The 220,556-nt window shown below is 68.9% G+C and carries 214 protein-coding genes, 4 tRNA genes, 2 pseudogenes and 1 riboswitch; of the genes and pseudogenes, 102 read left to right on the top strand and 118 right to left on the bottom strand.

Going from position 1 to position 220,556, the window contains the following annotated elements:
• Nucleotides 1-427: 427 nt before the first annotated feature.
• Complete coding sequence (locus tag HOV77_RS00005; RefSeq protein WP_290855480.1) at nucleotides 428-1,561, bottom strand: fumarylacetoacetate hydrolase family protein; 1,134 nt, start codon at nucleotides 1,559-1,561, stop codon at nucleotides 428-430.
• A gap of 16 nt (nucleotides 1,562-1,577) precedes the next feature.
• A complete protein-coding gene (locus HOV77_RS00010) occupies nucleotides 1,578-2,429 on the bottom strand; it encodes a hypothetical protein (protein WP_290855483.1) in 852 nt (283 codons plus the stop codon).
• Between the two features lie 95 nt (nucleotides 2,430-2,524).
• Here HOV77_RS00010 and HOV77_RS00015 point away from each other — a divergent pair, with 95 nt between their 5' ends.
• The gene (locus tag HOV77_RS00015) at nucleotides 2,525-3,715 is read left to right on the top strand and encodes a homogentisate 1,2-dioxygenase domain-containing protein (RefSeq protein ID WP_290855484.1); all 1,191 of its coding nucleotides are present in this window, start codon (nucleotides 2,525-2,527) and stop codon (nucleotides 3,713-3,715) included.
• 240 nt (nucleotides 3,716-3,955) lie between these two features.
• On the opposite strand, the gene ispF is transcribed toward HOV77_RS00015, so the two are convergent.
• Genes ispF through HOV77_RS00030 form a run of 3 tightly spaced genes read right to left on the bottom strand, consistent with a single transcriptional unit; the run spans nucleotide 3,956 to nucleotide 5,680 of the window.
• Nucleotides 3,956-4,462, bottom strand: coding sequence for a 2-C-methyl-D-erythritol 2,4-cyclodiphosphate synthase (ispF, locus tag HOV77_RS00020; RefSeq protein WP_290855486.1), 507 nt, complete (start codon nucleotides 4,460-4,462; stop codon nucleotides 3,956-3,958).
• Complete coding sequence (gene ispD, locus HOV77_RS00025) at nucleotides 4,459-5,187, bottom strand: 2-C-methyl-D-erythritol 4-phosphate cytidylyltransferase (protein ID WP_290855489.1); 729 nt, start codon at nucleotides 5,185-5,187, stop codon at nucleotides 4,459-4,461. The genes ispF and ispD overlap by 4 nt, the downstream gene beginning before the upstream one ends.
• A gap of 7 nt (nucleotides 5,188-5,194) precedes the next feature.
• The gene (locus HOV77_RS00030) at nucleotides 5,195-5,680 is read right to left on the bottom strand and encodes a CarD family transcriptional regulator (protein WP_027346704.1); all 486 of its coding nucleotides are present in this window, start codon (nucleotides 5,678-5,680) and stop codon (nucleotides 5,195-5,197) included.
• A gap of 283 nt (nucleotides 5,681-5,963) precedes the next feature.
• On the opposite strand from HOV77_RS00030, the gene HOV77_RS00035 reads away from it, so the two are divergent.
• The 5 genes from HOV77_RS00035 to disA all read left to right on the top strand — a co-directional run bounded on the left by HOV77_RS00035 (nucleotide 5,964) and on the right by disA (nucleotide 10,713).
• Nucleotides 5,964-6,455, top strand: coding sequence for a hypothetical protein (locus HOV77_RS00035; protein WP_290855493.1), 492 nt, complete (start codon nucleotides 5,964-5,966; stop codon nucleotides 6,453-6,455).
• Nucleotides 6,452-7,114, top strand: coding sequence for a UbiA family prenyltransferase (locus HOV77_RS00040; RefSeq protein ID WP_290855495.1), 663 nt, complete (start codon nucleotides 6,452-6,454; stop codon nucleotides 7,112-7,114). Before HOV77_RS00035 ends, HOV77_RS00040 begins: the two co-directional genes overlap by 4 nt.
• Before the next feature lie 137 nt (nucleotides 7,115-7,251).
• Nucleotides 7,252-8,061: a hypothetical protein gene (locus tag HOV77_RS00045; RefSeq protein ID WP_290855497.1), complete on the top strand. Its 810-nt coding sequence runs from the start codon at nucleotides 7,252-7,254 to the stop codon at nucleotides 8,059-8,061.
• 114 nt (nucleotides 8,062-8,175) lie between these two features.
• Entirely contained in the window at nucleotides 8,176-9,603 is a 1,428-nt protein-coding gene (radA, locus tag HOV77_RS00050) for a DNA repair protein RadA (RefSeq protein WP_290855499.1), read from the top strand.
• A 42-nt stretch (nucleotides 9,604-9,645) separates the two neighbouring features.
• Nucleotides 9,646-10,713, top strand: a complete 1,068-nt coding sequence (gene disA / locus HOV77_RS00055) for a DNA integrity scanning diadenylate cyclase DisA (RefSeq protein ID WP_290856125.1) — start codon at nucleotides 9,646-9,648, stop codon at nucleotides 10,711-10,713.
• 4 nt (nucleotides 10,714-10,717) lie between these two features.
• Here disA and HOV77_RS00060 read toward each other — a convergent pair whose 3' ends face one another.
• The 3 genes from HOV77_RS00060 to HOV77_RS00070 form a co-directional block, all read right to left on the bottom strand.
• Nucleotides 10,718-11,395 (bottom strand): hypothetical protein, encoded by a 678-nt coding sequence (locus HOV77_RS00060; protein ID WP_290855501.1) that lies wholly within the window; start codon nucleotides 11,393-11,395, stop codon nucleotides 10,718-10,720.
• A gap of 67 nt (nucleotides 11,396-11,462) precedes the next feature.
• Nucleotides 11,463-12,014, bottom strand: coding sequence for a peptide deformylase (gene def, locus HOV77_RS00065; RefSeq protein WP_290855503.1), 552 nt, complete (start codon nucleotides 12,012-12,014; stop codon nucleotides 11,463-11,465).
• Nucleotides 12,011-12,526 (bottom strand): ACT domain-containing protein, encoded by a 516-nt coding sequence (locus tag HOV77_RS00070; RefSeq protein ID WP_290855505.1) that lies wholly within the window; start codon nucleotides 12,524-12,526, stop codon nucleotides 12,011-12,013. Before HOV77_RS00070 ends, def begins: the two co-directional genes overlap by 4 nt.
• Nucleotides 12,527-12,576: 50 nt before the next feature.
• Between HOV77_RS00070 and HOV77_RS00075 the strand changes: the two genes are divergently transcribed.
• Together HOV77_RS00075 and HOV77_RS00080 are read left to right on the top strand one after the other, a co-directional pair.
• Nucleotides 12,577-13,479, top strand: coding sequence for an A/G-specific adenine glycosylase (locus HOV77_RS00075; RefSeq protein WP_290855507.1), 903 nt, complete (start codon nucleotides 12,577-12,579; stop codon nucleotides 13,477-13,479).
• Between the two features lie 39 nt (nucleotides 13,480-13,518).
• Nucleotides 13,519-14,466, top strand: a complete 948-nt coding sequence (locus tag HOV77_RS00080) for a polysaccharide deacetylase family protein (RefSeq protein ID WP_290855508.1) — start codon at nucleotides 13,519-13,521, stop codon at nucleotides 14,464-14,466.
• Nucleotides 14,467-14,663: 197 nt separating this feature from the next.
• Here the strand turns inward: HOV77_RS00080 and HOV77_RS00085 are convergent, their stop codons facing one another.
• The 6 genes from HOV77_RS00085 to HOV77_RS00110 form a co-directional block, all read right to left on the bottom strand.
• On the bottom strand, nucleotides 14,664-17,198 hold the full coding sequence (locus tag HOV77_RS00085) for an ATP-dependent Clp protease ATP-binding subunit (protein ID WP_290855510.1): 2,535 nt from the start codon (nucleotides 17,196-17,198) through the stop codon (nucleotides 14,664-14,666).
• 294 nt (nucleotides 17,199-17,492) lie between these two features.
• Complete coding sequence (locus HOV77_RS00090) at nucleotides 17,493-17,846, bottom strand: Lsr2 family protein (protein ID WP_290855512.1); 354 nt, start codon at nucleotides 17,844-17,846, stop codon at nucleotides 17,493-17,495.
• A 689-nt stretch (nucleotides 17,847-18,535) separates the two neighbouring features.
• Nucleotides 18,536-19,294 carry a type III pantothenate kinase gene (locus HOV77_RS00095; RefSeq protein WP_290855514.1) on the bottom strand — a complete coding sequence of 253 codons (759 nt, stop codon included), beginning with the start codon at nucleotides 19,292-19,294 and terminating at the stop codon, nucleotides 18,536-18,538.
• A 2-nt stretch (nucleotides 19,295-19,296) separates the two neighbouring features.
• Nucleotides 19,297-20,205, bottom strand: coding sequence for a carboxylating nicotinate-nucleotide diphosphorylase (nadC, locus tag HOV77_RS00100; RefSeq protein ID WP_290855516.1), 909 nt, complete (start codon nucleotides 20,203-20,205; stop codon nucleotides 19,297-19,299).
• Nucleotides 20,202-21,866, bottom strand: a complete 1,665-nt coding sequence (locus HOV77_RS00105; RefSeq protein ID WP_290855518.1) for an L-aspartate oxidase — start codon at nucleotides 21,864-21,866, stop codon at nucleotides 20,202-20,204. The genes nadC and HOV77_RS00105 overlap by 4 nt, the downstream gene beginning before the upstream one ends.
• A gap of 68 nt (nucleotides 21,867-21,934) precedes the next feature.
• A complete protein-coding gene (locus tag HOV77_RS00110) occupies nucleotides 21,935-22,798 on the bottom strand; it encodes a septum formation family protein (RefSeq protein WP_290855522.1) in 864 nt (287 codons plus the stop codon).
• Nucleotides 22,799-22,920: 122 nt separating this feature from the next.
• Here HOV77_RS00110 and HOV77_RS00115 point away from each other — a divergent pair, with 122 nt between their 5' ends.
• Together HOV77_RS00115 and HOV77_RS00120 are read left to right on the top strand one after the other, a co-directional pair.
• Nucleotides 22,921-24,429: an MFS transporter gene (locus HOV77_RS00115; protein WP_290855529.1), complete on the top strand. Its 1,509-nt coding sequence runs from the start codon at nucleotides 22,921-22,923 to the stop codon at nucleotides 24,427-24,429.
• Nucleotides 24,410-25,012: a TetR family transcriptional regulator gene (locus HOV77_RS00120; protein ID WP_290855534.1), complete on the top strand. Its 603-nt coding sequence runs from the start codon at nucleotides 24,410-24,412 to the stop codon at nucleotides 25,010-25,012. The genes HOV77_RS00115 and HOV77_RS00120 overlap by 20 nt, the downstream gene beginning before the upstream one ends.
• 173 nt (nucleotides 25,013-25,185) lie before the next feature.
• Here the strand turns inward: HOV77_RS00120 and panD are convergent, their stop codons facing one another.
• From panD to paaA, 8 genes are all read right to left on the bottom strand, one after another.
• Complete coding sequence (panD, locus tag HOV77_RS00125) at nucleotides 25,186-25,599, bottom strand: aspartate 1-decarboxylase (protein WP_290855536.1); 414 nt, start codon at nucleotides 25,597-25,599, stop codon at nucleotides 25,186-25,188.
• Nucleotides 25,596-26,420: a pantoate--beta-alanine ligase gene (gene panC / locus HOV77_RS00130; RefSeq protein WP_290855538.1), complete on the bottom strand. Its 825-nt coding sequence runs from the start codon at nucleotides 26,418-26,420 to the stop codon at nucleotides 25,596-25,598. The genes panD and panC overlap by 4 nt, the downstream gene beginning before the upstream one ends.
• Nucleotides 26,417-27,319: a Rossmann-like and DUF2520 domain-containing protein gene (locus HOV77_RS00135; protein ID WP_290855540.1), complete on the bottom strand. Its 903-nt coding sequence runs from the start codon at nucleotides 27,317-27,319 to the stop codon at nucleotides 26,417-26,419. The genes panC and HOV77_RS00135 overlap by 4 nt, the downstream gene beginning before the upstream one ends.
• Before the next feature lie 259 nt (nucleotides 27,320-27,578).
• Nucleotides 27,579-28,598 carry a 2Fe-2S iron-sulfur cluster-binding protein gene (locus HOV77_RS00140; RefSeq protein ID WP_290855542.1) on the bottom strand — a complete coding sequence of 340 codons (1,020 nt, stop codon included), beginning with the start codon at nucleotides 28,596-28,598 and terminating at the stop codon, nucleotides 27,579-27,581.
• The gene (gene paaD, locus HOV77_RS00145) at nucleotides 28,599-29,060 is read right to left on the bottom strand and encodes a 1,2-phenylacetyl-CoA epoxidase subunit PaaD (protein ID WP_290855562.1); all 462 of its coding nucleotides are present in this window, start codon (nucleotides 29,058-29,060) and stop codon (nucleotides 28,599-28,601) included.
• Nucleotides 29,054-29,713, bottom strand: a complete 660-nt coding sequence (gene paaC, locus HOV77_RS00150; protein WP_290856127.1) for a 1,2-phenylacetyl-CoA epoxidase subunit PaaC — start codon at nucleotides 29,711-29,713, stop codon at nucleotides 29,054-29,056. The genes paaD and paaC overlap by 7 nt, the downstream gene beginning before the upstream one ends.
• 23 nt (nucleotides 29,714-29,736) lie before the next feature.
• Nucleotides 29,737-30,009, bottom strand: a complete 273-nt coding sequence (gene paaB, locus HOV77_RS00155) for a 1,2-phenylacetyl-CoA epoxidase subunit PaaB (RefSeq protein WP_290855571.1) — start codon at nucleotides 30,007-30,009, stop codon at nucleotides 29,737-29,739.
• Nucleotides 30,006-31,025, bottom strand: a complete 1,020-nt coding sequence (gene paaA, locus HOV77_RS00160; protein WP_290855577.1) for a 1,2-phenylacetyl-CoA epoxidase subunit PaaA — start codon at nucleotides 31,023-31,025, stop codon at nucleotides 30,006-30,008. The genes paaB and paaA overlap by 4 nt, the downstream gene beginning before the upstream one ends.
• A gap of 207 nt (nucleotides 31,026-31,232) precedes the next feature.
• Here paaA and HOV77_RS00165 point away from each other — a divergent pair, with 207 nt between their 5' ends.
• The 3 genes from HOV77_RS00165 (at nucleotide 31,233) to HOV77_RS00175 (ending at nucleotide 34,883) form a co-directional block, all read left to right on the top strand.
• The gene (locus HOV77_RS00165; RefSeq protein ID WP_290855579.1) at nucleotides 31,233-32,126 is read left to right on the top strand and encodes a serine hydrolase; all 894 of its coding nucleotides are present in this window, start codon (nucleotides 31,233-31,235) and stop codon (nucleotides 32,124-32,126) included.
• 41 nt (nucleotides 32,127-32,167) lie between these two features.
• Nucleotides 32,168-33,118 (top strand): hypothetical protein, encoded by a 951-nt coding sequence (locus HOV77_RS00170; protein ID WP_290855581.1) that lies wholly within the window; start codon nucleotides 32,168-32,170, stop codon nucleotides 33,116-33,118.
• Between the two features lie 64 nt (nucleotides 33,119-33,182).
• Complete coding sequence (locus tag HOV77_RS00175) at nucleotides 33,183-34,883, top strand: FG-GAP-like repeat-containing protein (RefSeq protein WP_290855584.1); 1,701 nt, start codon at nucleotides 33,183-33,185, stop codon at nucleotides 34,881-34,883.
• Nucleotides 34,884-34,978: 95 nt separating this feature from the next.
• Here HOV77_RS00175 and HOV77_RS00180 read toward each other — a convergent pair whose 3' ends face one another.
• The 4 genes from HOV77_RS00180 to HOV77_RS00195 all read right to left on the bottom strand — a co-directional run bounded on the left by HOV77_RS00180 (nucleotide 34,979) and on the right by HOV77_RS00195 (nucleotide 39,120).
• A complete protein-coding gene (locus HOV77_RS00180; protein WP_290855586.1) occupies nucleotides 34,979-35,833 on the bottom strand; it encodes a menaquinone biosynthesis protein in 855 nt (284 codons plus the stop codon).
• An 11-nt stretch (nucleotides 35,834-35,844) separates the two neighbouring features.
• Complete coding sequence (locus HOV77_RS00185) at nucleotides 35,845-37,080, bottom strand: MFS transporter (protein WP_290855588.1); 1,236 nt, start codon at nucleotides 37,078-37,080, stop codon at nucleotides 35,845-35,847.
• Nucleotides 37,081-37,120: 40 nt separating this feature from the next.
• Nucleotides 37,121-38,413: an MFS transporter gene (locus tag HOV77_RS00190; protein WP_290855590.1), complete on the bottom strand. Its 1,293-nt coding sequence runs from the start codon at nucleotides 38,411-38,413 to the stop codon at nucleotides 37,121-37,123.
• A gap of 134 nt (nucleotides 38,414-38,547) precedes the next feature.
• On the bottom strand, nucleotides 38,548-39,120 hold the full coding sequence (locus tag HOV77_RS00195) for a helix-turn-helix domain-containing protein (protein WP_290855593.1): 573 nt from the start codon (nucleotides 39,118-39,120) through the stop codon (nucleotides 38,548-38,550).
• A 153-nt stretch (nucleotides 39,121-39,273) separates the two neighbouring features.
• Between HOV77_RS00195 and HOV77_RS00200 the strand changes: the two genes are divergently transcribed.
• A complete protein-coding gene (locus HOV77_RS00200; protein ID WP_290855595.1) occupies nucleotides 39,274-41,274 on the top strand; it encodes an AAA family ATPase in 2,001 nt (666 codons plus the stop codon).
• A gap of 130 nt (nucleotides 41,275-41,404) precedes the next feature.
• Here HOV77_RS00200 and HOV77_RS00205 read toward each other — a convergent pair whose 3' ends face one another.
• From HOV77_RS00205 to mqnE, 5 genes are all read right to left on the bottom strand, one after another.
• Nucleotides 41,405-42,172: an ABC transporter ATP-binding protein gene (locus HOV77_RS00205; RefSeq protein ID WP_290855598.1), complete on the bottom strand. Its 768-nt coding sequence runs from the start codon at nucleotides 42,170-42,172 to the stop codon at nucleotides 41,405-41,407.
• Entirely contained in the window at nucleotides 42,172-43,206 is a 1,035-nt protein-coding gene (locus HOV77_RS00210; protein ID WP_290855601.1) for an iron ABC transporter permease, read from the bottom strand. The genes HOV77_RS00205 and HOV77_RS00210 overlap by 1 nt, the downstream gene beginning before the upstream one ends.
• A 103-nt stretch (nucleotides 43,207-43,309) precedes the next feature.
• The gene (locus HOV77_RS00215; RefSeq protein ID WP_290855604.1) at nucleotides 43,310-44,230 is read right to left on the bottom strand and encodes an ABC transporter substrate-binding protein; all 921 of its coding nucleotides are present in this window, start codon (nucleotides 44,228-44,230) and stop codon (nucleotides 43,310-43,312) included.
• A 108-nt stretch (nucleotides 44,231-44,338) separates the two neighbouring features.
• Nucleotides 44,339-44,416, bottom strand: a riboswitch (cobalamin riboswitch).
• 52 nt (nucleotides 44,417-44,468) lie between these two features.
• The gene (locus tag HOV77_RS00220) at nucleotides 44,469-44,792 is read right to left on the bottom strand and encodes a DUF4229 domain-containing protein (protein ID WP_290855606.1); all 324 of its coding nucleotides are present in this window, start codon (nucleotides 44,790-44,792) and stop codon (nucleotides 44,469-44,471) included.
• A 50-nt stretch (nucleotides 44,793-44,842) separates the two neighbouring features.
• A complete protein-coding gene (gene mqnE / locus HOV77_RS00225; protein ID WP_290855607.1) occupies nucleotides 44,843-46,012 on the bottom strand; it encodes an aminofutalosine synthase MqnE in 1,170 nt (389 codons plus the stop codon).
• 153 nt (nucleotides 46,013-46,165) lie between these two features.
• Here mqnE and HOV77_RS00230 point away from each other — a divergent pair, with 153 nt between their 5' ends.
• Complete coding sequence (locus HOV77_RS00230; RefSeq protein ID WP_290855609.1) at nucleotides 46,166-47,524, top strand: NlpC/P60 family protein; 1,359 nt, start codon at nucleotides 46,166-46,168, stop codon at nucleotides 47,522-47,524.
• Here HOV77_RS00230 and HOV77_RS00235 read toward each other — a convergent pair.
• Entirely contained in the window at nucleotides 47,521-48,663 is a 1,143-nt protein-coding gene (locus HOV77_RS00235) for an aminotransferase class I/II-fold pyridoxal phosphate-dependent enzyme (RefSeq protein ID WP_290855611.1), read from the bottom strand. The genes HOV77_RS00230 and HOV77_RS00235 overlap by 4 nt on opposite strands.
• Before the next feature lie 236 nt (nucleotides 48,664-48,899).
• On the opposite strand from HOV77_RS00235, the gene HOV77_RS00240 reads away from it, so the two are divergent.
• Nucleotides 48,900-50,339, top strand: coding sequence for a DEAD/DEAH box helicase (locus HOV77_RS00240; RefSeq protein ID WP_363259366.1), 1,440 nt, complete (start codon nucleotides 48,900-48,902; stop codon nucleotides 50,337-50,339).
• A 73-nt stretch (nucleotides 50,340-50,412) separates the two neighbouring features.
• On the opposite strand, the gene HOV77_RS00245 is transcribed toward HOV77_RS00240, so the two are convergent.
• The gene (locus tag HOV77_RS00245; protein WP_290855613.1) at nucleotides 50,413-51,315 is read right to left on the bottom strand and encodes a DUF559 domain-containing protein; all 903 of its coding nucleotides are present in this window, start codon (nucleotides 51,313-51,315) and stop codon (nucleotides 50,413-50,415) included.
• An 87-nt stretch (nucleotides 51,316-51,402) separates the two neighbouring features.
• On the bottom strand, nucleotides 51,403-53,424 hold the full coding sequence (locus HOV77_RS00250; RefSeq protein ID WP_290855616.1) for a carboxypeptidase regulatory-like domain-containing protein: 2,022 nt from the start codon (nucleotides 53,422-53,424) through the stop codon (nucleotides 51,403-51,405).
• 189 nt (nucleotides 53,425-53,613) lie between these two features.
• Here HOV77_RS00250 and HOV77_RS00255 point away from each other — a divergent pair, with 189 nt between their 5' ends.
• The 5 genes from HOV77_RS00255 to amcA all read left to right on the top strand — a co-directional run bounded on the left by HOV77_RS00255 (nucleotide 53,614) and on the right by amcA (nucleotide 58,346).
• A complete protein-coding gene (locus tag HOV77_RS00255) occupies nucleotides 53,614-53,970 on the top strand; it encodes a sterol carrier family protein (RefSeq protein WP_290855619.1) in 357 nt (118 codons plus the stop codon).
• Nucleotides 53,971-54,208: 238 nt separating this feature from the next.
• Nucleotides 54,209-55,759 carry an amidophosphoribosyltransferase gene (purF, locus tag HOV77_RS00260; RefSeq protein ID WP_290855621.1) on the top strand — a complete coding sequence of 517 codons (1,551 nt, stop codon included), beginning with the start codon at nucleotides 54,209-54,211 and terminating at the stop codon, nucleotides 55,757-55,759.
• Between the two features lie 47 nt (nucleotides 55,760-55,806).
• The gene (gene purM, locus HOV77_RS00265) at nucleotides 55,807-56,943 is read left to right on the top strand and encodes a phosphoribosylformylglycinamidine cyclo-ligase (RefSeq protein ID WP_290855624.1); all 1,137 of its coding nucleotides are present in this window, start codon (nucleotides 55,807-55,809) and stop codon (nucleotides 56,941-56,943) included.
• A 139-nt stretch (nucleotides 56,944-57,082) separates the two neighbouring features.
• Nucleotides 57,083-58,171 (top strand): cyclophane-forming radical SAM peptide maturase AmcB, encoded by a 1,089-nt coding sequence (gene amcB, locus HOV77_RS00270; protein ID WP_290856130.1) that lies wholly within the window; start codon nucleotides 57,083-57,085, stop codon nucleotides 58,169-58,171.
• Complete coding sequence (gene amcA, locus HOV77_RS00275; protein WP_290855626.1) at nucleotides 58,155-58,346, top strand: multiple cyclophane-containing RiPP AmcA; 192 nt, start codon at nucleotides 58,155-58,157, stop codon at nucleotides 58,344-58,346. The genes amcB and amcA overlap by 17 nt, the downstream gene beginning before the upstream one ends.
• Before the next feature lie 89 nt (nucleotides 58,347-58,435).
• On the opposite strand, the gene HOV77_RS00280 is transcribed toward amcA, so the two are convergent.
• Both HOV77_RS00280 and HOV77_RS00285 read right to left on the bottom strand, forming a co-directional pair.
• On the bottom strand, nucleotides 58,436-58,645 hold the full coding sequence (locus HOV77_RS00280; RefSeq protein ID WP_007073996.1) for a BldC family transcriptional regulator: 210 nt from the start codon (nucleotides 58,643-58,645) through the stop codon (nucleotides 58,436-58,438).
• 306 nt (nucleotides 58,646-58,951) lie between these two features.
• Nucleotides 58,952-59,791: a hypothetical protein gene (locus tag HOV77_RS00285; protein ID WP_290855741.1), complete on the bottom strand. Its 840-nt coding sequence runs from the start codon at nucleotides 59,789-59,791 to the stop codon at nucleotides 58,952-58,954.
• 206 nt (nucleotides 59,792-59,997) lie between these two features.
• Between HOV77_RS00285 and HOV77_RS00290 the strand changes: the two genes are divergently transcribed.
• From HOV77_RS00290 to HOV77_RS00300, 3 genes are all read left to right on the top strand, one after another.
• Complete coding sequence (locus HOV77_RS00290) at nucleotides 59,998-61,068, top strand: Glu/Leu/Phe/Val dehydrogenase (RefSeq protein WP_290855743.1); 1,071 nt, start codon at nucleotides 59,998-60,000, stop codon at nucleotides 61,066-61,068.
• 253 nt (nucleotides 61,069-61,321) lie between these two features.
• Nucleotides 61,322-61,546 carry a DUF3073 domain-containing protein gene (locus HOV77_RS00295; RefSeq protein ID WP_290855746.1) on the top strand — a complete coding sequence of 75 codons (225 nt, stop codon included), beginning with the start codon at nucleotides 61,322-61,324 and terminating at the stop codon, nucleotides 61,544-61,546.
• A 158-nt stretch (nucleotides 61,547-61,704) separates the two neighbouring features.
• Nucleotides 61,705-61,908 carry a hypothetical protein gene (locus HOV77_RS00300; protein WP_290855748.1) on the top strand — a complete coding sequence of 68 codons (204 nt, stop codon included), beginning with the start codon at nucleotides 61,705-61,707 and terminating at the stop codon, nucleotides 61,906-61,908.
• Nucleotides 61,909-61,918: 10 nt separating this feature from the next.
• Here HOV77_RS00300 and HOV77_RS00305 read toward each other — a convergent pair whose 3' ends face one another.
• From HOV77_RS00305 to HOV77_RS00315, 3 genes are all read right to left on the bottom strand, one after another.
• Nucleotides 61,919-63,214, bottom strand: a complete 1,296-nt coding sequence (locus HOV77_RS00305) for a PrsW family intramembrane metalloprotease (protein ID WP_290855751.1) — start codon at nucleotides 63,212-63,214, stop codon at nucleotides 61,919-61,921.
• Nucleotides 63,215-63,221: 7 nt separating this feature from the next.
• Entirely contained in the window at nucleotides 63,222-63,776 is a 555-nt protein-coding gene (locus tag HOV77_RS00310) for a hypothetical protein (protein ID WP_290855753.1), read from the bottom strand.
• Between the two features lie 100 nt (nucleotides 63,777-63,876).
• On the bottom strand, nucleotides 63,877-65,214 hold the full coding sequence (locus tag HOV77_RS00315) for an ABC transporter substrate-binding protein (RefSeq protein ID WP_290855759.1): 1,338 nt from the start codon (nucleotides 65,212-65,214) through the stop codon (nucleotides 63,877-63,879).
• A 140-nt stretch (nucleotides 65,215-65,354) separates the two neighbouring features.
• Here HOV77_RS00315 and HOV77_RS00320 point away from each other — a divergent pair, with 140 nt between their 5' ends.
• The 3 genes from HOV77_RS00320 to HOV77_RS00330 are packed head-to-tail and all read left to right on the top strand — an operon-like array spanning nucleotide 65,355 to nucleotide 66,307.
• Complete coding sequence (locus HOV77_RS00320) at nucleotides 65,355-65,744, top strand: hypothetical protein (RefSeq protein WP_290855761.1); 390 nt, start codon at nucleotides 65,355-65,357, stop codon at nucleotides 65,742-65,744.
• Between the two features lie 27 nt (nucleotides 65,745-65,771).
• On the top strand, nucleotides 65,772-66,008 hold the full coding sequence (locus HOV77_RS00325; RefSeq protein ID WP_290855763.1) for a hypothetical protein: 237 nt from the start codon (nucleotides 65,772-65,774) through the stop codon (nucleotides 66,006-66,008).
• Nucleotides 66,005-66,307: a type II toxin-antitoxin system PemK/MazF family toxin gene (locus tag HOV77_RS00330; protein ID WP_290855765.1), complete on the top strand. Its 303-nt coding sequence runs from the start codon at nucleotides 66,005-66,007 to the stop codon at nucleotides 66,305-66,307. Before HOV77_RS00325 ends, HOV77_RS00330 begins: the two co-directional genes overlap by 4 nt.
• Before the next feature lie 51 nt (nucleotides 66,308-66,358).
• Here the strand turns inward: HOV77_RS00330 and HOV77_RS00335 are convergent.
• The 6 genes from HOV77_RS00335 to crtI all read right to left on the bottom strand — a co-directional run bounded on the left by HOV77_RS00335 (nucleotide 66,359) and on the right by crtI (nucleotide 70,114).
• Nucleotides 66,359-66,432 (bottom strand) — tRNA-Phe (locus HOV77_RS00335).
• A gap of 42 nt (nucleotides 66,433-66,474) precedes the next feature.
• Nucleotides 66,475-66,551: transfer RNA gene (locus HOV77_RS00340), tRNA-Asp, on the bottom strand.
• A 34-nt stretch (nucleotides 66,552-66,585) separates the two neighbouring features.
• Nucleotides 66,586-66,658: transfer RNA gene (locus HOV77_RS00345), tRNA-Glu, on the bottom strand.
• 163 nt (nucleotides 66,659-66,821) lie between these two features.
• The gene (locus HOV77_RS00350; protein ID WP_290855767.1) at nucleotides 66,822-67,799 is read right to left on the bottom strand and encodes a polysaccharide deacetylase family protein; all 978 of its coding nucleotides are present in this window, start codon (nucleotides 67,797-67,799) and stop codon (nucleotides 66,822-66,824) included.
• 294 nt (nucleotides 67,800-68,093) lie between these two features.
• Nucleotides 68,094-68,630, bottom strand: a complete 537-nt coding sequence (idi, locus tag HOV77_RS00355) for an isopentenyl-diphosphate Delta-isomerase (protein ID WP_290855770.1) — start codon at nucleotides 68,628-68,630, stop codon at nucleotides 68,094-68,096.
• Entirely contained in the window at nucleotides 68,627-70,114 is a 1,488-nt protein-coding gene (gene crtI, locus HOV77_RS00360) for a phytoene desaturase family protein (RefSeq protein ID WP_290855772.1), read from the bottom strand. The genes idi and crtI overlap by 4 nt, the downstream gene beginning before the upstream one ends.
• A gap of 94 nt (nucleotides 70,115-70,208) precedes the next feature.
• On the opposite strand from crtI, the gene HOV77_RS00365 reads away from it, so the two are divergent.
• Nucleotides 70,209-71,093: a phytoene/squalene synthase family protein gene (locus HOV77_RS00365; RefSeq protein WP_290855774.1), complete on the top strand. Its 885-nt coding sequence runs from the start codon at nucleotides 70,209-70,211 to the stop codon at nucleotides 71,091-71,093.
• Here the strand turns inward: HOV77_RS00365 and HOV77_RS00370 are convergent.
• Nucleotides 71,074-71,628 (bottom strand): NAD(P)H-dependent oxidoreductase, encoded by a 555-nt coding sequence (locus HOV77_RS00370; RefSeq protein ID WP_290855776.1) that lies wholly within the window; start codon nucleotides 71,626-71,628, stop codon nucleotides 71,074-71,076. The genes HOV77_RS00365 and HOV77_RS00370 overlap by 20 nt on opposite strands.
• An 82-nt stretch (nucleotides 71,629-71,710) precedes the next feature.
• On the opposite strand from HOV77_RS00370, the gene HOV77_RS00375 reads away from it, so the two are divergent.
• Both HOV77_RS00375 and HOV77_RS00380 read left to right on the top strand, forming a co-directional pair.
• Complete coding sequence (locus HOV77_RS00375) at nucleotides 71,711-72,511, top strand: isocitrate lyase/phosphoenolpyruvate mutase family protein (protein ID WP_290855778.1); 801 nt, start codon at nucleotides 71,711-71,713, stop codon at nucleotides 72,509-72,511.
• Nucleotides 72,512-72,630: 119 nt separating this feature from the next.
• Nucleotides 72,631-72,816 (top strand): DUF397 domain-containing protein, encoded by a 186-nt coding sequence (locus HOV77_RS00380; RefSeq protein ID WP_290855781.1) that lies wholly within the window; start codon nucleotides 72,631-72,633, stop codon nucleotides 72,814-72,816.
• Nucleotides 72,817-73,148: 332 nt separating this feature from the next.
• On the opposite strand, the gene HOV77_RS00385 is transcribed toward HOV77_RS00380, so the two are convergent.
• The gene (locus HOV77_RS00385) at nucleotides 73,149-73,784 is read right to left on the bottom strand and encodes an NYN domain-containing protein (RefSeq protein WP_290856133.1); all 636 of its coding nucleotides are present in this window, start codon (nucleotides 73,782-73,784) and stop codon (nucleotides 73,149-73,151) included.
• A 365-nt stretch (nucleotides 73,785-74,149) separates the two neighbouring features.
• On the opposite strand from HOV77_RS00385, the gene HOV77_RS00390 reads away from it, so the two are divergent.
• Both HOV77_RS00390 and HOV77_RS00395 read left to right on the top strand, forming a co-directional pair.
• A complete protein-coding gene (locus HOV77_RS00390; RefSeq protein ID WP_290855783.1) occupies nucleotides 74,150-75,361 on the top strand; it encodes a helix-turn-helix transcriptional regulator in 1,212 nt (403 codons plus the stop codon).
• 122 nt (nucleotides 75,362-75,483) lie between these two features.
• The gene (locus tag HOV77_RS00395) at nucleotides 75,484-75,699 is read left to right on the top strand and encodes a hypothetical protein (RefSeq protein ID WP_290855786.1); all 216 of its coding nucleotides are present in this window, start codon (nucleotides 75,484-75,486) and stop codon (nucleotides 75,697-75,699) included.
• Between the two features lie 92 nt (nucleotides 75,700-75,791).
• Here HOV77_RS00395 and HOV77_RS00400 read toward each other — a convergent pair.
• Together HOV77_RS00400 and HOV77_RS00405 are read right to left on the bottom strand one after the other, a co-directional pair.
• Nucleotides 75,792-75,863, bottom strand: a tRNA-Lys gene (locus HOV77_RS00400).
• Nucleotides 75,864-75,953: 90 nt separating this feature from the next.
• Nucleotides 75,954-76,538 carry a hypothetical protein gene (locus HOV77_RS00405; protein WP_290855788.1) on the bottom strand — a complete coding sequence of 195 codons (585 nt, stop codon included), beginning with the start codon at nucleotides 76,536-76,538 and terminating at the stop codon, nucleotides 75,954-75,956.
• Nucleotides 76,539-76,742: 204 nt separating this feature from the next.
• Between HOV77_RS00405 and HOV77_RS00410 the strand changes: the two genes are divergently transcribed.
• From HOV77_RS00410 to HOV77_RS00425, 4 genes are all read left to right on the top strand, one after another.
• Nucleotides 76,743-77,918, top strand: a complete 1,176-nt coding sequence (locus tag HOV77_RS00410) for a cytochrome P450 (RefSeq protein ID WP_290855791.1) — start codon at nucleotides 76,743-76,745, stop codon at nucleotides 77,916-77,918.
• Between the two features lie 129 nt (nucleotides 77,919-78,047).
• Entirely contained in the window at nucleotides 78,048-78,251 is a 204-nt protein-coding gene (locus tag HOV77_RS00415; protein ID WP_290855794.1) for a hypothetical protein, read from the top strand.
• A 151-nt stretch (nucleotides 78,252-78,402) separates the two neighbouring features.
• Nucleotides 78,403-79,473, top strand: a complete 1,071-nt coding sequence (locus HOV77_RS00420; protein ID WP_290855795.1) for an alpha/beta hydrolase — start codon at nucleotides 78,403-78,405, stop codon at nucleotides 79,471-79,473.
• Between the two features lie 126 nt (nucleotides 79,474-79,599).
• Nucleotides 79,600-80,151, top strand: coding sequence for a hypothetical protein (locus tag HOV77_RS00425; protein WP_290855797.1), 552 nt, complete (start codon nucleotides 79,600-79,602; stop codon nucleotides 80,149-80,151).
• Nucleotides 80,152-80,277: 126 nt separating this feature from the next.
• Here HOV77_RS00425 and HOV77_RS00430 read toward each other — a convergent pair whose 3' ends face one another.
• The gene (locus HOV77_RS00430; RefSeq protein ID WP_290856135.1) at nucleotides 80,278-82,350 is read right to left on the bottom strand and encodes a S9 family peptidase; all 2,073 of its coding nucleotides are present in this window, start codon (nucleotides 82,348-82,350) and stop codon (nucleotides 80,278-80,280) included.
• A 183-nt stretch (nucleotides 82,351-82,533) separates the two neighbouring features.
• Here HOV77_RS00430 and HOV77_RS00435 point away from each other — a divergent pair, with 183 nt between their 5' ends.
• The 10 genes from HOV77_RS00435 to mqnP all read left to right on the top strand — a co-directional run bounded on the left by HOV77_RS00435 (nucleotide 82,534) and on the right by mqnP (nucleotide 93,106).
• Entirely contained in the window at nucleotides 82,534-83,709 is a 1,176-nt protein-coding gene (locus HOV77_RS00435; protein ID WP_290855799.1) for an FAD-binding oxidoreductase, read from the top strand.
• Nucleotides 83,710-83,947: 238 nt separating this feature from the next.
• On the top strand, nucleotides 83,948-85,258 hold the full coding sequence (hemL, locus tag HOV77_RS00440) for a glutamate-1-semialdehyde 2,1-aminomutase (RefSeq protein ID WP_290855801.1): 1,311 nt from the start codon (nucleotides 83,948-83,950) through the stop codon (nucleotides 85,256-85,258).
• The gene (locus HOV77_RS00445) at nucleotides 85,255-85,872 is read left to right on the top strand and encodes a histidine phosphatase family protein (RefSeq protein WP_290855803.1); all 618 of its coding nucleotides are present in this window, start codon (nucleotides 85,255-85,257) and stop codon (nucleotides 85,870-85,872) included. Before hemL ends, HOV77_RS00445 begins: the two co-directional genes overlap by 4 nt.
• A gap of 2 nt (nucleotides 85,873-85,874) precedes the next feature.
• Nucleotides 85,875-86,426: a TlpA disulfide reductase family protein gene (locus HOV77_RS00450; protein ID WP_290855806.1), complete on the top strand. Its 552-nt coding sequence runs from the start codon at nucleotides 85,875-85,877 to the stop codon at nucleotides 86,424-86,426.
• Nucleotides 86,419-87,189: a cytochrome c biogenesis protein CcdA gene (locus HOV77_RS00455; RefSeq protein WP_290855809.1), complete on the top strand. Its 771-nt coding sequence runs from the start codon at nucleotides 86,419-86,421 to the stop codon at nucleotides 87,187-87,189. The genes HOV77_RS00450 and HOV77_RS00455 overlap by 8 nt, the downstream gene beginning before the upstream one ends.
• A complete protein-coding gene (locus HOV77_RS00460) occupies nucleotides 87,186-88,751 on the top strand; it encodes a cytochrome c biogenesis protein ResB (RefSeq protein ID WP_290855812.1) in 1,566 nt (521 codons plus the stop codon). Before HOV77_RS00455 ends, HOV77_RS00460 begins: the two co-directional genes overlap by 4 nt.
• Nucleotides 88,732-89,688 (top strand): c-type cytochrome biogenesis protein CcsB, encoded by a 957-nt coding sequence (gene ccsB, locus HOV77_RS00465; RefSeq protein ID WP_290856138.1) that lies wholly within the window; start codon nucleotides 88,732-88,734, stop codon nucleotides 89,686-89,688. Before HOV77_RS00460 ends, ccsB begins: the two co-directional genes overlap by 20 nt.
• Nucleotides 89,689-89,864: 176 nt before the next feature.
• Nucleotides 89,865-90,773, top strand: a complete 909-nt coding sequence (locus tag HOV77_RS00470; RefSeq protein ID WP_290855815.1) for a hypothetical protein — start codon at nucleotides 89,865-89,867, stop codon at nucleotides 90,771-90,773.
• Between the two features lie 27 nt (nucleotides 90,774-90,800).
• On the top strand, nucleotides 90,801-92,261 hold the full coding sequence (locus HOV77_RS00475) for a menaquinone biosynthesis decarboxylase (RefSeq protein ID WP_290855817.1): 1,461 nt from the start codon (nucleotides 90,801-90,803) through the stop codon (nucleotides 92,259-92,261).
• 20 nt (nucleotides 92,262-92,281) lie between these two features.
• Nucleotides 92,282-93,106, top strand: coding sequence for a menaquinone biosynthesis prenyltransferase MqnP (gene mqnP, locus HOV77_RS00480; RefSeq protein WP_290856141.1), 825 nt, complete (start codon nucleotides 92,282-92,284; stop codon nucleotides 93,104-93,106).
• A gap of 23 nt (nucleotides 93,107-93,129) precedes the next feature.
• Here mqnP and HOV77_RS00485 read toward each other — a convergent pair whose 3' ends face one another.
• A complete protein-coding gene (locus tag HOV77_RS00485; protein WP_290855820.1) occupies nucleotides 93,130-93,756 on the bottom strand; it encodes a UbiX family flavin prenyltransferase in 627 nt (208 codons plus the stop codon).
• A 55-nt stretch (nucleotides 93,757-93,811) separates the two neighbouring features.
• On the opposite strand from HOV77_RS00485, the gene HOV77_RS00490 reads away from it, so the two are divergent.
• The gene (locus HOV77_RS00490; protein ID WP_290855822.1) at nucleotides 93,812-94,237 is read left to right on the top strand and encodes an SRPBCC family protein; all 426 of its coding nucleotides are present in this window, start codon (nucleotides 93,812-93,814) and stop codon (nucleotides 94,235-94,237) included.
• On the opposite strand, the gene HOV77_RS00495 is transcribed toward HOV77_RS00490, so the two are convergent.
• Nucleotides 94,234-95,559: a hypothetical protein gene (locus tag HOV77_RS00495; protein WP_290855825.1), complete on the bottom strand. Its 1,326-nt coding sequence runs from the start codon at nucleotides 95,557-95,559 to the stop codon at nucleotides 94,234-94,236. The genes HOV77_RS00490 and HOV77_RS00495 overlap by 4 nt on opposite strands.
• A 152-nt stretch (nucleotides 95,560-95,711) precedes the next feature.
• On the bottom strand, nucleotides 95,712-95,963 hold the full coding sequence (locus HOV77_RS00500; protein WP_290855827.1) for a BldC family transcriptional regulator: 252 nt from the start codon (nucleotides 95,961-95,963) through the stop codon (nucleotides 95,712-95,714).
• Between the two features lie 244 nt (nucleotides 95,964-96,207).
• On the opposite strand from HOV77_RS00500, the gene HOV77_RS00505 reads away from it, so the two are divergent.
• Nucleotides 96,208-97,329, top strand: coding sequence for a PLP-dependent cysteine synthase family protein (locus HOV77_RS00505; protein ID WP_290855829.1), 1,122 nt, complete (start codon nucleotides 96,208-96,210; stop codon nucleotides 97,327-97,329).
• On the opposite strand, the gene HOV77_RS00510 is transcribed toward HOV77_RS00505, so the two are convergent.
• From HOV77_RS00510 to purB, 7 genes are all read right to left on the bottom strand, one after another.
• Complete coding sequence (locus HOV77_RS00510) at nucleotides 97,292-98,587, bottom strand: hypothetical protein (protein ID WP_290855832.1); 1,296 nt, start codon at nucleotides 98,585-98,587, stop codon at nucleotides 97,292-97,294. The two genes, HOV77_RS00505 and HOV77_RS00510, sit on opposite strands and share 38 nt — an antisense overlap.
• A 64-nt stretch (nucleotides 98,588-98,651) precedes the next feature.
• Entirely contained in the window at nucleotides 98,652-99,617 is a 966-nt protein-coding gene (locus tag HOV77_RS00515; protein ID WP_290855834.1) for a hypothetical protein, read from the bottom strand.
• Between the two features lie 115 nt (nucleotides 99,618-99,732).
• Nucleotides 99,733-102,051 (bottom strand): phosphoribosylformylglycinamidine synthase subunit PurL, encoded by a 2,319-nt coding sequence (gene purL, locus HOV77_RS00520; RefSeq protein WP_290856149.1) that lies wholly within the window; start codon nucleotides 102,049-102,051, stop codon nucleotides 99,733-99,735.
• An 11-nt stretch (nucleotides 102,052-102,062) separates the two neighbouring features.
• Nucleotides 102,063-102,803 carry a phosphoribosylformylglycinamidine synthase subunit PurQ gene (gene purQ, locus HOV77_RS00525; protein ID WP_290855836.1) on the bottom strand — a complete coding sequence of 247 codons (741 nt, stop codon included), beginning with the start codon at nucleotides 102,801-102,803 and terminating at the stop codon, nucleotides 102,063-102,065.
• On the bottom strand, nucleotides 102,800-103,036 hold the full coding sequence (gene purS / locus HOV77_RS00530) for a phosphoribosylformylglycinamidine synthase subunit PurS (protein ID WP_253758909.1): 237 nt from the start codon (nucleotides 103,034-103,036) through the stop codon (nucleotides 102,800-102,802). The genes purQ and purS overlap by 4 nt, the downstream gene beginning before the upstream one ends.
• A 139-nt stretch (nucleotides 103,037-103,175) precedes the next feature.
• Complete coding sequence (locus HOV77_RS00535; protein ID WP_290855840.1) at nucleotides 103,176-103,778, bottom strand: TMEM165/GDT1 family protein; 603 nt, start codon at nucleotides 103,776-103,778, stop codon at nucleotides 103,176-103,178.
• A gap of 12 nt (nucleotides 103,779-103,790) precedes the next feature.
• Nucleotides 103,791-105,221 (bottom strand): adenylosuccinate lyase, encoded by a 1,431-nt coding sequence (gene purB / locus HOV77_RS00540; RefSeq protein ID WP_290855843.1) that lies wholly within the window; start codon nucleotides 105,219-105,221, stop codon nucleotides 103,791-103,793.
• Nucleotides 105,222-105,320: 99 nt separating this feature from the next.
• On the opposite strand from purB, the gene HOV77_RS00545 reads away from it, so the two are divergent.
• A complete protein-coding gene (locus HOV77_RS00545; protein ID WP_290855845.1) occupies nucleotides 105,321-105,554 on the top strand; it encodes a type II toxin-antitoxin system VapB family antitoxin in 234 nt (77 codons plus the stop codon).
• Nucleotides 105,551-105,973, top strand: coding sequence for a PIN domain nuclease (locus HOV77_RS00550; protein ID WP_290855847.1), 423 nt, complete (start codon nucleotides 105,551-105,553; stop codon nucleotides 105,971-105,973). The genes HOV77_RS00545 and HOV77_RS00550 overlap by 4 nt, the downstream gene beginning before the upstream one ends.
• Before the next feature lie 3 nt (nucleotides 105,974-105,976).
• Here HOV77_RS00550 and HOV77_RS00555 read toward each other — a convergent pair whose 3' ends face one another.
• The 16 genes and pseudogenes from HOV77_RS00555 to HOV77_RS00630 all read right to left on the bottom strand — a co-directional run bounded on the left by HOV77_RS00555 (nucleotide 105,977) and on the right by HOV77_RS00630 (nucleotide 121,679).
• Nucleotides 105,977-106,396 carry an ATP-binding protein gene (locus HOV77_RS00555; protein WP_290855849.1) on the bottom strand — a complete coding sequence of 140 codons (420 nt, stop codon included), beginning with the start codon at nucleotides 106,394-106,396 and terminating at the stop codon, nucleotides 105,977-105,979.
• A 14-nt stretch (nucleotides 106,397-106,410) separates the two neighbouring features.
• The gene (locus HOV77_RS00560; RefSeq protein WP_290856152.1) at nucleotides 106,411-107,586 is read right to left on the bottom strand and encodes a HAMP domain-containing sensor histidine kinase; all 1,176 of its coding nucleotides are present in this window, start codon (nucleotides 107,584-107,586) and stop codon (nucleotides 106,411-106,413) included.
• Nucleotides 107,587-107,661: 75 nt separating this feature from the next.
• Nucleotides 107,662-108,414 (bottom strand): glycerophosphodiester phosphodiesterase family protein, encoded by a 753-nt coding sequence (locus HOV77_RS00565; RefSeq protein ID WP_290855852.1) that lies wholly within the window; start codon nucleotides 108,412-108,414, stop codon nucleotides 107,662-107,664.
• Nucleotides 108,414-108,740 carry a rhodanese-like domain-containing protein gene (locus HOV77_RS00570; RefSeq protein ID WP_290855854.1) on the bottom strand — a complete coding sequence of 109 codons (327 nt, stop codon included), beginning with the start codon at nucleotides 108,738-108,740 and terminating at the stop codon, nucleotides 108,414-108,416. The genes HOV77_RS00565 and HOV77_RS00570 overlap by 1 nt, the downstream gene beginning before the upstream one ends.
• 18 nt (nucleotides 108,741-108,758) lie before the next feature.
• A complete protein-coding gene (locus HOV77_RS00575) occupies nucleotides 108,759-109,694 on the bottom strand; it encodes an LCP family protein (protein ID WP_290856154.1) in 936 nt (311 codons plus the stop codon).
• A 225-nt stretch (nucleotides 109,695-109,919) separates the two neighbouring features.
• Nucleotides 109,920-111,182 carry an LCP family protein gene (locus HOV77_RS00580; protein WP_290855858.1) on the bottom strand — a complete coding sequence of 421 codons (1,263 nt, stop codon included), beginning with the start codon at nucleotides 111,180-111,182 and terminating at the stop codon, nucleotides 109,920-109,922.
• 175 nt (nucleotides 111,183-111,357) lie between these two features.
• A complete protein-coding gene (locus HOV77_RS00585; RefSeq protein ID WP_290855866.1) occupies nucleotides 111,358-112,623 on the bottom strand; it encodes an LCP family protein in 1,266 nt (421 codons plus the stop codon).
• A 178-nt stretch (nucleotides 112,624-112,801) separates the two neighbouring features.
• Nucleotides 112,802-114,448 carry a cation acetate symporter gene (locus HOV77_RS00590; protein ID WP_290855869.1) on the bottom strand — a complete coding sequence of 549 codons (1,647 nt, stop codon included), beginning with the start codon at nucleotides 114,446-114,448 and terminating at the stop codon, nucleotides 112,802-112,804.
• Nucleotides 114,445-114,792, bottom strand: a complete 348-nt coding sequence (locus HOV77_RS00595; RefSeq protein ID WP_290855871.1) for a DUF485 domain-containing protein — start codon at nucleotides 114,790-114,792, stop codon at nucleotides 114,445-114,447. The genes HOV77_RS00590 and HOV77_RS00595 overlap by 4 nt, the downstream gene beginning before the upstream one ends.
• Nucleotides 114,793-114,929: 137 nt before the next feature.
• Nucleotides 114,930-115,436, bottom strand: a pseudogene (locus HOV77_RS00600) (flavin reductase family protein); the annotation flags it as partial.
• Nucleotides 115,437-115,539: 103 nt separating this feature from the next.
• Complete coding sequence (locus HOV77_RS00605; protein ID WP_290855876.1) at nucleotides 115,540-116,076, bottom strand: DUF5666 domain-containing protein; 537 nt, start codon at nucleotides 116,074-116,076, stop codon at nucleotides 115,540-115,542.
• A gap of 12 nt (nucleotides 116,077-116,088) precedes the next feature.
• Complete coding sequence (locus tag HOV77_RS00610) at nucleotides 116,089-117,288, bottom strand: ABC transporter permease (RefSeq protein ID WP_290855878.1); 1,200 nt, start codon at nucleotides 117,286-117,288, stop codon at nucleotides 116,089-116,091.
• On the bottom strand, nucleotides 117,279-118,100 hold the full coding sequence (locus HOV77_RS00615; RefSeq protein WP_290855881.1) for an ABC transporter ATP-binding protein: 822 nt from the start codon (nucleotides 118,098-118,100) through the stop codon (nucleotides 117,279-117,281). Before HOV77_RS00615 ends, HOV77_RS00610 begins: the two co-directional genes overlap by 10 nt.
• Complete coding sequence (locus HOV77_RS00620; RefSeq protein WP_290855887.1) at nucleotides 118,097-119,254, bottom strand: efflux RND transporter periplasmic adaptor subunit; 1,158 nt, start codon at nucleotides 119,252-119,254, stop codon at nucleotides 118,097-118,099. Before HOV77_RS00620 ends, HOV77_RS00615 begins: the two co-directional genes overlap by 4 nt.
• 108 nt (nucleotides 119,255-119,362) lie before the next feature.
• On the bottom strand, nucleotides 119,363-120,931 hold the full coding sequence (locus HOV77_RS00625; RefSeq protein WP_290855894.1) for a HAMP domain-containing sensor histidine kinase: 1,569 nt from the start codon (nucleotides 120,929-120,931) through the stop codon (nucleotides 119,363-119,365).
• Between the two features lie 16 nt (nucleotides 120,932-120,947).
• Nucleotides 120,948-121,679 carry a response regulator transcription factor gene (locus HOV77_RS00630; RefSeq protein WP_290855897.1) on the bottom strand — a complete coding sequence of 244 codons (732 nt, stop codon included), beginning with the start codon at nucleotides 121,677-121,679 and terminating at the stop codon, nucleotides 120,948-120,950.
• A 124-nt stretch (nucleotides 121,680-121,803) separates the two neighbouring features.
• On the opposite strand from HOV77_RS00630, the gene HOV77_RS00635 reads away from it, so the two are divergent.
• Nucleotides 121,804-122,760: a serine hydrolase gene (locus HOV77_RS00635; protein WP_290855899.1), complete on the top strand. Its 957-nt coding sequence runs from the start codon at nucleotides 121,804-121,806 to the stop codon at nucleotides 122,758-122,760.
• Nucleotides 122,761-122,888: 128 nt separating this feature from the next.
• On the opposite strand, the gene HOV77_RS00640 is transcribed toward HOV77_RS00635, so the two are convergent.
• Nucleotides 122,889-123,449, bottom strand: coding sequence for a hypothetical protein (locus HOV77_RS00640; protein WP_290855901.1), 561 nt, complete (start codon nucleotides 123,447-123,449; stop codon nucleotides 122,889-122,891).
• A 176-nt stretch (nucleotides 123,450-123,625) separates the two neighbouring features.
• Between HOV77_RS00640 and HOV77_RS00645 the strand changes: the two genes are divergently transcribed.
• The gene (locus HOV77_RS00645; protein WP_290855903.1) at nucleotides 123,626-124,552 is read left to right on the top strand and encodes an HlyD family efflux transporter periplasmic adaptor subunit; all 927 of its coding nucleotides are present in this window, start codon (nucleotides 123,626-123,628) and stop codon (nucleotides 124,550-124,552) included.
• Nucleotides 124,553-124,555: 3 nt separating this feature from the next.
• Here the strand turns inward: HOV77_RS00645 and HOV77_RS00650 are convergent, their stop codons facing one another.
• Complete coding sequence (locus HOV77_RS00650; RefSeq protein WP_290856157.1) at nucleotides 124,556-125,140, bottom strand: TetR/AcrR family transcriptional regulator; 585 nt, start codon at nucleotides 125,138-125,140, stop codon at nucleotides 124,556-124,558.
• A 113-nt stretch (nucleotides 125,141-125,253) separates the two neighbouring features.
• On the opposite strand from HOV77_RS00650, the gene HOV77_RS00655 reads away from it, so the two are divergent.
• The 4 genes from HOV77_RS00655 (at nucleotide 125,254) to HOV77_RS00670 (ending at nucleotide 129,688) form a co-directional block, all read left to right on the top strand.
• Complete coding sequence (locus tag HOV77_RS00655) at nucleotides 125,254-125,706, top strand: SCP2 sterol-binding domain-containing protein (RefSeq protein ID WP_290856159.1); 453 nt, start codon at nucleotides 125,254-125,256, stop codon at nucleotides 125,704-125,706.
• A gap of 2 nt (nucleotides 125,707-125,708) precedes the next feature.
• Nucleotides 125,709-126,920 carry an acyl-CoA dehydrogenase family protein gene (locus HOV77_RS00660; protein ID WP_290855905.1) on the top strand — a complete coding sequence of 404 codons (1,212 nt, stop codon included), beginning with the start codon at nucleotides 125,709-125,711 and terminating at the stop codon, nucleotides 126,918-126,920.
• A gap of 183 nt (nucleotides 126,921-127,103) precedes the next feature.
• Nucleotides 127,104-128,027, top strand: coding sequence for a type IV toxin-antitoxin system AbiEi family antitoxin domain-containing protein (locus tag HOV77_RS00665; protein ID WP_290855907.1), 924 nt, complete (start codon nucleotides 127,104-127,106; stop codon nucleotides 128,025-128,027).
• A 116-nt stretch (nucleotides 128,028-128,143) separates the two neighbouring features.
• A complete protein-coding gene (locus HOV77_RS00670) occupies nucleotides 128,144-129,688 on the top strand; it encodes an AMP-binding protein (RefSeq protein ID WP_290855913.1) in 1,545 nt (514 codons plus the stop codon).
• A gap of 11 nt (nucleotides 129,689-129,699) precedes the next feature.
• Here HOV77_RS00670 and HOV77_RS00675 read toward each other — a convergent pair whose 3' ends face one another.
• Complete coding sequence (locus HOV77_RS00675) at nucleotides 129,700-131,592, bottom strand: chromosome partitioning protein (protein WP_290855919.1); 1,893 nt, start codon at nucleotides 131,590-131,592, stop codon at nucleotides 129,700-129,702.
• Between the two features lie 56 nt (nucleotides 131,593-131,648).
• Complete coding sequence (locus tag HOV77_RS00680; RefSeq protein ID WP_290855921.1) at nucleotides 131,649-132,605, bottom strand: hypothetical protein; 957 nt, start codon at nucleotides 132,603-132,605, stop codon at nucleotides 131,649-131,651.
• A 169-nt stretch (nucleotides 132,606-132,774) separates the two neighbouring features.
• Between HOV77_RS00680 and HOV77_RS00685 the strand changes: the two genes are divergently transcribed.
• The 3 genes from HOV77_RS00685 (at nucleotide 132,775) to purD (ending at nucleotide 136,731) form a co-directional block, all read left to right on the top strand.
• Complete coding sequence (locus tag HOV77_RS00685) at nucleotides 132,775-134,064, top strand: adenylosuccinate synthase (RefSeq protein WP_290855923.1); 1,290 nt, start codon at nucleotides 132,775-132,777, stop codon at nucleotides 134,062-134,064.
• A 280-nt stretch (nucleotides 134,065-134,344) separates the two neighbouring features.
• Nucleotides 134,345-135,259 carry a type IV toxin-antitoxin system AbiEi family antitoxin domain-containing protein gene (locus HOV77_RS00690; RefSeq protein WP_290855926.1) on the top strand — a complete coding sequence of 305 codons (915 nt, stop codon included), beginning with the start codon at nucleotides 134,345-134,347 and terminating at the stop codon, nucleotides 135,257-135,259.
• A gap of 245 nt (nucleotides 135,260-135,504) precedes the next feature.
• Nucleotides 135,505-136,731, top strand: coding sequence for a phosphoribosylamine--glycine ligase (gene purD, locus HOV77_RS00695; protein WP_290855928.1), 1,227 nt, complete (start codon nucleotides 135,505-135,507; stop codon nucleotides 136,729-136,731).
• Here the strand turns inward: purD and HOV77_RS00700 are convergent.
• Nucleotides 136,728-137,132: a DUF3151 domain-containing protein gene (locus HOV77_RS00700; protein ID WP_290855931.1), complete on the bottom strand. Its 405-nt coding sequence runs from the start codon at nucleotides 137,130-137,132 to the stop codon at nucleotides 136,728-136,730. The genes purD and HOV77_RS00700 overlap by 4 nt on opposite strands.
• Before the next feature lie 286 nt (nucleotides 137,133-137,418).
• Here HOV77_RS00700 and HOV77_RS00705 point away from each other — a divergent pair, with 286 nt between their 5' ends.
• A complete protein-coding gene (locus tag HOV77_RS00705) occupies nucleotides 137,419-138,588 on the top strand; it encodes a hypothetical protein (protein ID WP_290855933.1) in 1,170 nt (389 codons plus the stop codon).
• A 134-nt stretch (nucleotides 138,589-138,722) separates the two neighbouring features.
• On the top strand, nucleotides 138,723-139,379 hold the full coding sequence (locus HOV77_RS00710) for a hypothetical protein (RefSeq protein WP_290855938.1): 657 nt from the start codon (nucleotides 138,723-138,725) through the stop codon (nucleotides 139,377-139,379).
• Here the strand turns inward: HOV77_RS00710 and HOV77_RS00715 are convergent.
• From HOV77_RS00715 to HOV77_RS00725, 3 genes are all read right to left on the bottom strand, one after another.
• On the bottom strand, nucleotides 139,376-139,894 hold the full coding sequence (locus tag HOV77_RS00715; RefSeq protein WP_290855943.1) for a hypothetical protein: 519 nt from the start codon (nucleotides 139,892-139,894) through the stop codon (nucleotides 139,376-139,378). The two genes, HOV77_RS00710 and HOV77_RS00715, sit on opposite strands and share 4 nt — an antisense overlap.
• Before the next feature lie 122 nt (nucleotides 139,895-140,016).
• Complete coding sequence (fbaA, locus tag HOV77_RS00720) at nucleotides 140,017-141,042, bottom strand: class II fructose-bisphosphate aldolase (protein ID WP_290855946.1); 1,026 nt, start codon at nucleotides 141,040-141,042, stop codon at nucleotides 140,017-140,019.
• A 148-nt stretch (nucleotides 141,043-141,190) separates the two neighbouring features.
• Nucleotides 141,191-141,892, bottom strand: a complete 702-nt coding sequence (locus tag HOV77_RS00725; RefSeq protein WP_290856162.1) for a VTT domain-containing protein — start codon at nucleotides 141,890-141,892, stop codon at nucleotides 141,191-141,193.
• Nucleotides 141,893-141,992: 100 nt separating this feature from the next.
• On the opposite strand from HOV77_RS00725, the gene HOV77_RS00730 reads away from it, so the two are divergent.
• Nucleotides 141,993-142,499 carry a SigE family RNA polymerase sigma factor gene (locus HOV77_RS00730; RefSeq protein WP_290855949.1) on the top strand — a complete coding sequence of 169 codons (507 nt, stop codon included), beginning with the start codon at nucleotides 141,993-141,995 and terminating at the stop codon, nucleotides 142,497-142,499.
• Nucleotides 142,496-143,593, top strand: coding sequence for an LCP family protein (locus tag HOV77_RS00735; RefSeq protein WP_290855951.1), 1,098 nt, complete (start codon nucleotides 142,496-142,498; stop codon nucleotides 143,591-143,593). The genes HOV77_RS00730 and HOV77_RS00735 overlap by 4 nt, the downstream gene beginning before the upstream one ends.
• 36 nt (nucleotides 143,594-143,629) lie before the next feature.
• Here the strand turns inward: HOV77_RS00735 and HOV77_RS00740 are convergent, their stop codons facing one another.
• From HOV77_RS00740 to HOV77_RS00775, 8 genes are all read right to left on the bottom strand, one after another.
• Nucleotides 143,630-145,300: a substrate-binding and VWA domain-containing protein gene (locus HOV77_RS00740; protein WP_290855953.1), complete on the bottom strand. Its 1,671-nt coding sequence runs from the start codon at nucleotides 145,298-145,300 to the stop codon at nucleotides 143,630-143,632.
• Between the two features lie 232 nt (nucleotides 145,301-145,532).
• Complete coding sequence (locus tag HOV77_RS00745; RefSeq protein WP_253758988.1) at nucleotides 145,533-145,901, bottom strand: metalloregulator ArsR/SmtB family transcription factor; 369 nt, start codon at nucleotides 145,899-145,901, stop codon at nucleotides 145,533-145,535.
• A 67-nt stretch (nucleotides 145,902-145,968) separates the two neighbouring features.
• Nucleotides 145,969-146,508 (bottom strand): orotate phosphoribosyltransferase, encoded by a 540-nt coding sequence (gene pyrE, locus HOV77_RS00750; protein ID WP_290855957.1) that lies wholly within the window; start codon nucleotides 146,506-146,508, stop codon nucleotides 145,969-145,971.
• A 33-nt stretch (nucleotides 146,509-146,541) separates the two neighbouring features.
• Nucleotides 146,542-147,336, bottom strand: a complete 795-nt coding sequence (locus HOV77_RS00755; protein WP_290855963.1) for an SDR family oxidoreductase — start codon at nucleotides 147,334-147,336, stop codon at nucleotides 146,542-146,544.
• An 11-nt stretch (nucleotides 147,337-147,347) separates the two neighbouring features.
• Nucleotides 147,348-147,962 (bottom strand): hypothetical protein, encoded by a 615-nt coding sequence (locus tag HOV77_RS00760; RefSeq protein ID WP_290855968.1) that lies wholly within the window; start codon nucleotides 147,960-147,962, stop codon nucleotides 147,348-147,350.
• Between the two features lie 72 nt (nucleotides 147,963-148,034).
• Nucleotides 148,035-148,673 (bottom strand): hypothetical protein, encoded by a 639-nt coding sequence (locus HOV77_RS00765; RefSeq protein ID WP_290855971.1) that lies wholly within the window; start codon nucleotides 148,671-148,673, stop codon nucleotides 148,035-148,037.
• Nucleotides 148,674-148,779: 106 nt separating this feature from the next.
• On the bottom strand, nucleotides 148,780-150,162 hold the full coding sequence (locus tag HOV77_RS00770) for an ABC transporter (protein ID WP_290855973.1): 1,383 nt from the start codon (nucleotides 150,160-150,162) through the stop codon (nucleotides 148,780-148,782).
• Nucleotides 150,159-151,040 (bottom strand): GTPase, encoded by an 882-nt coding sequence (locus HOV77_RS00775; protein ID WP_290855975.1) that lies wholly within the window; start codon nucleotides 151,038-151,040, stop codon nucleotides 150,159-150,161. The genes HOV77_RS00770 and HOV77_RS00775 overlap by 4 nt, the downstream gene beginning before the upstream one ends.
• A gap of 149 nt (nucleotides 151,041-151,189) precedes the next feature.
• On the opposite strand from HOV77_RS00775, the gene dnaK reads away from it, so the two are divergent.
• The 4 genes from dnaK to HOV77_RS00795 all read left to right on the top strand — a co-directional run bounded on the left by dnaK (nucleotide 151,190) and on the right by HOV77_RS00795 (nucleotide 155,633).
• A complete protein-coding gene (gene dnaK, locus HOV77_RS00780; protein WP_290855978.1) occupies nucleotides 151,190-153,037 on the top strand; it encodes a molecular chaperone DnaK in 1,848 nt (615 codons plus the stop codon).
• Nucleotides 153,034-153,942 carry a nucleotide exchange factor GrpE gene (grpE, locus tag HOV77_RS00785; RefSeq protein WP_290855982.1) on the top strand — a complete coding sequence of 303 codons (909 nt, stop codon included), beginning with the start codon at nucleotides 153,034-153,036 and terminating at the stop codon, nucleotides 153,940-153,942. Before dnaK ends, grpE begins: the two co-directional genes overlap by 4 nt.
• Before the next feature lie 88 nt (nucleotides 153,943-154,030).
• Nucleotides 154,031-155,212 (top strand): molecular chaperone DnaJ, encoded by a 1,182-nt coding sequence (dnaJ, locus tag HOV77_RS00790; RefSeq protein WP_290855989.1) that lies wholly within the window; start codon nucleotides 154,031-154,033, stop codon nucleotides 155,210-155,212.
• Nucleotides 155,205-155,633, top strand: coding sequence for a helix-turn-helix transcriptional regulator (locus HOV77_RS00795; protein ID WP_290855991.1), 429 nt, complete (start codon nucleotides 155,205-155,207; stop codon nucleotides 155,631-155,633). Before dnaJ ends, HOV77_RS00795 begins: the two co-directional genes overlap by 8 nt.
• A gap of 135 nt (nucleotides 155,634-155,768) precedes the next feature.
• Here HOV77_RS00795 and HOV77_RS00800 read toward each other — a convergent pair whose 3' ends face one another.
• The gene (locus HOV77_RS00800; protein WP_290855993.1) at nucleotides 155,769-156,197 is read right to left on the bottom strand and encodes a hypothetical protein; all 429 of its coding nucleotides are present in this window, start codon (nucleotides 156,195-156,197) and stop codon (nucleotides 155,769-155,771) included.
• A 186-nt stretch (nucleotides 156,198-156,383) separates the two neighbouring features.
• Here HOV77_RS00800 and clpB point away from each other — a divergent pair, with 186 nt between their 5' ends.
• Nucleotides 156,384-158,966 (top strand): ATP-dependent chaperone ClpB, encoded by a 2,583-nt coding sequence (gene clpB, locus HOV77_RS00805; protein WP_290855996.1) that lies wholly within the window; start codon nucleotides 156,384-156,386, stop codon nucleotides 158,964-158,966.
• 79 nt (nucleotides 158,967-159,045) lie between these two features.
• Nucleotides 159,046-159,858: a hypothetical protein gene (locus HOV77_RS00810; RefSeq protein ID WP_290855998.1), complete on the top strand. Its 813-nt coding sequence runs from the start codon at nucleotides 159,046-159,048 to the stop codon at nucleotides 159,856-159,858.
• Nucleotides 159,859-159,930: 72 nt separating this feature from the next.
• On the opposite strand, the gene HOV77_RS00815 is transcribed toward HOV77_RS00810, so the two are convergent.
• Nucleotides 159,931-160,851 (bottom strand): hypothetical protein, encoded by a 921-nt coding sequence (locus tag HOV77_RS00815; protein WP_290856000.1) that lies wholly within the window; start codon nucleotides 160,849-160,851, stop codon nucleotides 159,931-159,933.
• A 335-nt stretch (nucleotides 160,852-161,186) separates the two neighbouring features.
• Here HOV77_RS00815 and pdhA point away from each other — a divergent pair, with 335 nt between their 5' ends.
• From pdhA to HOV77_RS00830, 3 genes are read left to right on the top strand one after another with little or no spacing between them, the layout of a single operon-like run.
• A complete protein-coding gene (gene pdhA, locus HOV77_RS00820) occupies nucleotides 161,187-162,335 on the top strand; it encodes a pyruvate dehydrogenase (acetyl-transferring) E1 component subunit alpha (protein WP_290856002.1) in 1,149 nt (382 codons plus the stop codon).
• Nucleotides 162,335-163,324 (top strand): alpha-ketoacid dehydrogenase subunit beta, encoded by a 990-nt coding sequence (locus tag HOV77_RS00825; RefSeq protein WP_290856004.1) that lies wholly within the window; start codon nucleotides 162,335-162,337, stop codon nucleotides 163,322-163,324. The genes pdhA and HOV77_RS00825 overlap by 1 nt, the downstream gene beginning before the upstream one ends.
• 4 nt (nucleotides 163,325-163,328) lie before the next feature.
• On the top strand, nucleotides 163,329-164,687 hold the full coding sequence (locus HOV77_RS00830; protein ID WP_290856005.1) for a dihydrolipoamide acetyltransferase family protein: 1,359 nt from the start codon (nucleotides 163,329-163,331) through the stop codon (nucleotides 164,685-164,687).
• A 78-nt stretch (nucleotides 164,688-164,765) separates the two neighbouring features.
• On the opposite strand, the gene HOV77_RS00835 is transcribed toward HOV77_RS00830, so the two are convergent.
• The 3 genes from HOV77_RS00835 to HOV77_RS00845 all read right to left on the bottom strand — a co-directional run bounded on the left by HOV77_RS00835 (nucleotide 164,766) and on the right by HOV77_RS00845 (nucleotide 167,879).
• Entirely contained in the window at nucleotides 164,766-165,707 is a 942-nt protein-coding gene (locus HOV77_RS00835) for a hypothetical protein (protein WP_290856008.1), read from the bottom strand.
• A 105-nt stretch (nucleotides 165,708-165,812) separates the two neighbouring features.
• The gene (locus HOV77_RS00840; RefSeq protein WP_290856010.1) at nucleotides 165,813-166,580 is read right to left on the bottom strand and encodes a MaoC/PaaZ C-terminal domain-containing protein; all 768 of its coding nucleotides are present in this window, start codon (nucleotides 166,578-166,580) and stop codon (nucleotides 165,813-165,815) included.
• The gene (locus HOV77_RS00845) at nucleotides 166,581-167,879 is read right to left on the bottom strand and encodes a 3-oxoacyl-ACP reductase (RefSeq protein ID WP_290856012.1); all 1,299 of its coding nucleotides are present in this window, start codon (nucleotides 167,877-167,879) and stop codon (nucleotides 166,581-166,583) included.
• Between the two features lie 47 nt (nucleotides 167,880-167,926).
• On the opposite strand from HOV77_RS00845, the gene HOV77_RS00850 reads away from it, so the two are divergent.
• Both HOV77_RS00850 and HOV77_RS00855 read left to right on the top strand, forming a co-directional pair.
• Nucleotides 167,927-169,219, top strand: a complete 1,293-nt coding sequence (locus tag HOV77_RS00850; protein ID WP_290856014.1) for an acetyl-CoA C-acetyltransferase — start codon at nucleotides 167,927-167,929, stop codon at nucleotides 169,217-169,219.
• Nucleotides 169,220-169,277: 58 nt separating this feature from the next.
• On the top strand, nucleotides 169,278-170,153 hold the full coding sequence (locus HOV77_RS00855; protein WP_290856016.1) for a DUF5926 family protein: 876 nt from the start codon (nucleotides 169,278-169,280) through the stop codon (nucleotides 170,151-170,153).
• Nucleotides 170,154-170,245: 92 nt separating this feature from the next.
• On the opposite strand, the gene HOV77_RS00860 is transcribed toward HOV77_RS00855, so the two are convergent.
• Nucleotides 170,246-171,448, bottom strand: a complete 1,203-nt coding sequence (locus tag HOV77_RS00860) for an arginine deiminase (RefSeq protein WP_290856019.1) — start codon at nucleotides 171,446-171,448, stop codon at nucleotides 170,246-170,248.
• A 183-nt stretch (nucleotides 171,449-171,631) separates the two neighbouring features.
• On the opposite strand from HOV77_RS00860, the gene HOV77_RS00865 reads away from it, so the two are divergent.
• From HOV77_RS00865 to HOV77_RS00910, 10 genes are all read left to right on the top strand, one after another.
• The gene (locus HOV77_RS00865) at nucleotides 171,632-172,318 is read left to right on the top strand and encodes a hypothetical protein (protein ID WP_290856021.1); all 687 of its coding nucleotides are present in this window, start codon (nucleotides 171,632-171,634) and stop codon (nucleotides 172,316-172,318) included.
• A 58-nt stretch (nucleotides 172,319-172,376) separates the two neighbouring features.
• Nucleotides 172,377-172,844, top strand: a complete 468-nt coding sequence (locus tag HOV77_RS00870; RefSeq protein WP_290856022.1) for a hypothetical protein — start codon at nucleotides 172,377-172,379, stop codon at nucleotides 172,842-172,844.
• 89 nt (nucleotides 172,845-172,933) lie between these two features.
• Nucleotides 172,934-173,428, top strand: coding sequence for an ACT domain-containing protein (locus tag HOV77_RS00875; RefSeq protein WP_290856025.1), 495 nt, complete (start codon nucleotides 172,934-172,936; stop codon nucleotides 173,426-173,428).
• An 80-nt stretch (nucleotides 173,429-173,508) separates the two neighbouring features.
• Nucleotides 173,509-173,997, top strand: a complete 489-nt coding sequence (locus HOV77_RS00880) for a hypothetical protein (protein WP_290856027.1) — start codon at nucleotides 173,509-173,511, stop codon at nucleotides 173,995-173,997.
• A gap of 9 nt (nucleotides 173,998-174,006) precedes the next feature.
• A complete protein-coding gene (gene pheA, locus HOV77_RS00885; RefSeq protein WP_290856029.1) occupies nucleotides 174,007-174,957 on the top strand; it encodes a prephenate dehydratase in 951 nt (316 codons plus the stop codon).
• A gap of 3 nt (nucleotides 174,958-174,960) precedes the next feature.
• Nucleotides 174,961-175,314: a metallopeptidase family protein gene (locus HOV77_RS00890; protein ID WP_290856031.1), complete on the top strand. Its 354-nt coding sequence runs from the start codon at nucleotides 174,961-174,963 to the stop codon at nucleotides 175,312-175,314.
• A gap of 81 nt (nucleotides 175,315-175,395) precedes the next feature.
• Nucleotides 175,396-176,136, top strand: coding sequence for an AIM24 family protein (locus HOV77_RS00895; protein ID WP_290856033.1), 741 nt, complete (start codon nucleotides 175,396-175,398; stop codon nucleotides 176,134-176,136).
• Between the two features lie 77 nt (nucleotides 176,137-176,213).
• Complete coding sequence (locus HOV77_RS00900) at nucleotides 176,214-176,798, top strand: hypothetical protein (protein WP_290856036.1); 585 nt, start codon at nucleotides 176,214-176,216, stop codon at nucleotides 176,796-176,798.
• Between the two features lie 74 nt (nucleotides 176,799-176,872).
• A complete protein-coding gene (serS, locus tag HOV77_RS00905; protein ID WP_290856038.1) occupies nucleotides 176,873-178,132 on the top strand; it encodes a serine--tRNA ligase in 1,260 nt (419 codons plus the stop codon).
• Between the two features lie 68 nt (nucleotides 178,133-178,200).
• Nucleotides 178,201-178,971 carry an HAD hydrolase family protein gene (locus HOV77_RS00910; protein ID WP_290856165.1) on the top strand — a complete coding sequence of 257 codons (771 nt, stop codon included), beginning with the start codon at nucleotides 178,201-178,203 and terminating at the stop codon, nucleotides 178,969-178,971.
• Nucleotides 178,972-179,116: 145 nt separating this feature from the next.
• Here the strand turns inward: HOV77_RS00910 and HOV77_RS00915 are convergent, their stop codons facing one another.
• The 5 genes from HOV77_RS00915 to HOV77_RS00935 all read right to left on the bottom strand — a co-directional run bounded on the left by HOV77_RS00915 (nucleotide 179,117) and on the right by HOV77_RS00935 (nucleotide 183,305).
• Nucleotides 179,117-179,722 carry a response regulator transcription factor gene (locus HOV77_RS00915; protein ID WP_290856040.1) on the bottom strand — a complete coding sequence of 202 codons (606 nt, stop codon included), beginning with the start codon at nucleotides 179,720-179,722 and terminating at the stop codon, nucleotides 179,117-179,119.
• Entirely contained in the window at nucleotides 179,719-180,900 is a 1,182-nt protein-coding gene (locus HOV77_RS00920) for a histidine kinase (RefSeq protein ID WP_290856042.1), read from the bottom strand. The genes HOV77_RS00915 and HOV77_RS00920 overlap by 4 nt, the downstream gene beginning before the upstream one ends.
• Nucleotides 180,901-180,906: 6 nt before the next feature.
• Nucleotides 180,907-181,635, bottom strand: coding sequence for an ABC transporter permease (locus HOV77_RS00925; RefSeq protein ID WP_290856044.1), 729 nt, complete (start codon nucleotides 181,633-181,635; stop codon nucleotides 180,907-180,909).
• Nucleotide 181,636: 1 nt separating this feature from the next.
• Nucleotides 181,637-182,530: an ABC transporter ATP-binding protein gene (locus HOV77_RS00930; RefSeq protein WP_290856046.1), complete on the bottom strand. Its 894-nt coding sequence runs from the start codon at nucleotides 182,528-182,530 to the stop codon at nucleotides 181,637-181,639.
• 199 nt (nucleotides 182,531-182,729) lie between these two features.
• Nucleotides 182,730-183,305: a bacterial proteasome activator family protein gene (locus HOV77_RS00935; protein WP_290856048.1), complete on the bottom strand. Its 576-nt coding sequence runs from the start codon at nucleotides 183,303-183,305 to the stop codon at nucleotides 182,730-182,732.
• A 193-nt stretch (nucleotides 183,306-183,498) separates the two neighbouring features.
• On the opposite strand from HOV77_RS00935, the gene HOV77_RS00940 reads away from it, so the two are divergent.
• The gene (locus tag HOV77_RS00940) at nucleotides 183,499-184,692 is read left to right on the top strand and encodes an ABC transporter substrate-binding protein (RefSeq protein WP_290856050.1); all 1,194 of its coding nucleotides are present in this window, start codon (nucleotides 183,499-183,501) and stop codon (nucleotides 184,690-184,692) included.
• A 22-nt stretch (nucleotides 184,693-184,714) separates the two neighbouring features.
• Here the strand turns inward: HOV77_RS00940 and ddaH are convergent, their stop codons facing one another.
• Entirely contained in the window at nucleotides 184,715-185,497 is a 783-nt protein-coding gene (gene ddaH, locus HOV77_RS00945; RefSeq protein WP_290856169.1) for a dimethylargininase, read from the bottom strand.
• Nucleotides 185,498-185,577: 80 nt separating this feature from the next.
• Between ddaH and HOV77_RS00950 the strand changes: the two genes are divergently transcribed.
• Nucleotides 185,578-186,021 (top strand): Lrp/AsnC family transcriptional regulator, encoded by a 444-nt coding sequence (locus tag HOV77_RS00950; RefSeq protein WP_290856052.1) that lies wholly within the window; start codon nucleotides 185,578-185,580, stop codon nucleotides 186,019-186,021.
• 1 nt (nucleotide 186,022) lies between these two features.
• Here the strand turns inward: HOV77_RS00950 and HOV77_RS00955 are convergent, their stop codons facing one another.
• Complete coding sequence (locus tag HOV77_RS00955) at nucleotides 186,023-187,042, bottom strand: hypothetical protein (protein ID WP_290856055.1); 1,020 nt, start codon at nucleotides 187,040-187,042, stop codon at nucleotides 186,023-186,025.
• 95 nt (nucleotides 187,043-187,137) lie between these two features.
• On the opposite strand from HOV77_RS00955, the gene HOV77_RS00960 reads away from it, so the two are divergent.
• Nucleotides 187,138-187,740, top strand: a complete 603-nt coding sequence (locus HOV77_RS00960) for a molybdenum cofactor guanylyltransferase (protein WP_290856057.1) — start codon at nucleotides 187,138-187,140, stop codon at nucleotides 187,738-187,740.
• Here HOV77_RS00960 and HOV77_RS00965 read toward each other — a convergent pair.
• Together HOV77_RS00965 and HOV77_RS00970 are read right to left on the bottom strand one after the other, a co-directional pair.
• The gene (locus HOV77_RS00965) at nucleotides 187,695-188,576 is read right to left on the bottom strand and encodes a fructosamine kinase family protein (protein WP_290856059.1); all 882 of its coding nucleotides are present in this window, start codon (nucleotides 188,574-188,576) and stop codon (nucleotides 187,695-187,697) included. The genes HOV77_RS00960 and HOV77_RS00965 overlap by 46 nt on opposite strands.
• 10 nt (nucleotides 188,577-188,586) lie before the next feature.
• Nucleotides 188,587-189,609 carry a DUF4192 domain-containing protein gene (locus HOV77_RS00970; RefSeq protein ID WP_290856061.1) on the bottom strand — a complete coding sequence of 341 codons (1,023 nt, stop codon included), beginning with the start codon at nucleotides 189,607-189,609 and terminating at the stop codon, nucleotides 188,587-188,589.
• 180 nt (nucleotides 189,610-189,789) lie between these two features.
• On the opposite strand from HOV77_RS00970, the gene moaA reads away from it, so the two are divergent.
• From moaA to HOV77_RS00995, 5 genes are all read left to right on the top strand, one after another.
• A complete protein-coding gene (gene moaA, locus HOV77_RS00975) occupies nucleotides 189,790-190,785 on the top strand; it encodes a GTP 3',8-cyclase MoaA (RefSeq protein WP_290856063.1) in 996 nt (331 codons plus the stop codon).
• Nucleotides 190,786-191,016, top strand: a complete 231-nt coding sequence (locus HOV77_RS00980; protein ID WP_290856065.1) for a MoaD/ThiS family protein — start codon at nucleotides 190,786-190,788, stop codon at nucleotides 191,014-191,016. It abuts the gene before it with no gap.
• 6 nt (nucleotides 191,017-191,022) lie between these two features.
• Nucleotides 191,023-192,240: a metallophosphoesterase gene (locus tag HOV77_RS00985; protein ID WP_290856068.1), complete on the top strand. Its 1,218-nt coding sequence runs from the start codon at nucleotides 191,023-191,025 to the stop codon at nucleotides 192,238-192,240.
• A 198-nt stretch (nucleotides 192,241-192,438) separates the two neighbouring features.
• Entirely contained in the window at nucleotides 192,439-195,522 is a 3,084-nt protein-coding gene (locus HOV77_RS00990; protein WP_290856071.1) for a UvrD-helicase domain-containing protein, read from the top strand.
• A 106-nt stretch (nucleotides 195,523-195,628) separates the two neighbouring features.
• Complete coding sequence (locus HOV77_RS00995; RefSeq protein ID WP_290856073.1) at nucleotides 195,629-196,243, top strand: response regulator transcription factor; 615 nt, start codon at nucleotides 195,629-195,631, stop codon at nucleotides 196,241-196,243.
• Between the two features lie 27 nt (nucleotides 196,244-196,270).
• On the opposite strand, the gene HOV77_RS01000 is transcribed toward HOV77_RS00995, so the two are convergent.
• From HOV77_RS01000 to HOV77_RS01045, 10 genes are all read right to left on the bottom strand, one after another.
• Nucleotides 196,271-197,197: a type II secretion system F family protein gene (locus HOV77_RS01000; protein ID WP_290856075.1), complete on the bottom strand. Its 927-nt coding sequence runs from the start codon at nucleotides 197,195-197,197 to the stop codon at nucleotides 196,271-196,273.
• A 1-nt stretch (nucleotide 197,198) separates the two neighbouring features.
• Complete coding sequence (locus tag HOV77_RS01005; protein WP_290856078.1) at nucleotides 197,199-199,115, bottom strand: VWA domain-containing protein; 1,917 nt, start codon at nucleotides 199,113-199,115, stop codon at nucleotides 197,199-197,201.
• A gap of 1 nt (nucleotide 199,116) precedes the next feature.
• Nucleotides 199,117-200,559, bottom strand: coding sequence for a CpaF family protein (locus HOV77_RS01010; RefSeq protein ID WP_290856080.1), 1,443 nt, complete (start codon nucleotides 200,557-200,559; stop codon nucleotides 199,117-199,119).
• A 5-nt stretch (nucleotides 200,560-200,564) separates the two neighbouring features.
• Complete coding sequence (locus HOV77_RS01015; RefSeq protein WP_290856082.1) at nucleotides 200,565-201,767, bottom strand: P-loop NTPase; 1,203 nt, start codon at nucleotides 201,765-201,767, stop codon at nucleotides 200,565-200,567.
• Between the two features lie 42 nt (nucleotides 201,768-201,809).
• Nucleotides 201,810-202,583: an RcpC/CpaB family pilus assembly protein gene (locus HOV77_RS01020; protein ID WP_290856084.1), complete on the bottom strand. Its 774-nt coding sequence runs from the start codon at nucleotides 202,581-202,583 to the stop codon at nucleotides 201,810-201,812.
• A 65-nt stretch (nucleotides 202,584-202,648) separates the two neighbouring features.
• Nucleotides 202,649-203,806: a TadE/TadG family type IV pilus assembly protein gene (locus tag HOV77_RS01025; protein ID WP_290856086.1), complete on the bottom strand. Its 1,158-nt coding sequence runs from the start codon at nucleotides 203,804-203,806 to the stop codon at nucleotides 202,649-202,651.
• Complete coding sequence (locus tag HOV77_RS01030) at nucleotides 203,803-204,240, bottom strand: TadE family protein (RefSeq protein ID WP_290856092.1); 438 nt, start codon at nucleotides 204,238-204,240, stop codon at nucleotides 203,803-203,805. Before HOV77_RS01030 ends, HOV77_RS01025 begins: the two co-directional genes overlap by 4 nt.
• Nucleotides 204,237-204,431 (bottom strand): Flp family type IVb pilin, encoded by a 195-nt coding sequence (locus HOV77_RS01035; protein WP_290856095.1) that lies wholly within the window; start codon nucleotides 204,429-204,431, stop codon nucleotides 204,237-204,239. Before HOV77_RS01035 ends, HOV77_RS01030 begins: the two co-directional genes overlap by 4 nt.
• A 111-nt stretch (nucleotides 204,432-204,542) precedes the next feature.
• A complete protein-coding gene (locus HOV77_RS01040) occupies nucleotides 204,543-204,722 on the bottom strand; it encodes a Flp family type IVb pilin (protein ID WP_290856097.1) in 180 nt (59 codons plus the stop codon).
• Between the two features lie 343 nt (nucleotides 204,723-205,065).
• On the bottom strand, nucleotides 205,066-205,785 hold the full coding sequence (locus tag HOV77_RS01045) for an A24 family peptidase (protein WP_290856099.1): 720 nt from the start codon (nucleotides 205,783-205,785) through the stop codon (nucleotides 205,066-205,068).
• A 51-nt stretch (nucleotides 205,786-205,836) separates the two neighbouring features.
• Between HOV77_RS01045 and HOV77_RS01050 the strand changes: the two genes are divergently transcribed.
• The 9 genes and pseudogenes from HOV77_RS01050 to HOV77_RS01090 all read left to right on the top strand — a co-directional run bounded on the left by HOV77_RS01050 (nucleotide 205,837) and on the right by HOV77_RS01090 (nucleotide 216,208).
• Nucleotides 205,837-206,223, top strand: coding sequence for a hypothetical protein (locus tag HOV77_RS01050; RefSeq protein ID WP_290856102.1), 387 nt, complete (start codon nucleotides 205,837-205,839; stop codon nucleotides 206,221-206,223).
• Between the two features lie 213 nt (nucleotides 206,224-206,436).
• Nucleotides 206,437-206,904 (top strand): DoxX family protein, encoded by a 468-nt coding sequence (locus HOV77_RS01055; protein WP_290856105.1) that lies wholly within the window; start codon nucleotides 206,437-206,439, stop codon nucleotides 206,902-206,904.
• Nucleotides 206,905-207,256: 352 nt separating this feature from the next.
• Nucleotides 207,257-208,567 (top strand): annotated as a pseudogene (locus tag HOV77_RS01060) (glycosyltransferase 87 family protein); the annotation flags it as partial.
• 99 nt (nucleotides 208,568-208,666) lie between these two features.
• Entirely contained in the window at nucleotides 208,667-209,623 is a 957-nt protein-coding gene (gene moaCB / locus HOV77_RS01065; protein WP_290856107.1) for a bifunctional molybdenum cofactor biosynthesis protein MoaC/MoaB, read from the top strand.
• Entirely contained in the window at nucleotides 209,620-210,798 is a 1,179-nt protein-coding gene (locus HOV77_RS01070; RefSeq protein ID WP_290856110.1) for a molybdopterin molybdotransferase MoeA, read from the top strand. Before moaCB ends, HOV77_RS01070 begins: the two co-directional genes overlap by 4 nt.
• 8 nt (nucleotides 210,799-210,806) lie before the next feature.
• A complete protein-coding gene (locus HOV77_RS01075; RefSeq protein ID WP_290856186.1) occupies nucleotides 210,807-211,211 on the top strand; it encodes a molybdenum cofactor biosynthesis protein MoaE in 405 nt (134 codons plus the stop codon).
• A gap of 334 nt (nucleotides 211,212-211,545) precedes the next feature.
• Complete coding sequence (locus HOV77_RS01080; protein ID WP_290856112.1) at nucleotides 211,546-214,059, top strand: bifunctional diguanylate cyclase/phosphodiesterase; 2,514 nt, start codon at nucleotides 211,546-211,548, stop codon at nucleotides 214,057-214,059.
• Nucleotides 214,060-214,142: 83 nt separating this feature from the next.
• Nucleotides 214,143-215,387: a glycosyltransferase family 87 protein gene (locus HOV77_RS01085; RefSeq protein WP_290856115.1), complete on the top strand. Its 1,245-nt coding sequence runs from the start codon at nucleotides 214,143-214,145 to the stop codon at nucleotides 215,385-215,387.
• Between the two features lie 11 nt (nucleotides 215,388-215,398).
• Entirely contained in the window at nucleotides 215,399-216,208 is an 810-nt protein-coding gene (locus HOV77_RS01090; protein WP_290856120.1) for a tetratricopeptide repeat protein, read from the top strand.
• Nucleotides 216,209-216,232: 24 nt separating this feature from the next.
• On the opposite strand, the gene dnaB is transcribed toward HOV77_RS01090, so the two are convergent.
• On the bottom strand, nucleotides 216,233-219,052 hold the full coding sequence (gene dnaB / locus HOV77_RS01095) for a replicative DNA helicase (RefSeq protein WP_363259413.1): 2,820 nt from the start codon (nucleotides 219,050-219,052) through the stop codon (nucleotides 216,233-216,235).
• Nucleotides 219,053-219,550: 498 nt separating this feature from the next.
• On the opposite strand from dnaB, the gene HOV77_RS01100 reads away from it, so the two are divergent.
• On the top strand, nucleotides 219,551-220,556 hold a 1,006-nt coding region (locus HOV77_RS01100), incomplete at its 3' end, for a von Willebrand factor type A domain-containing protein (protein ID WP_290856123.1).

Raw genomic sequence — 220,556 nt, forward strand, 5'->3', positions numbered from 1 at the left:
TGCTGACCTCACTCGAAAGCGAGATCCGCTACTTTGGCACTGGCTTTACAAGCACCCTGTTGAGTTCTCAAAGAACAAGCACACACCGAACCTTAGTCCCACATTGTGGGACCCGGTTTGGGGCAACTCGTCTAACTTACGCGGTCGAGTTCGCGGTGTCAACCCGCCTCGCCCGATTCCCATAGAGACGCACACCACGAATCGTGATGCTTTGTTTCCAGGGGGATCCAGCAAACTTGGCTCGGAGGCAAGCTCCGCCGCTCCTTGCTGGCTTGACTACTTTAGCCGGTCAGATTCGCGAAGTCAACCCCGCACCGCCCGGTTGTAGCCTGCCTCGCTCCGGCCTTCCGATCCGAGTGTTTCCGCATCGTTTGTCCGTTCCGCGCTGGCAGAGAGAACATTACGCAGACCCCGCAGGGACCGCAAATCAATTATCGCGAATCTTTCCCGCTACCGATCCGAGATCTACCCGCGAGCCGTTCGGGCCGGGGGCGTACGCGCTGATCAGGACCTCATCGCCGTCCTCCAGGAAGGTCCGCTTCTCCCCCCGAATCTCTACGGGTTCGGCCCCGCCCCAGGTGAGTTCGAGGAACGAGCCGACCTGATCGCGCTCCGGACCCGACACCGTTCCCGAGGCGAACAAGTCCCCCGTACGCAGACTGGCGCCGTTGCTCGTGAGATGGGCCAACTGCTGGGCCGGAGTCCAGTACATCGAGGCGAACGGCGGCCGGCTGACCTCCACCCCGTTCCAGGTGACCGTCATCCGGAGGTCGAGCCCGAGGTGCGGGGAGTCCGCGAGATGCTCCACCACCGCGGGATCCTGTGTCGGTGCGGCGACCCAGGCGTCGTCCAAGGCGGCGAGCGGCGTGATCCAGGCCGACACAGACGTCGCAAAGGATTTGCCCAGGAACGGTCCCAAGGGTTGGTACTCGAACGCCTGGATGTCCCGGGCCGACCAGTCGTTGACCAGCACCACTCCGAAGACATGCTGCGCGAAGTCACCGGGCGGCACCGGTCGGCCGAGCGCGGAGGGCGTACCCACGACGAAGCCGACTTCGGCCTCGATGTCCAGGCGGCGACAGGGCCCGGCGACACCGGGGGAGAGCAGACCCGACGGCCGCGTTATCTCCGTCCCCGACACCACCACGGTGCCGGCCCGACCGTGATAGCCGATCGGCAGGTGCCGCCAGTTCGGCAGGACCGGCGGCTGGCCCGGGCGGAAGATCTGCCCGACGTTCGAGGCGTGATGTTCGGAGGAGTAGAAGTCGACGTAGTCGGCGACCTCGAACGGCAGCACCAGTTCTACTTCGCTCAACGGGACCAGGAGTTCTGCGAGCGCAGGACTGCTCACCAAGTCCAGCAGCTCTCGGCGTACCCGTTGCCAGACATCTGGACCCGCGGCCAGGAAGTTCTGGAGGTTGGGCGCGAGCAGCGCGGCGCCGGCGGAGATCGACCCGCGCGTCTCCGCGGCGTGGAGATCGATCAGGTGGTCGCCCCAGCGAGCCGCGCACCGGGTCTCGCCGGCCCGCAGGAAGACGCCGTAAGGCAGATGGTCGAGCACTGACCCTCCCGGGTGACTAACCGAACAAACCGAGCTGGACCAGGTCTTCCAGCGGCTCGGCGATCGAACAGGTGCCGTAGCCGACCCACAGCGGGCGCTCGGTCTGACGGCGGGTACGCGCCGCCTCCATCAAGGTCAACGGCTGAGTTGTGCCGATCACTGCCGCGACATCCGCGACCTCGGCGCCTTCGGCGGCCGCACAGGCCCCGGCCAGCACGTTGAGGAAGCCGTGATGCACGAAGCCGGTCTCCGGATCGGTATGCCGCACGGCGTGATGGAGCCCGGCGGTGAGCTTGAACGGCAGCGCGCGGTCCCGGCAGGCGCAGATGACCGCGGCGAGTTCCATGGGAGTGGGGAACAGTTCGGCGGCCAGGCCTCCCGTGCGGAACTTGGCCGCGATCGATTGACCGGCGGCGCGAGCCTCGGCCACGACGTCGAGCGCGCCAAGCAGTCCCCAAGTCAGGGGGATCTCGGCGTAGCCGGGCAGGGCATGGTCGGCGAGCAGGGTGAGCAGCGCTCTCAGCCCCGGCAGCGGGTCCTCACCACGCTTGCCGACGGCCGCCTCGACCTGCTGGACCGGCATCCTGGGATCGATCCCCGTCAGGGTCGCCGACAGCTGGGGGAGCGGCTGGTCACCGATGACGCCGATCGCGATCTGCTCGTCCGGTCGCAGTTGCGCGGCGGCTTCCTTCACCCCGGAGGCCGGCAGGAGGAGGACGCCGACGAGCTCGGCGTACCAGGCGGAGCGGTGCTCTCGATGCCCGGCGAACGCCTGCGGCAAGGTCGCGTTGCCCGGCGGGAACACGGCGGCATCATCCAGCAGCCGCTTCAGGAGCGGTGGGACCGGTGCGCTCGCCGCCGTTGACATGATCAGGCAATCTAGCGGATGCTTTGCGGAGCGGACAAGTCTGTCCGATAATCGGACGATCGAGTATGCACAGCGGGCAATCTTGGGAGGTCACGATGCCGTACTACCGGAGCGTCGGGGAGATCCCGCGTAAGCGGCACACCCAGTTCCGCCAACCGGACGGCAGCCTCTACGCCGAGGAGCTCATGGGTCAGGAGGGCTTCTCCTCCGACTCGTCGCTCCTCTACCACCAGTACCTTCCGACGGCCATCGTCGCGGCGGAGGCGTACGACCCGCCCGGGTGGAGCCGCGTGCCGAATCGGCCGCTCAAGCCTCGCCACCTGCAGACGCACAAACTGGAGGTCGGCGGCGCGGACGCGGTCACCGGCCGGCAGCACCTGCTCGCCAACGACGACGTACGCATTTCCTACGTGGTCGCCGACACCCCGTCCCCGCTGTACCGCAACGCGGTCGGCGACGAGTGCCTCTACATCGAAGCCGGGCGGGCCGTCTTCGAGACCTCGTTCGGGCTGCTCGAAGCGGGCGAGGGTGACTACGTCATCATCCCCACCTCGGTGATCTACCGGGTGGTCCCGATCGGCACGCCGGTACGCATCCTCGCCATCGAGGCGACCGGCCACATCGGCCCCCCGAAGCGGTACCTCTCCGTCCGCGGTCAGTTCCTCGAGCACTCGCCGTACTGCGAACGTGACGTCCGAGGGCCGTCTTCGCCGCTGTTCGTCGAGGGCACCGACGTCGAAGTGCTGGTCCAGCATCGGCGCGGTTGGACGAAGTTCACGTACGCCAATCACCCGTTCGACGTCGTCGGATGGGACGGCCACCTCTACCCGTGGGCCTTCTCCATCCACGACTTCGAACCGATCACCGGCCGCATCCACCAGCCGCCGCCCGTCCACCAGACGTTCCAAGGACCGAACTTCGTGATCTGCTCGTTCGTCCCGCGCAAAGTCGACTACCACCCGCTGGCCATCCCGGTGCCGTACAACCACCACAACGTGGACTCCGACGAGATGCTCTTCTACACCGGCGGGAACTACGAGGCTCGGCGCGGCTCCGGCATCGAGCAGGGCTCCATCTCGTTGCACCCGTCCGGGTTCACTCACGGGCCCCAGCCCGGCGCGCCCGAACGTGCGATCGGCGCGGACTACTTCGACGAGTTGGCCGTCATGGTGGACACCTTCCGGCCGCTCGACCTCTGCGATGCCGGGCTCTCCTGTGAGGACAGCGCGTACGCGTGGACCTGGGCTCGGCGTACCGGTCCGGCTCGGCCGGACGGCGCGGGGTAGCTCCGCGCGGGGGGCGCACGCACGCGTTTTCCGGGGACGCGCACGCGTTATCGGGCAAGGCGCGGAGGGAGCGCTGGGACGGCGCACGCGTTTTCCGGGGATAACGCGCTATACGGCGCGGCGGAAGGGACTTTATCCCGGATAACGCGCCCGGACCGGGTGCCAGACCCCCGCGCCAGATCCGGGTACCAGACCCGAGTGCCGGACCCGAGCGCCCGACCGCGCGCAAGAGCGGGCGCGCTAGCGCGGCCAGCCGAGCCCGGTGCCGACGGAAGGCGTAAGGGGCGCAGAAGTCAGGAGCGCAACCGCGACGGCGGCCAACCCCTCGCCACGTCCGGTGAAGCCGAGTCCGTCAGTGGTGGCGCCGGAGAGCGTAATCGGCGCACCGGCCGCTTCGGACAGCACCTTCTCCGCCTCCGCTCGGCGCTTGCCGATCCGCGGCGCGACCCCTACGACCTGGACGGATACGTTGCCGATCTCGAAACCGGCCGCCCGCACCAGCCGCGCGGCTTCGGCGAGCAAGGTGACGCCGGAGGCGCCCCGGAACTCAGGCCGGTCGACGCCGAAGTTCGCGCCGAGATCGCCGAGCCCGGCTGCGGTGAACAGCGCGTTGCAGGCCGCATGGGCGGCGACGTCGCCGTCGGAGTGACCGTCAAGTCCGCGCTCGCCCGGCCAGAGCAGCCCGGCGACCCAGCACTCGCGGTCTTCGCCGAAGGCGTGGATGTCGGTGCCGATGCCGACTCTCACCGGATCTCCTCCCCGGCGGCCGCCAACAGGGCTTCGGCGATGATCAGGTCGACCGGGCGAGTGATCTTGAGGGCCGACTCCGACCCCGGTACGCAGTGCACCGGCAGGCCGAGTCGCTCCACCATCCCGGCATCGTCGGTATGCTCACCGCCCGCCTCGGCGTGGGCCTTGACCAGCACCTCACGGCGGAAACCCTGCGGAGTCTGGACGGCTCGCAGCTCACTGCGGTCGACGGTGGCGACGACGTCGTCGGACGGGCCGACACGCTTGATCGTGTCGACGACCGGCAGTACCGGGATGACCGCTCCGTGGCCGGCGCGTACGGCCGTGATGACCGACTCGACCAGCTCCGGTGGAGTGAGCGACCGGGCGGCGTCGTGCACGAGCACGATCTCGATCCCGTCGGGGACCACTGCCAGCGCTTGCGCGACCGATTCCTGTCGGCTGGCCCCGCCGGCCACCACGAGGACCTCGGCGTCGACCCCGGCCAGCAGCTCCCGGACTTCGCGGAGAAGCTGTGGGGGAGCGGCGACGACGATCAGCCCGACCGACGGCGCGGCCGCGGCGCGCTTGACCGCGTGGGCGAGCAGCGACTCCCCGCGTAGCTCACGGAGAGCCTTGGGGACCTCGCCGCCGAGCCGGACCCCGGCGCCCGCGGCGGGCACAAGAACCGCGGCATCACCACGAGGTGTGGCGATGCCGCGGTCAACGAGATTCTCGATCACGGGGGTGTTATGCCTCGTGCAGCACCTTGTCGAGCAGAACCTCGGCCTCGTCCTTGGTGCTCCGCTCGGCGAGGGCCACCTCGCCGACGAGGATGTCGCGAGCCTTCGCAAGCATGCGCTTCTCTCCAGCCGAGAGACCACGCTCGCGCTCGCGCCGCCAGAGGTCTCGCACGACCTCGGCGACCTTGAGGGGATTGCCGGAGGCCAGCTTCTCCAGGTTCGCCTTGTAACGCCGCGACCAGTTGGTCGGCTCCTCGGTGTGCGGAGCTCGCAGGACATCGAAGACCTTGGTAAGGCCCTCTTCTCCGACGACTTCGCGCACGCCGACGATCTCGGCGTTCTCAGCGGGGACACGCACCGTCAGATCGCCTTGAGCGACACGAAGGACGAGGTACTGCTTTTCCTCACCCTTGATGATGCGAGTCTCGATAGCCTCGATGAGTGCGGCCCCGTGGTGGGGGTAGACAACGGTCTCGCCGACACTGAAAACCATAGGTACGAAACCCCTTTCGCTGTGTCTAGGGTAACACGGCTCCGCACCGATGTCCCACCCTGCGTCTCACCGTTAGCGCAGCTCACAGCGCCTGTAATAGTGAGCACTCCGGCTTGCGGGATCAGCGGAGAAGGGGCATGACGACCGGTTTAGGTGGGTATCCCAAGGATGCCAGAGGAGCCGTTGGTGACGGAGAGTGCCGGGTAGTTGACCGAAAGTCCCAAACGTCGACGCAAAGAACGTCTGGCGCTCCGCGTCCCGCAGCGGCACACTGAAAGCCACCATGCAGGAGGAGTCCGGGGCGATGGGCACGCTGGGGAACGGGCTTCCCGACCTTCCGCCCGAATGGGGCGAGGTCGTGATCCCGGACGATCCGGCAGAACTCGATGAAGAGGCCGAGATCGTCCGCCGCGAGCTGCGCCGTGCCGCTCGCCGGGCCCGCCGGGCCGAGCGGATGCGAGTCTGGCGTCGCCGCCTGCGCCTGCCGGAGCAGATCGACGACCCCGACGAGCCGTCCGCGCTGCTCCCCCTGCTGATCCTGGCCATCGCCGTGCTGATCACCCTGGTCGGTCTCATCGCGGTCACCTGGAGCGGAGTGATGTCGCCCCGGGACAACCCCACGCCGATGCCGTCCACCAGCATCCCGCCGACCGAGCGCACGATCGTGACGGCGACCGCCACGGTCGTCTCCACCGGCTCGGGCGCGCCCAGCTTCTCGACCGTCCCGACCAGTTCTACCGGTACGCCGGTCAGCCCCCGCCCGAGCGCCTCGTGAGCCGGGGGAGTGCCGTCCGGCGCGCGTCGGCGCTGCTGCGGTGCTGCCATCCCGCTCCGGTCGCGGCGGTCACCATCCTGAGTGGTCTCATCGCGTACGCCGTCGGCCACCACACCTCCGGAGTGTTCCTCGTCGCCGGAGTGATCGGGACGAGTCAGCTGGCCGTGGGCTGGGCGAACGACGCGATCGACGCCGACCGGGACCGGGCGGTACGCCGAGCCGACAAGCCCCTGGCCCTCGAATGGCCCCAGGGCCGGCCCTGGGTGGCGACCGCAGCTTTGCTGGCTTCGCTCGCCATGATCACGCTCGCCGTCGTCGCGACTCGGCCGCTGGCCGCCGGCGCGGCCGTCGCCGGGCTGGTCAGCGCCCAGCTCTACAACTGGCCACTCAAGGGCACCGTGTTCTCGATCGTGCCCTACCTGGTCTCGTTCGCGGCGATACCGACGTTCATCATCGCGGCCGTCCCGGCTTCCCCGCCGGGGCACTTGGTGGTCGCCGCGGCCTGCTTCGGCGGGGCGGCGCATCTGCTCAACGCAGTCCCGGATCTGGCCATGGACGACGCGACCGGCGTACGCGGTCTGCCGCAGCGGCTCGGCGCGTCCCGCGCCCGCGCCGGCGGTGCCATCCTCACTGGCCTCGCCGTATTCGCACTCCTCTAAGCCAGCGCCGCCGGATGGGCGGGTCGGCGAAGGGAGCCGATCTCCGCCAACTAGTCTGTCGAAGGAATGCGCCCGCCAGCCGGCCCACGCCGGTGCCGCCGGAGCGCACAGACTTCCTGGGTCTGAGGAGGACCGACGTGACGCGCGTGAAGAGCACGGGCCGGGTCATCGCGCTCGCCGCCCTGGCCGCGGCGACCACCGCCCTGGGCGCGTGCAGCGCCGGACAGATCACGCAGACGGCGTACATGGCGCCCGCGGTGCCTGGCGTGAACCAGTCGTTCACCGTGACCAGCACCGACCCGACGCAGCAGGGTGGCAGCATCTCGCTCCGCGACCTCGCCGTCGTCTACGACACCAACAAGGGGTACGCCAAGGGCGGCTCGGCCCAGCTCCAGGTGGGCATCTTCAACGACACGCCCCAGCCGCTGAAGGTCGCCGTGACCGCGCCGGGTGCGGCGTCGTCGGTGACCGTCGGCAGCGCGGGCGCGTCCGCCCAGCCGAGCAAGTCCCCGTCGGCCTCGCCCTCGGCCACCGGCTCGGCCAGCCCCAGCGCGAAGGTCTCCGGCTCGGCGAGCCCCAGCGCCACGGCGACACCGAGTCCCTCGGAGAGCAGCGCCGCGGCGAGCGGACCGGCCACCTTCACCATCCCGTCCGGCAGCTACCTCTCCTTCGGCCAGGGCGAAGGCCAGGCGCTCACGCTTCAGGGCCTGACCGAGGCGCTCAAACCGGGCGACCTGGTACGCAGCGTCAACTTCCAGTTCACGGTCGGCTCGAACCTCCAGCTCACCCAGGCTCCGGCGTCTCCGGCACCGGAGACCAACCCGGAGCTTCGCCCGCGCGAGTCCTGCGTCTTCGCCGACAACCAGGCGATCTGCCGGGTTCCACTGTCGAACCCGCTCTCGCCGCAGCCCCGGACGTCTCCCGAGGTCAAGCAGGAGCACGAGTAACAGACAGTCGCGAAACGCGGGCAGGCCAATTCGCCGGGGAAGCTCTCGGCTGAGCCGCCAGGAGTGCGGTCAGCCTGCCCGCGTTTGTCGTAAGGGGACGCTACGGTTCTCGACGTGACCCGACCGACCAAGGCCCCGGCGAAGGCGGCCCGGCCCGCGTTCCTCTGTGACGCCTGCGGCTACCAGCCCCCGAAGTGGGTGGGCCGTTGCCCGGAGTGCGGCGAATGGGGCTCGGTAGTCGAGTCCGCTCCTGCCGCGGCGGCTCCGATGGCGCTGCGGCAGATCGCGCCCCGCATGCCCGGCGAGCCGGCCCGCCCGATCGCCGAGATCAGCCCGGTTCCGGCCCGAGCCGTTCGCACCCGCGTCAGCGAGCTCGATCGCGTACTGGGCGGCGGGTTGGTGCCGGGCGGCGTCGTGCTGCTCGCCGGGGAACCGGGCGTCGGCAAGTCCACCCTGCTCCTCGACGTCGCTCAGCAGTGGGCCGTGCACTCGGGCAGCAACTCCCTCGTGGTCAGCGGCGAGGAATCGGTCAGCCAAGTCCGGCTGCGCGCCGAGCGGATGCAGACCCTGCACGAGCGGCTCTATCTGGCGGCGGAGACCGATCTCGCGGCGCTCCTCGGGCACGTCGACGCGGTCCGGCCCGGCCTGCTCATCGTCGACAGTGTCCAGACCTTCTCCTCGCCCAGCTCCGAAGGCGTACCGGGTGGGGTCACCCAGGTGCGAGCGGTGACCGCGGCGCTGATCGCGACCGCGAAGGAGCGGGGCATCGCCACGATCCTGGTGGGCCACGTCACCAAGGACGGCAACGTCGCCGGGCCGCGCGTACTGGAGCATCTGGTCGACGTGGTGTTGCAGTTCGAGGGGGACAAGCACTCCTCGCTCCGGCTCATCCGCGGGCTCAAGAACCGCTTCGGCAGCGTCGACGAGGTCGGCTGCTTCGAGATGCACGAGACGGGCATCGCCTCGCTGCCCGATCCGTCCGGGCTGTTCATGACCCGGCACGCCGAGCCGGTTCCCGGCACCTGCTGCACCGTCGTCATGGAGGGCCGGCGCGCCCTGGTCACCGAGGTCCAGGCGCTCATCGGCGCGACTCCGGCCAACGGCTCGCCCCGGCGGACCGTCTCCGGACTGGACTCGGCCCGGCTCGCCATGCTGCTCGCCGTGCTGGAGCGCCGCGGCCCCGGCAAGGGCCTGCACGAGCGCGAAGTGTTCGCCTCCACGGTCGGCGGCATCAAGGTCACCGAGCCGTCGGTCGACCTCGCCATGGCGCTCGCCATAGCTTCAGCGAAGGTGAACCTCGCCACTGTCCCGAACCTCGTGGCGGTCGGCGAGGTGGGCCTGACCGGGGAGATCCGCCGGATCGGCAACGTCTCGCAACGGCTCGCCGAGGCCGCCCGCCTGGGCTTCACCGTGGCCCTCGTGCCCGTGGGCTGCGCACCCGCCAAGGGCAGCGCCCCGGCCGGGCTGAAGGTCCACGAGGTCGGCGATCTGCCGGAAGCCCTCAAGATGTCGGCCCTGCTGGCCGCCGAGCGAACGCCGTAGACTGTGGCCGTGCCGAGCGAACGCGAACCGAGCTGGAACGCCATGGGTGGCGACCCGCTGCGGGCCACTCTCGCCCGGATGGCTCCGGGCACTCCGCTGCGCGACAGCCTCGAACGCATCCTGCGGGGGCGGACGGGTGCGCTGATCGTGCTCGGCCACGACAAGACGGTCGAATCGATCTGCACCGGTGGCTTCCCCCTCGACGTGGAGTTCTCCGCGACGCGGCTCCGCGAGCTGTGCAAGATGGACGGTGCCGTCGTACTGTCCACCGACGGCACCCGCATCCTCCGGGCCGCGGTTCACCTGATGCCCGATCCCTCGATCCCCTCGGAGGAGTCCGGCACCCGGCACCGCACGGCCGAGCGGGTGGCCAAGCAGACCGGCTTCCCGGTCATCTCGGTCAGCCAGTCCATGCGCATCATCGGCCTCTACATCAACAGCACTCGCCATGTCCTCGACGACTCGGCCGCGATCCTCTCCCGGGCCAACCAGGCCCTGGCCACGCTCGAGCGCTACAAGCTGCGGCTCGACGAGGTCAGCGGCACGCTGTCCGCGCTGGAGATCGAAGATCTGGTGACGGTACGCGACGCGTTGGCGGTCGTGCAGCGCCTCGAGATGGTGCGCCGGATCTCCGACGAGATCGCGGGTTACGTGGTGGAACTGGGCACCGACGGCCGGCTGCTGTCGCTGCAGCTCGACGAGCTGATGGCGGGTGTCGACGCCGACCGCACCCTGGTGATCCGCGACTACCTGCCGACCGGCCGCAAGGCACGTACGGCCGATGAGGCGCTGGTCGAGCTGGACATGCTCACCGCCACCGAACTGATCGATCTCGTCGCCGTCGCCCGGGCGATGGGTTACCCGGCCTCCACCGAGGCGCTCGACGCGGCGGTGAGCCCGCGTGGCTTCCGGCTGCTCGCCAAGGTCCCCCGGCTGCCGGGTGCGGTCGTCGACCGCCTCGTGGACCATTTCGGCAGCCTGCAACGGCTCCTGGGGGCGACGGTCGAGGATCTGCAGGCGGTCGACGGCGTGGGCGACGCGCGGGCCCGGGGCGTACGCGAAGGGCTGTCCCGCCTCGCGGAGGCGTCCATCCTGGAGCGCTACGTCTGACGCCTCACTTGATGGTGAGGGTGACCCCGTCGCTCAGCTTCGTGCCGACCCGGCCGACGACCTGATACTTGCCCGGATCAGGGGCGGGGCCGGTGGGCGTACGCTTCACCGTCGTGCTGCACGAGGTGCTGAGTTTGCCGTTCCACTCGATGTTGAACGAGACCTCGAGCCCCTGCTGGAAGGTATGCACGTTGTTGCCCCGCGGCGGATCGCAGTCGTCGGAGGACCAGACCTTCTCCGCGCCCTGAACCACGCGGAGTTCCTGCAGGTCCGGGCCGATGTTGCGGGTGCAGGTCCGATTGGACACGTTCTTGATCAGCAGGTAGATCAGCAGGCTGGCGCCTCGGTTGACGGTCGTCTGCACCGGCTTGGCGGTGACCTTGAGCTCGGCGTCCGTACATTCGCGCGGATCGGTCGCCTCGTCCGTGGCAGCCGTCGACGCGCTCGGCTGGCTCGACGGGGACGGGCTCGTCGTCGGCGAGACCACGTTGGCGGGGACGTTGTTCCCGGTCGCGGTGACGCTCGCGCTCTTCGTCGGGTTCGGATTGCCCGACGCCGAGGTCTTCGGCCCCGACGTGCATGCGTATGAGACGAGGAGTGCCATGACCAGCACGCCCCCGAGCACTACCGCGCGCCGACGCCAATAGACAGCGGCCGGCAGCGGACCCACCGTGAGTCTCATAATGCCCACACGCTAGTGCCAGGGCGCTCCTCCGCAAAGCGCCGACACACCACCGGACGTCCCTCAGTCATAAGTAGACCTTGCGCTGATAGAGGGCGTGCGCCCCGCTGACCCGGTCGAGGAACAGCCGACCGGCACAGTGGTCGATCTCGTGCTGGAGTGCGCGAGCCTCGAACGCGTCGGTCGTGAGCGTGATCTTCGCACCGGTTCCCGGCGACTCCCCCACGACGACGATCCGGCCGGCCCGTTTGACGTCGCCGGTCAGGTCGGGAACCGACATGCAGCCCTCCCGGCCCGGCCGCCACCGGCTGGCCTCTACGATCTCGGCGTTGGCCAGGGCGTACGCACCGTGCACGGTGTTGCTCTTCGGATGCCCGGTGACGTCCACGACGAACAGCCGGACGCCGACGCCCACCTGAGCGGCGGCCAGCCCGACGCAACCAGGGGAGACCCGCATGGTGGCGAACAGGTCGGCGGCCAGCCGCACGATCTCAGGATCGGTCGGGTCGACGAGCTCACCCGGCTCCGCCAGCACCGGATGGGGTGCGGTCAGCACCGGGCGGACTACGCCCTCGATCCCGAGCGACTCGGCTCGGGCCAGCTCGTTGGCGGAGCTCACAGCAGATCCGCCTCGGCCCGGCGCAGGGTCACCTCGACGCCGAGACTCTCGCTGACCTCGGCCAGCCGGGCCGCCACCTCCTCGGTGCTGTCCTTGGCGAGCTCGACCTCGGCGACCAGGACGTACAGCGGCCCGACCAGGCGGGTCGAGAGGTCGGTGACGTTGCCCCCGGCCTCGGCCAGCACCCGCGTCACGGCCGCCACGATGCCCAGCCGGTCCGCTCCGTGCACGTGGACGAGGTGGGGAACACCGGCCGCCGGGCTCTCCTCGTCCGCCCCGACATCGCGTACGCCGACCGTCAACCGGCCGTCGGCGGTCAAGGGGCGCAGCGCGTCTTCCACCTCTGCGGCGGACAACTCTCCGGCGCAGATCAGGGTCATCGCGAAATGGCCGCGCAGCCGCGTCATCGTGGAGTCGGTGAGGTTCGCCCCGAGCGTTGCGAGGACCCCGGTGACGTCGGCGACGATGCCCGGACGGTCGTGCCCGAGCACGGTGACGGCGAGTTCGCTCATCGGTGCATTGTGCTCCGTCCAGTCTCCGAGACGGCACGTAGGGTGGTGACATGCCGATCGCTGACGTCGCTCTGGACTGGTTCGAGCGCAACGCGCGCGACCTGCCGTGGCGCGTACCCGGCGTCGGTGGCTGGCCCATCCTCGTCAGCGAGGTCATGCTCCAGCAGACGCCGGTCAGCCGAGTGCTGCCCGTCTGGACCGAGTGGGTACGCCGCTGGCCCACCCCGGCGCATCTCGCGGCGGACACAGCCGCCGACGCGATCCGCGCCTGGGGCCGGCTCGGCTACCCTCGCCGCGCGATGCGGCTGCACGCGTGTGCCCAGGCCATCGTCGAGCGCCACGACGGCGAAGTACCGTCCCGCCTGGATCAGCTGCTGGCGCTGCCCGGCATCGGGGACTACACGGCCCGGGCGGTCGCCGCCTTCGCGTACGAGCAGCGGCATCCGGTCGTCGACGTGAACGTCCGGCGGCTGGTCGCCCGCGCGGTCAGCGGTGCGGCCGAGCCCGGGCCCGCGACCACCCCCGCCGATCTCGCGCTGGTCGAGGGGTTGCTGCCGGCTGAACCCACGGTCGCCGCCCGCGTCAGTGCGGCGTACATGGAGCTGGGCGCAGTGATCTGCACGGCCCGTAACCAGAACTGCCCGGACTGCCCACTGACCAGCTCGTGTGCCTGGCTGGCCGCGGGCCGGCCGGCGAGCAGCGGACCCACCCGCAAACCGCAGGGGTACGCGGGCACCGACCGCCAGGTGCGTGGGTTGATCATGGCTGAGCTGCGGGCGAGCAGTAGCCCGGTGACGGCCGACCGGATCGAGACCCTCTGGCATCTGCCGGAACAGCGTGATCGGGCGTTGGCCAGCCTGCTCGCCGACGGTCTGGTGACCCGGACGGGACCCGGCCGATTCGCGCTCGCGGGCGAGACGTCGCACCGATCGGCGGTGAATGTCGGCGAGTGATTGGTGGCGCTCAGCTCGCTTCGAGCTTACGCTTCGCCCGTGACCCCCGGCATCAACCGTCCTTTGTCGCACGTCAGCCTCCGGCTGGGCCTCGCCGCGTCGCTGGCGGTGCTGACCGCCGTGGTGGCGGCCTGCGGCAGCGGCCCGTCGAAGCAGCCCACCTTCGCGCCGCCCGCGACGTCGGCCCCGGCCGGCGACGAGCCGACGCTGGAGCCGAGTGACGAGGCCTCGCCGTCGGACAGCCCGACGGGGAAGCCGTCGTCCTCGCCGACCAAGGCGCCGAGTCCCTCGCCGACCCTCGTGAAGGATCTGGCCTGGTACAAGAGTCAGCTGCCGAAGTTCGGCCCGCTGCCGCCGCCGAACGCGATCAACGTCGACGCGGGCACGAGTTCGCCGTTGTGGTTCAAGGTGCCGACGACGCAGAAGGTGGCCTTCCTGACCATCGATGACGGCGCGACCCGGCATCCGATGGCGTTGTCGCTGCTCAAGGCGTCCGGCGTACGCATCACGCTGTTCCTGACCCTCCAGTACGTCGAGGGCCACACGGACTACTTCAAGGCGCTCCAGGCCGCCGGTGCGGTCATCGAGAACCACACGATCACGCACACGTCGCTGAGGGGGAAGTCGTACGACTTCCAGCATCACGAGATCTGCGACGCCGCCGACCGGCTCGGGCAGCTCTTCGGCCGCCGACCGACGCTGTTCCGCCCGCCGTACGGCAACTACGACGACACGACGTTGCGGATCGCCCGCGAATGCGGGCAGAAAGTGGTCTTCTACTGGACCGAGACGGTCGACAAGGGCAAGGTGCGGTACCAGACCAGCAACCACACCATCCAACCCGGACACATCGTGCTGATGCACTTCCGGCCGGCGTACCCGGACGACTTCCTGGCCGTGCTCACCCGGATGAAGCAGTCCGGGGTGCAGCCGGCCCTGCTCGAGCAGTACGTCGACGGTTCCTGCGCCGGAGCCTGCTCCGGCTGACCGCCCGTGGTTGATCTTGGCGAGTTAAGGTCGCTCTGGCAACCGTTTCTCGCCAAGATCAACCACGCTGGACGCCGGCAACGCCACTGGACGCCGGCAACGCCGCTGGGGCGGACCGCTGGGGCGGACCGCTGGGGCGGACCCCCGAGGCATGCGAAAAGGGCGGACCCGAAGGTCCGCCCTTTTCGTGCGATCTGTCAGGCCGCCGACTCGGTCGGAGCCGCCGCGACCGGAGTCGCCTCGACCTCCGCGTCCGCCGGGGTCTCCCGGACCGAGCCACGGAACACCAGCTTGGAGTTCTCGATGTCGGTCGGGTCGCCTTCGCAGTCGACGACGACCTTCTGCCCGGACTTCAGCTCGTTGAACAAGATCCGCTCCGACAGCGAGTCCTCGATCTCACGCTGAATGGTCCGCCGCAACGGACGGGCACCCATCACCGGGTCCCAGCCCTTCTTGGCCAGCCACCGCTTCGCGTTCGCCGTCAACTCCAGGCTCATGTCCTTGTTACGCAGCTGAGCCTCGATCCGCGTGATCATGATGTCCACGATCTCGAGGATGTTGTCCTCACTGAGCTGGTGGAACACGATCGTGTCATCGATCCGGTTCAAGAACTCCGGCCGGAAGTGGTTCTTCAGCTCGTCGTTGACCTTCTGCTTCATCCGCTCGTAGTTCGAGTCCAGATCATTGCTGGCCGCGAACCCCAGCGACACCGCCTTGGCCACATCCCGCGTGCCCAAGTTGGTGGTCAAGATGATCACCGTGTTCTTGAAGTCCACGATCCGGCCCTGACCATCGGTCAACCGGCCGTCTTCCAGGATCTGCAACAGGGTGTTGAACACATCCGGGTGCGCCTTCTCGATCTCGTCGAACAGCACCACCGAGAACGGCCGCCGCCGCACCTTCTCCGTCAGCTGACCACCCTCGTCATAACCGACATACCCGGGCGGGGCACCGACCAGCCGCGACACCGTGTACCGATCGTGGAACTCCGACATGTCCAGCTGGATCAACGCGTCCTCGGACCCGAACAGGAACTCAGCGAGGGCCTTGGAAAGCTCGGTCTTACCGATACCCGACGGACCGGCGAAGATGAACGAACCAGACGGACGCTTCGGGTCCTTCAGCCCCGCCCGCGTACGCCGGATCGCCTTGGACACCGCCTTGACCGCGTCGATCTGGCCGACGACCCGCTTGTGCAGCTCGTCTTCCATCCGCAGCAGCCGGGAGGTCTCCTCCTCGGTCAGCTTGTACACCGGGATACCGGTCCAGTTCGCCAGCACCTCGGCGATCTGCTCGTCGTCGACCTCGCTGACGACGTCGAGGTCACCGGCCTTCCACTCCTTCTCCCGCTGCGCCTTCTGCTGCAGCAGCTGCTTCTCGGAGTCCCGCAGCTGCGCGGCCCGCTCGAAGTCCTGCGCGTCGATCGCGGACTCCTTGTCCCGGCGTACCTGGGCGATCTTCTCGTCGAAGTCGCGCAGGTCCGGCGGAGCGGTCATCCGGCGGATCCGCATCCGCGCCCCGGCCTCGTCGATCAGGTCGATCGCCTTGTCCGGCAGATACCGGTCGGAGATGTACCGATCGGCCAGGTTCGCCGCCGCCACCAACGCCGCATCGGTGATCGTCACCCGGTGATGCGCCTCATAGCGGTCCCGCAGACCCTTCAGCATCTCGATGGTGTGGGCCACCGACGGCTCGCCGACCTGGATCGGCTGGAAGCGCCGCTCGAGCGCCGCATCCTTCTCCAGGTGCTTGCGGTACTCGTCCAGCGTGGTCGCACCGATGGTCTGCAGCTCACCTCGGGCCAGCATCGGCTTGAGAATGCTCGCCGCGTCGATCGCGCCTTCGGCCGCACCCGCGCCGACCAGCGTGTGGATCTCGTCGATGAACAAGATGATGTCGCCGCGCGTACGGATCTCCTTGAGGACCTTCTTCAGGCGCTCTTCGAAGTCACCGCGGTAGCGGGAGCCGGCCACCAGGGCGCCCAGGTCCAGCGTGTAGAGCTGCTTGTCCTTGAGCGTCTCCGGAACCTCGCCCTTGACGATCTTCTGCGCCAGACCCTCGACCACGGTCGTCTTGCCGACGCCGGGCTCGCCGATGAGCACGGGGTTGTTCTTCGTCCGGCGGGACAGCACCTGCATGACCCGCTCGATCTCCTTCTCCCGGCCGATCACGGGGTCGAGCTTGCCCTCCCGTGCCGACTGGGTCAGGTTGCGACCGAACTGGTCGAGCACCAAGCTCGTCGACGGCGCGGTCTCGCCGGTCGCGCTGGTTCCGGCCGCGGCCGGCTCCTTGCCCTGGTAGCCCGAGAGCAGCTGGATGACCTGCTGGCGGACCCGATTGAGGTCGGCGCCGAGCTTCACGAGGACCTGGGCGGCGACGCCCTCGCCCTCGCGGATCAGCCCGAGCAGGATGTGCTCCGTGCCGATGTAGTTGTGGCCGAGCTGCAACGCCTCCCGCAGGCTCAGCTCGAGCACCTTCTTGGCGCGGGGGGTGAAGGGGATGTGGCCGCTCGGGGCCTGCTGGCCCTGGCCGATGATCTCCTCCACCTGCTGGCGGACACCCTCCAGCGAGATGCCGAGACTCTCCAGCGCCTTGGCCGCGACGCCCTCGCCCTCGTGGATCAGGCCGAGCAGGATGTGCTCGGTTCCGATGTAGTTGTGGTTGAGCATCCTGGCCTCTTCCTGGGCCAGAACCACCACCCGACGCGCTCGGTCGGTGAACCGCTCAAACATCTCCGAGCTCCTCACGTTTACCGCGCTCCGCGGCTTTCTCATCACTCTATCGCTGACCGCCGACACCGCTGGGGTGCGCGTGCCGTCGGTCCGGTCACCGTTGTGTATCCGGTTGGTCACTTTGCGTCTATGACAAAGCGGCCTGGACAGGGGTATTACCCCCGCCGGCCGCCGTTGCCACCGACGTATGAGCCAACCTCACTCAACACTGCGGTGTTCCGCGCCCGCACCCTTCTACGCGGACAGCGAAATTCGCAGCTACTTCGCGCGCGTCGCCCGCACCGAGAGCTCGGTCTACTTGCCGCCCGCCTTGTGGTACGCGTCGATGATCTTCTCCGGAACCCGCCCGCGCGGCTTGACCTTCTGACCGTTCTTCGCCGCCCACTCCCGTACGCGCGCGTTGAACTCCTTCTGCTCGGCAGCCGCCGCCGCCCGGCGCGCCGGAGCCACCCGCCCGGCCGGGGCGCGCCCGCTGACCTTGGTCCCCGCCTCGATGTACGGCGAGAGGATCTCCTTCAGCTTCGCGTAGTTGGAGGGTCCGAGGTCGATCTCATAGCTGGAGCCGTCCAGGCCGAACTTCACCGGCCGCACGCCCTCTTCGGTCCCGTCCAGATCATCCTTGTAGACGACGATCTGCTGCCTCGCCATTGCTTTGCCTCCATCACAGGGAATCCCGTGTCCAATGTACGTTGGGAGCAGCATAGCGATATTGCGTCGGAAATGGCCAAGGCCTGCTGTCGTTTCGTGATTTTCACGAGCCTTGGAAGTCGACCGGCGAATGCGATCCGGATCGAACGATTCGACAGCGCCTCGTCGCCCTTGGTATTCGTCCGCTCGCTCGTAGTTCGCTGACCTGGTCAACACGGATCTGGCAGCCGATCCAGCGTTGAGAGGCGTACGCGGACCGCCCATTCGAGCGGTGGAAAGCCGTGCGGCGACGGTTGGACACTCGCCATTCACCGATCGCAGCGGGGCGGGCGCGCATTCGAATCGGACGACCGCGTACGCCGACCGCCGCGCCGGGTGCCGCTTCGGCCGGGCGGATTTCACTGGGCGGGAATCGCCGAGGCCGCTCGGGAAAAGGAACCAATAAGGCAGTGCACTCGACGGCGAATGCCCTGGCCAAGCAATTGACCTGACTTTGGGAGGGCGTACGCCCCGGTCCCGTCGATCACCTGCGCAGGGGAACGATCATGGCGATCGGGACACGACACGCCGGTCGAGCACGACCATAAGTTCATGATCGCGCCAACAAAGCCGGGGGAAAGCCGCGGGCGAAAAAAGCCGGGGGCGGAAAGCCATGGGTGGGAAAGCGGCGGGCGGAAAGTGCGGAAGCGCTAAAGGTTGCGGTCGAAGATCATCCGGAGGCCGATCAGGGTGATCATGGGTTCGTGATGCGTGATCGTCCGGCATTCGCCCACGACCACCGGGGCCAGGCCGCCGGTCGCGATGACCGCCGTCACCGGCCCGAGCTCTTCGATCATGCGCTCGACGATTCCGTCGACCTGCCCGGCGAAGCCGTAGACCACCCCCGACTGGAGGCATTCCACGGTGTTCTTGCCGATGACCTTGGGCGGCTTGATCAGCTCGACCTTGCGCAGCTGGGCGGCCCGGGCGGCGAGCGCCTCGACCGAGATCTCGATCCCGGGCGCGAGTACGCCGCCCAGGAACTCCCCGCGGGCGCTCACCGCGTCGAAGTTCGTCGAGGTGCCGAAGTCGACGACGATGGCCGGCCCGCCGTACAGCGTGTGGGCGGCCAGCGTGTTGACCACCCGGTCGCTGCCGACCTCTTTGGGGTTGTCGATGGCCAGCTGGACGCCGGTCTTCACGCCGGGCTCGACGATGACCGTCGGGAGGCCGCCGTAGTAGCGGGTCAGCATCGTCCGCAGCGAGCGCAGCGCGGCCGGGACGGTCGAGCAGGCGGCCACCCCGGTGATCTCGACGTTGTCCCCGGCCAGCAGTCCGCGGAACATCAGGCCGAGCTCGTCGGCGGTGTTGCGGGCGTCGGTCTTCACCCGCCAGGAGTGGACGATCTTGTCGCCCTCGAAGGTGGCGAGCACCGTATTCGTGTTACCGATGTCGATACACAGCAGCAAGGTCAGCCCCGAGGTCGCAGATCCAACGCGATGTCCACGATAGGGGACGAGTGGGTCAGTCCCCCCACGCTGAGGTAGTCGACGCCGGTCTCGGCGTACTTGCGGGCGACCTCCAGGGTCAGGCCGCCGGTCGCCTCCAGCTCCACCCGGTCGCCCACCGCCGCCACGACCTGCCGCAGCAGGTCCGGCGCCATGTTGTCCAGCAGCAGGAAGCCGGCTCCGGCTTCGGTCGCCTCGACCGCCTCGGCCAGCGTCGTGACCTCCACCTGCACGAGCACGTCCGGGAACGTCTCGCGTACCCGCTGATAGGCCGCGGTGACCGAGCCCGCCGCGAGCTTGTGGTTGTCCTTGATCATCGCGACGTCGTAGAGGCCCATGCGCTTGTTCGTGCCGCCGCCCGCGCGGACCGCGTATTTCTCGAGGACCCGCAGGCCAGGTGTGGTCTTGCGGGTGTCGAGCACGGTCGCGGTGGTCCCGGCCAGCTCGTCGGCCCAGGCCCGCGTGTGGGTCGCGATTCCGGACATCCGGCACAACAGGTTCAGCGCGGTCCGCTCGGCCATCAACAGCACCCGGGTGGGACCACTCACAGTGATCAGCACGTCGTCCCGGGTCACTCGCGCGCCGTCTCGCGCGATCAATTCCACGCTTGTACGCACACCGCCCGAGTCTTCGACTACAAGTGATTCCACCTCCTCGAAGACCGCAGTCGCGACGTGGAGACCGGCGATGACGCCGGAGGCGCGGGCGACGATGTCGCCGACGTCGGTCTGGTCGGCGGGGATGGTGGCGAAGCTGGTGACGTCCGTCCAGGCCGGACCGAGATCCTCCAGCAGCGCTGTCTGGACGATCCGCTGGACCTCACCGGGGTCCATGCCCTCGGCGCGCAGGGCGCGGGCGGTCTGTTCCCTCATGGCATGAGCTCCCAATCGTCGGTGACGCCGCCGTCGGCCAGCCGGGCCAGCAGGTGACCCCGCCAGCTCTCCTCGGCCTGGGGATGATCTTCTCGCCAGTGGCAGCCACGCGTCTCTTCGCGCAGCGACGCCGCCCGGACCAGGGCGGATGCCACCGTCAGCAGGTTCGTCAGCTCCCAGCCCTCGGTGCCGCGCCGGGGCGTACGCGCGGCGAGTTCGGCCAGCATCGCCTGGGCCTCGGCCAACCCCGCCGCGGTACGCAGGACGCCCGCTCCCCGGCTCATGGTGGTCTGGAGGTTGGCCCGCCAAGTCGCCTCACCCTCCGGCGACGGCGGCTCTCCCCCGGGGACTTCGACCGCGTCGACCGGCTCGGCGAAGTCCGGCTTGTCGGCCGCGATGTGGGCGGCGATTCGGCGGCTGAAGACCAGCCCCTCCAGCAGGGAGTTCGAGGCGAGCCGGTTCGCGCCGTGCACGCCGGTGCAGGCGACCTCGCCACAGGCGTACAGGCCCGGGATGGAGGTGCGCCCGTGCAGGTCGGTCCGCACACCGCCGCTGGCGTAGTGGGCGGCCGGCGCGACCGGGATCAGGTCCTGCGCCGGGTCGAGGCCGGCGGCCCGGCAGTACGCCGTGATCGTCGGAAAGCGTTCGGTCACCCGCTCGACGTGCCGGGCGTCGAGGTAGACGTGCTCGGCCCCGTTCGCCAGCAGCTGCCGGTGAATCCCCTTGGCGACGACGTCACGCGGAGCGAGTTCGGCCAGTTCGTGCTGGCCGACCATGAACCGCTTGCCGTCCCCGTCGACCAGGTACGCCCCCTCGCCCCGCAGCGCCTCGGAGACCAGCGGCTGCTGGGCTGAGCCGCTGCTGCGCAGGTAGAGCGCGGTCGGGTGGAACTGGACGAACTCGAGATCGGTCACCACCGCCCCGGCCCGCAGCGCGAGCGCGACACCGTCCCCGGTGGACACGGTCGGGTTGGTGGTAGCCGCGAAGATCTGACCCATGCCGCCGGTCGCGAGCACGACCGCGCGGGCGTGGATGGCGCCGACGCCGTCGGGGCGGCCCTCGCCGAGCACGTGCAGGGTGATGCCGCAGGCCCGGCCGTCGGCGTCGCGGAGGAGGTCCAGCACCAGGGCGTGCTCGACGAGGCGGATCCAGGGATCGCGGTGCACCGCCGTGTGCAGCGCTCGCTGGACCTCCGCCCCGGTCGCATCCCCGCCGGCGTGGACGATCCGGTTCGCGTGGTGGCCGCCCTCGCGGGTCAGCATCAGCGAACCGTCGGGATTCCGGTCGAACTGCGTACCCCAGCGGATCAGTTCGCGTACGCGGTCGGGTCCCTCGGTGACCAGGACGTCCACTGCGGCGGGGTCGCACAGGCCGACCCCGGCGACGAGGGTGTCCTCGGCATGGGCGGCCGGCGTGTCGAACGGGTCGAGGACCGCGGCGATCCCGCCCTGAGCCCAGCGCGTCGACCCGTCGTCAATGTTGACCTTGGTCACGACGGTGACGTGCAGGCCGGCCTCGCGCAGATGCAGGGCGGTGGTCAGCCCGGCGACGCCCGACCCGATCACGACGACGTCGGTCGACTCGGACCAGCCGGGCGCGGGAGCGGGCAACCTCGTGGGAAGCCCCCCACCCACCCACCCACGCGCATTCTCATCGGACATAAGGACAGTCAACCGTTCCCCGGGCGTTTCCACTACGGAAACGTAAGCGCGGTCACTGACTGCCCGTTCTACGCGTAGTGGATGGGGAGTGCCTTCGCGCCGGCACCCTTGATCGACTTGGTCTTGGTGTCCGGCGAGAACCAGGCGAAACAGCGGATCTTGTGGTCGCCGGCGGCGTACTCGGACTCCGTCATGGGGTCCCAGAAGAGGCCGGTGCGGTACTTCAGGTCGCTGCTGTACTTCATCCCCACGTATGCCGCGATCCGCTGCTGGCAGACCTTGATCACCTTGGCGCGATCCTTCACGGCGGCGAAGCTCGGCATCGCGACCGAGCCCACGTACTCCGCGTTGTGCTTCTTCGTGCAGGCCACCGGGGTGACCGCCTTGCCGCTGGTGTAGCTGAAGCAGCCGAGGCGGACTGTCGAACCCGGCTTGGCCAGCTCACCCTTCAGCGATCCGGTGTGCTGGGTCTCCTCGCCGAGGACCTGGTCCAGGGTGAGCAGCTCGCACCGATACCAGTGCGCACCGCCCTGCCAGGTCTGCAGGCCTGGGAAGGTGAGCCCGAACCAGAGCCGCCCGTCGTGCCAGTCGCCGCCCACGAACTCGTTGACCTTGGCCTCGCAACTCTGGATCAGCTTGCCGTAGTCGGCCGTGCCGGACTTCGGCGGCTCGGCGAGGCCGTCGGCGGTGCCGACGTAGACGGTCTCGGTCATGTGCGCGTCGTCGCAGGACTGTGGTTGGTAGCTCTGCCGGTACGCCGTCGTCGCGTACGACAGATGGCAGGTTCCGGCGCTCGGCGTGAAGCCCTCGGCCGCCGGCATCGCCGCCCACTGATTCGTCAGGTTTCCGTCCACTCCGGCCGGCAGCCCGCAGCCGGCCAGGCCCAGGACGGTCGCACCCGCCAGCACCACGGCCGTGATCCAACGCCGCATCTCGTCACTCCCCAAGGTCCCCGTGCGTCCGGCCGCACCTGCCGGAGTGCGGGGAGCTTACGACATGACTCGGGTTCGTGTTGCCTTGACAGACACTCACTTTTGAGAGTTACTCTCAAAACATGGTTACTCTCACTTCCGTACGCCGGTCGCGTTGGTGGATTCTGGCGGTTCTGGCGCTGTCTGTGCTGGTCATCGGCCTCGACGGCACCGTGCTCAACGTGGCGCTGCCCACCCTCGCCGGCGATCTCGGTGCCGGAACCGATGATCTTCAGTGGATCCTCGATTCCTACATCGTGGTCTTCGCAGTGGCTCTGCTCCCGGCCGGGCTGCTCGGCGACCGGCACGGCCGCAAGCGCTGGCTCATCTCCGGCCTGCTGCTGTTCGGGGCGGCCTCCGCCGTCGCCGCGTACGCCGACTCCGTGCCGCAGCTGGTGGCCGCCCGGGCGGTGATGGGCCTCGGTGCAGCGTTGATCATGCCGCTGACCATGTCGGTCCTGCCGGTCGTCTTCGATCGCGCGGAGCAGCCCAAAGCGATCGCCACCTGGTCGATCGCCGTCGCTCTCGGCGTACCGATCGGGCCGGTGCTCGGCGGTTATCTGCTCGACCACTTCCAGTGGGGCTCGATTTTCCTGATCAACATCCCGATCGTGGTCGTCGCCGTGCTCGCAGCCGTTGTTCTCCTGCCGGAATCCCGCGATCCTCAGGCCCGAAGAGTGGACCTGCTCGGAGCAGTGCTCTCCGTGGCCGGCCTCGGCTCCTTCGTCTACGGCGTCATCCTCGCGCCCGTCGACGGCTGGGCCTCGGCGTTGCCGTGGATCGCCGTCGGCCTGGTGGTCCTCGGGGGCTTCTGGATTCGGCTCGGGCGGACGGCGTACCCCTTGATCGACCGCAAGCTGTTCGCGGACCGGAACTTCCTGTGGGGCTCACTGGCCGCGACGGCCGCGAGTTTCGCGATGATGGGCGTGCTGTTCGTGCTGCCGCAGTATCTCGCGGCGGCCCTGCGACAGGACGCGCTCGGCGTGGGTGTGCGGTTGTTGCCGATGATCGCGGGCCTGATCGTGGCCGCGCGGCTCGGGACGCGCTTGGCGGCGAGGCTCGGCGCGCGAGTGATCGTCGCGGCGGGCCTGGCGGTGTCGGCGGTGGCGCTCGGTCTCGGCGCGCTGACCAGGGCGGACGACGGGTACGCCTGGACGGCGGGGTGGCTGACGGTGCTCGGCTTCGGGCTCGGCCTGTGCATGCCGTCGGCGATGGACGCGGTGCTGGCCAGCCTGCCGGAGGGCAAGAGCGGGGTGGGGTCGGGCGCGGTGCAGGCGATGCGGCAGGTCGGCGGTGCGCTGGGAGTAGCCGCTCTGGGCAGCCTGCTCTCGGCGGTGTACACGGCCCGGCTGGACACCTCGGGGCTGCCCCCGGCGGTCGCCTCGGCCGCTTCGGAGTCCGTCCTCGCGGCCGTACGCGTGCCGAACCTCGACCCCGTCCCCGCCTTCCTCGACGGCATGGCGGCGGTCCTGGCTGCGAGCGGCGCAGTCGTGCTGCTCGGAGCAGTGCTCTCGGCAGTGTTCCTGCCCGGCCGATCCACGGCGGCGCCAGTATCTGTCGCAGAATCGACCCATGCCCGACTCGAGGTCTGACCCGTACGCGTCCCTGGGTCTGCGCGAACGAAAGAAGGCGCGGACCCGCAAGGCGCTCCAGGAGGCGGCCATGCGGCTGATCCGGGAGCAGGGCTACGACGCCACGACGGTGGATCAGATCGCGGCGGCGGCCGAAGTCTCGCCCGCGACCTTCTTCCGGTACTTCCCGACCAAGGAAGACGTGATCATCCAGGACGAGTACGACCCGATGTTCGTCGAACGATGGCACGAACTGCCCGCCACCGGTACGCCGATCCGCCGCATCCGGGAGGTCATCCACAGCACCTTCGGCGAGCTGCCGCAACACGAGCTCGACGCCATTCGCGAACGCACCGCCCTGATGTTCACGACGCCCCAGGTGAAGGCCCGAGTCTGGGACAACTGGCTCAACACCCAGCACCTGTTCGACGACCTCATCGGCGAGCACCTGGGACTTCCGGCCGCTCATCCCCGCGTACGCGCGACGACCGGCGCCATGATGGGCGCGATCCTCGCCGTCTTCGAGACATGGATCGCCGATCCGGGGCAGGGCCTCGCCGAGCTGGTCGACGAGGCCCTTTCCTATCTCGAAGCCGGACTGTGATCTTTCGGGGGCTGCGCGCGGCTTGGGGCGTTGTCCCGGGATAACGTGCTTATTTCGCGCGGCGAGGCCGCGTTATCCCGGATAACGCGCGCCGACCGGATGGCGTGCGCGCCGACCGGATGGCGTGCGCGCCGACCGAACGCGCGCGCCGACCGGATGCGCGCCCCTGGGCGTCAGGCCCGACCGCTCACCAGGTCGCCGACCATCCCGGGCACGGCCTCGGCGGGATCCGCTCCAAGCTCGATGATCTTGTTGTCGGCGTCGACATGGACCACCCGCGGCTGATAGGTGCGCGCCTCGGCGTCGTCCATCTGTGCGTACGCGATCATGATGACCAGGTCACCTGGGTGCACCAGATGCGCCGCCGCGCCGTTGATGCCGATCACGCCGGAGCCGGGAGCGCCCTCGATCACGTAGGTCTCGAGGCGAGCGCCGTTGGTGACGTCGACGATCGCGACCTTCTCGCCGGGCAGCAGGTCGGCCGCGGCCATCAGCTCGGAGTCCACCGTGACCGAGCCGACGTAGTGCAGGTCGGCCTGCGTCACCGTGGCCCGGTGGATCTTGGACTTGAGCATCGTGCGGATCATCGGTCACTTCCCAGGTAAACGTGCGTGTTGTCGATCAGGCGAGTGGTCCCGACGCGGGCTGCCACCAGCAGCCGCGCCTCGCCGGATTCCGGAGCCGGGCCGAGATCGGGGGCTCGGAGCTCCAAGTAGTCGGCCTGCACGAGGCCGAGTTCGCGATGGGCGGCGGCGAGCACGTCGGCACCGGAGTGCGCGGCTTGAGCCCCCGCTCGCAGCGCTCGGTTCAGGGCCAGCGCCAGCGTCCGCTCGTCGGCGGAGAGGTATCGGTTGCGGCTGGACATCGCCAGCCCGTCCGGCTCGCGTACGGTCGGCACCCCGACGATCTCGACGTCGAGGTCCAGCGCCTTCACCATCGCCTTGATCAGGGTGAGCTGCTGGTAGTCCTTCTCCCCGAAGAACGCCACCCCGGCCCCGGTGAGGTGCAGGAGCTTGCTGACGACGGTCAGCACGCCGGCGAAGTGGCCGGGGCGTACGGCGCCTTCCAGTTCGGTGCCGAGCGGACCCGGGTCGATCCGGACCGACGGTTCACCCTCGGGGTACATCACCTCGGGCGTCGGGGCGAAGACCAGGTCGACGCCCTCGGCCCGGCAGATCCCCAGATCCGCCTCGAGCGTCCGGGGGTAGCGCTGGAAGTCCTCGTTCGGCCCGAACTGCAGGGGGTTCACGAAGATCGTCGCGACGAGGAAGTCCGCGTTCTTGCGGGCCTCCCGCAGCAGGGTGGCGTGCCCCTCGTGGAGCGCGCCCATGGTCATCACGACGCCGACCCGGCCTTCAGCCTGGTCACGTGCGGCTTTGAGATCCGCGCGGCTCGTCACGATCTTCACGAGTGCACCGTCTCAGGCTTGCCGGCGAGCACGTCGAGCAGCGACTCGGCGTCGGTCGGGCGCAGCCGTCCGACCGCGATCGCCCGGTCCGCCGTACGCCGAGCCAGCGCCAGGTAAGCGGGAACCGAGTCGGGGGCGACCGAACCCATGGCGGCGACGTGCTTGGCGACCGTCCCAGCGTCGCCCCGCGAGACCGGGCCGGTCAACGCGGCATCGCCACCGGCCAGGGCGTTCTCCAGTGCGGCGCGCAGCAGCGGGGCGAGCACCTTCTCGGGGTGTGTCACGCCCGCGTCACGCAACCGGTCAGCCGCTTCGTTGACGAGCGTCACGAGGTGGTTCGCGCCGTGGGCCAGCGCTGCGTGGTACAACGGCCGGTCTTCCTCGTCGATCCATTCGAGCTGCCCCTGCAGGTCGTCGACGAGGTCATGGGCGATGACGGCCAGCTCCGGCGGCGCGGTCACGCCGAACGAGATGCCGTCCTCGAGACGGGCCAGGTCAGCCGGCGTACCGGTGAAGGTCATCGCGGGGTGCAGGGCCAGCGGTCGGGCACCGATGGCTCGCGCCGGCTCCAGTACGCCCAACCCATGCGCACCCGAGGTATGCGCAACGACCTGGCCCGGATGCAGGGAGCCGGTCCCGGCGAGCCCGGCTACCACGGCGGCCAGCGCGTCGTCCGGAACGGCGATGATCAGCAGATCGTGCGCCTCCCGGGCGACCTGATCGGCGGGGAGGTTGCGTGCCTGCGGAAGTAGGGTGGCGATGCGGTGCTTGGCGGCGGCGGATACGCCCGAGGCGGCCACTACGTGGTGGCCGGCAGCGGCCAACGCCGCGCCCAGGATGGCACCGACCCGTCCGGCGCCGATGACGCCGACGGTCAAGCTGCGCGACTGTGCGCTCATAGACGATCCAGTCCTCGAAGGTGGGGTACCGGTCGCCACCAGTATCACCGCTTGTCCCGGATGCTGGACAAGAGCTTGTGAACACTTTCACGGCCGGGTGGTTCACCGAGTAGAACGCCCGAAATGCCGTAGTCGTATCCCCAGTGAGATCGATGCCACCTGACCACCGTTTTCCCTGCGGATCACGGTTATCCGTGCTTCATCGGCACCTGGAAGCATGCATAACCATGATCTGCAGGGAAAGCAGGAAGAAGGAGCGTCAGGCGTCGTAGTCGACGACGAGCCGTGCGGAGGTCGGGTGAGACTGGCAGGTCAGCACGTAGCCGGCCGCAGTCTCGGCGGGGTCGAGCGCCCAGTTCGCCGCCATCTCGACCGTCCCGGAGATCACCCGCGCCCGGCAGGTCGAGCAGACTCCGCCGCGGCAGGCGTACGGGAGTTCGGTCCGATGCCGCAGAGCAGCATCCAGCACCCGTTCGCCGCTGCCCATCGTGAACGAGGTCGCCCGGCCGTCCAGGATGATCTCCACCTCGACGTCGCCCGCAGTCGGCGTCGCCACAAAAGTCGGCACAGGCCCCACATGGAACAACTCGACATGGACCTGCGCCCCAGTGGCGGCGACCACTGATCGGGCGCTCTCGACCAGGCCCAGCGGCCCACAGAGGAACCACTCGTCGACCGGTCCCACCACGGGCAGCAGCGTGGCGAGGCGCTCGGAGTCGAGCCGGCCGTGCAGCGGCGCACCCGGCTCCTGCGACAGCACGTGGAGGATCTGGAGGCGGTCCGGATACCGGTCTTTGAGGTCGGCCAACTCGTCGACGGCGAACGCGCTGTTGGACGTCCGGTTCGCACAGATAACCGCGAACGTGCTGGCCGGCTCGATCGCGAGAGCGGTGCCCACGAGGGAGAGCACGGGGGTGACCCCCGATCCGCCGACGACCGCGGCGTACCGCCGCTGCCGGGCCCGTTCGAACGGGCTGGTGAACCGGCCCAGCGGCGTGGACACCTCGACCGTCGACCCGGGCAGGAGCGCGGACGCGATCGCGGAGAACTCGCCCTCCGGCAACAACCGCACCCCGACGCGCAGCCGGCCCTGCTCGGCCAGTTCGAGCGGTGTCGAGCAGATCGAATACGACCGGCGCAGCTTCTCGTCCAGCGTCACGTGCTGCCCGGCCTGGAAGGCGAAGGCCTCCCGCAGCTCCGGGGGCACCGCGAAGGTGAGGACCAGCCCGTCCGCGCAGGCCGGCTCCACTGCGCCCACGGTCAGCTTCTCGAATCTCACTCAGAACCGCCTTACGTGGTCGAACGGCTCCAGGCAGGAGGTGCACCGCCAGATCGACTGGCAGGCCGTCGGCCCGAATCGGCTGATCTCCTCGGTCCGCCCGGAACCGCAGCGCGGGCACACCGGTGCCAGGGTCAACGTGACCGGGCCCGCGCTCGGCGGCGCGATGCCCGCGCGGGCCAGCGCCGCGCGCCCCGACGAGGTGATCATGTCGGTGCTCCACGGAGGGCTCAGCACCGTCACGACCTCCACCTCCGGGTGGCCGACCCCGGCCAGGGCGCTGCGGATGTCGTCGCGGATGGCGTCCATCGCCGGGCAGCCCGCATATGTCGGGGTGATCTCTACGCGTACCGTCTGATCGGGAAGGACCCGCGCGGACCGCAAGATGCCCAGCTCAGCGATGGTGACCACGCGCAGCTCCGGGTCGAGCACCGCGCCCGCGACGGCCTGGACGTCTACCATGTCGCGCCTGGATGCGCGCGGTGCAGGACCTGCATCTCGGCCAGCAGGTAGCTCAGATGCTCGGTGTGCCGGCCCACGCGGCCGCCTAGCTTCGGGTCGGGGTCCGCGGGCCGCGCCAGCCCGGCCTCGGCGAGCACCGGCTCGATCACGCCCAGCCAGGCCACGCGGTCCACGGTCAGATCGAACGTGTACGCCCAAAGCCGCTGGACGGCTTCGGTCATGCGCCGATGGGATTCCGGGGTTCCGTCACCGAGCCGCCGCGTCCACAGGCTGGCGTGGTCGAGGTGATAGGCGGATTCCTTGACCGTCTTCGCCGCGATCTCCCCCAGCGGGCCGCCGTCCGCCGCGAGCACCTCGTAGGTCTGGCGTTGCGCGGCCGACAGGAAGAGCAGCTTGGCGATCGTCCAGCCGAAGTCGAGGTCGGTCCGGGCGGGCCCGTTCGGCAGCTCGACCAGCTGACAGTTGCGGAACTGGAGATCATCACGCCGGTACGCCAGCTCGTCCTCGTCCCCGGCGAGCGACAGGAACAGCCGGGCCGCGCCGAGTTGGTCGAGGGCGATGTTGGCCAGCGCGACGTCCTCTTCCATGGTCGGCGCGCGCGAAGCCCACTCGGCCAGCCGTTGCGCCGCGAGCAGCGCGTCGTCGCCGAGCATGATCGGATCGAGCACGAGGTCGGTCACAGGTGCGGCGCTCCCTCGGGAACCTCGTAGAACGTGGGATAGCGATAGATCTTGTCGGCAGCCGGTGCGAAGAACGGGTCCTTCTCCTCCGGGCTGCTCGCCGCGATGTCCGAGGCGCGGACGACCCAGATCGACACGCCCTCCTGACGGCGGGTGTAGACGTCCCGGGCGTTCCGCAGCGCCGTCTCGGCGTCGTCGGCGTGCACGCTGCCCGCGTGGGTGTGGGACAACCCCCGCCGGGCGCGAATGAAGACCTCCCAGAGGGTCATCGGTTCTCTTCTCCCTTCCGGGTGGCCGCCTTCTTGGCGAACTCGGCTGCGGCCTCCCGCACCCAAGCCCCTTCGTCGTGGGCCCGGCGACGGTGGGCCATCCGTTCGGCGTTGCACGGGCCGTCCCCGGCGACCACGCGCATGAGCTCGGCATAGTCGGGTTCGGTGAAGTCGTGGTGCCCGCGTTCGTCGTTCCAGCGCAGTTCCGGGTCCGGCAGGGTCAGCCCGAGCACCTCCGCCTGCGGTACGCACATGTCGACGAACCGCTGCCGGAGTTCGTCGTTGGAGTGCCGCTTGATCTTCCAGCCCATCGACTTCGCGCTGTGCGTCGACTGGGTGTCGGGCGGGCCGAACATCGCCAGTGACGGATACCACCAGCGGTCCACCGAGTCCTGGGCCATCGCTTTCTGCTCCGGCGTGCCGTGGCTGAGGGTGTGCAGGATCTCATAGCCCTGTCGCTGGTGAAACGACTCCTCTTTACAGATGCGGATCATCGCGCGGGCGTACGGGCCGTAGGAGCACCGGCACAGCGGCACCTGGTTCACGATCGCCGCGCCGTCCACCAGCCAGCCGATCGCGCCGACGTCCGCCCAGGTCAGCGTGGGATAGTTGAAGATCGAACTGTACTTCTGACGGCCTTCGATGAGAGCGTCGACGAGCTCCGCGCGGGTGATGCCGAGCGTCTCGGCCGCCGCGTAGAGGTAGAGACCGTGCCCGGCCTCGTCCTGCACCTTCGCGAGCAGGATCGCCTTGCGCTTCAACGTCGGCGCGCGGCTGATCCAGTTGCCCTCGGGCTGCATCCCGATGATCTCGGAGTGCGCGTGCTGAGCGATCTGCCGGATCAGTCCCTTCCGGTAGTCGTCGGGCATCCAGTCCCGCGGTTCCACCTTCTGGTCGGCCTCGATCACGGCATCGAACCATGCCTGCACATCATCGCCACGAGAGAGCCGTCGATCGGCCGCCGCCAGCAGCTCCGCCTCGGCCTCCGCGACCTGGTCCAGCAGTCCCTCGCCCATCCGTCCAGTGTTACAGCTGCTGCCGGTTCCGGGCAAGTGCTGTCACACCTTCCCGGGGAGCGCCCAGCACTGACGTAGCCGCTTCCGATGCTGATGGCCTAGGGTGGGGTGCTCCAGCAGACCCCCGACACGCCACCCCCGGAGTAGTCCCCTCATGCTCACCCGCCGAGCTCTGCTCGCCCACCCACCGGCCCCCGCGGAGGGTTGATGTCCAAGGCATCTGGCTGGCTGCTGGCCTTCGCGGTGGCGGCCATTCTGGTCGGCGGCGCCGCCGTGTACGCCGCCTTCCCCCATTCGACGCCGAACCCCGCGTCGGCTCAGTCGACGGAGAGCCCCTCGCCGGAAGTCACCGGGGAACCGACGGCCGACCCCTCGCCGACCGCCCAGACGGTCCCGGCGAACATGTCGGATCTCCTGCTCGGTCCGCACCCCGTGAACGTCAAGATGACCGGGAAGTACTCCTGGGCGCTGATGGATCTGCGTACCGGCAAGATCTACGGGTCCGCGAACATGCACGACACGCAGAAGACGGCGTCGATGATCAAGGCGTGGATCGTCGCGGACTACCTCCGTCGCCAGGCCGAGGCCGGTAAGACGCCGAGCGGCACCTACCTGGATCTCGCGGCGAAAGCCGTTCAGCGCAGCGACAACAATGCCGCGAGCACCCTGTTCAGCGCGGTCGGGAACTCGGCCTCGACCAAGCGCATGATCTCGATGTGCAAGCTCGAGGATTCGAAGGCTGACGACAACTGGAGCAACACCCTGCTCTCGGCTTACGACACGGCGAAGCTCGGCGCCTGCATCTCGGCGGGCACGGCGGCCGGTGAGAAGTGGACGCCCTGGCTGCTGACGAAGATGCGGACCACCATCCTCGGCAACTGGGGCATCAAGAAGGCCTTCACCGACAGCGTCGCGAAGACGATCGCGATCAAGAACGGCTGGGTCGACCGCAAGGCCACCCAGACCTACACCGTCAATTGTCTGGCCATCGGCGACAAATGGTCGATGGGAGTCATGACCTCCTATCCGTTGAGCTTCTCCAACGGCGAGGCCTACGGTGCAGGCATCTGCAAACAGGTCGCCGCGGCCCTGAAGAACTGACCCTCGAAACCCCTCACCCCCGTCACCCCCGGAGTCTTCCCTTGGCGCGCAGGAACTTTCCCCTGGTCCTGGCCACTGTCGTGGTGATCGTCGGCGTCGGCCTGGTCGGCACGGCGGTGTACGCCAAACTGTCGCCGACCGCCAAGCACACCGGCGGCTCCGGCGGTGGGGTGACGGCGTCCCCGTCGCCGAGCAAGTCCCCGGAACCGCCGCCCCCGCCGACGCTCAACGGCGATCAGAAGGTGACCGTGGCGACCCCGACCGGCGGCTTCTTCTCATGGGCGTTCTACGACCGGCGTACCGACAAGATGACGGGCTCGGCCAACAGCGCCACGAAGACGAACTCCACCGAGTCGATGATCAAGACCTGGCTGGTCTCGGACTATCTGCGCCGGCTGGGCGACAAGACGCCGACCACGGCCGCGCTGAACTACGTCAAGACCGCGATCATCAACAGCAACGACAACTCCGCCACCTGGCTGTACAAACAGGACGGCGGCTCGGCGACGATCGGCCGGATGGTCAAGACCTGCGGTCTGAAGAACACCAAGGCGCAGCCTCTGGGCTGGGCGTACACGACGATGACGGCGCAGGACGCGGTCCGGCTCGGGTTGTGCGTCGGCAACGGCACTGCGGCAGGTCCGAAGTGGACCGAGCACGTCCTGACCTTGATGAAGCAGGTGCAGGGCACCACCGCGGCCAAGGATCAGCAGAAGACCACCGGCGGCGGCCACTGGGGCATCATCGACGGCCTGCCGAAGAACCTGGTGCCCGAGACGAGCATCAAGAACGGCTGGACGATGCTCTACAAGGACGTGCTGTGGCACGTCAACTGCCTCGCGATCCACGACGACTGGGTGCTCGCCGTCCAGGTACGCATCAAGCCGGTCAAGGCGTCGCTCGGGCAGAAAGACTCGGCCGGATTGGCGGCGGCGGCGAAGATCTGCTCCACCGTCGCTCAGCAGTTGACCTACCAGGCTCCCGCAGCCTGACCGGTCGGCTGTTGCGTACCACCAACGGAATGGTCAGGATCTCCTCGACTAACGGGGAGGTTACATGTGGATGCGTGAGGCGACATCCGCCGTGCTGGCCGTCGCTCTGCTCGTCAGCGGCGCGCCCGGCACGGTGCGTATCGAGGGCACCCAGCCCGCTCTGAGCACGACGCCCACCAAGCCACGACCGGCGCTGGCGACGCGGACCGCCGACCCGCGGCTGGCGTCGGCGACGCCGCTGCCCCGGCGCTATGACGACCACCTCGCCGACATCTATCAGCTCAACGACTACGACCTGACCGCGAGCTGGGCACCGTCGGGCCTGACCCGCCCGGCTCCGGCGGCGACGCCCACCGGGCCGACCAAGGCCGACTTCGACGGCGACGGCCTCGACGACCTCGTGATGACGCTGTCCTACCGGGGGGTGGTCGTCGACCTCTCGAAGTCGCACTCGGCACTGGTGCTGACCGCGCCGACCCCGACCTACTTCAGCCCGAAGGTGGCGGCGGGAGACTTCGACGGCGACGGCTATGACGACCTCGTCGTCGCCAACGACTACGACTACGCCCGAATTCCGAGGATGCCGCGGCGGGGCGCCGACGCCCCAGCTCAGACCAGCGGGCTCATCCCCGGCGACCTGCGGATCTTCCGGGGTGGCCCGGACGGACTGCACACCGATGCCGTCCGCATCCGCGAAACCGACCTCGGCCTCGGCCTGCTGGACGTGGGTTCCTGGTTCGGCTTCGCGATGGCGACCGGCGACCTCAACGGCGACGGCCGCGACGACCTGGCCGTGGGCGTACCCCTCAAGAAGGTGGGGTCGGCCGACTCGGCCGGCGAGGTGATCGTTCTATTCGGTGGAGCCAACGGCCTGACCAGCGCCGGAGCGCAGGTCTTGCGTCGAGGCCTGCCTGGCGTTCCCGAAGCCGTCGACGAGGGCGACATGTTCGGCTACTCGCTGGCGATCGGCAAGGTCACCGGCGACACGTACGCCGATCTCGTGGTCGGCGCCCCCGATGACTGGTGGCCCGGCGGCTATTCGCCCGGTTGGCCCGCCGCCAATGGAAGCGTGACACTCTTCCGGGGTTCGGCGGGCGGCGTCTCATTGAGCGGGGTGACCACGGCCCTGGGCTGGGACACCCGATACGTCGACTGGACGCAGGTCGGCGGGGTCAACGTCTTCGGCTATGACGTCAAGGTGGCCGACCTCAACGGCGACGGCCGCGCCGAGGTCTTCATCCTGTGGCAAGGCGGCATCGTGGTCGTCGCCGGCTCGTCCGCGGGCCTTTCGCCGACCGGCCGCAAGAACCTGCTCCAGCACACCACCGGCATGCCGGCATACGCCCAGAAGGTCGACTGCCTACACCTGTCGGTCGGCGACATGAGTGGCGACGGCCATCCGGACCTGCTCTGGACCTGCCCATGGGGCTATGAGTGGAACGGCACCGACTGGGTGCAGATCGCCGGGGCGGCGGTCTACCTGCCCGGGACGACGAGCGGCTTCTTCACCCTGACCGGCGTGAAGCAGTTCACCCGGCAGACGCTCAACGTGAACGGCAACGTCGGCGACGAACCGGCGATGCTCAACCTCGACGGCACCGGGCCGCTGGAGGCGATCATGGTGTGCTCCGACTTCGGGTTCGACACGCACGGCTCGATCGCCGTCCTCAAGGGCGGATCGTCACCGAGCCTATTCAGCAACGTGACCGGCGAGACGTACGGGCTCGGCCCGTACTACGACTTCGACTGGTACACGATCGACTGACCTCGCTCCGTTCTTGCGGATCAGGGTTATGCAACCTTCCCGAACCCGGGAAGGTTGCATAACCCTGATCCGCAGGGAAAAGCGGAAGGAGAAGCTCAGGCGGCGAAGAAGGCCGGCCCGTCAGCGCCCAGCGCGGGAGCCGCCCCGACCTCGGCAGCGCGCCGGGCGAACTCCCGAGCCCCGGCCACCTGCCGCTCACCGAGCGAGAAGTCGAGCGTACGGAAGTAGCCGGCGAGCGTAGCGGCGTCGAACGGCTCCCAGCGCGCTGCTGCCTCGGCGACCTCGTCGATCTCGGCGAGGGAGAGGTCACGCGATCGCAGGAACGCCTCGTGCACCTCTTTGACCAGGCCAGGATGGGCGTTGGCGAACTCCCGGCGTACGGCCCAGACGGCGAAGACCATCGGCAGCCCCGTCCACTCCCGCCAGGCCGCACCGAGGTCGGTGACCGTGAGCCCGCGCTGCGGAGCCTCGTAGAGCGCCCGGAGTGCCACGTCTCCGATGAGGACCCCGGCCGGGGCTTCCAGCATCATCTGACCGAGGTCCGGCGGGCACCGGAAGTACGTCGGCTTGACCCCGTGCCGTTGCTCCAGCAGCAGCTGGGCCAGCAGAACCCCGGTACGCGACGTCGAACCGAGCGCCACGCGTACGCCGTCGAGCTGGTCGAGCGGCAGCGTCGAGACGAGGTTGACGCTGAGGACCGGCCCGTCCGAGCCGACCGCGATGTCCGGGAGGATCAGCAGTTCGTCGGCGTGCCGCAGGTACTCAACGAGGGAGATCGGCCCGATGTCCAGGTCACCGGCGACCAGCGCGGAGTTCAGCCGATCGGGGGAGTCCTTGACCAGGTCGACGTCGATCAGCGAGCCGGTACGCATCAGGCCCCAGTAAAGGGGCAGGCAGTTCAGGAACTGGATGTGCCCCACCCGGGGCCGGCGTACGGCTGCTGAGCTCACGTGACCGAAGGCTACTCCTGCGGCTGGGGCACCCGATCGGCGAGGACCGGCGTCGTGATCAGCTCCGACGACCGGGCCGCCGCGCGTACCCAGGGGAAGATGATCGCGACGGTGACCACCGCGATGATCCCGCAGGCCAGAATGATCATGCGCGGGGTGATGTGCCCGGTGAGCGAGAGTCCCGCGGCGACATAGCCCGCGAGCAGCGACGCCTGGATCGCGGCCTGCATGATCGCTGCGACGTGGCCGCGATTGTCCACCGGCGAGCGCCGCGCGACCAGCGTGGTGACCAGCACGTTCGCCGCGCCGTTGAGCAGTCCGCCGGCCAGCCAGATCGGCACCATCCAGGGCGCGGAGCCGACCGCCGCCAGCAGCACCACGCCGCCCGCGGTGATCGCGAGCGAGCCGAACAACCAGCTGCTCAGCCGCGCGTCCGGCGCCTTCTCCGCGAGTTTCGCCTGGCTCCACGCCCCGGCGACCATGCCGATCGGCCAGGTCGCCATGATCAGGCCGTAGGTCTGCGCCGACGCCTCCAGCGTGCCGCGCACGAAGAACACCGCCACCACGTCGACCGCGCTGATCGCGCCGACGACCGCGGCGAGTCCGATGAAGACCACCTTCAGCAGCCGGTCCATGGGCGGTCGAGGCGCGCGGGCGGCTACCGGGTGGTCGTCGCCCATTCTCTTTCCCCGACGAGTACGCACAAGGAGCCCCCCGACGACGGTCGCGAGGAATCCCACCGCCGCCCAGCGCAGTGTGCCCGGGGCCGACCCGACCGCGTGGTACGCGAAACCGGCGATGGGCGGGCCGAACATCGAGCCGATGACCGTGGCGGACTGGTTGATCGCGCCCGCCCGGGGCAGGTCCTCCTCCGTCACCATCACGGGCAGGAGCGCGGCGCGTACGGGCATCCCGAGCGCGGTCCCCGCATAGATCAGCAGTACGCACGAGATCCGCGTGACGCTGTTCCCGGCGAACGACAGCAACAGACAGCCGGCGATCTGGATGAAGCCCGCGACGACCATCAACATCCGCGAGTCGAAGCGGTCGGCGAGCCGCCCGGTGATCGGAGCGAGCGCGACGACCGGCAGCGACGCCGCCACCGTCACCCCCGCGACGGCGAGCCCGGTCGCGCCGGTGTCCTGCAACGTCAAGATGAGCGTGGTGAGCGCGAGGTACGCCCCCGACCCCGAGATGATCTGGGATGCGGCGATGATCCAGACGTCGAGCCAGGCGGACTTTCGCATCCGGTGACCCTAACTTTCGCGGCCGCGCGCCCGCTGTCCGCTATTTGGCTGACCCCTCCTTTTGCAGCTCCTTTCCCTGCAGATCACGGTTGTGCAGGCTTCCCACCGCCCCGGAAGGCTGCGTATCCGTGATCCGGTTCGGCTCCCGGCCACGCTCGCGCCGGACGGCGGCCCGGATCCACGGCGCGAGCACGATGACGGCGACGACGCCGAGAAGGCCCCCGACGAGTAGCACCGTCCGCGGTTGCCACCATTCGAGGACCAGCCCGCCCATCGCGTACCCGAGGAGGGCGGCACCTTGGACGGAAGCGTTGAGCCGGGCGGACAAGCGGCCGCGGGCGTGCTCCGGAGCGCGCCGTCCGAAGACGGTGAAGACCTGCACGTTCTCCGCCCCGTTGAGTCCGCCGCCGAGCAGCCACAGGGGCACGATCCAGGCGACCGCCGGGGCCTGCGACGACACGGCGAGAATCGAGCAGGTCAACGCGAGGGCACTGAATGCGCCCACCACGATCGCGGTGTCGCCGGCCTGCTTGACGAGCCGGGCGACGAGCCAGGTGCCACCGATCATACCGACTGTCCACATGCTATTGATCAGCCCGTACGCGCTGCTCGAAGCGCCGAGCGTCTCCTTGACGTAGAAGACCTCGACGACGTTGGCGGCGGCGATGCAGCCGACCACGACGGCGAACCCGATGGTGACCACCCGCAGCAGGCTGTCCATCCGCACTGGACCGTTGTCCGTACGCGCGTCGGCGGGCAGTCGATCGCCACCCCGGCGGGTCTGGAACAGCAACCCGGCGATGATCGTCGCCGAGAAGGCGACCGCCGCCACTCGGAGGGTGGCCTGCGTACCGAGCCCGTCCTGGGCGAACCCGGCGGCGGCGGGACCGGCGATCGCGCCGATCGACGCCGCGGTCTGCGAGATGCCGCTCACCTTCGGCAGATCCTCCCGGGCGGCCATGGTCATCATGAGCGCCTGCCGCACCGGTTGGGCGATCGCCGTACCGACGAAGACGAGGGTGAGCAGCATGACCCGGGGAGCCATGTCGTCCACCATGGACAGCGCGAGACACGCCCCGACCTGTACGCCTCCCGCCACCACCAGCAGCAGCCGGGAGTCCAGGCGGTCGGCCAGCCGTCCCGTGATCGCCGCGAGCAGCACGATAGGCAGCGACTCGGCGATGATCACCGCCGCGACGGCGGGACCGCCCCGGCCTTCCTCTTGCAGAGCCAGCATCAGGGTGGTCAAGACGAGGAACGAGGCCATGTTCGTCACGGCGTTCGACCCGGCCGCGATCCACACGTCACGCCATCGCGTAGATGTGAAAGACATATTGCGAAAATATCCTTTCACATCTGAAGACACAAGTCCCCTGCACGGACGGCGCTGGATCACGGATTTGGGTCCTTAACGCGCCAAGATTCGACCCGGAACCCTGATCCAGCGCCAAGCCGGGTGAGGCCGGGTTACTGAGGGAGGGCTCGGACGAGCATCGAGACGAGCCGGGCACCCTCGGGCGGGTCGTCCTGCCGGTGACTACGCCGATATCGCCCGACCAGCTCGGCGATCTGCTCGGTCAGCTCGGTCAGCTCGGCCGCCGTGATCATGAGCATGGTCTCGTTGATCACGGTCGCCTCCCGCCAGTTCTCGGGCTCGGCGGCGTAGTGGTGCCGCCATTGAGTCAGCCGTTCCTGACTGCGCGCCAGGAAGAGATCCAGCAGCTGTTCCTTCAGCGCCTTCGTCTCCGGGTCGTCGCCCGACTCCGTGTCGACCTCGATGTGGGTCTCGCCGGGGCCGCGGTAGACGCGTTCGCGGCCGTCGCCCCGGCTCGGGGCGTCGTGGATGATGCCCGCCTTGGCCAGCGCCCGGAGGTGGTAACTCGTCGCGCTCGGGCTCAACCCGACGACCTCGGCCGCCTCGGTGGCGGTGATCTCGCGGGCGGTCGAGCCGAGGAACTCCAGGATCGCCAGCCGGGCCGGATGCGCCAGCGCCCGGATCACCGAGGGATCGGTGATCTTGTGCGAGGTGTCGGCGGCCACGCTCGAATAATAGGTTGCCGAGGGACGAATCCGCGCGAGTAGGATGGTCCGCTCATCCCGATGAATGGCACAGCCGACACCGCCCCGGCCGGTCCCTCGCGGCCCGGTCAGGCGGAGCGCCGGGCGGCCCGACCTGCCTTTCAGGGAGCAGTTGTGACGCAGCTCGACCACGAACTGGCCGCCGAGCGTACCCATCTGATCGTCAGCCGAGCAGCCTTGACCGCGATGCGCGAGCACGTCGAGGGCTTGTTCGCCACCGGAGACAAGGTCGCCGGCGATCCCTATTCCGCCGAGACCCTCGGCCGGGCCCTGGCCAAGCGGATCAAGGAGCTGGCCGACGACCCGAACACCCCGTTGTTCTTCGGCAAGCTCACCTTCGGGGCGGACGCCGCCGACGCCGAAAGCGCCGGTCACGCCTTCCACATCGGCCGGCGGCACGTCACCGACGCCGCCGGCGAACCGCTGGTCCTGGACTGGCGGGCGCCCGTCTCGCGCTCGTTCTATCGGGCGAGCGCCTCGGATCCGCAGGACATCGCGGTCCGCCGTCGCTTCGGCTTCAACGTGGGCGAGCTGACCAGCTTCGAAGACGAGCACCTCACGCTGGGCGAGGAACTCGGCACCAAGAGCGCCATCCTGACCGCCGAAATCGAGCGCCCGCGCGTCGGCCCGATGCGCGACATCGTCGCCACGATCCAGCCGGAGCAGGACGAACTCGTCCGGGCCGCGCTGGAGGAGTCGATCTGCGTACAGGGCGCGCCGGGCACCGGGAAGACCGCCGTCGGCCTACACCGGGCGGCGTACCTGCTCTATCTGCACCGCGAACGGCTCCGGCGCGCGGGGGTGCTCATCCTCGGGCCCAACCGCGCCTTCCTGCGCTACATCGCCGCCGTCCTCCCGGCCCTCGGCGAGATCGAGGTCAGCCAGTCCACGGTCGACGATCTGATCGCGACGGTCCCGGTCCGCGGCACGGACCCGCCCGAGGCCGAGGCGCTCAAGCATGATCCGCGTCTCGCCCAGGCGCTCCACGATCTTCTTTGGCGACGCGTACGCAAGCCGCAGGAGTCGTTGACGGTGCCGGACGAGTCCTATCGCTGGCGGATCGACGCCGGAGTGCTGGCCCGAATCGTCGACGACGTGCGCCGCGACGAACCCCCGTACGCCCTCGGCCGCGAACACGTCCGCGCACGGATCGTCGATCTGCTGCTGCGGCAGTCGGAGGCTCGCCGCGGCGACTCCCCCGGCGAAGCCTGGCGTCGCAAGATGGCCAAGGTGAAGCCGGTCGTGGCGGTCCTCGACGAGGTGTGGCCGGCGGTCAGCCCGGCCGAACTGGTCTTCGAGTTCCTCACCGACCCCACGCACGAGCTGCTCACGGAGTCCGAGGTGGACGCCCTGCGCTGGGCCAAGCCCCCGAAGACCGCGAAGTCCGCGAAGTGGAGCGCGGCCGACCTGGTTCTGCTCGACGAGGCGGCCGGGCTGATCGAACGACCGAGCGGCTTCGGTCACATCATCGTGGACGAGGCGCAGGATCTGTCCCCGATGCAGGCCCGCGCGATCGCCCGGCGCAGTACGCACGGCTCGATCACGCTGCTCGGCGACCTCGCTCAGGGCACCGCTCCCTGGGCCGCCCGGCAATGGCAGGACACCCTCGACCACCTCGGTAAGCCGGAGGCCCGGATCACTCCGCTGACCACTGGTTTCCGCGTACCGGAGCAGGTCGTCGAGCTGGCGAACCGGCTGCTCCCGGCGCTGGACGTGGACGTCCCGCCGGCCCAGTCGCTGCGGCCGGACGGGTGGCTCGCCATCCAGCCGTCAGCCGCGCCCGAGGACTTGACGGCGGCGGTCGAAGCCGCGCTCGCCCAGCCCGGATCGGTCGGCGTGATCAGTGCACTGGACGCGGTCGACTCGGTCACTCGCGCTCTTGCCGCGTACGCCCCGACCTCGTTGGACGACGACGATCCCGATTCCCGGCTGACCGTGGTGCCCGCGACGCTGGCCAAGGGTCTGGAGTACGACCACGTCATCGTGGTGGAACCGGCGGCGATCGTCGAGGCCGAACCTCGGGGCCTGCACCGGCTCTACGTCGTCCTGACGCGAGCCGTCACGACCCTGACCGTCCTGCACGACCGCCCCCTCCCGACCCCCCTCCTGAGTTGATCATGAACCTAGGGTCCCCCTGGACGGCGTGTCGCCGCCCCGGCGGTCGTGATCGACTACGCGGCGATGCCGCGTTGATCACGACGCTAAGGGGTGCGACACGCCGTCGGGTGGGACCCTAGGTTCATGATCAACGCGAGCGGACGGGGACGACCAGGGGGCCGTGCTCACCCGGGATGATGCGTACCCGGGCGCGGTAGTGCTTGGCGAGCAGCGCCTCGGTCAGCACCGCCTCGGGCGGCCCGTCGGCGACGACCCGCCCGCCGTCCATGAGGACCAGGCGATCGGCGTACTCGCCCGCGACGGACAGGTCGTGCATCGTCGCCAGCACCGTCAGGCCCGCCTCCCGCCGAAGCTCGTCGATCAACTCGAGGACTTCCTGCTGGTGGCCGATGTCCAGGGCACTGGTCGGCTCGTCGAGCAGCAGCAGCGGCGCCTGCTGCGCCAGCGCCCGGGCGAGGAACACGCGCTGCCGCTCGCCGCCGGACAGCGTCTGCAGCTCCCGGCCCGCGAATCGGTCCAGGTCCAGGCGGGTCAGCACGTCACGCACCACGGCCAGGTCCGCGGCGGACTCCCGGCCCAGCGTCGGGATATGAGGGGTACGCCCAAGGAGCACGTAGTCGAGGACGGCCATCCCGGCGGGGACGACGGGGTACTGTGCGACGGCCGCCATCCGCCGTGCCCGTTCGCGGCGGTTGAGCTGGTCCAGCGACGTCTCACCCAGGTACGCCGAACCGCTGTGGGCGTACTCCCCGAGCAGCGCCCGGAGCAGGGTGGACTTGCCGGCGCCGTTCGGGCCGATGACGGTGACCCATTCGCCGCCCGTCATCGCGAGATCTACGCCGTCCACGATGGACGTCTTGTCGATCGTTACACCGAATCCCCGCAGCTGGAGCATCACAACCTCGCTGACCGGGTGGTCCGGAGCACGAGGATGAAGAAGGGCGCGCCGATGAAGGCGGTGACTACGCCGATCGGCAGCTCGGTCGGAGCGGCCACGGTTCGGGCGATCAGGTCGGCTCCGACCATGAACGCCCCGCCGTAGATCATCGACAGCGGCAGGATCGCCCGGTACGACGAGCCGGTGAGCAGGCGCACGATGTGCGGAACGACGATGCCGACGAAGCCGATGAGCCCCGAGACGGCCACCGCGGCGGCGGTCGCCAGGCTGGCCGCCGCCACCAGGATCAGCCGTGACCGGCCCGGGTGCAGCCCGAGTCCGGCCGCTTCCGCGTCGCCGACGCTCAAGACGTCCAGCTCCCGGCGCAGGGTCAACACAACCAGTGCACTGATCACGGCGTACGGGATGATGACCAGGACGTCGTGCCAGCCGCCGGTCGCGAGCCGGCCGAGCAACCACGAGTAGACCTCGCGGATGCTGTCGGCATAGCGCTGGAGCACGAAGGTCTGGATGGCGGCGAGAAAGGCCGAGATCGCGACGCCGGCGAGGATGAGCGTGCTGCCGGAGCGGTCGCGGCCGCCCACGATCCCGAGCAAGTAGGTCAGGCTCACCGCGAGCAGCGCACCTACGAACGCGAAGATCGGGACGCTGGTCCACATGCTGCCGCGCAGCGCGATCGCGAGCGTGGCGCCGAGACCCGCGCCCGCCGCGACCCCGAGCAGATAGGGATCGGCGAGCGGATTGCGGAAGACGCCCTGGTAGCTCGCGCCGGCGAGGGCGAGCATCGAGCCGACCAGCATCCCGAGCACGACGCGGGGCAGGCGCAGATCCGTGACGATGGCGATCTCGCGCTCGTTCAGCCCCGAATCGAGGTGTACGCCGGGAATCAAGTTCAGCAGCTCGATCGCGACCGAACCGGGCGGCAGGCCGACCGCGCCGAGGGTGATCCCCGCGAGGACCGCGACGACGAGGATCGCGACCGCGGCGAGCAGCCACGACAGCCGCAGCCCCGCCGGCCTCACCTCGTTCATCACACCCTCTTGCCTGTTGATCAGCGCTGGATCAGGGTTCCGTGTCGAATCTTGCTTCATGATTCGACCGAGATCCCTGATCCAGCGGAAAAGGCGCCCCGCGTCAGGGGATCTGGTTCACCGCAGTGGCGACGGTCTGGGCGAGGTCGACGATCCGGGGGCCCCAGCGGGAGGCGATGTCGTCGTCCAGCGCGACGATCTGGCCCTTGCTGACGGCGGTGATACCGGCCCAGCCGGCCCGGGCCTTGACCGTGTCGGCGGTCTGCTGGCAGCACTTCGCGTCGGCCAGGAAGATCATGTCCGGGTTGGCCTTGACCAGTGCCTCCGCCGACAGCTGCGGATACCCGAACGCCTTGCCGTCGGCGTCGGCGGCGTCGGCGACGTTCTGTAGGCCGAGCAGCGTGAAGATCGACCCGATGAAGGTCTTCGACGTGGCGGAGTAGAGGTCCGGCGAGACCTCGTAGAAGTAGGTCAGCGGCTTGGCGCGCTGCTTGATCGACTTGACGATCGTGTCGAGCTTCGACTTCATGTCGGTCACGACCTTGGCCGCGTCGTCCGCGTGCCCGGTCAGCTTGCCAAGGTCGGTGATCTCGGCGTACGCCTCGTCGAGGGTGGTCGCCGCCGGAACCAGGAAGGTCGGGATCTTCAGTGCCTTGAGCTGGTCCACGATCTTGTCGCTGTCGTTGGTGAGCACCACCAGGTCGGGGTTCTTCGCCGCGATCGCCTCGGCGCTCGGCTTGAACGCGGAGAGGTCGGTCTTCGGTACGCCGGCCGGGTAGTTGGACTGGTCGTCTACTGCGACGACCTGCGTACCGGCGTTGACGGCGAACAGCATCTCGGTCGCGGTCGGCCCGAGGGAGACGATCTTGGTCGGCTGCTTGTCGAGCGTCACACTGCCGACGGTGACCGGGTACGCCGCACTAGTAGGCGTAGGAGTGGTGGCCGTTCCGCCGTTGCCGGTGGAGCAGGCGGCCAGACCGAAGGCGAGACCGGCGAGCAGTCCGAGCGCACGTCTTCTCAACATAGAAATCCTCCTATCGGTCGAGGGGTGAGTCCGCCGACAGGAGTGAAGGGCGCCTGCCTGCGAGACGCCCTTCCTCGAGAGCGTTACTTCGCGACCGCGGCGAGGCGACCTGGCTCGACCAAACCCGGATGGCGAGCACCCGGGGGAGGGATCACAGTTGCGGGACAGCGCCGGATTCGCACCGGCTTCGCTGACCGCGGTCAGCCAGAGGCTAACGCACGGCCGATGCTCGGCGAAATCAGCGCTGCTCGCTGTTGGTGGACGACTGCTGGGAATCGGTCGGGTGATCCGGCTCGTCCGCGGCCGGTCGCTCCGGTGAGTCGTCCCCGGCGAGCGCGGAGCGGAGCTTCGTCTTCTCCGTCTTGCGGCGCTCGACGGCGTTCTGGAGCTGGAGGGAGTACTGCTCACGCCAGCCGCGCAGGACGAACCAGCTCAGCGCCGCCGAGACCAGCACGGCGAGGACAAGCTTCAGGAAGATGCTCAGCGGGAACGGCAGCAGCACCAGGAACGCCGCGACGAACAGGCCGATGCGCCCGAGCGTGTACTTGACAGCAGGACTCACGCCCAGCAGCCTACGCGCTGCTGGGCGGGCTCCTTCGCAGGCCCCGGGCCCTAGGCCCAGACCTGCTGCGGTTCGCGCCGCCGGTCGGCGAGCGACATCGGCGCGTCGAACTCGCGTACCACCTCGTAGCGGGTATTGCGCTCGACGGGCTGGAACCCGGCGTCCTGGATCAAGGTGAGCAGGTCTTCCCGGTGCATGGTGTCCGGCGTGCCGTAGGAGTCGGCGTCGTGGGTGATCTTGTACTCGACCACCGAGCCGTCGAGGTCGTCGACGCCGAAGTTCAGCGAGAGCTGGGCGACCGACAGGCCGTGCATGACCCAGAAGCACTTGACGTGGTCGAAGTTGTCCAGCATGAGCCGCGAGACGGCGAAGGTCTTCAGCGACTCGGCCGGCGAGGCCATCGTGGTCTTGGCCTGGATGCGGTTGCGGACGATGCCGTCGGCGCTGTCGTGGAAGTCGTGCTGGTAGCGCAGCGGGATGAAGACGACGAAGCCGCCGGTCTCGTCCTGCAGCTCGCGCAGCCGCATCACGTGGTCGACGCGGTGCCGCGGCTCCTCGATGTGCCCGTAGAGCATGGTCGCCGGCGTACGCAGACCCTTCTGGTGCGCCAGCCGGTGGATCCGCGACCAGTCCTCCCAGTGGCACGCGTGATCGACGATCTGCTGCCGGATCTCCCAGTCGAAGATCTCGGCGCCGCCGCCGGTCAGCGAGGCGAGCCCGGCGTCGATGAGCTCGTCGAGGATCTCGTCGGCGGGCAGGCCGGAGATCTTCTCGAACCACTGGACCTCGGTCGCGGTGAAGCACTTCAGCGAGACGTCGGGCAGCGCCTCCTTCAACGCGCGCAGGACCCGGGGGTAGTACTTCCACGGCAGCGTCGGGTGCAGGCCGTTGACGATGTGCAGCTCGGTGAGCTGCTCGTCCTTCATCTCCAACGCCTTCTCCACGGCCTGCTCCACCCGCATGGTGTACGCGGCCTTCTCCCCCGGCTTGCGCTGGAACGAGCAGTACGCACAACTGGCGGTGCAGACGTTGGTGAGATTGAGGTGCCGGTTGACGTTGAACATCACCCGGTCGCCGTTCTTCTCGGTGCGCCGGTGGTGGGCGAGCCGGCCCAGCCAGGCGAGATCGTCGCTGGCGTACAGCGCCTCGCCGTCGGCTCGGGTGAGCCGCTCGCCGGCGTAGACCTTCTCTTCCAGCTCTCGCTTCAGCCCCGCGTCCATCCGCTGCGCCTCCCAAACCTCGTCTCCGTCCTGCACATTACCCGGGGGTTCACCGCTCCTTACTCCGGCGGGTGTCGACTTTCCCCGCTCAGTGCGCTATGAACGAAGGCGGCACACCGGACGCATCCGGCGGGGACCTCGGGGAGAAGACACATGACGCGACGGCGCGTTGGCGCGGCCCGTTTGTCCGCGCTGCTCACAGCAGCGATCGTGACCAGTGCCGCCACTCCGGCGGTAGCTGATCCGGTGACGACGACAGCTGCCGCGCAGAAAGTCCCCGACGGCGGGTTGCAACCCGTTCCCAACGGCCCGCTGCAGTTGCCGTTCGGGGTGCCCGCGACCGGTTCCGGCGTCAGTAGCGATCTCGCTGCTCTCGCCGCACAGCTCGACGCGATCAGGACCGAGGTCTCGATCCTCGCGGAGCGACGGCATGAACTGCTGCAGGCAGTCACCTCCACCGCGACCGAGACGGTCTACGCGCAGTACGAGTTCGCCGAGGCCGAGAATCGGCTGGCGAAGGCGAAGAAGGCGCTCGCCGACGCCGCTTCCGACGCGTACGTCGAATCCGGTGGCCTGCCGGACTTCGGGCTGGGCGGGCTCGCTCCGCGCGCCGACGACCCGGTGCACGGCAGTTCCGGTGCGGCTCACGAGCTGGCCCTGGCCAAGGCGGAGTACGAGCGCACGAAGACGGCGTACGAGACGGCTCAGAAGAACGAGGCGGACACCAAGCAGCGCTATGCCTCGGTGGAAACCACGTTCAACCAGCGCGTGACGGCGAAGGCGGAGCTGGAGACCCGCAACGCCAGCAAGGTCGCGGAGATCCTGCGCCAGGAGGAGGCGGCCGAGCAGGCTCGCGGCCGGCAGTACCTCAACAACGACGCCCTGGCCGGATACAAGGCGAACCCCAAGGCGCTCGCCGCCGTCAACTTCGCGCTGAAGCAGCTCGGCAAGTCCTATGTCTGGGGTGCCGAGGGTCCCGACCACTACGACTGCTCCGGTCTCATGTGGGCGGCGTACCGGACGACCGGCTACTCGCTGCCGCGCGTCTCGCGCGACCAGTATCAGGGCACGAAGGACACCTCGGTGTCCCGGTACGCCCTGCTCCCCGGTGACCTGCTGTTCTTCGGCGAGGACCCGGCCAATCCGGCCTCGATCCACCACGTCGGCATGTACCTCGGCAACGGCAAGATGATCCACTCGCCGACCACCGGCGACGTCGTGAAGATCTCCAACGTCTGGTGGTCGCACTTCTTCGGCGCGACCCGGGTGTACCAGGCGATCAAGGTGCCGACGGCGAGTCCGACGCCGACCCGGTCGAGCACGTCGCCGTCGCCCACCCGGTCGAGCACCTCGCCGTCACCGACCCAGACGACCAGCTCGCCGAGCCCCTCGCCCACGACGAACTCGCCCACGCCGGCCGCGACCACCGACTCGCCGGCCCCGGCGGACACCGACACCCCGTCGACCAACTCACCCGCCGCCGTCGAACCGACGCCGACGCCGACGCCTTAGTCGTTCAGCGCGGCGACCATCCTCGCGACACCGTCCGCAATGGACTCTTGGGACGCGGCGATGGTCCCGCGCACATGGCCCGCGCCGCCGGTTCCGAACTTGCGCCCGGGTGCGAAGGCGATCCGCCCACGCTCGAGGAAGAAGTCGGCCGGCTCGCCTTCGACCGCGAGGGCCCGGCAGTCCAACCAGGTCAGATAGGTGCCTTCGGGCGCACGGTAGCCGACCTCCGGAAGCTGCTCGGAGAGCAGTTCGCCGAGCAACCGGCGGTTCGTGTCGAGCGCGGCCAGCAGGTCGTCGAGCCACTCCTCGCCGTACCGCAACGCCGCGGTGTGCGCGATCGTGCCGAAATGGCTCGTTCCGTGCGCGATGTGCTCGGGCAGCCGCCGCACGTCGTCCACCGCCTGCACGCCGCCGATCATCAGCGCCGCCTTGAGCCCGGCGAGGTTCCACGCCTTCGACGCCGACATCAGCGAGATGCCGCGATCGTCCACACTCAAGTACGGCACGAAGTTCGCGCCCGCGGGCACCAGCGGCGCGTGGATCTCATCGGCCACGACTCGCACGCCATAACCGTGCGCGAGCTGCGCGATCCGTTCCAGCTCCGCGCGAGTGTGCACGGCGCCCGTGGGATTGTGCGGATTACACAACAGGTACGCCGCCCGACCACCCGCCGATGCCGCGTGACGGAACGCCGCTTCCAGGACGGCGAAGTCCACCCGGCCGTCCGCTCCCAGTGGGGCCTCCACGATCCGGCGGCCCGCGTGTTCGACGAAGCCGAAGAACGGGAAGTACACGGGCGGGTTGACCACAACTGCGTCGCCGCGGCCGGTCACCAGCCGCACCGCCTCCACCACCCCCGTCATGACGTCGGCGACGGGCGAGGTCTGCGCCGTCTCGAAGCCCCAGCCCCAGCGGCGTCCGGCGAAAGCGCTCAGCGCCTCGGCGTACGCGTCGCCGTGGGGGTAGCCGGTGTCGCTGAGCCGCAGTGCTTCTTCGAGCGCCTCGCGTACGGGGTCGGCGAGGTCGACGTCCATCTCGGCTACGAACGCGGGTAACACGTCTTCGGGATATGTGCGCCACTTCACACTGGTACGCCGCCGCAACGCCGCCGGCGTGACCGTGCTGAACGGGTCGGCCATGCTTTCGATCTTCCCACGTTTGTCCGCCCGTTCGGCGGGCCGATTCTGTTCGCCCGTTCGTGGCCCGATTCGTGAGCCGAGCCACTTCGGGCGCTTATTCGGACAAGCGGGGCAGCAGAACCCGTACACTTGACGATGTTGCGTGCCCATCGGCACGCGTTTTCTATGCGTGTTCCTGCGAGAAGAATGCTGGCGGCGAGCCCCACAGGCGGCCGCGCGGACGCGGGGATACCTCCATGGAATGCCCCAATGTTCGAGCACCGAGGAGCACCTTGAGTTTCGCCGATCCCTCCACCTTCCCGTCCGTCTTCGACCTCGAGTCCGACACCGCCGGCTCCGAGTCGGCCGGGAAGGCCTCCTTCGCTGAGCTGGGCCTGCCGCGCAAGCTGGTCCGGGCGCTGGCTCGCGAAGGCATCACCCATCCCTTCGAGATCCAGGCCGCGACCGTGCCGGACGCCCTCGCCGGGCGTGACGTGCTGGGCCGGGGCCAGACCGGGTCGGGCAAGACGCTCGCCTTCGGCCTGCCGGCGCTCGCCCGCATCGCCGAGAGCGGCCGTGCCCGCCCGCGTCACCCCAAGGGCCTGATCCTGGTCCCCACCCGCGAACTGGCGATGCAGGTCGCCGACGCGCTCCGGCCGCTGGGCCGCGAGGTCGGCCTGTTCCTGGCGACGGCCGTCGGCGGCGTGCCGTACGACCGGCAGATCTCGGGTCTCGAGCGCGGTCTCGACATCCTGATCGCGACGCCGGGCCGACTGGGCGACCTGATCAACCGGGGCGCCTGCTCGCTCGACGACGTCGAGATCTCGATCCTCGACGAGGCCGACCAGATGGCCGACATGGGCTTCCTGCCCGAGGTCACGGAGCTGCTCGACAAGACCCCGGCCGGCGCGCAGCGACTGCTGTTCTCGGCCACCCTCGACGGTGACGTCGACACACTCGTCCAGCGGTTCATGACCGACCCGGTGACGCACTCGACCGCGCCGCCGGCCGCCTCGGTCACCACCATGGATCACCTCATGCTGATGATCCCGCCGACCGACAAGTTCCGCGTACTCGCCTCGATCGCCGCCCGCCAGGGTCGCACGATGCTCTTCGCGCGTACGCAGGCGGCGGTGGACCGGCTCGTCGACCAGCTCCGGGAGGTCGGCGTACGCGCCGGCGGCCTGCACGGCGGCAAGAGCCAGGCGGTCCGGACGCGTACCCTCGCCGAGTTCAAGGAGGGTCGCACCAGCGTCCTCGTCGCGACCGACGTCGCCGCCCGCGGCATCCACGTCGACGGCGTCTCCCTCGTGGTGCACGTCGACCCGCCGCGGGACCCCAAGGACTACCTGCACCGGGCGGGCCGCACCGCCCGAGCCGGCGAGTCCGGCGCGGTCGCCACGCTCGTCCTGCCCAAGCAGCGACGCAGCACGCAGGTCATGCTGCAGAAGGCCGGCGTCCCCGACGCCGCCGAGCACCGCGTACGCGCCGGTGACGCCCGCCTGACCGAGCTGACCGGCGCGCAGGAGCCGAGCGGCGTACCGGTGAAGGACGAGCCGCGCCCGGCTCCGTCCGGTGATCGGCGTCCCCGTCGTCACTTCTCCGACCGGCCTCGCCGGTTCCCCGACGGCGGCAGCCGTGAGGGTGGCCGTCCTCGCTTCCGTGAGGACCGCCCCAAGCGGTACGCCGACCGCTGACCTTGTCACCGGCATGATCGTGTGAGCCGGAAACGTCGCTGGAGCCTCCTGCCGACGTTTCCGGCTCACACGATCATGGGGATCGCCGCGATTCCAGGATCATCAACACCTCGCGACGTACGCGTTCCGGCTCGGTCGTCAGCCGCCGATAGGTGAACCGAACGACCATGATGCCCTGCGTGGCGAGCGCAGCGTCCCGGCGTAGATCGGCTTCCCGCTGCTGTCTGGATCCGTGCCAAGCCGCACCGTCCAACTCGAACGCGACTCTTTCCGGCTCGGCGAATACGTCCAGGTAGTACCGGCCGCCGTCGACCGTCACCGGAAACTGGCGAATGAACACCGGCATTCCAGGGCCGACGAATACGTGGTCCAGGCCGAGGATCTCCAGATAGCTTCGGCATCCACGGGTGAGCCGGTCCAGGACGGCGGCAAGCCTTGCCCGGCCCTCGACGTGAGGTAGGCGCGCAAGCTCGGCGGTCAGGCGCTCGGTTGTGGTTCTTCGTTCGGTGAGGGAGCGGAGGAGGAGACCGATCCCCTCGGCATCGGCCACGAACGGCCAACTTTCGATCAGCGCCGACTCGATGGTCGTCACCCAACGCCCATCACGGACGACGGCGGTGGGCGGGCCCAGCTCGAAGTCGGTCCGCGTGTGGATCACGAACCATTGGCACGAGCTCAGTCGGTGACGCCTCGACGTGGTGAGATGTGCGACCTCGTCGGCATCGGCGATCCGTAGACCCCAGATCATTAGGGCCGACGTGTGGCTGAGCGCACCGCGGCCGTCCGCGTAGCAGGTGGCGACTCGGAGCGGGTTGATCAGCTGGGCCGCGTCGGCGTAAACCCCCGGAGCCACGCGCTTTAGCGTCCCGGCTCGGACGGCGTTGTGCACAGCCCAGCGGGGGATGTCGTCGCTCAGCCGGGACAACGCGATCAAGCCGTCGGCTTGCGCGAGCGCGGCGCGAAGTCGTCGATCCACCTGGGAATGCTCGAACGAATGCGGCTGCACCGCCTAAGCGATGCAGCCGCATTCTGTGGATTACCGGGCGATGTGGATAAGTGCCCGTCAGTCGTCGAGCCAGTCGAGGCGACGGTCGGCGCGCCGAGACGGGTCGTCGTAGCCGTTGGCCTGCTGACCGTAGGGGTCCTGGCCACCGTAGCGCTGGGTCGCCTCGCCGTACGCACCCTGGTCGTAGCCGGCACCGCGCTGTTCGGGGACGTAGCCACCGGCACCCGCGCCGGCACCGTAGTTGCCGCCCTGCGCGCCCGCGCCGTAGCTGGACTGCGATCCGTAGCCACCGGCCGCGTCGCCATAACCGCCGGACTGCTGCTGCGGCTGCTGACCGTAGCCACCCTGCGATCCGTAGCCCTGGTCGTAGCTCCCACCGGCGGCTTGGCCACCGGAGCCGTAGCCACCGGCCGCGTCGCCATAACCGCCGGACTGCTGCTGCGGCTGCTGACCGTAGCCGCCCTGCGATCCGTAGCCCTGGTCGTAGCTGCCGCCGCCCTGGCTGTAGCCGCCGCTCGCCGAGCCGTAGGTGCCCGCACCCTGGTCGTAGCCGCCCGCCTGGTTGCCGCCGTACGCCGAACCGTTCGCGCCGTAGGTGCCGCCCTGGGCACCAGCGCCGTATTCAGCACCGGCGGCCGGCGAACCGTAGGCGCCACCCGCCTGCGGACCGGCTCCATAGCCGCCCTGAGCGCCGGAGCCGTAGCCCGACGTCGGCGCGGCCGGCGAACCGTACGCCCCGGCGACGGGCGAGCCATAGGCACCGCCACCCGCCGGAGAACCGTATGCACCACCGGCCGGAGGCCCGGCGGGAGAGCCGTACGCACCACCGGCCGGGGAACCATAAGTTCCGGCACCAGCCGAAGGACTCCCGTACGCCCCACCACCGGCCGGAGCACCATAGGTGCCACCACCAGCGGGAGCACCGCCGCCGTACATCTGGGTCGGCTGGGCGTCCTGTCCGTAGCCGGTCCACCCACCCTGCTGCGGACGAGCGCCGTATTCGCCACCGGGACGCTGAACCGTCGTCGGGGAATCGGCCATCGGCGAGCGGGCCACCATCGTCGGGTCGGCCGCCGCGGGCCGGGCGCCGTAGTAGCCGCCGCTGCTTCGAGGCGGGGTCGGACGGCGTACGGGAGCGTCGTCCTCGTCGTCTTCTTCGTCCTCGTCGTCGCCCTTGTTGCGGCGCATCAGGATCAGCGCGATCGCGCCGATGCCGAGCAGCACGAGCAGGCCACCGACGATGATCATCATCCAGGAGAGGCCGGAGCCGGAGTCGTCACCAGTCGCTGTCGTGTTGGTTCCGCCGCCGGTGCCGTCGGTCGCGCCGCTCGCCTCGCCCGAACCAACTGCGTTCGGGTCGACCGTCGGCTCGTCGCTGACCTCTTCACTTGGCGTCGGCGACGCGGTAGCGCCCTTCGGCGTCATCGCCAGGCTGATGCCGGTCTTCGACGTCCCAGCGGCGACCGTGTACGACTTCGTCACCGTGTTGTAGCCGTCAAGGCTCACGCCGACGTAGATGGTGCCCGCCTGAATGGGGTCGCTCGGGGAGCTGGTGAACGACCAGGCGCCGCCGCTGTCGGTCGAGTCGTTGTGCGTCTTGCCCGACGGGTCCTTGATGATGACCAGTACGCCGTCGAGTTTGGAGCCGGTGGTCGAGTCCTTGACCGTGCCCGAGATCGTCTGAATCGTCGTGGCCGCCGCTTCAGTCACTGTGACGCGCAACGTGCCGGTGCCGTCAACGGACGAATTCGACGCGGTGATCGTCGCACCAGAGTTGGTGACGATGGATGCCCCTGAGGATGCCTTCAGCGTGACGCTCTTCGTCACGGAGTCGCTGGCTGCGATGGAGAACTTCTCTCCGCAGCCGCCGGTGCAACTGACGCCCGACGGCAGGTTCGACAGCGAGATCGAAACGTCGGCAACCGGAAGAATGGTGTTGTTGGAAACCTTGATCGACACGGATTTCGTGCCGTTCTGGGCGACTGAAACGCTGGCGTCATCGACCTTGAGGTCGTTGGGCGCCGCCGAGGCGGGAGCGCCGACGGCCAGGATCGAACCCAGCGCCAAGCTTGCGACCACACCCGCTCGCAGCAAGAAGGCCCGACGTCGGAGTGTTGCCACGGTCACCCGCCCTTTCCTTTCACTCCCCCCGTGGACGCGCAACGGTCCGTTAGATGCGCACCGCTCGCCACTATGCCTTGTCCGAGCACGGTTCCGCGACCCAGGGGAGGGGCCAATCATGGTTGACGCGAGCCGTATCGTCCACTCATGTCCGTACAGCCTGATAAATCCCAGGCGCTGGTCAGCGCCCTGCAAACGATCGACGCTGATCAGGAGCCGGAGCGGACGACCCTGCGCGACGCCGTTCGGTTTGTCCTGAACGTACTTTCGGTTCGAGAACCGGGACGTTCGGTGGAGGTACGGGTTCCGCCCTTCGGCGCTGTGCAGTGCATTGCAGGACCTCGGCATACCCGGGGCACGCCGCCGAACGTAGTGGAGATGGACGCAGTCACCTTCCTCAAAGTGACCTCCGGTCGGCTCGCCTGGGCCGACGGCGTCGCGGACGGACGCATCACAGCCAGTGGCAATCGCGCCGATTTATCGCCTTTCTTGCCAGTTGTGTGACTCATTGCCTCTTTTCCTGATCTGTGATCTCTGCCAGAATCAGCGGAGGCGCGGTTAACGTCGGAGTATCACGGAAAGCACCCGTAAGGTGGCTATCCGTGAAGGCCGCCGAGTCGCGTACACTGTCTCGCGACGGCAGACTGAGCTCCACCAGAGCTTCAGGCGACTTCAGACCGCTGACGAACCACCACGAAGACCACCCATCAGCGACATCGAGCACGAGGTTGGGAGCAGCAGGGTGCCCCGAGGCGACGGCCGGTTGAGCCACGAACTCGACCCCTACCGGCCAGGCCCGCAGGACGCGTGTGGCGTCTTCGGAGTCTGGGCGCCGGGCGAGGAAGTGGCCAAGCTCACCTACTTCGGGCTCTACGCCCTTCAGCACCGTGGCCAGGAGGCCGCCGGCATCGCGGTCAGCGACGGCACCGGAGTGGTGGTCTACAAGGATCTCGGCCTGGTGGCCCAGGTCTTCGACGAGCCGACCCTCGCCAGCCTGCGCGGGCATCTGGCCATCGGACACGCGCGCTACTCGACGACCGGCGGTTCGACCTGGGAGAACGCCCAGCCGACGATCAAGGCCACCAAGCTCGGCACGACGCTCGCCTTGGCGCACAACGGCAATCTGGTCAACTCGGCCGATCTCGCCGCGCGCATCCGGGCGCTGGGTCTCGACGTCGACGGTTCCACCAGCGACACCGCGCTGGTGACCACGCTGCTCGCGGCCACGCCCGACCTCAGCGTCGAGGCCGCCGCGATGCAGGTGCTGCCCGGCGTCAAGGGCGCCTTCAGCTTCGTCTTCATGGACGAGAACACGTTGTACGCCGCTCGCGACCGCAATGGCGTACGCCCCTTGGTGCTCGGCCGCCTGGAGCGGGGCTGGGTGGTCGCAAGCGAGGCCGCCGCGCTGGACATCGTCGGCGCCAGCGTCGTGCGCGAAGTCGAGCCGGGCGAGCTGATCGCGATCGACGAGAACGGTCTGCGGTCGTCGCGCTTCGCCAACCCTGATCCCAAGGGCTGCCTGTTCGAATACGTCTACCTGGCCCGCCCCGACGCCACGATCTCCGGCCGCAACGTGTACGCCGCGCGTACCGAGGTCGGCCGTCAGCTGGCCCGGGAGCACCCGGTCGAGGCAGACTTGGTCATCCCCAGCCCGGAGTCGGGCACGCCCGCCGCCATCGGGTTCGCCGAGGAGTCCGGCATCCCCTACGGCATGGGCCTCGTGAAGAACGCCTACGTCGGCCGGACCTTCATCCAGCCGTCGCAGACCATTCGTCAGCTGGGCATCCGGCTGAAGCTCAACCCGTTGCGCGACGTCATCCGCGGTAAGCGGATCATCGTCGTCGACGACTCGATCGTGCGGGGCAACACTCAGCGCGCCACCGTGCGGATGCTGCGCGAGGCCGGCGCGATCGAGGTTCACGTGCGCATCTCCTCCCCGCCGGTGAAGTGGCCTTGCTTCTACGGCATCGATTTCGCCGACCGTGCCGAGCTCATCGCCAACGGTCTGGACAACGAGGGCATCCGCCGGGCCATCGGCGCCGACTCCCTCGGCTATGTATCGCTGAACGGTCTCATCGCCGCCACCGAGCAGCCGGCCAACCGCTTGTGCCGGGCCTGCTTCGACGGCCAGTACCCGATTGATCTGCCCGCCGGCGATCTGATCGGAAAACACGTGCTCGAATCGGTCGGCCGCCGTGTGGACGAAGCCGAGCGGGGCGAGCAGCGGGACAGGTCCGTTGACGGCCCGGCCCGCGCCGAGGACCCGGCGACCCTGGAACGCGCCGGAGCCTGAGCACGCGGCCGTCGCCGAGCCGCGCGAGAACAAAGGGGAGTACCACCGTGACGCACGTAGCCGAGCGCCCAGCCACTGACGGCGCGGGCGGCCGTCAACTCTGGAATGCCGAGAACGGCACCGCTCGTAAGCGCCAGGCCACCTATGCCGACGCCGGTGTCTCGATCCACGCCGGTGACCAGGCCGTGGAGCTGCTCAAGGCCAAGGTTCAACGGACCCACCGGCCTGAGGTGCTCGGCGGGCTGGGCGGTTTCTCCGGCCTGTTCAAGCTCGACGTCACGAAGTACAAGAAGCCGGTGCTCGCGTCCTCGACGGACGGCGTCGGCACCAAGCTCGTGATCGCGCAGCAGATGGACATCCACGACACGGTCGGCATCGACCTCGTGGCCATGGTCGTCGACGACCTCGTCGCCTGCGGCGCGGAACCGCTCTTCCTGCTCGACTACATCGCCTGTGGCGAGGTCGTTCCCGACCGCGTCGCCGAGATCGGCGCGGGCATCGCCGACGGCTGCCGCACCGCGGGCTGCGCGCTGCTGGGCGGCGAGACGGCCGAGCATCCGGGCGTGATGAAGCCGCACGAGTACGACCTTTCCGCCAACGGCGTGGGCGTCGTGGAAGAGGACGACATCCTCAGCCGCGAACGCGTGCAGCTGGGCGACGTGGTCATCGCGATGCGGTCGTCGGGCCTGCACTCCAACGGCTACTCGCTCGTCCGCCACGTCCTGATGGGACAGGGCCGGCTCCGGCTGAGCAGCGTCATCGAGGACCTCGGCGTGAACCACACGCTCGGCGAGGAGCTCCTCACCCCGACCAAGATCTACGCGCAGGACTGCTTGACGCTGATCGCCGAGTGCGAGGTGCACGCGCTGGCGCACGTCACCGGGGGCGGCATCCCCGGCAACCTCAATCGGGTGCTGCCGGACACGATGGACGCCGTGGTGGACCGCTCGACGTGGCGTCCGCAGCCCATCTTCGACCTCGTGCAGAGCCGGGGCCGGATCGACCTGCCCGAGATGGAGTCGACCTTCAATATGGGCGTCGGCATGTTCGCCGTGGTCGCGGCGAACGACGCAGATCGGGCGATGGCGCTGCTCACGGCGCGGGGCGTGGAGTCCTGGTCGGTCGGCGAGGTCGTCGAGGGCGAGGGCAACGTACGCATGATGGGCTCGCACACGCGCGGCTGACGTTTCATGCGGGCTGTCCGTGGTGGCGTGCGTACGCCAGACTAGGCCGGGGAGCCGCTTGGGCGAGCCGCCAGAAGTGCAGTCGGCAGCGGCGACCGCGGGGAGGTGGGCGATGGCCTCCGTACACCGGTTCACCGGCATGCGGGGTATCGCCCCGGTGCCCTCGTACGTGATCCTCCAGCCGACGACGCTGTGCAACTTGGACTGCGCGTACTGCTATCTGCCGTGGCGCAAGGACGATCGGCGCATGGCTCCGGCCGTTGCCGAGGCGGTCGCGCAGACCGTCAACCGGTGGGCCGCCGAGGCCGGCCGCTTCTCGGTGGTCTGGCACGGCGGCGAACCCACTGCGACCGGCCGCGAACGCCTGGTCCAGCTCATGGCGCCGTTCCAGGGTGTCGAACATCATCTGCAGACCAACGCCACCCTGGTGGACGACGCCTGGTGCGACTTCTTCCAGGCGTACGACATCCACATCGGACTGAGTGTGGACGGCCCGCGGCACCTCACCGCACAGCGCGTCGACCGGGCCGGGCGAGAGGCGTACCAGCAGATCATGCGCGGAACAGACGCCTTGCGACGGCATGGCGTGCCGTTCGCGGCCCTGTGCGTGGTCTCGGACCCCAGCCCGGCGCTGGCCCGCGAGCTGTACCCGTTCTTCCGTGAGCTGGGCTGTTACGCCCTGGGCATCAACATCGAGGAGCGCGAGGGGGTCAATACCCGCAGCAACGCGCATGCGGAGGACGACGTCCGCGGTTTCTGGGCGGAGCTGACCGCGGCCTGGCTCGCCGATCCCGCCATCGAGCTGCGGGACGTCGAATTCGCCATCCGGTACGCCGGAGCGCTGCGCCGGGACGAGGCGGACACGGTCCTCCCGCGCCAAGTGGATCCGATCCCGACGATCGCCTACGACGGCGCGGTCGTGCTGGTCTCGCCGGAGCTGGCCGGCTTCAGCAGTCCGCAGTACGGCGATTTCAGCAGCGGCAACGTGACGAGTACGCCGCTGTCGCAGATCGTCGCGCAGGCGACCGAGTCCCGCTGGGTCAGCGAGTACCTTCGGGGCGTCGAGGCGTGCCGCGACAGTTGCGGCTACTTCGGCTTCTGTGGCGGCGGCCATGCCGCCAACCGATACTTCGAGCACGGCCGGTTCGACACGACCGTCACGGAGCACTGCCGCAACAGCAAGATCCGCCTGATGGAGGGAGTCCTGGACCATGCCGCACCCCACTGAGGCGCCCGACCTGGCCGACCGAGTACGCGCCGACGGCGTCTCCGCGCTGGTCGAGGCGGCCGAGGAGATCTGGACCGGACGCCGGAACAACCCGGACGCGCCAGTCGCCGGACCGCGCCCGTTCGAGGACGCGTTCCCGACGTTCTACCAGTTCTCCAACAGTCCGCAGAGATAGCCGGGGCATAGTTGAAGGGAGCCCACACCGTCTATTGAGGACGGCCAGGCTCCCTTCAGCAGGGGTGCTCGCCGGGGGACGGGCGGGTATCAGTCGCCCTGGCGCTGCTGCGGGATCTGGCCCTGCAGAAGCGCGCGCACCTCCGACTCACGGTAACGGCGGTGTCCACCCAGAGTGCGGATGGCGCTGAGCTTGCCCGCCTTCGCCCACCGGGTCACCGTCTTGGGGTCGACACGGAACATCGACGCCACCTCGGCGGGGGTCAGCAGCGGCTCGGGTTCGTGCGTACGCGACGCCATGGGTCACTCCTCCACAAGTACCTGTAAACGAGGGCCGGGGTCCCGCCGGCCGACGCGCCTCCCATAGTCCGGCTCGTCCACGATGTCCGACATGGGCCGAACGGGTGAAGGTCCGTAGATGGACGGATGATGAATCAATGATATTTCCGCAAAAAGCGGTACAAAATGCCCTCATGGGATGACGGCATAGGCCGGAATTGTGCTTACTTCGAGGCGTTTTTCAATCGGCACAGAGGCCTTCATTATCGGACAAATTCGCCCGGTCGAGTACCGCCTAGCGTACTGACGAGTAATGCAAACGGATGATCAGTTGTAGCGCTCCATGAGCTGAATCTCGCGCCACCGGTCAACCAGACGTTCATAGTGATCCGTCGCGGCCTCACCGTCGCCGGTGTTCAACGCGGCGAGCCCGGCGGCGACCAGCCCCGGCGAATCGTCATCGGCCAGCGCCTGATCGTTGAACAGGTGCACGAGACCGCCGTAGTCGAGTTCGACCATCGAGCCGGGGTGGAACTCCTCCAGCCAGCGGGTTCCCTCCGCCACCGACTCGGTGATCGGGGCGTCTCCCATGGTCCGGCGCAGGATGGCCAGCCCCTGGTGGGCCCGGCGGCGCGCCTTGCCGATCTCGGTCCGGTAGCGCAGCATGCGGCGGCCCGGGTCGACGCTGATCTCCCGCTCGGCGAAGTCCACGAAGAGGAACCAGCGCAGCGGCACCCCCCACGTCGCGACGTGTTCGTGGACGCGGGGCAGCCCGTGGTCGAGCACCCGGGCGCCGCCCCGGAAATCGCTCACGACCGTCTGAGCGAGCCCGGCCAGGGCGGGCGGGACGAAGGCGTCGGCGAGCACGGCGGGTACGCCGGCCCGAGCGGTGAGCGCGGCCTCCGCAACGCGTACGCGCAGATTCCAGGGGCAGATGAGGCTGCCCGCCTCGGTCGTCAGGACGTACGCCTCGTCCGGCAGGTCCGGCAGCCGCGACCAGCTCGCACCGAGCGCCTCGAGAACGGTGACACGCTGGCGACCAGGCCCCTCGGCCGGCCCGATGGCCCGCCCCTCGTCGAGGTAGCGACGCCAGAAGCGCTGACGATCCCGGTCGAACGCGGCCAACGGCTCATAGACGCGTAGGTACGCGGCGAACTGTGACGGCACGTGGCGATCCTCCCACGCTCCAGGGCCTTCCCGCACGCACACGAGGCGCTCGCCGCCCCGAGCAGGCCGCTGTCTCGCCGTGTGGTCGCGGCCACCGCCGCCACCTGGGACTCCAGTAGGCTCCGAAGGGAGACCTCGCGCCACCCCATGCGGGGTCCCGCGGCCCGCGCCCCACAACGGCGCGACAGACTCAACGAGGAGTTCTCATGGGCGTCTTCAGCGCCGACACCGGTCACGAACAGGTCGTCTTCTGCCAAGATCGGGCCAGTGGCCTCAAAGCGATCATCGGCGTCTATTCCACCGCGCTCGGCCCCGCCCTCGGTGGCACGCGCTTCTACCCGTACGCCTCCGAGGAGGAGGCTCTGCACGACGTGCTGGAGTTGTCGCGCGGGATGGCGTACAAGAACGCCCTCGCGGGGCTGGACCTCGGCGGCGGCAAGGCCGTCATCTGGGGTGACCCGGTGCGGGACAAGACCGAGGCGCTGCTTCGGGCGTACGGCCGGTTCGTCCAGTCGCTCAACGGCCGCTACTGGACCGCTTGCGACGTCGGCACCTACGTCCAGGACATGGACGTGGTGTCCCGGGAGACCCGGTTCGTGACCGGCCGTAGCGTGGAACACGGCGGCGCGGGCGACTCTTCCATCCTCACCGCCTGGGGCGTCTTCCAGGGCATGCGCGCCGCGGCCGAGCACCGCTGGGGCTCGCCGTCGCTGCGCGGCCGCCGGGTCGGCATCGCCGGCCTGGGCAAGGTCGGCAAGTACCTCGCCGGCCATCTGCTCGAGGACGGCGCGGAGGTCGTCGCGACCGACCCGAGCGAGGCCGCCATCGCGTGGGCCCGCCAGACCCACCCGCAGATCACTCTCGTGGGCGACGTCCAGGAGCTCATCACCAGCGACATCGAGGTGTACGCACCCTGCGCCCTCGGCGGGGCGCTCAACGACGACAGCGTTCCCGTGCTGCGGGCGCAGATCGTCGCCGGGGCGGCCAACAACCAACTGGCCCACCCGGGGGTGGAGAAGCTGCTGGCCGAGCGCGGCATCCTCTACGCGCCGGACTACGTCGTCAACGCCGGCGGCGTGATCCAGGTGGCCGACGAGATCGAGGGCTTCAACTTCGACCGCGCCAAGCTGCGGGCGACCAAGATCTACACGACCACGAAGCAGATCCTCGAACTCGCCGACGCCGAAGGTGTGTCTCCCGCCACCGCGGCCGACCGCCTCGCGGAGCGGCGGATGGCCGAAGTCGGCCGGCTGCAGACGATCCGCCTGCCGCGCTGAAATGCTCTGAAAGGGCCGGTCGCGACCCGCGTGAGCGCTCCGGGTGGCGCGTTCCGCGGGTCACGACCGAATCCGCAACGAACCCCTTACCGTCGCAAATCAGACAGTTTGCGCGCGGCACGGCAACATGGAGTGGAGCCCGAGGTGCCGAAGTCGGCGACGACTGTGTACCGTATGAGCCACGAGAGATGCCTGACGTCATCGGGGCCCGCCTTCGGGCTGCCCCGACATTCATGTGCGAGGGGGTCGGTCCATGGGACGCGGCCGAGCTAAGGCCAAGCAGACTAAGGTGGCCAGGGAGTTGAAGTACCACTCCCCGAACACCGACCTCGCGGCGTTGCAGCGAGAACTCGGTGGAGCCGCCGCCGCGAAGTCTGATGAGCAGCTCGACGACGAGTACGACGAGTACGACGCCGACGATGATGACTCTGAAGACGCGGACGACGACCCCAACTGGGCGATACGGCGTTCCCGGTAACGCCGTCGAAGATCGCTATCCAGCAGGCCCGCGCGACTTGAGCGCGCCTCCTGTGGGGTAGCGATCTTCACGTGCCACCACAACGGTGTGGGGCCGCCTGGACGCCGATCTGTCGTGGGTGTGGTGCGTTTTGCGCCCAGCGCCTAGCCTGATGCCTCATGAGTGACATTGAGACTCGCGGCGACGAGGAAAACACGCTGGTCACCTTTGACACCGACGGCGACGGCAAGACCGACGTGTGGGTCAAGGACACCGACGGCGACGGCGTTTCCGACCTGGTGGAACTCGATCACAACCATGACGGTGTGGTCGACGTGACGCTGGTCGACCTCGATCAGGACGGCAAGCCCGACAACGTCTGAACGTCGCCGGTCAGCCGCCGCCCAGCGCGCGGAACGCCGACATCAGCAACAGCACCACCAGCACCGCCGCGAGCATCCACCAGAGCCAGCGGCGGTGTTTGTGCGTACCCGGCAGGGCCTCGTCGATGCCGAGCTGAGCCAGCTTGTGCCGGGCTTCCAGCACGCTCTCCCGCGCCTTGGCCACGACTGGATCGGCGTGCGGTGCGCCATGGGCCGTCCGAGCCCGGGCCAGTTCGACGGCGTACCGGCATTGCGCACGCTGCAACGTGCGGACCGCGCGTTCCCCCTTGCCCCCCGCCACCTTCTTGGCCTGGTGCCGGGCCCGAGCCCGTAGGTGAGCCTCGGCCAGCGTGCCCACCTCGCCCTCGGTCGCGATGTGTGGATCGCCGACCGCGCCGAGTTCGGCCAGGTAGAACCGCGCCTCCCGGGATCGCGCGAGCCACGCCAGGCTGAGCACCAGGACCAGCGCGGGAATGCCCTTGATCAGCAACCCGAGCAGGATGCCGCCGGCCCCGCCGCCCACACCGTCCGCGAGCAGCGGCGAGTTCCAGAGGAAATGCAGAAGCCAGGCCCCGCCGAAGCCCACCAAGGCGCCCGCGAGCCGGTTCAGCAGCGAGCGCTCCGGATGGACCAGGAAGTACGCGATACCGCCGCCGACCAGTGCGGAGAAGATCGTGTGACTCCACAGCCCGGCCAGGAACCCGCGAAGGAAGACGGTGGAGATGACCGGGCCGATCTCGTCACCCTGACCGGCCACGGCGACCGCGTTGACCGCGTAGATGATGTCCTCGACTATCTGGAAGCCCAGTCCGACGAGCGCGCCGTAGACCATGCCGTCCAGGACGCTGTTGATCTGCGCCCGCGCGATCAACACCAGGACGATGACGCCGAGGCCCTTGAGCAGCTCCTCGACGGTCGGCCCGGCGATGGCCGAACCCCAGGCGGCGGCGAACTCGGGGGAGATGAGCTTGGCCAGGAGGTCGTGCACCGCCCGGTTGCCCGGGATGGCGACGATCGGCGCGACCGCCGCACCCCAGGCGAACGCGGTCGCGAGCAGCAGCCAGGGCTCCCGTTCGAGGAAGTCCAGGGACGCGATGAACAGCCAGAACGGCACGGCGTACAGGCCGAACAGGACGATCGCCGTCAGGGTGGCCGTCGGCCATTTCCCGTACGCCGTCTCGAAGATCCCGAGCAGTCGGAGACCACAGACCAACAGGAGGCCGGCGAGCAGCCAGAACGCCGGCATCTGCAGCGAGCGTACGGCGCGGGCGGTCCGTGGCGTGGGACGGACGGAGGCGGTGGACATCGGCGGCCTACCTCTGCTCGATCGACGCGATGCTCGCCTCGATGCCCGTCATGAGAGTGGCCAGCTCCGGTTCGGCTCCGCTGACCGTCACCTCGATCGACCGCCCGCCACTCAGGAAGACGGCGTACCGGCCGAGGCGTCCGGGTGCGCTGTAGGACCCCTGTACGCCGGTCAGCCCGCCCTCGGTGGTCATCGGGTCCTCGGCTCCGGTCACTTGGTAGCCGCGCGTACCGGTGATCTTGGCGCGCAGTTTCGCCGCCGCCGCGCTCAGGTCACCTGTGAACGGCGCAACCACGATGACGTAGCGAACCGGGCCGATCAGGAACAGCGCCGTGCCCCGGTCAGCGCCGGGCCGGGTGTTCGTGAGGTCGAGTTCGGCCTGCTCAGGCGGGATGACCACGACGCCCCCGCCGACGGCGTACGCGCGCCCGCCGACCGTCGAAGCACCCGCCGGGACTCGGCGGTTGATCGCGGGCAGACCCCAGGCCACGAAGAGGATCACGACCAGCACGGCCACGCTGCTGGCGAGATTGCGCAGCAGGCGGGTCCCCGCGGTCGACATGATCCGAAAGTAACGTGAGGGACCCCAGCGTGTCCGACTTATGCGTTCTTTCGGGCGACGCCCCTCATCAGCCGGCGGCGCGCTTCATCCGGCCGTGCGCTCAGCCGGCGGTACGCGGGTCCACACCGGCCGCGGCGAGCTCGAGCAACGCGTAGGTCGACTCGGTCAGCCCGATGATGAGCACGCCTTCCGGGCCGAACTCCTTCACCTGGGCCGCCTGGTCCGGGATCTTCAGATCTTCGGCCTTGCCGCTGGCCGGCACGTCGTACCCGACGACCTGGATGTCGATCTCCTCGACGCCCGCCTTGACGAGCTCCGCCTTCACGCCCTGCTGGAGACCCTCGCCGTAGGCGTCCTTGCGATACAAAATGCTGATCTTGCGTACGCCGTCCCGCATGATCACGTCGGCCAGCGCGCGCGATTGCAGCTCGTCCGAGGGAGCGGCCCGGAAGAAGTAACCCTGGTCGTCGATCGAGCTGAGCGCGGCCGAGGTCGCCGACGGGGCGAACAGGATCACCTTCCGCGCCGCCGCCTCGGGGATGAGCTTCGTCGCAACACCGGAACTGCTCGGCCCGAAGAACATCTGCGCGCCCTGGGCGATCTGCGCGTCCATGGCGGCCTTGCCCTTGTCGGCGTTGGTGCCGTCGTCGCCGTCGAGGAACTGGATCGGCTTGCCCAGTACGCCGCCCGCCGCGTTGAGCTCCTCGATCGCCAGGCGCGCGCCGGCCCGCTTGGGCGGGTTGCTCCCGGAGTTGGTGCCGGTGATGGCGGTGAGCCCGCCGATGATCAGCGGTGCGCCGATCTCCTTGACCGAAGTCTTGACCGGGGCCGGACCCGGATCGGTGGAGGCCGCCGCTTCCGAGCCCGCCCCGACATACTCGGTGAGCTGCTTGTTGATCTGGCTGTCGGCGCTGAAATGCAGCGTCCCGTAGGACGTCGTCGACGGCTCGCCCTTGTCCTTGAACCCGGTCTTCACCGTGACGCCGACGTATCGGAGATCAGTGCCCTTGCGGGCCAGCGACAGGCAATCCTCCGGAGTGGAGCAGTCCTTGCCGCCGATCGTCACGCCGTTGATGTAGTTCTTGACCACGGTGGCGTCAGTCGTCCGGGCCAGCTGCGTCGCCAGCGCCATGATGATGATCGCGTCGTACGACTCACCGGCGTACGAGTAGTCCTTGAGATTGGGGTCGATCGCCCGCAGTCGCGCCTTGAACTCCTCGGTGATCGGCGTCAGCGGGGTCGTGCCCTTCATGCCGTCGATGAGGCCGGGCTGGGCCTTGCCGACCGGCTCGCCGATGGTGTTCTTCATGTTGCCGTCGGCACCGTAGAACCGGATCGACTGGTGACTGCTGGTCGGATCGCTCTTCTCGCTGCAGGCGGCGACGCTCAGCGCCAACGCGGCGCACAGAAACAGTCGGATCCCGGGCGTTGGGCGCATGAGGGGGTCGCCTTCCTGAACGATCAACTCGCCCCGGAGACTAGCGCGCCACGGGTTCTGTCGGGAAGTGGTCAGCAAAGTTGTCCTTGCCCGTCTTGTGCCACCGTCCCGCGTTGACATGGCGTCGTACGCTCCCACTCGTGACCGCCGATCCACACCGCGTCTTCGAGGACGCGGCATTGCTGCTCGACCAGGCCCTGGCGGGCGACCGGGCGGCGGCGGTCGAAACCGTCGGCACCGTCGTAGGTGGTCAGGGCGCGTCCGGCGCGCTCGGCGTCGCGTGGTGCCTCGCCGGGACGATCACCGGCGACGGGAACCCGTCCGGACTGTGGTCGCTCGAATTCCCGGAGATCGACGAGGCCCAGTACGACGCGCGCTGGGTGGCCCGGTTCATCAGCGCGTACCTGAACGAGGACGAACCGACGGCGCAGGCGCTCGTGGGAGCAGCGCTCTCCGACGGACGCCTGGAGGACTGCCTGCTCACCCTGGCCGGATCGACGGTGGCCACGCTGCACCATCGTGAGCGCTGACCGGCCCGGCGTGTCATCATTTCGGGCATGGCGCAGGTGAACCTGATGACCTCACTGCCCGAGCACGCGCTGGAGGTACTGCGCGACCGGGCCCGCCACGACGGCGTACCGCTCGGTGAGTGGCTCGCCCGGGCGATCTACGACAAGGCGACCCGCGACAGCACGGCCGACCCGGCCCGCAAGGACGCCGCCCGTCGCCGCCGCTTCATCGTCGACACCGAAGCCGAGCGCCACCGCCACTTCCACCAGGCTGAACCCGCGTGAACCGGGGCGTGGTGTGGAATTACTCGCCCGCCTCCGGTCCAGCCGTACGCGTCGTCGTCCTCTCGAACGAGGCGCACAACTCGGTCTCCTGGCCGGTGTGTGCGTACCTGACGAGGCGGGCGACGCCACTGGTGCCGACCATGGTCCCGCTCGCCGACCCCGACCCGGTGGGCGGCGCGGTAGACCTCGCCACCCTCGGCACGATCAATCCGGACCGGCTCTCCGGGCCAGTGGGCATGCTCACGGGGGCCAGCCTGGCTCGCATCGGGGAAGCGGTCCGCGCCCTCTTCGGTCTCTAATCGCCCTGGTACGCAAAATGACCAGGCCGAAAGCCTGGTCATCGGTGGAGGTGGCCAGGGGCGGGGTCGAACCGCCGACCTTCCGATTTTCAGTCGGACGCTCGTACCAACTGAGCTACCTGGCCGTTCAACACGAACGCCGCGCACACAACGCGCGGCGTCTGCGCTGGCGGTCCTGACGGGACTTGAACCCGCGACCTCCGCCTTGACAGGGCGGCGAGCACTCCAACTGCTCCACAGGACCTTGCTTCGCAGAGACTGTACCAGTCTCCGTTCCGTGCCCCCAACGGGATTCGAACCCGTGCTACCGCCTTGAAAGGGCGGCGTCCTAGGCCGCTAGACGATGAGGGCGGCCGAACCATCATCGCACATTGCGACTCAGGTTGGTTTTGCTCCCATCCGGCCCCGCCGGAGGCCTGCAAAGCATATGCGATGCCCTCCCGGCCCGCCAAATCGACCTCCCCCTCCGCGCCCGCGGCCTTCTCGCTGAGCGCGGATGCTGGGTCGTGGCTGGTCAGACGGTTCCCGGTGGGAGCGGGCGGAGTGCGTACTTGGCTTTCAGCGCGGGCAGAATCTGCCGGAGCGCCGCGTTGGTCTGGCTGCGGTCGCCGCCGCCGTCGTGCATCAGCACGATCGAACCGTGCCCGGTGTGGCCGAGAACACGGCTGACGATCTGCGCGACGCCCGGATTCTTCCAGTCCCAGGGGTCGACCGCCCAGCCCAGCGGGACCTTGCCCAGCTCCTTGACCAGTTTCACCTCGCCGGCCGTCCACTCGCCACCGGGCTGGCGGAAGTAGTGGATCGGCACGCCGGGCACGACCGCGTGGATCGCCGCGTCCGTACGCTCGATGTCGGCCTTGATCTGGACATCCGTGCGGTGGCCCAGCCGCAGGTCATGCGACCAGCTGTGGTTGCACAGCGTGTGACCCTCCGCCACCATCCGGCGTACGAGGGCCGCGTTCGCCTTCACCTGGCGGCCGATCAGGCAGAACGTCGCCTTGATCCCGGCCGCCTTGAGCTGGTCGAGCACCCTTGGCGTCCAGGTGGGCTGAGGGCCGTCGTCGAAGGTCAACGCGACCGACCCATCCGTCGTACGCGTGATGACCGAGCCCTTGGGCGGCTTCGACTCGTCGACCTTCTTCGGGACGACAGCCGGCGAGGGCGACGGCTTCGCCGACACGGAGGGGCTCGGCGACGCGGAGGGCGATCCGGACGCACTCGGCGTCGTGTCCGAGTTGTTGCCCGAGAGGCAGCTGCCGAGAGCGGCGACCCCGAGGATGGCCACGAACCCGGCGCTGGCCACCGATCGGCGGGCTCGCGACGACAGCACGCTCTGGCCGCGGGACCAGGCGTGCAGTCGACGCAGCCGGTCGAGCGACCACGGTACGAACGCCGCCCCCGCCCGCATCAGCAGGCGGCCGACGGCCTTGAACAGGCGCAGCAGGCCCGTGGCGGACCGAACGGCCAGCTCCCGGGCACGGGGCACCGGCATGCATTCCTCCCCAGGACCGCTGCCGGCAGGTCGGGGGTGGTGCCCTCACATGGTTCCCCGTAGACCACCGTGAGGGTCGCCGGCAGTCACAAGCGCCCAGCCTTCCACGAGCGAGGCGATCACGCGAGTCCGACTCGCCAGGTCGATCAGGGAGTCGAGGGATCGATCACCCGGAACCCTGGAACCCGACCTGGGAAAACGTCGTTGATCACCCCGATAGGTTCATGATCGCGCGGAAAGGGGCGGGCCGCGGGAAAGGGGCGGGCCGCGCGGAAAGGCCAGGGGTGGAAAGCGTCAGGGCAAGGCGAGCGCCGTCACACCGGGAAGCCAGGGGGCGTACTGAGTCGGCGAGGCAGCCATGGCGGTACGCAGGTCGCCGGGGTCGACCCACCGGACGGCGTGCACCTCGGCCGGGTCCGGCCGCAGCGGAAGGTCGTCGACGATGCCGAGCAGCACATGGTCGTATTCGTGTTCGACCAGCCCGGTGTCGGGGTCGTCTGCGCGGTAGAGGTGCACCCCGACCTCGGTCAGGCTCACGTCGGCCGTAACGCCGAGCTCTTCGGCGAGCCGGGCGAGTGCGGCGTCCACCACTGTCATCCCGGGCGACGGGTGTCCACAGCAGGCGTTGGCCCAGCGCAGCGGGAACCGCGTCTTCACGGCCGCGCGCTGCTGCAACAGAAGTCGGCCGGACGTATCGAGGAGGTGTACCGAGAACGCGCGGTGCAGCCGGCCGGGGGCGGTGTGGGCGTCGGCGACGGTCGCCTCGCCGATCGGCGTACCGGTCTCCGAGACCAGCTCGACCAGCAGCGATTCGCGTACGAAGGAAGTCATGCGAGGTCTCCTGTGATCCGGCGGGCGGCGAGCTTGCCCGAGATGAGCACCATCGGCACACCCACACCCGGCTGCGTTCCGCTGCCCGTGAAGACCACGTTGGACAGACTCGGATGCAGGTTGCCCGGCCGGAACGGGCCGGTCTGGGCGAACGTGTGGGCGTACGAGAACGGACTGCCGGCGACGTGTCCGTCGCGCGCCCAGTCGGCCGGGGTGACCACGTGCGAGATCTCCAACTGCAGGCCGAGGTCGTAGTAGCCGCGTTGTTCCAGCGTCGCCATCAGTTCGCCGGCGTACCGGCGGCTCATGGCGGTCGTCCAGGTCACGGGGGCCACCGAGAGGTTCGGCACCGGCGCCAGTACGTAGTAGCTCTGCCGGCCTGGTGGCGCGGCGCTGTCGTCAGTCTTCGTCGGGTTCGTGACCAGCAACGACGGGTCGGTCATCAGTTCACCGCGGTCGATGACTTCTTCGAACGTACGCTCCCAGGCCCGCCCGAAATGCAGGTTGTGGTGGGCGATCCCGGGGTAGTGGGCGCGCGCGCCGAGGTGCAGGACGACGCAGCTCGGGCTCGGCCGCAGGCGCTCCAGCCGGGCCGGGGCCGGCGTCGGGAGCAGCGAGAACGCGGCGGCCAGGTCGGGGTTCAGCACGATGACGTCGGCCGCGATGCGCTCCCCGTCCGCGGTATGCACAGCGACCGCCCGGTCGCCGCGCGTCTCGACGCCGGTCACGGTGGTGTCGTACCGGAAGGTCACGCCGTGCTTCACGGCGATGTCGGCCAGCGCCTGCGGTACGGCGTGCATACCACCGCGCGGGTGATAGACCCCGGCGACGGTGTCCAGATAGGAGATCACCGCGTACAGGGCGAGCGCGTGGTCCGGGGCCAGCCCGGCGTACAGCGCCTGGAAGGAGAAGATCCGCCGAGTCCGGGAATCGGCGAAGAACTGCGAGATCTTGGGGCCTAGGCGGCGGAAGCCACCCGTCAGCGCCAGCTTGATCAGGTTGGCCGTGAGCAGGTCCCGCGGGCTGTCCAGGTTCCGGTCGATGAAGTCACGCCGTTCCAGCCGCCACAGCCGCTCGGCCCAGCTGACGAACCGGCGATAGCCGGCGGCTTCGCGGGCGCCGCACAGCTCGGCGACGGCCTGTTCCATTCGGTCCTGATCGGCGGTGACGTCCAGCGTGCTGCCGTCGGGATAGTGCGCCCGGTACGCCGGATCGAGCGGGATCAGGTCGAGCCAGTCGTCCAGGTTCTCGCCGACCGCCGCCATCGGCTCGGCGAGCAGGTCGGGTGCGGTCAGCACGGTCGGGCCGAGGTCGAAGCGGTAGCCGTCCAGCTCCAGCCGACCGGCGCGGCCACCGGGCTGGCCCGCCCGCTCGATCACGGTGACATCGCGGCCCGCACCGGCGAGATGCAGGGCACACGCCAGCCCGCCGAGGCCCGCCCCGACAATTATGACCCGATTTGTCTGACCGGAGATGGTTCGCACGTTTCGAATCGTCGCACGCGGCTCCCGGCGAACCCGCACCGGCAGGCCCCGTACCCTAGCGTTCTGGTGATTATCCGACAGAGCTGGGAGACGGGTGAACGAGCAGGTCGCGGCGGCGTACCAGCGATGCCGGGAACTGCATCGCCGCCACGGTCGCAGCTATTACCTGGCGACTCGGCTCCTGCCCGCCGCGTCCAGGCGTCATGTGCACGCGCTCTACGGCTTTACGCGTACCGCTGACGACATGGTCGACACACCAGGCCGGAACGAACCCGCGCAGGCCCTGACCCACCTGGCCGATCGCCTGCACGCGGGACTCGCGGACCCGGCGGCGGTGGCCGGCGACCCGATCTTGCCCGCGGTCGTGCGGACCGTGCGTGAGCTGGACCTCGACGTCGCCGACCTGGACCGGTTTCTCGCGAGCATGGCGATGGATCTCACAGTTGCGCGCTACGAAACCTACGACGACCTGCTTGTCTACATGGATGGATCGGCCGCCGTGATCGGCACCATGCTGCTGCCGATCCTCGCCCCAGCCGATCGCGACGCCGCCCGCGAGCCCGCCCGCCAGCTCGGCCTCGCCTTCCAGCTCACCAACTTCATCCGGGACATCGCCGAGGACCTGGGTCGCGGCCGCGTTTATCTCCCGCAGGCGGACCTGCGCGAATGCGGCGTCCGCGTCGAAGATCTTCAGGCGGCCACGGTGGGACGCGGGCTGCGCGCGGCCGGTCCGGCCATCGGGCCCATCCGCTCTCTCATCGGGTACGCCATGAGCCGAGCCCGGATTCACTATGCGGCAGCGCAGCCAGGCATCGACCTGCTGCCCCCGGCGTCGGCCCGATGCGTGCGGGTGGCCCACCGGGTCTACGGCGCGATCCTCGACGAGATCGAGGCGCGGGGCCGGGACGTCTTCGCCGAGCGCGTCGTCGTCTCGCCGGTACGCCGCATCCGGCTGGCGCTCACCGCCGCACTGCGCTGACCAGCTCCAAGAACCCGTCGATTGTGCGTACCAACCGCTTGGCCTGATTCTCGTCGGCCAGCCGGCCGTCCACCGTGAACGCCTCGTCGGCCTGAGCGACCGAGACCATCTCGGGGAACATCCGCGCGCCGAGGTGCTCCAGCGGCACGCGTAGCGCCCACAGTCCGCGGTTACCGCCGGTGAGCCGCGGCGAGGCGCTCAGCAGCAGCCCGTGATGGCCCCAGAACGGCTGCGGTTTGAGCCGCGAAACCCAGTCGACGAGGTTCTTCAACGTGCCCGGGACGCTGGCGTTGTATTCCGGGCTCACCAGGACGAACGCGTCCACCGCCTGCAATCTCTCGGCGAACCGCCGGGCACCCTCCGGTACGCCGTCCGCAACTTCGACTCCGGCGTCGTACCCGGGCACGAGGAATTCGGCGTACCGGGCGAGATCGACTTCGACCGCGCGGTCCCGGAGCATCGCCGCAGCCAACTCGGCCAGCGTGACGTTGAACGAGCCGGGACGCAGCGAAGCACCCATCACCAGTACGCGCACGACTTGATCCTGTCATCCCGGCTTTGATTCAGGTACGACCGAATCAATACCGGCGTCGACGACCCACTGCCACGCTGAATGCATGAATCACGCCGAGCTGTTCCGCTCCCTGCACGTCCCTGGCCGTCCCCTCGTCCTGGCCAACGCCTGGGACGCGGCGAGCGCCGCCGTCGTCGCCGCGGCCGGTGCGCCCGCCGTCGCCACCACCAGCGCCGGGGTCGCCTGGAGCCTCGGTACGCCCGACGGCGACAAGCTCGGGCGTACGCAGGCCGTCGAGCTGATCGCCCGGGTCGTCCGGGCGGTCGGCGTACCGGTGAGCGCCGACATCGAGGCCGGCTTCGGGGCCACCCCGGACGAGGTCGCCGAGACGGTCCGCGCAGTCATCGCGGCCGGTGCCGTCGGCGTCAATATCGAGGACAACTCCCATGGCGGGCCCGAAGTTCTCCGTCCCATCGCCGAGCAGGCCGACCGTCTCACGGCAGTACGCACCGCCGCCGCCGACTCGGGCCTGTTCGTCAACGCCCGGATCGACACCTACTTGGCCGGAGTGGGCGGACTGGCCGAGACGGTCGAGCGGGCCAATGCGTACGTGGCGGCCGGGGCGGACGGCGTCTTCGTACCGGGCGTCACCGACCCGGCGACGATCAAGGAGCTGGTGGCGGCCATCCCGGCTCCGGTGAACGTCCTCGTCGGACCGGGTTCCCCGACCGTTGCCGAGTTGGCCGAGCTCGGCGTCGCCCGGGCAAGCCTCGGCTCCGCCATCGCACAAGCGGCGTACGCCGTCGCCCGCCGGGCGGCGGAAGAGGCGTACATCCATGGCACGTATGCCTCCCTCGCTGACGCTGTCGACTATGGAACCCTGAACGACCTGCTACGCCGTTGACCGCGGCACCGGGTGCGCGGAGGATCGGCTCGGCCCTGTCGCACCACAGTGGAGCCTCCGCTGTGATATGACAAACCGGACATCCGCACCGGATCTCCATCTCACCCAGGGAGCCCTAATTGCTCACCGAGCAGTGGCACACCAGCACGCGTAGCAACGACACCAACTGCGTCGAAGTCCGCGCCCGGCGCGGCCAGGTAGAAGTCCGCGACTCGAAGGACCGCGAAGGCGAATCGCTGGTGTTCACGTCGACCGCGTGGGACTCGTTCGTCGACGGCGTGAAGGCCGGCGAGTTCGACTCCTGAGTACGCCGACGGCCCCCATCCTCGCCGGGATGGGGGCCGTTCCATGCCGCTAGGGCTTCGTCGCCTCAGCGATCACCGCAGATTCGACCCTGTTGACCTCATCCGGTTTGCAAACTGCTGGAGCACATCGGCGGATGCGAACGCCGTGACGGACTGGGTCAACTCCTGCGTCCTGATCCCGGCGTTACCGTTCAGTCGGAGTACGTCAAGAGGCATACGCCGGCTTCGCAGCAGACCGCCCGCAAGCCTGCCGCCCTGGGAAATGACCTGCCGCACGTGAGTGCCTTGCACGACAACCGCGCCCCGGCCATCCACCAGACAGAGGTACCGCGTCAGCTCCATTTCGCGGGGCGGCTGTACTTGCGGCCAGTGGAGCCGTTGACCGCGGGTGGCAGCTGAGCGCCGCTCAGTGCCGATTCGCGGATGTAGAACACGCCAGCACCCCGGATGGCTCGGGCTCGGGGCTGGTTCGACGGCGGCAGGGCGACGTACACCGGGCGGCTTGGCGCAATGCGCTGAAGGGATCGGACGGCCGGCAGCATGTCGGAGTCGGCACTGATCAGCAGTGAGATGTCGCCGATGCCGAGAGCAGCGTCCTCGACCATGGCCACGCCGAGGGCAACGTCGGTCTCCTTTTCCTCATACGTCTGGTACGTCGTGGGGCAGGCGCAAAGGAATTCCTTGCGGCAGACCTTGCACCGGCCGATAGTCTTGATCTTGAAGCGGCCCACGCGCACATCCACCAGCGCGCCGTTGTGAGTGCTGAGAGCGTCGAGATAGGTCGTCTGGTTCGCGGCTGCGGCTGGCTCGCCTTTGACGATGGCCGTGAAGTAGCGCACGACCTGTACTTGATCGTTGGGCCGCAATTGACGCACCAATTCAACGACGTCGAGCCACATATACTTGCGCCGGTACGCCGACTTCATGCCGTAGTACAGATTGAAACCATCGATGTACGCCGTCACCATGGCCAACTCGAACTCACCCCTTCGGTCCGTGCGCCGAGTCGCGCATGGGCGGTTGGCTCGGGTCGTGTATGCCGTGCTTTCACTGGTGCCTGCGGCCGGGAGCGTGTATCGTGTCCCGTAGACAACGGCGAGAGATACGCCGAGGACGGCCCCGCAAGGGGCCGTTTTTTTGTGCTGGCCCGTCCGTGCCGCCTCGGGACCGGCTACCCGAGTTACCGCTCCACTGACCGCTTGACGGGATCTTCCTCAAGGCGTGACGAGCTGTTTCCGAAACCCACCCACCCTGTTCGGTTTCGGGGTCCTGCTTGCCGTCTATCATGAGTGAGGGTTGTTGTGTTCGTCAAGCGGATGCTAGCGTTTCCGATATGGAAACGCCTCGGAGTCTCGTAGCCGCGAACATTGCCGCGCTGCGCCGCCAGCAGGGACTCGGGGTTCGTGGCTTGTCTGAGCGGCTGAAACAGCTCGGACATCGCATCCTGCCCAGCGGTATCACCAAGATTGAAAAGGACGGCCGGGCGGTGTCGGCGGATGACCTCGTCGCCCTCGCGCTCGCTCTCCAGGTAACCCCTAACCGCCTCCTTCTGCCCGTGAAGCAACTCGAGGACCAGATCGCCCTGACGCCCGAGGTTCATACCACCGCCGCGCAAGCCTGGGAATGGGTCCTGGCTCGGAAGAGCCTCGAGGTCGTCCTTCCTCGCTTCGCCGGTGAAACACACGCCGCCGAGCATGACTTCTTCCAGGCGTCCCTCCCGGCCGCAGAGGCGTGGCGGCGGCGGCAGTCCGCCGTCCAGGTCGCCGATGCGGTTGGCAAGTACATCGGCCGACTCGTGGAGAATCTCGCCCGCCTGCACGAAGCTCAGCAAGACGACGTCGGGGATGAAGCCGTCCGGACCCGAGACGAGCTCTTGCTCGCCATAAACTTGTTGCCACGACTGTTGGCAGAGCTTCAAGATCAAGTCGAGCAGGCGATCTCCGCATCTGCGCTCTCTGATGAACCCGAGTACGGCAAAGCGGTGTTCGCCTCCCTCGCCGTCCATGAGCAAGCACTCGGACGGCTACTCGCTGCCAGGCAGCACTCTTACCTAGCTCGCGAGTCGGCCGCCACTTACGAACAGTCGCATTACGAAAAACTTTCGCGCAGTGCGCAGCTCCGTACCGAGTACATAAACCTCACGAGGAGCGGTGACGTCGAAGGTGCAGAACAGGTAGCACGGGCGCTCGCCGAAGCCGATCGCGACGTTGAGGCGACCGAGGCGGGCAGGCTGGTCGCTTCCGAGCAGATCGCCCGAGCAGACCAAGCCTTCGAGCGAGCGCAGACGGAGCTATACCAGACCCGTCGCATCATGCTTATCCGCAGCATCCTCCCTCCGCACCTACCCCCAGACCTGCGGTACATCGACGAACTGAACCTCTCCGACGAACGCGACGACCAACCCACCATTCTGACTCGCTTCGCGAAACTGAGTGCGCGCCTGGCCGAGACACAACGCCGCCAAAACATCGTGCCCGGGCTGTCCCCCTTCGCTCGGGTCGCACACCGGCTCGCCGGCCTTGACAAACCGGAACGCATCGACTAGATCTGCCTGCTGGATTGATCGGTTCTGGTCGTGTGTCGAGGTCATTGACGAGGCGACCCACGAGGCGCTCTGCAACCTTGGCGAGAGCCTGGGTCGAGCCTGGCTGCGGCACACTGTTCAGCATGGCGCAGCGCGAGTTTCCGACCGTCAAGCATTTCGGGCAGGCCAACCCTGCTGGCCCTGGACAGGGCGATGTCCCCGCGCTCCTTCGCCGCTTGGCCGACGCGATCGAGGCGCTCGGCCCCGTCGAGATCCAGGACGTCGCCCTCCGGTCCGAGGTCACAACGGAGGGGGATTGGTGGTCGGCGATCGTCTACTTCCACGACGACGCAAGCTGATCGGCCGGACGGGCTGCTGTGCACTTCGCTGCTGTACGAGAGCCCGATCAGCTGGACCAGGCCCCAGAGCACCGGCCACCAGCTGGGAAGAGTGGGGCATGTAGGACTCGAACCTACAACCTACGGATTAAAAGTCCGCAGCTCTGCCATTGAGCTAATGCCCCAATGCACGTGCGCTCACGCACATGCTGTCCCCAGGTTAGCGGATCGTTCAGCGCAGGTCGTCCGGGTATCAGTCCCCGGGCGGCTCCGGGTCAGTAGCTGCAGCTGACCACCACATCGTCGATCTTGGTGGCGACGAGCGTACCGGCGGTGCTGCCGACGGTGAATCGCAGGAACACGTCGGTCTGCGTAGCGCGCCACGGCCCGACGGCAAAGCTCTGCCAGTCTGGCGACTGGCCCGGTCCAGTGACGTGATAGAGAGCGATGTATGTCCAGGTGGCCGGGTCGATGACCTCGATGGCGACGACGGGCGAGGCGGTGACCCGGGCCAGCCAGAATTTCACCGCGCAACTGGGCTGGTGCACCTCGGCCGGCGTGAGGTGGACGCTACGGCCGACCGATGACCAGCCGGTGGAGAACTGATCGATGTAGCCGTACCAGTTGCCCGAGTGCGCCAGCTCGGGGTGGTTGGAGAAAGAGCCATAGTGGTCGCCTTCGCCGTCGAAGCTCCACCGGTACACCGGACTGCCCTCGAAGCCGTCAGACAACTGCCAGATGGAGGCGTGGGCGGGGGAGGCGTTCCCGAGGACCAGGACGGCCGTGAGAGCAGCGGCCAGTAGAGCGAACAACCGCCGCCTGGGTACGCGGACTCCGCGGCCGACGGGGGCAGGTGGCAAGGACGATTCTATGGTGGCCACGGTCGACAGCTCCATTCGTGGACGAGTGTGTTCCCGCAGCGCCGCGACGAACCATGAGGGCAAGACGCCTCAGGGTATCGATGGCGACCGCTGGCTGAAATCGGTCGTTCGTTCGATGTCCATCTCTGTCGCGCTTCCGTCGCTCGACTACCCGCCGAACCGGACAGTGGCTGTAATCAATATATGATCGCAGCTGCTGAAAGCGCGTTCGCGCAGCGTTACTCGTCACCCGTCGGGCTGGGACGCGCCCTCGCGTCGCTCGGGCGAGAACAGCCGGTGGTCTTCGACGAACTCATGAACGCGCCGGTGGTGTTGCGCCACCGGGACGTCGCCGCCGCGCTGCGCGACACCGCCACGTTCAGCACCCAGTTCTACGGCACGGGTCCGATGAACGGGGCGATGATCACGCTCGACGGCGCACCGCACCACCGGCTGCGACGCATCCACAACCGCTTCTTCAGCGCCAGCGCGAGCGCCAAGTACGCCGACGCCGTCGCGCCGATCGCTCAGCGCACTTTCGGGCCGGTCGCGGCGAAGGCCGAGGTCGAACTGATCGGGGAGTGCATCGCTCGCTATCCGATGGAGGTCTTCCTCACCTTGCTGGGCATTCCGGACGAGCTCGGCGATCAGGGTCTGGCGTGGGTGCGCGCCATCGTCACGTGGCTCGGCTCGCCGATGGACCAAGCCGCGGCCGAGCCGGGACTTCAGGCGTACGCGCAGCTGAGCGACTACACGTCCGGGCTGGTGCAACGAGAGCGGCATACGGGCGGCGACAACCTGCTGAGCGAGATCATCAACGGGTTCGAGTCGGAGGACGCTTACACCACGGAAGCCGTCACGGCGTCGGTGGTAAGCCTGCTGCTCGGCGGCTTTGAAACCACGATTCAGATGATGTCGGCGACGCTCTGTTCACTGCTGCTGAACCCGGATGCGCTGGCTCGGGTGCGGGCCGATCACAGCCTGGTCGAGGCCGCGATCGACGAGGCGTTCCGGTGGGCCAATCCCTCGGCGGGTCTCTACCGGCTGGTGACCCGGGACACCGGGATCGCCGGGACCGGCCTGGCCGCCGGGAGCTTGGTGTACCTGGGCATCGCCGGAGCCCACTACGACGAACGGGCCTACCCGGACCCGGAGACGTTCCACTTGGACCGGCGCGGCGGCGCGCACCTGGGTTTCGGGCTGGGCCCGCACTATTGCGTCGGGGCCCCGCTAGCCCGCATCGAAGTCACCGCGGCCCTCACCGCGCTGCTCGACGCCTGCCCCGGCCTGCGACTGGACTCCGATACGCCACTCAGCTTCTATTACGGCGCGAGGGACTTCGTGCAGCACGGCACCGATGCTCTGCCTGTGCTGACGTGACCGCGATGCCGACCGGGCGCTGACCATCGCCAGGTGGGTTATGCAATCGACGCTCGTAGGCAAGATCGCTTTATCCGCTGGAGTCCGGTGACCGCAGCCATCACCGACATGTCCGTTATGCTGACCGGCGTGCATTTGACCTTCATCCGCAAGACCGCACATTCGAACGACAACAACTGTCCTTCCCTGTACAAGACCGACCGCGACACCTACATCGTCCAGGGCTGGCGGGTCACCGACCCGGAAACCCTGCGGCAGTTGGACATCCCGGGCCACGAGACCGTGGTCGAAGTGCCCAGCGACGTCCTCGCCGAGATCGCCCGCTCGATCTGACCGCTGTCGCCGACGCGCCGCCCTCGCCGGGGCGGCGCGTTTTGCGTTTCCAGCCGTCGTCCAAAAAGGTGGAACAGACGTCTTGCACAGCTGTCTAAGACGACTGTACAGTGATCCGCGTACCCCTCAAGGACCTCGGGAAGGAACCGAAATGATCGAGACCGTCGCCGCCACCGCCGCCACCGTCGTCGCGCTGCCCGTCGCGGGCGCGCTGGGTTATCGGGCGGTACGCCGCTCGGCGACCGCGAAGCAGCTGGCCATCACCACTCCGAACGGCATCGCCGAGCAGCACTACGTGAGCGTCGGCGGGGTCGAGCAGTGGGTGCAGATCCGCGGCGAGGACCGGGCTAACCCGGTGCTGTTCGTGCTGCACGGCGGCCCCGGTTCGCCGTACGCGGTCTTCACGCCGCTGATCCGGTCCTGGGAGAAGCACTTCACCGTGGTCCAGTGGGACCGCCGCGGCGTGGGCAAGACCCGCGCCCGCAGCGGTGCCGCCGATCCGGCTGTCAACACGTTCGCCCAGCTGACCGCCGATGCCGTCGAGGTCGTCGAGTTCGTCCGCCGGCACTTGGGGCAGGAGAAAGTCGTCCTGCTCGCCGGATCGATGGGCACCCTGCTCGGCCTGCCGCTGGCCCGGCAGCGGCCCGACCTGTTCTCCGCGTTGGTCTGCACCGACATGTACGCCGACATGTACCGCAACGAGCAGGAGGGTTACCGGCTGGCCCTGCAACGCGTACGCGCGGCGGGGAACACCAAGGCGGTCACCGCGCTGGAGAAGATCGGCGACGACCCGAACCGGTGGGACATGCGCGCCTGGCAGGTGAAGATGGACGTGACCATGAAGTCGGACCCGGTCACCCCGAACGCCGTGGCGAAGCTGCTGTTCCCGCTCGCGATGACCTCGCCGCTGTACTCGCTCACAGACGTGAAGCACTTGCTGGCCGGCTTCATCGACACGCAGAAGCAGATGCACGACGAGGTGATGCGCTACGACGCGTACGCCGGTGGCACTCGCTTCGAGATGCCGTGTTTCCTGCTGCAGGGCGACTCGGACGTGCTGACCCTGACCCGACCGGCCGTCGAGTTCTTCGAGCGGATGGACGCGCCGGTCAAGCAGGTGGCCCTGATCGAGGGCGCCAGCCACTTCGCCGCCTTCACCCAGCCCGAACGGTTCCTGGCGCAGCTGCTCGCCCACGTTCGTCCGATGGTGACGGTCAGCTGATCATCCGATCCTCCGTTCGGCCATCTTGCGCCCGGGTCCCGCGTGTCGCGTACGCGGGAACGGGCGCGAGGCCGTAGGGTGCGCACCGCTCTGCCACACCCCTCTTAGCTGGGAGCGCAAACCGATATGAGTGACGGATACGTCCCTCGCGTCAACGTGATCAGCCGGCTCGGCGCCGGCGTCATCGGGGGCGTGCTCGGCGGCGTGGTGCTCGCCGCCGTCCTTTTCTTCCTCGACGAGTTGCAGGCCTACGGCCGTCTCGTGGGGCAGGAGTCGACTCAGAACGACTTCGTGGTCGCCCTGTTCGTCTGCGGGTTCGCCGGCGCGGTCTTCGGAATCTTCATCGGACGGTTCGTCACGGGTCAGCTGATCCCAGCTGCCGGTGTGGGGCTCGTCTTCGGCACCGTCTGGTACCTCGTCCTGCAGCTCATCGTGCTCCAGATCCGCGGCGGATCGCTGCTGGACATGGGCAAGAACGGGCTGATCGTGCTCGGGGCGTACGTCATCTTCGGTGCGGCGACCGCCATCATGTACTCCGAGTTCGGCCCCCGGCGGCAGTACCGCCGCTACCGTCGGCGGACCGGCGACTACGAGCTGGAGTACGTGCCGCGGTTCCGCCGTAGCGGTTCCCGCAGCAGCTCGCGCCGCCGTCGCCGGCGCCGGGACGACGACGACTGACCCGAGCGCGCCCCAACGAGATCAGGGATGTGGGTGGAATCTTGCCGCAAGATTCGACCCACATCCCTGATCCAGCGCGACAGGCGCATCCCTGATCCAGCGCAACAGGCGGCTGCTGCTGAAGGGCTAACTGGAGCCGACGAGGGTGAGAACCCACGCCACGATGAAGGCCTCTTCCTTCCAGGCGTCATACCGCCCGGACGGGCCGCCGTGCCCCGCCCCCATCTCGGTCTTGAGCAGGTAGTCGCCGTCCGGTGCGGTCACGCGCAGGCGGGCGATCCACTTCGCCGGCTCGTGGTAGAGGACGCGGGTGTCGTTGAGCCCGCCCATCGCGAGGATCGCCGGATAGTGCTGCGCCCGGACGTTCTCGTACGGCGAATAGCTCTTCATGTACGCGTACACCTCGGGGGACTCCAGCGGGTTGCCCCACTCCTCCCACTCGGTGACGGTGAGCGGCAGGTCCGGCCGCAGGATCGTGTTCAGCGCGTCGACGAACGGCACCTGCGCGACGATCCCGGCGAACAGCTCGGGCGCGAGGTTGGCGACCGCCCCGACGAGCAGGCCACCGGCCGATCCACCGCGGGCCACCGTCCGATCCGGACTGGTCCAGCCGCTCTTCTGGAGATGCCGGGCCGCCGCCGCGAAGTCGGTGAAGGTGTTCTTCTTCGCGGTGAGCTTGCCCTCCTCGTACCAACGCCGGCCGAGTTCGCCGCCGCCCCGGATGTGCGCGACCGCGAAGACGACACCGCGGTCCACGAGGGACAGTCGCGGGATCGAGAACCAGGGGTCCATGCTCGTCTCGTACGAGCCGTAGCCGTAGAGCACGCAGGGCGCCGAACCGTCGCGCGGCGTACCGGCGCGGCAGACCAGCGAGATCGGCACCCGGGTGCCGTCGTCGGCCACCGCCCACTCGCGGTGCTGCTCGTAGTCGGCCGGGTCGAATCCGCCGAGCACCGGCTTGCGCTTGCGCAGCACCAACTCGTCACCGGTCGGCGCGTCCAGCAGGTAGTCGTAGACCGAGTTCGGCGTGACCAGGGAGGAATATCCCAGCCGGACGGCCCGGGTCAGGTAGTCGGGGTTGTCGCCCAGTCCGACGGTGTAGAGCGGCTCGGGGAACGCGACGTCGAACGCGGCGCCCTCCTTCGGCAGTACCCGCAGCCCGGTCAAACCGTTGCGGCGCAGGGATACCACGATGTGCGTCGCGAACGCGTCGACCGCCTCCAGGCGTACCCCTCGGTTGTGCACGATGAGCGGGGCCCACTGAGCGGGAGCGTCGATCGGCGCCGTCGCGAGCTCGAAGTCCTCCGCGCCCTCGTTGTGGAGCACGAGCAGCCGGTCGCCGTCGGGCTCCACTGTGTACTCCACGCCCTGGACCCGGGCGCGGACCGAGCGGGGCGCGGCCGTGGGGTCGTGGGCCGGGATGAGCCAGGCCTCGCTCGTGACCTTGCTGTGCGCCTCGATGACCAGGAACTCCTCGGAGCGTGACAGCTCCGCGCCGAGCCAGAACCGCTCGTCGGCCTCCTCCAGGACCAGCGCGTCTTCCGCGCGGTCCGTGCCCAGCCGGTGCCGCCACACGCGATTCGGCCGCCAGGCCTCGTCCACGGTGAGGTAGAGCAGCGTCCCGGCGTCCGCGGACCAGGCCACGCCGTAGAACACGTCCTCGAGAACATCACCCAGGTCTTCGCCGGTCACCAGATCCTTGACGCGCAAGGTGAAGCGCTCGTCACCCGTGAAATCCGTCGAGTACGCGAGCAGCCGCCCGCCGGGGGCGACGTCGAGCGCGCCGAGCTGGAAGAACTCGTGTCCTTCCGCCAGCTGGTTGCCGTCGAGCAGCACCTCCTCGCCCGGCAGTGGCTCGCCGTCGCTCTCCGGCGGCGTCGGATCGTCCGAGGTGGCTGCAACCCGGCAGTGGATGCCGTACTGCTTGCCTTCCTCCTGACGCGTGTAGTACCAGTAGCCGCCCTTGCGGACCGGCACCGAGAGGTCGGTCTCCTGGGTCCGGCGCTTGATCTCGGCGAACACCGTCTCCTGGAGCGCCTTCTGACCGGCGGTGCGCTGCTCGGTGTAGGCGTTCTCCGCCTCGAGGTACGCGATGGTGTCCGGGTCTTCCTTGTCCAGCAGCCAGGCGTACTCGTCGACCACCTCGTCGCCGTGGTGCCGGCGGATGTGCGCGGCTCGCTTCGCCACCGGCGGCTTGATCGAGAGAGTAGAGATCTGAGTAGGAGCGTTGGTCACACGGTGAGGTTACCGACCCACTGGCTGTATTGCGCCCGGTCGAGTGAAGGTCTAAAATATCGAACGGTTGTTCTAATGCGGTACCAAATGCGGTAACGAGGGAAAACTCCCCGTTTCGCAGCCATCAGCTCCCAGTGAGGCGGGCAGATGATACCCATTCCGCGTACGCTCGCGGCAGCTCGCGCTCTGGAGGGCACTGTGCCGATCCGGGCTCCGATCGGCACCGGCCGGTGGACCGCCCGTCCGCAGCGCCTCGACGAGGTCGCGACCGTGCTCAGGTTCGCCGCCGAGAAGGGTCGCGAGGTACGCCCTCGGGGCGCCGCGACCAAATCGGCCTGGTTTACCGAGCCCTCTGATGTAGACATAACACTCAGCACCGGCGACCTGAGCGCCTGGCATTACGAGCCGGGCAGCCCGGTCGTGACGGTCGGCGCCGGGGTGCCGCTGCAAGTGGCGCAGATTCGGCTCGCCGCATACGGATTGCGGTTGGCGCTCGATCCCCGGTCACCCGGAGCGACGGTTGGCGGCATTCTGGCCACCGACGAGCTCGGTCCGCTCGCGATGAAATTCGGCCGTCCGAGTGAACAGCTGCGGGGTGCCTGGGGCGTCCGCGCCGGCGGTTCGCTCATCGCGCTCGGCGACCCCGATCCCACCACCGGCCCGGCGCACCCGGAGTCGGCCGAGCGCCACCCGGACCCGGCCGACCGCCGCTGGCTGACGACCGGCGTACTGGTCAGCGCGACGCTGCCGGTGCAGCCGATGCCTCCGGCCAGCCGCTACGTCTCTCACGACGTGGCGTCTCCACTGGAGATCAGCGAGCTCCTCGCCCGGATGGAGGCGTGCTGCTCGGCTCCCACCGCGATCGAACTCGACCTCCCGGCCCGATCACTGTCCCGGATCAGTCACGTCGGCACGCTGACGGTGCTGGTGGAGGGCTCGGTCGCCAGTGCCACCGATCGCGCCGGGGAACTCGCCGACGCGTTCGGGCCCAAGACCGGTTTCCACGACGTCGCCCCCGAGGGCTGGGCGCGCTACCCCTGGCGGGGTGACGACGTCGCCGTCCGGCTGGACGCGCCGGCCGACGCGCTCGCGTCTGTGGCGTACGCCATGCGCGACGCGGCCAACGCACCCCTCGCGTTCCGGGCGAGCCTCGGCACCGGAGTGGGCTACGCCGCCCTGCCCGCCCACCTTCCCGGCGAGGTGATCCGGGCGGTCCTCGAAACGTGCCGCGACGTGCTCATGGGTCGCGGCGGTGAGGTCACCGTGCTGTCCGCCCCGGCCGAACTCCGCCGAATCATCGGCCTGGAGCGCTTGTACGCCTGACCGAGCCCGCCGCGCCGCCCGCCAACCCCCTCGGCTGGGCGGCGCGGCTGTCTGCGCCTCGGGGACACCTCCCGCGTCCGGGATGCCTGCGGATCACGGTTACGCATGCCATTTCCGCCGCGGGAAGCATGCATAACCGTGATCTGCAGCTAACCGGCCAGCGGCCCGGGAGGGGCGTACGCCACAACGCGGGGCGGATGTGAGGTGCGCGCGGCGGCAGTGCGAGAATAGGCGCGCTGTGATCGACGTACCCGCTTCCCAGGCCCTCTTCGACCGCGCCTCGGCCATCGTGCCCGGCGGGGTCAACTCCCCCGTTCGCGCCTTCCGGGCGGTCGGCGGGACTCCGCGCTTCATGGTCGAGGGCCGGGGGGCTTGGCTCACCGACGCCGACGGCAACCGTTATGTCGACCTCGTCTGCTCGTGGGGTCCGCTGATCCACGGGCACGCCCACCCTGAGGTCATCGCCGCGGTGCAGGCCGCCGCCGCGAAGGGGACGAGCTTCGGCACTCCGACGCCGGGTGAGGTCGAGCTGGCCGAGGAGCTGGTCGGGCGTACGGCGATCGAACAGATTCGGCTGGTCAACTCGGGCACCGAGGCGACCATGTCGGCGATCCGGCTGGCCCGTGGGTTCACCGGGCGTACGAAGATCGTGAAGTTCGCCGGGTGCTATCACGGCCACGTCGACGCGCTGCTGGCCGCGGCCGGCTCCGGCATCGCGACGCTGGCCCATGCGGGTGATTCAGCCGTACCCGACTCGCCCGGAGTGACCGGGGCGTCAGCGGCCGAGACGATCGTGCTGCCCTACAACGACCTGCCCGCCGTCGAGGCTGCCTTCGCCGCGCACGGCGACGAGATCGCCGCGATCATCACCGAGGCGGCCGCCGGGAACATGGGCGTCGTCGCCCCGCTGCCCGGGTTCAACCAGGGCTTGGCCGACATCGCGCACCGCTACGGAGCGCTGCTCATCGTCGACGAGGTGATGACCGGATTCCGGGTCTCCCGCAGTGGCTGGCAGGGACTCGATCCGGCCGACGCCGACCTCTGGACCTTCGGCAAGGTCATGGGCGGCGGGCTGCCGGCGGCGGCGTTCGGCGGGCGTACGGAGATCATGGGGCGGCTGGCCCCGGCCGGTCCGGTGTATCAGGCCGGCACGCTGTCGGGGAACCCGCTGGCCTGCGCGGCCGGGCTGACCAGCCTGCGCCTGGCGACCGACGACGCGTACGCGAAACTCAACGCGACGGCCGAGAAGATCAGCACCCTCGCGACCGAGGCGCTGAGCAAGGCCGGAGTGCCGCATACGCTGGCCACGGCTGGCAGCATGTTCTCAGTCTTCTTCACCGACACTTCAGTCGTGAACTACGACCAGGCGAAGACGCAGGACGTCGCCGCCTTCCGCGCGTTCTTCCACACCATGCTCGACAACGGCGTCTACCTGCCGCCGAGCGCGTTCGAGGCGTGGTTCGTCTCGACGGCGATCGACGACGACGCGTTCGAGGTGATCGACAAGGCGCTGCCGCTGGCGGCGGCGGCAGCCGCGAGCGCGCGATGACCGAGCGAACGACGGTTCACTTCCTGCGTCATGGGGAGGTGCACAACCCGACGGGCGTCCTCTACGGGCGACTGCCGGGCTTCAAGCTCAGCACGCTCGGCGAGCAGATGGCCGAGGCGGTTGCGAAGTCGCTGGTGGGACGGGACATCACGCACGTCGTCAGCAGCCCGCTCGACCGCGCCGTCCAGACCGCGCAGCCCAGCGCCACCGCGCTGGGCCTGCCGATCGAGACCGATCTGCGGCTGATCGAGAGCGAGAACTGGTTCGAAGGCCGGTCGGTCGGCTTCGGCCCGCGTACGTGGCCAAAGCTGATCAACCCGTTCCGGCCCAGCTGGGGCGAACCGTACAAGCACATCGCCCAGCGCATGCGCGACGCGCTGCACGACATCCGCGACGCGGCCCGGGGGCACGAGGCCCTGGCCGTCTCGCATCAACTGCCGATCTGGGAGCTGCGGCTGTTCCTCACCGGCCGGCCACTCTGGCACGATCCGCGCAAGCGTCAATGTGCTCTGGCCAGCCTCACCTCGTTCCGCTACGAGGGCACCAGCCTGGTCGGCATCGACTATTCCGAGCCCGCCGCGCATCTCGGGCCCGGTAAAGGCCTAGGAGCGTAAGCATGGGTCTTACCCGCAGGTCCGCGGTGCTCGGCGTGCTCGCCGCGGTCACCCTGGCCGCTTGTTCCAATCAAGATCAGAGTGGTACGCAGAGCGGCCTGATCGAGGCGGCGAAGCGGAAGACGGCCCCCACCGTCACGGGCGACCTCCTCGGCGGCGGCAGTTTCGACTTGTCGGCGTACAAGGGCAAGGTCGTCGTCGTGAACTTCTGGGCGAGCTGGTGTGCGCCCTGCCGCGCCGAGGCGGCCGACCTCGAAGAGGTCTGGCAGTCGTCCAAGGCGTCCGGCGTGCAGTTCGTCGGGATCAACATCCGTGACGAGAAGGACAAGGCGATCGCGTTCCACTCGGGTCGCGCCACTTATCCGAGCATCTTCGACCCGGCCGGCAAGATCGCGCTGGGCTTCTCCGACGTCCCCCCGTCGGCGATTCCGTCCACCCTGGTCATCGACCAGCAGGGCCGGATCGCTTCGATCACGCGCCGAGACATTCGCGCGGCCGAACTGCGGGAGGTTGTCGAGGCGGTGGTGGCCGAGAAGGCGGGTTCCAGTGGGTGACGCCTTCGAGAACATGGCGACGAGTGGTCCGCTCGTCTTCGCACTACTCTTCGCCGCGGTCGCCGGGCTGGTCAGCTTCCTGTCGCCCTGTGTGCTGCCGCTCGTGCCGGGCTACCTGTCGTACGTGACCGGTCTGGTCGGGGCCGATCTCTCGGCCGCGCTGGGTGAGCAGGAGGGCCCGCGCCGGCGGGGTCGCGTACTGGCGGGGACGGCTCTGTTCACCGCCGGGTTCGGCGTCGTCTTCATCACCACCACCGTGCTCGCGGCGCGGTTCGGCGGGGAGCTGATCAGCAACGCCCGCACCCTGGAGATCGTGGCCGGAGCGCTCATCATCGTCTTCGGCGTCGCGATGCTCGGCTGGGTTCCCGGCCTGCAACGCGAGGTACGCATCCACCGCCTGCCTCAGGCGGGCCTCTGGGGCGCTCCCGTCTTCGGCGCGGTCTTCGCCTTGAGCTGGATCCCCTGCATCGGGCCGACGCTCGGGGCGGTGATGATGCTCGGCACGTCGAGCGGCCAGCCGGTACGCGCGGCGGCCCTGGCGACGGCGTACTGCATCGGGATCGGGGCGCCGTTCCTCGCGCTCGGCCTCGGCATGCGCCGGCTGGCCGGGGTGGTCAAGGCGATCCGGCGCAACTCCCACTGGGTCACCCGGATCGGCGGCATACTGCTGATCATCGTCGGGCTGGCTCTGGTCACCGGGGCCTGGGGCGACTTCATCATCTGGCTGCGCGCCACCGTCGGCGCGGGATCGGTGAGCCTGTGAAAGCGATCCTCGGCTTCGCCGTCGCCAAACTCCGGGTCGCCTGGCGGCAGCTCACCAGCATGCGTACGGCGTTGGTGCTGCTCTTCCTGCTGGCGGTCGCCTCCATCCCCGGCTCGATCCTGCCGCAGCAGGGCGTGAATCCGGAGAAGATCAACCAGTACTTCGTCAAGCATCCGGATCTCGCTCCGGTCATCGACAAGCTCGGCGGCTTCGACGTCTTCCGGTCCCCGTGGTTCGCCGCGATCTACCTGCTGCTGTTCACCTCGCTGATCGGCTGCATCCTGCCGCGTACGCGTGACCATCTGCGCGCGCTGCTTCGTCGCGTACCAGATGCGCCGAAGCGGATGGAGCGCCTGCCCGCGCATCACCAGGGCCGGACTGCCCTCGGAGCTGCTGAAGTGGCCGCGGGCCTGCGCGGCTGGCGGACGGTGACCCGCGAGCAGCCCGACGGCACGGTGACCGTCGCGGCGGAACGCGGTTTCCTGAAGGAGACCGGCAACCTCGTCTTCCACACCGCCCTGATCGGGGTGCTGGTCGGCGTCGCGCTGGGCTCGATGCAGGGCTGGCATGCCAACCGGCTGCTGGTGCAGGGTCCGGAACAGGCCTTCTGCACGACCCCGCAGCAGTTCGACGAGTACAACCCGGGCACCGGCGTGAGCGCCTCGGCCCTGCCGAAATACTGCCTGGAGCTGACCGGCTTCCAGGCGTCCTACCTGGACAACGGCCAGGCGAAGTCCTACGGCGCGACGGTCGAGGTGAGCGGCGAGAAGACCGAGACCAAGGAGTTCTCGGTCAACCACCCGCTGCGCCTCGGCGACGCCAACGTCTACCTCCTCGGTCACGGGTACGCCGCGATCCTGCGCTACACCGACACCAACGGACGCGTGCAGACCGCGGTCGTGCCGTTCCTGCCGATCGATCAGCAGACGCTGACCAGTGAAGGCGTGGCCACCTTCCCGGACGCGAACGCCGACCCGAAGACGGGCAAGCCCGACCGGACCAAGCAGGTCGCCTTCTCCGGGCTCTACGTGCCGACCGCGCCGGAGTCCGGCATGGCCGCGCGCTCGATCTACCCGGAGGAACGCAACCCGCGCCTGGTGCTGACCTTCTACCAGGGCGATCTCGGCCTCGACCAGGGTGTGCCCAGCTCGGTCTACCAGCTCAACCAGAAGCAGGTCGCCGCCGGCAAGCTCAAGCAGATCGGCGAGGGCAAGTCGCTGGAGAAGGGCGGGAGCTGGACCCTGGAGGACGGCTCGAAGCTGGAGTTCCTCGGTACGCGCCCGTTCATCACCGTGTCCCTGCGACACGACCCGGGCGAGCCGGTGGTGCTGGTCAGCATCCTGTTCGTGCTCGGCGGGCTGATGCTCACGCTGAGCGGCAAGCGGCGGCGGGTCTGGGTCCGGCTCACCCCGGCCGGCGACGGGACTAATCTGCTGGAGGTAGGCGGCCTTCCACGCTCCGAATACCCGGGCTTCGCCGCCGAGTTCGCCGGGGTCATCGCCAAACTAGGCATCACCGAGATGGGAGACGACACCCGTGAACCTGTCGACGCTCTCCGATAACCTGCTCGTCTTCGCGATCCTGGGCTACCTGGTCGCGATGATCCTCCACGCCTCGGAGTACTCGCTCGCGGGGAAGCGACGCGCGGCCACCGCCGCCGCTCCGGCGCGCGAGCTGGTCGGAGCCGGCGGCCCGCCGGTCGCCGTTCCCGCCGAGCCGGACATCCCCGCCGGACCTGATCTCGGTACGCGCCTCGGCGGCTGGGCCGTCTACGCGACTGGGCTGGCCGTGCTGCTGCACCTGGGAACGGTCGCTACGCGAGGACTCGCCGCCGGCCGGATGCCATGGGGCAACATGTACGAGTTCGTCCTGGCGGTCACCCTGGTCGGCGGCGTCGCCTGGCTGGGGGTGATGGTGCAGCTGCCGAAGCTGCGCCTGCTGGGGCTGCCGCTGACGGTCGTCCAGATCCTGCTGCTCGGCTTCGCCGGCCTCGTGCTCTACACGCAGATCAGCCCGCTGGTCCCGGCGTTGCAGTCCTACTGGTTCGTCATCCACGTGACCTCGGTAGTCACCGCCTCCGGCCTGCTGCTCGTCGGCTTCGTCCCGGCGGCGATGTTCCTCGTCCGCAACGGCCACGACGACGGCCGCGTCCGGTTCCCCTACACTCTGGGCGCTCGGCTGCCCAACGCCGAGGCGCTGGAACGGCTCACCTTCCGGCTCCACGCGTTCGCGTTCCCGCTGTTCACCTTCGGTGTCGCCGCCGGCGCCGTCTGGGCCGAAGCGGCGTGGGGCCGGTACTGGGGCTGGGACCCCAAGGAGACCTGGGCCTTCATCTCCTGGGTTGTGTACGCCGGTTATCTGCACGCTCGCAGCACGCCCAGCGTCAACCGGCGGGTCGTGATGTGGATCGCCGTTCTCGGCTTCCTCACCATGCTGATGAACCTGTTCGGCGTGAACTTCTTCTTCACTGGGCTGCACAGCTACGCCGGGGTTTCTTAACCTTCGTTGGGCGTTACCGCGAGGCCGCGTTATCCCGGGATAGCGCGGCCTCGCGGCGTTTTGAGGGGACGTTTTCCCGGATAACGCGATGATCATGACGAGATAGATGAGCCGCCCACGGCACCTATCAGGGTGGGTGACCGTCACCGGGTCCGTCGCGGTCGAGTTGCTCGGTTGTGACGTTGCGCTGGCTGCCGAGAATCGCCCTGGTCACTGTCCTGATCGCCAGTTCAGGCTGGGCTGCGTACAACGACGACCCGGCGAGCCGGCTGCCGCTGTGCCGGCCCGGCGCCAAGCCGTCCGACATGCCACCGGCCGAGCCGCCCAGCCTGACGGGAGACGCCTGCCGCGCCCGGGCGACCAGTGTTCAACGCGTACGCGTGGCGCCGTTGCCCAGCGGCCTGCGGAGCGCCGGTTCCTACAGTCATCTGGGGGCGACCAGCACCGGAACGTGGTCCGGCGTACTGGGCCGGATCACCGTCCGGGATCCGGCGGTACGCCCCGACACGCTCGACTTCACCGCCGCCCGGTTCATGGCGCGCCGGGACGCCGGCGACGGCCACACCAGCTGGCTGGAGGCGGGCTGGGCGGAGACCGGGTGGAGCGGCGGTGGCCGGCAGCGGATCTACACCTACGACACGAACCGAAACTCGTGGACCTTCTTCGAGGACTACAAGATCCATAGCGGCGACCAGGTGTGGATCTACCTGGAGTCCGGGCCCGACTCCGGCCAGCTCGCCAACGAATGGCGGGCCTGGTTGTGGTGGGGCGACAAGTGGCACCTGCTCGCCTCGCAACGCCTGCCGTTGACCGACTCGGCACAGGTCGAGCAGTACGTCGAGGTCTATTCGGACGCTCAGCCGGGGAGCCTCTCGGGCGAGCCGCCAGGAGTGCAGTCAGCCCCGGCGAGCTACTCGGTGCCGTCGGTCTCCTTCGACAACGTGCAGGTCAAGGCGGTGCCCGCGGGGCAGGCCCAGTTCTGGCGGGACGACACCGTGCCGTCCACCACCGGCGAAGGCACCGCCGCGTACTGCGTCAATTGGCGTACGCGGTTCGACACCTGGTCGGCGGGCGACTGCGGGTAGCCGGAGCCGTGGTGGCAGGATTGCGCCATGGCCGCACCGCGCTTCCCCTTCACCGACCTGCGCGAGTTCCTCGCCGCTCTGGAGAAGGCCGGTGAGTTGCACCGGGTGACCGTCCCGGTGGATCCCACCCTGGAGATCAGCGAGATCGTCACCCGCACCGTCCGGGCCAAGGGACCCGCGCTGCTCTTCGAGCGCCCGACCCGGGGGGACATGCCGGTCGCGATCAACCTCTTCGGCAGCGACCGCCGGATGGCGATGGCGCTCGGCGTCGAAGACTTCGACGAGATCGGCGCGCGGATCGGCGAGCTGGCCAAGCCCGAGCTGCCCCAGGGCTTCTCCGGGATCATGGACGGCCTCGGCAAGGTGATGCAACTCAAGAGCCTGCCGCCGAAGAAGGTCAAGTCGGCCCCGTGTCAGGAGGTCGTCCTCAAGGGACCGGACGTGGATCTGAACCTGCTCCCGGGCCTGGTCACCTGGCCCGACGACGGCGGGATCTTCCACAACTACGGGCTCACTCACACCAAGCACCCGGAGTCCGGCAAGCGCAACCTCGGCCTCTACCGGCTGCAGCAGCACTCCCGGAACACGCTGGGTATGCATTGGCAGATCCACAAGGACTCGACCGCCCATCACGCCGTCGCCGAGCGACTCGGGCAGCGACTGCCGGTGGCCATCGCGATCGGCTGCGACCCGATCGTCTCGTACGCCGCCACCGCTCCCCTTCCGGGGGACATCGACGAGTACTTGTTCGCGGGGTTCCTTCGCGGCGAGCGGGTCGAGCTGGTCGATGCCCTGACCGTCCCGTTGCAGGTCCCGGCGCAAGCGCAGATCATCCTCGAGGGGTACGTCGAGCCCGGCGAGCGCCACGCGGAGGGTCCGTTCGGCGATCACACCGGCTTCTACACGCCGGTCGAGCAGTTCCCGGTGCTGCACGTCGAGGCCATGACGATGCGGCGCGACCCGGTCTACCACTCGATCATCACGAGCAAGCCGCCGCAGGAAGACGGGCCGATCGGCCGCGCCACCGAGCGCATCTTCCTGCCACTCATCAAGATCCTGGTGCCGGACATCGTGGACTACCACATGCCAGAGCCCGGCGTCTTCCACAACTGCCTCGTGGTCGCCATCAACAAGCGCTATCCCAAGCACGCCCAGAAGGTCATGAACGCGATCTGGGGCGCGCACCTGCTCTCGCTGACGAAGCTCATCGTGGTCGTCGACGACGACTGCGACCCCCGGGACCTGAACGAGGTGGCGTTCCGCGCCTTCGGCAACGTCGACTACGCCCACGACCTGGTGGTCACCCAAGGCCCGGTCGATCACCTCGACCACGCCTCCTACCAGCAGTTCTGGGGTGGCAAGGCGGGCGTCGACGCCACTCGCAAACTCCCGAGCGAGGGCTACCACCGCGGCTGGCCGGCCGAGGCGGTCATGTCGCCCGAGGTGGTCGCCAAGGTCAGCAAGCGCTGGAAGGAGTACGGCCTGTGAAGGCGTTCCTGCGGCTCGTCATGATCGAGCATTCCGTCTTCGCCCTGCCGTTCGCATACCTGTCGGCGCTCACCGCCATGAGTCGCTTCGACCAGTTCAGCTGGCTGACGCTGGTGCTGATCACGATCGCGATGGTCGGCGCGCGTACCTTCGCCATGGCGGCCAACCGGATCATCGACCGGCACATCGACGCGCGCAATCCGCGTACCGCCAAGCGTGAATTGGTCACGGGGGCGGTGAGCGTGCGCACCGCCTGGACCGGCGCGATCGTCGCCCTGCTCGTGTTTCTCGGCGCGGCCGCGGCGCTCAACCCGCTCTGCCTGGTGCTGTCGCCACTCGCGGTGATCCCGCTCGTCGTCTACCCGTACGCCAAGCGCTTCACCGATTGGCCGCACGCGGTGCTGGCGATCGCCCAGGCGGTCGGGCCGGTCGGCGGGTGGCTCGCCGTGACGGGCACGTTCGCCGGCAGCGGTCCGGCGTGGCTGCTCGGCGCGGCAGTCGGCCTGTGGATCGGCGGTTTCGATCTGATCTACGCCTGCCAGGACGCCGAAGTGGACCGCCAGATCGGCGTACGCAGCGTCCCCGCCCGGTATGGGGTGGCGGCCGCGCTGCGGATCTCCACCGTGACGCATCTCGTGACGTTCGCGCTGTTCGTGATCTTCGGCTTCTGGGTCGGCTTCGGCTGGCCCTGGTGGGTCGGGCTGACCCTGACCGCGGTCGCGTTCGCGTACCAGCACGTCATCGTGACTCCGACCGACCTGTCCAAGGTGAACCGGGCGTTCTTCACGTCCAACGGCTTCGTCGGGATCGCGCTGTTCGCCTTCGCCGTCATCGCCCTGCTCTGACCGCAGCAGCCCATGAAAGTGCGTCAGCGGGCGCCGAGTTCGCCGGTCCAGCGGGTCAGCAGCGTGTGCTTGACTCCGACCGCGTCCAGCACCTTGCCCGCGACGAAGTCGACGAGTTGCTGGGCGGTGGCGTCGGCGCCCGAACCGTAGAAGCCGGGGCTCGCGGGTAGCACGACGGCTCCGGCGTCGATCAGTTCGACCAGGTGGAGCAGGTGGGAGCGGGTCACCGGGGTCTCCCGAGGTACGATCACCACCCGGCGGCGTTCCTTGAGGTTCACCTCGGCAGCCCGCTGGAGGAGATCCTTCGACAGCCCCAGCGCGATCCCCGCGCACGCCGCGGTCGAAGCGGGGACGACGATCATTCCCCGGGCCGGATACGAACCGCTGCTCGGCCCGGCCGCGAGGTCACCGGCCGGCCAGAACTTGAGGTCCGCCCCGTCGATCGGCGTACCGAGCCATTCGGCCAGATCGTGCGCCCAATGGGCGTCCCGGAACGACCGGCCCGTCTCGTCCAGCAGGGTCAACCGGGCCGCCCGGGAGACCACGAGGTCGACGGGTTCTCCGGCGTCGAACAGGCCACGCAGGACGGCGGCGGCGTAGGGCGTACCCGACGCGCCTGACACGCCCACGATCCACGGTTCTCGCCGCACGATTCCAGCCTAACGACCGTTGACCTTGATCTGCGCCCGGCCTAGCGTCAAGGTCATGTTCGTGGTGGAGACCAGCGTCGATGTCGCGCGCCCCGTGACAGAGGTGTTCGCGCTCGTCTCCGATCCTCGCAACGACGTTCGCTGGTGGCGGGGCGTACGCGAAGTGAAGCTCCTCGCCGGGGACGGCGGCGTCGGCACGGAATACGAGCAACGCGGTCGCCTGCTCGGCCTGCCGTTCTACAACCACCTCGCCGTCGCCGCGTACCAGCCGCCGACCCGGCTCGAACTGCGTACGGTCACGTCGAACACGCCGTTCGAGGCGGTCTACGAGCTGACCCCGCTGGGCTCTTCGCGTACGCGGTTCGCCATGCGCGCCACGGTCGCCGGGGCCGGCCACTTCCGCCTCTTCGGACCGCTTCTCCAGCCGTTGTTGCGAGCCGTCGCGCGGTACTACTTCAGCCGACTGCCGAAGGCCTTCTAGATCGCGTACTCGCCGTATTTCTCGGTGTAGCGGTGGGCGTACATGCGCTCATGGAACTTCACGAACCGCTCGATCACCGTGCTCACGCGGCGGTCCCCGAGCCGCTCGTCGAGCGCCGACAGCCCGGCGGTCAGCCGCCCGTAGTGCTGCGTGTAGAGGTCGGCCAGATAACCGAGGCTCTCCCCGAACGCCCGCAGGGCACCGTCGGTGTCGGCCGCCCGGCGCGCGTGCCACAGCGCCACATTGACCTCCTCATTGGCGATGTCCTTGTGCAGCCGGGTCAGCGCCGCTTCGGTCTGCGCCTCCTCGACCAGCAGCGCGAGCGCGTCGGCGGCCAGCGTCTTGCGGCGTTCGACCGCGCGCCGGGTCAGCCGGTGCACCAGCGCCGCCTGCTGCACGCCGGCCATCCGGAGCAGACGCGTGCCCACATCGTTCTGCAGGCGTACCAACAAGGCCGCGTCGAACAGGACGTCCGTGAGCAAACCATCCGAGACCACCGCCGGCAACGCCTCGTCCGCGCGCACGGCCTCCGCGAGAACTCCTATGCCGTACGCGAGAGTCGGCGCGACCAGGATCGAATGAGCGCCGAGGGAGGCGAGCTCCATCCGGGCCAGGCTCGGGGCTCGCAGTGTCCGGTCCACCGCCCGATAACGGCTCACCAACCCGTCCCGGATGAGTTCGCCGACCGGACTGCCGTCCATCGCGTCGGCGACGTCACGGCAGGTCTCGATGTCGGCGACGAGCGCGCCCCAGAGCCCGAATTCGACTTCGCCGGGCAGATTCAGCGATTCACCGGCTCGGTGCCGGGCGTACTCTTCGGCGATTCCCGCGTGCTTGACCGCCGACAGGCTGAGGTCGAAGGCGGAGGCCCGCCGGGCGATGCGTTGCGGATGCCCACTGAGCAGCAGTACCGCAGGCGTGCCTCGGCCGGACGACAGCACCTGGATCATGGCGCGATTGAAGGCGGTGACCAGTTCCAGCCGTTCCCGGCCGGCCTCGCTGAGAACGGGCGCTCCCAGCCCCATCGCGACGTTGTCGGCGATCGTCTCGAAATACTGGTACGCGTTCATCAGCGCCAGTTTCCGCTCGACGACCGGCCATCCGGCCGCGTCGACGAGCCCGCCGACCAGCGTCACGTTCATCGTGACGAGTTGGGTCAGACCGGTGACTTGCAGATACTCGTGACGGCGCGGATTGCTCGAGGAAAACGCCCAGAGAGTGAATTCGCGGTACGCGCTCTTCGGCAGATGCCGGCGCACCGCGTTGATGATGGCCTCGCAGGTGGCCTCTTGAAGCTGGGCGGCTCGACGGTTCGCGGGCATGGCGCGACCATCACCACCCGTTCTCGTCTGATGGGGTTTCGTCCGCGACAGCCTACGACTCCGTGGCCGCGCACCGGGACCCGGGCCTCCATAGTGGATCTTCGCACCATGGAGGCCTTGGCCCACAGCCGATCAGCTTGGCCGTAACCCGATCAGTAGGACGGACGTCGTTCGTAGGTGTCCGTCGGGTGGCCGCCGGTTCCGGCTGCCCCGGCCGCCTCGGCGAACTCGCCCTCGCCTTCGAGGAGGGCGCGCACCTCAGACTCCCGGAACCGTCGGTGACCACCCGGAGTCCGGATGCTGCCGATCCGCCCGGCGGCGGCCCAGCGCGTCACCGTCTTCGGGTCCACCCGGAACAACGCCGCCACCTCACCCGGTGTCAGCAGGCGATCTCCCGTGTCCACACCCACCTCCTAGCGTCGACGGAGCCTCCATGGATCCAGCCCGATGGACTCGGCCCCGTGTGGACGTACGTCCATTAGAGCACCGTCAGAGATAGTTATCCCTGAAACTGCGGATTCGTCAGATTCGCCGCAATTGTCTTGTACTATTTGCGAACCTCATTCGTATATTGCCGCATCCAAGGCTAGTTCGGTGGGAGATACCCAGGAATCGTCACCATGGTCACAAGGTGGATAGGGTGGCGAGATGGAGCAGCTAGACCGTTGTTGTGACAGCGACCGCGCGTGGGTGACAGAAGCGATCGGCAAGGTCGCGGCCGATGCGAACAGGTCCGCCGACACACATCTGCTGCCCTTCCCGCTTCCCCTCTCCTGGGGCGTGGACCTCTACTTGAAAGACGAGTCGGTGCATCCGACGGGGTCGCTGAAGCACCGGCTCGCGCGGTCACTGTTCCTTTACGCGCTCTGCAACGGATGGATCCGGCCGGGCACCACCATCGTCGAGGCGTCCTCGGGCTCGACGGCGGTGAGTGAGGCGTACTTCGCGCGCATGCTCGGCCTGCCGTTCGTCGCGGTGATGCCGGCCTCCACCAGCAAGGAGAAGATCTCACTGATCGAGTTCCATGGCGGCCAATGCCACCTGGTGGACGATCCGGCGCAGGTCGTGGCCGAGGCGCACCGGCTGACCGAAGAGCGTGGCGGCCACTTCATGGACCAGTTCACGTACGCCGAACGCGCCACCGACTGGCGAGGCAACAACAACATCGCGGAGTCGATCTTCCAGCAGATGGAGCGGGAGACGCACCCGGTGCCCGCGTGGATAGTCGTCGGAGCCGGCACGGGTGGCACGTCTGCGACGATCGGGCGCTACGTCCGCTATCAGCAGCACTGCACGAAGGTCTGCGTCGTCGACCCCGAGAACTCGGCGTTCTATCCCGCCTGGAAACAGTCCGACTGGACGACCACGACCGGGCGAGGCTCTCGTATCGAGGGCATCGGCCGGCCCCGGGTGGAACTCTCGTTCCAGCCCTCGGTTGTCGACCGGATGATCGCCGTACCGGATGCCGCGTCGCTCGCCGCCATGCGAGTCGGCGCCGATCTGCTCGGGCGCCGGGTCGGCGGCTCCACCGGAACCAACCTGTGGGGCGCGTTCAGCCTGATCGCGGCCATGGTGGCCGCCGGAGAACGCGGTTCGGTCGTCACGCTGCTCTGCGACGGCGGCGAGCGTTACGTCAACACCTACTACTCCGACGCCTGGGTACGCGACGCCGGCCTCGACCTGGCTCCGCACGAAGAGGCGCTGCGCTCCTTCCTGCGTACCGGCCGGTGGGTCAGCGCCGAGGAAGCGGGCCGGTCGCGGTCAGCCTGACCAGGCTGAAGGGGCCTTCGTTCCCGACGGTGCACAGGTAGAAGGGGTCGACGAGGGAGTAGGTCGCCCATACGTGCGCGGCCGATCCGACGACTGGTTTCCCGGTGTAAGACACCGTTGCGGACCACGGAAGTCCTTCCACCGGGCCGCACCCCGCTACCACGACCGTCTTGAACGTGTGGCTCTCCGAGAGCGTACTCGAGACGTCGATCTGGGCCCCGCCGCTGATCCGGATCGTGGTGGGGGCGGTGCAGCTCACGACGCCCTTGAAGTGCACCACCGAACCACCGGACTTCGTCGTGCTGACATATGCGGTCCGGTACATCACCGTCGCGGTCGCCACCGCGGGCAGGTCCGAGAAGCCGATCAGGACGCGACCCTGCACTGACCTGTCCTCGCACGTTGCGGCGTAGGTAGCGTCGAGCTTCGCGACCGAACCGTCGGCCGCGAGCGAAAGCTGGCTGATGGTGAATTCGTGCGACTGCCCGAAGAAGCAGGACGACATCGCAGGTATACCGAGCGCAGATCCGTCACCCAGCTTATAGGTGCCGACCCCCAACGTTTTGCCGGCTCCAGCGCTGAACTTGACGCCATTGCCCCCGGTAGAGGACGCGGACCCCCCTGCGTAGATTCCGTCGACCGAGGCGATCGCGAAGACGGAATTCCCGATGTCAGAACGGTAGAAGCCACTGCCCATGCTGACCGCGCCGACTGCGGCGGGCTGCGCGGCGATCGGGTCATAGTTGATGACCAGGCGACCGAAATCGGCGAGGCCGCTCGCGTAGTAGTTCACGAAGGTGACGTCGATCGCCTGGACGGTGTGGTCGGCGGCGATGTCGATGCGATTGATCGTGAACCAGCTCGGCAGGCGCGCCACGGAAGTCTCGATGCCGAGCCCAGGGTCCACCGGCGAACCCGAAAAGTAGCCGTTGTTCTGGTAATTGCCCACGGCTAGGTCCGCGCCGTTGTTCGGCCCACGCAGGTGAATCTCCTGGAAGCTGTTATCCGGCCGCATTACGCCGATCGTCACGTTGTGGTCGTCGGCGTAGTTCTCGCGGGTCGTCCAGATCGAGAACCGATCGCCCAGCTCGGTGGACCGATACAGACCGGAGCCGGCGACGGTGGTGTTCCCGGTGAGCTGGAAGCTCCCTGTGGTCGCGTACGCCTTCGCCGGCGGCGCGATGACAAGGGCTGAACTCAGGATGATGCCGAGAACGGTGCCGATGAGGGGCACGAGTCGTGGCCGGAGAAGTCGCATGCGGTCCTCGATTGCAGGAGATGATCTCGCAGCATGCTAGAGCAGCCGCCGACCCGGCGGAGTCCTACTTACGGGGCAAAGTGGCGGCGCTGGAGACGGCGACCTTCTTGTCCTTGGTCAGCATGTCGCCGGAGTAGCGGTAGAAGCCGTCGAGAACCGTCCCGGACACCCAGTAGTCCGCCTTGGCAGGTAGCACTCCGACCGTCGCCGTGCTGGTGGCGTACCAGCTGACCGTGGCGCCCGGAGTGCAGTCGACGATTGCGGTGAAGGCAATTGGGCGGCTGCCCGCGAGCACCCGTCCGTCCAGCATGATCCGGGCTGTTCCGGCGCACACCACATTGCCGGTGATGGCTACCTTCGTGCTCTTCTGCGTACGCGCTGTCTTCAGGACCACCATTCGCGTCGCCGTCGCGGTGGCGGTCGCCGGCGTCGGCAGGCTCGTCGCGTTGATCAGGATGCGGCCCTTGACCGAGGTCCCACAGGAACCGGCGAACGTCGCGTCCAGGCCGGTCAGGGTCGTGCCGTCGGCGGCCCAACTCACCTTCGCGATCGTGAAGGTGTGCGTCTCCGAAGCGCAGGTGCCCTCGCCGGACCAGTCCAGCGCCGACCGGTCGCCGGTGGCATAGGTACCCGGTTCCAGCACTCGCCCCGACGGCGGCGTGAACGTCACCTGCGCAGTAGCCGTCGAATCGGCGGCCGACAAGGTCAGGGCATTTGGCGTACCACTGAAGGAAAACGAGGAACCAGCGGCGCTGCGGAACAGGCGCGAGGTCGAGCCCTTGCCGCCCGCGGTCTGCCAGCCGAAAGCGTGCCCCGCGCCCGCCGCCGCCTCGATGACCGTGCCCTCCGGCAGGGCCGCGAGACCTTGCCCAGCACCGGTTTGCGCGGCGCTGGTGTAGCCGGCGGCGGTCTGTGCCCCATTGACCCAGACCGGCTCACCCGAGCGGACGTCGACGCCGGTCGCGACCAGCGTCACCACGAGAGCGCCCGCGAGCGCGGACGTACGCAGGAGCGGAAACGGGAGTCGCACCCGGTCACGGTACGCAAACCCGCGGTCGCCGACGAATCGGCCGAGCAGTCAACGTTCGGGCCAAAAGCCGACAGCAGGACACCCGTGAGTGCCCTGCTGTCGTCGTCGATCCGGGTCAGTCCTCCTGGACCACGTTGCTGGCGATGGTCGAGCCGAACAGCTTCGGCAGCGTCGCCGACCAGGCCTCGCGCAGCTCGTCGAGCGGCAGCGCGAACTGGCCCGACACGGTGAGCTCGGCGCCCTCGTCGGCCACCGTGCCGAGGCGAGTCAGCGGAATCTGCCGCTCCTCGCACAGCGCGGTGAACGCCATCTCGTGGCCCGGCGGCACCGCGACCAGCGCGCGGCCGGTGGACTCCGAGAACAGGAACACGAACGGCTGCGAGCCGGCCGACCACTCCGCGGGCAGCTCGATCGTCGCGCCGAAGCCCTTGCGCAGGCACGACTCCGCGAGCGCCTGAGCCAGACCGCCATCGGACAAGTCGTGCGCGGTGCGGATCAGGCCACGCTCGGCCGCCTGGGCGATCGCGTCACCGAGGCGACGCTCGCCGGCCAGATCCACCTGCGGCGGCGTACCGCCGAGGTGCTCGTGCTCCACCCAGGCCCACTCGGAACCGGACAGCTCGTTGCGCGTCTCACCCAGCACGTACACCAGGTCGCCCGCCTGGCTGAAGCCCATCGGCACGCGCTGCGTCACATCCTGGTGTACGCCGAGCACGCCGACGATCGGCGTCGGGTGGATGGCGGCCGCACCGGTCTGGTTGTAGAAGCTGACGTTGCCGCCGGTGACGGGGATGCCGAGTTCGAGGCAGCCGTCGGCCAGCCCGCGGACCGCCTCGGCGAACTGCCACATGACCGCCGGGTCCTCGGGCGAGCCGAAGTTCAGGCAGTTCGTCACCGCGACCGGGTCGGCACCGGTGACCGCCACGTTCCGGTACGCCTCCGCCAGCGCCAGCTGCGCGCCCGCGTACGGGTCGAGCCGGGCGTAACGGGAGTTGCCGTCGAGCGAGATCGCGATGCCGAGACCGCTGTTCTCGTCGAGCCGGATCAGCCCCGCGTCCTCCGGCTGGGCCAGCACGGTGTTGCCGAGCACGTAGCGGTCGTACTGTTCGGTCACCCAGCTCTTGTCGCAGAGGTTGGGCGAGGCCACCATCCGCAGAACGGTGGCGCGCAGGTCGTCACCCGTCGTCGGCTTCGGCAGCGTCTCGGCCCGGTCGGCCTGCAGCAACGGCAGGTCGTTCGGCTCCTTGAGCGGTCGTGCGTACACCGGGCCGTCGTCCACCAGGCTGCCCGGCGGGACGTCCACGACGGTCTCGCCGTGCCAAGTGATGCGCAGCCGCCCGGCGCTCTCACCAGCGTCCGGCGCGGTGACCACGCCGATCGGAGTGGCCAGTACGCCCCACAGCTGGGCGATGCCGAGCACGGCGTTGAGCTTCGCCGGCTCGACGATCAGCAGCATCCGCTCCTGCGACTCGCTGGCGAGGACCTCGTGCGGGGTCATCGACGGCTCCCGCAACGGCACCTTCTCCAGCTGGATGTCCATGCCGGTGCCGGCGGACGCGCTCGTCTCGGTGAGGGCGCAGGTCAGGCCCGCGCCGCCGAGGTCCTGCACGCCGACGATGAGGTCGGAGTTGTACAGCTCGAGGCAGCTCTCGATGAGCAGCTTCTCGGTGAACGGATCGCCCACCTGGACCGACGGGCGACGCTGCTCGGAGCCTTCGTCGAAGGTCGCGCTCGCGAGGACGGAAACGCCGCCGATGCCGTCGCGGCCCGTCTTCGCGCCCATCAGGACGACGATGTTGCCGGGGCCGTCGGCCTCCTTGCGCTGCAGCCGGTCGGCCGGAAGGACGCCGACGCAGAGCGCGTTGACCAGCGGGTTGCCCTGGTACGACGGGTCGAAGACGACCTCACCGCCGATGTTGGGCAGACCGAGGCAGTTGCCGTAGCCGCCGACGCCCGCGACGACGCCGGGCAGGACCCGGGCGGTGTCGGGGTGGTCAGCGGCACCGAAGCGCAGCGGGTCCATGACCGCCACCGGGCGCGCGCCCATCGCGAGGATGTCCCGGACGATGCCGCCGACGCCCGTGGCCGCGCCCTGATAGGGCTCGACGTAAGACGGGTGGTTGTGCGACTCGACCTTGAAGGTGACGGCGATCTGGTCGGTGATCGCGATGACGCCCGCGTTCTCCCCGATCCCCGCCAGCATCCGGTCGCTGGCCGGCTTCTTCTCGACGAACTGCTTCAGGTGGACCTTGCTCGACTTGTAAGAGCAGTGCTCGCTCCACATGATCGAGTACATCGCCAGCTCGGACTGCGTCGGGCGGCGCCCGAGGATCTGCCGGATGCGCTGGTACTCGTCCGCCTGGAGACCGAGTTCGGCGTACGGCTGCTCCTCGGCCGGCGTCGCGACGGCGTGGCCGACGGTGTCGAAGTCCAACTCGACGGAGGTCACGCCTCCACCTCCTCAGGTGCGTCCTCGGCGGGTGGCACGACGCCGGGCTGATAGGGCGCCGGAACACTGGCCGCCGCGTACGCCTTGAGCACGGAGGTGAAGAAGCCGAGTCCGTCGGTCGACGGGCCGGTCAGCAGGTCGATCGCGTGCTCGGGGTGCGGCATGATGCCGACGACGTTGCCCGCCTCGTTCCGCACGGCGGCAATGTCGCGCATCGACCCGTTCGGGTTCTCGCCGACGTAGCGGGCGACGATCTGGCCGTCGGCCTCGAGCTGGTCGAGCAGCTCGGGCGAACCGACGTAGCAGCCCTCGCCGTTCTTGACCGGGATCACGATCTCCTGACTGCCGGTGAAGTCCCGGGTCCAGGCGGTCTGCGTGTTCTCGATCTGGATCCGCTGGTCGCGATTACGGAAGTGCAGATGCTGGTTGCGGGTCAGCGCACCGGGCAGCAGGTGCGCCTCGCACAGAATCTGGAAGCCGTTGCAGATGCCCAGGACCGGCAGGCCGTCGTTGGCCGCCTTGGTGATGGTCTCCATCACGGGCGCGAACCGGGCGATCGCGCCGCAGCGCAGGTAGTCGCCGTAGGAAAAACCGCCCGGGAGCACCACGGCGTCGACGCCGTGCAGATCCGGGTCGGCATGCCACAGGCGGACCGCCTCGGCTCCGGCGTAACGCGCGGCGCGGGCCGCGTCCCCGTCGTCCAGTGACCCGGGGAAGGTCACGACTCCGATCTTCACTGCTCGACCCGGACCGTGTAGTCCTCGATCACCGGGTTCGCCAGCAGCTTGTCGGCGATCTCCTTGGCCCGGTCCAGGTCGGCCTCACCGGAAAAGTCGATCTCCACGCGCCGGCCGATGCGTACCGAGGCGACGTCGCTGACGCCTAGGCGGGGCAGCGCGTTGGCGACCGCCTGCCCCTGCGGGTCCAGAATTTCGGGCTTGAGCATGACGTCTACCACGACGCGAGCCACGGGGTTCTCCTTGACGTTGCCAGTCTCGTGCGGGCTGCGCCCAGCCTACCTGCCCGGATGCCGCTACTTGACGGCGGCCCGTTCGTTGACGACCGCTCGTGGAGCCGCGTTCACCTCGACAGGCGTGGTTTCGCCGGGGTCACACGAGAGAGACGACCGTGAGTGTGGCCAAGATCGCACAGATGCCCGCGCCGACATACCGGATGACGCTCAGGCGTACGCGCTTGAGCAGCCAGCGACCGAGCAGGACGGCGGCGCCGGCCACCGTGGTCAGGGCGACGAAGGCACCGAGTCCGACGGCGACCGCGTGCCCGCCGCGTGCGACGAGAGCCGCCGTGGCCAGCTGAGACAGGTCACCCCACTCGGCGGCGAACAGCACGGTGAAGCTCGCCAGCGCGGCCCGCCATCCGGTCCGGGGTGCAGTGATCTTCTCGTTGTACTCCGCCTCCGCCTCGGCCTCTTCGGAGTCGGCCTTGCGAGCTCCCCGGAACAAGATCACCGCGCCGATCGCGAACATCAACGCCGCGAACAGCGTCACGGGGGTCTTCGGCAGCCTCGCGAGCAGTGCTCCGGCACCTGCCGCGACAGCACACTGCACCGCGAAGGCGGCGCTCACCCCCAGCCAGACCGGGAGCGGGCGGTAGCGCGTACTCAGGACGAGGGTCGCCACGAACGTCTTGTCCGGCAGCTCGACCGGGACGATGAGGATGAAGGCGGTCAGGAAGGCGGTGATCCACTCCACAGCGGCCCGCCCCTAGAGGATCGCGCCAGGGGCGTACGCCGCCGCCTGCGGATATCGCTGGGCGATCGCGTCGACCTGCCGGGCGATCTCAGCCACCTGGGCGCCCGCCGCGCCGACGAAGGCGGCCCGGTCCTTGACGAGCTCGTCGATCTCGGCGCGGGTCAGGCCGAGCCGCGAATCAGCCGCGAGCCGGTCGAACAGGTCGTTCACCGCCTGGCCCCGCTCGCGCATCGCCAACGCCACCGCGACGGCGTGCTCCTTGATCGCCTCGTGCGCCACCTCGCGGCCGACGCCCTTGCGTACGGCGGCGACGAGGATCTTGGTCGTGGCGAGGAAGGGCAGGAACCGCTCCAGCTCGCGATCGATGACCGCCGGGTACGCCCCGAACTCGTCGAGCACGGTGAGGAAGGTCTCGAACAGCCCGTCCAGGGCGAAGAACGCGTCCGGCAGTGCCACCCGGCGGACGACCGAGCAGGAGACGTCGCCTTCGTTCCACTGGTCCCCGGCCAGCTCGCCGACCATCGAGAGGTAGCCCCGGACGATCACGGCGAGCCCGTTGATCCGCTCGCTCGACCGGGTGTTCATCTTGTGCGGCATCGCCGACGAACCGACCTGGCCCGGCTTGAAGCCCTCGGTCGCCAGCTCCTGGCCGACCATCAGCCGGATCGTGGTGGCCAGGCTCGACGGCCCGGCCGCCGCCTGGGCCAGCGCCGACAGCACGTCGAGGTCCAGCGACCGCGGGTAGACCTGGCCGACGCTGGTGAGCACCCGCTCGAAACCGAGGTGCCGGGCGACCGACTGCTCCAGCTCGGCGAGCTTCGTGGCGTCGCCGTCGAGCAGGTCCAGCTGGTCGGCGGCGGTGCCGACCGGGCCCTTGATCCCGCGGAGAGGGTACCGCCGCAGCAGGTCCTCGAGCCGGTCGAAGGCGATCAGCAGCTCCTCCGCCGCACTCGCGAATCGCTTGCCCAGTGTGGTCGCCTGAGCGGCGACGTTGTGCGAGCGGCCGGTCATGACCAGCTCGTCATAGCGGACCGCGAGCGCGCCGAGCCGGACTAGCGCGGCGGCCATCCGGTCCCGGATGAGCCGCAAGGAGTCCCGGATCTGTAGCTGCTCGACGTTCTCCGTCAGGTCGCGCGAGGTCATCCCCTTGTGGATGTGCTCGTGCCCGGCGAGCGCGCTGAACTCCTCGATCCGGGCCTTCACGTCGTGCCGGGTCACCCGCTCGCGCTCGGCGATCGAGGCCAGGTCCACCCGGTCGACGACGGCCTCGTACGCCTCGACGACGCCGTCCGGGACGGGGACTCCGAGATCCCGTTGAGCTCGCAGGACGGCCAGCCAGAGCCGGCGTTCCGCGCGGATCTTCTCCTCGGCCGCCCAGATCGCCGTCATCTCGGCGGAGGCGTACCGGGAGGCCAGCACGTTCGGAATCTTCGGAGCACTCACGCGACCATCCTACGAACCCCCGAGTTCGTATATACTGGCGATACAGCTCGGATATCGGGGATATCCCCGAGGTCCGCCCGCCCCGGTCGGGAGGCGCCCATGGCCAAGGTTCTCATCGATGTCGACGAGGAAGCGCTTGAACAAGCCGCGAAGATCCTCGGCACAACGAGCAAGAAGGAGACGGTCAACACCGCCCTGCGCGAGGTCTCCGCGCGCGAACGACGATTGAAGGCGTTCCACGAGTTGCGGGAAATGGGTAAGCGTGGCGATTTCGACATGCTCCTCGACAAGGAGAACTACCGGCCACGCCCGAAGCTTCCGCCGCTCGAATGACCACCCACTATCTCGTCGACACCAGCGCGCTGGCCCGCCTGGAGCGCGACGAATCGCTGGATGAAGCGTGGGCTGACCACATCGCCAACGGCCACGTCAACATCTGCTCGGTAACCGAGTTGGAGTTCCTGTACTCGGCTCGATCGATCATCGACCGCCGGCGCAAGCTTTCCCGCATCCGGAACGCGTACCCGAGCGTTCTGATGCCGGACTCGGTCCCCCGGCGGGCCCAGGAGATCCAGGAAGAGCTCACGATGATCGGCCGGCATCGGTCGGCGGGACCGATCGACCTGCTCGTGGCAGCCACTGCAGAGCTCAACGGGCTGACATTGCTGCACTACGACCGGGACTTCGAAACGATCGCCGAGGCAACCGAGCAGCCGACGCAATGGCTGGTTCCGCCCGGGTCGATCGCCTGAGGGTCAGCTGAGCTCGGCCCAGACGCTCTGGCCGAGCCCATCCTTCTCGACGCCCCATCGGTCGGCGAGCGCCTCGACGATGGTGAGCCCCCGGCCGTCGAGTTCTTCCGGGCCGGCGATCCGGGGAGCGGGGAGGGCGACCGTCGAGCCGCCGTCGGTCACCCGGACCTCGACCGCGTTGACCCCGCCGAAGTCGCGTACGCGCCAGGCGACCCGGACGACACCGCCCGGTAGCGGCCCGGCGTGCCGAACGGCATTGCCGACGAGTTCGGCGACGACCGCCACCACGTCGGAGAGAAGTGCCGCGGGAAGTACGCTCGCCAGCTCGGCGGCGAGTCGGTGACGTGCCTGCTGAGCTCCCTGCGCGTGGTGCGGCACCACCACGCACCAAGCCCGTTCAGCGACGGCCATCGTCACGCTCATGCCTCCCTGGACCCTCACCGGTCCCCTCGCGGCAGTCGTACCTCTGCGACCGTACCTCCCCCGTCCCGTGGACGTAAGGACACCCAACCGTTTTGTCGTTCAATAGTCTTTCGGACGAGGTAGAGACCCAACCCGACACCCGGTCGGCGCGCCGAGCCATGATCTCCACCCTGCCAGTAGCGCTCGAACGCCATTTCGACTTCCTCCGGCCGAACGCCGATGCCCCGATCGGAGATCCGGAAGTAGACGGTTCGGCCGTCTTGACCGGCGGTCAGCGTGATCGGCTCGGCCGAACCGGAGTACTTGTCGGCGTTCGTCACCAGTTCGGTCAGCACCGTGACGATGTCCGACCGGTTGCCCAGCGCCGCCGGCAGGCTGCCCGGCAGCGCCACCGAGAGCCGTCGGCGTAGGTGGGCCGGAAGGTCGGCGGCGGCTCCGCGCAGCGCCTCGGTCAGGTCGAAGGCCGCCGGATGCACCTCGCCGACCCCACCTACGCTGCTGGTCAGGAGCCGGTCGACCAGCCGGGCCAGCTCGCCCGAGCGCTGGCCGATGACGCGGATCGCCTCCATCCGCGAGCGGGTGTCGAGGGCGTCCCAGTGATCGGTCAGGGTGTCGGCGTACCCCTTGATGACCGTGACCGGAGTGCGCAGCTCGTGGCTGGCCATCGCGATGAAGAGCCCACGCTCGGAGACCTCGCGCCCGCCCGGGGCCGCGACCATCTCGCCGTCGCCGAGCACCGGCAGGCCGACGCGGTCGGTGTAGAGGTGCGCGGCGACCGACCCGGCCAGCCGCATGATCAGCGTCTCGTCCTCGGGTTCGAGCAGCGGGTGATCCGCGCCGAAGACCGCGACCAGATTGCCGACCACCCGGCCGTCGGCCTCGGCCGAGGCGACGACCAGCCGCCGGATCCCGAACCCGCCCAGGTGCTGCTTGGCCATCGGCTGGATGTCGGCCACGTCGAACTCGTGCACGCCCGGGCCTGAGCGGACCGCCTTGGCGTGGTCGGTCATGCCGTCGAACCGGATGCCCACGAACGGGGCCAGTAGTCCCTGAGCTGCGATGACGCGGCCGTCGTTGATCGTGTACTCCGAGGCGGCCAGGCCCTGCGCGCCCAGCCCTGCCTGCACCGCCCGGATCAGATCCCCGATCGCGGGCAACCCGGCGCCACCCGAGTTGACCTTCTCCAGCATCTCGGTGAGGCCGGCCAGGAGGGTTCGGGAGCGGGGGTCCACTTCGTAGATCCTGCCCCGCGCGGAGTGGGAGCGCTACACCCCAAGATGTGAGCGCACCTCACCCGGCCGGTCGGTGATGATGGCGTCGACGCCGAGACTGCGGACGAGGTCGACGTCCGGCAGCTCGTTCACCGTCCAGACGTAGATGTCGTTGCCCTGCGCTTTGAGGCGGCGTACCAGGTCGGGGCGGCGGCGGACCAACTCCAGCCCCGGACCGGCGATCCGGGCCCCGAACGGGAGGCGGCTCGGCTTCAATCCCGGTGGAATCAGGTCCATCAGCTGCACGCGCGGCAGCGCGGGAGCGAGCGCGCGCACTCGGCGTACCGCCAAGGGAGAGAAGGACATCACGGTGACCTGGACCGGAGCGTCGTCGCGAGGCCGGTCGAGGCCGTGCTTGCGCAACAGCGCCAGCAGGCGGAACTCGACGGCCTTGCCGTAGCGGTTGGGGTGTTTGGTCTCGATCAGCAGGCGGACCGGACGGCCCGCACCCTGGGCGATCTCGATCAGCTCGTCGAGGGTGAGGATCGGCTCCCCGCCGAAGGTGACGCCGCGCAGCTGCGCGAGCGAGCGCTGGGAGACCGGTCCGCGGTGGTCGCTCGTCCGGTCCAGCGTGCGGTCGTGAAGAAGCACGAGATGTCCGTCTCGGCTGAGCCGCACGTCGCACTCCAGGCCGTCCGCGCCGTCTGCCAACGCCTTCTCGTACGCCGACCGAGTGTGCTCCGGGTACGCCGCCGACGCCCCACGATGTGCGATGACCAGGGGAATCTCTGAGGGGTTTGCGCGCACTAGAGCACCCGGGCCGGCTGACCGTCTTCGCTGACCATCGGACGGCCGGCGGCGGCCCAGTCGAGCATCCCGCCGTCGAGGTTCACGACGTTGTCGTAGCCCTGCTGCTGGAGGTACGCCACGACCTGCCCCGATCGGCCGCCGGAGCGGCAGACCACCACGACGTCGCCTTCCTGGGGAATCTCAGCCAGCCGGACGGGGATCTCCATCATGGGCAGGTGGACGGCGCCCGGAGCGTGCCCGGCCGACCACTCGTCGGGCTCTCGGACGTCGAGCAGGTACGCGTCGGCCGGCAGCTGACCGGCGTCGATCACTGGAATACGCACCGCTCCAGGCTAGCCGCCCTAGAGCGGGTTGACCCATTTCGGATGGGCGGTCACCCAGGTCGGCAGGTCGGCCGCCCGGAGGGCGGTGAACAGGCTGGGCGCCTCGCCCGAAAGGAAGACGTAGGAGACGTCGCCGACCATGTCGGGATAGCTCGGCACCTTGATCCCGGTCAGGTCGTCCGGGCCGAGCCGGCGCAGGCCGAACATGAGGTCGGTCAGCGACACACCGCCGGTGTCGACCGTCAGTGTGCTGCCGACCGCCCGGATGAGCTGGTCGAGCTTCAGCGGGTTGTACGCCAGCCCGCTGTCGCCGGCCCGCTGGAAGATCGCCTTGAGCAGTTGCTGTTGGTGCCGCTGACGGTCGTAGTCGCCGTCGGGCAGTCCGTAGCGCTGCCGGGAGTAGTCGAGGGCGTCGGCGCCGTTCATGCGTACGCACCCGACCTTGAAGTGCTTGCCGGTGTGGATCGACTGCACCGCGTGGTCGACGCAGAGGTCGACGCCGCCGAGCAGGTCGATGACCTTCCGGAAGCCGGAGAACTCGATGATCGCGGCCCCGTTGAACTTCACCCCGGTCAGCCGGGTCAATGTGGCGGAGAGCAGCTGGACGCCGGTGTCGCCGCCGTGGCCGTAGGAGAACGCCGCATTGATCTTGTCGCTGCCGCCCTCGAAGCCCAGAGCCCGGTTGGCCGGGATGTCGACGAGCAGGTCCCGTGGGATCGAGATGAGGCTGACCTTGGTCAGATCCTGGTTAACCTGCGCGATGATGATCGTGTCGGAGCGCTCGCCCGCGTCCGGCGACCAGGCGCGCTTGTCCGACCCGATCAGCAGGAAGTTCAGCGGTCCGCGCACCGTCTGCCGGAAGCGTACGCGGGGATCGACTCCGGTCTCGTCCGGCCGGGAGACGGCCGACAGCAGGTCACCCCGGGTGACGCTGGAGTCGTAGCGGTGGATCATCAGCCGGACTGCGGCCGCGCCGCCGACGCCGAGCAGGAAGGTCAGGACCGCGGCAGCGGCGATGACGAGAGGCCATCGACGCAGCAGGAGATCGGAGCGGTGCGATGGCACGGTCGGACGTCCAATCTGGGCTCGGACGAGTGCTCGGGCGAGCTCTCGCGTTCAGGTTAAGACGAGAGCCCGCGCCCAGATGGCGAATTGCGTAACTTTTCCGACGTAGAGCCGTTATTGCCCGCTCTTGTCCGGAATCAGGTATTCCGGGTTATCCGTGATGAAGTCGCCGAGCTGGTCGTCGGCCGCCGCCTTGAACATGTCCTTGGTGCCCTCGGTGATGCCCTCACCGGTGCCGTACTCGGAATGAGCGTACGTGCCGGCGTTGGTCTTCAGCGCGATCAGGTCGGACCCGGCGAGCGCCTTCAGCGTGAAGATGAAGTCGTCCAGCGGTACGCCGTTGGTGTCCATCTTCAGCGAGGAGCCGGCCGCCTTGATCAGCTCACTGAGCTTGACCGGATTGGTGATGATGCCGGCGCTCGTGGCCTTCTTCGCCATCGACTTCAGCAGCTGCTGCTGGTGCTTCTGCCGGTCGTAGTCGCTGTTGTCCAGGCCGTAGCGTTGCCGCGAGTAGTCCAGCGCCTCCCAGGCCGCCATGTTCCGGCAGCCCTTCTTGTGAATCCAGCTGTTGGACAGCTTGTGGTCGCCGCTGTAGCTGTAGTACTCCGGCTCGCCCTTCTTGTTCTTGATGTAGTGGCTGGACCAGGTGTCCCGCTCCACACACATGTAGACGCCGCCCATCGCCTGGATGACGTTCTTGAAGCCGCCGAAGTCGATCACGACGACGCCGTCGAACTTCAGCCCGGTGAGCTGCTCGACGGTCTTCTTCATCAGACCGGCGCCGCCCTGCCAGCCCTGGTTGTGCTGGGAGCCGAAATAGTACGCGGCATTGATCTTGTCGTGTGCCGTGCCGTTGTAGTTGGCCTTCTTCCAGCTGGGAATGGCCACCTCGGCGTCCCGCGGGATCGAGATGAGGTACGCCTGGTCGTGCGTCGCCGGAATGTGCAGGATGATGATCGTGTCGGCTCGGGAGGTGTTGTCCGCCCAGCCCTGCCGGGTGTCTAGACCGAGCATCAGGATGTCGATCGGACCCTTCAGCGCCGTACGCGCGTCCTGAGCCTGGACCTTGGTCCCGTCCTCGGCCACCGATCCGGTCTCGATGGAGCTGGTCAGGTCGCCCATGAGCGACTTCGCGGCGGCGACCCCGCCGAACCCGAGCAGCGTGACCACCACGCCCAGCGCCATGACCAGCTTCGACCAGAGCGGGCTGCGGACCTTTTTCTTCTTCTTGGGCTTCAGGTTGTGCCCACCGGATTTCCCGGCCCGCCCGGACTCGCCGCGCGCGGAGTCCTGGCCGTAGGAGTCGTAACCGTAGGAGTCGTCGCCGGAACGACTACTCCCCGCCGACGCGCGTCGGCTACTGGTCTTCGACGGCATGCGACTCCCCTAGCTCGGTTGTTCCCGCGGCCCGGCCGAGGCCACTGGCCGATCACCATAGACAAGCTGTATTGCGGTTCGCCACCCCATGAAGATCGATATGGGGCGACTTACGGCAGTTGCGCAGAAAGTCGCGCCGTTCGGCCGAGTCCGCCTTGAAGCCCGCTGAACACTTCTAGGAAGCAGATGGGGAACTTGTCGCATTCGCCTTCACGTACGCGTCCATCGTGTCCTTGGACATGGCGTCGTAGAGGGCCAGCGCCTTGGTCTTGTCCGAGAGCACGACAGACTCGCCGTCGCGCATCGCGCTGCCCAGGTTCGGGCTGGTCAAGAAGGTCAACTTGTCGCTGCTCATGCTGCGGAACTGCAGCACCATATCGGTCAACGCGAAGTCCTTGTCGACCGTCACGGCCTTCGTCAGCGTCTGGAGGAAGTCGTTCAGCTTCCCGGGGTTGGCCATCACGCCGGCGCTGGTCGCCTTGTCGAGCATCGCCTTGAGCAACGCCTGCTGATGGCGCATCCGGGCGAAGTCGCCGTCGGGGAACTGCTTGCGCTGCCGGACGTAGTCCAGCGCCTCTGCGCCGTTGAAGTGCCGGTTGCCCTTCTCGAAGGTCCGGAACGGCTTGTGGATGGACTTGATCGTGCGATCGACGTACATGTCGACTCCGCCGAGGGCGTCCACGACCTCCTTCAGCCCGCCGAAGTCGATCGAGACCACATGGTCGATGCGTACGCCGGAGTAGTTCTCCACCGTCTGCACGGCCATCGGCAGGCCACCCCAGGCGAACGCGGCGTTGATCTTGGCGTACGTGTCGCCGTATTGCGCGCCCGGCGTCTTCGGAATGAAGACGTAGAGGTCACGAGGGATGGACACGAGGTACACGTGCTGGTGGTCGGCCGAGACGTGGACGACCACGATCGTGTCCGCCCGCCAGGCGCTGGCCTGCGACATGTCGGTGTCGGGGTCCCGGGAGTCGCTGCCCACCAGCAGGATGTTCATCGCACCGTCGACCGTCTTCAGCGGACGATCGCCGACGATCGCCGAGAACGGGTCGGTCTTGTTCAGCTTGCCGTTGAGGTTGGCCGCGTAGATCCAAAGGCCGACGCCGGTCAGCAGGCCGATGATGACGGCGAGCCCGACCAGCACCAGGGCGATCCGGCCCCAGCGCGGCTTGATCTTCCGCTTCGGCTGGCCGTAGGTCCCCCCGGTGCCACCGGCCGCCGGACGAGCCGAGCCGCCGTTGCCGCCGCGGCCCTCGCCCGGGCGGCTCGACCCCGAACGGGAGGAACCGCGCGCGGAGCCGGGCCGGCTTCCGGACACGCTCGCCCGGCCGCTGGTGCGGCCGCCGTCGCGGGGACGCTCGGGCGGGGTCGAGCCGCCTTCATCATCGCCGTTCGGCTTGCGAGGGCGGCCGTAGACGCCGCCGGAAGAGTTCGCCATGCCATCAGGGTACGTACGCGTGCGACATCAAGACCGGTAGCGACGCGGCTCCGGCGTACCTTCTCGACCGGTTCGACCTGCGAAAAGCCGGGTGGCGAACACTTCGTCCACCACCCGGCTTGACAGCTATCCGACGGTCCCGGCATGCGGCGGTGGGGCACCGTCGAACAGCGAGGGCCTAGTGCGCCCCCGCCCCAGTCAGGGAACGGACTTCGAGTTCGGCGTACCGGCCGTCGTCGGCCTTCTCGCTAGACAACATCGTGCCCAGCCAGCCGAAGAAGAACCCGAGCGGGATGGAGATGATGCCGGGATTCTGCAGCGGGAACCAGGCGAAGTCGGCGTGCGGGAACCACGACGTCGGCAGGCTGGAGACGACCGGGGAGAAGGCGACGAGCAGCACCGCCGAGCCCAGACCGCCGTAGATCGCCGAGGTCGCGCCGACCGTGTTGAACCTCTTCCAGAACAGGCTGAAGAGGATCGCCGGCAGGTTGCCGGAGGCCGCGACCGCGAACGCCAACGCCACGAGGAACGCCACGTTGAGCTTCTGGGCGAAGATCGCCAGCACGATCGAGATCGCCCCGATCACGAAGGCCGAGGCCCGTGCGACGTTGATCTCCTGCCGCTCCGACGCCTGCCCCTTGCGTACCACATTGGCATAGAAATCATGGGCCACCGATGAGGAGGAGGCGAGCGTCAGACCCGCCACCACCGCGAGGATGGTCGCGAAGGCCACGGCCGCGATGACCGCGAGCAGGGCCGCCCCGCCGGTGTCGCCACCCAGGAACCGCTTGCCCAGCGCCTGCGCCAGCTGAGGCGCGGCCGTGTTGCCGCCGGCGTCCTGCGCGACGATGTCCTTGCTGCCCACGAGCGCAGCGGCGCCGAAGCCGAGAGCCAGGGTGAGCAGGTAGAACGAGCCGATGATGCCGATCGCCCAGAGGACGCTGCGGCGCGCGGCCTTGGCGGTGGGCACGGTGTAGAAGCGGATCAAGATGTGCGGCAGGCCCGCGGTGCCGAGGACCAGCGCGAGACCCAGCGACAACAGATCCATCTTGTTGTAGAAGGTCTGGGTCGGATCGCCCGCGACCTCCTTGCCGTACTTCAGGCCCGGCTCCAGGAACGCCGCGCCCTTGCCGGATTTCTCGGCCGCCGCGCCCAGCAGGTCCGAGAGATTGAACTTGTACGCCGCCAGCACGAGGATCGTCATGAGGATCGCACCGCCCATGAGCAGGAACGCCTTGACGATCTGGACGTAGGTCGTGCCCTTCATGCCGCCGACCACCACGTAGACGATCATGAGCGCGCCGACGAGCAGGATGGTGGCGACCTTGGCGGTGTCGGCCGACATGCCGAGGAAGGTCTGCCCCGGCTTGATGCCCAGCAGCAGGGCGACGAGCGAGCCCGCGCCGACCATCTGAGCGATCAGGTAGAAGACCGAGACGGTCACCGTCGAGACGGCGGCCGCCGAGCGTACCGGGCGCTGCCGCATGCGGAAGGCGAGCACGTCGGCCATCGTGTACCGGCCCGCGTTCCGCAAGAACTCCGCGACCAGCAGCAACGCCACCAACCAGGCGACGAGGAAGCCGATGGAATAGAGGAACCCGTCATAGCCGCTGAGCGCGATGATGCCGGCGATGCCGAGGAACGACGCCGCGGACATGTAGTCGCCGCCGATCGCCATGCCGTTCTGGAACGCCGAGAACGAGCGGCCACCGGCGTAGAAGTCGGTGGCGGTCCGGGTCTGCCGGCTCGCCCAGATCGTGATCACGAGAGTCACCGCGACCAGGACCACGAAGAGGACGATCGTGAGCGTACGCGCGTTGGTCACTTGGCCCCTCCTTCGATCTCGGCCTCGACCTGGGTCTTGATGGCCTCGGCGGTGGCGTCCAGCTTCCGGTCGGCGAACCGGGCGTACAGCCAGGCGATCACGAAGGTCGAGAGGAACTGGAGCAGACCGAAGACGAGGGCGACGTTGACGTTGCCGAACAACACCGTGCCCATGAAGTCGCGCGCGTACGCCGAGAGCAGCACGTACAGCGCGTACCAGAGGAAGAAGGCCGCCGTCATCGGGAAGACGAACCGGCGCAGCGTACGCCGCAGCCCGGCGAACTCGGGCGATTGCTGGGCGCGTTCGTAGGGACTTTCATCGAGATGAGGTGGAGCCGTGGTCATTGCGATCACCGCCTGGGGGAGTGTGTTTGGCGGACCTTAGGGCGGCCCTTCCCCTGGACGGAACGACGAATCCGGCAGCGACCGGCGGCTGCGCCGAGCGGTCGCCCGGCTGCGCCGAGTGACCTTGGCCACACCGTTCACCGCAGCTCGCGGTACCGACCCCGGTGGTGGATCAGCGGCTCGGCGGCGGCACCGAGGTGGATCTCCGCGATGGTCGCCTCCACCAGCAGCCCCCAGCCGAACGGCCGCGCCTCGTCGAGCAGGCAGTCCGCGCTGGTCCGCTCGTCGCCGGGCACCGGGCCGTGCTCTCGCTGAACCCACCAGTCGTCCCGGAACAGCCCGCCCGGGGCGGGCATGAGCCCGGCGAACCGGTCGGCGAGCTGCCGATCGCCCGGCCCGAGCAGGGTCACCACGAACCGTCCGGAGCGCTCCGCCGCGGTCCAGAACTCCGACTCGTCGTCGACGATGCCCAGCACCCGGCCCGGATCGCCGTCCGCCACGACCGCCGACGACACAGTCAGCCCACCGCGTACGGGACCCGCCCCGGCGGTCCACAGGGTGACGGTCGACGCCATTCGGCCGCGGAATCGGCGTACCGGGGAGCGCAGCTCGTCGGGGGTGGCGAACGGATCCTCGGAGTGGATGGTCACCCACTCATTGTCGTACCCGTTGGCTGCAGATCACGGAAATGCCTGCCAAAACCGCGTTGGGAAGCATGCATAACCGCGTGATCTGCCAGCAAAAAACCTATTTCGTGGCCGTGATGCTCCCGGCGGTGATCGTGCCGTCCGAGCCGGTCTGGCCCTGGACCGTGACCGAGGCGCCGGTCTTGAGGTCCTTGACCGTGATCGTCGACGACGACTGCACCTTGGTCGTGTCGGTCACCTTGACCGTTACCACGGTCCCATCAGCCAGCTCGACATACACGGTGTTGCCGTCGATCAGCTTGACCTTGCCGGTGGTGGCGTTGCGCGAAGTCGTGCCGCCCTGCTGACCAGTGGCGCCTTGCTGCCCGAAGTTGCCGCCGCCCGGGAAGCCGTAGCCGCCACCCGGGAACCCATAGGACCCGCGGCCGTTGCCTCCGCCCGGAGTGGTCGCGGTGTTGTCACCGCCGGCCTGGAGACCGCCGATGAATCCGCCGACGACCAGCACCGCTCCCCCGAGGATCAGGGTGCTGCGGGTGAGCCACGGCTTACGCTCGGCCTTCGCCAAGCCGACTGCGAGGTCGTCGATCGGTGCGGTGGGGTCGTCCAGTGTGGACACCTGATCGCTGTGCTTGCTCATCTGGAACAACTCCTACTCGTACCGCAGTGCGTCGATGGGTCGCAGGCCGGCCGCGCGGCTGGCGGGATAGCTGCCGAAGAACAGTCCGATCGCGACGGACACGCCCAGGGCCAGTACTACCGAGCTCGGCACGATCACCGGCGTGATGCCGGTGATCTGGAAGTTCGCCCCGATGTACGCGCCCGCCACTCCGAGCAGGCCGCCGACCAGGGAGAGCATGGTCGCCTCCAGCAGGAACTGGGTCAGGATGACCCTGCGGGGCGCGCCGAGTGCCTTGCGGATGCCGATCTCCCGGGTCCGCTCGGTGACCGTCACCATCATGATGTTGGTGATGCCGATGCCGCCGACCAGCAACGAAATCCCGGCGACCGCGCCGAGCAGGGTCGTGAAGGTCTCCGCCGTCGCCGTACGCGTCTCGAGCAGCTGCGAGGCCGACCGGATCTGGTAAGGCGTGTTGGACGTGCTGGTGACGTGCATCTTGGTGTTGAGGATGGCGGTCGCCTCGGCCTGAGCCGCGCTCACCGCGTCGGCGGTCGTCGCCTGGATGAGGATCGAGTTGATCGCGCCGTACCCGGTCAGGGCCTTGCGGACGGAGTTGATCGGGGCGATCGCGGTGTCGTCGGGGTCGTTGAACCCGCTCGACCCCTTCTCCGAAAGCACGCCGATCACGGTGAAGATCTGGCCGCCGACGCTCACCTGTTTGCCGAGCGGGTCTTCGGTGCCGAACAGCTCCTCGGCGGTGGTGGACCCGATGACCAGTACGCGATTGGCATCGGTCAGATCGTCTGCGGTGAACCATTCCCCCTTGGCGATCTTGGAATTGTTCGCGTCGAGATAGTCCCGGCTGGTGCCGATGACGCTGGTGCTGTGGTCGGTGTCGCCGTAGGTCAGCGTCTGCGACGTGCTCACCACCGGCGAGACGCTCTTGATGTCGGGCGCAGCGTTCTTGTCCTGCAACGCTTCCACGATGGACAGCGTCAGATCGGTGCTGTAGGTCGAGCTGCGTACTGCCCGGCCGCTGCTCACCGTCAGCGTGTTGGTGCCGAGGCTCTGCAGGCTCTGTTCGACGGCGACCTTCGAGCCGTTACCCACGGCGACCAGCAGGATCACCGCACCGACGCCGATCAGGATGCCGAGCATCGTCAGCCCGGAGCGCAGCTTGTTCGCCCCGATGCCCCGCAGGGCGAATTTGAAGATCTCCATCAGGCCCATTCGGCACCATCCATCGCAGTCGCCGGCTGACCGAACTCCTGGCGGCTCGCGCGAGCACTCCCCGGCTCCACCGGGCGTTGCCGCTCGTCGCTGACGATCTCGCCGTCCTTCAGCCGGATCACCCGGCGTGCGTGGTGTGCGACCTCGTCCTCGTGCGTGATCAGCACGATCGTGCGCCCCTCCCGGTTGATCTCGTCCAGGACGCCCAGGACGTCCGCCGTCGACTTGCTGTCGAGGTTGCCCGTCGGCTCGTCGGCCAGCAGCAACGCGGGCTGGCTCACCAGCGCGCGGGCCACGGCCACGCGCTGCTGCTGACCGCCGGACAGCTGATTCGGGTCATGGTCCGCGCGGTTGCCCAGGCCGACCATCTCCAACGCCGCCAATGCACGGGTACGCCGTTGGGCCGATTTGACGCCCGCATAGGCGAGCGGCAGTTCCACATTGGCTAAAGCGCTCGTCCTCGGAATGAGGTTGAAGGCCTGGAAGACGAAGCCGATCCGTCGATTGCGGACCAGAGCGAGCTGCTGGTCGTTGAGTCGGCTGACGTCGACGCCGTCGAGGTGGTAGCTGCCCGACGTCGGGATGTCCAGGCAGCCGAGGATGTGCATCAGGGTCGACTTGCCAGAGCCGGACGATCCCATGATCGCCACGTAGTCGCCGCGCTCGATGGTCAGGGAGACCCCGGCCAGCGCGTGGACCGTCGCCTCGCCTTCGCCGTACGTCTTGGTCAGGTTCTTGACCTCGATGACCGGCTTGCCGAGCGGCACTTCCCGGAGGGCGTAGAGCGTTTGAGTCTGGTCGGCGTCGCTCATCGGAAGCCTCCGCCGCCGGCTGCGCCGCCAGGGAGCTGGCCACCGCCCGGGAACTGGCCACCGCCCGGGAACTGGTTCGTGCCGGTGCTGGCGCCCGTCGTGACCGTGGCGATGACAACCTTCTCGCCTGCGGTCAGACCCGACTTGATCTCGGTGTAGGAGTCGCCCTCGACGCCGATCGTGACCGTGCGGGTCTCCTGAGCGCCACTGGCGTTCACGACGGTGACCGTCTTGAGGTTGCCGGCCGACTTGACCGCCGCGGCGGGAACGTAGAGGACGTTCTCCACCCTGCTCACCACGACGCCGATGGAGACCGACTGACCGAGCTTGGCACCGGTCGGCACGGTGTTCAGGCTGATCACGATCGGGTAGGAGGTCACACCACCGCTCGTCGTCGAGGTCGGCGAGATCGTGGTGACCAGGCCCTCAGCCGTCGTGTTGGCCAGCGCGTTCCAGGTGACCTGAGCGGTCTGCTTGAGCTTGAGCCGGGTCGCGTCCGACTCGGGAACGCTGGCCGAGACCTGCAGCTTGTCCATGTCGGACAGCACGATGAAGGCGCTGGAGCCGCTACTCGACGAATTCGAGTTACCCGTGCTGTTCGACGAGCCGGCGGAGGATCCGCCGACCGTTCCGTTCATGCTCGTCACCGTGCCCGCCATCCCGGCCTTCAGGGTGGTGCCGTCCTGAGCCCGCTTCGCGCTGTCGTACGCGTTCTGCGCGCTGGTCACCGATCGCTGCGCCTGCTCGACCTGGTCCGAGTCGTCGTCGTACGCGTCCTTCGCGTCGGCCAGCGCCTCCTTGGCGTCGGCGAGGTTCTCCTTCGCCATCGCGAGGGTGGCGGCCGTCTCGGTGTCGTCGACCGTCGCGAGCACCTGACCCTTGGTCACCTTGTCGCCGACGGCGACCTTAATCGAGGTGACCGTGCCCGAGGTCACGAAGTTGTGGTTCATGGTGGTCGCGCTCGCCACCGTGCCGCTCGCGGTGACCGACGCGGTGACCGTGCCCTGCGCGACGGTGCCGGTACGCGCGGTCGACGTGCCCGTCGATCCCCCACCGTCCCCGTTGAGCAGCGTGTACGCCCACGCGCCACCACCGACCAGCAACGCGCTGAGCACGCTGTTGACCAGGAAAGTACGCCGTCGCCAGAATCGCATGGCGGCATGCTCGCGGGTGGCGCTCGGAGGGGACTAGGCCGAATCTCGGAGCCAGCTCGGAATCCTGGGCTCGTCTTCCGGATCGTTCGCCGGCCGACTGCGGGAATGCTACGCGGGAAGGTCCTTGAGGGGCAGCAGCACCCGGAACATCGCGCCCTTGCCGGGTGCCGTGAACAGCTCCACCCGGCCCCCGTGCGCGGCCACGATGGCGGCCACGATCGACAGCCCCAGTCCCGATCCGCCCTGCGACCGTGCCCGGCCGGTGTCGGCCCGGTAGAGCCGCTCGAAGATGCGCTCGGCATGCTCAGGCGGTACGCCCGGCCCGCTGTCCTGGACTTCGAGGACGGCGACTCGCGTACCGGCCGGCAGGTTCACGCCGACTGTGGCGACCGGCTTGGTCTCGGGCAGGGCGAGGTGTTCCTCGGCCACCCGGACCTCGACCTTCGCATGATCCGGCGTATGCCGGACGGCGTTGCTGATCAAGTTGGTCGCGACCTGCCGCAGCCGGTGGTCGTCGCCGATCACGGTCACGGGGTCGAACGACGTCAGCGCCACGAACCGAGTGGGATTGCGGACGTGGGCGTCGCTGATCGTGTCGGCCGCCACCGCCAGCAGGTCCACCTGCTGCGCCCGCAACGGCCGTTCCTCGTCGAGCGCGGCGAGGAGCAGGAGATCCTCGACGAGCAGACCCATCCGCGCGGCTTCCTGCTCGATGCGCGACATCATCTCGCTCAGCTCCGGACCACCCTGGGACCCCGTGCGCCGATACAACTCGGCGAACCCGCGGATCGAGGTCAACGGCGTACGCAGTTCGTGTGAGGCGTCGGCGAGGAACTGCCGCAGCTTCTGCTCCGACGCCGCGCGGGCGGCCAGCGCCGACTGGATGCGTTCGAGCATCGTGTTCAGCGCCAGCCCCAGCCGACCGGCCTCGGTATGCGGATCGGTGTCCGGTACGCGCCCGGCGACCAGCGAGTCGGCGGCGGTCCCCGACGGCGGATCAGCGCTCGCGATGGAGGTCGCGAGGTTCTCCATGCGCGTCAACGGCCGCAGCCCGATCTTGACCACGTACGCCCCGGCGAGGGCCAGCGCGATCAGGATCAGCGCGCTGACACCGAGGCCGACGCCGAGAAGGTTTGCGGTGGTCTGCTCCACGCGGTCGTACTTCGCCGCCCCGACACCGTAGACGTTCTTGCTCTGGTCGTAGGTGACGACTACGCGATAGGTCCCGGCCGAGGTCTCGACGGTGAACGGCGTGCCGTCGGCGTGACCCTTGACGGTCTGGAACGACACGGCGTCCGTGATCGCACTGATGTCGACGTAGGTGTAGGTCGTCAGCGCGCCGTCGGCGTCGTAGCGGAAACCGGTCTCCCGCGAGCCGTAGAAGTCACCGGGCCGGTTCTCAGGCCGAGGCAACCCACCCGGCGAACCCTGATCGCCCGCACCGGTGGACGAGGAGTTCGGGTCGACCGGCCCGGGATTGCGGGCGAACACGGCGAACGAGCTGCCGCGCCTGGCGTCCTTGTCGATCTGCTCCGACATGTAGCTCTTGAGGGTGGCCACACCGGCGAAATTGACCACGGCGAGGGCGATGCCGGCCAGCAACACGATCGCCACGACCATGCGGGACCGCAGCGTCCATTGACGCCACCGCCGCGGCCTCAGACGCTGCAGTTTCATGCTGAGTCTCCGGAGCTCACGCTGAGGCTGCTTCCGCGCGGGGCAGGCGCAGGGCGTACCCGACGCCACGGACGGTGTGGATCAGCGGCGGATCGATCTTGTCGATCTTCTTCCGCAGGTAGTACACATAGGACTCGACGATTCGGCCGTCGCCGCCGAAGTCGTAGCTCCAGACGCGGTCGAGGATCTGCGCCTTGCTGACCACCCGGCCCGCGTTGACCATCAGGTAACGCAGGAGGTTGAACTCGGTCGGGCTGAGCTCGACGAGCTTGCCGGCGCGGCGTACCTCATGGGCTTCCTCGTCCAGCTCGAGATCGGCGTAGCGCAAGACGCCGTCGTCGTCGGAGGGCGAGTTGACCTGGCTGCGCCGCAGGATGGCGCGGATGCGCAGGACGACCTCTTCGAGACTGAACGGCTTGGTCACGTAGTCGTCCGCGCCGACCGTGAGGCCGGAGATCCGGTCCTCCACCGACTGGCGCGCGGTGAGGAAGAGCACCGGCGTGCCGCGGCCGTCGCTGCGCAGCTTGGACGCGATCTGGAAGCCGTCCATGTCGGGCAGCATGACGTCGAGCACGACGAGTTCCGGCTGGAACTCCTCGGCGATGATCAACGCGTCGCGCCCGTTCTCGGCGACCCGGACATCGAAGCCCGTCAGCCGCAGGGTCGCCTGCAGCAATGCGCAGATGTTCGGCTCGTCATCGACGACGAGAACTCGGGTGGACCGCGCGGCCGCCTCGGTGTGTGTCACGTTCCTTCTCCTCACCAGCACCTCGCCTGGATCTAAAGGTTGTAGCCGCCTGAGCTTGGAGGAACCTCGGAGGGAGCTGCGAGATTCACAGCCTTCGCCAAGCTGGGCAAGGCACCCTTCTCGGGTGCAAAGCCGAAAACCCCTCTTCTTCGCAGTAGGAGCCGCTTCGCTGGCCGCCGTGGCGGCGCTCGGCGTAGGCGTCGCCACTGCCCACAAGCCGTCCTCGAGAGCCGATGTGAGCAGCACCACCCCCAGCTCGACGTCGTCTGCGTCACCCTCTTCGGCGTCGGGGTCCTCCTCCTCGTCACCGTCGAACTCGGCGGACGGGGCGCCCGCCGGCGGAGCAGCGGCGGTCGACACCGCCGCGATCGAGAAGGCGCTGCTGGCGTACATCGACACTCGTGGCGGGGACGCCGCAATCGCCGTCTACGACCGGAAGACCGGTACTTCGGTGAGCGTCAACGGTTCGGACGAGTTCCAGACCGCGAGCATTGTGAAGGTCGACATCATCGCGGCGCTGATGCTGCAGCGGCAGGCCGACGGCGAAAGCCTGAGCAGCCAGGAGAAGGCCTGGGCCAAGGCGGCGATCACGGCCAGCGACAACGACGCGGCGACCTCGCTCTTCCAGGCGATCGGCGGCCGCAGCGGACTCGTGGCGGCGAACAAGACGCTGGGACTGACCGAGACCACCCCGAGTAGCTCGTGGGGGATGACGACCACCACCGTCGACGACCAGGTCCGGCTGATGAGCACCATCAGCGACGCGAACGGGCCGCTCTCGGCCGCCAACCGGGCGTTGCTTCAGGGCTGGATGGCGAACGTCATCGACGAGCAGCGGTTCGGCGTGACCGCGGGCGCGACCTCGGACGCCATCGCCGTCTACGTCAAGGTGGGCTGGGTCGATCTGGACGACGAGGGCGGCCTGTACGCCGCGAACTCCATCGGGCGCATCGTCGAGGACGATCACGATTGGGTGATCGCGGTCCTCAGCGACCACAACCGGAACCTGTCGACCGGCAAGACGCTCGTCGACGGGACGGTCACGAAGGCGATGAGCCTGCTGCGCGCGTCGGACGGATGACGCCGGATCGTCGGCGGTCGCCGAAGCGGTGCCGGAAAATAGCCTGCCCCGGCAGGCGCAGCACGGGGGAACCGGGCCTGTCGGGGCAGGAGCCTAGTGTGTAGCGAAGGACTGCCGTCGCGCAAGTGTCAGTTTGACGGACTCGCGGCCGGCTTGAGAACGGCGCACGCCTTCTCCGCCGCGACGACCTTGGTGTCAGCGGTGTTCAGCGGCTGACCGTCCTGAATGGTCACACCGTGTTCGGACAGGCAGTTGCGGTACGCCGCATCGCGACCCTGGCCACCACCACCGGGATTGCCCTGCCCGTTGCCGAAACCTCCGGTGGGCCGCAGTGACGAGCACTTCTCCTGGGCCTCGGCCCACTTCGTGGCGTCCACGCCTTGCGGCACGAACCCGCCGTTGCCACCGGGGAAGCCGTTGCCACCACCGGGGAACGCCGTTCCCGACGGGCGTACGGTCGGCCGGTTGGAGGGCATGCCAGACGGGCGCGTGCCACCGGACGGGCGCGTACCGTTGCTCGGCAACGTCACTCCGTTGTCCGACAAGCACTTCTGGTACGCCGACATGGCGTCCGTGCCGTTGCCGCCGGAGCCGGCGTCGTCACCTGAGCCGCCGCAGGCCGCCAGGGCGAGTGCCGCGACCACCAGCGCCACGGAACCACCCAGCGTGCGCTTGATCTGTACGTTCATGACCACCTCCGCCCGGCAGCATCGAGAGACGACCTACGGGGAGGCTCGGCGCAGCCTCAAACGCACCTCGGAATGTGTGGATCTGATCGGCGCAGAGCTTTGAGGTTGCTCCGAGGCGTCCCCGAGCACACCCCGAGTACGCCTGGCGAGACTGCGGCACCATGCGAGGACATCGGATGCGTTGGATCGTGGCGGGCGTCGCGGCCGTGGTCGCGATCGGCGTGACGGGGACGATCATGCTCACGAGCGGCAGTACGCCGACGCCGACCGCCGGGGATCAGACGGTCGAACGGGCGAGCAGCGGCGAAGTGACCGCGAAGGGCACCGTCCAGCCGATCACCACGCAGAATCTGAGTTTCTCGGTCAGCGGCACGGTCAGCTCGGTCTCCGTGAAGGCCGGGGACAGCGTCACGAAGGGTCAGGAGCTGGCCCGGATCGACCAGGCCGACGCCAAGGAGGCGGTCGCGACGGCCGAGGACGAGCTGGCCGACGCCAAGGCCGCGCTGTCTGCCGTCCAGGCGTCCGCCAGCGCCAGTCCGTCGGCCTGCGCCACGAGCTCGGCCGCCCGGCCCAGCACCTCCGGCACGAGTGGCTCGGCTAGCTACTCGTCCTCGTCGTCCGGGACTGGCGGCAGCGGCGGTGGGGCGGCTGCGTGCGGCAACACCGGCAAAACGCAGAACTTCATCTCGTCGATCCTGTCCGCGAAGCAGTCGGTGAACACGAAGACCGCGGCGCTGGCGAAAGCCGAGCGGGAGCTGGCCGGCACCGTCATCACCGCCCCGGTCGCCGGAAAGGTGCTCACCGTCTCGATCAAGGTGGGCGACACCGCGAAGAGCAACGTGATCTCGATCGGCGTGGTCTCCACCATGGTCGTCAAGGCGTCGTTCAGCGAGGCCGACGTCGTCGCCCTGACGATGGGCCAGTCGGCCACGGTCGCCCTGCCCGGCCACGACGGCGAGTACACCGCGAAGATCACCGAGATCGCCCAGACCGGCGTGACGTCGAGCAACCTGGTGACCTACAGCGTGGTGCTGACGTTCGACAAGGTGCCGGACGGCATCCTCATCGGACAGAGCGCGAACGTCACCGTCAGCGCCGCCTGAGAACTATCCGGTCTGGGGCTTCCAGACCTCGCCGTCGAGCTGGCGCTCGGCCCCCAGCCAGATCGCGTTCATCAGCCGGGTCGCCGTACGCTCCGGGTCCTCGTCCGGAGTGTCCGCGAGCCGGTCCGCCAGCGCCTCTCCCGCACCCACCAGGGCCAGCGCCATCGTCTGCAGTTCCTCCGCTGGAACGTCTCGGCCGCGGGCACGCAACGCATCGGCCAGCTTCTCCGCGATCACTGCGACCATGCCGCGTCGCATCCGGGCCAGCTCGCCCGCGAACGGCTCCCGCGTACGGGCCTGACGGAAGAGCACCGCCCAGCCGTCGCGGTTCGCTCCGACGTACCGGAAGAATCCGCGCAATCCCCGCCAGAGTTGCTCGTCGGCGGACAGCTGCGGATCGACCACTCCGGCGACCGCCTCGAGCAGCCGGCCGGCTTCCCGGCGCAGGCACGCCACGAACAACTCGTCCTTCGTGCCCAGGTACGCGTACACCATGGGTTTCGACACGCCGGCGCGCTCGGCGACCTCGTCCATAGTCGCGGCGTGGAAGCCGCGCTCGGCGAAGACCCGTACGGCGGCCTCGAGCATCTGTTGTTCCCGCACGCTGCGCGGCAGTCGTTTCCCCACCCTTGCCACCTTACCTACTCGCGCGTAAGGTTACGCGCGAGTAAGTTATCAAGCTCAGCGTGACGGAGGACATGATGCCCGACTTCGACCTCTCCGATTTCTCGTCGCTCGACCCGAGCGCGTTCGCCCAGCTCGTCAAGACCGCGCCGGACGCGCAGATCGCCGAGGTCATGAGCAGCGACCTGCGGCCGAAGGTGCTCGACGAGATCTTCCGCCGCATGCCGGCGCTGTTTCGCCCGGAGCGGGCCGGCAACACCGAGGCCGTGATCCACTGGAGCATCACCGGCGCCCCGGACGGCGGCGCGGACACGTATGAGCTGGTCATCTCGAAGGGCGCGTGCACCCTGTCGGAGACGCCGCAGCACGACCCGAAGCTGGCGCTGACGGTCGGCCCGGTGGACTTCCTCAAGGTCGTCTCCGGCAACGGCAACCCGGTCATGATGTTCATGACGGGCAAGCTCAAGGCCAAGGGCGATCTAGCCCTGGCTTCCAATATCGCCAACCTGTTCAGCATCCCGAAGGCCTGACCGTGGAGTTCTCGCTCGACCTCAATGAGGACCAGCGCGAGCTGCGTGACTGGGTGCACGGCTTCGCCGCCGACGCCGTCCGCCCGGCGGCCGCGGAATGGGACGAACGCGAGGAGACGCCCTGGCCGGTCCTCCAGGAGGCGGCGAAGATCGGGCTTTACGGGTTCGAATTCCTCGCCAACGCCTGGGCGGACCCGAGCGGGCTGTCCATGTGCCTCGCCAACGAGGAGCTGTTCTGGGGCGATGCCGGCATCGCGATGTCCATCATGGGCACGTCGCTGGCGGTCGCGGCGATCTTCGGCAACGGCGATCCCGAACAGCTGGCCGAGTGGGTGCCGCAGTGCTTCGGCACCGAGTCCGACCCGGCGGTCGCGGCGTTCTGCTCGACCGAACCGGAAGCCGGCTCCGACGTCGCCGCCATGCGTACGCGGGCGGTGTATGACGAGGCGACCGGTGAGTGGGTGCTCAACGGCCAGAAGGCGTTCGCCACCAACGGCGGGATCGCCGCGGTGCACGTCGTCACCGCGTCCGTCGACCCCTCGCTCGGCAGCCGGGGCCAGGCCGCCTTCGTGGTCCCGCCCGGCACGCCCGGTCTGCACTCCACCCGGAAGCTGAAGAAGCTGGGACTGCGCGCCTCGCATACGGCCGACGTGTTCCTCGACGACGTCCGGCTCCCCTCGTCCTGCCTGCTCGGCGGGCGCGAGCGGCTGGAGGAGCGGCTGGCGCGGGCGCGATCCGGCGAGCGCACCGGCGGCCAGGCCTCCATGCGTACGTTCGAACTGTCCCGGCCGACCGTCGGAGCGCAGGCCCTCGGCATCGCCCGCGCGGCCTACGAGTACGCCCTGGACTACGCCAAGCAGCGCGTCCAGTTCGGCCGCCCGATCATCGAGAACCAGGGCATCGCCTTCGCGTTGGCCGACATGAAGATGGAGATCGACGCCGCCCGGCTGCTCGTCTGGCGCGCGGCCTGGATGGGCCGCAACAACCGCCCGTTCACCGCGGGCGAGGGTTCGATGTCCAAGCTCAAGGCGGGCGAAGTCGCCGTCGACGTGACCTCCAAGGCGGTGCAGATCCTCGGCGGAGCCGGCTTCACCCGGGAGCACCCGGTCGAGCGCTGGTACCGCGACGCCAAGATCTACACGATCTTCGAGGGCACCAGCGAGATCCAGCGCCTCGTCATCGCCCGCGCCATCTCCGGCCTGCCCCTGCGCTGACGCGTTGATCATGAACCTATGGTCCCCGTCGCCCGGCGTGTCAGACCCCCAACCTCATGATCAACATTAGATGGCGGCGACGGAGCCGGGTTTGTGGCGCACTTGTCCACAAGCCCGGCTCTGTCCACAGCCGGCAAGATCACGCGCTGGCGACCGCCTCGGAGCGGGCGCGAGGCTCGCCCCATGATGTGGGCCGACCTCGTTCAGCCGTTCGCCGAAACCCAGGACGGGCTGATCACAGCCGAACAGTGTCACGCCGCGGGGCTCAGCCGGGATCAGGTAAAGCGCCTGTGCCGCAGCGGCGAGTGGCACCGCATCTTCCGCGGCGTCTATCGAGTCTGGGTCTCTGCGGCGACACGTGACGATGACATCCGGCTACACATCCGCGCGGCACTCCTTGGAACGGGACCGCAGGCGGTCGTCGTCGGATCCAGTGCCGCCCATCTCTTCGGCCTGCCCAGCGGACAGCAGGACCTGGTTCACCTCGCGGTTCCGGGCGGAAACGGAAAACCGCGGCGGATCCAGGACGCGGCGGTGATCGTTCATCAACGCGTACTTGATGATGCTGAAGTGACCACTGTGGACGGCATGCGATGCACGACGCCGGCGCGAACGGTGGCCGGTCTTCTATTGGCCGCGGACCGATTCACCGCGGTGTCGGTCGCGGACGCCGCTCTGTACGCGGGCCTCTTGGCCGAACCGGACCTGACGCTCGTCGAGCGGATGCTCTTTCGCCATCGCGGCGCCGTCGCCGCGCGGGAATGGCTGGAACAGGTCGACGGACGGGCTGAGTCGCCGTTGGAGACGCGCGGCCGGTTGAGATGCGCGGACGCGGGCGTCGGGCCCGACGATCTCCAAGTGTCGCTGACCGACCGCGACGGTGCTTTCCTCGGGCGCGTCGACCTCTATTGGCATCGATATCGGCTGGTGGCTGAGGCCGACGGCGCCGAGTTCCATGACCGGCCGGAAGCCCTGTATCGCGATCGCCAACGACAGAACGGCCTGATGGCGGCCGGTTTCACCGTCGTCCGGTTCACCTGGGAGGACGTGCGGTCGCGCGGCCGCCTCCCGGCAATGGTGCGCGCGGCGATGGGTCGCCCCTTGTGATCTACGCCGCCATGCGTCATGTTGTTACCCATCGGTAATGAAACGTTCGCGCGGTGACACCGATGTGATCAAGGGGTTCGGGGCGGCGACACGCCGGCGAACCGGACCCTGGGTTCATGATCAACACGGCAGGTGGGAGGCGTCGGATGCTCTGGGTGCTGGCGAAGCGGGGACTGCTCAACCCGGGTCCGCCCGGCAAGATCGTCTCGCAGCTCGCGACGCTCAAGCGCTGGGGCTTCTCGGTCGCCGGCGAGCTGCGGGCCGCGGCGGAGCGGTCACCCGATCGGCTCGCGGTCATCGACCCCGAGGGCAGCTACACGTACGCCGAACTGTGGGACCGAGCCGAGAAGCTGGCCCTGGCTCTCCGCGTACGCCACGGGATCGGCGTCGGCGGCCGAGTCGGGGTGCTGGCCCGCAACCACGCCGGGATGATCACCGCCATGGTGGCCGGCTGTGCGCTCGGTGCCGAAGTCGTGCTGCTGAACCCGGCGTTGTCGGCGGCCGCGATCGACGCCGTCGCGCACGACCAGCGCATCGAGCTGGTGATCGCCGACAACGACCTGATGGAGCTGATCCCCGGCGTACCGGCCGTCAACGAGGTCGCGGTGGAGAAGCTCATCGCCGACGCACCGCCCGGCAAGCTGACCCCGCCGGTACGCGCGGGGCGACTGATCGTGCTGACCTCGGGCACCACCGCCGCCCCGAAGGGCGCCCGGCGCAAGACTCCGGGTGGGCTGGGCCCGCTGGCCAGCGTGATCGACCGCATCCCCCTGAAGGTCGGCGACCGGATCTTCGTCGCCGCCCCGCTGTTTCACACCTGGGGCCTGGCCGCCTTGCAGGTCGCCCTCGCCCTGCGCGCGACGGTCGTCCTCCAACGCCGGTTCGAGCCGCTCAGCACCATCGCGGCGATTCGCGACCTCGACTGCCAGGGCCTCATCGCCGTGCCGGTGATGGTGCAGCGTCTCCTGGAAGCGACCACCCAACCCGGCATCACTCCGCGAGTGGTCGCCGTCAGCGGTTCGGCCCTACCCGGTGGACTCGCGACCGCCTTCATGGACGCGTACGGGGACTGCCTGTACAACCTCTACGGGAGCACCGAAGCGTCCTGGGTGTCCATCGCGACCCCCGAAGACCTGCGCCGCGATCCGCGTACGGCCGGACGTCCGCCGCTCGGCACCACTGTGGAGATCAGATCTCGCAGTGGGCATCCACTGCCGACCGGCGAGATCGGCCAGATCCACGTACGCAACGACATGCTCTTCGAGGGCTACACCTCCAGCCGGGAAGGAACCCCGAACGGGTTGCTCGGCACCGGCGACCTCGGCCACTTCGACGACCATGGACTGCTCTATGTGGATGGACGGGCTGACGACATGATCATCTCGGGTGGGGAGAACGTCTTCCCCCGCCCGGTCGAGGAACTGATCGGCCAACTCCCGCAGGTACGCGAAGTCGCCGTCGTCGGCGTACCCGATCCCGAATTCGGCCAGCGTCTCGCCGCCTACGTCGTGCTTCACCCCGGCGAGCGCCTCGACTCCGACTCCGTACGCGAATACGTCCGGCACTACCTCGCCCGGTTCTGCGTACCTCGGGAGGTCGTCTTCCTGCCGGAGTTGCCGCGTACGGCCACCGGCAAAGTCATCCCCCGCCTGCTGCGTTGAGCTGAGCCGAGTCAGAGGCCGGAGGCTACGGCGGCGGCTACCTTCAGCCACGCGTCCGCAGTCGCGGTCGACAGCCGGTTGTACGCGATCGGCTCGCCGGCGTCGATGATCCGCTCGTACGGCACACGCAACACCGCACGCGTACGCGAGGCGAAGTGGCGTTCGATGCCGGGCACGTCGAGTTCGCGGTGGCTCGGTGGCATGGACAGGACCGTCACGGCCTGCCGCACTGTGCGTACGCGGCCGGTCTGTTCCAGGTGGTCGAGCATGCGCGCGGCGGTCTCGGCGGAGTCGTTGCGGGCGGACAGCGTCACCACCAGCTGATCCGTGGCGTCGACGGCAGCCTGCCAGTTCGGCGCGCGTACGTTGTTGCCGGTGTCCACCACGATGATCTTGTAGAACCGGCTGACCACGTCGCGAATGTCGCCGAAGGCGAGCTCGGTCAGCATTTCGCCCGCGGTCGCCGACTCGTCCGAGGCGAGCACCTCGAACATGCCTTCGCCCTGGGCGCGTACGTAGTGCGAGAGGTCGCCGACCCGGCCCTGAGCGCCTTGGAACAGATGCAGGTCCCGCAGCAGGTCCCGCACCGTACGCGAATGGAAGTCCTGCTGGGCCCGCATGCCGAGGGTGCCCTGGGTCTCGTTGTTGTCCCAGGCGAGCACGTAACCGCCGCGGCGCTGGCCGAACGTCATCGCCAGCATCAACACCGCGACCGTCTTGCCCGCGCCGCCCTTCGGGTTGACCACGGTGATCTGCCGGAGCCCGCCGAAGTTGCGCCGGATGAGGTCGATGTCGGCGTGCTGCTCCTGCTCCCGGCGACCGGGAGCCGGGTTGATCAGGCCGAACGTCGACTTTCGCAGCGCGCCCTGGAGACCGCGTTCGGCCTGCGGCTGGGGTCGCCGTTCGGCCCGCCGCCGGGCGAACTCCTCGGCCGTGATCGGGCGTACGGCGGGGCCGGGCAGCTGGTGCGGGCCGAGTTGGTAGGGCTCCTGGGGCGGATGATCGGCAGTCCACCCGGTCGAGGACTCGGACGAGGGCGAGTGAAATGACGGGCCGGGGTCCGGCACCGAGTCCGCTGACCCGTCTAGCACCGGAAGATCGGCGTCGTAGTGATGAACCGGCTCCTCGGCAGGCGGCTGCGGCCAGTAAGCAGGCGGCTCGACCGGCGGTACGGCGGCCCCAGAAGGCGCGTAAACCTCAGGCGGCGCGGACGCCGAAGGTGGCGCGGACGCCGAAGGAGGCGCGGACGCCGAAGGAGGCGCGGACGCCGAAGGAGGCGCGGACGCCGAAGGAGGCGCGGACGCCGAAGGAGGCACAGAAGACGCCGGTGGCTCGAAGGACGAAGGTGGTGCAGCGGTCGGAAGCGGCATCGGCGCCGGCGGAACCTGATGCGGTACGCCGTGCAGCGGCTGGATCTGCGGCCGCGCCGGCGAGTCCGCCTCGGCGACCTCGCCCCGGCCCACCATCGGGTACTGCGACGAGGGCGGCTGGGCCCACGCGGACTCCGGCGCCTGCGGGAGGTCCCCGGGCATCGGCGGCACGTACTGCGTGGGCAGCGTCGGCTTCGTGCGCTGTGGCAAGGCGACCGGCACTCCGGCTCGCGCGACCGTCCCCTCCGCTGATGGCGGGGCGTAGATCGTCGGCTCGTCGAGCTCAGGTTCGGGGTCGACCGGTGCCGGCTGCACAACCGGACTGGGAGAAGGCTGCGAACCTAGGGCCGCCGCCATCGGGCCACTGCCGGCCTCGGCCGCCTGAGCTGGACCGGGCCAGGCCCCATCAGGTCGCGGAGCCCGGTGCGCTGCTTTCGGCGTACCAGTTGATGATGATGAGGAGACGGACCCGACGCCGGGGCGCGGCGCCGCAGCACCGTCGACCTCGTCCTCGGGCCAGAATTCGTCATCCACGCAGGCAAGGGTAGCGATCCTTGCGAGGGTTGCCACCCCTCGTGATCAATTCGCGACTAGCTGTACACGGCCCAGGCCTGGCGCTCGATCCACCACGAGCGCTTGCGGGTGAGCTCGCCGGTCACGCCGTCTTCCACGAACGGCAGCGTCTCCTCGGCGGCCAGCCGCGGTGCGATGGAGACCGCGCGGCCCCGAGCCCGGCGGACCTCGACCCGATGCGTGTCGCGGCCGAACCGGCGCTTGACCAGCGCGGGGACCGCGATGCCGACCTCGACGACGCCGTCCGTCGGATCCGGTGTGGCGACCAGGTCGATGCCGTCGAGCCGCGCGTAACCGTCCGCGACGGTCACCGCGCAGGCCAAGACGTCGTCCGCGCCATCGGTCAGCACCAGGTCGTCGACCTCGATCCGGCCGCGGAACGGCACCGACCGGCCGGTTTGATCGGCCGCGCCCAGCAGCACGCCGTCGATCACCACCGATCCGCCGTCCTGGCGCAGCAGGTCCAGCCGCCGCACCCGGTCCGCGAGCACCGCTCTCGCGACCTCGGCGGGCTGTCGCGCCAGGCCGAGACGCGCGGCAAGGTCTTCACCGGCATCAGCAGCAAGCGGCAGTACGCCGAGAGCAGGTAGATCGGGCACAGTCCGGTCGGCGGGAAGGTTCTCCGGGCGCTTCGACGGCGGCGGGGCGTACCGGCGCACCATCCGCCGGACCACGTGCCGGAGTTGGGAATCCGACGTCACCGCCACGATCAGGCGCACCTTGGTGTCCGGGTCGGGCCGGCGTACGCCGTCGGCCTGCTCAGGCGCGTCGAAGCGGGCGAGCACCTCGTCGATCTGCTCGTCGTGGTACGCCGTGACGGCCTCCACCCGGGCACCGGCCTGCTTCAGCGCGTCGGCGCAGTGCAGCACGGGCGTCCTTTGCCGGGGGGCCTCGGCGTCGTGGCCGCAGGCGCCGCAGTCGCCGCCGCAGCCCGAGGGGGGCTCCTCCAGCGTGAGGATGACCACGTCATACACGACGGCGCTCTCCTTCGTGGGCGATGACGCACCTTCGCGCGCCGATCCTGATCGACTTGTTAGCCTGACACCCCGGGTAGGCGCGATCGCGTCTCACCTGGGTACCGGCCGCACTCCGGCGGCGTCGCCGCCGCACGGGGACGACCATATCGCCGAGGAGGCGACAGCGATGCCAGCGATAGTGCTGATCGGCGCGCAATGGGGCGACGAGGGCAAAGGCAAGGTTACCGACCTGCTCGGCGACCGTGTTCAGTACGTCGTCCGGTACTCCGGCGGCAACAACGCCGGACACACCATCGTCACGCCGGACGGCCAGAAGTACGCCCTCCACCTGATGCCCTCCGGGGTGCTTTCGCCGTCCGCCCAGATCGTCATCGGCAACGGCGTGGTGATCGACCCGAAGGTGCTGCTCGCCGAGGTCGACGGGCTCACCGAACGGGGCATCGACTGCGAGCGCCTGCTCATCTCGGCCGACGCGCACCTGATCATGCCGCATCACCGCGCCCTCGACCGCGTCGTCGAGCGCTACCTCGGCTCCGGCCGGATCGGCACCACCGGACGGGGCATCGGACCGGCGTACGGCGACAAGGTATCCCGCATGGGCATCCGGGCCCAGGACCTCCTCGACCCCGGCATCCTCCGCAAGAAGCTGGAACTGGTCCTGCGTGAGAAGAACCAGGTCCTGGTCAAGGTCTACAACCGCAAGGCGATCGACGTGGACGCCGTCTACGCCGAATACCTCGGGTACGCCGAGCGCATGGGCCCGTGGATCACCGACACCCGGTCGGTCCTCTGGGAGGCGCTCGACCGCGGCGACACGGTCTTCATGGAGGGCGCCCAGGCCACCATGCTCGACCTCGACCACGGGACCTACCCGTTCGTCACGTCGTCCAACCCGATCGCCGCCGGGGCCTGCGTCGGCACCGGCATCCCGCCGACCCGGCTCAACCGGGTCATCGCGGTGGCCAAGGCGTACCTGACCCGGGTGGGCTCCGGCCCGTTCCCGACCGAACTGCACGACGAGGTCGGCGAGCGCATCCGCAAACTCGGCCAGGAGTACGGCACCACCACCGGCCGCCCGCGGCGTACCGGCTGGTTCGACGCCGTCCTCGCCCGGTACGCCGTCCGCCTCAACGGAGTCACCGACCTCGTCGTCACCAAACTCGACATCCTGAGTGGCCTGGACGAGGTGCCCGTCTGCGTCGGCTACGAAATCGACGGCAAGCGCGTCGAGGACATCCCGATGACGCAGACCGACTTCCACCACGCCACTCCGATCTACGAGAACCTGCCCGGGTGGTGGGAGGACATCTCTTCGATGCGTTCGTTCGATGAGCTGCCGGCCAACGCTCAGTCCTACATCCTTCGGCTGGAAGAGCTCTGCGGTACGCGTATCTCGATGATCGGCGTGGGACCCGGTCGCGACGCGAACATCATCCGCCACGACCTCCTGTCCTGATCCCGCCCTGTCCGCGCGGACCCTTTCCCGTCCGCGCGGACCCAGCCCTCTCCGCGCTCTCCGCGCTCTCCGCGCTCTCCGCGCGATCATGAACTATCGGGCGTGATCGATCGGCGTGTCGTGGCCGTTGCACCCTGATCGACTCCCGAAGCAGGTGATCGACAACGCCCGGTTGGCTTCGTTGTCCACAGGCCCGTTGACCTGGCCTTTCAACGGCGGACGACCCGGTTTATCCACAGGGATAGCCGGGCCCGCTCGACGGGGAGAAACATCGCCCGATGTGAGAGATCCCATCGCGCTCCAACAAATCGCAGCGACACAACAGGGCCTAGTGACGATGCGCCAGTGTGCGGCTGCGGGCTATACCCCGGACGACGTGAAGAAGCTCGTACGCAGCAAGTTCTGGGCACGGCTAGCCCGCGGCGTCTATCTACTCGACGCGGATCTACAGCCGGAGCCGTTTCAGAGCCGGGTCCTCGCCCGTGCAGCACAACTCGGCGCCGGCAGTCAGGCTGCCGTCGTGCTGCACGACGCGGCCGAACTGCACGGAATCAAAGGCTTACGAGACACCGATCGAATCCATCTGTCCTTGCCTGGCAACGCTGCGGTGCCCCGCCGGATGTGCCACCGTCAGGTTGTCCCACACCAGTTCGTACTTCGACCGGTCGATCTCACCATGGTCGATGGAATGCTCACTACAACCGTGGTCCGCACTGTCGCCGACCTGCTCCTGTACGTCGATCGAATGAGCGCGGTGTCGGCCCTGGACTCGGCGCTGTTTCAGAGTCTCTTGGCTCCCGACGATCTTCCCCTGGTAGAAGGACTAATACGCGGCCGGCGCAACGCAGCTATATCGCGTACCTGGATCGGTTTGGCCGACTGGCGCTCCGAATCACCATTGGAGACCCGAGGTCGTCTTGTATGCGTAGACGCCGGGCTGCCCCCGGACGAACTGCAGGCCACGATCTGCCGGCCCGACGGCAGCATCGCCGCCCGGGCGGACATGCTGTGGCAGCGTTCGCGACTGATCGCCGAGGCCGATGGTGCCGAATTCCACGACCGTCCGGAGGCGCTCTACCGCGACCGTGAACGACAGAACGAACTGGCTGCTCTCGGTTACACCGTCGTCCGCTTCACCTGGCAGGACACGCTTGACGGCGACCGACTGCCGTCAATGATTCGTCGATTCCTGTGAACGTCAGTCGATCAGGCTCGCCGGGGATTGATCAAGGCGCTCCGGACACGACACGCCGATCGATCACGCCCGATAGTTCATGATCGCGCGGAAAGGGCAGGGCCCGCGGAAAGGGCAGGGCCCGCGGAAAGGGCAGGGCCCGCGGAAAGGGCAGGGCCCGCGGAAAGGGCGGGGCCCGCGGAAAGGGGGTGTGAGGTGGGTGGGTGAACGGAGGGGGTGCGGAGCGCCCCCGGTAGGGTCGGGGAATGCGCGTACTCGTGATCGGGACTGGGGGGCGCGAGCACGCCCTGGCGGCTGCTCTCGCCAAGGATGCCGAGGTCACTGAGGTGGTGGCGGCGCCCGGCAATCCGGGGATCGCCCAGGTGGCCCGGTTGGCCGAGGTGGATCCGCTGGATCCGACGGCGGTCGCCGAGCTGGCCGTACGCGAGCTGGCCGATCTCGTGGTGATCGGCCCGGAAGCGCCGCTCGTCGCCGGGGTGGCGGACGCCGTACGGGAGCGCGGGATCCCGACGTTCGGTCCGTCGAAGCAAGCGGCCCAGTTGGAGGGCTCGAAGACGTTCGCCAAGGAGGTCATGCTCGCGGCGGCCGTACCGACAGCGGGCGCGATCACGGCCGAATCCGAGGAGCAGATCCAAGCGGCGCTCGACCGGTTCGAAGCCCCGTACGTCGTGAAGAATGACGGTCTTGCCGCGGGTAAGGGCGTCGTCGTCACAGACGACCGGGCCGTAGCGGAAGCGCATGCCCGGGAGTGCGGCCGGGTCGTCATCGAGGAGTACCTCGACGGCCCGGAGGTCTCCCTGTTCGTGGTGACCGACGGCGAGGCGGCGATCCCGTTGCTGCCCGCGCAGGATTTCAAGCGCATCGGCGACGGCGACACCGGCCCCAACACCGGCGGCATGGGTGCGTACACACCGTTGCCGTGGGCCGAGGCCGATCTGGTCCCGACCGTCATGCGTACCGTGGTCGAGCCGACGCTCGCCGAGATGCGTCGCCGGGGCACGCCGTTCAGCGGCCTGCTCTACGTCGGCCTGGCGATCACCAAGTCCGGCCCCAAGGTCATCGAATTCAACGCGCGGTTCGGCGACCCGGAGACCCAGGTCGTGCTCAGCCTGCTCGAGACCCCGCTGGCCGGTCTGCTGCTGGCCGCCGCGACCGGCGCACTCGCCGCGCATCCGCCGTTGTCCTGGTCCGCCGACAGCGCCGTCACCGTCGTGGTCGCGGCCGCGGGCTACCCGGCCGCGCCCCGGCTGGGCGACGTGATCACCGGTGCCGAGGCCGCCGGGGTCTTTCATGCAGGCACAGGGGTACGCGACGGAGCACTGACCGCCACGGGTGGCCGAGTGCTGGCGTGCACTGCGACCGGACGTGACCTTGCCGAGGCACGGCTCAACGCGTACCACTTGGTTGATCAGATCAAGCTGGACGGCATGCAGTTCCGCACGGACATCGCGTTGAAGGCAGCTGAACTTTAGCCCGCGAGGGCGTCGGCGGCGGCCGGATCGCAGTCGCGCAGGAATTGGGCGCAGCGGGCGGCCTCGTCGGCCTCGCCGATGGCGTCGGCCGCCACGGCCAGCAGGTGAAGGCAGCGCAGGAAGCCGCGGTTGGGCTCGTGCGACCACGGAACCGGGCCCGAGCCACGCCAGCCGGACTTGCGAAGCTGGTCGAGACCCCGGTGATACCCGGTACGCGCGAAGGCGTAGCCGGTGACCGACTCGCCTTCTGCCAGTGCCCGGGCGGCGAGCGCGGCCCAGGCGGCCGACGAGGCCGGATGCGCGGCGGCGACGGCGGCCGGATCGAGGTCGGCGGCGAGATCGGCGACGGCCGGATCGGCGGGCAGCAACGTGGCCGGCGGCTCGGGCAGGAGGTTTTGCATGATCTCCAACCTACCCCTGTGGCCTGCGGCCGTGGCCGGGACCGTCCCCGTTCGGCGCGACCGGGCCACGCGTTCGGATGAGCGACACGTCCCGCGAGCGGCCGGTACTCCTCATTGCTCAAGTCGCGTATAACTGGAGGTCCGGAGCCTCCCCAGGACCCGGTAAGCGAGGCCCGGCGGTTCACCGCCGGGCCTCGTCCGTGCGTACACGGGGTTCGAGGACGTGTGTACCGGCTGTGCGAGGACGTGCGTACCGCGTGTGCACGGAAAGGCTAGGATTCGGCGCGTGTCACCGACGCCACGATCCGAGGTCATCACCCCGATCGACCACAGCCCGGACGAGATCGAGTCCTACGAGGAGCTTCGGCTTCACCTCGACCGAGGGACGCTGTCCCGGCTGACGGTTCAGGGACTGGACCTCAAAGAAGTAGACCTGACCGAGGTCGACGTCGCGGACGCACTCTTCGTCGGCTGTGCGCTGGCTGATCGCCAAGTTCTGGCGCTGATCCAGCGTGGCGCGCACGTCGTGCCGGTCTTCCCGGATACGCCGTTCCCGACGCAGCCGTCGCAGTTGTACACGCCCGAGGAACTGGCGGCAGGCTTCGCCGCGGGCGGGTTCGACGCGATGTACGACACCGTCGTCTACCGCCACTACCTCGATCGGGGTGGCGCGAACCCGGATCTCCGCGAGGCGCTCGCTCAGCGCATCCACGACCACGGCATCGAGAACGCGCTGGCCGGAGTGTCGGCCGAGTGGATCGACCGGCACGGTGCGGCGAGCGTCGTCGGGATCATGGGCGGTCACGCCGAGCATCGGGGCTCACCGGGATATCGGGACGCCGCGGCGCTGGCGTGGCGGTTGGCCCAGGCCGGCCGTCTGGTACTCACCGGTGGCGGGCCCGGCGTCATGGAAGCGGCCAATCTGGGGGCGTACCTCGCCGGGCGGTCGCCGGAGGAACTGAGCGCGGCGATCGACGACCTCGCAGGTCACCCCGACTTCCATGACACTCAGGACTACACCGCGGCTGCGTTACGCGTACGCGACAAGTACGCCCCACCGCCGTCGGCGAGCTGGGAACGGGCCGGCGGGCTGGCCATCCCGACCTGGTTCTTCGGCCACGAGCCGGCCAATCTGTTCGCCGCGCGGATCGCCAAGCTCTTCAGCAACGCCGCCCGTGAGGAGGTGATCCTCAAGCTGTCGCGCGGCGGGATCGTCTTCGCGCCGGGGCGAGCCGGCACGGTCCAGGAAGTCTTCCAAGCCACGACGATGACGTTCTACGGAACCGTCAGCCCGTCCGGGCCGTATGTGTTCCTCGGCCGCCGATTCTGGACCGAGGAACTGCCGGTGAGATCACTGCTCGCGCCGCTCTTGCGCTCATCGCCGCTCGGCGATCTCAGTGATCTCATCCACATCACCGACGACGTCGACGAGGCCGCCGCCCTCCTGCTCACCTGAGGCACGGCGCCCTTTTCTGCACCAGATCAGGGTTCCGGGTCGAATCTTGGTGCAAGATTCGACCGCGAACCCTGATCTGCCGCCAACGCACAAGGCGCGGCTAGGGGTCGCACGCGATGGGTATGCTCGCCCCCGTGACGACCCCCGAGCCCGCCTCCCGTTCCCGGCTGCTGCTGTGGATCGGGTTGCCGCTCGTCGTCGTACTGCTCAGCTGCCTCGGCGCGGGTGCGGGAGCACTGCTCGCCCGCCGCGATGCCCGGTCGGGTGAGCCGACCGGGCTCGATGTGACGACGACGCCGTCCAGTTCCACTTCGCCGAGCGCTCGGTCCACGCGTTCGGTCGTGATACGCCTGCCGAAGACTCTGCTCGGGCGAGCGAAGACGACCGACAAGACGTTGCTGGACTCGGCCGAGAAGGCCGCCGCGACCCAGCGCGCCGCCGAGGCCACCACCAGCCAGGTCCTCGCCACCTACTACGGGACGTTCGCCAAGAAGAACCTGGTGTTCGTGCTGGCCGTGCAGGGCGACGTCGTCGATCCCGACCACCTGTTCGCCACCGTCACGGCGGCCCTGGAGAGTCAGCGCAAGGGCCTCAAGCTCGTCGAGATCGCCCCGGGACCACTCGGCGGCCGGGCGGCCTGCGGCGACTCGACGGTCTCCGGCGGGACGGTGGCCGAGTGCGTCTGGGTCGACTCCGGGTCCTATGCGTTCGTCGAGTTCTTCGGGGTGAAGGCGACGACGGTGAAGGACCAGTTCGCCCTGGCCCGGGGCCAGTTGGAGACGGCGAACTAGGCGATCGGGATCCGGGTCCAGCGGCCGACCGGGAGGACGACCTCGGGCTCGCCGGAGATTCCGTTCTCGTCCATCGCGTTGAACAGCTCGAGGCGTACGCCGTCGAAGAGCAGTTCCACCGAGTGCAGAGCGGTCGGCCGCCAGTGGGCCGGCATCACCCGTTCGATGAGGTTCACCCCGCGCAGTTCCCGTCCCCGCGCCTCGACGACGGTCGGGTGGGTGTCGCTCCACCAGTCGAGCCGCAGACCCGGCCAGTCGAGCGGAGCCTGCATGTCGATGGTGTCCCAACTGATCGCGCACTCGTCGAACTTGCGATGAGTGATCTCGATGTTCGCGTCGGGGAAGCCGAGAACGACCGGGCCGCTGGTGAACCAGGCGTGCGCGTCGAGATCCCACATCAGCCACGAGCCGACCAGCGGCTGGCCGATGATCTGCTGGAACCGGGCCCGGTGAGCGGCCGCCAGCGCCTGGGCGTCGTGATGCCAGATCGGCTCGTATCCCTCGATACCCAGCACGACCGACCTTCCCCAAACGACAGACCGCAGTGACAATGGACCGGACGATCCTACCCAATCGGGCATAAAAAACGGGGGCGCACGCCTGACGGCGCGGCCCCCGTTATACAACGATCAAGCAATCACTTGCCGAGCGAGGTCCCGACCGAGCGGAGCTGCTGGCAGGCCTCGACGACGCGGGCGGACAGGCCGGCCTCGGCCGACTTGCCCCACGAGCGCGGGTCGTAGAGCTTCTTGTTGCCGACCTCGCCCTCGACCTTCAGGACGCCGTCGTAGTTCTTGAACATGTGGTCCACGACCGGGCGGGTGAAGGCGTACTGCGTGTCGGTGTCGATGTTCATCTTCACCACGCCGTAGTCCACCGCGTCGCTGATCTCCTGCGCAAGGGAACCCGAGCCGCCGTGGAAGACCAGGTCGAACGGCTTCTCCTTGCCGTACTTCGCGCCGACCGCGTCCTGGATCTCCTTGAGAATCTCCGGCCGCAGCTTCACGTTGCCCGGCTTGTAGACGCCGTGCACGTTGCCGAAGGTGAGCGCCGCCATGTAGCGGCCCTTCTCACCGAGGCCGAGCGCGGCGGCGGTGGCCAGACCGTCCTCGATCGTGGTGTACAGCTTCTCGTCGATCGCGCCGACGACGCCGTCCTCCTCGCCGCCGACCACGCCGATCTCGACCTCGAGGACCACCTTCGCGGCGGCCGTCAGGGCGAGCAGCTCCTCGGCGATCTCGAGGTTCTCGGCCAGCGGGACCGCCGAGCCGTCCCACATGTGCGACTGGAACAGCGGGTTCTCGCCCTTCTGGACCCGCTCGGTCGAGATCGCCAGCAGCGGCCGGACGAACTTGTCGAGCTTGTCCTTCGGGCAGTGGTCGGTGTGCAGCGCGATGTTCACGCCGTAGTTCTTGGCGACCTCGTGGGCGAAGGCGGCCAGCGCGACCGAGCCGGTCACCATGTTCTTGACCGTCGGGCCCGACAGGTACTCACCGCCACCGGTGGAGACCTGGATGATGCCGTCGCTCTCCGCCTCGGCGAAGCCCCGGATCGCCGCGTTGAGGGTCTGGGAAGACGTCACGTTGATCGCCGGGTACGCGAAGGCGCCGGCCTTGGCGCGATCGAGCATCTCGGCGTAGATCTCGGGTGAGGCAATAGGCATCTCTGCTGCTCCTTGACTGCACTCCTGGCGGCTCGCGCTAGGGCTCCCCGGCGGGCCTGTGCTGAACTGCGGGGACCGCGCTGTCCTTCGTTATCTGGAGTATCTCGCATGCAGCTCAGCCGCATGCAGCCGGGCCGAAGAACGCTCGTCAGGCGGCGATGCGCTCGTGCTTGCCGCGCTGCCGGTTGCGCTTCTTCTCCTGGCGAGCCCGCCACATCTCGATGAAGACCGGGATGAGGGAGATCAAGATGATGAGGAAGACGAACGGCAGGATGTACTTGTCGATCTTGTCCGGCCCACCGATGGCGTCGATGATCTCCTGAGCGAAGAAGTAGGCGGCCAGCAGGATGCCGTCGGTCCAGAGGATCGCGCCGACGCAGTTCCAGATGAAGAACTGCCGGGCCGGGACCTCCAGGACACCGGCGACCGGGTTCATGAACGTCCGCACGATCGGGATGAAGCGAGCGAGCACGATCGCCTTACGCGGGCCGAACTTCTGGAAGTAGTGCTCGGCCTTCTCGACGTACTCCCGCTTGAAGAGCTTCGAGTCCGGCTTGTCGAACATCTTGCGCCCGTACCGCGCGCCGAGGAAGTGCCCGAACTGCGCGCCCGCGATGGCGCACAGCGGGGCGAAGATCAGCAACGGAACGATCGGGATCTGCCAGCCGATCACCTGGGGCGCAGCGGACGAGGCAGCCACGCCGGTCAGGAACAGCAGCGAGTCGCCGGGGAAGAAGAACCCCACCATCAGGCCGGTCTCGGCGAAGATGATCGCCAGTACGCCGACGAGAGCCCAGCTCGGCCCCATCCACTCCAGGTAGTCCATCGGATTGAGCGGATTGAATCCCATGGACTCTCCGGCCGCCTGCACGCTCTCACTCGTCTTCACGCCGACCAAGGGTACCGGGCAAGCTTTCGCGGTGTGACGCACGTCTAGAGAGGCGGAGGAGGTGGATGTGACCTACGAGGAGTTCGCCGCGACCCGTCTGGCATCACTTGCCCGATATGCCATGGTGCTGACCGGCGACACCCACACCGCTCAGGATCTCGTGCAAGAAACCATGGTGCGAGCCCAACTGCACTGGCGGAAGGTCAGCCGGGCCGATTCGCCGGAGGGCTACGTCAAGCGCATGATGATCAACTTGTATGTCGACTGGCGTCGCGGCTCCTGGTGGCGACGCGTCCTGGTGCGGTCGGACGCCGGCGCCGAGGTACGCGTATCGGCGGATCTCGCCGAAGGCGCGGCGGACCGGGATCTCGTCTGGCAGGCCTTGGCGCGGTTGCCTCGCCAGCAGCGGGCCGCCCTGGTCTTGCGGTTCTACGAGGATCTGCCGGACGCGCAGATCGCCGAGGCGCTCGGCTGCACCGTCGGCACCGCGCGGGGCTACATCTCGAAGGCTCTCGCCACACTCCGCACCCGGATCACCCCGGGTCTCGTCTCAGGAGGATCACGGTGAACGAGGAGGACATCCGGGCCGCGTTCGCCCGCCACGAAGCGGAGGCACCTGACGTGCACGAATTGCAAGAGTCGATCGATCAGGAGGTACGCCGACGTCGGCGCCGCCGGACGCGTACGCTCACCGGCGGCCTCGCCGCCGTGGTGGCGCTGGCGATCGCTGTGCCGATCTGGCTGGCCAATCGGGCCGGCGTCACCCCGTCCGACGTGGCGAACGTCGCCGCCGCCGCGACGAGTTCGGCCCCGAAGAGGGACCTGAACCTTCTCATTCTCGGCTCGGACAAGCGGGCGGCCTGGGAGGCGAACACGTCGCGCAGCGACACCATCCTGATCGTCCACATCCCCGCCGACCGGCGAAAGGCGTACACGATCTCGGTCGAGCGTGATCTCGTCGTGGAGATGCCGGCGTACGCGCCGAGCGGCTTCAAGGGTGGACGCGACAAGATGAATGCCGCGTTCTACTACGGATCGATGAACGGAGCGGGGTGGCGCGGCGGACTCGAGCTTGCGGAGCGGACCCTCCAACGGCTCACCGGCGTGGCCTTCGACGGCGGCGCGGTCCTGGAATACAGCTCGGTCAAGCAGATCGTCGACGCCCTCGGCGGCGTTCAGGTGTGCGTGCCGAAGACCATCAGCTTGCGGTTGACGCAGAAGGCCGAGCCGGGCGACAAGACGCTCACCGCCGGCTGCCACACCCTGAACGGAGCAGATGCGCTGCTTCTGATGCGTACCCGGTACGGGCTGCCGAACGGCGGCTACGACCGCGACCGCAATCAGCAGCGGGTGCTCCTCGGCGTAGCAGAGAAGGTCACGAAACTCAACGTGCTTACCGACGCCGGCCGGCTCGCGAACCTGCTCGAGGTCAAAGGTCTGCAGCTCGACCTGCGCGACGTCACTGCTGTCACGCTCGCGGCTCAATTGAGCGGCCTGACCGCGGCCGATGTCGTGCCGATGTCGCTCGCGAACACTTACGTGGGCGGGGCAAACGGCGGCGAAGGCCTCGCGCCCGACGGCAAGGCGCTACTCGTGGCCCTCGGGGCCGGGACCCTCGCCGAGTTCGCGGCCGCGCATCCCGACCTCGTACTCCAGCGCTGAGGTCACCGGTGGCCGGGGTCTCCCCCGGCCACCGGGTCACGCCAGCAGCGCCTTCAGGAAGATCTGGTCCAGCTGCCCGGCCGCGGTCAACGGGAACGCGCCGCCGCCGGTGATCTCCGCGATCTGCGTCAGTTCGCCCAGGTCCGCGGAGCCGATGCCCAGCAGGATCACGCGGATCGGCCGCGCCACGTCGACCAGCGCCTCAAGCTCCAGCTTCAGCTTCGCCAGCGTCAGGCCACCGGTCAGGTTGCTCTTGCCGTCGGTGAAGACCACGATCGTGTTCGAACGCTCCGGGTCATATGCGGCTTTCAATGACTTGTACGCCGAAAGCAGTGCCTCGAACAGGGGACATTCGTCGGTGGCGGCCAACTGCGCCGCTTGCATGGTCTGGTCCAATTTCTGGCGCTGAGTCTTGTCCAGTGTGCCCATCGGGACGAGGGGCTGCGTACCTCGGCCGGCGAAGCCCCACAGGGCCAGCTGACTGTCCGAGGTGAACAGCGTCAGTCCATGGGTGGCCGACTCCTGCATCAGCTTCAGCCGGGTCTTCCCCGACGCGTTCAACGGCAGGCTCATCGACGACGTCACGTCGGCCAGCGTGATCACCTTCGACGGCGTCTTGGCCGCCACCCAGATGCTGAGCACCGTGCGTACGGAGGTCATGTCGGTCACGGGCTGCACGTGCGCCTGCGACGCAGTGACCCCGTGCCCGACCGTGAACCCCGGACCGGCCGCCCCCGACGGCGTACGCAGGCCGTGCCGGCCCAGCACATCGGCGTACGCCTCGCCGCTGAGCGCCGACCGGAACGCCTCGGCCGCCGCCTTCACCTTCGGCGACTTCTGCGCCAGGATCGCGTACGGGAAGTCCAATGTGGGTTCGACCGCGAGCGGGACCGCGGCTACCTTCACGGCCGGATTGCCCGCGTTGTACTGGATCACCGACTGCTCGCTCACCGGCGCCGCGCCGAGACCGGTCGCGAATCCGGCGAAGACGTCCTTCGTGTCCGCGTACGCCTTGTCGGTGTTGACCCGCAAACGGAAGGCGCCGACGAGTTTGGGCAGATCGGCGTCCTGGGTGACGACGACGTCCTTGAGGAGCATCGCGCCCGCGAGGCTGGCGGTGTCTCGGCGCGGATCGGTCATCCCGAGCTTCACCTTGCCGTCGGCGAGGATCGCGCCCATCGCGCGGGCGTCCAACGCCGTACTGCCGAGCTGCCGGGCGAGCGCCTCGGGCATGCCGACCACGACCGGGCTGATCGCCACCGACGGCGTGTTCAGATCGAAGGCGTCCCGGTCGATCGCGCGTACGCGGCCGAGCCAGGCCGTCGAGTCGGGAATCCACACGGCGGGCAGGTCGGACTCGGTCGGCGTGGGCACCGGACTGGTCCCGATGTCCACCGTGCCACCGGAATACGTACCCAGCCCGTTGGCCATCTCCGCGGAGGACCGAGGCTGCACCTCGACGCTGACACACGAGGAGACTTCCTTGGCCGCCGTCTGCTGCCACGAATTGGCGATCTCGATGAGCGCTGGAGCGATCGCCGGATCAGCCGCGACGACCAGCCGCGTACCGGTGCTGGTCCCGCACCCGTCCGCGTCCGCCGCCACATTTTTCACGAGTATGCCCAGGCCCAGCAGGAGCACGGTGGCTCCGGCTACCGCCAGGGTGAGCTGCCCCGGTCCACGCCGAGGGCGATGCCGCCCTGCCATCTCTCACCTCGTCGCGGACCGGACCGGCTCCATCGGTGCCGGTGGGGAGACCGGTCGCGCTCGAAGTCCACAGCTTAGAGGCGAATGAATTTCGCGCAACACCCGGATATCGGCGCGGTGACCGAGCGGAAGAGGCGAAGAGAATATGACGAAGGGAGCGCCTCGCTCGCAGGCGCTCCCTTCGGTGATGCCGTAGTTCGTCGGAATCGTTTGCGCGATTCACCGACGAAGTTCAGCGGGCCTTCTTCGTGGCACGCTTGCGGGGCGGCGTCAGCAGCTCGGCCACGGTGGCGATCGCCGACGGAACCAGGCTGTAGTAAGCCCAGACACCGCGCTTGTCCCGGTTGAGCAGACCGGCCTCGGTCAGGATCCGCAGGTGGTGGCTCACAGTGGGCTGGGACAGACCGAGCGGAGCGGTCAGGTCGCAGACGCAGGCCTCACCCTCCGGAGCGGACTGGATGAGGCTGAGCAGGCGCAGGCGGGCCGGGTCGGCCAGAGCCTTGAGGACCCCGGCGAGGCGCTCCGCGTCCGCCTTCTCGATGGGCTCACCGGCGAGCGGCGAGACGGGGGGCAATGGGTTATCCACCAGGGCAGTTCCCACTTACTCCATCCTTCCAAGTGAACAATTGACTTGTCTGCATATTAGCAGGTCCAAGTCTAAAGATGTGCTACCGACTCAATCCGAGGTCGGACAGGGTGAAAGCGGCGCGGTACGGCAGACCAGCTGCTCGAACCGCATCGCCGGCGCCTCGATCGACAATAACCGCAACGCCGATCACGTCGGCACCGGCCTCCCGCAAGGCGTCGACAGCGGTGAGAACGCTACTCCCCGTAGTCGAGGTGTCCTCCACAGCGACGACCTTGCGGCCGGCGACGTCTGGTCCCTCGATCCGGCGCTGCAGACCGTGGGCTTTGCCGGCCTTGCGTACGACGAACGCGTCGACCGGCCGATCCGTTGTGGCGCTGGCATGCATCATCGCCGCCGCGACCGGGTCGGCGCCGAGGGTCAGACCCCCGACGGCGTCGTATTCCCAGTCGGCGACGAGGTCGAGCAGAACCCGCCCCACCAGCGGCGCACTCGCGTGGTGCAAAGCGATGCGGCGCAGATCGAGGTAGTAGTCGGCCTCCGCCCCAGACGAGAGGATCACCCGTCCATGCACCACTGCTAGGTCAGTGATGAATTTACGGAGGTCTTCGCGATCCGACATGCTGCCGACTGTACCGCATGCTACCTGGGAGTCTTACTGGGAGTCACCGACAGTCCGGCCCATGCTCTTCGCGCCACGCGGCATGATGCGGTGCAACACGGCCCGTGGCGTGATCTTCAGAGCGCCGACGGCGACCTTGTAGCGCATGCTCGGAACACTGACGAGTTTGCCTTTACGCAGGTCACGCATTCCCTGCCGGACGACGTCGGTGGCGCGCAGCCAGACGAAGCCCGGCATCTGATGCGCCGCGATCCCGGCGCGCTCGTGGAATTCGGTACGCGTGAAGCCCGGGCACAACGCCATCACGCGTACGCCCCGGTGTTTGACGAGCATTCCGACCGCCTCACTGAAGCTCGTCACCCATGCTTTGCTGGCCGGATACGTCGAACCCGGCATTGTCGCGGCGAATCCGGCGACCGAGGAGACGTTGACGATCGCGCCTTTTCCGCGTTCCACCATCTTCGGCAGCACGGAATGAGTGAGACGCATCACTGCGACGATGTTCAGGTTCAGCAGATGGAGTTCATCCTCTACATCGGACTTGAGGAACGACTTGTTGAGTCCGAGTCCGGCATTGTTCACGAGAAGGTCGATCGGCTGCGTCGTGAGCACCTGCTCAACCGCCGCCAGCCCCTCCGGCTTGGTCAGGTCGGCCGGAACCGCCGTTGTGCGTACCCCATGCTCTTGCGAAAGCTCGGCGCAGAAGGCGTCGAGCCGCGCACCGTCCCGCGCGATCAGAATGAGGTCCATGCCCGCGGCCGCGCGGTCCCGCGCGAACGCCGCGCCGATGCCGGCCGTGGCACCAGTGATGAGAGCGGTCGGTGCCATGGCGTCCGTCCTTACGCGGTGGGCGGCTGCCAGCTGGGGGCGACCTTGCGGAAGAAGGCGTTCGCCGCGGGCATCGCGAGAAGTATGGCTACCGCGAGGTAACCGAGCAACTGGAGAACTGCGGCCGTTCCACCGAGGCCGACCTGCCAGCCGGGCACCGCGTCGCCCATCGCGCGAGCCAGATCCAGCTGTTCCTGGTCCTGCTGGTTGCCTTCGGTGGAGAACCGGTCGAGGTTCTTGAGGAAGATGAGCCCGACACCCCCGCAGCACGCGCACAGCGCGCCGATGCCGCACAGCACCCAGGTGGTGATCCGAGCCGCGTTGCTGCCCTTGACGAGAAAGTATGCCAACGCCAGCAACAGGAGTGCGATCAGAAGACCGATCACCGCACCGGCAATCGTCTGGATGCGCAGCTGGGTGACCTGGTCGTCGATCTTCTGCGCCGATACGCCGATCTGCTGGGCCAGAACCCGGAATCGGTCGACGGTGGACCCCAGCGACGCGAAGCTGACGATCGTATTGATCAGTCCGATGACGCCCAGGACGACGAGAATGATCGCGGCGGTGACCACGACCGCGGGCGCTTTGCGGGCCGGCTGCGCCGCCGGCGGGCCGTAACTCGACATGATTCATCCCCCCGGATCGGTTCAGGACGAAACTAACCCGAGGGGATGCGATGGCGCAGACGTTTCGGCAGGTCAGGTAGTGGGATACGTCGGGTAGTTCGGGTACGGCGTAGTCGCACCCGCGGTCGGGTCAAACTTCCGGAAGAACGGGTGAGCCGCCGGCAGCGCCAGCAAGACGATGATCGCGATCGCCGTGAGCAGCTGGATCACCGCCATCGTGATCGACACCGCGTGGGACCAGCTGGGCAGAGCCGCCTCGAGCTTGCGGGTCACTTCGGCCGGGTCGACGCCGTTGGCGTTCTGGCCGCCGCCGAAGTTGTTCATGTTGATGCCGCTGCCCGCGACACCGACGCCGGAGCAGCACAGCTGCAAGCCGACCACGACCCAGGTGACGATGCGAGCCGGCTGCTTGCCCTTGAGGACCAGCGCGCCCAGCGTGAAGTATGCGGCCATCATCAGCACCGCGATACCGATGCCGACGACCATGGTGACCGTCGCGAGCATGTCGCTGGAGTCCTCCAGCGGCGTGCCCTTGTAGACCTCGGGATAGACGTCGCGCATCGCCTGATAGGTCGGGATGCTGACGAGAAGGCTCACCAGTTGCAGCCCGGCGAGCAGGAAGAGCAAGTATCCGGCAGTGGTCACGACGGACGGACGAGAAGGCCGCTCCGGTTCCACCGCGAAGCTCGGGGCGAGGGGTGGCATGGTCATGCGGCACACCGTACCGGTTGACGGCCACCTGCACAGGTCCGCGAAGGTGGCCTACCGGTCCATTTCGCGGGTGCGGCCGCTAGAGGTCCACTTCGCCGGTGCGGCGCTAGAGGTCCATGAGGGCGGCCCGGCCCGCGCTGTACGCCGTCACGACGTCTCGCACCGGAGCCAGCACATAGGACTCCGCGACCCGGGCGTACTCGGCCTTCGTCCGGCGGTCCTTTTCCTCCTGCGCCTTGCGCCCGAGCCCCGGAACCACCGCGCCGACTGCACGCCGCCAGCCGCCGCCCTTGTCGAAGGCGTTGACCCGTTCCGAGGCGCGTTCCAAGGCGGCGGGCAACTCGGCGGCCCGCAGGGTCGCGGCCTCCGTGATCGCCTCGAACCAGACCTTCGGCAACCCGTACGCGGCGTGCTGCGCGTACTGCTCGGCCGCCTCGACGAGCCGATCGCGGGAACCGCCCGCCCGATGGAGGCCGTCGGCCAGCACGGACGGGCTGACGACCGGGGCGGCTCCGGCGAAGAGCTCGCCGAGATCGTCGAGGACGACCGCCAGGTCGACCTCGAGCCGCTCCAGCACCGCCCGCCGACCGGCGACCGCCGGTTCGAGCAGCTCCCGGAGTTGCCGGATGCCCGCGAAACCGGGAATCCCGGCCCCGGTCGCCGCAAGCGGCGTCTTGGCCGGATCGGGCTTGCGGAAGGTGGACCTCGGCCGGGCCGGCGGCCCGGGTACTTCATCGGTCGCGGAGGTGGCGACGAGCGGAACGTCGGTCAGGCCGCCCTCGTCGAGCAGCCGCCGCAGATCCGCCGCGACCTGCGGCAGGTTCGCCGGGAGCAGCCGGTCGGTCTGGTTCAGCGCCACCACGAAGCCGCCCCGGCTGGTGGCGAGCCGGCGCAGGTACCCGTCGTGGACCACGAGATCGGAGTACTTCTGCGGGTCGGTCACCCAGACGACGACGTCGACCAGTTCCAGCAGCCGGTCCACTTCGGCCCGGTGGGCGGGCTGGATGGAGTCGACGTCGGGCAGGTCGAGTAGCACCATCCCACGCAGGCCCACTTCGTCGTCGCCGTCCAGCGCCGACTCCCGCGTGAAACGCCGCCGGGGCTGCACTCCGAGCCAGTCGAGCAGGGCCTCGCCGCCGTCGCGATCGCCCCAGACACAGGCGTACGCCTCCGCAGTGGTCGGCCGCAGCACCCCGACCGGCGACCGGTCCAGGGAGGTGAAGGCGTTGAACATGCTGGACTTGCCGCTGCCCGTCGTGCCGGCCAACGCCACCGTCGTATGCGAGAGAGACAGCTCCAGCCGGGCCGACGCGCGGGCCGCCGCTGCCCGGGCGGCAGCCAGCCGCTCGCCGGGCAGGTAGGGACCGGCCGCGTCGAGGACGGCTCGGAGGGTGTCGACCTTGGCGTGCACCGACGACGGAGTCGGTGCGTCGGCCCGTTGGGCGCCCCCCGCGCGATCCGGCATCAGCCGGGCGGTCTTCCTGCTCATAGTGTGACAGTCTCCCCGACGTCTGAACCCTGCGGAACGTCAGCCGCGGGCCGTTCCGGTCGCCCGTTCGGCTGACCGTTAGACGTCGAGGATTGGACCACACCTTCGGGGCCCGCAACGGCGGGGTCGCCCGCCGGCGAGGTGGGCGCGGCGGTTTCCGCCTCAGGTTCCGCCTGTGCCTGCGCCTCCACCGTCGCGGACTGGCCGCTGGTGTCCGGTTGGCGGCTTGTTTCGGGCGCGGATTGCCCGGCGGTTTGCGGGCCGGATTGCCCGGCGGTTTGCGGGCCGGGTTGCCCGGCCACGACCGCGGCCAGCCAGCCGCGCAGCGGCGCGACCAAGTCGTCGGGCAGCATCCCCTGCCGGTCGAGCCGGGTCTCCGGGATCAGGAACAGCGGCGGCTCGGGCGGCCCGAGCAGCTCCCGCATATGGTCGACGATGTCGTACGCGAAACCGGCGGGCACCCGGTCGAGGATGATCCCGAGCGCGATCTGCCGCTCCCGGGCGGCTCGCAGCCGAGCCCAGGCGGCGGCGTCGGCATACCGGGACGCGGTGGTGACGAAGAGCCAGAGGTCGGCCGCGGCGAGCACGCGATCCGCGGCGGCCCGGTCGACCTCGCCGACCGAGTCGGTGTCCGGCGCGTCGACGAGGGCGATCCCTTCGGGCATCACCGGAGCGCAGATGGGACGCAGGCCGTGGCGGCCGACCGTCGCCCAGTCGCGGGGATTGCAGACCAGCACCGGCTGGCGGGTGGTCGGGCGAAGCACCCCGGCTGCGCTGACGGGCGCCCTGACCAGGCTGTTGAGCAGCGTCGACTTCCCCGCGCCGGTGGGTCCGCCGACCACCGCGAGCAGGGGAGCCTGGGCCGCGCCATAAGTCACGCAGACCAGACTAGACTGCCGTACGCCGATGTGACTTGACTGTGAAAGACTCAACCCTCGGCTTGACGATGAGCGCACGTGTGTCAGTATTGAGTCCGGTTCACTCAACTTAGGCTCAAGTACCTGCTCGATACTTGGAGGATTACGACATGGCACGTGCGGTCGGCATCGACCTGGGGACGACCAACTCGGTGGTCAGCGTCCTGGAGGGTGGCGAGCCCACCGTCATCGCGAACGCCGAGGGCTCCCGCACGACCCCCTCGATCGTGGCGTTCGCCAAGAACGGCGAAGTGCTCGTCGGCGAGGTCGCCAAGCGTCAGGCCGTCACGAACCCCGATCGGACGATCCGGTCGGTCAAGCGTGAGATGGGCACCAACTGGACCATCGACATCGACGGCAAGAAGTACACCCCGCAGGAGATCTCCGCCCGGGTGCTCATGAAGCTCAAGCGCGACGCCGAGGCGTACCTCGGTGAGAACATCACCGACGCGGTCATCACGGTCCCGGCGTACTTCAACGACGCCCAGCGGACCGCCACCAAGGAGGCCGGCGAGATCGCGGGCTTCAACGTCCTGCGGATCGTCAACGAGCCCACCGCGGCCGCTCTGGCGTACGGGTTGGACAAGGGCACCAAGGAGCAGACCGTCCTGGTCTTCGACCTGGGCGGCGGCACCTTCGACGTCTCGCTGCTGGAGCTGGGCGAGGGCGTCATCGAGGTCAAGTCGACCGCCGGTGACAACCACCTCGGCGGCGACGACTGGGACGACCGGGTCATCGACCACCTGATCAAGACCTTCCGCGGGCAGTACGGCATCGACCTGAGCGCCGACAAGATGGCCATGCAGCGTCTCAAGGAAGCCGCGGAGAAGGCCAAGATCGAGCTCTCGGCCGCCCAGACCACCAGCATCAACCTGCCCTACATCACGGCCGGCCCGGACGGCCCGCTGCACCTGGACACCTCGCTCACCCGGGCCGAGTTCCAGCGGATCACCCAGGACCTCCTGGACCGCTGCAAGACCCCGTTCGAGCAGGCGATCCGGGACGGTGGCGTCAAGGTCGCCGACATCGACCACGTGATCCTGGTCGGCGGCTCGACCCGGATGCCCGCCGTCTCCGAGCTGGTCAAGCAGCTCACCGGCGGCCGCGAGGCGAACAAGGGCGTGAACCCGGACGAGGTCGTCGCGGTCGGCGCGGCCCTGCAGGCCGGTGTGCTCAAGGGCGAGGTCAAGGACGTCCTGCTCCTCGACGTCACCCCGCTGAGCCTGGGCATCGAGACCAAGGGCGGCATCTTCACCAAGCTCATCGAGCGGAACACGACGATCCCGACCAAGCGCTCGGAGATCTTCACGACCGCCGACGACAACCAGCCCTCGGTGCTCATCCAGGTCTTCCAGGGCGAGCGCGAGATCGCGGCGTACAACAAGAAGCTGGGCACCTTCGAGCTGACCGGTCTTCCGCCCGCGCCGCGTGGCGTACCGCAGATCGAGGTCACCTTCGACATCGACGCCAACGGCATCGTCCACGTCAACGCCAAGGACCTGGGCACGGGCAAGGAGCAGTCGATGACGATCACCGGCGGCTCGGCGCTGCCGAAGGACGACATCGACCGCATGATGCGCGACGCGCAGGAGCACGCCGACGAGGACAAGCGCCGGCGTGACGAGGCCGAGACCCGCAACGTCGCCGAGCAGCTCCAGTGGCAGACCGAGAAGTTCCTCGCCGAGAGCGGTGACAAGCTCCCCGCCGACGCGAAGGACAAGCTCAACGACGCGCTCGGTGAGGTGCGGTCGGCGCTGGGCGGCACCGACATCGAGAAGATCAAGACGGCGCACGAGAACCTCGCGCGCGTCTCCTCCGAAGCCGGTTCGCTGCTCTACGGCCAGAACGCCCAGGGCGCACCGGCCGACGGCGAGTCCGCCGGAGGCCCGGGTGCGGCCAAGGGCGGTCCGGAGGACGTCGTCGACGCCGAGATCATCGACGAAGACGGGAAGAAGTGACCGAGCGCAACGGCGGCACCCCGGCGGAGCAGTCCGCCGGGACCGCCGAACGCATCGTGATCCGGGACAAGCGGAAGATCACTCCGATGGGAGACGCGGCCGGGAAGGGCAAGCCCGCGTCGCAGAAGGACGGAGCGACCATGCCTACGCCTGAAGACTCGGTGGTCGAGGCCACCGAGCCGACGGAGACCCCGGCCGAGTCCGCCGACGTCGCCGCCACGGCGGAGTCCGACGCCTCGGCGACTTCGGAAGCCGCCGCCACGGACGGCGCGCCCGATGCTTCCTCGGAAGCGTCGGACGCGCCTGACGCCGGCGAGTCTTCTGAGGAGGCCGACGAACCCTCGGCCGAGTCCGCGGAAGCTGGGGAGAACTCCCCGGAGGCCGTGACGGAGCCGGCCCCCGAGGCTGCTCCGGAGACTTCGGCGGCCGGGAAGACGGCGACCGAGGATGAGGACGGTTCGGGAGCGCTCGGCGCGGAACTCGAGATGCTGCGCAAGCAGCTCGACGAGGCCCAGGTCGACATCAAGCGGGTGGCCGCGGAGTACAAGAACTACCGCGACCGGGTGAAGCGGGACCAGGCCGCCGCGGCGGAGATGGCCGTGGCCGGGGTGCTCGCGGCCCTGCTCCCCGTGCTCGACGACCTCGACCGCGCGCGTGACCACGGCGACCTCACCGGGCCGTTCGGCTCGGTCGCCGAGCAGCTGCTCACGGTCGTCGGCAAGTTCGGCCTGACCGCGTTCGGGGCCAAGGGCGACGCGTTCGACCCGAAGCTGCACGAAGCGGTCGCGCACCTGCCGTCGCCGGACGTGACCGAGGAGACCTGCATCGACGTCATGCGCCGCGGCTATCTGCTGGGCGACCGGCTGCTGCGACCGGCGATGGTCGCGGTCGCCGCACCGGAGTAAGAACCGAACACGGGGATCACGCGGGTCCCGTCCGGCGACGGCGGGACCCGCGCACATCAGTCGGGGTGAGAAGGGAGGACGGGCACCGGTGACCTCGAAGGACTGGCTGGAGAAGGACTTCTACGCCGTGCTCGGAGTGGCGAAGAACGCCACCGCCGACGAGATCAAGCGCGCGTACCGAAGGCTGGCCCGCGAGCTCCACCCGGACCACAACCCCGGCAACCCGGAGGCCGAGGAGCGCTTCAAGAGCGTTTCCGAGGCGTACGCCGTGCTGTCCGACGACAAGCAGCGCCGTGAGTACGACGAGATGCGGTCGCTCTTCGAGGCGGGCGCGTTCCGCCGGGGTGCCCGGACGGGCGGCTACACCGCTCCCGGCGGCTTCGAAGACATGTTCGGCGGAGACAACCGCTTCGGCGGCGCGGGCTTCTCCGACCTGTTCAGCACGATCTTCTCCGGCGGCAACGCGCCCGGCGCGACCCGCCGAGGGCCCGCCCGCGGACGGGACGTCGAGACCGACGTGATCCTGGAGTTCCGTGAGGCGGTCAAGGGCACGACCAAGCCCGTCACCGTACGCTCGCCGGGCGTCTGCGACGTGTGCCACGGCAACGGTGCCCGGCCGGGCACCCTGCCCCGGACCTGCCCGATCTGCCAGGGCAGCGGTTTCGTGCCCCGAGCACAGGGCGCGTTCAGCTTCTCCGAGCCCTGCCGGGAATGCCAGGGCGTCGGCACGGTCGTCGACGAGAAGTGCGCCGAGTGCCACGGCACCGGCGGCGTCACCAAGACGCGTACGCTCAACGTCCGCATCCCGGCCGGGGTGGCCGACGGCCAGCGCATCCGGTTGGCCGGACGCGGAGAACCCGGCGAACGCGGCGGCTCGGCCGGCGACCTGTACGTGCTGGCGCGCGTACGCCCGGATGCGATCTTCGGCCGGTCCGGTGACGACCTGACCCTGACGGTGCCGATCGGTTACTGGGAGGCGGCGTTCGGCGTCGACCTCCGGGTGCCCACCCTCGACGGTCCGGTGACCCTCCGGGTTCCGGCCGGTACGCCCAGCGGTCGCACGCTGCGCGTACGGGGCAAGGGGGTGGCCCGCAAGGACGGCCGGACCGGTGACCTGCTGGTGACGGTCGAGATCGAGGTCCCGAAGGACCTCACCGCCGACGCCCGGGCGGCGTTGGAGAACTACGCGCATTTCGCGCCGCGTCCGTCCCGCCAGCACCTGGACGTGCACCTGCGGGAGCCGAGCGAGGGAGAGGTCCACTATGGATAACAGTGGCTGGCGGGAGACCGAGATCCACCTCGACGCCAAGGTCCTCATCATCTCCGTGGCCGCGCAGATGGCCGGGATGCATCCGCAGACGCTGCGGCAGTACGACCGCCTCGGTCTCGTGCAGCCGGGCCGGGCCACCGGCGGCGGCCGTCGTTACAGCCTCCGCGACGTGCAGCTGCTCCGCGAGGTGCAGCGGCTCAGCCAGGACCAGGGCGTCAACCTGGCCGGCATCAAGCGGATCATCGACCTCGAGAACCTGGTGACGCAGCTCCAGGAGCAGGTCGCCGAGCTGCAGGAAGTCGCACAGGCGGCGATGCAGCGAGTGGCCGAGCTAGAGGCGATGGCACCCTTCCCCCGCCGCGACCTGCTGCCTTCTCCCCGCCAGACAACAGCTCTCGTCGTATGGAAGCCCCGCTCTTGAGCCCTGTGGGCTTTTATTCTTGATCTAACGCTGGTGGCACCCGTCATTTGGCTCCTGGCAAGGCGCACGACACCGCCGTTGGCCGGGGCCAACAAGGTGGCGAGCAACGCCGCCAGGGGGCAAATGACGGGTGTCTCACAACCTCCGGCCGGAGCGGACTAGACCGCCCTCGCACCAGTCGTGGTACTCGAACAGCTCCTGGCGGGCCATGAGCATCCGCGTGTTGTGGGCCCAGGTCACCATCAGCTCGTCGCCTTCTTCCTCGGCGACTTCGACGAGCTTGCGCAGCTTCTTGCGCGGGTGCGCCCGGAAGCTCGTGCGGATGCCGTCGGCGGCGTAGATGTAGACGCAGTGCAGGGCGAATCGGCGGGCTGGGCAGCTCGGGTCCATCGCGAGGTCGAACAGCGGGTCGATGAGCCGGTCGTTGGAGACCAGCAGGTCCCAGTCGGGCGGCAGCGTCTGGAGCGGGACCGAGTCGGGCGAGTACGCCCACGCGCGCAACTCCGCCGGACGTGGATCGACCGGATTCACGAAACCGCGGAACACCGCCTGTTGGACGCTCACCTTGTGCTCCCGAGGAAGGGCTTCCTGGCTCAGCCGCGATGCTGCGGCGACACCGTAGCGTGTTCGCTCGATGACTCGGCATTTCCGATGCCAAGCCGTTATATGTCAATCCCGCGACGGATCCGTGACGTGGCCGCGACGGGCCGGCTGGCGTCCGGAAGTTGAGTCGACTAGACTCAACCCACGATGGACACTCAACGCCTCACCACCAAATCCCGGGAGGTCATCGCTGGTGCGGTGGCCATCGCCGGACAGCGCGGCCACGCCGTCGTCGAAGCGTGGCACCTGCTGCTCGCTCTGCTCGACACGGGCGGTTCGACCGCCGCGGGGCTCCTGCGCGCGGTGGGCGCGAACCCCGCCGACGTACGCCGAGCAGCCGCCCGCGCGGTCGAGCAGATGCCCACGGCTCGCGGCTCCAGCGTCGCCGAGCCGACGCTGTCGCGGGAGTTCCTGAACTCCCTCAACGCGGCCGAACAGATCGCCCGGCCACTCGGCGACGAATACGTCTCGACCGAGCATCTGCTGGCCGGGCTGGCTCAGGTCGGCGGAGCCGTCGGCGACCTGCTCAAGCAGCACGGCGCGACGGAGAAGCAGCTGGTCGCCGCGTTCCCGACGATCCGCGGCGGCGAACGCCGGGTCACCAGTCCCGACCCCGAGCAGCAATACCAGGCGCTCGAGAAGTACGGCATGGATCTGACCGCCCGCGCTCGCGAGGGCAAGGTCGACCCGGTCATCGGGCGCGATGCCGAAATCAGGCGGGTCATTCAGGTGCTTTCTCGGCGTACGAAGAACAATCCGGTGCTCATCGGCGAGCCGGGCGTCGGCAAGACCGCCATCGTCGAGGGCCTCGCCCAGCGCATCGTCGCCGGTGACGTCCCCGAGTCGCTCCGCGACAAGCGACTGGTCAGCCTCGACCTCGGGGCGATGGTCGCCGGCGCGCAGTACCGGGGCCAGTTCGAGGAGCGACTGAAGAGCGTCCTCGACGAGATCACCGGCAGCGACGGCCAGATCATCACCTTCATCGACGAACTGCACACCGTGGTCGGGGCGGGCAAGGGCGAAGGCTCGATGGACGCCGGCAACATGCTCAAGCCCATGCTCGCCCGGGGTGAGCTGCGGATGGTTGGCGCGACGACGCTCGACGAGTACCGCGAGCACATCGAGGCCGACCCAGCCCTCGAACGGCGCTTCCAGCCCGTCCTCGTCGGCGAGCCGTCCATCGAGGACACCATCGGCATCCTGCGGGGCCTCAAGGAGCGCTACGAGGTGCACCACGGCGTACGGATCACCGACGCCGCGCTGGTCGCCGCCGCTTCGCTCAGCGACCGCTACATCGCCGACCGGTTCCTGCCCGACAAGGCGATCGACCTCGTGGACGAGGCCGCGTCGCGGTTGCGCATGGAGATCGACTCCCGGCCCGTCGAGGTCGATGTCATGGAGCGAGCGGTACGCCGACTGGAGATCGAGGAGATGGCGCTGGCGAAAGAGAGCGACCCGGCTTCGGTCGAGCGCCTCGATCGGCTGCGCGCCGAACTCGCCGACAAGCGCGAACAGCTCACCGCGTTGAGCGAGCGGTGGCAGACCGAGAAGTCGCGGATCCAGGCGATCTCGCAGGCGAAGGAAGAGCTGGAGACGTTGCGCGGTGAGGCCGACCGGGCCGAGCGCGACGCCGACCTCGGGCGTGCCTCCGAACTGCGCTACGGCCGCATCCCGGACCTGGAGCGCAAGCTGGCCGAGGCCGAGGGCGAACTCGCCGGACTGCAAGACCACGGCGCGATGCTCAAGGAGGAGGTCGGCCCGGACGACATCGCCGAGGTCGTCGCCTCCTGGACCGGCATTCCGGCCGGTCGCATGCTCGAAGGCGAGACGGCCAAGCTGCTGCGGATGGAGGAGTCCCTCGGTTCCCGGGTCATCGGGCAGCCCGAGGCGGTCGCCGCGGTCAGCGACGCCGTACGCCGAGCGCGAGCGGGCATCGCCGATCCGGACCGCCCCACCGGCTCGTTCCTGTTCCTCGGCCCGACCGGTGTCGGCAAGACCGAGCTGGCCAAGGCGCTTGCCGAGTTCCTGTTCGACGACGAGCGTGCGATGGTCCGCATCGACATGAGCGAGTACGCCGAGCGCCACTCGGTCGCCCGGCTGGTCGGTGCCCCGCCCGGCTACGTCGGCTACGACGAGGGCGGGCAGCTGACCGAGGCGGTCCGGCGGCGTCCGTACTCCGTGGTGCTCCTGGACGAGGTGGAGAAGGCGCACCCGGACGTCTTCGACGTGCTGCTGCAGGTGCTGGACGACGGACGGCTCACCGACGGCCAAGGGCGTACGGTCGACTTCCGCAACACCATTCTGATCTTGACCTCGAACCTGGGCTCGCACGCCATCGCCGACCCGACGCTGACCGATCAGCAGCGGCAGGACTCGGTGATGGCGACGGTGCGGGCGCACTTCAAGCCCGAGTTCCTCAACCGGCTCGACGACATCGTGGTCTTCCACGCGCTGAGCCAGGATGAGCTGTCCGCCATCGTGGAGATCCAGATCGACCGGCTACGCCGCCGGCTCGCCGAACGGCGGCTGACGCTGGAGGTCACGCCGGAGGCGCTGGGCTGGCTCTCCGGGCACGGCTACGACCCCGTGTACGGCGCTCGCCCGCTCCGGCGGCTGGTGCAGACGGCGATCGGCGACAAGCTCGCCCGGGCGATTCTCGCCGGCGAGGTCCACGACGGTGACACCGTTCGCGTCGACCGAGAGAACGACGGCCTGATCCTCAAACAATGACGGCTCTCCCTCGAACAGCGGGGTTGTCCTGCTGAAACAGCCGAGGTAGGGGGCGGTCTAGATCGGATACCTTCCGGTCATGACCGCCCCCGCCGCCATCACCGGTGACTTCGTCCCGGCCGGGCCAGCCCGTGGCCCCCGCCCGGCCACCGTCACCATCGGAGCCGCCTTCCAGGCCGTGGCGGTGGTGTTGCTGTTGGCGCTGATCGCGCTCGCCTGGATCAGCCGCGCCCAGTACGACGGGTTCGCCGATGAAGCCGCCCGGCTCGTCTCGGCCCGGCCGGACGAGCTGGCAGCCGAACACACCAGCAATCTGATCATGGCGGTCGTCGTGAGCGTGCTCGCCGGGGTGCCGGCGTTGTGGTTCGGCAGCACGCTCTGGCCGTTGTTTCGCGGGGCGAACGTCGCCCGCATCCTGGCCGCCGTCGGCGCCTTCGCCATCCCCGGGCTCGGCATCCTCCTGGTGATCGGAAGCTGCGTCAGCGGAATGTTCCTCGTCTTCTTCCTCGCGAGTGCGCCGTTCGAGGAAGACCCGAATATGGTCGACGACTATCCGGACGACTTCGGCGACTTCTCCGGTACGCCGTTCCAGGAGAAGCTCTGGGATCTCCAGTCGTCGGCGGCGTTCGACTGGGCAGGGTTGATGCCCGTGCTCGCGCTGCTGATCGTCGCCGCCCTCACGGTCAGCGCGATCATGTACGTGCTGCCGCCCACCAACCGCTGGTACAACCCCGCCCGGGCGGTTGCTCGCGGGCGGCCCTACCCCGTGCCGGTCTACTACCCGGTGTACTACCCGTACCCCGGCCCGCCGCCGGTCGCTCCGCCTGTTGCTCCGCTGCCGGACGCCCAGCTGCCCGTCGAACCGCCCTCGGCGGAACCGCCGACCAGTTGATCATGCTGTCACGGAGTTGATCAGTGCGCCCGGGACACGACACGCCGGTCGATCAAGACCACAAGTTCATGATCAACGGGAAAGGGCGCCGAGGTCGACGGTGACGTGGATAGCGCCGTCGACCAACGGGCGCGTGGGACGGTCGACGGCCGGATGGGTCGGGCGGTCCACGACGGCGCGCTCGACGGTGACACCGCCAGTGCGGGAGACGAGACCGCGGGAGGCAAGACCGCGGGAGGCCAGACCGGAGCGGGAGGCCGCCACGGGGCGGAGGACGGGGCGGCGAACGATCGCCCGGCCCATCGGCGGCAGCTTGACCGCCGGCAGCCCGGCGATCGCGGGCAGGTCAGCGACAGCAGGCAGGTCGGCGGGCAGTGCGACGACGACCGGCCGGACGAAGGGCTGCCCCGGCCGTGTCCGGGCCACCACGATGGGGGCCGCCGGCTCGGCGGCTCGACGCGGGGGCGTGACCGCCACCGGGCGCTCCGCCGGCGGCTTCGCGAGATTCGCCCGCTCCGCTACGCGTACCCGTTGAGGCTGAGCGAGGACGGCGGTCTTGTGTGGACGGGTCTGGGTCCGGGCCGGCTCGACCTGGAGCGGCAGCGGGGCCTGGCCGTGCGCACGGACCTTGACCGGCGCAGGCCCGGCAGGCTCGGTGAGCAGTACGCCGGCGGGCTCGCGGAAGGTCGGCGCGAGATCGTCGAGACCGGTACGCATCACGACGAAGGTAGGCAGCGAAGTGAGCCCGACCATCGCGGCGACGAGCAGGCCGAACCGGCCTTGACCACCACGGAGCGCGGCCCGGATGCGCTGGCCCACCACGGTCGGCAGGTACGCCTCCGCGGCCTCGTCCTCGGCGTCGGGCTCGTCGGCTGAGCTGGGGGCGGTCGGGGCGGGCCAGCGCCGATCGCTGCTCCGGGGCTGCTTGTGGCGGCTGGACTCGAGAACGGAATCCAGGAAGCTCTCGGAGGTCGATTCCGCATCCTGCGCCATGAAGGCCTCCAAACCTCAAATCCCGGGGAATTTCCACAGAATGCCGCATAGCGCCATAGAAACCGCGGATTCCACGCCGAAGTCGGGTGGACTAAAGCGACACTGGGTATTAGTGAGGGCATAAGCGGCCGCATGATCTCGGCCACGCTGTGAGCGCGGCCACGGATGCGGCAGGATATGGGGGTAAGGCGGCAACGGTGCCGCGGGTCTTCCGTGACTGCACCTGCCGGCGAACTCCCGTCGCGCGACAGCCCCCACCTGGGCGAGGCGCGACGCCGAACCGCTCTGCGGCAGGCCAACCCCGCCGCCGAGCACATAAGAACAGGGAGATACGGATGACCAAGGGCGCAACCGCCCCGCGCCGTTCCGGCGGCAGCCGGGGCAGCGGTGGCACTCCCCCGGAGCCCGACTACGTACAGCTGCTCACCCCCGATGGCGAGCGGGTGAGCCACCCCGACTACTCGGTCGACTTCTCTGACGAGGAGCTGCGCGGGCTCTACCGCGACCTCGTCACCGTCCGCAAGCTGGACGCTGAGGCCACCGCCCTGCAGCGGCAGGGTGAGCTGGGCATCTGGGCGAGCCTGCTCGGGCAGGAGGCGGCTCAGGTCGGTTCGGGGCGCGCGCTGCGCAGCCAGGACATGGCCTTCCCGACTTATCGCGAACACGGCGTGCTCTACTGCCGGGGCATCGACCCGATCATGCCGCTGAGCTTGTTCCGCGGCGTCGACCAGGGCGGCTGGGACCCGGTGGCGAACAAGTTCAACCTCTACACCATCGTCATCGGCGCGCAGACTCTGCACGCGACCGGTTACGCGATGGGGATCGCGAAGGACGGCAAGGTCGGCACCGACGACGGTGAGGCCGTCATCGCGTACTTCGGCGACGGTGCGACCAGCCAGGGCGACGTCAACGAGGCCTTCATCTGGTCCTCGGTCTTCCACGCCCCGGTCGTCTTCTTCTGCCAGAACAACCAGTACGCCATCAGCGAGCCGCTGGAGCGCCAGACCCGGATTCCGCTGTTCCAGCGCGCGGCCGGCTTCGGCTTCCCCGGCGTACGCGTCGACGGCAACGACGTGCTGGCCTGCTACGCGGTCACCCGTGCGGCGCTGGACAACGCGCGACTGGGCCAGGGCCCGACGCTGATCGAGGCGTACACCTATCGGATGGGTGCCCACACCACCTCGGACGACCCCACTCGCTACCGGGTCTCCTCCGAAGTGGAGGCTTGGCAGGCCAAGGACCCGATCGCCCGCGTACGCGCCCTGCTCACGCGCGAGCAGATCGCCTCCGACGACTTCTTCGACGCCGTCGACGCCGATGCGAAGGCCGAGGCGGTGCGGTTGCGGGAACGGGTGCTGAACATGCCCGATCCCGACCCCAGCCAGATCTTCGAGAACGTCTACGTCGAGGGTTCACCGCTGGTCGACGCCGAGCGCAAGCAGTTCGAGGCGTACGCCGCGTCGTTCGAGGGAGGTGCTCACTGATGGCAGTCGAGACTCTGACCTTGGGCAAGGCGCTCAACACCGGCCTGCGTCGCGCCATGGAGCGTGACGACAAGGTCATCCTGATGGGTGAGGACATCGGCAAGCTGGGCGGCGTCTTCCGGATCACCGACGGCCTGCAGAAGGACTTCGGCGAGGAACGCGTCATCGACACCCCGCTCGCCGAGTCCGGCATCATCGGCACCGCGATCGGCCTGGCCCTGCGCGGCTACCGGCCGGTCTGCGAGATCCAGTTCGACGGGTTCGTCTACCCGGCGTACGACCAGATCGTGTCGCAGGTGGCGAAGTTCCGCTACCGCTCGCGGGGCCACGTCAAGCTGCCGATGGTCATCCGCATCCCGTTCGGTGGTGGCATCGGCGCGGTCGAGCACCACAGCGAGTCGCCTGAGGCGTACTTCTCGCACACCGCCGGTCTCAAGGTGGTCGCGTGCTCCAACCCGGAGGACGCGTACTTCATGATCCAGCAGGCGATCGCGTCCGAGGACCCGATCATCTTCCTGGAGCCCAAGCGCCGGTACTGGGAGAAGGGTGCCGTCGACACCGCGCTCGGTCTCGACGCCGTCACCCCGCTGCACTCCAGCCGCGTGGTCCGGTCCGGCGCCGACGCCACCGTGGTCGCGTACGGCCCGATGGTCAAGACCGCGCTCGACGCGGCCACCGCGGCTCAGGAAGACGGGCGATCGCTCGAGGTCATCGACCTTCGCTCGCTCTCGCCGATGGACCTGGCTCCGGTTTTCGATTCGGTACGCCGGACGGGGCGACTCATCGTCGTGCACGAAGCGCCGGGGAACCTGGGGATGGGCTCGGAGATCGCCGCCCGGGTGACCGAGGAGTGCTTCTACTCCCTGGAAGCGCCCGTCCTGCGGGTCGCCGGGTACAACACCCCATACCCGGCCTCGCGCCTGGAGGAGGAGTACCTGCCCGACCTGGACCGCGTCCTCGACGCCGTCGACCGCTCGTTCGGGTGGTGAACCGATGAGCGTCAAGGAATTCAACCTGCCCGACCTCGGTGAGGGTCTGACCGAGGGCGAGATCCTGAAGTGGCTGGTCAACGTCGGTGACGTGATCGAGCTCAACCAGCCGATCGTGGAGGTCGAGACGGCGAAGGCGGCCGTCGAGATCCCCGCGAAGTGGGCCGGCAAGGTCGTCGAGATCCACCATCCGGAAGGGACGGTCGTGGAGGTCGGTTCGCCGATCATCGCGATCGACACCGACCCGTCCGGCTCCTCCGCGTCCGCGTCCGCCCCCGCTCCCGCTTCGGCCCAGGCCGATCCGGACGCGGGGCTTATCGGCGGGCCTGCGCCGGGTGGGCGCACTGCGGTGCTCGTCGGCTACGGGCCGCGCACGACGGAGGCGAAGCGGCGTCCGCGGGTTTCCTCTGCGCCGGCTGCGCCGGCGGAAAAGGTGCCGGCTCCGACGGCTCCTGTTGCCGTTGAAAAGCCCGCGGCGCCCGTCAACGGCGGCGCTTCGGTGCTGGCCAAGCCGCCGGTCCGCAAGCTGGCCCGCGACCTCGGCGTCGACCTGACGACGATCGCGGGCACCGGTCCGCAGGGTTCCATCACGCGCTCCGACATCGAGGCGGCCCGGTCCACCCCGGCCGCCCCGGCGCGCGTCGTAGCCGGCTCGCTCGAACGAGAGCAGCGGATTCCCGTCAAGGGCGTACGCAAGCTGACGGCGGCCAACATGGTGGCGTCGGCCTTCACCGCACCGCATGTCACGGAGTTCCTGACCGTCGACATGACCCGGTCGATGAAGGCCCTGGACCGGTTGCGTGCCCAGCGCGACTGGCGCGACGTACGCATCTCGCCGCTGCTCATGGTGGCGAAGGCGGTCCTGCTCGCGGTCCAGCGGCACCCGATGGTCAACTCGACGTGGGACGAGGCCGCCCAGGAGATCGTGGTGAAGAACTACGTGAACCTCGGCATCGCCGCCGCCACCGAGCGGGGCCTGATCGTGCCCAACATCGCCGACGCTCAGGCGCTCTCGCTGCGCGAGCTGGCGGACGCGATGACCGACCTGGTGGCGGTGGCGAAGTCAGGTAAGACGCCGCCCGCCGCGATGACCGGGGGCACCTTCACCATCACCAACGTCGGCGTGTTCGGCATCGACACCGGTACGCCCATCCTGCCCCCCGGCGAAGCGGCGATCCTCGCCTTCGGTGCCGTACGCGAGCAGCCGTGGGCGTACAAGGGGAAGGTCAAGCTGCGTCAGGTGACGACGCTCGGCCTCTCCTTCGACCACCGCATCATCGACGGGGAACTCGGTTCGCGCTTCCTCGCCGACGTCGGCGCGTTCCTGTCGGACCCCGAGGCCGCCCTGCTCGCCTGGGGCTAATCCCACGCCAGCGGCGGCGCGGATCCGCTTGATCAGCGGAGTTTTTGTGGGGTTATGGCCCCGCAAAAACTCCGCTGATCATGTCAGTACCCGAATTCCGGGGCGGATGCCGGCTCGGAGGCGCTCCACATAGGCGCGCTCGATCTCGGCCAGCACCGAATGAGGCGACTCGCGGATCTGCTTCGGCGTGAAGTGCAGGACCAAGATCCCGGCTGCGGCCAATCTGTTGTGATGGCGCAGGGTTGCTTCCCAGCCGGGCGCGCTGAGATGGAACTCGCGCGAGTCCACCTCCAGCGCGATCCCCACCTCTTCCAGGTAGCCGTCCGGCGTCGGCAACGGACCGCCGGAACCGTCCGCCAGCTGGGGATTCCACCGGATGGTCGGCAGCAGCAGACTGTTCTTGGCGAGCGTACGGAGTTCGGCCTCCGGTGCCGAGCGAACGCCGTCCGCCACCTCGTCGAGCACCGCTCGAAGGGCTGCCGTTCCGTTGCGACGTGCCAGTTCAAGTTCTATCTGCAACGAGGTCAAGGACGTGATCTCGTTCTGAATGGCTTCGGCCACCACTGCGCGGATTGTGCGGACGTCGTAGCCGGTACGCATTCCGTCGATGACGGCTCGAGCGGGCGAGCAGACTCGAACACACCCCGCATACGGCCAATATGTCGGATCGAGCCGATCCGTGCGGTGGATCTCGACCCGGGGTACGCGTGCCAACCGGCGTTGTTCTGGCAGGAGCACATGCACGACCGGTTCCCGTGGTGCGTACCGGAAGCCATGGATCTCCAACGCGCTCAGCCCGGCAAGTTGTGCCCTGTCACCGGCGTAGAGCCCGGCTGCGATGAACTGCTGGCGGCGAGTCAACGTGCCGGAGAACGCGGCGACGATCCGAGGCAGTACCCGCTGCCAAGTCCCACGCCGAATCCGCCAACGAATGGCTTCCTTGGTGAAGCCGACTTCGCGGAGCTGGCTGTCGGTGGCGATCTTCTCCTGCCGGAGAAGTAGCTTCGCTAAAGCGTCCACAGGACAATCCAATGCCGGAACGAACCGCATGGGATAGCCCTGTGGATGGAGCCGCATGATCAGCGGAAGTTCTGAGGTGTCATAACCCCTCAAGATCTCCGCTGATCATGAGAACTCGACGAATACGTTCGCCCGTTCGCTGGAGCGGACCTCGGCGGCAGCCGAGGTGGAGCGAAGCGAGGCCGACCGGCCGAGCAGGATAGGCGCGCGAAAGCGAGCCGTAACCGCGGAAGCGGAAGGCCGCGTAGCGGCAAGAACACGCGCAAGCGTGTACATGCCATGAGCGATAGGGCGCGAGAAGCCGAAGGCGCGAGCGCCCAGAAGCGAAGTGTGAATGGGGTTGTAGTCGCCGGAAACGGCGGCGTACCGCCGTCCCGCGTCAGCGGGAAACCGGAGGACCGCCGAAGGCGGCCCGTCCAAAGTCTCCTCCGGCGAGGCCGGAAGCTCAGAAGGAGCACCCCGCCGCAGATAGGTCGACGTCTCCTCCCACACCAACACACCATCTAGCGAAGCGCTGGTGACGACGTCGAACTGCCGCCCCCGCCGATGCGGCCGCAGATCCCGCGCGACGACCGAGAAGTCGAGCGAAGCGCCGAGCGGCAGCAGACCATGCACCCGAAAAGAGTTGGCGACGTGCACCAGTCCGACCACCGGAAACGGGAAGTCGCCGCCCGACATCAGCCGCATCGTCGGACCGAACGCCATGATGTGCGGATAAGTGGCGGGCAAAGAGGAGCGCAGGGGAAATCCGCATACCGCGTTGTAGTCAGCAACCGCAGCGACCGACGACGAGGCGGTAAAGCTCACCACAGTGGACGGCAGCACCGCCGGTCGCGGCCGGGGGATCAGCGACAACGCCGCACGCGCCAGCATTCAGGCCCCAAGCATCTGCTGGCCGCAGACGCGCAGCACGTTGCCCGTGACGCCGGCCGAGCCGGGTTCGGCGAAGTAGCCGATGGTCTCCGCGACGTCGATCGGGAGACCGGCCTGGGCCAGCGAGTTCATCCGGCGGCCGCCTTCGCGTACGACCAACGGCAGGTGGGCGGTCATGGCCGTCTCGATGAAGCCGGGCGCGACCGCGTTCACCGTGATGCCGCGCTCGGCCAGCACCGGGGCCAGCGCGCGGACCCAGCCGGCGACGCCCGCCTTGGAGCTCGCGTAGTTCGTCTGGCCGCGGTTGCCGGACAGGCCCACCACCGACGCGACGCCGACGATCCGGCCGCCGGACGGAATCAGGTCCGCCGCGACCAGCGCGTCGGTCACGCGTACCGGTGCGGCGAGGTTCACTGCCAAGACCTGGTCCCATTGGTCCGGCTTCATGTTGGCCAGCGTCTTGTCCCGCGTGATGCCCGCGTTGTGCACGACCACGTCCACTCGGCCGTGGCGGTCCTTCAGGTGGTCGACGAGACGCGCGGCCGCGTTCTCCACGGCCAGATCCGACTGGTACGCCGTACCACCGAGCGAGTTGGCGACAGCGGCGAGGGAGTCACCTGCGCTCGGCACGTCGAGACAGACCACGTGGGCGCCGTTGCGGGCGAGCACCCGGGCGATGTCCGCCCCGATCCCCCGGGCGGCCCCGGTGACCAGGGCGACCTTGCCCGCCAGCGTGTCCTGCGACAACGGTCCGACCGGAGCGCCGACGGTCACCACCTGACCATCCACGTACGCGGAGCGCCCGGACAGGAAGAAGTCCAGCGTGGAGCGCAGGGTTTCCGGCTCCGTGGACTCCGCTGTGCGTACCAGTTGAACGGTTGTGCCGCGACCCGCCTCTTTGGCGAGGCTGCGGGTGAACCCCTCGACGGCCTGGCGCACCGCGGCGGCCTCGACCGACGAGGCTTCCGCGGGCAGACCGGCCAGCACGACCACGCGACCGGTGGGCGTGAAGCCGCGCGCGATCGGGTGCACAGCGTCGTAGAGATCGCGCAGGTCTTCGACGGTGGCCAAGGTCGTCGCGTCGAGGATGAGCCCACCCAGCTTGCCGCCCTCGGTGGGAGCGGGATACCAGCCGCTCACACCCGCCGCGAACCGGCCCTCGCCCGCGACCTGCACCGGGCCGGATAGCGGATGGTCCGCGTCGTAGCGGCGGAGGCGGGGCGGATTGGGCAGGCCGAGGCGCTTGACCAGGACACTGCCACCGGCGCTGCGTTCGAACGACGCGTATCGGTCCGACATAGGGTTGACTGTACCCACAAGACCTACTCGCGAGTAAGTTATACCGCATGAGAAACGTACGACGGGTCGGCGTCCTGGGCGGGAACCGGATTCCGTTCGCCCGGTCCAACGGCCGCTACGCCAAGGCGTCGAACTCCGACCTGCTCGGCGCGGCGCTGGACGGCCTGGTCGCCCGGTTCGGGCTGGCCGGTGAGCGGATCGGTGAGGTCGCCGCCGGTGCGGTCCTCAAGCACAGCCGCGATTTCAACCTCACCCGCGAAGTAGTCCTCGGCTCGACGCTCGACGGGCGTACGCCGGCCGTCGACCTCCAGCAGGCGTGTGGAACCGGTCTGCAGAGCGTGATCTACCTGGCCAACAAGGTCGCCTTGGGCCAGATCGACTCCGGCATCGGCGGCGGCGTCGACACGACGAGCGACGCGCCGTTGGCCCTGAACGAGAGCTTCCGCAAGGCGCTGCTCGAACTCAGCCAGGCCCGTACGCTCGGCGGCCGGATGCAGGCCGCGCTGAAACTGCGGCCGTTGCAGCCGTTCCAGCCGGAGATCCCGCGCAACGCCGAACCGCGTACGGGGATGTCGATGGGCGAGCACGCGGCGCTCACCGCACTCAAGTGGGGCATCACTCGGGAGGCACAGGACGAGCTCGCCCTCGACTCGCACCGCAATCTGGCGGCGGCGTACGACGAGGGGTTCCTCGACGACCTGATCACCCCGTATCTGGGCCTGGCGCGGGATCAGAACCTGCGCGCCGACAGCACCCTCGACAAGCTGGGTTCGCTCAAACCGGTCTTCGGCACTCGTGGTGAGAACCCGACGATGACCGCAGGAAACTCGACTCCGTTGACGGACGGCGCGGCATTGGTACTACTCGGGACCGATGAGTGGGCCGCCGAACACCATCTGCCGGTGCAGGCGTACTTCGTCGACGCGCACACTGCCGCCGTCGATTTCACGCCGCGCAGTCCTCAGCCGGAAGGGCTGCTCACCGCCCCGGTGTACGCCGTGCCCGAGCTGCTCGCCCGCAACGGCCTGACCCTGCAGGACTTCGACTTCTATGAGATTCATGAGGCGTTCGCGTCGCAGGTGCTGGCCACTTTGGCCGCCTGGGAGTCGGAGGAGTTCTGCCGGGAGAAGCTCGGCCTGGAGAAGGCGCTCGGCTCGATCGACCGGACGAAACTCAACGTACGCGGCGGTTCGCTCGCGGCCGGTCACCCGTTCGCGGCGACCGGTGGCCGGATCGTGGCGACCCTGGCCAAACTGCTCGCCACTCGGGGCAGCGGACGCGGGTTGATCTCCATCTGCGCCGCCGGTGGACAGGGCGTCGTCGCCATCCTCGAACGCTGACGATCCCGGCTGGGGCGGCGCGCCCGCCCCAGCCGGTCAGCTCGGCTAGGCTTCGCGGGTGAGCAAGCGAGCCCGTGTCGCGGCCAAGTCTGCCGCGCCCAAGAAAGCCAAGGTCCGCGACGTCTTCGTGGCGGTTCCGTTCGACGGTCTGACCGACGAGCCGGAGTGGATCGCCCTGCGCGAGCTGGTCCCGGCGGCCACCGCGCCGCTGAAGCTGAACGCCGAACTGACCGAGAAGTACGGCGACCGTGACATCACGCTGGCCACCATCCTGCCGATGGCGTGGCCGGCGATGGTCAAGGCGGACGGCCGCATCCTGCTCGGGCTCCAGCGGCACGTGCAGTCCGGCGATCCCAACCGCGACCTGGCGGTGGCCCTGCTGAACGCGCTGGAGACGACGCCCGGTCAGTCGGTCGCCGTTCCGGCGCTGCCGGGCCAGGGCGAGCGCCTCGGCGACCTTCTCGCCGACGGCCCGCTCGACATCACCATGCACGAGACGTTCGGCTTCTGGCTGGACGAAGGCCAGGACGACGACCCCGGTGTGGCGTCGTCGCTCGAATCGGCCAACGGGGCGATCGCACCGACCGTGAAGATGGCGGCGGTGAAGGCGGCGTACTGGACTCGCATGGGGGAGAAGTCGCACATCCGCTGGGTTCTCCCGCACGCCGAGAGTGAGGCGCTCGACGCGCTGGCCACCCTGGGCGCCGCAGGCGAGCTCACGCTGGGGGAGCAGACCCGGTTCGCCGGGATGTTCCGGGCACACGGCCGGCTCGTCCCGGTGTGGGATCTGCCCGTCGACGCCGTGGCTGGGGACTGGGAGGACGCGCTCGCTGCGTTCGCCACTCGCTTCGAAGCCGCGCGTGGTGTTCCGCTGACCGCCGAGGCGCGCAAGGCCAAGCAGGGCCTGATCGGCCGCCAGCTCACCCTCCGCTGACCCCCGCCCTTTCCGCGCGATCATGAACTTTCGGGCATGATCCACCGGCGTGTCGCGTCCCCGTGGCCCTGATCAACTCCGCAAGAGACTGATCAACTGAGGGGTTCGCGGGAGATCGGGCAGGACATGCATCTCGGACCGCCCCGGCCGGAGCCCAGCTCCGAGCCGGGGATCCGGATGACCTCGATGCCGGCCCGTTCCAACTGCGCATTCGTCTCGACGTTGCGCTCGTAGGCGACGCACAACCGCGGCGCGATCGCCAGCGTGTTGTTGCCGTCGTCCCATTGCTCGCGCTCCGCGGTCACCGAGTCCAGTCCGGTGTGGAGCATCCGCAACCGGTCGATCCCCATGGCTTTGGCCGCCGCGTCGAGGAACGGATCCGGGCCGCTCACGGCTGGTTCGGTCACGCCCGGGGTCAACGTGTACGCCATCAGGTCGTCGGCGATGTTCGGATACATGAGGACGGTGTCGACGTCGACCATCGTGCATACCGTGTCGAGGTGCATGGTGGCCCGGGTCTGTGCGATCGGCACCGCCAGCACGGTGTGCGCCAATGGATCGGGGTGGCCGAAGAGCGTACGGGCCAGCCGTTCCGCTCCGGCCGGAGTGGTGCGCTCCCCGACGCCGACTGCGACGACGCCGGGCGCAAGGAGCAGGACGTCCCCGCCCTCCAACGGTTCCAGCCACGGGTCGTACGCGGTAGCCACCCCGGCGAATCGCGGATGGTGCTCGTAGATGGTGTGGGTGATGCTCGTTTCCCGGCGGCGTGCGTTCATCGCCAACGAGGTGACCGCCACGCGATCGCGGATCCACACCGAGGAGTCCCGCGTGAAGAGCAGGTTCGGCAGCGGGTCCACGACGAAGTCGAGCCGGTCCATCAGCTTGTAGACCAGGCCGGGGCCGGACGTCAGCTCTTCGTGCGCCAGTCCGGCGGTGAGGACTCGGGCGAGCCCCGACGGGTCGAGATACCCCAGATGTTCGCGTACGCGCCGCCGCAGTGAATCGCCGAGCCGCACATCGGCCAGTACGGCGTCGACGAGCTCGGCCCGGGCGGCTTCGATACCGAGCACGTCCGTGAGCAAGTCCGTGAGGTAGAGCACTTCGACGTCGTGTTCCCGCAGCCGGGCGGCGAAGGCGTCGTGCTCCTCCTGGGCCCGGCCGACCCAGGGGATGCCGTCGAAGAGGAGCGTGTCGTTGTTCCGGGGCGTCAACCGGGCCAGTTCCGGGCCGGGCCGGTGCAGGAGCACCGTGTGCAGCCGGCCGACCTCGCTGTCCACATAGCGCACACCATCCACGGATGCCAGCCTAGGTCGCGAAGCCGTCGCCCGGCGTTATCCGCAAAAATCGGGATGTCGCAATATTCACGTGCCGTGAATGAGATGTCATTCCGGTGTAGACCCCTGTCGCACGCCAGGATCGGTCACGTATTGTGACGGATACAACTCAATGAGTGCCAGCGGAACGCCGGAGGCCCCACGATGACCACATTCCCCGTCCGCCCCATTCCTCTGTCGACGCCGAAGATTCCCAGCCTGGATGCGCTGAAGGAGGGCCCGCTCGACCGGGTTCGCCGTCAGCGTGAGGAGAAGGCCCGGATTCGGCAGGAGGCCGCCGGCACTCGCGCCGCCAACCATCTCAACCAGCTGGGTCCGGCGTGGCAGTTCGTCGAGTGGCCGCACTCCGTTGCCACGACGAGCGCCGAGACCGCCTCGGCACCGGGCCGGGCCGCCGACACCCACGGCGGCTTCCTCGCCTTCGGACCAGGCGGCGTCTTCTCCGTCACCGTCGTCGACATCGGATCGAAGCGCGTACTGGTCGCGGGTGATGTCGTGCAGATCAAGGGACGGCGGCCGGCGTACATCCCGGCCGCGCGCAAGGACGCCAAACGGGCCAGCAAAGCCATTTCCGCCGCCACCGGGCACACCATCCCGGTCGTGCCGGTGCTCGCGTTGATGGGCCGCGGCGTCGTCACCGTCTACGGACTGCCCAAGGACTGCGTCATCACCACCTATCGCGAACTGCATCGGGCGTTGCTCGGCGGCGGCGAACGCATCTCCGTGATGACCGCGCAGAAGCTGTCCGACGTGGCCCGCAACCCGTGGACCTGGATCAACGAGCCCGCCAACGCGTACCGCTGGTTCACCGACGGCAAACACGACGAGTGACAAGCTCGCGACACCGGAGTACCGTGCGGGTATTCCGCCGCGGCGAAGGGAGACACGTGTGACGCATGTCGAACTGTCGCTGTCGACCAGCGTCACACCCGACTGGCGTCCCCCGGTCACCGTCCCCGAAGAACTCAGCCGCTGGGTGACCGCCGTCGTGGAGTCAGCCGAACCGGCGCTCATCATCGACGCTTCGGCGACCATCGTCGCGACGACACCGTCCTGCGCGGCCCTCCTCGGGCTGCCGGACCCCTGGGTGGGCGAGCGGCTGCCCGACTCGCTGCACCTCATCGACTTCACGGCCAACGGCGCCGAGCTGCCCGAACCCGAGCGTGAACTGATCCCGCCCCTGCTGGCGGTCGCCTCCGGCCGACTGGCCCGGGGGCTCATTCGCGTACGCACCCATCGCGCGCCCGCCGCCGCCCGCGGTGAGGAGTCCGAGACGCGGACGCTGGACGCGATCGCCACGCCGTTGCACGCCGACGACGTCGCTGTGGGCTCGCTGACGTTCTTCTGCGAGATCTGAGCGTCTCCGTCTCTACGCAGTGCGAGATCGATCGCACTTGTGGTGATCGTCGCAGCGCCGGAAGCCCCGAGGGACGTAGATTGCGTGGCATGGAGACGCTGGGTGACGGTCAGCCCCCCGTGACCCGTACGCCGGGCGCACCGGTGGGGGTCGATCTGACCCTGCTCGCCGACGTGTACGCCGTGTGCCGTCTACCGGCCGGCGCACCGTTCCCGGTCGAACTGCTCCCGTCGGCCTCCCGTCCCGGTGCCCGCGCCCGATCGGCGGCCGGTGGCGGCGCTGCGGACTCGGGGGTCGTCTCGTTGACGTGGACGCCGACGGAGACCTCCGTCATCTGCCGGGCCGACCGCGTACCGGCGGGTGCGGTGGTCGAGACCGGCTGGCGCTGCTTCGAGGTGGCCGGGCCGATGGCGCTGACCCTGACCGGCATCCTCGCCTCGATCGCGACTCCGTTGGCACACGCCCGGATCAACATCTTCGCGTTCTCCACCTTCGACACGGACTACGTCCTCGTCCCGTCGGTACGCCTCACCGCCGCCCTGGCCGCGTTGACCGGCGCCGGGCATCGCATCAAGCAGGCTTGATCCGGTCGGCTCACCCGGACATATGATCGGGGGCGGTTCGTCCCCGCAAACCACGCCGACCCCCGAGAGGACTCCCCCCGGTGCCTCGGATCCGCCCCCTCGCCGCTGTAGCCGCGACTGCCGCCATCCTGCTCGCGGCGGGCTGCGGCAAGCCACCCGACCTGCGAGAACAAGGCGTACCGGTGCCCAGCCCCTCGGGCGACACCCGGTCGACCCGGCCGCGGTTGCCGGTGCCGACCGCGACACCGAGCACCGCGCCGACGTTCCCCGACAACTACTACGTCGCCTGCCTCGGCAACCCGAGCGGCGACCAGGTGGTGGCGACCGTTCGGGCGAAGACCAAGCTGCTGCCCAAGACGGGGACGATCGCGGTGACCACCGGCCCGCTGTGCTCGGGGATGTGGCAGTTCACGATCGTCCAGGCCCCGGGCAAGGACTCACTCGTCGTGGTCACGAAGGGCCCGGCGACCGCGCTCCAGATCGTCACCGCCGGCTCCGACGTCTGCACCATCACGGTACGCACCCAGGCCCCGGCCGGGCTGCTCGCCGCAGCTCGCTGCGATGCGTAGGGTTGCCGTATGCCAGGCGTACCACCGACCCGTTTCGTCTATCTCGGCCCGGAGAGCACCTTCACCGAGCAGGCGCTGCTGACCATCCCGGCCGCCGGGCGCGGAACGCGTACGCCGGCGCGCAGTGTGCCCGAGGCATTGGATGCGGTCCGGCACGGTGAGGCCGACGCCGCCCTCGTGCCGATGGAGAACTCCGTCGGCGGCCAGGTCGGGGTGACCCTGGACGAACTCGGCATAGGCGATCCGCTGGTGATCACCCGGGAGGTCGTGATCCCGGTCGAGTTCGTGCTCGCCGCCCGGCCCGGGATGCGGCTGGACCGCGTGACTTCGGTGGCCGCCCATCCGCAGGCGAGCGCACAGTGTCGCGCCTGGTTGCGCGCGCACCTGCCCGACGCCACCGTCATCGACGTGCTCTCCAACGGAGCGGCCGCCCAGGACGCCGCGAGCGGCGCAGTGGACGCGGCGATCTGCGCGCCGATCGCGGTCGACCGCTTCCGGCTCGCACTGCTCGCCGACAAGATCGCCGACCATCCCGACGCGGTGACCCGATTCGTGCTGCTCTCCCGGCCAGGTTCACCACCCGCACCGACTGGTGACGACATCACCTCGCTCGCCGTGTTCATCGCTCACGACCGGGTCGGCGCGCTCCTCGCCGTCCTCACCGAGCTCGCCGTACGCGGAGTGAACCTCATCCGCATCGAGTCGCGTCCCACCGGTGAGGCGCTCGGCCGGTACGCCTTCTTCCTGGACTGCACCGGTCACGTGGCCGACGCCCGGGTCGGCGAGGCGCTGCAAGGGCTGCGCCGGATCTGCGCCGCCGTACGCTTCCTCGGCAGTTATCCGCGTGCGCTGCCCCCCGGCGCCGTGGAGCGTCCGGTGCCGCCGCCCGCCGGGCTGGCCGACACCGATTACGCCGACTCCGCCGCCTGGCTCGCCCGGCTGCGTACCGACGGGGCCTGAACAATGCCGGTCGAGATGTCCCGCGAACGGTTCGAGGAGCTGGTCGGCGAGGCGCTCGACGAGGTGCCCCAGGAACTGCTGCGCCTGCTCGACAACGTGGTGATCCTGGTGCAGGACGAACCGCCGCCGGGCGAGGGCAATCTGCTCGGGCTGTACGAGGGGTACGCGCTGACCGAACGCGGCTGGGACTATGCGGGTGTGCTGCCCGACCGGATTCTCATCTTCCGCGGTCCGACCCTGCGGATGTGCGAGGACGAGGACCAGGTGGTCGAGGAGGTCGCCGTGACCGTCGTCCACGAGCTGGCCCATCACTTCGGCATCTCCGACGAACGGCTGCACGAGCTCGGCTGGGACTGACTCGGCTGGAGTCGGGAGCTTGCGGGGAGGTCGTAGGCTGCTGGTTCACACCCCTGTCGTTGCTGTCAAGGAGCACCCCTCATGCGCAGTGCGCTGTTTTCCGCGGAGAACCTGGAGAAGGAGTCCACCGAGCCCGGTCTGCGCCTTCAGAGCTCGAAGATGCTGAAGGTCGAGCTGAACGGCGAGGTCATGGCGCGTACCGGTGCCATGGTCGCGTACCAGGGTCAGATGCAGTTCCAGGCGCTCGGCTCAGGCGGCGTCGGCAAGTGGATCAAGAAGGCGATCACCGGTGAGGGTGTGCCGCTGATGAAGGTCAGCGGCCGGGGCGACCTCTTCCTCGCCGACCGCGCCTCCGACATCCACCTGATCGACCTCGACCAGGGCGACGCGCTGTCCATCAACGGCGCGAACGTGCTGGCCTTCGAACCGACCCTGAACTACGACATCAAGATGGTCCAGGGCATGGGCATGCTCTCCTCGGCGGGCCTGTTCAACTGCGTCTTCAGCGGCAAGGGCCGCATCGCGATCACCACCAAGGGCACGCCCGTAGTGCTGACCGTCGACGCCCCGACGTACGCCGACCCGCAGGCCGCGATCTGCTGGTCGGCCAGCCTGCAGACCGGCTACCACCGCGCCGACCAGCTCGGCATCGGTACGCTCCTCGGCCGGTCGACCGGCGAGGCGTTCACCATGAGCTTCACCGGCCAGGGCTTCGTCGTCGTGCAGCCGTCCGAGGAGCCGCCGCAGGGCTTCGGCGCGGGCCACGGCTCCGGTCAGCAGGCCGGTGGCGGTGGCATGCTGGGTGGCCTGCTCGGCGGCTGATCCGCCGGTAGATCGAGGCAAGCGGACGGCCCGCCGAGCGGACAGCGCGGCGGGCCGTTCGGCGTCAGAATGGCCCCATGTCCGAAGACGTCCTCGAGTTCGGTACGCCCCGACCGGCTATCCTCCGCTTCGCAGTGCCCTCGGCGGTGCCGCCGATCCTGGCAGTGCTCAGCGTCGCCGTCTTCTTCGGCTCGCTGATGTATCCGTGGCAGACGACTCGGCTCACCGGGACCGACGAGTACATGTCGTTGAGCGGCAACGACATCATCGAGTACGCCCTCACCACCGGCGCCGGTTTCGCGTACCTCATGGGAATGATGGGCCTGGGCGCGATCACCGCGACGGTGGTCTTCGGACGACGGCGGCACCGGCGGCCGTTGATCGTGGCCGGAACCGGTTTGGCCGTGATGATCGTGGTGGTGCTGGTCTCGCTGATCGCGCTCGGGGGACGAGCGATCGCCGCCAACTACGGCCTGGCCGGCCGGGCCACCACGGAGACGATGGTGGAGGTGGGCCTCTATCTGGCCCTCGCGGCACCGATGATCGCCGGCGCGGCCCTGCTCCTCAGCCTCTCGACGACGCGGCGGCGGCGGATTCCGGCCGAGCCGTACTACGACGAGGAGGGCGACGCGGTCGCCGACCTGACCGTGACCGCCGCCTGACCGGGGGACTGCCCCGGTAAGCACAGGGCGAAACCGAGGTGAGACAGATCAACGGCGCTCGGTAGGCTTGTCGCATGATTGATCTGCGCCTGCTCCGGGACGACCCGGACCTCTTCCGAGCCAGCCAGCGCGCCCGCGGCGAGAACGAGTCGTCCGTGGATCGCCTGCTGAGTGCGGACGAGGCGCGCAGGTCCGCTGTGCAGCGCTTCGAAGGGCTGCGGGCCGAGCAGAAGACCCTGGGCACCGAGATCCGCCAGGCGAAGGGCGATGAGAAGACCGCCCTGCTGGAGCGGACCAAGCAGCTCGCGGCCGAGGTGAAGGCGGCGGAGGCGGCCGGCGCGGAAGCCGAGGACGAGCTGCGCCAGGCTCACCTCGCCGTGGCGAACCTGGTCGAGCCGGACGCCCCGCCCGGGGGCGAGGACGACTACATCGTGCTCAAGGAGGTCGGGGTCAAGCCCGAGATCGCCGATCCGAAGGACCACCTGGCCCTCGGCGAGCTGCTCGGCGCGATCGACACTCCGCGCGGCGCGAAGGTGTCGGGCGCCCGCTTCTACTACCTCACCGGGATCGGCGCGCTCCTGGAGAACGCCCTGCTTCAGCTCGGCATCCAGCAGGCCGTCGAGAACGGCTTCATCCCGATGGTGCCGCCGGTCCTGGTCAAGCCGGAATCGATGGAGGGCACCGGCTACCTCGGTGCGCACGCCAGCGAGGTCTACCATCTGCCGGCCGACGACCTCTACCTCGTCGGCACGAGCGAGGTGCCGCTGGCGGCGTACCACAAGGACGAGATCCTGGACCTCGACGGACCGCGACGCTACGTGGCCTGGTCGACCTGCTTCCGGCGGGAGGCGGGCTCCTACGGCAAGGACACCCGGGGCATCATCCGCGTGCACCAGTTCAACAAGGCCGAGATGTTCGTGTTCTGCGCCCCGGAAGAGGCGCAGGCCGAGCACAAGCGCCTGCTGGCCTGGGAGGAAGAGCTGCTCGGCAAGCTGGAGCTGCCCTACCGGGTGATCGACACCGCGGCGGGCGACCTCGGCTCCAGCGCGGCCCGCAAGTACGACTGCGAGGCTTGGCTGCCGAGCCAAGGCCGGTACCGCGAGGTCACGAGCACCTCGAACTGCACCACCTTCCAGGCGCGGCGGCTCAACATCCGCCACCGTGACGCCGAAGGCAAGTCGCAGACGGTGGCGACCCTGAACGGAACGCTCGCCACGACGCGCATGCTCGTGCCGCTGCTGGAGAACCACCAGCAGCCGGACGGATCGGTCCGGGTGCCCAAGGCGTTGCAGCCCTTCCTCGGCGGCCGCGACCTGCTCGAACCGATCAAGTGACTGTTCCGAGCCGTCCGGCCCGCCTCGCCGGGCCGGACTTCGCTCCGCAAGCCCGGCGCCCGAAACTCGTGGTGACGGACCTGGACGGCACCATCGTCCGGACCGACGGCACCGTTTCGGCGCGCACCGACGCCGCTTTCGACCGCGTACGCGACGCCGGAGTGCCGATCGTGGGAGCCACCGGGCGCGGGCCCCGGCTCACGGGCATGTCCCGGGGCGACCTGCCGTCGGCGGACTACTTCGTGCTCGGCGGCGGCGGACGGGTGCTCGACCTGACCGGCGACGACCCGCGAGTGCTGCTGGACCTGCGGTTTCCTGGTCGCGTACTGGCGGAGTTGATGCCGCAACTGGAAGCCGAGTTCGGCCCCTTGCAGCTGACTGTGGAAGCACTCGACGCCGAGAACGCACCACTGTGGAGCGAATGGGAGCAGTGGCCCTATCCCGACCCGATCGACTTGCGTACGCGGGACGAGATGTTCGCCGCCTCCATCATCAAGGGATTCCTGCAGGTCGCACCGGAGTTGGGCGCACGCCTCACCCAGGAGGCGCACCACCCCGACGTCGAGATCATCCAGGCCTGGCCGGGCTTCGTAGAGATCCATCCGCCGGGAGTGGACAAGGCGAGCGGGCTGACCGTCGTCACCGAGCTGCTCGGCATCGACCCGGCCGACGTGCTGGTCTTCGGCGATCAGCTCAACGACGTACCGAGTTTCGCCTGGGCCGGTCACCGGGTCGCGGTCGCCAACGGGCATCCGACAGTGCTCGGGATGGCTGACGAGGTCACTGCCGCCAACGACGCCGACGGGGTCGCCGAGTACCTCGAGCGCCTCTTCTCGTAGCTCGCGTTGGGGTTCGCGGCGCGTCGGGTCCGCCTCGCAGCGCGTTATGCGGGATAACGCGGCCTCCGCGCGAAAAATAGCCGCGTTATCCCGGATAACGCGGAAGGCCCGCGCAGAAGCCGCGCGGGACAAAAGGGACAAGAAGCTAGAGCCACCCCTGCGCCCGAGCAGCCTGAACAGCCTCCATGCGGTTGCGCGTACCGGTCTTGCCGATGGCAGCCGAAAGGTAGTTGCGAACGGTGCTCTCGGAGAGGTGCAGCCGCGTAGCGATCTCCGCGATGGTCGCGCCGTCGACCGCAGCGGACAGGACGTCACGTTCCCGCTCGGTGAGCGGATTAGGGCCGGCCGCCAGGGCAGCTGTCGCCAGCGCGGGGTCGACGACGGTCTGCCCGGCCAGCACCTTGCGGATCGACGAGGCCAGCTCCTCGACCGGCCCGTCCTTGACGAGGAAAGCGCGGGCGCCTGCGTCCATCGCGCGGCGCAGATATCCGGGCCGGCCGAAGGTCGTCAGGATGACGACCTTGCAGTCGGGCACCTCGGTCCGCAGGTCGGCGGCCGCGTCCAGGCCGGTCCGGCCGGGCATCTCGATGTCCAGCAGCGCCACGTCCGGCCGGTGTTCGCGGGCGGCGGGCACGACCTGGTCGCCCCGGTCGACCTGCGCCACCACCTCGATGTCTTCTTCCAGGCCCAGGAGCAGCGCCAACGCGCCGCGCATCATCCCCTGGTCCTCGGCCAGCAGCACGCGAATCACGACTCGCTCCGTTCTCGCGGCACGTCCGCGCGCAACGTGAACCCCGGTCCGCTCTGGGTCAGCGTCCCGTCCAGGGCCGCCAGGCGCTCACGCAATCCCCGCAGGCCGTTACCCTCCGTCGCGGTCGCGGCGCGACCTCGGCCGTCGTCGCGCACCGTCAGCGACCAGGCGGTTGCGCTTCGGTCCAGCATGATCCGAGTTGTACGCGCACCGCTGTGCCGGATGACGTTGGTTGCCGCCTCGCGTACGACCCAGGCGAAGGCCTGATCCACAGCGGACGGCAACTCGTCGGTGCGGATGGAGAGCCGGATGTTCGTCTCGATCCCCGCGTCCGTGAGCGCGCCGCGAGCCCCGTGGAGCTCGTCGGAGAGCGGGCGTTCGCGATAACCGGTGACCGCCTCGCGGACCTCGGCCAGCGCCTTGCGCCCGACCTCCTCGATCTCCGCGGCCTCCTTGGCGGCCGCGGCCGGATCGCGTTCGGCGAGCCGGCGGACCACTTCGGACTTGACCACGATGAGCGACAGCGAGTGGCCGAGCAGGTCGTGCAGATCGCGGGCGAAGCGCAGGCGCTCTTGCTCGACAGCGGACCGGGCCAGCTCGGTCCGGGTGCGGTCGAGTTCTCGGATCAGCCGGATCATGTTCCGCACGACGAGCACCATCGCGGTCGCGAGCAGCACGTTCAGGACGAGCGACGCGACGTCGCCCAGCTTGTCGCCGGCGAGCAGTCCCATCCCGCCCAGGAGGAGTGAGCTGCCCCCGACCCAGAAGTACGCCGTCGGCGGTGGATAGAGCGAGACTCCGGCGACCGCGACGTAGAGGATGAGGATCAGCGCGCCGCCGGCCGCCTCGCGGGTGTAGAAGACGGCGAGGATGATCCCGAGGATCGTGAACGCCCAGAGCGCCATCTGATCGCGCAGCGGTGGGAACGGCAGGCGACTGCCGAACCCCCGCATCACCACGTAGAGATACAGCGCGACGTAGGCGGCGAACAGGACGAAGGCCAGCCACGGGGTGTCCGTGGCTCGCAGGACGTCGTCCGCGAGGCTGAGGATCGGAAAGGACCAGACCAGCGCCCACACCCCGCCGATCATTCGCCGCTTGCGCAGCTCCTTCGGGGTGATCGGATCGCTGAGCCGGGCCCTTTCCTCAGCCGACATGAACGGCGCGAAGATCTTCATCGCGGTTTATTTTGCCGCTGCCGAGCGTCGATAGGCCAGCGCCGCGAGCGCGGCGAAGACAAGAGCCCAGCCGGCGATGATCGCCCAGCCCGTTCCGGACTGCGTATCGTGCTGGAGGACGGCGTACCCGGCCTGGGTGAACCGGTAGCTCGGCGACCACTCCACGATCTGCTGCATCGTCTTGGGCATGTCGTCGCTCTGGATGAAGATCCCGCCCGCGAAGGCCAGACCGAAGCTGACCAGGAAGCTCGCCGGCTGCGCCAGGTTCGGCGGCAGAACGAAGCCGACGGCCAGCCCGACGAGGGCGAACGGCACGCTGCCCAGCCACATCAGCAGCACCAGGAGGGCCAGCTGCCCGACGCTGAAGTCCACGTTCCGGGCCATCCCGATGACGCTCACGACCAGCACGGCCGGAATCGCGACGAGCGAGCAGGCGATCGCCTTGGTGATCACGACGGTCGCCGGCGGCAGCGGAGTGATCCGCAGCTGGCGCAGCCAGCCGGCCGAGCGTTCGTGCGAGACGCCGACGCCGCTGGAGAAGGTGCCCAGCAGGGCCCCGTATGCCGCCCACGCGACCATCAGGTAGGCGAGGATCTCCTTGGTCTTCTCCGGAGTGTCTCCCTTGATCGAGCCGCCCAGGGCGAGGAACAGGATCACCGGCATCGCCACGGTCAGGATGATCAGCCGCGGTTCCCGGTACATCCGGCGCAGCTCGAACTTCAGGTACGCGAGCATCTCAGACCTCCGAGGTGGCGCTGGTGAGGGCGAGGAAGGCTTCTTCGAGGCCGGCTCCGGCCACTTCGAGGTTGCCGAAGGCGCGTCCGCTGGTGACCAGGGCGCGTACGGTCGCGTCCGAGTCGTCGCAGCGGAGCAGGGCGCGGTCGCCCCGGATGTCGACGGCGGTGACGCCGGGCAGCCGGTCCAGTCCCACCGTCCCGGCTCCTTCGAGATCGAAGCTCACCGTACGCCCGGAGACCGCCTTCTTGATGTCCGCTCCGGTGCCGTCGGCGATGATCCGCCCACCCGAGACGACGATCACGCGATCGGCGAAGTCATCGGCCTCGGCGAGGTAGTGGGTGGCGAACAGCACTGTCCGGCCGCCCTCGGCGTACGAGCGCATCGTGGCCCAGAACGCCTGACGGCTCGCCACGTCCATGGCCGAGGTCGGCTCGTCCAGCACGAGCAAGTCGGGGTTGCCGGCGAGGGCGAAGGCGAACCGCGCCCGCTGGGCCTGCCCGCCGGAGAGCTTGTCCAGCCGCCGGCCCGCGATGTCGGTGAGGTCGGCGGTCTGCAGGATCTGCCCGGTGGGCAGTGGCTTCGGGTAGATCGCCCGGGCCAGCTCGACGAGCTCCCGCACGGTCGCGTTCGGCACGAAGCCCGCGTCCTGCAGCATCGCGCCGATCCGGCCCGCGCGCACCGCCTTGTGCGGGTTGGTCCCGAACACCTCGACCGTGCCGGCGGTCGGCTCGATCAAGCCGAGCAGCATGTTGATCGTGGTGGACTTGCCGGCGCCGTTCGGGCCGAGCAGAGCCACCGTCTCCCCAGGGGCGATCGACAGATCGATACCGTCGACCGCCCGCACCGAGCCGAAGTCCTTCGTGACCCCGGTCAGTTTCAGTGCGTCCGTCATGAGATCGACGGTAGGCGGCCGCCGGCTCAGGTTTCAGATGCGCCGATCCCGAGTTCCGTAGGACAAATGTCCCGGTGGCCTTGTCGCCGGCCCGCGGCGCGGCCGTATCGCGGCAGATCAGGGTTCTCGGTCGAATCTTGGCGCATGACTCGACCCAGATCCGTGATCCAGCGCGAAAGGCGCCCGGTGGCTGGACGGGTCAGAGGTACTGGCCGGTGCCCCGGCCGTCGCCGGTCGGCGGTTGCCCCGTGCCCGGCGGAAGGGTGAGCCCCGGCGGAAGCGCCCGCGGCTGCTGCCCACCGCGCATCTGCTCCAACTGCAGCCGGGCCGCCATCTGCTGAGCGACCAAGGTCGCCTGGATGCCGTGGAACAAGCCTTCCAGCCAGCCCACCAGCTGGGCCTGCGCGATCCGCAGCTCGTCCACGCTGGGCGTCGTCTCCGCGTCGAACGGCAGCGACAGCCGCTCCAGCTCGTCTCGCAGTTCGGGGGCGAGCCCGTCCTCCAGCTCGACGATCGACCGGCGGTGGATCTCGGCCAGGCGCTGCCGGCCCGCCTCGTCCAGCGGGGCGGAACGGGCCTCTTCGAGCAGCTGTTTGATCATGCTGCCGATGCGCATGACCTTGGCCGGCTGCTCGACCAGGCGGGCCGGATCCTCCTCGGTCGGCTGACCTTCGCCCTGCGGCACTTCGACCGTGCCGACCGGACGCCCGTCCTGCCCGACGACCACCACCGTGGCCCGGTCGTCGTTGCGGCCCTCAGCCCGTTCCTCAGCCATGAATCCTCCGCGCTCGCCTGCCCGAACCCCTCATGCCTATCACATCCGCGTGGGGAGCGTCCCCAGACGTCTCTGGCTTGCCTTCCATAACAGTTCGATGATCAAGCATTGACCTAGTGACATTTCACCGGTAGAACGCCGAAGTGGACTTTGCTCGCCGGGTCGGGTGGGGGGCACCGCGCTTGGAGGACATGTGAGTGAGATCGGCAAACCGCTCGTCCAGCGCCGGACGGCTCTGCGCGCCCTCGGTGGCCTGGCTCTCGGCGGGTTGACCGCCGGTGCGGTCAGCGGGTGCGACACGGCCGGTTCGGCCAGCGGGCCGACCGGGACCGTCTCCATCGGACTACTCATCCCGCAGACCGACGAACTCAAGGCCATCGGCTCGGACATCTACGACGGATTCAAGCTCTACACCGATCTCAATCGGCCGTTCGGCACGTACGACGTCACGATCGTGCAGGCCGAGGAGCGGGACAAGCCGGAGGAGAGCAAGGCGGCCGTCGACCGGCTCATCAAGCAGGGCGTATCGGCGATCGCCGGCGTGGCCCTGCCGGAGACGCTGCTGGCCATTCGCGACACCGTGGAAAACGCGCACATCCCGCTGATCAGCGCGCACCAGAATCCGAACTCGCTGCAGAGCGTACTGTTCATCTGGAGCTCGTCCTATGTGGGCAGAGAGCCGGGCGTCGCGCTCGGCCGCTACCTGCAGGCCATCGGGGCCAGCGTCGTGGTCGTCGGGAACTCCGAACTCACCAGCACCGACGCCGTCGCGGGATTCCATGAGGGATACGCCAAGGCGATCCCCAAGGACCGCGTCTTCAAGCTCGGGACGCAGACTACGTCCTCAGTGGTGTCCTCGATCGAGGGTCTGAAGCCAGACGCGGTGTTCTGCGCGTTGACCGGGGCGACCGGACTCGCCTTCATCAAAGTACTCCGCGGTGCGGGCGTCGACGCCGACCTGTACGCACCAGGCGACCTCACCGAGGGCAGCGCGCTCGACACGGTGATCGGCAGTCTCGGGGAGAAGACGGCGGCGGGGATCTACACGGCGATGAACTACTCGGCCGACCTCTCCAACGCCACCAATCAGCTGTTCGCCTCGCGCTTCCGCGCCACCGTCCGGCGGACCCCCTCGGCGTACGCGGTCGCAGGCTGGGATGCCGCACAGGCGCTCGACAAGGCCATCCGGGCCTGTGGCGAGGCACAGCCGTCGCGCGACCTGATCAACGCCAAGCTCGGCGGCTTGGGTCAGATCACCAGTCCCCGGGGCACGATCGCGTTCAACCAGACGCGTACGCCGCTCCAGAAGTGGTATCTGCGCCGGGTGATGAAGGACGGCCCGAAGCTGGCGAACGTGACCGTCCGGAGCCTGGCGACCCTGGGCTAGCCGAAGACACGGCGCCGGCGGATCAGGAGCGCAGTTCGGCGACGCAGCACTTGACGCTGCCGCCGCCCTTCTTCAGCTCGCTGAGATCGATCGCCACCGGGCGGTATCCGGCGGCGGCCAGCTTCTCGGCGTACGCCGTCGCCTCGGTGTTGACCAGCACGTTGTGCCCGTCGCTGACCAGGTTGAGGCCGAACGCGAGGGCGTCGGTCTCGTCGGCGAGCACGGCGTCCGGGAAGAGCTGCGCGAGCACTCGTTGCGAGCTGGCCGAGAAGGCCCCGGGGTAGTACGTGATCCGGTGGTCGTCCAGCACCGCCAACGCGGTGTCCAGGTGGTAGAACCGATCGTCGACCAGCCGCAGCGAGACCACCGGGCGGCCGAGCACCTCCTGCGCCTCGGCGTGGGCCGCGGTCTCGGTCCGGAAGCCGTGCCCGGCGAGGATCAGCCCCCGCCCCGGCAGGTACGCGAAATCGCCCTCACCCTCGTTGACCTGCGTCGGCGGGACGAACTTCCAGCCGCCGACCGATTCGTAGAAGGTGCGGTGGGCGTCCGCTTCGGCGGCGCGCTCGGCGTACTTGAACCGGGCGCCGTAGACGATGCCGTCGACGCTGAACGCGCCGTTGGCGGCGAAGACCATGTCGGGCAGGCCGGCGACCGGAGTGAGCACGTGCACCTGATGGCCGAGGTCGAGCAGCGCCGTCCGCAGCGCGTCCCACTGCTTCACCGCGCGGTCGCGGTCGACCGGCTGGTCGGCCCGCATCCACGGGTTGATCTCGTACGCCACGGTGAAGTGCTCGGGCGGGCTCATCAGGTAGATCACGATCACCTACAGTAAGGAGGGCCTGGGGACGCGAACAGCCGTTTATCATGCGTCTGAGGAGCGAAACGTTGCAGCTTGACGAGGTGGACAAGCGAATCATTGCGTCGCTCGTGTCAGACGCCCGAGCCTCGTACGCCGAGATCGGCGCGATCGTGTCGTTGTCGGCTCCGGCGGTGAAGCGCCGGGTGGACCGGCTGCGCTCGGCCGGCGTGATCAAGGGCTTCACCGCGGTGATCGATCCGGCCGCGGTGGGCTGGACGACGGAGGCGTTCGTCGAGCTCTTCTGCACCGGGCGGACGACTCCGGCGCAGATCGCCGTGGCGGCTCGACGGCATCCGGAAGTGGTCGGGGCGTACACGATCTCCGGGCGGGCCGACGCGCTCGTGCATCTGCGCGCAGCCGACATCGCTCACCTGGAGCAGGCGCTCGAACGGCTGCGCGCCGAACCCTTCGTCACGAGTACGCACAGCATGATCGTGCTGTCGCGGCTCGTGGAGAATCCCGTGCCCTGAACTACAGGTACATGCCGGTGCGCTCGGGGAGGCCGGGCTTGTCACCCTCGCTGTAGAAGCGCTTGCCCCCGAACTCGCCCTGCAGCCGGTCGTCGAGTTCGTCGGCGAGCCCGGTCATCACCTGGATGGCCAGCACGAGGTGGGTGGCCTGGAACCTGCGGCCCATCACGGGCACCGACGCCCACACCGTCCCGTTCGTGCAGTAGAGCCGACCGATCGGCATCCGGTTGGTCAGGTCGGAGAGGCGTACGAACAGCTGCTCGGACGGCTCGACCTCGGTCAGCAGCGGGGAGAAGACGTCGACCAGCGGCGGGTTCTCGCGAACCTTGACGAAAACCATCGCCGAGCCGGACCGGATGCCGATGTCGCCGTCCTGGTCGACGGTCAGCTCCTCGGGCGTCGTCTTGAGCAGCGCGGCGACCACCGTACGCACGCGCTCCGGCAAGTCGAGGCCGCCGTCGTCGGGGTCGTCGCCGTCCGCCAGCTCCAGGTCGGCCTCGGTCAGCGCGAGCGAGGACTCGGGCCGGGCAGTACCCAGGCCGGTGAGCGTGATCGCCTCTTCCTCCTCGTCCCGCGCCCCGTAGACGACGAACGCCGGGTGCGGCGCGCCGTAGACGTCGCGCAGGGTCCGGGTCAGCGTCACCGCAAGCTGCGGCGCGAGGTCGACCGAGGTGTTCTGGCCGAAGTGCTCCCGCGAGCCCGGGATGACGCCGGGCGGCGACCAGCCGAGCTCGATCATCGCCGCGACGGCGTTGCGGTCGAGCTTGTAGCCGGTGGGCAGCAGGCCGTTGCCGACCGCCATGGCCGAGAGCAGGTTGTCCTCGCCGACGGTCACGCCGACGGAGTAGACGACGTCGCCGGTCCCGTACGCGGTCGGATCGACCGTCAGGAAGAGCTCCGACTTCGGCGGCAACGTCGGCAGCGCCTCCGCCAGCGCGCCGGCGAAGTCCCGCCACGCCTGGGTCACCTTCGCGGCCAGGTCGGACGTGGTGGGTTCGTCCAGCAGATGGAACTCGGTCATGACGGGCCTCCGATCCAGTCCCCGCAACCCTACCCACGCCGATATCGGCTTCGGCATCGCATGGTTGGTAGGCCGACAGCCCTACTGTTAGCCATATGACATTCGCGGCGATAGTGCTTGCCGGTGGAGCGGCCCGGCGGCTGGGCGGCGTCGCGAAACCATTGCTCACGGTCGAGGGCACCGCTCTCCTCACGCGCGTCCTGACCGCAGTCGCAGACGCTCGGCCTCGCATCGTGGTGGGGCAGGTCGCCAGCCTTCCGGCGGACGTCCTGATCACCGTGGAGAATCCGCCCGGCAGTGGGCCCGTGCCCGCCCTTCGCGCCGGGGTCGCGCTCCTGCCCGACGACGTCGAGACCGTCGCGATCCTCGCCGCCGACCTGCCTTTTCTCACCGACGGCACGGTCCGCGCGCTGCGTACCGCCCTGGGGGAGAACGAGGCCGCCGTACTGCTCGACGCCGAGGGCCGCCGCCAGCATCTCGTCGCGTACTGGCGAGTGGGCGCGCTGAGAGCAGCGCTGGAGACCCGGTCGCCCCGGGTCCGCGATCTCTATCCGGTACGCACAGCGGAAGCGCACCCCGCGCAAGCGCGGCTCCCGGAGTATCTGGACTGCGACACCCCGGCCGACTTGGAACTGGCCCGGAGATTGGCGGCTCAGAACCCCAGCGCGTCGAGTTCCCCGAGGACGGCCGGGCGGTAGCCCCCGCCGAAGAGCGCGGTGTGCACCAGCATGAGGAAGATCCGATGGCAGGGGAGCAGGTTCCGCCAGCCGTGCGGCAGCGGGAACTCCTCCTGGTACGCCTCCAGCACCAGCCCCAAGTACGCGACTCCGCCGAACAGCCCGAGGCTGGCGAGATCGGTCAGCCGGTTGCCGCCGTGGGCCGCCGGATCGACGAGCCACCCGCGACCCGACTCGTCCCAGAGCACGTTGCCCGGCCAGAGGTCGCCGTGCAGGCGAGCGGGCGGTTCGCCGGGGTCGAAGTCGCCGAGCCGCTCGGCCAGGCGCTCCACCCGGGCCAGATCGTCGCTGCTCAGAGCACCGTTCTCGTGGGAGAGCACTGCGTACGGGAGCAGGCGGCGGGTGGCGTACCAGGTGCTCCAGGGGCCTTCGCTGGGCGTGTTGTCCATCGGCAGCGACCCGATGTAGCCCGGCCAGGGTGCACCGAAGGAGTCCGCGCCCGACGCGTGCAGCCGGGCGAGCCCCCGGCCGAACCTCGCCGCGCCCGCCTCGGTCGGCTCGCCCGGCTCCACCCATTCCAGGGCGAGCAGCTCGGGCAACGCCACGACCACTTCGGGCACCGGCAGCGCCTCCGCCGCCCGCAGCCAGCTCAACCCGCTCGCCTCGGCCTCGAAGAACCCCGGTGGCGGCCCGTCCGGATGCGGCCAGGTCTTGGCGAACAGCGAGGTCCCGTCGTCGAGCGTGAGCCGGGAGGCGCTGCTGATCGAGCCACCGCCGACCGGCGTCTCCCGGATGCGCTGATGCGTCAGGAACGTCGGCAGCAGATGCGGATGCTCCCGCAAGAAGGCGAAGTCCACCCCGAAGACGTTAGGCGCTCTCGTCCGCCGGAGTGGACCGGCCGCGCCGTACGCCGAGATCGCGCAGACTCCGTTGGCTGGGCCAGCGGCCGAGCGTCGAGCCGGGCAGACCGCGGAGCATCGCGTCCTGGATGAGCTTGGCCAGCGAATAGTCGGCGTCGGCGGTCAGCGCCCGATCCAGGGCCACCCCGGCGAGCGGCCCGTTGCCGTCGCGCCAGGCGGCGAAGGCGAGCAGGGTCGCCGGCGGCGCGGCCAGTTCGGGATCGGCTCGCCGGGTCACGTCGGTCCACAGGCTCAGCTGCCACGGTTCGTGATCAGTGCTCTCCCAGGCTCGGTCGCGTACCGGGAGCGAGTGCAGCAGCAGGGTCAGCCAGGCGATCTGCTCGTCGGTCAGGCGTACGCCCCGGCGCCCGGCGGCCAGCGCGCCGTCGACCGCCACGAACCCGGCTGCGCGTACGGCGGGCTGACCGTCCCGCACGCCGTTGTCCCAGGCTCGCTGGATGAGCCGGACCAGCCGCTTCCCGGCGAGGTCGACCGCGCGGGACATCGCTCGCGCGGCTTGGCCGGTCACCGGTGCGACCTGGTCGCGCAGCGAATCCCGGTCGGGCAGGGCGGTCAGCCCGGCGACGGTCGCCTCCGCCGGGATCGGCGACGCCGCCGCGTCGAACGCGAAGCCGTCCGGCGGAGTGCACTGCTCACAGGAGGCGCAGAAGCATCGGTCGCCGGTCACCCGGACCGCCGCGAGCAGCGGAACCGGGAGCCGGCCGCGTACGCACTCCAGCACCGGGCCGACCACCGCGAGTTCGCCGTACGCGGCGAGCAGCACCGTCTCGACCACCGACCGATCGAGCACCTCGGCGATGGCCCCGGCCAGCCCGTCGACGTCGAGATCGAGATCCCAGCGTTGGACCACGGTGACCGTCGTGTCGCGTAGTCCGACGACCACGAGACTGTCGGCCGGATGGAAGCCCAGCAGATACGGGATGGCAGCGGCCAGATCGGCGGGGTGCCGCAGGGTCAGCGTCGGCGTCATGCGCCCAGGATCTCGGCGGACCGGCCGAGGGTCGAGCGTTGTGGATCATGCTGTGGATAACCCGGGTTATCCACAGGAAGGGCCTGTTCTGGCTGTTCAAACCCCACAGGTATGCCCACAGGGCGGACCCGGGCGAGGGTGGTGCGTGGTTCTGACACACTCTCGCGTTACCGTCGGACGGTGACCTTCGGATTGCTCGACCGTTTCGGCCGGCGCGCCACCGATCTGCGCGTCTCGCTCACCGATCGCTGCAATCTGCGCTGCTCCTACTGCATGCCCGCTGAGGGCCTGCCCTGGCTGCCGAAGGCCGAGATGCTCACCGACGCCGAGATCGTCCGGCTGATCACGGTGGCGGTCGAGCGGCTCGGCGTGACCGAGATCCGGTTCACCGGGGGCGAGCCGTTACTGCGGCCCGGCCTCCCGGAGATCGTGGCGGCGGCAGCCCGGCTGCGACCGAGGCCGCACCTGGCTCTCACGACCAACGGCATCGGCCTCGACCGAGTGGCACCGGGGCTGGCGGCAGCCGGGCTCGACCGGGTCAACGTCTCGATCGACACTCTGCGGGCCGACCGGTTCGCCCAGATCACCCATCGCGACCGGCACTCGGCGGTGCTCGCCGGGATCGTGGGCGCGGCCGAGGCCGGGCTGACCCCGGTCAAGCTGAACGCCGTCCTCCTACGCGGGATCAACGACGACGAGGCCCCCGACCTGCTGCGATTCGCTTTGGCCCACGGCTACGAGCTGCGGTTCATCGAGCAGATGCCGCTGGACGCCCAGCACGGCTGGTCGCGCGAACTGATGATCACGGCCGATGAGATCCAGACCGCTCTCGCCACCCAGTTCGACCTCACCCCAGATCCGAGCCCCCGCGCGGGTGCACCCGCCGAGACCTTCCTGGTCGACGGGGGACCGGGCCGGGTCGGCATCATCGCCAGCGTGACCCGCCCCTTCTGCGGAGACTGCGACCGCACCCGGCTCACCGCCGACGGGCAGATCCGCAACTGCCTGTTCGCGACCGAGGAGAGCGATCTGCGTACTGCGTTGCGCGGCGGAGCGGACGATGATGCGCTGGCCGAGCGGTGGCGGCGCGCAATGTGGGGCAAGCGCGCCGGGCACGGAATCGACAATCCGGAATTCCTGCAGCCCGCCCGGGGCATGTCAGCGATCGGAGGCTGAGTGATCACGGTTCGCTACTTCGCCGGGGCTCGAGCGGCGGCCGGTGCCACCGAGGCCGAGTTGCCGGACGGCTCCAGCGTCACGGAGCTGACTTCGGCCTCGGTCCCGGCCCTCGCCAAGGTGCTGTCGGCGTCGAGCTTCCTCGTCGACGGGACCGCCTGGCGCGATCGGGACCAACCGTTGCCGGCCGGTTGCACGCTCGACGTGCTGCCCCCCTTCGCGGGCGGCTGAGCGGAGATGGCGGCCTTCCTGATCTTCGGCCTCGTGGTGGCCGGAGCGATCCACTATTACCTCTGGTTCCGGCTCGTACGCAGCACCACCCGGCCGGGGCGGGCTCGCCGCATCGGCACTGGACTCGTGGTCGCGGCCGTGGTCGTCCTCATCGGAGCGCTCGTGCTCACCCGGCTCGACGCGAACCTCGAATGGCTGGCGATTCTGGGCTACGTCTGGCTGGCCGTCATGTTCTACCTGCTCGTGACGCTCGCTTTGCTCGAAATTCCGGCGTTCGTGGCCAAGCGGCTGTCCGGGCGTGGCGTTCGGGGTGCTCCCGACGCGGGCGCTCTTGCCGCCGCGCCCGCCCCGGCGGAGGACGTCGCGGACGTCGACCGCCCCGCTGTGCGTACCCCTGAGGGAGAAAGCCGGAGGTTGTTCGTGGCGCGCGCCGTCGCGATCACCGCGGGGCTCGTCTCGGCCGGGACCGTGGGCTACGGGGTGACCCAGGCGCTGGGCCGGCCGGTGCTGAAGCGGCGCGAGATCGCGCTGGCCAAGCTGCCGCGCGCGATGGACGGCTACCGGGTTGCGCTGGTCTCCGACATCCACCTCGGGCCGCTGGCCGGGCGCAAGCACACCGAGCGGATCGTCGAGATCATCAACGGCCTCGACGCCGACATCGTGACCGTGGTCGGCGACCTAGTCGACGGGACGGTTGCGCAGCTGGGCGATGACGCCGCGCCGCTTCGTCTGCTGCAGAGCAAGCACGGCGCCTACTTCGTGACCGGCAACCACGAGTACTACTCCGGCTACCAGGAGTGGATTCAGGAGGTCGCCGAGCTGGGCCTGAAGCCGCTGCGCAACGAGCGGGTCGAGCTGCCCGGCGGGCTGGACCTGGCCGGAGTCAACGACGTGACGGGCGCGAGCTTCGACGACGGACCCGACTTCGCCAAGGCGCTCGACGGGCGCGATCCGGGTAAGCCGGTCGTCCTGCTGGCCCACCAGCCGATCCAGGTGCACGACGCGGCCAAGCACGGCGTCGACCTGCAACTGTCCGGCCACACTCACGGCGGCCAGATGGCGCCCTTCAATCTCGCGGTCAAGCTGCAGCAGCCGGTGGTGAGCGGCTACGACACCATCGACGGCACGCAGATCTACGTGACAAACGGCGCGGGATTCTGGGGTCCGCCGGTCCGGGTCGGCGCGCCGCCGGACATCACCCTGGTCGAGCTCCGCACCCCGTAGCGTTGATCATGAACCTAGGGTCCGGCTTTGCACCGTGTCGCGCCCCCAGCGCCATGGTCAACGGCCACCGCGCTTCCTGACGCCTGCCACCCACGGTGGACGCCGTGTGGTCAGACTGTGGACGGACTGGAGTCAGACATCTCACGAGCCGGTGTGGCGGCGAGCGCGGCACCGCGCACGCATGCCAGGATTCACCGCGTGCCCCCGCTCGCGCCAGACCCCATCACCCCCTCGTGGGTCGCGGATCTGCACATCCACTCTCGCTACTCGCGCGCCTGCAGCCGCGACCTCGACCTGCCCACCTTGTCGTGGTGGGCGCGTCGCAAGGGGATCGCGTTGCTCGGCACCGGTGACATCACCCATCCGGCCTGGCGGGAGCATCTGCACGAGGCGCTGACCGACGCCGAACCCGGGCTCTACCAGCTGAAACCCGACCTCGAGGCGGAAGTGAACCGGCGGCTGCCCCCGGTGCTCGCGGCCCGCCCGAGCGCGCGGTTCATGCTCAGCGTCGAGATCTCCACGATCTACAAGGCCGGCGAGCGTACGCGCAAGGTCCACCACCTGATCTATCTGCCCTCGCTGGCGGCGGCCGAACGGTTCGCCACCCGCCTCGGCCGGGTCGGCAACCTGGCCAGCGACGGACGGCCCATCCTCGGGCTGCCCAGCCGCGACCTGCTGGAGATCACGCTGGAGGCGGACCCGGAGGCGTACCTGGTCCCGGCGCACATCTGGACGCCGTGGTTCTCCGCCTTGGGTTCCAAAAGCGGATATGACCGGATCGCCGACTGCTACGAAGATCTCGCCGACCACATCTTCGCCGTCGAGACCGGGCTGAGCAGCGATCCCGAGATGAACTGGCGGGTCTCCTCGCTCGACGAGTACGCGCTGGTCTCCAATTCGGACGCACATTCGCCGCAGGCGCTCGGCCGGGAGGCGACCGTCCTCCGGGGCGCGATGGACTACTTCGCGGTGCGTGACGGACTCCGTGATCGCAGCGGACTCGTCGGCACGGTGGAGTTCTTCCCGGAGGAAGGCAAGTACCACGGGGACGGTCATCGGGCGTGCGGAGTCAACTGGACTCCGGCCCAGACCCGGGCGGCCGGCGGCAAGTGCAGCGTCTGTGGCAAGGCCGTGACGGTGGGCGTACTCGCCCGAGTCGAGGAACTGGCCGACCGGACCCCGGGCGCATTTCTGGGAACGCCCGGCGTCGAGCATCTCGTGCAGTTGCCCGAAATCCTCGGCGAGATCGCCGGAGTCGGCCCGAAGAGCCGGACCGTCGAGACGAAGGCCTCCGCCCTAGTCGCCGCGATCGGCCCGGAGCTGCACATTCTCCGGGAAGCGCCGCTCGACCAGATCGGCTCGGCCGGGGGATCCGACCTCCAGGAGGCGATCCGGCGGCTGCGGGCGGGGGAGGTACGCCGCATCCCCGGCTACGACGGCGAGTACGGCGTGATCCGGCTCTTCGATCCCGGTGAGCTGGGCGCGGCCGACGCTCTCTTCGAGGTGCCCGTGGTGCCGGCTGCCCGGGTTCCGGCGCCGAAGCAGCGTACGCCCCGGGCGGGTCGCGAACCCGTGTCCCGGCCGGTGTCGAGCCCGCCGCCGGTCGCCGTGTCACCACCACCGCCTCCGCCGGTCTCGCCGCATGAGCCGTTCGAGCCGATGCTGGCCGGGATGGAGGAGGTCGGCACGGGACTGCTCGACCGGCTCGACGCCATGCAACGGGTGGCCGCGTCGGCTCCGGGTGGTCCGCTGTTGATCGTCGCCGGTCCGGGCACCGGCAAGACGCGTACGCTGACCCACCGGATCGCGTACCTGTGCGCCGAGATGCATGTCTTCCCGGAGCAGTGCCTGGCGCTCACCTTCACCCGGCGAGCCGCCGAAGAGTTGCGGGACCGGCTGAAGGCGCTGCTCGGCCCGGTTTCGGACTACGTGACCGTCTCGACCTTCCACGCGCTGGCGCTATCGGTGCTCCGCGAGCAGGACCGTTCGCTGGTGATCGCCGAGACACCGGACGGGCCCGGGGTGGCTCTGGACGAGCTGGTCCCGCGCCTCGTGTCGTTGCTTCGGGCCAAGCCCGACCTCGCCCAGACGCTGCGGAACCGGTGGCGGTGGGTCTTTGTCGACGAGTACCAGGACGTCGACGCCGATCAGTACGAGTTGCTGCGCCTGCTCGTCCCGGCCGACGGCAACCTGTGCGCGATCGGCGACCCCGATCAGGCGATCTATTCGTTCCGTGGCGCGGATGTGCAGTACTTCCTGCGCTTCGCCAAAGACTTCACCGATGCCCGGTTGGTCCGGCTCACCCGCAATTACCGGTCGTCCGCACCGATCATCGCGGCAGCGGTGCAGGCGATCGCGCCGACCTCGCTGGTTCCGGGGCGGCGGCTCGACCCGGCCAAGGTCGATCCCGAGGCGTCGCTCATCGGCCGGTACGCCGCTGGTTCGGCGGCCGAGGAGGCCGACTTCATCGCGCGTACGGTGGACGAACTGGTCGGCGGGGTGTCGCACCGGTCGAAGGCGGACACCCGGGGCGTGCAGTCGGTCACCGTCTCGTTCACCGATGTCGCCGTTCTTTACCGGACCGACGCCCAGGCGGCCGCCATTGTGGACGCGCTGCAACGAGCGGGGATTCCGGTGCAGAAGCGGTCGCACGACCGGCTGCGCGACCGGCCCGCCGTCAGCGCGATCGCGGCCGAGATGCGGCTCGCCCCAGTCGGCGAACAAATCGGGCTGATCTCGCGAATGAAACAAGCCGCCCAAGTGTTGGCCGAACGCCCAGCCCTGGACAGCACGCTCAGCCCGGAAGACCTGTGGGCCGCCGTCGACCTGCTCACTCCGTTGGCCCGGCGGTGCGAAAAGGCCGGGCTGGAGACATTCCTCACGGAGCTGGCCACCGGAGCCGAGGTCGACGCCTTGGACCCCCGGGCCGAGGCGGTAACGCTGCTCACCCTGCACGCCGCCAAGGGCCTGGAGTTCCCGGTGGTCTTCCTCGCCGGATGCGAGAACGGGTTGCTGCCGCTCCGGCTACCGGGCGCCGCCACCCGGCTGACCCCGGAGGAGCAGGCCGCCGCCGAGGCCGAGGAACGGCGGCTGTTCTTCGTCGGGATCACCCGCGCTCAGCGCCGCCTGTATCTGACCCACGCGGCCAAACGGTACCGCTACGGATCGGAGCGAGAGGCCAGCCCGACGCCGTTCCTCGAGACGATCGACGCCGGTCTGCTCGAATGGCTCGGCGACACCGCCCCGGTACGCCGTCGCGACCAGCAACTGCGGCTGCTGTAAGAAAAGCGGGCCGATCCCGTCAGGACTGGCGTAACCGGAGCGGATGAGGCAGGGTGTTCCCAGGATTTCTTGATGCTCACGGGGAACGACCTGGAGGGACGTGGGGATGTCGGTCCGACTGGTCACCGTCGACGCCGTGACGCTGGCTCGCCTCGGTTACGCCGCGGCGGTCTCGGCGTACCCGGACATTTCTCTGGTAGGCCAGGCGACCAGCACGGACGAGGCGGTCGAGCTGGTCAACGCGCTCTCGCCCAACGTGGTCGCGGTCGACACGCACCTGCCCGAAGGCGACGGCGTGCAGCTGGCGATCAAGCTGCGGGCCGAACACCCTCAGCTGGGCATCGTGCTGACCGGTCCGGCCGAGGACGACTACATCTTCCGGGCGCTCGAAGCCGGGCTGTCGGCCTTCCTTCCGCGTACCGCGACGGTCGAGCTGCTGATGTCGGCGGTACGCCACGCGGCGGTCGCCCCGGCGTCGTTCACCGCGCCCAACCTGGCCGCCGCCCTCGCCCGCCGACGCGCCCGCGCCGCCGCGTTGAGCCCGCGTGAGGAAGAGATCCTGCGGCACCTCAACACCGGCTCGTCGCTGGCCTCGATCGCCAGCCAGCTGAAGCTGACCGAGTCGACGGTGCGCACCTATGTCGCCCGGCTCTACGACAAGCTCGGTGTCCACAACCGGGCGCAGGCGCTGATCGTGGCCGCGCAGCACGACCTCCTCTGAGTCGCGCGCCGGCCCGGCGTCGACGAGCTAGCCGAGGAACGCGTCGAGGATGCGGATCACCCCGGGACCGATCACCACCACGAACAGCGCCGGGAGCAGGCAGAGCACCAGCGGGAAGACCACCTTGACCGGGACCTTCGCCGCCGCGGCCTCCGCGTTCTGCCGCCGCTTCACGCGCATCTCCCGGGCCTGTTCGCGGAGCACGTCGGCGATCGGGATGCCCAACTCGGTGGCCTGAAGCAGAGCCGTCGCGACGGTCCGCAACTCCAGCACGGAAGTACGCGCCCCGAGCGCTCGCAAGGCGTCCGCCCGACGCTGGCCCATCTGCATCTCATGCAGCATCCGGGCGAACTCCCGGGCGACTTCGCCGGGCAACGTCGTGGCGATCTGAGCGACCGCGGCGTCGAAGCCCAGTCCCGCCTCGACCGAGAGGGTGAGGAGGTCGAGCGCGTCCGGCAGCTGTCGGCGGATCGCGGTCTGCCGGCGTAGGCCGAGGTCGTAGACGATGATGAACGGCAGCCAGAAGCCGATCGCCGCCCCGATCACGGTCCAGACCACCAGCCACGCGATCGAGTCGCTGACCGCCAGTCCGAAGAGGAATCCGAGCGCCGCGCCGCCCAGCAGCCCGATGCCCTGCCATTCCATGAGGCGCTCGGCCGGCCAGCCGGGCGGGTTTCCCGCGTAGTCCAGCCACCTCTGGAGCCGTCCGATCGCCCGTTGCGGGGTGAGCGTCCGCCCCAGTCCGGCGATCCGCTGCCCTACGGGTGGCAGATTCCGGTCGCCGGCTGTGGTGGCGGTGGGCGGCGCGGTGCCGGGGGCGTACATCCGGTCGATGGACTCCATGGCTTTGGCCACGTTCTCCCGGCGGCTGGAACCGGTGACCAGCATGGACACGCCGAGCACGATGGCGAGGAAGATCGCGCCCAACCCGGACAACGCGAGGACGTCGTTCATCTCAGACCTCCACCTTGACGACCTTGAGCAGCCAGGCCACCCCGAGGCCGAGCAGCACCGCTCCGCCGATCGACATCGCGATCCCGGCCGGCGTCTGCACCAGTGGCAACAGATAGCTGGCCTTCACGACGAGCATGTACGCCAAGACGATGAACGGCAGGCCGATCAGCACGTACGCAGACAGCCGCCCCTCTGCCGAGAGCGCCTTGACCTGCCGCTGGAGCGTGGCACGTTCCCGCATGGTGGCAACCGTCGTGCTGAGGATCTCGGCGAGGTTGCCACCGACTTCCCGTTGCACCTTGATCGCGACGACCGCGAAGGACAGGTCCTTGTTGTGCATCCGCTGGGCCACCCGGTCCAGCGCGTCCTCGATCTCGGCGCCCAGCCGGACCTCGCCCAGCGCGCGGCCGAACTCGATCTGCATCGAGCCGCCGATCTCGTGGGTCATCGCCTCGACCGACTGGGCGAGCGAGAAGCCCGAGCGCAGCGAGCCGATCACCAGCTGCAGAGCGTCCGGCAGCGCGGCCGCGAACGCGCTGGCCCGCCGCCCGGCCCGGACCCGGTGGAAGACCGCGGTCGCACCCCAGCCGACAAGCGCGCCTAGGACCACCCCGAGCCACCACGGTGAGAAGAGCACGAAGAAGACCAGCGCCCCGACTGCCACCGCGGTCAGCCGAAGCAGCAGCCACTCGTGCGGCAGCATGCGCAGCGACGCCAGCTCGATCTGCCGCGCCAGCCGGCCTTCGACCTTGGTCTGCCGCATGACCTGCTGAGACAGCTGGAGCGCGGTCTGCGCGATCGCAGTGTCCGCCTCGATCGGTGGGGGCGGCGGAGCCGGTCGCGACTTCGGGGAGAACTGGTCGATCTGTGCGAACCGGTGCCGCCGGGCATCGGCCGTCAGCAGCGGCCCGATGATCAGCACCCCGGCGATCAGCAGGCCGAGGAAGATGGTGCCCAGCAACGAATAGAGCAGCCAGTCCGGTATGCCGGTGGACCGCTTGCCCACCAGTGGCGTGGATTTGCGAGTGTCGGGGACGAAGGACATCTTCATGTCGGTGGTGACCGTGGCCGACCCGGCCCGCGCCGAGATCACCAGGGTCCCGTCCTTGCCCTGCAACTCCGGCGGAATGGTGACCCGGACGAGCAACTGCGCCGAGAACGCCCCGGCGGCCTGGGTGAACACGCCGGTCAACGCCTGCGGATCACCCGCCCGGTACGCCTTGCCACCGGTCGCCTGGGACAGGTTGGCGAGCACCGCAGCGGTCGCCTCCTGCGTCTTGAAGGCGATGGTGTCGACCGGAATCGACCCGGCCGCCTTTCGCGCGTCTTCGTATCCCACCGAGGAGGCGGTGTCCGCCCCGTCGGAGAGCACCACGATGCGCTTCTCGTCGAGCTGGCCGCTCAGCACGTCCGCCGCCGCGCGTACCGCGTCGTAGAGCGACGTCTCGCCTTTCGCCTGCAAGCCCGCCACGGCCGACCGCACTCGGGCCCGGTCGGGAGTCGCCCGCGCGACGACGATCGCGGGCGAACCTGCGGTGACCACACCGACCTGGATGTCGGCCGGAAGCGCGGTCAGGAAGGAGGCGGCCGCCGATTTCGCGCTCGACAGCGGTTCCCCGCTCATCGACCCGGAAGTGTCGATGACCAGCGCCACCGCCCGGCGCAGCGCCCGGCCTTGGCTCTGGCCGACGGCGGCGGCCGTCAACGGGACCGTCTGGCCGTCGACCTTGGCGGACAGCGTTCCCTGCGACAGGGCATTGCCTGAGGGCAGGTCGGAGCCGGTCAGATAGAACTCGACCAGCCCGGCCTCCTGGCGCACCGAAGAGGCGCTCAACCGGGGATCGGCGTACGCCGGACCGGCGGTGAGCAGCGTCAGCACGGCGGTCAGGCCAATGGCGACGAGCGCGAGACGGCGCATGTCACATCCCTTCGGGTTCGCCGAAGATCACGGGGTCGACGAGGACACCGCGATCGGCCAGCGACTCCAAGAACTGCGGGCGTACGCCGGTGGCCAGGAGCTGGCCGAGATGGCGGCCCTTGGAGTCGAACCCGGCGCGGTGGTCGAAGGTGTACAGGTCCTGCAGGACGACGGTGTCGCCGTCCATCCCGACCACCTCGGTGATGTGCGTGATCCGGCGGCTGCCGTCGCGGAGGCGAGTCAGGTGCACGATGACGTCGACGGCCGAGGCGATCTGCTCGCGGATCGCGCGTACCGGCAGATCCATGCCCGCCATCAGGACCATGGTCTCGAGCCGCGAGATCGAGTCGCGCGGCGAGTTCGCGTGCACCGTGGTCAGCGAGCCGTCGTGGCCGGTGTTCATGGCCTGCAACATGTCCAGCGCAGCCCCGTCGCGAACCTCGCCGACCACGATCCGATCCGGCCGCATACGCAGCGCGTTGCGGACGAGGTCGCGAATGGTGACCTCGCCGCGGCCCTCGAAGTTCGGCGGACGGGCCTCCATCCGGAGCACGTGGTCCTGGGCGAGACGGAGTTCGGCCGAGTCCTCGATCGTGATGATGCGTTCCTCGATCGGCAGGAACGACGACACCACGTTGAGCAGCGTCGTCTTGCCGGTGCCGGTACCACCGGAGACCACGATGTCCAGGCGGCCCTGGACGCACGCGCGCAGTAGGTCCGCGATCTGCGGGTGCAGCGTGCCGAACCGCATGAGGTCGGTGATGGTGAACGGTTCCGCCGAGAACTTCCGGATCGTCAGCGCCGCACCGTCGAGGGCGATCGGCGGGACGACCGCGTTGACCCGCGATCCGTCCGGCAGCCGCGCGTCCACCATCGGGCTGGACTCGTCGACCCGGCGGCCCACCCGGGCCACGATCTTGTCGATCACGCGGCGGAGGTGCTGCTCGTCCATGAACGCGACGTCCGCCTCGTACAGCCGCCCCTCGCGCTCCATGTACACGCGATCCCAGGCATTCACCATGATTTCGGTGATCGACGGGTCACGGAGCATCGGCTCGATCGGACCGTGGCCCAAGATCTCGTCGATGATCTGGCGGTACGCCAAAGCGCGGTCGCCGGCGGTGAGCGCCGTCTCCTCCTGCGCCAGGACGTCCGGCAGTGCCTCCCGGACCCGGCGCGCCAGTTCCTCGTCGTCGGCCACGGTCTCGTAGAGCTGCGGGCCGAGCAGTTCCAGCAGAGCCTCGTGCGCGCGGCGGCGTACGGCGGCCAACGGGTCGTAGGCCCGGCGCTGGTTGCGTCGCGCATTGGACACGACCGAGCTGATCGGCATGGACGACACCGGGGCGGCGTACGCGGCCGCCGCTTCACCCGCGGCAGCCAGCCGCTCCTGTAGTACGCCCGCGCCCGATCCGTTGCGGGTGCCGAGCCGGTCCTGAAGGCTCATCGGACCTAACTCCTTCCTCGGCTGAACCGGCTGCGCTTCTGGAGGTCGGCCACATTGGGGTTGAGGAAGAGTCGGACCGCCAGATCCCGGTACGCCTGACTCACCGGATGACTCGGGCTCGACACGGTCAGCGGTACGCCCGCGTTGGCCGCGACCGGAACGTCCCGGCTGGACGGGATCGAGCCGACGATCGGCATCCGCACGATCTTCTCGACGTCGGCGGTGCTCAGCCCGACCTTGGAGTCGGCCCGGTTGAGGACGAGGGTGCGGGCCGCCTTGCGGTAGTCGAGCAGGTCGAACATGTCGAGGGTGACCCGGGTGTTCTTGAGCGACGGGATCTCCGGCGTGGTGACGAGCAGATAGTGATGCGTGGCGTCGAGCGCGGCGAGCATCTGCTCGGAGAACGCGCTGGCGGTGTCGATCACGACGTACTCGAAGGCGTCCCGGGCGAGCTGGATCAGATCGCTGATGAGCTGCCGACCGATGTCCTCGGCGGCGGCCGGCTGCACCGGCGCGAGCAGCACGTCCAGCCCACTGCGATATGGGGCGAGCAGCGAACGCAGCCCGGTCTCGTCGATCCGGTCGGCGACCGGGATGGCGTCGGCGATGGTCCGTTCCGGGCTCAGCTGGGTCAGGATGGCGACGTCACCGAAGGCGAGGTCGAGGTCCATGAGGCAGACCTTGTGCCGGCCGCCGTCGGCCAGCGCGACGGCCAAGTTGATGGCGGTCGTCGTCTTGCCGACCCCGCCTTTGGCGGCGAAGACCGTGATGACCTGGCCGCCGAGCGGTTCCGAGCCTTCGGGCGTACGCGCCGACGGAACGGTCGCCCCGTTGAGCTTCGGTTTGGCTTCCAGCTGCCGGGACAGATCCTGCGATCGCGCGCACGCCGCCAGGATCGCGGCCGGGTCGTTGGCGTCCACGACTTCGCGTACGCCGGCCCGCAGCGCCTCGGTCATGACGTTGATGTCGAGGTGCTGGCGGAGGAGCACCACCCCGAGCGTCGGCCGGCGTACCCGGCATTGTTCGGAGAAGCCCACCGCCTCGGCCAGGGGCGTGCTCGGGCCGAGCACCACCAGCTGCTCGGCCGGTTCGTTGTTGACCAGCTCGACCAATGCGTCCGCTGTGGACACGAGGTGCGTCTGCTCGATGCCGAACAGGGTCGCCAGCTGTTTCGCCTGCTGCTGCCACTGTTCGTAGACGATGGTCATGGCCTGTTCGCCCTTCGCGGTCGCATGTGTGCCAGGCGAGGTTTAGTTCACCGGTACGCCGTTGTCTATCGCCTTACCGACCTCAACCAACGACGAATCGGTGAGCAGTGCCAGCGTGAGGTCGCAGCCCATGTCGGTGGAGTGCACGAACTTGGTGGCGTCTTCCTGGGTGGCGGAGATCGTCACGATGAGCGTGACCTTGCCCTCCGCGTCGAGCTGCGACCGCTGCTCGACGGACTGCGTGGAGGTCTGCCCGCCTTCGCCGTACGCACCGACCGCGAGGACCTCCATACGCGGCAACAGCACCTGCGTCCGGTGGCGGTTCTGCTCGTACTTCTTCTTGAACTCGGCGTCGAGGATCTCGCAGGTCTCGAAGACGGCGACGGTGGATCCCGGCCGGACGAACCCGCCGACCTCCCGTTCGACGTCGAACTTGCCGCTGACGGCCAGCATCTTCTCGGGCACCGCGATGCCGCCCGAGAGCTTGGTGGCCTGCCCGAACATGCCCTTGAGCAACAGCTGCCGGGCCTGCACGTCGGCGGTCACCACGAGCTTGTCCAGGTCGATCGAGATGTCCTGCATGACGTCCTCCGGCAGCGACGACTTCGGCATCACGACGTCTTCGGTCATGCCCCGGTCCCGGATGATCGCCCCGGTCGTGCCGGCCGGGATGCGTACCTTCGCGATCCGGACGTGGACCGCCTCCTGCCCGGCGGCGACGGAGTTCTTCGTCGCGATGAGGTACGCGAACACCGCGCCGGTGCCGACGACGGCGAGGATGATCGCGATCAGGATGCCAACGATGCGGCGGGTCATTGTCTGCGTTCCTATCTCTGCCGGAATGTCTCGGGGGGTGTCTGCCGATTTGTGCGCGGGCCGGCTCAGCCGACCGTCTTGACCATGACCGCGCCAAGGCTGGTCGTCGTCGTGTTGAACTGCCCGTCCCACGCCGACATCGGCGTGACTGCCTGGGTGAAGTAGCCGAAGACGCACCGGCTGGTGAACCCGGAGCAGGTGGTGCCGGTCAGCCAAGACGCGGAGGAGCCCACCCCGCGGATGTTGTAGCCGGTGATGACGAAGGCGGCGACGCCGCGCAGCACGTAACGACCGCTACCACCGGAGGTACTCCGGCCGTCCAGGATGCCGACGGCGATCGGAATGTGGTTGGCGACGACGTACTGCAGCGTGCTGGCGCACCCGTTGGGGAGCGAACCACGAGGTGAACCGACCACGTCCACCCGGGCCTCGCAACCGGTCGAGGCCAGCGTGTCCAGCCAGCTCGCCTCGCCGTTGGCCCCCCACCAGTCGAACCGGCTGCTCCGGCAGGCGGACGCACGGTCGCCGAACAGGCCCGAGGTGTTGAAGGTGAATCTCTCCTCCACCGATGTACCGGGGTTCCGTGGCGGCGCCTGGCCATAGCTCGTGCTGTTGCTGGTGGCGGTGTTGTAGACGTTCTCGCACACGGTCATCGCGAGGCCGCGGACCGGCGCGCCCCAGGCGACCCGGGAACAGGCCCCGACCGCCGCGCCGGAGGTCGAGCCGGCCAGCGTCCGGGCGAAGGCCGGCGAGAGCACATATCGGTCGGCCTCGTCGGTGAGCGTCCGGGTATGCACCTCGACGAAGCCGACGGTCGCCGGTGGAAGCGACGCGTCCTGGCACGCCGTGAGGTTGTCCGGATATCCACCCGCACAGCTCGGAAGAAGATTGGCTCCGGTGCCCCGGACGGCGGTGTTCCCGCATACCTCGTGGACGTCGGTGAGCCCGTCCTTGGCGTTGCCGATGCCGTACTTCGCTTGCGCGGCAGTCGAGTTGTCGCATTCTCCCGGCCGATGTGCCGCGCAGTCGATCGCCACCGCGTAGGCGACCCCGTCGGCGGCGGATTGCAGCTCTTCACGCTCGGAGTACACCTGGCCGACGTCGACCGCCAACGCGGCCCCGGCGAGCAGGACGCCGGTCGCGGTCAGCAGCCCGACGAGGACCGCCACGCCGCCGTCGTCCCGCCGCAATCGGGCGAGCCACCACGGCCGTCGGATTCTCAAGCGCGACATGGCATGACGCCCTTGCCGGTGACCGTCACTCCGTCGCTCCAGGATCCGCCGAAGAGGCTCACGAAGAAGCCGACCGGCGTGATCCACTCGAAGTCCATCTCGGTGTGGACGGTCGCGTCCTCGTTGTCGGTGTACGGCGGATCGCAGAAAGTGCTCGGGCCGACCATCCGGATGCGCGGGTCCACCGCGACGACCCGGAGGTTCGCCGCCGAGGACCGGCCGGTCCTCGGCCCGGCCACCGCGGCCGCCCGGGCACCCTCGCGGGCCGCCTCGGTCACCTTGATCTGCGCGTTGAGCAGCCGCCCGAAGTCGACGGTGCCGAAGACGATCATGAGGAGAACAGGAACGACGATGGCGAACTCCACCGCGGAGGCGCCGCGATCGCGGCCCCGGCGGAGCGGAGCAGGGCCTCGTCCAGCTCTCACGGGAACAGACCCGCCCCCGTCGTGAAGAACCCGGCGACCGTCTGGCCCAGAGCCAGCACGGCGCCCGTGATCACCGAGGCGATCAAGGCGAGGAACAACGCGTACTCCACCGCGGTCGCGCCCTGATCGGCCGGACGCCGCCGGTTCGCGTACCGGGCTCGGCCCGGCTTGACAAGGAACTCGGTCTTCATTCTCGGCTTTCTGCTTCGCCCCCACCGACGATTCGCCCCCCGGCTATGGGTTTGCCGACGCGAACGTGCGGGACGCCCCACGCCCCGCACGTTCGCTACCGACGCCTTCCGTCACGGCGTCGTGCCGTCGACGATCTTCTGGAAGGCGGCTGCGATGTTGCCGCCGAGCGTGGTGACGACGCCGACGATGACGGCCGCGATCAGCGCGACGATGAGGCCGTACTCGACCGCCGTCGCACCCTGGTCCCTGGTCAGCCACAGCGCGCGGGCCTTCGAATAGAGCTTGAGCATGTGCGGGAGCACCCCCTAGGAGGTCCGGCGAGACGCGCCGACCGGACATTGTGGAGACATGGTCGGCACAGCGCCGACTGTCACGGAGCTTGCGCTTCCGGCCGCACCGCCGTCAGTCAGGCGACCCGTTAGCCACCGGCTCCGCCCAGTGCGGTGTACCGGCGGAACGGCTGACCCGGGATCATCCATTGATGCGAGACGATTGGGACAGTAAACGTTTGCACTGCCGCGAAATATCGTCATCAAGCCGGGCAAGGCAGACGCCCGGATCAACGCTGGAAGCGGGCTGGGGAGCCGAGTCTAGTTCGCGACACCGCTCCTGCGAACGGCGTACCGGCGACCCCTATGGATGGGCGGCGAAGACCACCACGATGAGCCAGGCCACCAGCAACGCCGGGCCGAACGGCGACCGCGCCTTGCGTCCGCGCCGGATCAACGCGACCACCGCGAACGGCCCGTTCACCACGAACGGCAGGATCGCGCCGAGGAACACCGACGACCAGCCCGCGTAGCCGAGCACCAACCCGAGGACGCCGGCCAGTTTGACGTCGCCGAGACCCATCGGCGCGCCGGGCAGCACCGCGAAGACCAAGTACGCCAGCAGCAGCGCCCCGCCGCCGAGCCAGCCCCGGGCGTACTGGGGCCAGGTTCCCGTGACCGCCGCGTGCAGCGTCAGGAGCGCCGCAGTGCCGAGGAAGGTCACGAGCACGAGGGGATCGGGCAACCGCTGCACCTTGAGATCCACGACGGACAGCAGTACGCCGGACAACGCCATGAAGAGGCAGGCGATCAGGAAGAAGGACACCGGCAGCGCCCACGCGAGCAACGCGAACGAGGTCGCACCCGCCAACGCCGTCCACACTGGATTAACGGCCGACACCGTGCCGCACCCGGCACACCGATGCTTCAGGCGTACCCACGTGGTGAAGCTGAACCCGCACGTGGCACAGGTGGAGCGGGGCGGCTCACCCCAGGCGACGCTGAACCGGTACGCGGGCCAGGCGGTGAGCAGACCGCCGACACCGCCGACGAACCCGCACAGCGCGACCGAGGTGGAGGACACGGCGGCACGATACTGTCTCGGCGACGGCGTGCCTAGTGAGGAGGACCGCCCGTGAACGGACCGAACCGGCCACTGATGATCGTGGCGGGGGTTCTCGCAGTGCTGGGAGCGGCCGCGCTGACTGTGGTGGCGCTGACCCCGGACGACGGGCCCGTCCCACCACCCGCCCCGACCGGTACGCACATCGTGACCGCCGGAGCAGTCGGCGCCCGGTTCGCCCGGACGGGCGACTGCCTGGTCAACGAAGGCTCGGAGGCCGACCCGGTGCTGCGGTTGGTGAGCTGCGCACCCGGGGCGTACGCCGTCCTCGCCCGGTTCGAGGGCGTCACCGACGCCGACCGGGTGTGTGCCCAGGTCGCGGGGTACGAATACAACTACTCCTACGACAGTCCGCTCGACACCGAACTCGACTTCGTCCTCTGCCTTCGCCCCGTCTGACCGCGCCCGTCTGACCGCCCCGGCCGACGGGCCGGCGCGAGGGCTCGGCGCGGGGGCTCGGCGCGGGGGCTCGGCGCGATATCCGGGGATAACGCGGTCTCAGCGGCGCGCAAAGCCGCGTTATCCCGGGTAAACGCGCGAGCGCCCAACGCCGACCGTGAGGGGAGAGCAAGAACCCGCGCGAGAACGCCCGAAGTGGGGCAAGATAGCACCATGGCACCCGTACGCGGCATCGCCCGAGCCCTGCTGGGCGGAGTCTTCATCTTCTCCGGCGCCAAGGCAGTGCTGCGACCGGAGCGTTTCGTGCAGCGCGCGCGTCCGGTGACCGACCGGGTGACTCCGCTGCTGACCAAGGTGGACGAGCGGATCCCCGCCAGCGCGGAGGCGCTCGTACGCGTGAACGGCGCCGCCCAGTTGGCCGGCGGCCTGCTGCTGGCCTCGGGCTCCGCCCCTCGGCCCGCGGCGGCGCTGCTCGCCGGCACGCTGATCCCGACGACCGTCGCGGCGCACCCGTTCTGGGCGGCACAGACCAAGGCCCAGTACGACACCGACATCGTGCAGTTCGCCAAGAACTTGGCGATCTTCGGCGGCCTGCTGCTGGCCGCGGTCGACACCGCCGGATCGCCGAGCGTCGGCTGGCGAGTCCGGCATTATCTGGAAAGCCGCAAGTCCGACGGATAAGTTCGCCGATAACCATCGATGAGTGGCGGGAATCACCTTATCCGGCCAGCCCCAGTTAACCAGCTAGAAATGTCGCTAAACGGCGTGGGATCGGACACAGGCTGATAACGCGGGAGGTACGGGAGTGGCTCGGGGTTTTAGGCTGCTCTACGGACCTGGGAAGAACGTGCCATCACCGGACGGGAGAGCCGCCGCCATGCCTACCGGCCTGCGCGACCGCCTCCGCCTGATCCAGAGCCACCGGAGCCTTGTCCCGATCGGCCGGATTCTTCCGGCTCGCACCACCACGGGGACGCTCGTCCGACTCGGCATCGTCGCCGCGTTCTTCGTCGCGGCTTGGTACGCGGTGCAGATGTTCGGACGGCCGTATGTGTTCTTCGATCTGAAGATCTACCACGGCGCGGTGGCCTACTGGGCCAATGGCGGAAGCCTGTACGACTACCTCGACCCCGACGTGCCGCTCGGCTTCACGTATCCGCCGTTCGCGGCGCTCGTGATGCTGCCCATGGGGTATCTGCCCATGCTGGACGCGGCGTGGATCAATGTCGGGGCCAGCATGCTCGTGCTGACGGGCGTACTGGCGGCGCTGATCGCGCCCATCGCCGAGCGTTGTGGCTGGAAGCACCGCTGGTTCCCGATCGCGCTCGCCGTTCCGATCGCGGCAGCGCTGGAGCCGATGCGGGAGACCTTCGGCTACGGCCAGGTCAACATCCTGCTCTTCGGCTTGATCATGGCCGACCTCGTGGCGCTGCGCTGGATGACCAAGCCGCGCGACACCACGGGCCGGTCGATGCTCGTCCAGCGCTTCCTCAGCGGGAAGTGGGCCGGCGTCGGCATCGGACTGGCCGCCGCGATCAAGCTGACCCCCGCGCTGTTCATCGTCTACCTGTTGATCAGCCGACAGTGGCGGGCGGCGTGGACGTCGATCGGCACGCTCGTCGGCGTCAGCGCGCTCGGTTTCGTGTTCGCGCGGACCGAGTCGATCGCGTACTGGACCCGGGTCGTCTTCGAGACCAACCGGGTCGGCCAGGCCGACATGACCCCGAACGCCTCGCTCGCCGGGCTGCTCGCGCGCCTCTATGACCAGTCCACCGCGCCGGGGCTGCTGTGGATCACGTTCACGCTGGTCATCCTCGTGGTCGGGCTGTCCCGGGCAACGCACGCGCACGGCGAGGGCGACGAGCTGACCGCGTTCACACTGATCGGCCTGACCGCCAACGTGGTCAGCCCGATCTCCTGGACGCACCACCTCGTCTTCGTGGTCCCGGCCGTCATCGTCCTCGGCGATGCCGCGCTGCGCCGACGCGCCGCCAGCCGGGGCATGAAGCGCCGCAAGGGCTTCGCGCCGTCCGGCCTGGCAACGACCCGGCTGCGGGAACCCATCTGGTTCCCCACCATGGTCGGCTTCCGGCACGCGGCCGCAGCCCTCGGGCTTTACGTGTTGTTCCTGGTCTCGCCCATCTGGCCCTACGAGCACCAGCTCCCGGCCGTTTCGCACTACGCCGACGGGATGATCGGCGTACTGGCCGAGAACTCGTTCACGATCGCGCTGATCGTGCTGGTCGCGGCGCTGCCGTGGCGTCCGGGCGCGGAACCGGTCTACCACGGCGAGGCGTTCTCGGTTCCGGCCGCCCGCCGGCCGGTCACGGCCTCGTCTCACCGGCTTCATGATCAGAATCAACGAGTACGCCAGGAGCCTGTCTCGGCGCATGTCGACGACCACGCTTGAGGCCTGTCCGGCGTGGCCCGATAGGCTCGGGACGTGGACAGCCAGCCGCAGTTGACGCACGTGGACGCCGCCGGGTCGGCGCGCATGGTCGACGTCTCCGCCAAGGAGATCTCGGTCCGCAGCGCCACCGCGGCGGGCCACGTGCGTACCACCCCGGAAGTGCTGGCCCTGCTGAGCCAGGGTGGTCTCCCGAAGGGCGACGCGCTCGGGGTGGCCCGCCTGGCCGGGATCATGGCGGCGAAGCGTACGCCGGACTTGGTTCCGCTCTGTCACCCGATCGCGATTCACGGCGTGACCGTCGACCTCACTCCCGGTGACGACCGCGTGGAGATCGCTGCGACGGTGCGTACCGCCGATCGGACGGGCGTCGAGATGGAGGCGCTGACCTGCGTCGCAGTCGCCGGGCTGGCACTGATCGACATGATCAAGGCGGTGGACCCGGCGGCCAGCATCGAGAACGTCCGGGTCCTGCGCAAGGAGGGCGGCAAGACCGGCCTCTGGAGCCGTGAGCAGCCGCTGTCCGGGGTCTCCGTCATCGTCGTCGTCGCTTCGACGCGCGCCGCCACCGGCGTGTACGCCGACCGCAGTGGCCCGATTCTCACCGGCGGACTCCGTGAGCTGGGCGCCGACGTGGCCGATCCGGTCGTCGTCGCCGACGGCGAGCCGTTGCGTATGGCGCTCGTCGAAGCGCTGGCCGTTCGGCCGGACGTCATCGTGACCAGTGGCGGCACCGGCATCTCGCCGACCGATCGCACCCCGGAGATCACCCGCGAGCTGGTCGACCGCGAGGTTCCCGGGCTGGCCCAAGCCGTCCGCACGAATCCCGCCGTCCCGACAGCCGCTCTGTCCCGGGGGATCGCCGGGGTGGCGGGCTCGACTCTCGTCGTCAATCTGCCCGGGTCGACCGGTGGGGCCAAAGACGGTCTCGCCGTGCTCGCCCGGGTGCTGCGCCACGCCGTCGACCAGATCCAGGGAGGTGACCACGGGTGACCGCACTTCCCGTCGACTGGGCCTCCGCCCGGCGGACCGTCTACACCCGCGCCGCTGCCCGGCTTGCGGCCGTCGCCGAGGTCGGCCTGGCCGACGCCGACGGACTTACGCTGGCCGAGCCGCTCGTTGCGCGTACCCCTTTGCCTGCCTTCACTACCGCGAGCGTTGACGGCTGGGTAGTGCGCGGCGCGGGGCCGTGGCGGGTGGTGGGCCGCGTGCTGGCCGGACAGCGCGCCCCGGAGCTGGTCGCGGACGGCACCGCGATGGAGATCGCGACCGGCGCGATGGTGCCGGTCGGCGCGGACTCGATTCTGCGCCTGGAGCACGGTGAACTCCGTGACGAAGTCGTGAGCGGGACCCCGAAGGCCGAGCCGGAGTGGCGCGTGCCGGGGGAGGAGTGCGCGCAGGGTGACGAGCTGCTGCCGACCGGTACGCCGATCACCCCGGGCGTCGTCGGCCTGGCCGCCAGTTGCGGCTATGACACGCTGCTGACCAGACGGGCCCCGCGAGCGGCGTTGCTGGTGTTCGGCGACGAACTGCTCGATGCGGGCCTGCCCGGCCAGGGGCGGGTACGCGACGCGCTGGGCCCCTCGGTCCCCGCCGCGCTGCGGCGGCTCGGCGCCCACATCGACGGCTTCACCCGAGTCCCCGACACGTTGGCCGCGCATGTGGACGGTCTGCGCCGCGCGGTCGACGCGGGCAACGATCTGATCTGCACGACCGGCGGAACGATGCACGGCCCGGTCGATTACCTCCACAGCGCGCTGACCGAACTCGGTGCGGAGTACGTGGTGAACACCGTCGCCGTCCGCCCGGGCTTTCCGATGCTGGTCGCGCAGCTGCCCGGTGGCCAGTTCGTCGCCGGCCTCCCGGGCAATCCGCAGTCGGCGCTGGTAGCGCTGGTATCCCTTGTCGTCCCGGTACTCGCCGGGCTGACCGGGCGGCCCTTCCCGGCACCGGCGCGGGCGGTGCTGGCCGAAGCAGTTCCCGGCCGCGGCGACTTCACCCACCTCGCCCTCGTACGCCAAGACTCACCCGGTGAACCGGCGTACCCGGTGTCCCATGTGGGCTCCGCGATGCTCCGAGGATTGGCACAATCGGCGGGTTTCGCCGTCGTTCCGCCCGGGGAAAGCGGCCACCGTGGCGACCAGGTCGAGCTGGTGGAGCTGCCGTGATCACGCTAATCGCCGTGAGCGACAGCCCGTTGAGCATCGCCGAGCACGAGGCGGCGGTCGCCGATCCGCGCGCGGGCGCTGTCGTGTCCTTCGTCGGCGTCGTCCGCGATCACGACCATGGCAGAACCGTGGTACGACTCGATTACGAAGGTCATCCGTCCGCTGAGGACATGCTGCGTGAGGTCGCCGCGGAGATCGCCGCAGACCCTGACGTCATCGCCGTCGCGGTCTCGCATCGGATCGGCCCGCTGGAGATCGGAGACGTGGCGCTCGCCGCCGCCGTCTCGACCGCGCATCGAGCCGCCGCCTTCGCGGCGTGCGCCCGGCTGGTGGATCGAGTGAAGGAGAAGCTTCCTATTTGGAAGCACCAAGTCTTCGCCGACGGCACGGACGAGTGGGTCAACTGCCCGTAGGTCAATCCTCGGTCACTACTCTGCGTCATATCAGACGGGCGTGTTGAGCGTACCGATGTGCTCGTTGCACGATGAAAGATGCACAGCGCGTTATGATCAACTCACATATGGTGATATTTCGGACTATCCCTGTCTAATTTGGCGTTCACCCCTTTTCTCGAGAACTGCCGGAGAATACAGTCGCTTCAACAGCAAGACAAGAGCGACGCGAAGTAGCAGTTACTCATAGCGGAGGTGACCACCGATGTTCCGTAGCTACGACTGGGACTGATCGCCCAATCTGAGTACTCTGACGTCACGAACAATGCGGTACTCGCTTCGGCAGAGGAGCAGCGTGACGCCAACCCCGACTAGTGAGACCGACTGGCGGCTACGGCCGATCGTCGGTCTCCTGTCGTTTGCAGCCGCGATCAGCGTGGTCGGCGCGGTGTTCAATCTGCCGCCGGTCACCTCGCCCGGGTGGCTGACGCTGATCACGATCACCACCCTCATCTGTCTGTCGAGTCTGCTCAAGATTCGGATCCGGCCCCGGTTCTCCATCAACTGGACCGATTCCGCGATTCTGCTGGCCGCAGCAACACTGCCGTGGCAATGGACGGTCACTTGTGTGGCGTTGGGCGTCACGATCGCGAAGGTCGCCCAACGCCGGGAGGCGATCAAGTCGGCCTTCGCCGTCGCCAAGGAGGTCCTGGTCGCGACGACGGCCGGGCTGATCCTCGCCCCGACGGCCGTCGAGTCGCTGACCACCCGTAGCCAGCTGGACCACTTCCCGCGGATAGAGATGCTGGCGCTCGCGTTCGTCGCGATGATCCTGGTGGACGAGTTGCTGTCGGTGCCCGTCATCGCCATTTCGGCCGGCATCCCGGTCCTGCGGATGGCCCGCGACAGCATCAACCGTCACCTGCTGCTCTCCATGATTCACTTCGCGGTCGCCCTGGCCGCGCTCGTGCTGCTGCTGTGGGACTCACGGCTGCTCATCGCGGTGCCGCCGCTCGTGCTGAGCCTGCACTTCATGCATATGAACCGGCTCCGCCAGGAAGCCGAACGCGAGGCGTGGCAACGACTCGCCCGCGCGACCGACGCGCTCAACGAGGTGGACCTCGACAAGGTGCTCCGGGCGGCCATCGACACCGGCGTGAACATGTTCCGGGCGGCGTGGGTCGAACTCGACTTCCGGATGCCGGCCGAACCCGGTGAACCGGCTGTCCTGCGACAGGTCGTCGGCGACCGTACCGGCCTGCTCCCCGCGCGGTCCGCCTTCGCCGTGTCCGAAGGCGAGCCGACGATTGTGGCGCTGGAGGGTCAGCGCGACACCGAGGACGTCGGCGAGCTCCGGCTTTACTTCACCCGTCCGACCGTTCTAGCCGAGCGCGAAGGCTTCCTCCTCCAGACGTTCGCGGCCGCGCTCGCCACGGCGATCCGCAACGCGTCGGCGTACGGGTTGCTCATCAACGTCGCCGATCAGCACGCGCGGGAAGCCACCCACGATCCGCTGACCGGGCTGGCCAACCGGCGGCGGCTCGTCCACGAAGGCTCGGCCGCGTTCGAGCAGCACCCGGCCGGCGGTGCGATCGCGCTGCTCACCCTGGACATGGTGCAGTTCAAGGAGATCAACGACGGGCTCGGCTACACCGCGGGCGACACCGTGCTGGTCGAGATCGGCCGCCGGATGCTGGCCACCGCGGGAGCGGACGCCATCGTGGCCCGGCAGGACGGCGACGAGTTCGCGGTGCTCTTCACCGCGCTGCCCACTCCGGCGCTGGCGATGCATCGTTCGCGGGACATCCTGCAGAAGGTCGCCGAGGAGTACGAAGTGGACGGCGTACCGATCACGCTCGTGCCCCGGGCCGGGCTAGCGGTCGCCCAGGCCGACGGCGACATGACCGAACTTCTGCGCCGAGCCAGCCTCGCCCTGACCGAGGCGAAGCGCACCGGCCAGCGCATCGTGCCGTACTCGCGCAGCCTGGACGTCACCGATCTGGACCGGCTGGAACTCGGCGGCCAGATCTCCCGGGCCGTCGCCGCCAGCGAGTTCACCCTGGAGTTCCAGCCGATCGTCGACCTCGCCACCGGCGAAGTGGTCTCGGCCGAAGCGCTGGCCCGGTGGCACCACCCGGACCGGGGCAACCTCGACCCGCGCCGGTTCCTCGACGCCGTCGAACGCTCCGGTCAGCTCACCGCGTTCACCGAGGCGATCCTCGACCAGGCCCTGCAAGCCGCCGGGAGTTGGGCGGCCGCCGGGCATCCGATCCCGGTGGCGGTCAACATCTCCCCGCGCAGCCTGCTCGACCGGCGCTTCCCGGCGCTCGTGAAACAGGTCCTCGACGAACGCGGCATGAAGTCGGAGTCGCTGGTCCTGGAACTGACCGAGTCGCTCACCCTGTCCTCGTTGGAGATCGTCGACCAGGTGCTCGCCGGGCTCGGCCAGATCGGGGTCGCCATCGCCCTCGACGACTTCGGCACGGGCTTCTCCTCGCTGAGCGCGCTGGCTCGCGTACCGGTTCGCGAGCTCAAGATCGACCGCAGTTTCGTCACCGACATGGACGCCTCAGCCGAGGCGATGGCGGTGGTCCGGTCGACCGTCGAACTCGGCCGGGCGCTCGGGCTCTCCGTGGTCGCCGAGGGCATCGAGCGCGTCGACCAGCGCCAGACCTTGTGGAACCTGGGCTGCGGCCTCGGCCAAGGTCACCTGTTCGCGCGGCCGTTGTCCCAGCAGCGATTCCTCGCCTCGCTCGGCAAGGGGGCGTTCGGCGACATGATCGAAGGACGACAAGCCCCGGTCGTACGCCTGCCGCGGGCGGGCGAGCACTTCGGCTTGCGTCGGCGTCCCCGATCCGGCAACGAGTGAGCGAGTTTACCGGGCCATAGCCCGATAGGTACCAACTCGGCGATTCGCCCAGATTCAGGTACATTTCGGAGCAAACTTCGGATGTGCTCCTTCGGCGGATCAGCATCCGCGTGCTCAGCGTCGGGCGCCCCGTCGACGTGGCGGCGTACGCGCTCGCCGGCGCCTTCTGCGCGTACACGTTGCATTGGTCGACGCTGGCCCCCCACCGAGCGTGGGCGGCCGTCGCTATCTGGGGTTATCTGGGCGCGGCGGTCCTCGCCTGTTTTCTGAGCAGCCGCCTCGCGCGGACCTGGCTCGCCGCCGCGGCCTGGAGCGCGACCGCCCTGCTCCCTCTGATCCTGCAAGCCCGCGAGCGCGCGGACGGCCGGCTCGACCGGGCCCAGGAGGAGGTGCTGGTCATCGAGGCAGCCGGCGCTCGCATGCTCCACACTGGAACGCCTTACCTCGACCGCGACGCGATCGCCGCCGTCCCGAGTCCGCTCCGGCTGCTCGACTACCTGCCGTATCAACCCGGCATGGCAGCCGCCGGACTCCCTCGGGCCCTCGTGGGCATCGCGTGGTGGACCGACGCTCGCATCATCATGGCAGTGCTCAGCAGCGTCGCCGTGCTGGCCGCGTGGCTACTGCTCGACCGGCCGGGCATCACTCGATTCGGCAGCGAAGCCCCATTGCGGGCCTTGCAAGCAGTCACGATCCTTCCGCTCGCAGCGCTCACCCTGGCCACCGGTGGCGACGACGTTCCGGTGCTCGCGTTGTCGCTGCTAGCGTGCGCGCTGGCCGCCCGGCACCGCTGGGCCGCCGCCGGGCTGGCGATCGGCTGTGCGGGTGCGCTCAAACTCACCGCCTGGCCGGTCGCCGTGGTCCTCGGCCTCGTGGCCCTCGTACGCCACCGCCGATCCGTCGCCCGCTATCTGCTCGGCGCGATCGGCATACCGCTGCTGGTCCTCGCGCCGACCGTGCTCATCGACGGCCGCGCCGTCGTCGAGAACGTCATCCGATTCCCGCTCGGTCACGGCCTCGTCCGCAGCCCGGCCGCATCCCCCCTGCCCGGGCACCTGCTGACGGCGTACTTGCCGGACGGTCGCCAGATCGCCCTGTTCCTGCTGCTCACCACAGCCGCCGGGATCGTGGTCTCCTTGATCCGCCGACCGCCGGCGAGCGTACCCAGAGCGGCGCTCATCAGCGCGATCGGTCTCCTGCTGGCGATCCTCTTACTCCCCGCCACCCGATTCGGCTACCTGCTCTACCCGGTGGCGCTCGCGGCGTGGGCGCCGGTGCTCAGTTCTCCCCGTCTCGCCCGCCCCCCACGGCCACCCGGGATGCGCTAGCCTCGCCGCTCGTGTCCACCACCGCGATCGCCCGCGCCGCGGAACTGGCCGGCCGCCGGGCGTACGCCGAAGCCGTCGTAGTCCTCCGCGCCCACCTGGCCATCGAACCGGCCGACGCGCTGGCTTGGCGTCGCCTCGCGGTGGTGCTCCGATTCGAGGGCGATGTCACCGCCGCCACCGAGGCAGCTCACCAGGCGATCCACCTGGAGCCGGAGTCGGCGGACGCCCACGCGACACTGGCCTCGACACTCCTCCATGGTGGTCAGACAGAGGGCGCCGTAGCCTCGGCCCGAGCCGCACTACGGCTGCGCCCCAACGACCCCGATGTGCTGACCCTGCTGGAACTGGCGTTGGCCCAGCGCCCCGAGGACCCTGCCTACAAGGTCGCCAAGGAAGCCGTGCTCGCGGTGGACGCCCACCGGCGCGGCGAGGCCGTCCTTCGAGTGCACCTCCGATCCGTGATCGCCGCTCGCTGGATCACCGGCATTGCCGACATGGCGATGATCGCGGGCGTGGTGATCGCCGTCGTCGGCCGGATCACCGACACGTCGAGCACGTTCCAGTGGCCAGGCTGGCTGCTCGTCTTCGGCGGCGTCCTCCTGACGATCGTCGGCCGCCGGCTCCGGCATCGCCTCAGCCCCATCCGCAAACGGCCGACAAAAGCGGGGATGGCGGCCTTGGCGCTCGGGGCGGGTCTGCTCACAACCATGTGGCTGGAGCTCGCCGACGTCACCCTCGCCGGCGCGGCGACCACCGGTGGGATCGTGGCCTTCGTCGGTCTATTCGTCCACGTAATCCGGCCGTGGGCGCTACATCGCTGACAAGCTCTGCTCACCGCGGTCGAGTCAGCTGACGGCCATGTCGACGAAACGCGACATGTGCAGCTGCGCAGCGACCGTGACGGTGTCGGTGGGACCGTTACGGTGCTTGGCCACGATGAAGTCGGCCTCACCCGCGCGCGGCGACTCCTTGTCGTAGTAGTCATCACGGTGCAAAAGGATTACAACGTCAGCATCTTGTTCAATCGACCCAGATTCGCGCAAATCGGACAGCTGCGGTCGTTTGTCCGTACGCTGCTCGGGACCACGGTTCAGCTGACTGACCGCGATCACCGGGCACTCGACCTCCTTGGCCAGCAGCTTCAAGCCTCGGGACAGGTCGGCGACCTCCTGCTGACGGCTCTCCACCCGCTTCGGCGAGGTCATGAGCTGGAGATAGTCGACCACGATCAGCTTGAGATCGTGCCGCTGCTTGAGCCGTCGCGCCTTGGCCCGGATCTCCATGAGGTTCATGTTGGGCGTGTCGTCGACGAAGATCGGAGCCTCGCTGATCTCGCCCATCCGCCGCGCCAGCTTGGTCCAGTCGTCGTCGGACAACTGCCCGGATCGCAGGACGTGCATCGGTACGCGCGCCTCGGCGCTGAGCAGACGGGTGACGATCTCCACCTTGGACATTTCCAGGGAGAAGATGGCGCTGGCCATGTTGTGCCTGATGGCGGCGTTGCGAGCGAAGTCCATCCCCGCAGTGGAGTTGTGCGTCGGGATCATCGACCGGCCGGCGAGGTAGAGGTGGTCCTCGTTGTCCACCGTGACGCACCGCACCGGGACGCTCGCCACCGGACGTACCGCGACGATGTACCGGCTGCCGGTGCGCCGGGTGTCTCGGGTCCGGCTCCGCTCCCGATGCGCTACGCGCTTGCGGGTGAGCCGGAAGACGTCTTCTCCTGTCGAGAAATTCAACGTGTACGCGATGGAAGACTCGGCGGTCTTGCCTTTCACCGTCCGTGCCGTCCGACCGCACCGGTAGCCGAGGCTCACGATCAACTCGTATACGTCGTCGGCCAACCGCCCAGACGTCGAGGTGAACTGAAGGTTCCCGGTCGGAGCCACGGTTCCGTCGGTGTCCATCAGCCCGGCGAGCAGCGCCCGACGCTGCGCCTCCGATGCCCGCAGATAGGCAGCCGGGATGTGTTTGCGGCCCAGCACGCCGAGGCCGCGCAGACGACCGGTGAACGAGCCGTCTCGGGCACCACACCCGACGCAGGCGGGCGACTGGCCAGCCGCGCCCGGGGTGAGTTGTCCACAGAAGACGCAGATGCGCTCGGCGAACGGGCGAAGTTTCGGAAGCCTTACCGAGTAACTGAGGCGTCCCGAACCAGGCTCAGTGACAAGGCCCTCGGCCTCGATAAACGCGAGCATTTCGGGATCAGCCGTCGTGATACGGGCTCCGGCGGTGTGACCGTCGCCGAGCCAAGCACCCAGAACGTACGGGGGAATCGGGAGATCACGCTCAGGCAGTTCGAGCGGTCGCGAATTCTCGACAGCGTGATTCAACCGTCCGTCGGCCGGAACGCGTAACGTCGCGGCGATCTCACTCGTCGTGACGGCCTCTTCCGCCGAGGCGGTGATCTCGGCATTCATGAGGCGGTCGACGCGCCTGGCGAGAGCACTCATCAAAGATCGGCGACTGTACGCCGGCAGGCCGCTCCGTCGCCATGGCTTACCCCGCCGTACGAAGTCCTGGGTGACAGTGCCGGCGATCCCCACTTCATGCCCCACGGTATGCAGCACGTGACGGAACTGTTCACCGGTGGAGGCGACGGCCTCCCCGAATGTCACCAGATCGTCGGACGCGGCCGCTGCGGCCGCAGCGGCCGCAGCGGCGACCCCTCTGTCCGCTGTGGACCACTGGTGCACCCGCTTGGTCTCCGACCGCTGTCGGCGACTTGCGCGCGTCGTCGTCTTCCACAGGTGGTCGGCGTCCGCAACGATCACGGAACCGTCGGAGAACTCCACCTCGTAGCACGGCCGATCGTGAAGGACGTCGAATGCGTGTACCACCCGGGTCGGGCGGCCGTCGGCGCCAAGAAGCATGTCGCCAGCCCGGACCTCGCCCATGGTCGTCCAGCCGTCCGGCGTAGGCAGGGGCGTGTCCAGGGCCAGCGCCTTGCCCAAACCAGGTCGTCCGGCCACGATGATCAACTGGCCCGCGTGCAGGCCGTTGAGCAGCCGATCCAGATCGGAGAATCCGGTCGGTACGCCCGACATGACGCCGCCCTGCGCGCCGACCGCCTCGATCTCGTCGAGCGTCGGCTGCAACAGGTCGCCGAGGATGGAGAAGTCTTCGCTGACCCGGCGCTCGGTGACGTCATAGACGGCCTGCTGGGCGAGGTCGACGATGTCGTCGACGTCGCGGCCGGCGCCGCCGTTGGTGCCGTAGCCGAGCTGCACGATCTTGGTGCCGGCTTCGACGAGGCGGCGGAGGATGGCTCGTTCGCTGACGATGCGGGCGTAGTACGCGGCGTTGGCCGCGGTGGGGACCGAGTTGAGCAGGGTGTGGAGGTAGGGCGCGCCACCGACGCGCGTCAGCTCGCCCTGGCCGTCGAGGGCCGCCGCGACCGTGACCGCGTCGGCCGGTTCGCCTCGGCCGAAGAGATCGACGATCGCCTCGAAGAGAGTGGCGTGGGCCGGCCGATAGAAGTCACCCGACCGGAGGATCTCGACGACGTCGGCGATGGCGTCCTTGCTGAGGAGCATGCCGCCGATGACGCTCTGCTCGGCGGCGACGTCTTGTGGGGGCGTCCGTTCGTAGGCGGGCGGACCCTCGGCGGACGGCTGCCCGGAGACCGGGAACCGCGCCTGGTCGCGCACCTCACCGACAGACACCGCACCCCACCCCAAGCACGCTCTTCCCGACCCACCCGACCCCCAGGGATACCACCGAGGTCCGACAACTAAGCCAGACGGATCGCACGGAATATCGAGGGCCGGAGGCTTGACGTTACGAAGCCCGGACCGGATTCTCAAACACCCCGGTGGACAAACCTGCGGACAACCTGTGGACAACTCGCCTCAGCCTGTGGGTAACCCTGTGCACAGCCTGTGGATAACGCGTAGCCCCTTCTCCACGGATGGCCGCTGACCTGCGCAGATGAAAATCACAGCCTGTGCGTGGAAGAAAGTTTGCCCGGCGTGTCGATCATGACGGACCGGTCCGCTGTGGACGCGGGAGGGCTGCCGCCGGTTCCCGTACGCCGATCACGGGCTCGGCTCGATTAGGTCACCGAGGTTCACGGTCCGGTTGCGGTCAGGCAACGGTGGGAGCGCGCCCCACGATCGGACGGTCGGATGGGCAATGGAATGTTCTAGGTCAGGAGACATCTCATGAGAAAGCTCATGACGCGATCGGCCGGGGCGGCCCTCCTGGTGGCTGTGCTCGCGCTCACCGGGTGCAGCTCGAGCAGCGACTACAACTCCGGCGGACCCAAGTCGGGCAGCGGTCAGGGCGGGCCGGGCGACGCGCCGCAGATCCCCGGCGGCGAGACGGCGGTGGGGGAGCACGCCCAGTCCACCTTCGCCCTCGACGTAGACACCGCGTCGTACGCGTACGCGCTGCGCCAGTTGCACGACGGTCGCTGGCCCGAGCGCTCGACGGTCCGGCCGGAGGAGTTCGTCAACTCGTTCGACATGGACTACGGCCAGCCGAAGGGCGACGGGTTCGCCCTGCACGTCGACGGCTCGGCGATGCCGTCCACCCATCGTTCGCAGTACAACGACCGGCTTCGGCTGGTACGCATCGGCTTGCAGACTCGTGGCGAGGACGCCGAGACCCGGCCGGACGTGGCGCTGACCTTCGTGATCGACGTCTCCGGCTCGATGGCCGAGACGGGACGGCTCGATCTGGTCCAGGACGCCCTGCACTACCTCGTACGCCAGTTGCGCCGCACCGATTCGGTCGCGTTGGTCACGTTCAACGAGCGCGCCAAGATGGTGCTCCCGATGACCCGTCTGTCCCAGGTGGAGGATCTCGATCGGGCGATCGATTCCCTCAGCGCCGGTGGAAGTACCAACCTCGAATCAGGGCTGGTCACGGGGTACCAGGTGGCACGCGACGGATTCCGTCAAGGTTCCTCCAACCGGGTGATCCTGTTGTCGGACGGGTTGGCCAACGTGGGCAACACCGAGTCGAGCCCGATCCTGCGCCGAGTGAAGGCCGAGGCGGACAAGGAGATCTCGCTGCTCGGGGTCGGCGTGGGCAGCAACTACGGCGATGAGCTGATGGAGAAGCTCGCCGACCAGGGCAACGGCTTCGCGGTGTATGTCGCCGACCGCAACCAGGCTCGAGATGTCTTCGTCCACCGGCTCCCGGCGAACCTGTCGGTCCGGGCGC

The sequence above is a fragment of the Hamadaea sp. genome (genome assembly GCF_013362815.1).
Lineage (GTDB): Bacteria > Actinomycetota > Actinomycetes > Mycobacteriales > Micromonosporaceae > Hamadaea.

What these genes read in the sequence shown, in the direction of transcription:
- amcB (WP_290856130.1), top strand. Translation starts at nt 57,083, where the DNA reads ATGCGGGGTATCGCCCCGGTGCCCTCGTACGTGATCCTCCAGCCGACG.
- HOV77_RS00665 (WP_290855907.1), top strand. Translation starts at nt 127,104, where the DNA reads ATGATGTGGGCCGACCTCGTTCAGCCGTTCGCCGAAACCCAGGACGGG.
- HOV77_RS00070 (WP_290855505.1), bottom strand. Translation starts at nt 12,526, where the DNA reads ATGAGCGAACTCGCCGTCACCGTGCTCGGGCACGACCGTCCGGGCATC.
- HOV77_RS00305 (WP_290855751.1), bottom strand. Translation starts at nt 63,214, where the DNA reads ATGTCCACCGCCTCCGTCCGTCCCACGCCACGGACCGCCCGCGCCGTA.
- HOV77_RS00085 (WP_290855510.1), bottom strand. Translation starts at nt 17,198, where the DNA reads ATGTTTGAGCGGTTCACCGACCGAGCGCGTCGGGTGGTGGTTCTGGCC.
- HOV77_RS00825 (WP_290856004.1), top strand. Translation starts at nt 162,335, where the DNA reads ATGGCAGTCGAGACTCTGACCTTGGGCAAGGCGCTCAACACCGGCCTG.
- HOV77_RS00445 (WP_290855803.1), top strand. Translation starts at nt 85,255, where the DNA reads ATGACCGAGCGAACGACGGTTCACTTCCTGCGTCATGGGGAGGTGCAC.
- HOV77_RS00420 (WP_290855795.1), top strand. Translation starts at nt 78,403, where the DNA reads ATGATCGAGACCGTCGCCGCCACCGCCGCCACCGTCGTCGCGCTGCCC.
- HOV77_RS01035 (WP_290856095.1), bottom strand. Translation starts at nt 204,431, where the DNA reads ATGAAGACCGAGTTCCTTGTCAAGCCGGGCCGAGCCCGGTACGCGAAC.
- HOV77_RS00230 (WP_290855609.1), top strand. Translation starts at nt 46,166, where the DNA reads ATGACGCGACGGCGCGTTGGCGCGGCCCGTTTGTCCGCGCTGCTCACA.
- HOV77_RS00765 (WP_290855971.1), bottom strand. Translation starts at nt 148,673, where the DNA reads ATGACCATGCCACCCCTCGCCCCGAGCTTCGCGGTGGAACCGGAGCGG.
- HOV77_RS00865 (WP_290856021.1), top strand. Translation starts at nt 171,632, where the DNA reads ATGACCACATTCCCCGTCCGCCCCATTCCTCTGTCGACGCCGAAGATT.
- HOV77_RS00585 (WP_290855866.1), bottom strand. Translation starts at nt 112,623, where the DNA reads ATGGCGAACTCTTCCGGCGGCGTCTACGGCCGCCCTCGCAAGCCGAAC.
- HOV77_RS00390 (WP_290855783.1), top strand. Translation starts at nt 74,150, where the DNA reads ATGGAAACGCCTCGGAGTCTCGTAGCCGCGAACATTGCCGCGCTGCGC.
- HOV77_RS00010 (WP_290855483.1), bottom strand. Translation starts at nt 2,429, where the DNA reads ATGTCAACGGCGGCGAGCGCACCGGTCCCACCGCTCCTGAAGCGGCTG.
- idi (WP_290855770.1), bottom strand. Translation starts at nt 68,630, where the DNA reads ATGACTTCCTTCGTACGCGAATCGCTGCTGGTCGAGCTGGTCTCGGAG.
- HOV77_RS00960 (WP_290856057.1), top strand. Translation starts at nt 187,138, where the DNA reads ATGACATTCGCGGCGATAGTGCTTGCCGGTGGAGCGGCCCGGCGGCTG.
- purD (WP_290855928.1), top strand. Translation starts at nt 135,505, where the DNA reads ATGCGCGTACTCGTGATCGGGACTGGGGGGCGCGAGCACGCCCTGGCG.
- HOV77_RS00740 (WP_290855953.1), bottom strand. Translation starts at nt 145,300, where the DNA reads ATGGCAGGGCGGCATCGCCCTCGGCGTGGACCGGGGCAGCTCACCCTG.
- nadC (WP_290855516.1), bottom strand. Translation starts at nt 20,205, where the DNA reads ATGAGGGAACAGACCGCCCGCGCCCTGCGCGCCGAGGGCATGGACCCC.
- HOV77_RS00875 (WP_290856025.1), top strand. Translation starts at nt 172,934, where the DNA reads ATGGAGACGCTGGGTGACGGTCAGCCCCCCGTGACCCGTACGCCGGGC.
- HOV77_RS00770 (WP_290855973.1), bottom strand. Translation starts at nt 150,162, where the DNA reads ATGAGCAGGAAGACCGCCCGGCTGATGCCGGATCGCGCGGGGGGCGCC.
- HOV77_RS01000 (WP_290856075.1), bottom strand. Translation starts at nt 197,197, where the DNA reads ATGAACGACGTCCTCGCGTTGTCCGGGTTGGGCGCGATCTTCCTCGCC.
- HOV77_RS00605 (WP_290855876.1), bottom strand. Translation starts at nt 116,076, where the DNA reads ATGAGCAAGCACAGCGATCAGGTGTCCACACTGGACGACCCCACCGCA.
- HOV77_RS00185 (WP_290855588.1), bottom strand. Translation starts at nt 37,080, where the DNA reads ATGCGAAAGTCCGCCTGGCTCGACGTCTGGATCATCGCCGCATCCCAG.
- HOV77_RS00900 (WP_290856036.1), top strand. Translation starts at nt 176,214, where the DNA reads ATGTCCGAAGACGTCCTCGAGTTCGGTACGCCCCGACCGGCTATCCTC.
- HOV77_RS00840 (WP_290856010.1), bottom strand. Translation starts at nt 166,580, where the DNA reads ATGCTGGCGCGTGCGGCGTTGTCGCTGATCCCCCGGCCGCGACCGGCG.
- HOV77_RS00595 (WP_290855871.1), bottom strand. Translation starts at nt 114,792, where the DNA reads ATGACCACGGCTCCACCTCATCTCGATGAAAGTCCCTACGAACGCGCC.
- HOV77_RS00545 (WP_290855845.1), top strand. Translation starts at nt 105,321, where the DNA reads ATGGCCAAGGTTCTCATCGATGTCGACGAGGAAGCGCTTGAACAAGCC.
- HOV77_RS01055 (WP_290856105.1), top strand. Translation starts at nt 206,437, where the DNA reads ATGGCACCCGTACGCGGCATCGCCCGAGCCCTGCTGGGCGGAGTCTTC.
- paaA (WP_290855577.1), bottom strand. Translation starts at nt 31,025, where the DNA reads ATGGGCGAGGGACTGCTGGACCAGGTCGCGGAGGCCGAGGCGGAGCTG.
- mqnE (WP_290855607.1), bottom strand. Translation starts at nt 46,012, where the DNA reads ATGGACGCGGGGCTGAAGCGAGAGCTGGAAGAGAAGGTCTACGCCGGC.
- fbaA (WP_290855946.1), bottom strand. Translation starts at nt 141,042, where the DNA reads ATGCCTATTGCCTCACCCGAGATCTACGCCGAGATGCTCGATCGCGCC.
- HOV77_RS00255 (WP_290855619.1), top strand. Translation starts at nt 53,614, where the DNA reads ATGTCCGTACAGCCTGATAAATCCCAGGCGCTGGTCAGCGCCCTGCAA.
- HOV77_RS00655 (WP_290856159.1), top strand. Translation starts at nt 125,254, where the DNA reads ATGCCCGACTTCGACCTCTCCGATTTCTCGTCGCTCGACCCGAGCGCG.
- HOV77_RS00620 (WP_290855887.1), bottom strand. Translation starts at nt 119,254, where the DNA reads ATGCGATTCTGGCGACGGCGTACTTTCCTGGTCAACAGCGTGCTCAGC.
- HOV77_RS00165 (WP_290855579.1), top strand. Translation starts at nt 31,233, where the DNA reads ATGTCCAAGGCATCTGGCTGGCTGCTGGCCTTCGCGGTGGCGGCCATT.
- clpB (WP_290855996.1), top strand. Translation starts at nt 156,384, where the DNA reads ATGGACACTCAACGCCTCACCACCAAATCCCGGGAGGTCATCGCTGGT.
- HOV77_RS00725 (WP_290856162.1), bottom strand. Translation starts at nt 141,892, where the DNA reads ATGGGATTCAATCCGCTCAATCCGATGGACTACCTGGAGTGGATGGGG.
- HOV77_RS00105 (WP_290855518.1), bottom strand. Translation starts at nt 21,866, where the DNA reads ATGTCCGATGAGAATGCGCGTGGGTGGGTGGGTGGGGGGCTTCCCACG.
- HOV77_RS00575 (WP_290856154.1), bottom strand. Translation starts at nt 109,694, where the DNA reads ATGATCCACCGCTACGACTCCAGCGTCACCCGGGGTGACCTGCTGTCG.
- pdhA (WP_290856002.1), top strand. Translation starts at nt 161,187, where the DNA reads ATGACCAAGGGCGCAACCGCCCCGCGCCGTTCCGGCGGCAGCCGGGGC.
- HOV77_RS00290 (WP_290855743.1), top strand. Translation starts at nt 59,998, where the DNA reads ATGGGCGTCTTCAGCGCCGACACCGGTCACGAACAGGTCGTCTTCTGC.
- HOV77_RS00090 (WP_290855512.1), bottom strand. Translation starts at nt 17,846, where the DNA reads ATGGCGAGGCAGCAGATCGTCGTCTACAAGGATGATCTGGACGGGACC.
- HOV77_RS00395 (WP_290855786.1), top strand. Translation starts at nt 75,484, where the DNA reads ATGGCGCAGCGCGAGTTTCCGACCGTCAAGCATTTCGGGCAGGCCAAC.
- HOV77_RS00030 (WP_027346704.1), bottom strand. Translation starts at nt 5,680, where the DNA reads ATGGTTTTCAGTGTCGGCGAGACCGTTGTCTACCCCCACCACGGGGCC.
- HOV77_RS00845 (WP_290856012.1), bottom strand. Translation starts at nt 167,879, where the DNA reads ATGTCGGACCGATACGCGTCGTTCGAACGCAGCGCCGGTGGCAGTGTC.
- HOV77_RS00995 (WP_290856073.1), top strand. Translation starts at nt 195,629, where the DNA reads ATGTCGGTCCGACTGGTCACCGTCGACGCCGTGACGCTGGCTCGCCTC.
- HOV77_RS01005 (WP_290856078.1), bottom strand. Translation starts at nt 199,115, where the DNA reads ATGCGCCGTCTCGCGCTCGTCGCCATTGGCCTGACCGCCGTGCTGACG.
- HOV77_RS00560 (WP_290856152.1), bottom strand. Translation starts at nt 107,586, where the DNA reads ATGCTGGAGAAGGTCAACTCGGGTGGCGCCGGGTTGCCCGCGATCGGG.
- HOV77_RS00425 (WP_290855797.1), top strand. Translation starts at nt 79,600, where the DNA reads ATGAGTGACGGATACGTCCCTCGCGTCAACGTGATCAGCCGGCTCGGC.
- HOV77_RS00760 (WP_290855968.1), bottom strand. Translation starts at nt 147,962, where the DNA reads ATGTCGAGTTACGGCCCGCCGGCGGCGCAGCCGGCCCGCAAAGCGCCC.
- HOV77_RS00685 (WP_290855923.1), top strand. Translation starts at nt 132,775, where the DNA reads ATGCCAGCGATAGTGCTGATCGGCGCGCAATGGGGCGACGAGGGCAAA.
- HOV77_RS00295 (WP_290855746.1), top strand. Translation starts at nt 61,322, where the DNA reads ATGGGACGCGGCCGAGCTAAGGCCAAGCAGACTAAGGTGGCCAGGGAG.
- paaB (WP_290855571.1), bottom strand. Translation starts at nt 30,009, where the DNA reads ATGACCCTCTGGGAGGTCTTCATTCGCGCCCGGCGGGGGTTGTCCCAC.
- HOV77_RS00580 (WP_290855858.1), bottom strand. Translation starts at nt 111,182, where the DNA reads ATGCCGTCGAAGACCAGTAGCCGACGCGCGTCGGCGGGGAGTAGTCGT.
- HOV77_RS00350 (WP_290855767.1), bottom strand. Translation starts at nt 67,799, where the DNA reads ATGCCGGTGCCCCGTGCCCGGGAGCTGGCCGTTCGGTCCGCCACGGGC.
- HOV77_RS00310 (WP_290855753.1), bottom strand. Translation starts at nt 63,776, where the DNA reads ATGTCGACCGCGGGGACCCGCCTGCTGCGCAATCTCGCCAGCAGCGTG.
- serS (WP_290856038.1), top strand. Translation starts at nt 176,873, where the DNA reads ATGATTGATCTGCGCCTGCTCCGGGACGACCCGGACCTCTTCCGAGCC.
- paaC (WP_290856127.1), bottom strand. Translation starts at nt 29,713, where the DNA reads ATGCTCGGCGACGACGCGCTGCTCGCGGCGCAACGGCTGGCCGAGTGG.
- HOV77_RS00645 (WP_290855903.1), top strand. Translation starts at nt 123,626, where the DNA reads ATGCGTTGGATCGTGGCGGGCGTCGCGGCCGTGGTCGCGATCGGCGTG.
- HOV77_RS00985 (WP_290856068.1), top strand. Translation starts at nt 191,023, where the DNA reads ATGGCGGCCTTCCTGATCTTCGGCCTCGTGGTGGCCGGAGCGATCCAC.
- HOV77_RS00015 (WP_290855484.1), top strand. Translation starts at nt 2,525, where the DNA reads ATGCCGTACTACCGGAGCGTCGGGGAGATCCCGCGTAAGCGGCACACC.
- pheA (WP_290856029.1), top strand. Translation starts at nt 174,007, where the DNA reads ATGCCAGGCGTACCACCGACCCGTTTCGTCTATCTCGGCCCGGAGAGC.
- HOV77_RS00495 (WP_290855825.1), bottom strand. Translation starts at nt 95,559, where the DNA reads ATGCCCGCGAACCGTCGAGCCGCCCAGCTTCAAGAGGCCACCTGCGAG.
- HOV77_RS00375 (WP_290855778.1), top strand. Translation starts at nt 71,711, where the DNA reads ATGAATCACGCCGAGCTGTTCCGCTCCCTGCACGTCCCTGGCCGTCCC.
- dnaK (WP_290855978.1), top strand. Translation starts at nt 151,190, where the DNA reads ATGGCACGTGCGGTCGGCATCGACCTGGGGACGACCAACTCGGTGGTC.
- HOV77_RS00035 (WP_290855493.1), top strand. Translation starts at nt 5,964, where the DNA reads ATGCAGGAGGAGTCCGGGGCGATGGGCACGCTGGGGAACGGGCTTCCC.
- HOV77_RS00475 (WP_290855817.1), top strand. Translation starts at nt 90,801, where the DNA reads ATGGCCGCACCGCGCTTCCCCTTCACCGACCTGCGCGAGTTCCTCGCC.
- HOV77_RS00300 (WP_290855748.1), top strand. Translation starts at nt 61,705, where the DNA reads ATGAGTGACATTGAGACTCGCGGCGACGAGGAAAACACGCTGGTCACC.
- HOV77_RS00920 (WP_290856042.1), bottom strand. Translation starts at nt 180,900, where the DNA reads ATGAAGATCTTCGCGCCGTTCATGTCGGCTGAGGAAAGGGCCCGGCTC.
- HOV77_RS00850 (WP_290856014.1), top strand. Translation starts at nt 167,927, where the DNA reads ATGAGAAACGTACGACGGGTCGGCGTCCTGGGCGGGAACCGGATTCCG.
- HOV77_RS00610 (WP_290855878.1), bottom strand. Translation starts at nt 117,288, where the DNA reads ATGGGCCTGATGGAGATCTTCAAATTCGCCCTGCGGGGCATCGGGGCG.
- HOV77_RS00325 (WP_290855763.1), top strand. Translation starts at nt 65,772, where the DNA reads ATGGCGCAGGTGAACCTGATGACCTCACTGCCCGAGCACGCGCTGGAG.
- HOV77_RS00190 (WP_290855590.1), bottom strand. Translation starts at nt 38,413, where the DNA reads ATGTCTTTCACATCTACGCGATGGCGTGACGTGTGGATCGCGGCCGGG.
- HOV77_RS00240 (WP_363259366.1), top strand. Translation starts at nt 48,900, where the DNA reads ATGGAATGCCCCAATGTTCGAGCACCGAGGAGCACCTTGAGTTTCGCC.
- HOV77_RS00110 (WP_290855522.1), bottom strand. Translation starts at nt 22,798, where the DNA reads ATGCGGCGTTGGATCACGGCCGTGGTGCTGGCGGGTGCGACCGTCCTG.
- pyrE (WP_290855957.1), bottom strand. Translation starts at nt 146,508, where the DNA reads ATGTCGGATCGCGAAGACCTCCGTAAATTCATCACTGACCTAGCAGTG.
- HOV77_RS00490 (WP_290855822.1), top strand. Translation starts at nt 93,812, where the DNA reads ATGTTCGTGGTGGAGACCAGCGTCGATGTCGCGCGCCCCGTGACAGAG.
- HOV77_RS00120 (WP_290855534.1), top strand. Translation starts at nt 24,410, where the DNA reads ATGCCCGACTCGAGGTCTGACCCGTACGCGTCCCTGGGTCTGCGCGAA.
- HOV77_RS00315 (WP_290855759.1), bottom strand. Translation starts at nt 65,214, where the DNA reads ATGCGCCCAACGCCCGGGATCCGACTGTTTCTGTGCGCCGCGTTGGCG.
- HOV77_RS01040 (WP_290856097.1), bottom strand. Translation starts at nt 204,722, where the DNA reads ATGCTCAAGCTCTATTCGAAGGCCCGCGCGCTGTGGCTGACCAGGGAC.
- HOV77_RS00510 (WP_290855832.1), bottom strand. Translation starts at nt 98,587, where the DNA reads ATGCGACTTCTCCGGCCACGACTCGTGCCCCTCATCGGCACCGTTCTC.
- HOV77_RS00970 (WP_290856061.1), bottom strand. Translation starts at nt 189,609, where the DNA reads ATGACGCCGACGCTGACCCTGCGGCACCCCGCCGATCTGGCCGCTGCC.
- HOV77_RS00810 (WP_290855998.1), top strand. Translation starts at nt 159,046, where the DNA reads ATGACCGCCCCCGCCGCCATCACCGGTGACTTCGTCCCGGCCGGGCCA.
- HOV77_RS00505 (WP_290855829.1), top strand. Translation starts at nt 96,208, where the DNA reads ATGGAGCAGCTAGACCGTTGTTGTGACAGCGACCGCGCGTGGGTGACA.
- HOV77_RS00410 (WP_290855791.1), top strand. Translation starts at nt 76,743, where the DNA reads ATGATCGCAGCTGCTGAAAGCGCGTTCGCGCAGCGTTACTCGTCACCC.
- HOV77_RS00930 (WP_290856046.1), bottom strand. Translation starts at nt 182,530, where the DNA reads ATGACGGACGCACTGAAACTGACCGGGGTCACGAAGGACTTCGGCTCG.
- HOV77_RS00815 (WP_290856000.1), bottom strand. Translation starts at nt 160,851, where the DNA reads ATGGCGCAGGATGCGGAATCGACCTCCGAGAGCTTCCTGGATTCCGTT.
- HOV77_RS00650 (WP_290856157.1), bottom strand. Translation starts at nt 125,140, where the DNA reads ATGCTCGAGGCCGCCGTACGGGTCTTCGCCGAGCGCGGCTTCCACGCC.
- ddaH (WP_290856169.1), bottom strand. Translation starts at nt 185,497, where the DNA reads ATGAGCCCGCCCGAGCACTTCACCGTGGCGTACGAGATCAACCCGTGG.
- HOV77_RS00235 (WP_290855611.1), bottom strand. Translation starts at nt 48,663, where the DNA reads ATGGCCGACCCGTTCAGCACGGTCACGCCGGCGGCGTTGCGGCGGCGT.
- HOV77_RS00935 (WP_290856048.1), bottom strand. Translation starts at nt 183,305, where the DNA reads ATGGCTGAGGAACGGGCTGAGGGCCGCAACGACGACCGGGCCACGGTG.
- panD (WP_290855536.1), bottom strand. Translation starts at nt 25,599, where the DNA reads ATGATCCGCACGATGCTCAAGTCCAAGATCCACCGGGCCACGGTGACG.
- HOV77_RS00795 (WP_290855991.1), top strand. Translation starts at nt 155,205, where the DNA reads ATGGATAACAGTGGCTGGCGGGAGACCGAGATCCACCTCGACGCCAAG.
- HOV77_RS00830 (WP_290856005.1), top strand. Translation starts at nt 163,329, where the DNA reads ATGAGCGTCAAGGAATTCAACCTGCCCGACCTCGGTGAGGGTCTGACC.
- HOV77_RS00670 (WP_290855913.1), top strand. Translation starts at nt 128,144, where the DNA reads ATGATCAACACGGCAGGTGGGAGGCGTCGGATGCTCTGGGTGCTGGCG.
- HOV77_RS00550 (WP_290855847.1), top strand. Translation starts at nt 105,551, where the DNA reads ATGACCACCCACTATCTCGTCGACACCAGCGCGCTGGCCCGCCTGGAG.
- HOV77_RS01015 (WP_290856082.1), bottom strand. Translation starts at nt 201,767, where the DNA reads ATGACCATCGTCTACGAACAGTGGCAGCAGCAGGCGAAACAGCTGGCG.
- HOV77_RS00955 (WP_290856055.1), bottom strand. Translation starts at nt 187,042, where the DNA reads ATGACCGAGTTCCATCTGCTGGACGAACCCACCACGTCCGACCTGGCC.
- HOV77_RS00450 (WP_290855806.1), top strand. Translation starts at nt 85,875, where the DNA reads ATGGGTCTTACCCGCAGGTCCGCGGTGCTCGGCGTGCTCGCCGCGGTC.
- HOV77_RS00210 (WP_290855601.1), bottom strand. Translation starts at nt 43,206, where the DNA reads ATGAACGAGGTGAGGCCGGCGGGGCTGCGGCTGTCGTGGCTGCTCGCC.
- HOV77_RS00135 (WP_290855540.1), bottom strand. Translation starts at nt 27,319, where the DNA reads ATGAGCGCACAGTCGCGCAGCTTGACCGTCGGCGTCATCGGCGCCGGA.
- HOV77_RS00435 (WP_290855799.1), top strand. Translation starts at nt 82,534, where the DNA reads ATGATACCCATTCCGCGTACGCTCGCGGCAGCTCGCGCTCTGGAGGGC.
- HOV77_RS00615 (WP_290855881.1), bottom strand. Translation starts at nt 118,100, where the DNA reads ATGAGCGACGCCGACCAGACTCAAACGCTCTACGCCCTCCGGGAAGTG.
- HOV77_RS00555 (WP_290855849.1), bottom strand. Translation starts at nt 106,396, where the DNA reads ATGAGCGTGACGATGGCCGTCGCTGAACGGGCTTGGTGCGTGGTGGTG.
- HOV77_RS00115 (WP_290855529.1), top strand. Translation starts at nt 22,921, where the DNA reads ATGGTTACTCTCACTTCCGTACGCCGGTCGCGTTGGTGGATTCTGGCG.
- HOV77_RS00385 (WP_290856133.1), bottom strand. Translation starts at nt 73,784, where the DNA reads ATGGTGACGGCGTACATCGATGGTTTCAATCTGTACTACGGCATGAAG.
- HOV77_RS00925 (WP_290856044.1), bottom strand. Translation starts at nt 181,635, where the DNA reads ATGCTCGCGTACCTGAAGTTCGAGCTGCGCCGGATGTACCGGGAACCG.
- HOV77_RS00205 (WP_290855598.1), bottom strand. Translation starts at nt 42,172, where the DNA reads ATGCTCCAGCTGCGGGGATTCGGTGTAACGATCGACAAGACGTCCATC.
- HOV77_RS00700 (WP_290855931.1), bottom strand. Translation starts at nt 137,132, where the DNA reads ATGCAAAACCTCCTGCCCGAGCCGCCGGCCACGTTGCTGCCCGCCGAT.
- HOV77_RS00280 (WP_007073996.1), bottom strand. Translation starts at nt 58,645, where the DNA reads ATGGCGTCGCGTACGCACGAACCCGAGCCGCTGCTGACCCCCGCCGAG.
- HOV77_RS00060 (WP_290855501.1), bottom strand. Translation starts at nt 11,395, where the DNA reads ATGAGACTCACGGTGGGTCCGCTGCCGGCCGCTGTCTATTGGCGTCGG.
- HOV77_RS00755 (WP_290855963.1), bottom strand. Translation starts at nt 147,336, where the DNA reads ATGGCACCGACCGCTCTCATCACTGGTGCCACGGCCGGCATCGGCGCG.
- HOV77_RS00075 (WP_290855507.1), top strand. Translation starts at nt 12,577, where the DNA reads ATGCCGATCGCTGACGTCGCTCTGGACTGGTTCGAGCGCAACGCGCGC.
- paaD (WP_290855562.1), bottom strand. Translation starts at nt 29,060, where the DNA reads ATGGTAGACGTCCAGGCCGTCGCGGGCGCGGTGCTCGACCCGGAGCTG.
- HOV77_RS00890 (WP_290856031.1), top strand. Translation starts at nt 174,961, where the DNA reads ATGCCGGTCGAGATGTCCCGCGAACGGTTCGAGGAGCTGGTCGGCGAG.
- disA (WP_290856125.1), top strand. Translation starts at nt 9,646, where the DNA reads ATGGGTGGCGACCCGCTGCGGGCCACTCTCGCCCGGATGGCTCCGGGC.
- amcA (WP_290855626.1), top strand. Translation starts at nt 58,155, where the DNA reads ATGCCGCACCCCACTGAGGCGCCCGACCTGGCCGACCGAGTACGCGCC.
- mqnP (WP_290856141.1), top strand. Translation starts at nt 92,282, where the DNA reads ATGATCGAGCATTCCGTCTTCGCCCTGCCGTTCGCATACCTGTCGGCG.
- HOV77_RS00895 (WP_290856033.1), top strand. Translation starts at nt 175,396, where the DNA reads ATGCGCAGTGCGCTGTTTTCCGCGGAGAACCTGGAGAAGGAGTCCACC.
- HOV77_RS00640 (WP_290855901.1), bottom strand. Translation starts at nt 123,449, where the DNA reads ATGAACGTACAGATCAAGCGCACGCTGGGTGGTTCCGTGGCGCTGGTG.
- HOV77_RS01020 (WP_290856084.1), bottom strand. Translation starts at nt 202,583, where the DNA reads ATGACCCGCCGCATCGTTGGCATCCTGATCGCGATCATCCTCGCCGTC.
- HOV77_RS00175 (WP_290855584.1), top strand. Translation starts at nt 33,183, where the DNA reads ATGTGGATGCGTGAGGCGACATCCGCCGTGCTGGCCGTCGCTCTGCTC.
- HOV77_RS00215 (WP_290855604.1), bottom strand. Translation starts at nt 44,230, where the DNA reads ATGTTGAGAAGACGTGCGCTCGGACTGCTCGCCGGTCTCGCCTTCGGT.
- HOV77_RS01010 (WP_290856080.1), bottom strand. Translation starts at nt 200,559, where the DNA reads ATGAGCCTTCAGGACCGGCTCGGCACCCGCAACGGATCGGGCGCGGGC.
- HOV77_RS00625 (WP_290855894.1), bottom strand. Translation starts at nt 120,931, where the DNA reads ATGAAACTGCAGCGTCTGAGGCCGCGGCGGTGGCGTCAATGGACGCTG.